The sequence below is a fragment of the Kitasatospora sp. NPDC057965 genome (assembly GCF_042887135.1).
Lineage (GTDB): Bacteria > Actinomycetota > Actinomycetes > Streptomycetales > Streptomycetaceae > Kitasatospora.
The window spans coordinates 1-184,179 of record NZ_JBHVPZ010000012.1; the positions used below are offsets into that span (position 1 = coordinate 1).

The 184,179-nt window shown below is 73.5% G+C and carries 176 protein-coding genes and 4 pseudogenes; 85 read left to right on the forward strand and 95 right to left on the reverse strand.

Annotation, left to right across the window (positions count from 1 at the left end):
• Positions 1-604 precede the first annotated feature (604 nt).
• A complete protein-coding gene (locus ACFVVU_RS17130) occupies positions 605-1,609 on the reverse strand; it encodes a stage II sporulation protein M (RefSeq protein WP_387790656.1) in 1,005 nt (334 codons plus the stop codon).
• Between the two features lie 218 nt (positions 1,610-1,827).
• On the opposite strand from ACFVVU_RS17130, the gene ACFVVU_RS17135 reads away from it, so the two are divergent.
• Positions 1,828-2,805 (forward strand): RDD family protein, encoded by a 978-nt coding sequence (locus ACFVVU_RS17135; protein ID WP_387790658.1) that lies wholly within the window; start codon positions 1,828-1,830, stop codon positions 2,803-2,805.
• 35 nt (positions 2,806-2,840) lie between these two features.
• On the opposite strand, the gene ACFVVU_RS17140 is transcribed toward ACFVVU_RS17135, so the two are convergent.
• Entirely contained in the window at positions 2,841-3,494 is a 654-nt protein-coding gene (locus tag ACFVVU_RS17140) for a hypothetical protein (protein WP_380684594.1), read from the reverse strand.
• A 116-nt stretch (positions 3,495-3,610) separates the two neighbouring features.
• Between ACFVVU_RS17140 and ACFVVU_RS17145 the strand changes: the two genes are divergently transcribed.
• The gene (locus ACFVVU_RS17145) at positions 3,611-4,147 is read left to right on the forward strand and encodes a SigE family RNA polymerase sigma factor (protein WP_380684595.1); all 537 of its coding nucleotides are present in this window, start codon (positions 3,611-3,613) and stop codon (positions 4,145-4,147) included.
• Positions 4,144-5,259: a hypothetical protein gene (locus tag ACFVVU_RS17150; protein ID WP_387790659.1), complete on the forward strand. Its 1,116-nt coding sequence runs from the start codon at positions 4,144-4,146 to the stop codon at positions 5,257-5,259. Before ACFVVU_RS17145 ends, ACFVVU_RS17150 begins: the two co-directional genes overlap by 4 nt.
• 91 nt (positions 5,260-5,350) lie before the next feature.
• Here the strand turns inward: ACFVVU_RS17150 and ahcY are convergent, their stop codons facing one another.
• The 6 genes from ahcY to ACFVVU_RS17180 form a co-directional block, all read right to left on the reverse strand.
• Complete coding sequence (ahcY, locus tag ACFVVU_RS17155) at positions 5,351-6,799, reverse strand: adenosylhomocysteinase (RefSeq protein WP_380684597.1); 1,449 nt, start codon at positions 6,797-6,799, stop codon at positions 5,351-5,353.
• A 322-nt stretch (positions 6,800-7,121) separates the two neighbouring features.
• Entirely contained in the window at positions 7,122-8,099 is a 978-nt protein-coding gene (locus ACFVVU_RS17160; protein WP_380684599.1) for a cation diffusion facilitator family transporter, read from the reverse strand.
• Between the two features lie 144 nt (positions 8,100-8,243).
• On the reverse strand, positions 8,244-9,533 hold the full coding sequence (locus ACFVVU_RS17165) for an SIS domain-containing protein (RefSeq protein WP_387790662.1): 1,290 nt from the start codon (positions 9,531-9,533) through the stop codon (positions 8,244-8,246).
• Between the two features lie 109 nt (positions 9,534-9,642).
• Positions 9,643-9,825: a Trm112 family protein gene (locus tag ACFVVU_RS17170; RefSeq protein ID WP_380684601.1), complete on the reverse strand. Its 183-nt coding sequence runs from the start codon at positions 9,823-9,825 to the stop codon at positions 9,643-9,645.
• Positions 9,826-9,923: 98 nt separating this feature from the next.
• Positions 9,924-11,306, reverse strand: coding sequence for a phosphomannomutase/phosphoglucomutase (locus ACFVVU_RS17175; protein WP_387790664.1), 1,383 nt, complete (start codon positions 11,304-11,306; stop codon positions 9,924-9,926).
• A 207-nt stretch (positions 11,307-11,513) separates the two neighbouring features.
• Positions 11,514-11,879, reverse strand: a complete 366-nt coding sequence (locus tag ACFVVU_RS17180) for a DUF3499 domain-containing protein (RefSeq protein ID WP_380684603.1) — start codon at positions 11,877-11,879, stop codon at positions 11,514-11,516.
• A 164-nt stretch (positions 11,880-12,043) separates the two neighbouring features.
• On the opposite strand from ACFVVU_RS17180, the gene ACFVVU_RS17185 reads away from it, so the two are divergent.
• Positions 12,044-12,496 (forward strand): metallopeptidase family protein, encoded by a 453-nt coding sequence (locus tag ACFVVU_RS17185; RefSeq protein ID WP_355373231.1) that lies wholly within the window; start codon positions 12,044-12,046, stop codon positions 12,494-12,496.
• A 62-nt stretch (positions 12,497-12,558) separates the two neighbouring features.
• On the opposite strand, the gene ACFVVU_RS17190 is transcribed toward ACFVVU_RS17185, so the two are convergent.
• The 3 genes from ACFVVU_RS17190 to ACFVVU_RS17200 form a co-directional block, all read right to left on the reverse strand.
• A complete protein-coding gene (locus ACFVVU_RS17190; protein WP_387790666.1) occupies positions 12,559-14,247 on the reverse strand; it encodes a DUF5719 family protein in 1,689 nt (562 codons plus the stop codon).
• A gap of 6 nt (positions 14,248-14,253) precedes the next feature.
• Positions 14,254-18,120: a glycosyltransferase gene (locus ACFVVU_RS17195; RefSeq protein WP_387790668.1), complete on the reverse strand. Its 3,867-nt coding sequence runs from the start codon at positions 18,118-18,120 to the stop codon at positions 14,254-14,256.
• 234 nt (positions 18,121-18,354) lie between these two features.
• Entirely contained in the window at positions 18,355-18,624 is a 270-nt protein-coding gene (locus tag ACFVVU_RS17200) for a WhiB family transcriptional regulator (protein ID WP_030310813.1), read from the reverse strand.
• A 622-nt stretch (positions 18,625-19,246) separates the two neighbouring features.
• Here ACFVVU_RS17200 and ACFVVU_RS17205 point away from each other — a divergent pair.
• From ACFVVU_RS17205 to ACFVVU_RS17215, 3 genes are all read left to right on the forward strand, one after another.
• The gene (locus ACFVVU_RS17205; protein ID WP_387790670.1) at positions 19,247-19,882 is read left to right on the forward strand and encodes a cysteine dioxygenase; all 636 of its coding nucleotides are present in this window, start codon (positions 19,247-19,249) and stop codon (positions 19,880-19,882) included.
• A 63-nt stretch (positions 19,883-19,945) separates the two neighbouring features.
• A complete protein-coding gene (cofD, locus tag ACFVVU_RS17210) occupies positions 19,946-20,905 on the forward strand; it encodes a 2-phospho-L-lactate transferase (RefSeq protein ID WP_355373241.1) in 960 nt (319 codons plus the stop codon).
• Positions 20,902-22,194, forward strand: a complete 1,293-nt coding sequence (locus ACFVVU_RS17215; RefSeq protein ID WP_387790672.1) for a coenzyme F420-0:L-glutamate ligase — start codon at positions 20,902-20,904, stop codon at positions 22,192-22,194. The genes cofD and ACFVVU_RS17215 overlap by 4 nt, the downstream gene beginning before the upstream one ends.
• Positions 22,195-22,213: 19 nt before the next feature.
• Here ACFVVU_RS17215 and ACFVVU_RS17220 read toward each other — a convergent pair whose 3' ends face one another.
• From ACFVVU_RS17220 to ACFVVU_RS17230, 3 genes are all read right to left on the reverse strand, one after another.
• The gene (locus ACFVVU_RS17220; protein ID WP_387790674.1) at positions 22,214-22,660 is read right to left on the reverse strand and encodes a PIN domain-containing protein; all 447 of its coding nucleotides are present in this window, start codon (positions 22,658-22,660) and stop codon (positions 22,214-22,216) included.
• A complete protein-coding gene (locus ACFVVU_RS17225; protein ID WP_380684514.1) occupies positions 22,657-22,896 on the reverse strand; it encodes a type II toxin-antitoxin system Phd/YefM family antitoxin in 240 nt (79 codons plus the stop codon). Before ACFVVU_RS17225 ends, ACFVVU_RS17220 begins: the two co-directional genes overlap by 4 nt.
• Positions 22,897-22,978: 82 nt before the next feature.
• Complete coding sequence (locus ACFVVU_RS17230) at positions 22,979-23,962, reverse strand: DNA-3-methyladenine glycosylase family protein (protein WP_387790676.1); 984 nt, start codon at positions 23,960-23,962, stop codon at positions 22,979-22,981.
• Between the two features lie 39 nt (positions 23,963-24,001).
• Here ACFVVU_RS17230 and ACFVVU_RS17235 point away from each other — a divergent pair, with 39 nt between their 5' ends.
• Entirely contained in the window at positions 24,002-24,493 is a 492-nt protein-coding gene (locus ACFVVU_RS17235; protein ID WP_380684516.1) for an SgcJ/EcaC family oxidoreductase, read from the forward strand.
• Positions 24,494-24,509: 16 nt separating this feature from the next.
• On the opposite strand, the gene ACFVVU_RS17240 is transcribed toward ACFVVU_RS17235, so the two are convergent.
• Entirely contained in the window at positions 24,510-25,760 is a 1,251-nt protein-coding gene (locus ACFVVU_RS17240) for a peptidoglycan recognition protein (RefSeq protein WP_387790678.1), read from the reverse strand.
• A 104-nt stretch (positions 25,761-25,864) separates the two neighbouring features.
• On the opposite strand from ACFVVU_RS17240, the gene ACFVVU_RS17245 reads away from it, so the two are divergent.
• From ACFVVU_RS17245 to ACFVVU_RS17255, 3 genes are all read left to right on the forward strand, one after another.
• The gene (locus tag ACFVVU_RS17245) at positions 25,865-26,656 is read left to right on the forward strand and encodes a TIGR03089 family protein (protein ID WP_380686469.1); all 792 of its coding nucleotides are present in this window, start codon (positions 25,865-25,867) and stop codon (positions 26,654-26,656) included.
• A gap of 36 nt (positions 26,657-26,692) precedes the next feature.
• The gene (locus ACFVVU_RS17250) at positions 26,693-27,952 is read left to right on the forward strand and encodes an LCP family protein (protein WP_387790680.1); all 1,260 of its coding nucleotides are present in this window, start codon (positions 26,693-26,695) and stop codon (positions 27,950-27,952) included.
• Between the two features lie 248 nt (positions 27,953-28,200).
• Positions 28,201-29,886 (forward strand): LCP family protein, encoded by a 1,686-nt coding sequence (locus ACFVVU_RS17255; protein ID WP_387790681.1) that lies wholly within the window; start codon positions 28,201-28,203, stop codon positions 29,884-29,886.
• Between the two features lie 25 nt (positions 29,887-29,911).
• Here the strand turns inward: ACFVVU_RS17255 and ACFVVU_RS17260 are convergent, their stop codons facing one another.
• Both ACFVVU_RS17260 and ACFVVU_RS17265 read right to left on the reverse strand, forming a co-directional pair.
• Positions 29,912-30,571, reverse strand: a complete 660-nt coding sequence (locus tag ACFVVU_RS17260) for an acyltransferase (RefSeq protein WP_380686473.1) — start codon at positions 30,569-30,571, stop codon at positions 29,912-29,914.
• A gap of 86 nt (positions 30,572-30,657) precedes the next feature.
• Complete coding sequence (locus ACFVVU_RS17265; protein ID WP_380686474.1) at positions 30,658-31,698, reverse strand: glycosyltransferase family 2 protein; 1,041 nt, start codon at positions 31,696-31,698, stop codon at positions 30,658-30,660.
• A 217-nt stretch (positions 31,699-31,915) separates the two neighbouring features.
• Here ACFVVU_RS17265 and ACFVVU_RS17270 point away from each other — a divergent pair, with 217 nt between their 5' ends.
• Complete coding sequence (locus tag ACFVVU_RS17270; RefSeq protein WP_387790682.1) at positions 31,916-33,562, forward strand: LCP family protein; 1,647 nt, start codon at positions 31,916-31,918, stop codon at positions 33,560-33,562.
• 120 nt (positions 33,563-33,682) lie between these two features.
• Here the strand turns inward: ACFVVU_RS17270 and ACFVVU_RS17275 are convergent, their stop codons facing one another.
• The 4 genes from ACFVVU_RS17275 to ACFVVU_RS17290 form a co-directional block, all read right to left on the reverse strand.
• Positions 33,683-36,241, reverse strand: a complete 2,559-nt coding sequence (locus ACFVVU_RS17275) for an ABC transporter permease (RefSeq protein ID WP_387790683.1) — start codon at positions 36,239-36,241, stop codon at positions 33,683-33,685.
• Positions 36,242-36,263: 22 nt separating this feature from the next.
• Positions 36,264-37,052 carry an ABC transporter ATP-binding protein gene (locus tag ACFVVU_RS17280; protein WP_380682494.1) on the reverse strand — a complete coding sequence of 263 codons (789 nt, stop codon included), beginning with the start codon at positions 37,050-37,052 and terminating at the stop codon, positions 36,264-36,266.
• A gap of 424 nt (positions 37,053-37,476) precedes the next feature.
• A complete protein-coding gene (gene ssuE / locus ACFVVU_RS17285) occupies positions 37,477-38,031 on the reverse strand; it encodes an NADPH-dependent FMN reductase (RefSeq protein ID WP_380682492.1) in 555 nt (184 codons plus the stop codon).
• A gap of 178 nt (positions 38,032-38,209) precedes the next feature.
• Positions 38,210-38,296: a putative leader peptide gene (locus ACFVVU_RS17290; RefSeq protein WP_350554585.1), complete on the reverse strand. Its 87-nt coding sequence runs from the start codon at positions 38,294-38,296 to the stop codon at positions 38,210-38,212.
• 228 nt (positions 38,297-38,524) lie between these two features.
• On the opposite strand from ACFVVU_RS17290, the gene ACFVVU_RS17295 reads away from it, so the two are divergent.
• Positions 38,525-39,901: an LCP family protein gene (locus ACFVVU_RS17295; protein WP_380682491.1), complete on the forward strand. Its 1,377-nt coding sequence runs from the start codon at positions 38,525-38,527 to the stop codon at positions 39,899-39,901.
• Positions 39,902-39,948: 47 nt separating this feature from the next.
• Positions 39,949-40,410 (forward strand): hypothetical protein, encoded by a 462-nt coding sequence (locus ACFVVU_RS17300; RefSeq protein ID WP_380682490.1) that lies wholly within the window; start codon positions 39,949-39,951, stop codon positions 40,408-40,410.
• On the opposite strand, the gene ACFVVU_RS17305 is transcribed toward ACFVVU_RS17300, so the two are convergent.
• On the reverse strand, positions 40,407-40,850 hold the full coding sequence (locus ACFVVU_RS17305) for a nuclear transport factor 2 family protein (RefSeq protein WP_387790684.1): 444 nt from the start codon (positions 40,848-40,850) through the stop codon (positions 40,407-40,409). The genes ACFVVU_RS17300 and ACFVVU_RS17305 overlap by 4 nt on opposite strands.
• Positions 40,847-42,085, reverse strand: coding sequence for an MFS transporter (locus tag ACFVVU_RS17310; protein ID WP_387790874.1), 1,239 nt, complete (start codon positions 42,083-42,085; stop codon positions 40,847-40,849). The genes ACFVVU_RS17305 and ACFVVU_RS17310 overlap by 4 nt, the downstream gene beginning before the upstream one ends.
• 191 nt (positions 42,086-42,276) lie before the next feature.
• Here ACFVVU_RS17310 and ACFVVU_RS17315 point away from each other — a divergent pair, with 191 nt between their 5' ends.
• Positions 42,277-42,903 (forward strand): TetR family transcriptional regulator, encoded by a 627-nt coding sequence (locus ACFVVU_RS17315; protein ID WP_387790685.1) that lies wholly within the window; start codon positions 42,277-42,279, stop codon positions 42,901-42,903.
• A gap of 19 nt (positions 42,904-42,922) precedes the next feature.
• Here the strand turns inward: ACFVVU_RS17315 and ACFVVU_RS17320 are convergent, their stop codons facing one another.
• A complete protein-coding gene (locus tag ACFVVU_RS17320; protein ID WP_380682487.1) occupies positions 42,923-43,558 on the reverse strand; it encodes a hypothetical protein in 636 nt (211 codons plus the stop codon).
• 274 nt (positions 43,559-43,832) lie between these two features.
• Here ACFVVU_RS17320 and ACFVVU_RS17325 point away from each other — a divergent pair, with 274 nt between their 5' ends.
• A complete protein-coding gene (locus ACFVVU_RS17325) occupies positions 43,833-44,366 on the forward strand; it encodes an NUDIX hydrolase (protein WP_387790687.1) in 534 nt (177 codons plus the stop codon).
• A 51-nt stretch (positions 44,367-44,417) separates the two neighbouring features.
• Here ACFVVU_RS17325 and ACFVVU_RS17330 read toward each other — a convergent pair whose 3' ends face one another.
• Positions 44,418-44,954, reverse strand: coding sequence for a hypothetical protein (locus ACFVVU_RS17330; RefSeq protein WP_387790689.1), 537 nt, complete (start codon positions 44,952-44,954; stop codon positions 44,418-44,420).
• Between the two features lie 100 nt (positions 44,955-45,054).
• On the reverse strand, positions 45,055-45,351 hold the full coding sequence (locus ACFVVU_RS17335; protein WP_380682484.1) for a hypothetical protein: 297 nt from the start codon (positions 45,349-45,351) through the stop codon (positions 45,055-45,057).
• A 348-nt stretch (positions 45,352-45,699) separates the two neighbouring features.
• Here ACFVVU_RS17335 and ACFVVU_RS17340 point away from each other — a divergent pair, with 348 nt between their 5' ends.
• On the forward strand, positions 45,700-47,049 hold the full coding sequence (locus ACFVVU_RS17340; RefSeq protein WP_387790690.1) for a sensor histidine kinase: 1,350 nt from the start codon (positions 45,700-45,702) through the stop codon (positions 47,047-47,049).
• Positions 47,013-47,663, forward strand: coding sequence for a LuxR C-terminal-related transcriptional regulator (locus ACFVVU_RS17345; protein ID WP_380682482.1), 651 nt, complete (start codon positions 47,013-47,015; stop codon positions 47,661-47,663). Before ACFVVU_RS17340 ends, ACFVVU_RS17345 begins: the two co-directional genes overlap by 37 nt.
• Before the next feature lie 45 nt (positions 47,664-47,708).
• Here ACFVVU_RS17345 and ACFVVU_RS17350 read toward each other — a convergent pair whose 3' ends face one another.
• Complete coding sequence (locus ACFVVU_RS17350; RefSeq protein WP_387790692.1) at positions 47,709-48,098, reverse strand: Dabb family protein; 390 nt, start codon at positions 48,096-48,098, stop codon at positions 47,709-47,711.
• A gap of 75 nt (positions 48,099-48,173) precedes the next feature.
• Here ACFVVU_RS17350 and ACFVVU_RS17355 point away from each other — a divergent pair, with 75 nt between their 5' ends.
• On the forward strand, positions 48,174-48,809 hold the full coding sequence (locus ACFVVU_RS17355) for a TetR/AcrR family transcriptional regulator (RefSeq protein ID WP_387790694.1): 636 nt from the start codon (positions 48,174-48,176) through the stop codon (positions 48,807-48,809).
• A gap of 405 nt (positions 48,810-49,214) precedes the next feature.
• Here the strand turns inward: ACFVVU_RS17355 and ACFVVU_RS17360 are convergent, their stop codons facing one another.
• The 7 genes from ACFVVU_RS17360 to ACFVVU_RS17390 form a co-directional block, all read right to left on the reverse strand.
• Positions 49,215-49,691 (reverse strand): barstar family protein, encoded by a 477-nt coding sequence (locus ACFVVU_RS17360; protein ID WP_387790696.1) that lies wholly within the window; start codon positions 49,689-49,691, stop codon positions 49,215-49,217.
• Positions 49,681-50,109, reverse strand: a complete 429-nt coding sequence (locus tag ACFVVU_RS17365; RefSeq protein ID WP_387790698.1) for a ribonuclease domain-containing protein — start codon at positions 50,107-50,109, stop codon at positions 49,681-49,683. Before ACFVVU_RS17365 ends, ACFVVU_RS17360 begins: the two co-directional genes overlap by 11 nt.
• Before the next feature lie 144 nt (positions 50,110-50,253).
• On the reverse strand, positions 50,254-50,730 hold the full coding sequence (locus tag ACFVVU_RS17370) for a GNAT family N-acetyltransferase (protein ID WP_387790700.1): 477 nt from the start codon (positions 50,728-50,730) through the stop codon (positions 50,254-50,256).
• Between the two features lie 3 nt (positions 50,731-50,733).
• Positions 50,734-51,165, reverse strand: a complete 432-nt coding sequence (locus ACFVVU_RS17375) for a VOC family protein (RefSeq protein ID WP_387790701.1) — start codon at positions 51,163-51,165, stop codon at positions 50,734-50,736.
• 50 nt (positions 51,166-51,215) lie between these two features.
• Complete coding sequence (locus ACFVVU_RS17380; RefSeq protein WP_387790703.1) at positions 51,216-51,338, reverse strand: hypothetical protein; 123 nt, start codon at positions 51,336-51,338, stop codon at positions 51,216-51,218.
• A complete protein-coding gene (locus tag ACFVVU_RS17385) occupies positions 51,335-51,571 on the reverse strand; it encodes a hypothetical protein (protein ID WP_355373317.1) in 237 nt (78 codons plus the stop codon). The genes ACFVVU_RS17380 and ACFVVU_RS17385 overlap by 4 nt, the downstream gene beginning before the upstream one ends.
• Positions 51,568-51,936: an ATP-binding protein gene (locus ACFVVU_RS17390; RefSeq protein WP_387790705.1), complete on the reverse strand. Its 369-nt coding sequence runs from the start codon at positions 51,934-51,936 to the stop codon at positions 51,568-51,570. Before ACFVVU_RS17390 ends, ACFVVU_RS17385 begins: the two co-directional genes overlap by 4 nt.
• A gap of 293 nt (positions 51,937-52,229) precedes the next feature.
• On the opposite strand from ACFVVU_RS17390, the gene ACFVVU_RS17395 reads away from it, so the two are divergent.
• The 3 genes from ACFVVU_RS17395 (at position 52,230) to ACFVVU_RS17405 (ending at position 54,015) form a co-directional block, all read left to right on the forward strand.
• Positions 52,230-53,093 carry a helix-turn-helix domain-containing protein gene (locus ACFVVU_RS17395; protein WP_387790707.1) on the forward strand — a complete coding sequence of 288 codons (864 nt, stop codon included), beginning with the start codon at positions 52,230-52,232 and terminating at the stop codon, positions 53,091-53,093.
• Entirely contained in the window at positions 53,086-53,283 is a 198-nt protein-coding gene (locus ACFVVU_RS17400; protein WP_387790709.1) for a DUF397 domain-containing protein, read from the forward strand. The genes ACFVVU_RS17395 and ACFVVU_RS17400 overlap by 8 nt, the downstream gene beginning before the upstream one ends.
• Before the next feature lie 207 nt (positions 53,284-53,490).
• Positions 53,491-54,015 (forward strand): peptidylprolyl isomerase, encoded by a 525-nt coding sequence (locus ACFVVU_RS17405; RefSeq protein WP_387790710.1) that lies wholly within the window; start codon positions 53,491-53,493, stop codon positions 54,013-54,015.
• 329 nt (positions 54,016-54,344) lie between these two features.
• Here the strand turns inward: ACFVVU_RS17405 and ACFVVU_RS17410 are convergent, their stop codons facing one another.
• The gene (locus ACFVVU_RS17410; RefSeq protein WP_387790712.1) at positions 54,345-54,839 is read right to left on the reverse strand and encodes a DUF4188 domain-containing protein; all 495 of its coding nucleotides are present in this window, start codon (positions 54,837-54,839) and stop codon (positions 54,345-54,347) included.
• Between the two features lie 101 nt (positions 54,840-54,940).
• On the opposite strand from ACFVVU_RS17410, the gene ACFVVU_RS17415 reads away from it, so the two are divergent.
• Both ACFVVU_RS17415 and ACFVVU_RS17420 read left to right on the forward strand, forming a co-directional pair.
• Positions 54,941-55,603, forward strand: coding sequence for a MerR family transcriptional regulator (locus ACFVVU_RS17415; protein ID WP_387790714.1), 663 nt, complete (start codon positions 54,941-54,943; stop codon positions 55,601-55,603).
• Between the two features lie 260 nt (positions 55,604-55,863).
• Positions 55,864-55,956: pseudogene (locus ACFVVU_RS17420) on the forward strand (TetR family transcriptional regulator); the annotation flags it as partial.
• A gap of 123 nt (positions 55,957-56,079) precedes the next feature.
• On the opposite strand, the gene ACFVVU_RS17425 reads toward ACFVVU_RS17420, so the two are convergent.
• Positions 56,080-56,574 (reverse strand): peptidylprolyl isomerase, encoded by a 495-nt coding sequence (locus ACFVVU_RS17425; protein WP_380687994.1) that lies wholly within the window; start codon positions 56,572-56,574, stop codon positions 56,080-56,082.
• Positions 56,575-56,698: 124 nt separating this feature from the next.
• Here ACFVVU_RS17425 and ACFVVU_RS17430 point away from each other — a divergent pair, with 124 nt between their 5' ends.
• Positions 56,699-58,957, forward strand: coding sequence for a tetratricopeptide repeat protein (locus ACFVVU_RS17430; RefSeq protein ID WP_387790715.1), 2,259 nt, complete (start codon positions 56,699-56,701; stop codon positions 58,955-58,957).
• A 4-nt stretch (positions 58,958-58,961) separates the two neighbouring features.
• Here ACFVVU_RS17430 and ACFVVU_RS17435 read toward each other — a convergent pair whose 3' ends face one another.
• Complete coding sequence (locus ACFVVU_RS17435) at positions 58,962-59,615, reverse strand: class I SAM-dependent DNA methyltransferase (protein WP_387790717.1); 654 nt, start codon at positions 59,613-59,615, stop codon at positions 58,962-58,964.
• Positions 59,616-59,679: 64 nt separating this feature from the next.
• Between ACFVVU_RS17435 and ACFVVU_RS17440 the strand changes: the two genes are divergently transcribed.
• The 3 genes from ACFVVU_RS17440 (at position 59,680) to ACFVVU_RS17450 (ending at position 61,870) form a co-directional block, all read left to right on the forward strand.
• Positions 59,680-60,306: an NAD(P)H-dependent oxidoreductase gene (locus ACFVVU_RS17440; protein ID WP_387790718.1), complete on the forward strand. Its 627-nt coding sequence runs from the start codon at positions 59,680-59,682 to the stop codon at positions 60,304-60,306.
• 152 nt (positions 60,307-60,458) lie between these two features.
• Positions 60,459-60,947, forward strand: coding sequence for a hypothetical protein (locus ACFVVU_RS17445; protein WP_355373348.1), 489 nt, complete (start codon positions 60,459-60,461; stop codon positions 60,945-60,947).
• A gap of 299 nt (positions 60,948-61,246) precedes the next feature.
• The gene (locus ACFVVU_RS17450; protein WP_387790720.1) at positions 61,247-61,870 is read left to right on the forward strand and encodes a hypothetical protein; all 624 of its coding nucleotides are present in this window, start codon (positions 61,247-61,249) and stop codon (positions 61,868-61,870) included.
• A gap of 75 nt (positions 61,871-61,945) precedes the next feature.
• Here ACFVVU_RS17450 and ACFVVU_RS17455 read toward each other — a convergent pair whose 3' ends face one another.
• The 4 genes from ACFVVU_RS17455 to ACFVVU_RS17470 all read right to left on the reverse strand — a co-directional run bounded on the left by ACFVVU_RS17455 (position 61,946) and on the right by ACFVVU_RS17470 (position 66,231).
• The gene (locus ACFVVU_RS17455) at positions 61,946-62,443 is read right to left on the reverse strand and encodes a GNAT family N-acetyltransferase (RefSeq protein ID WP_387790721.1); all 498 of its coding nucleotides are present in this window, start codon (positions 62,441-62,443) and stop codon (positions 61,946-61,948) included.
• A gap of 44 nt (positions 62,444-62,487) precedes the next feature.
• Positions 62,488-63,735, reverse strand: a complete 1,248-nt coding sequence (locus ACFVVU_RS17460) for a beta-ketoacyl-[acyl-carrier-protein] synthase family protein (protein WP_387790723.1) — start codon at positions 63,733-63,735, stop codon at positions 62,488-62,490.
• A gap of 239 nt (positions 63,736-63,974) precedes the next feature.
• A complete protein-coding gene (locus ACFVVU_RS17465) occupies positions 63,975-65,141 on the reverse strand; it encodes an acyl-CoA dehydrogenase family protein (RefSeq protein WP_387790725.1) in 1,167 nt (388 codons plus the stop codon).
• Positions 65,142-65,226: 85 nt separating this feature from the next.
• Positions 65,227-66,231, reverse strand: coding sequence for an LCP family protein (locus ACFVVU_RS17470; RefSeq protein ID WP_387790726.1), 1,005 nt, complete (start codon positions 66,229-66,231; stop codon positions 65,227-65,229).
• 388 nt (positions 66,232-66,619) lie between these two features.
• Between ACFVVU_RS17470 and ACFVVU_RS17475 the strand changes: the two genes are divergently transcribed.
• Together ACFVVU_RS17475 and ACFVVU_RS17480 are read left to right on the forward strand one after the other, a co-directional pair.
• Entirely contained in the window at positions 66,620-67,957 is a 1,338-nt protein-coding gene (locus tag ACFVVU_RS17475; RefSeq protein ID WP_380684852.1) for a UDP-glucose dehydrogenase family protein, read from the forward strand.
• A gap of 73 nt (positions 67,958-68,030) precedes the next feature.
• On the forward strand, positions 68,031-68,444 hold the full coding sequence (locus ACFVVU_RS17480; RefSeq protein WP_380684851.1) for a CoA-binding protein: 414 nt from the start codon (positions 68,031-68,033) through the stop codon (positions 68,442-68,444).
• A gap of 16 nt (positions 68,445-68,460) precedes the next feature.
• Here ACFVVU_RS17480 and ACFVVU_RS17485 read toward each other — a convergent pair whose 3' ends face one another.
• The 3 genes from ACFVVU_RS17485 to ACFVVU_RS17495 are packed head-to-tail and all read right to left on the reverse strand — an operon-like array spanning position 68,461 to position 71,380.
• Positions 68,461-69,696 (reverse strand): dipeptidase, encoded by a 1,236-nt coding sequence (locus tag ACFVVU_RS17485; protein ID WP_387790728.1) that lies wholly within the window; start codon positions 69,694-69,696, stop codon positions 68,461-68,463.
• Positions 69,697-69,731: 35 nt separating this feature from the next.
• A complete protein-coding gene (purE, locus tag ACFVVU_RS17490) occupies positions 69,732-70,265 on the reverse strand; it encodes a 5-(carboxyamino)imidazole ribonucleotide mutase (RefSeq protein ID WP_380684849.1) in 534 nt (177 codons plus the stop codon).
• Positions 70,262-71,380 carry a 5-(carboxyamino)imidazole ribonucleotide synthase gene (locus tag ACFVVU_RS17495; RefSeq protein ID WP_380684848.1) on the reverse strand — a complete coding sequence of 373 codons (1,119 nt, stop codon included), beginning with the start codon at positions 71,378-71,380 and terminating at the stop codon, positions 70,262-70,264. The genes purE and ACFVVU_RS17495 overlap by 4 nt, the downstream gene beginning before the upstream one ends.
• Before the next feature lie 288 nt (positions 71,381-71,668).
• On the opposite strand from ACFVVU_RS17495, the gene ACFVVU_RS17500 reads away from it, so the two are divergent.
• Both ACFVVU_RS17500 and ACFVVU_RS17505 read left to right on the forward strand, forming a co-directional pair.
• Positions 71,669-72,259, forward strand: coding sequence for a GtrA family protein (locus ACFVVU_RS17500; RefSeq protein ID WP_380684847.1), 591 nt, complete (start codon positions 71,669-71,671; stop codon positions 72,257-72,259).
• 113 nt (positions 72,260-72,372) lie between these two features.
• A pseudogene (locus ACFVVU_RS17505) lies at positions 72,373-72,666 on the forward strand (ester cyclase); the annotation flags it as partial.
• Between the two features lie 31 nt (positions 72,667-72,697).
• Here the strand turns inward: ACFVVU_RS17505 and ACFVVU_RS17510 are convergent.
• A complete protein-coding gene (locus ACFVVU_RS17510) occupies positions 72,698-73,945 on the reverse strand; it encodes an ATP-binding protein (protein ID WP_380684846.1) in 1,248 nt (415 codons plus the stop codon).
• 52 nt (positions 73,946-73,997) lie between these two features.
• Complete coding sequence (locus tag ACFVVU_RS17515; protein WP_030300686.1) at positions 73,998-74,672, reverse strand: response regulator transcription factor; 675 nt, start codon at positions 74,670-74,672, stop codon at positions 73,998-74,000.
• Positions 74,673-74,997: 325 nt separating this feature from the next.
• On the opposite strand from ACFVVU_RS17515, the gene ACFVVU_RS17520 reads away from it, so the two are divergent.
• Both ACFVVU_RS17520 and ACFVVU_RS17525 read left to right on the forward strand, forming a co-directional pair.
• Entirely contained in the window at positions 74,998-76,506 is a 1,509-nt protein-coding gene (locus ACFVVU_RS17520; protein ID WP_387790731.1) for a peptide MFS transporter, read from the forward strand.
• 109 nt (positions 76,507-76,615) lie between these two features.
• Positions 76,616-78,739, forward strand: a complete 2,124-nt coding sequence (locus ACFVVU_RS17525) for a prolyl oligopeptidase family serine peptidase (RefSeq protein WP_387790732.1) — start codon at positions 76,616-76,618, stop codon at positions 78,737-78,739.
• A gap of 76 nt (positions 78,740-78,815) precedes the next feature.
• On the opposite strand, the gene hutI is transcribed toward ACFVVU_RS17525, so the two are convergent.
• From hutI to hutU, 4 genes are all read right to left on the reverse strand, one after another.
• Positions 78,816-79,985, reverse strand: coding sequence for an imidazolonepropionase (gene hutI / locus ACFVVU_RS17530; RefSeq protein ID WP_387790876.1), 1,170 nt, complete (start codon positions 79,983-79,985; stop codon positions 78,816-78,818).
• Positions 79,986-80,051: 66 nt separating this feature from the next.
• Positions 80,052-81,404 carry a formimidoylglutamate deiminase gene (locus tag ACFVVU_RS17535; protein WP_380686910.1) on the reverse strand — a complete coding sequence of 451 codons (1,353 nt, stop codon included), beginning with the start codon at positions 81,402-81,404 and terminating at the stop codon, positions 80,052-80,054.
• Positions 81,392-82,579, reverse strand: a complete 1,188-nt coding sequence (locus tag ACFVVU_RS17540; protein WP_387790878.1) for an allantoate amidohydrolase — start codon at positions 82,577-82,579, stop codon at positions 81,392-81,394. Before ACFVVU_RS17540 ends, ACFVVU_RS17535 begins: the two co-directional genes overlap by 13 nt.
• Before the next feature lie 29 nt (positions 82,580-82,608).
• Positions 82,609-84,264: a urocanate hydratase gene (hutU, locus tag ACFVVU_RS17545; RefSeq protein ID WP_387790880.1), complete on the reverse strand. Its 1,656-nt coding sequence runs from the start codon at positions 84,262-84,264 to the stop codon at positions 82,609-82,611.
• Positions 84,265-84,468: 204 nt separating this feature from the next.
• On the opposite strand from hutU, the gene ACFVVU_RS17550 reads away from it, so the two are divergent.
• Positions 84,469-86,376 (forward strand): ricin-type beta-trefoil lectin domain protein, encoded by a 1,908-nt coding sequence (locus ACFVVU_RS17550; protein WP_387790734.1) that lies wholly within the window; start codon positions 84,469-84,471, stop codon positions 86,374-86,376.
• Between the two features lie 80 nt (positions 86,377-86,456).
• Here ACFVVU_RS17550 and ACFVVU_RS17555 read toward each other — a convergent pair whose 3' ends face one another.
• Entirely contained in the window at positions 86,457-86,804 is a 348-nt protein-coding gene (locus tag ACFVVU_RS17555) for a hypothetical protein (protein ID WP_380681906.1), read from the reverse strand.
• A gap of 79 nt (positions 86,805-86,883) precedes the next feature.
• Positions 86,884-87,753 (reverse strand): MurR/RpiR family transcriptional regulator, encoded by an 870-nt coding sequence (locus ACFVVU_RS17560; protein ID WP_380681905.1) that lies wholly within the window; start codon positions 87,751-87,753, stop codon positions 86,884-86,886.
• A gap of 253 nt (positions 87,754-88,006) precedes the next feature.
• On the opposite strand from ACFVVU_RS17560, the gene ACFVVU_RS17565 reads away from it, so the two are divergent.
• Positions 88,007-88,450 carry a hypothetical protein gene (locus ACFVVU_RS17565; RefSeq protein ID WP_380681904.1) on the forward strand — a complete coding sequence of 148 codons (444 nt, stop codon included), beginning with the start codon at positions 88,007-88,009 and terminating at the stop codon, positions 88,448-88,450.
• 114 nt (positions 88,451-88,564) lie between these two features.
• Here the strand turns inward: ACFVVU_RS17565 and hutH are convergent, their stop codons facing one another.
• On the reverse strand, positions 88,565-90,145 hold the full coding sequence (hutH, locus tag ACFVVU_RS17570) for a histidine ammonia-lyase (protein WP_380681908.1): 1,581 nt from the start codon (positions 90,143-90,145) through the stop codon (positions 88,565-88,567).
• Between the two features lie 184 nt (positions 90,146-90,329).
• Here hutH and fdhD point away from each other — a divergent pair, with 184 nt between their 5' ends.
• Positions 90,330-91,151 carry a formate dehydrogenase accessory sulfurtransferase FdhD gene (gene fdhD / locus ACFVVU_RS17575; protein WP_387790736.1) on the forward strand — a complete coding sequence of 274 codons (822 nt, stop codon included), beginning with the start codon at positions 90,330-90,332 and terminating at the stop codon, positions 91,149-91,151.
• A 22-nt stretch (positions 91,152-91,173) separates the two neighbouring features.
• Here the strand turns inward: fdhD and ACFVVU_RS17580 are convergent, their stop codons facing one another.
• Complete coding sequence (locus ACFVVU_RS17580; protein WP_387790738.1) at positions 91,174-92,388, reverse strand: macrolide family glycosyltransferase; 1,215 nt, start codon at positions 92,386-92,388, stop codon at positions 91,174-91,176.
• 95 nt (positions 92,389-92,483) lie between these two features.
• Between ACFVVU_RS17580 and ACFVVU_RS17585 the strand changes: the two genes are divergently transcribed.
• Positions 92,484-93,101: a TetR/AcrR family transcriptional regulator gene (locus ACFVVU_RS17585; RefSeq protein WP_380681901.1), complete on the forward strand. Its 618-nt coding sequence runs from the start codon at positions 92,484-92,486 to the stop codon at positions 93,099-93,101.
• 13 nt (positions 93,102-93,114) lie between these two features.
• On the opposite strand, the gene ACFVVU_RS17590 is transcribed toward ACFVVU_RS17585, so the two are convergent.
• From ACFVVU_RS17590 to ACFVVU_RS17605, 4 genes and pseudogenes are all read right to left on the reverse strand, one after another.
• Entirely contained in the window at positions 93,115-93,474 is a 360-nt protein-coding gene (locus tag ACFVVU_RS17590; protein WP_387790740.1) for a hypothetical protein, read from the reverse strand.
• 853 nt (positions 93,475-94,327) lie between these two features.
• Positions 94,328-95,464, reverse strand: a pseudogene (locus tag ACFVVU_RS17595) (diguanylate cyclase domain-containing protein); the annotation flags it as partial.
• Positions 95,465-95,953: 489 nt separating this feature from the next.
• Positions 95,954-97,240: an adenylate/guanylate cyclase domain-containing protein gene (locus ACFVVU_RS17600; protein ID WP_387790741.1), complete on the reverse strand. Its 1,287-nt coding sequence runs from the start codon at positions 97,238-97,240 to the stop codon at positions 95,954-95,956.
• A gap of 122 nt (positions 97,241-97,362) precedes the next feature.
• Positions 97,363-98,262, reverse strand: coding sequence for a biotin--[acetyl-CoA-carboxylase] ligase (locus ACFVVU_RS17605; protein ID WP_387790743.1), 900 nt, complete (start codon positions 98,260-98,262; stop codon positions 97,363-97,365).
• 253 nt (positions 98,263-98,515) lie between these two features.
• Here ACFVVU_RS17605 and ACFVVU_RS17610 point away from each other — a divergent pair, with 253 nt between their 5' ends.
• The 6 genes from ACFVVU_RS17610 to ACFVVU_RS17635 all read left to right on the forward strand — a co-directional run bounded on the left by ACFVVU_RS17610 (position 98,516) and on the right by ACFVVU_RS17635 (position 104,386).
• Positions 98,516-100,105 (forward strand): acyl-CoA carboxylase subunit beta, encoded by a 1,590-nt coding sequence (locus tag ACFVVU_RS17610; protein WP_387790745.1) that lies wholly within the window; start codon positions 98,516-98,518, stop codon positions 100,103-100,105.
• Positions 100,106-100,162: 57 nt separating this feature from the next.
• The gene (locus tag ACFVVU_RS17615; protein ID WP_355358772.1) at positions 100,163-100,384 is read left to right on the forward strand and encodes an acyl-CoA carboxylase subunit epsilon; all 222 of its coding nucleotides are present in this window, start codon (positions 100,163-100,165) and stop codon (positions 100,382-100,384) included.
• Positions 100,385-100,673: 289 nt separating this feature from the next.
• Complete coding sequence (gene mmpB / locus ACFVVU_RS17620; RefSeq protein WP_355358769.1) at positions 100,674-100,799, forward strand: morphogenic membrane protein MmpB; 126 nt, start codon at positions 100,674-100,676, stop codon at positions 100,797-100,799.
• A 45-nt stretch (positions 100,800-100,844) separates the two neighbouring features.
• Positions 100,845-101,444, forward strand: coding sequence for a nucleoside triphosphate pyrophosphatase (locus ACFVVU_RS17625; protein ID WP_387790748.1), 600 nt, complete (start codon positions 100,845-100,847; stop codon positions 101,442-101,444).
• Between the two features lie 140 nt (positions 101,445-101,584).
• Positions 101,585-102,370: a hypothetical protein gene (locus tag ACFVVU_RS17630; protein ID WP_380681895.1), complete on the forward strand. Its 786-nt coding sequence runs from the start codon at positions 101,585-101,587 to the stop codon at positions 102,368-102,370.
• 243 nt (positions 102,371-102,613) lie between these two features.
• Positions 102,614-104,386, forward strand: a complete 1,773-nt coding sequence (locus ACFVVU_RS17635) for an acetyl/propionyl/methylcrotonyl-CoA carboxylase subunit alpha (RefSeq protein ID WP_380681894.1) — start codon at positions 102,614-102,616, stop codon at positions 104,384-104,386.
• A 151-nt stretch (positions 104,387-104,537) separates the two neighbouring features.
• Here the strand turns inward: ACFVVU_RS17635 and ACFVVU_RS17640 are convergent, their stop codons facing one another.
• Entirely contained in the window at positions 104,538-105,509 is a 972-nt protein-coding gene (locus tag ACFVVU_RS17640) for a DeoR/GlpR family DNA-binding transcription regulator (RefSeq protein WP_380681907.1), read from the reverse strand.
• Positions 105,510-105,745: 236 nt separating this feature from the next.
• Positions 105,746-107,200: an NAD(P)H-quinone dehydrogenase gene (locus tag ACFVVU_RS17645; RefSeq protein ID WP_380681893.1), complete on the reverse strand. Its 1,455-nt coding sequence runs from the start codon at positions 107,198-107,200 to the stop codon at positions 105,746-105,748.
• Between the two features lie 78 nt (positions 107,201-107,278).
• Here ACFVVU_RS17645 and ACFVVU_RS17650 point away from each other — a divergent pair, with 78 nt between their 5' ends.
• The gene (locus tag ACFVVU_RS17650; RefSeq protein WP_344331090.1) at positions 107,279-107,716 is read left to right on the forward strand and encodes a gamma-glutamylcyclotransferase; all 438 of its coding nucleotides are present in this window, start codon (positions 107,279-107,281) and stop codon (positions 107,714-107,716) included.
• A 10-nt stretch (positions 107,717-107,726) separates the two neighbouring features.
• Here the strand turns inward: ACFVVU_RS17650 and ACFVVU_RS17655 are convergent, their stop codons facing one another.
• Positions 107,727-108,650 carry a hypothetical protein gene (locus tag ACFVVU_RS17655; RefSeq protein WP_380681892.1) on the reverse strand — a complete coding sequence of 308 codons (924 nt, stop codon included), beginning with the start codon at positions 108,648-108,650 and terminating at the stop codon, positions 107,727-107,729.
• 260 nt (positions 108,651-108,910) lie between these two features.
• Between ACFVVU_RS17655 and ACFVVU_RS17660 the strand changes: the two genes are divergently transcribed.
• The 6 genes from ACFVVU_RS17660 to ACFVVU_RS17685 all read left to right on the forward strand — a co-directional run bounded on the left by ACFVVU_RS17660 (position 108,911) and on the right by ACFVVU_RS17685 (position 117,302).
• Positions 108,911-111,244: a HAMP domain-containing protein gene (locus ACFVVU_RS17660; RefSeq protein WP_387790751.1), complete on the forward strand. Its 2,334-nt coding sequence runs from the start codon at positions 108,911-108,913 to the stop codon at positions 111,242-111,244.
• Positions 111,245-111,253: 9 nt separating this feature from the next.
• Entirely contained in the window at positions 111,254-112,654 is a 1,401-nt protein-coding gene (pgsB, locus tag ACFVVU_RS17665) for a poly-gamma-glutamate synthase PgsB (protein WP_387790753.1), read from the forward strand.
• Positions 112,651-113,133: a poly-gamma-glutamate biosynthesis protein PgsC/CapC gene (locus ACFVVU_RS17670; protein ID WP_380681889.1), complete on the forward strand. Its 483-nt coding sequence runs from the start codon at positions 112,651-112,653 to the stop codon at positions 113,131-113,133. The genes pgsB and ACFVVU_RS17670 overlap by 4 nt, the downstream gene beginning before the upstream one ends.
• A gap of 35 nt (positions 113,134-113,168) precedes the next feature.
• Positions 113,169-114,263, forward strand: a complete 1,095-nt coding sequence (locus ACFVVU_RS17675) for a C40 family peptidase (RefSeq protein ID WP_387790755.1) — start codon at positions 113,169-113,171, stop codon at positions 114,261-114,263.
• A gap of 159 nt (positions 114,264-114,422) precedes the next feature.
• A complete protein-coding gene (locus tag ACFVVU_RS17680) occupies positions 114,423-115,244 on the forward strand; it encodes a purine-nucleoside phosphorylase (RefSeq protein ID WP_380681887.1) in 822 nt (273 codons plus the stop codon).
• A gap of 333 nt (positions 115,245-115,577) precedes the next feature.
• Positions 115,578-117,302 (forward strand): phospho-sugar mutase, encoded by a 1,725-nt coding sequence (locus tag ACFVVU_RS17685; RefSeq protein WP_387790757.1) that lies wholly within the window; start codon positions 115,578-115,580, stop codon positions 117,300-117,302.
• Between the two features lie 302 nt (positions 117,303-117,604).
• Here the strand turns inward: ACFVVU_RS17685 and ACFVVU_RS17690 are convergent, their stop codons facing one another.
• Positions 117,605-117,811 (reverse strand): DUF397 domain-containing protein, encoded by a 207-nt coding sequence (locus tag ACFVVU_RS17690; RefSeq protein WP_355358730.1) that lies wholly within the window; start codon positions 117,809-117,811, stop codon positions 117,605-117,607.
• Between the two features lie 36 nt (positions 117,812-117,847).
• Positions 117,848-118,456 (reverse strand): DUF5753 domain-containing protein, encoded by a 609-nt coding sequence (locus tag ACFVVU_RS17695; RefSeq protein ID WP_387790759.1) that lies wholly within the window; start codon positions 118,454-118,456, stop codon positions 117,848-117,850.
• 84 nt (positions 118,457-118,540) lie between these two features.
• Here ACFVVU_RS17695 and ACFVVU_RS17700 point away from each other — a divergent pair.
• The 5 genes and pseudogenes from ACFVVU_RS17700 to ACFVVU_RS17720 all read left to right on the forward strand — a co-directional run.
• Positions 118,541-118,759 (forward strand): annotated as a pseudogene (locus ACFVVU_RS17700) (radical SAM protein); the annotation flags it as partial.
• A gap of 4 nt (positions 118,760-118,763) precedes the next feature.
• Positions 118,764-118,898 carry a hypothetical protein gene (locus ACFVVU_RS17705; protein ID WP_255360172.1) on the forward strand — a complete coding sequence of 45 codons (135 nt, stop codon included), beginning with the start codon at positions 118,764-118,766 and terminating at the stop codon, positions 118,896-118,898.
• A 68-nt stretch (positions 118,899-118,966) separates the two neighbouring features.
• A complete protein-coding gene (locus ACFVVU_RS17710) occupies positions 118,967-119,773 on the forward strand; it encodes an aminoglycoside phosphotransferase (RefSeq protein ID WP_387790882.1) in 807 nt (268 codons plus the stop codon).
• Positions 119,770-120,702, forward strand: a complete 933-nt coding sequence (locus ACFVVU_RS17715) for an aminoglycoside phosphotransferase family protein (RefSeq protein WP_387790761.1) — start codon at positions 119,770-119,772, stop codon at positions 120,700-120,702. Before ACFVVU_RS17710 ends, ACFVVU_RS17715 begins: the two co-directional genes overlap by 4 nt.
• A gap of 192 nt (positions 120,703-120,894) precedes the next feature.
• Entirely contained in the window at positions 120,895-121,392 is a 498-nt protein-coding gene (locus ACFVVU_RS17720; protein WP_387790762.1) for a hypothetical protein, read from the forward strand.
• Between the two features lie 80 nt (positions 121,393-121,472).
• On the opposite strand, the gene ACFVVU_RS17725 is transcribed toward ACFVVU_RS17720, so the two are convergent.
• Entirely contained in the window at positions 121,473-122,159 is a 687-nt protein-coding gene (locus ACFVVU_RS17725) for a PH domain-containing protein (protein WP_380686337.1), read from the reverse strand.
• 130 nt (positions 122,160-122,289) lie between these two features.
• Here ACFVVU_RS17725 and deoC point away from each other — a divergent pair, with 130 nt between their 5' ends.
• The 4 genes from deoC to ACFVVU_RS17745 all read left to right on the forward strand — a co-directional run bounded on the left by deoC (position 122,290) and on the right by ACFVVU_RS17745 (position 126,543).
• Complete coding sequence (gene deoC / locus ACFVVU_RS17730; protein WP_355358712.1) at positions 122,290-123,276, forward strand: deoxyribose-phosphate aldolase; 987 nt, start codon at positions 122,290-122,292, stop codon at positions 123,274-123,276.
• Positions 123,277-123,281: 5 nt separating this feature from the next.
• Complete coding sequence (locus ACFVVU_RS17735) at positions 123,282-124,766, forward strand: aldehyde dehydrogenase family protein (protein WP_380686342.1); 1,485 nt, start codon at positions 123,282-123,284, stop codon at positions 124,764-124,766.
• A complete protein-coding gene (locus ACFVVU_RS17740) occupies positions 124,759-125,661 on the forward strand; it encodes an aldehyde dehydrogenase family protein (protein WP_355358706.1) in 903 nt (300 codons plus the stop codon). The genes ACFVVU_RS17735 and ACFVVU_RS17740 overlap by 8 nt, the downstream gene beginning before the upstream one ends.
• Positions 125,662-125,904: 243 nt before the next feature.
• Entirely contained in the window at positions 125,905-126,543 is a 639-nt protein-coding gene (locus ACFVVU_RS17745; protein WP_387790764.1) for an ATP-binding protein, read from the forward strand.
• A gap of 226 nt (positions 126,544-126,769) precedes the next feature.
• On the opposite strand, the gene ACFVVU_RS17750 is transcribed toward ACFVVU_RS17745, so the two are convergent.
• A complete protein-coding gene (locus ACFVVU_RS17750; protein ID WP_387790883.1) occupies positions 126,770-127,477 on the reverse strand; it encodes a SigE family RNA polymerase sigma factor in 708 nt (235 codons plus the stop codon).
• Between the two features lie 597 nt (positions 127,478-128,074).
• Between ACFVVU_RS17750 and ACFVVU_RS17755 the strand changes: the two genes are divergently transcribed.
• From ACFVVU_RS17755 to ACFVVU_RS17770, 4 genes are all read left to right on the forward strand, one after another.
• A complete protein-coding gene (locus ACFVVU_RS17755) occupies positions 128,075-128,752 on the forward strand; it encodes a response regulator transcription factor (protein WP_030300621.1) in 678 nt (225 codons plus the stop codon).
• A 69-nt stretch (positions 128,753-128,821) separates the two neighbouring features.
• A complete protein-coding gene (locus tag ACFVVU_RS17760) occupies positions 128,822-130,336 on the forward strand; it encodes an ATP-binding protein (protein ID WP_380689859.1) in 1,515 nt (504 codons plus the stop codon).
• Complete coding sequence (locus tag ACFVVU_RS17765) at positions 130,333-130,746, forward strand: hypothetical protein (protein WP_387790766.1); 414 nt, start codon at positions 130,333-130,335, stop codon at positions 130,744-130,746. Before ACFVVU_RS17760 ends, ACFVVU_RS17765 begins: the two co-directional genes overlap by 4 nt.
• Before the next feature lie 174 nt (positions 130,747-130,920).
• Complete coding sequence (locus tag ACFVVU_RS17770) at positions 130,921-131,511, forward strand: VanZ family protein (RefSeq protein WP_387790768.1); 591 nt, start codon at positions 130,921-130,923, stop codon at positions 131,509-131,511.
• Positions 131,512-131,606: 95 nt separating this feature from the next.
• Here ACFVVU_RS17770 and ACFVVU_RS17775 read toward each other — a convergent pair whose 3' ends face one another.
• The 3 genes from ACFVVU_RS17775 to aspS all read right to left on the reverse strand — a co-directional run bounded on the left by ACFVVU_RS17775 (position 131,607) and on the right by aspS (position 135,684).
• Complete coding sequence (locus ACFVVU_RS17775) at positions 131,607-132,251, reverse strand: PhzF family phenazine biosynthesis protein (RefSeq protein WP_387790770.1); 645 nt, start codon at positions 132,249-132,251, stop codon at positions 131,607-131,609.
• Between the two features lie 7 nt (positions 132,252-132,258).
• Positions 132,259-133,950, reverse strand: a complete 1,692-nt coding sequence (locus ACFVVU_RS17780; protein ID WP_387790771.1) for a hypothetical protein — start codon at positions 133,948-133,950, stop codon at positions 132,259-132,261.
• Between the two features lie 426 nt (positions 133,951-134,376).
• Positions 134,377-135,684, reverse strand: a complete 1,308-nt coding sequence (gene aspS, locus ACFVVU_RS17785; protein WP_387790772.1) for an aspartate--tRNA(Asn) ligase — start codon at positions 135,682-135,684, stop codon at positions 134,377-134,379.
• Between the two features lie 327 nt (positions 135,685-136,011).
• Between aspS and ACFVVU_RS17790 the strand changes: the two genes are divergently transcribed.
• Positions 136,012-136,902: an FAD-dependent oxidoreductase gene (locus ACFVVU_RS17790; RefSeq protein ID WP_387790774.1), complete on the forward strand. Its 891-nt coding sequence runs from the start codon at positions 136,012-136,014 to the stop codon at positions 136,900-136,902.
• Positions 136,903-136,909: 7 nt separating this feature from the next.
• Here the strand turns inward: ACFVVU_RS17790 and ACFVVU_RS17795 are convergent, their stop codons facing one another.
• The 5 genes from ACFVVU_RS17795 to ACFVVU_RS17815 form a co-directional block, all read right to left on the reverse strand.
• The gene (locus ACFVVU_RS17795) at positions 136,910-137,416 is read right to left on the reverse strand and encodes a hypothetical protein (protein WP_387790776.1); all 507 of its coding nucleotides are present in this window, start codon (positions 137,414-137,416) and stop codon (positions 136,910-136,912) included.
• Positions 137,417-137,420: 4 nt separating this feature from the next.
• Positions 137,421-138,758: an AAA family ATPase gene (locus ACFVVU_RS17800; RefSeq protein ID WP_387790778.1), complete on the reverse strand. Its 1,338-nt coding sequence runs from the start codon at positions 138,756-138,758 to the stop codon at positions 137,421-137,423.
• A 250-nt stretch (positions 138,759-139,008) separates the two neighbouring features.
• Positions 139,009-139,416, reverse strand: coding sequence for a hypothetical protein (locus ACFVVU_RS17805; RefSeq protein WP_387790779.1), 408 nt, complete (start codon positions 139,414-139,416; stop codon positions 139,009-139,011).
• A gap of 31 nt (positions 139,417-139,447) precedes the next feature.
• A complete protein-coding gene (locus tag ACFVVU_RS17810; protein WP_387790781.1) occupies positions 139,448-139,648 on the reverse strand; it encodes a DUF397 domain-containing protein in 201 nt (66 codons plus the stop codon).
• Between the two features lie 10 nt (positions 139,649-139,658).
• Positions 139,659-140,552 (reverse strand): helix-turn-helix domain-containing protein, encoded by an 894-nt coding sequence (locus ACFVVU_RS17815; protein WP_387790782.1) that lies wholly within the window; start codon positions 140,550-140,552, stop codon positions 139,659-139,661.
• A gap of 235 nt (positions 140,553-140,787) precedes the next feature.
• Here ACFVVU_RS17815 and ACFVVU_RS17820 point away from each other — a divergent pair, with 235 nt between their 5' ends.
• Genes ACFVVU_RS17820 through ACFVVU_RS17830 form a run of 3 tightly spaced genes read left to right on the forward strand, consistent with a single transcriptional unit; the run spans position 140,788 to position 141,505 of the window.
• Positions 140,788-141,153 (forward strand): ATP-binding protein, encoded by a 366-nt coding sequence (locus ACFVVU_RS17820; RefSeq protein WP_387790783.1) that lies wholly within the window; start codon positions 140,788-140,790, stop codon positions 141,151-141,153.
• Entirely contained in the window at positions 141,150-141,386 is a 237-nt protein-coding gene (locus ACFVVU_RS17825) for a hypothetical protein (RefSeq protein ID WP_387790785.1), read from the forward strand. Before ACFVVU_RS17820 ends, ACFVVU_RS17825 begins: the two co-directional genes overlap by 4 nt.
• Entirely contained in the window at positions 141,383-141,505 is a 123-nt protein-coding gene (locus ACFVVU_RS17830; protein ID WP_387790787.1) for a hypothetical protein, read from the forward strand. The genes ACFVVU_RS17825 and ACFVVU_RS17830 overlap by 4 nt, the downstream gene beginning before the upstream one ends.
• 54 nt (positions 141,506-141,559) lie before the next feature.
• On the opposite strand, the gene ACFVVU_RS17835 is transcribed toward ACFVVU_RS17830, so the two are convergent.
• Positions 141,560-142,033 (reverse strand): Lrp/AsnC family transcriptional regulator, encoded by a 474-nt coding sequence (locus ACFVVU_RS17835; protein ID WP_387790789.1) that lies wholly within the window; start codon positions 142,031-142,033, stop codon positions 141,560-141,562.
• A 95-nt stretch (positions 142,034-142,128) separates the two neighbouring features.
• On the opposite strand from ACFVVU_RS17835, the gene ACFVVU_RS17840 reads away from it, so the two are divergent.
• The 4 genes from ACFVVU_RS17840 to ACFVVU_RS17855 all read left to right on the forward strand — a co-directional run bounded on the left by ACFVVU_RS17840 (position 142,129) and on the right by ACFVVU_RS17855 (position 144,737).
• A complete protein-coding gene (locus ACFVVU_RS17840) occupies positions 142,129-143,007 on the forward strand; it encodes an LLM class flavin-dependent oxidoreductase (protein ID WP_387790791.1) in 879 nt (292 codons plus the stop codon).
• Entirely contained in the window at positions 143,004-143,435 is a 432-nt protein-coding gene (locus ACFVVU_RS17845; RefSeq protein WP_387790792.1) for a nucleoside deaminase, read from the forward strand. Before ACFVVU_RS17840 ends, ACFVVU_RS17845 begins: the two co-directional genes overlap by 4 nt.
• A 56-nt stretch (positions 143,436-143,491) precedes the next feature.
• The gene (locus tag ACFVVU_RS17850) at positions 143,492-144,325 is read left to right on the forward strand and encodes a MerR family transcriptional regulator (RefSeq protein ID WP_380685248.1); all 834 of its coding nucleotides are present in this window, start codon (positions 143,492-143,494) and stop codon (positions 144,323-144,325) included.
• Between the two features lie 229 nt (positions 144,326-144,554).
• Entirely contained in the window at positions 144,555-144,737 is a 183-nt protein-coding gene (locus ACFVVU_RS17855; RefSeq protein WP_355358632.1) for a PspC domain-containing protein, read from the forward strand.
• A 101-nt stretch (positions 144,738-144,838) separates the two neighbouring features.
• On the opposite strand, the gene ACFVVU_RS17860 is transcribed toward ACFVVU_RS17855, so the two are convergent.
• From ACFVVU_RS17860 to ACFVVU_RS17870, 3 genes are all read right to left on the reverse strand, one after another.
• Positions 144,839-145,198 carry an ATP-binding protein gene (locus ACFVVU_RS17860; protein WP_380687877.1) on the reverse strand — a complete coding sequence of 120 codons (360 nt, stop codon included), beginning with the start codon at positions 145,196-145,198 and terminating at the stop codon, positions 144,839-144,841.
• Between the two features lie 209 nt (positions 145,199-145,407).
• Positions 145,408-146,556, reverse strand: coding sequence for an adenosine deaminase (locus ACFVVU_RS17865; RefSeq protein ID WP_387790795.1), 1,149 nt, complete (start codon positions 146,554-146,556; stop codon positions 145,408-145,410).
• Between the two features lie 144 nt (positions 146,557-146,700).
• The gene (locus ACFVVU_RS17870; RefSeq protein WP_380687889.1) at positions 146,701-147,654 is read right to left on the reverse strand and encodes a LysR substrate-binding domain-containing protein; all 954 of its coding nucleotides are present in this window, start codon (positions 147,652-147,654) and stop codon (positions 146,701-146,703) included.
• Between the two features lie 106 nt (positions 147,655-147,760).
• On the opposite strand from ACFVVU_RS17870, the gene ACFVVU_RS17875 reads away from it, so the two are divergent.
• From ACFVVU_RS17875 to ACFVVU_RS17885, 3 genes are all read left to right on the forward strand, one after another.
• A complete protein-coding gene (locus ACFVVU_RS17875; protein ID WP_387790796.1) occupies positions 147,761-149,056 on the forward strand; it encodes an MFS transporter in 1,296 nt (431 codons plus the stop codon).
• Positions 149,057-149,065: 9 nt separating this feature from the next.
• Positions 149,066-149,293, forward strand: coding sequence for a hypothetical protein (locus ACFVVU_RS17880; RefSeq protein ID WP_387790798.1), 228 nt, complete (start codon positions 149,066-149,068; stop codon positions 149,291-149,293).
• A 71-nt stretch (positions 149,294-149,364) separates the two neighbouring features.
• Positions 149,365-149,529, forward strand: a complete 165-nt coding sequence (locus ACFVVU_RS17885) for a hypothetical protein (protein ID WP_380687885.1) — start codon at positions 149,365-149,367, stop codon at positions 149,527-149,529.
• Positions 149,530-149,559: 30 nt separating this feature from the next.
• On the opposite strand, the gene ACFVVU_RS17890 is transcribed toward ACFVVU_RS17885, so the two are convergent.
• The 8 genes from ACFVVU_RS17890 to ACFVVU_RS17925 all read right to left on the reverse strand — a co-directional run bounded on the left by ACFVVU_RS17890 (position 149,560) and on the right by ACFVVU_RS17925 (position 160,126).
• Positions 149,560-150,837 (reverse strand): thymidine phosphorylase, encoded by a 1,278-nt coding sequence (locus ACFVVU_RS17890; RefSeq protein WP_380687887.1) that lies wholly within the window; start codon positions 150,835-150,837, stop codon positions 149,560-149,562.
• A 120-nt stretch (positions 150,838-150,957) separates the two neighbouring features.
• Complete coding sequence (locus tag ACFVVU_RS17895; RefSeq protein ID WP_380688799.1) at positions 150,958-151,356, reverse strand: cytidine deaminase; 399 nt, start codon at positions 151,354-151,356, stop codon at positions 150,958-150,960.
• On the reverse strand, positions 151,353-152,621 hold the full coding sequence (locus ACFVVU_RS17900; protein WP_387790801.1) for an ABC transporter permease: 1,269 nt from the start codon (positions 152,619-152,621) through the stop codon (positions 151,353-151,355). The genes ACFVVU_RS17895 and ACFVVU_RS17900 overlap by 4 nt, the downstream gene beginning before the upstream one ends.
• On the reverse strand, positions 152,618-153,808 hold the full coding sequence (locus ACFVVU_RS17905; RefSeq protein WP_380688795.1) for an ABC transporter permease: 1,191 nt from the start codon (positions 153,806-153,808) through the stop codon (positions 152,618-152,620). The genes ACFVVU_RS17900 and ACFVVU_RS17905 overlap by 4 nt, the downstream gene beginning before the upstream one ends.
• A gap of 4 nt (positions 153,809-153,812) precedes the next feature.
• Positions 153,813-155,318, reverse strand: a complete 1,506-nt coding sequence (locus tag ACFVVU_RS17910) for an ABC transporter ATP-binding protein (protein WP_380688801.1) — start codon at positions 155,316-155,318, stop codon at positions 153,813-153,815.
• 350 nt (positions 155,319-155,668) lie between these two features.
• The gene (locus ACFVVU_RS17915) at positions 155,669-156,730 is read right to left on the reverse strand and encodes a BMP family protein (protein ID WP_380684590.1); all 1,062 of its coding nucleotides are present in this window, start codon (positions 156,728-156,730) and stop codon (positions 155,669-155,671) included.
• A 269-nt stretch (positions 156,731-156,999) separates the two neighbouring features.
• Entirely contained in the window at positions 157,000-158,253 is a 1,254-nt protein-coding gene (locus tag ACFVVU_RS17920) for an amidohydrolase (RefSeq protein ID WP_387790804.1), read from the reverse strand.
• Between the two features lie 232 nt (positions 158,254-158,485).
• On the reverse strand, positions 158,486-160,126 hold the full coding sequence (locus ACFVVU_RS17925) for a methylmalonyl-CoA mutase (protein WP_387790805.1): 1,641 nt from the start codon (positions 160,124-160,126) through the stop codon (positions 158,486-158,488).
• 105 nt (positions 160,127-160,231) lie between these two features.
• Between ACFVVU_RS17925 and ACFVVU_RS17930 the strand changes: the two genes are divergently transcribed.
• The 3 genes from ACFVVU_RS17930 (at position 160,232) to ACFVVU_RS17940 (ending at position 163,539) form a co-directional block, all read left to right on the forward strand.
• Positions 160,232-160,975, forward strand: a complete 744-nt coding sequence (locus ACFVVU_RS17930; RefSeq protein ID WP_380684587.1) for an SDR family oxidoreductase — start codon at positions 160,232-160,234, stop codon at positions 160,973-160,975.
• A gap of 77 nt (positions 160,976-161,052) precedes the next feature.
• On the forward strand, positions 161,053-162,720 hold the full coding sequence (locus tag ACFVVU_RS17935) for an alpha/beta hydrolase (protein WP_387790807.1): 1,668 nt from the start codon (positions 161,053-161,055) through the stop codon (positions 162,718-162,720).
• A 273-nt stretch (positions 162,721-162,993) separates the two neighbouring features.
• A complete protein-coding gene (locus ACFVVU_RS17940; RefSeq protein WP_380684591.1) occupies positions 162,994-163,539 on the forward strand; it encodes a 2-oxo-4-hydroxy-4-carboxy-5-ureidoimidazoline decarboxylase in 546 nt (181 codons plus the stop codon).
• An 11-nt stretch (positions 163,540-163,550) separates the two neighbouring features.
• Here the strand turns inward: ACFVVU_RS17940 and ACFVVU_RS17945 are convergent, their stop codons facing one another.
• Positions 163,551-164,381, reverse strand: a complete 831-nt coding sequence (locus ACFVVU_RS17945) for a hypothetical protein (RefSeq protein WP_387790808.1) — start codon at positions 164,379-164,381, stop codon at positions 163,551-163,553.
• Positions 164,382-164,604: 223 nt separating this feature from the next.
• On the opposite strand from ACFVVU_RS17945, the gene sdhC reads away from it, so the two are divergent.
• From sdhC to ACFVVU_RS17965, 4 genes are read left to right on the forward strand one after another with little or no spacing between them, the layout of a single operon-like run.
• Entirely contained in the window at positions 164,605-164,985 is a 381-nt protein-coding gene (gene sdhC, locus ACFVVU_RS17950; protein WP_093861779.1) for a succinate dehydrogenase, cytochrome b556 subunit, read from the forward strand.
• A gap of 8 nt (positions 164,986-164,993) precedes the next feature.
• Complete coding sequence (locus ACFVVU_RS17955; RefSeq protein WP_355358581.1) at positions 164,994-165,485, forward strand: succinate dehydrogenase hydrophobic membrane anchor subunit; 492 nt, start codon at positions 164,994-164,996, stop codon at positions 165,483-165,485.
• Positions 165,486-165,523: 38 nt separating this feature from the next.
• Positions 165,524-167,266: a succinate dehydrogenase flavoprotein subunit gene (gene sdhA, locus ACFVVU_RS17960; RefSeq protein WP_355358578.1), complete on the forward strand. Its 1,743-nt coding sequence runs from the start codon at positions 165,524-165,526 to the stop codon at positions 167,264-167,266.
• On the forward strand, positions 167,266-168,039 hold the full coding sequence (locus tag ACFVVU_RS17965) for a succinate dehydrogenase iron-sulfur subunit (protein WP_344343381.1): 774 nt from the start codon (positions 167,266-167,268) through the stop codon (positions 168,037-168,039). Before sdhA ends, ACFVVU_RS17965 begins: the two co-directional genes overlap by 1 nt.
• Before the next feature lie 94 nt (positions 168,040-168,133).
• Here ACFVVU_RS17965 and ACFVVU_RS17970 read toward each other — a convergent pair whose 3' ends face one another.
• A complete protein-coding gene (locus ACFVVU_RS17970) occupies positions 168,134-168,391 on the reverse strand; it encodes an SCO4848 family membrane protein (protein ID WP_387790811.1) in 258 nt (85 codons plus the stop codon).
• A 148-nt stretch (positions 168,392-168,539) separates the two neighbouring features.
• Between ACFVVU_RS17970 and ACFVVU_RS17975 the strand changes: the two genes are divergently transcribed.
• Positions 168,540-169,748 carry a D-alanyl-D-alanine carboxypeptidase family protein gene (locus ACFVVU_RS17975; protein ID WP_387790813.1) on the forward strand — a complete coding sequence of 403 codons (1,209 nt, stop codon included), beginning with the start codon at positions 168,540-168,542 and terminating at the stop codon, positions 169,746-169,748.
• Between the two features lie 24 nt (positions 169,749-169,772).
• On the opposite strand, the gene ACFVVU_RS17980 is transcribed toward ACFVVU_RS17975, so the two are convergent.
• Positions 169,773-170,765: a YihY/virulence factor BrkB family protein gene (locus ACFVVU_RS17980; protein ID WP_387790814.1), complete on the reverse strand. Its 993-nt coding sequence runs from the start codon at positions 170,763-170,765 to the stop codon at positions 169,773-169,775.
• Between the two features lie 76 nt (positions 170,766-170,841).
• Positions 170,842-171,840, reverse strand: a complete 999-nt coding sequence (locus tag ACFVVU_RS17985) for a glycosyltransferase family 2 protein (RefSeq protein WP_387790816.1) — start codon at positions 171,838-171,840, stop codon at positions 170,842-170,844.
• A 150-nt stretch (positions 171,841-171,990) separates the two neighbouring features.
• On the opposite strand from ACFVVU_RS17985, the gene ACFVVU_RS17990 reads away from it, so the two are divergent.
• Together ACFVVU_RS17990 and ACFVVU_RS17995 are read left to right on the forward strand one after the other, a co-directional pair.
• A complete protein-coding gene (locus ACFVVU_RS17990; RefSeq protein ID WP_387790818.1) occupies positions 171,991-175,566 on the forward strand; it encodes a CDP-glycerol glycerophosphotransferase family protein in 3,576 nt (1,191 codons plus the stop codon).
• Between the two features lie 209 nt (positions 175,567-175,775).
• On the forward strand, positions 175,776-178,313 hold the full coding sequence (locus ACFVVU_RS17995) for a CDP-glycerol glycerophosphotransferase family protein (protein ID WP_387790820.1): 2,538 nt from the start codon (positions 175,776-175,778) through the stop codon (positions 178,311-178,313).
• On the opposite strand, the gene ACFVVU_RS18000 is transcribed toward ACFVVU_RS17995, so the two are convergent.
• The 6 genes from ACFVVU_RS18000 to ACFVVU_RS18025 all read right to left on the reverse strand — a co-directional run bounded on the left by ACFVVU_RS18000 (position 178,301) and on the right by ACFVVU_RS18025 (position 183,839).
• Positions 178,301-178,792 (reverse strand): 2'-5' RNA ligase family protein, encoded by a 492-nt coding sequence (locus ACFVVU_RS18000; RefSeq protein WP_355358563.1) that lies wholly within the window; start codon positions 178,790-178,792, stop codon positions 178,301-178,303. The genes ACFVVU_RS17995 and ACFVVU_RS18000 overlap by 13 nt on opposite strands.
• Before the next feature lie 56 nt (positions 178,793-178,848).
• Positions 178,849-179,889, reverse strand: a complete 1,041-nt coding sequence (gene trpS / locus ACFVVU_RS18005; RefSeq protein ID WP_387790822.1) for a tryptophan--tRNA ligase — start codon at positions 179,887-179,889, stop codon at positions 178,849-178,851.
• Positions 179,890-179,919: 30 nt separating this feature from the next.
• Complete coding sequence (locus tag ACFVVU_RS18010; protein ID WP_380687464.1) at positions 179,920-181,245, reverse strand: hemolysin family protein; 1,326 nt, start codon at positions 181,243-181,245, stop codon at positions 179,920-179,922.
• A gap of 81 nt (positions 181,246-181,326) precedes the next feature.
• Complete coding sequence (locus ACFVVU_RS18015) at positions 181,327-182,319, reverse strand: malate dehydrogenase (protein WP_380687462.1); 993 nt, start codon at positions 182,317-182,319, stop codon at positions 181,327-181,329.
• A 203-nt stretch (positions 182,320-182,522) separates the two neighbouring features.
• Positions 182,523-182,942, reverse strand: coding sequence for a DUF3017 domain-containing protein (locus tag ACFVVU_RS18020; protein ID WP_380685419.1), 420 nt, complete (start codon positions 182,940-182,942; stop codon positions 182,523-182,525).
• A 42-nt stretch (positions 182,943-182,984) separates the two neighbouring features.
• Positions 182,985-183,839, reverse strand: coding sequence for a bifunctional methylenetetrahydrofolate dehydrogenase/methenyltetrahydrofolate cyclohydrolase (locus ACFVVU_RS18025; RefSeq protein WP_355358548.1), 855 nt, complete (start codon positions 183,837-183,839; stop codon positions 182,985-182,987).
• Positions 183,840-184,179 lie beyond the last annotated feature (340 nt).

Consider the following 184,179-nt stretch of genomic DNA (forward strand, 5'->3'; position numbering starts at 1 on the left):
CGTTCGTCCTGAGCCAGGATCAAACTCTCCGTGAATGATTACCGGTAATCCGGTTCACACCCGCGGTGAGCGGCACGGCAACCACCGGAATAGGGTGATCCCGCGCACTGCGTCCTCGCTAGTGTTATTTCAAAAGGAATCTCCAACCCCAGAACAAGTCCGAGGCCGGGGATGTCAACATATCTGGCGTTGACTTTTGGCACGCTGTTGAGTTCTCAAGGAACGGACGCTTCCTTCAGGCGGCTTTCACACCGGCCCTCCGGGCGCTTCGTTCTTTCGTGTTTCCAGCTTACCAGACGTTTTCCGCTCCGTTTTCCGGAGTTTCATTCATCCGATTCCCGCTGGGGGGATTTCCTTCAACTTCGCTCCGAAGCCTATCAAAGCTTTCGGTGTGCTCAGTTCCAGGATTTACCTTGTCGGAGAGGGTGCGCATTCGATGAAGCACACTCGCCTCGACTCGGCGGTGTCGTAGACATTAACGCCCGAGCCTGGCTGTTGTCCAGCCGGTCCAACCGTTCAAACCTACTAGCCCACCCCAACCACGTCAATGGTTTTGCTGGGTTGCGAGAACAGTAGCAGCTCAGGGGCCTGTTGATCACATCGCTCAGGCCGCGACCGGCTGCAGGTCCGCCCGATCGGCCGCGTCCAGGTCGCCGGTTTCTCCGGCCGCGGCGGCCTTTCGGCCCAACAGCAGCGCATAGAACAGGAACGCCACCTCGGCGAGCACGCCGATGGTGATCCGGGCCCAGGTCGGCAGGCCGGACGGGGTCACGAACGCCTCCAGGACGCCCGACACCGCCAGCACCGTGGCCAGGCCGATGGCCATGCCGATGATCGAGCGGCCCTGTTCGGCGAGTGCGGTGGCGCGGGTGCGCGGGCCGGGGTCGACGATCGTCCAGCCGAGGCGCAGCCCCAGGCCGCCGGCCACGAAGACGGCGGTCAGCTCCAGCAGGCCGTGCGGGATGAGCAGGCCGAGGAAGGTGTCGAGCCGGCCGGCGGAGGCCATCAGCCCTACGCCGAGGCCGAGGTTGAGGACGTTGCTCAGCAGCACCCACAGCACCGGGAGGCCGAGCACCACGCCGTACAGCAGGCACTGGACGGCGATCCAGGCGTTGTTCGTCCAGACCTGGGCGGCGAAGGAGCTCGCCGGACGGTCGGAGTAGTAGGTCTCGTACGCGCCGCCGGGCCTGGTCATCTCCCGCAGCTCGGCCGGCGCGGCCAGGCTGTTGCGGACCTCGGGGTGGCCGGCCACCCACCAGGCGACCAGCGCGGTGGCGAGCAGGGAGATCACCGCGACCGGGATCCACCAGCGGCGCGAACGGTAGAGGGCGGCCGGGAAGCTCACCGTGTAGTAGCGCGCGACGTCCCGCCAGCCGCTGGTCCGGCTGCCGGTGACCGCGTCGCGGGCCCGCGAGACCAGGCTGGTCAGCCGGCCTTCCAGGGTCGGGTCGGGCGCCGCGGCCTGGACCTTGGCCAGGTGCCCGGTGACGCGCTGGTAGAGGGCGACGAGTTCGTCGGCCTCCTCACCGGTCGGGCGTCGCTTCCTGGCGAGGGCGTCCAGCCGGGCCCACTCCCCCTGGTGGGTGGCGACGAAGACGTCCAGGTCCATGCGGCGGCTCCATGGTCGGCGCGGGGCGCGGTCGGGCGGTGCGGACAGGTGGGCCCAGCATGCCAGGGCCGGACGGCGTGGCGACCGTCGGGACCTCCCTTCCCGGCGGGCTCCGCGGCCCCGTATGTTGACGGCAGCAGATCTCGGGATCGTGGGGGCCGATCCGCCGGATTCCCCGCCCACGGACCGCGTACCACCGACGGGAACGGACGGGTGTCTTGAGCGACCTGGTGACGGGCGAGGCCGTCGTCCTCGGCCTGCGCGCGGCGAAGCTTCCGAGCCGGGGGCTGGCGATCGTCCTCGACCTCACCGTGCAGATCGCGGGGCTGGTGGCGACCACCCTGCTGCTGAGCCTGATCCTGGTCGACCTGGACGGTGCGGCGGTCGCCGCCGTGACGATCGGACTGACCGTCTTCTTCCTGGTCGCGCTGCCGGTCATGATCGAGACCCTGACCCGGGGACGCTCGCTGGGCAAGGCCGCGCTGGGGCTCCGGGTGGTGCGCAGCGACGGCGGGCCGGTGCGGTTCCGGCACTCGCTGGTGCGCGGGCTGGTCGGCTTCCTGGAGATCATCGTGCTGTTCGGGGTCCCGGCGGTGGTCTGCTCGGTGGTGTCCTCGGAGGGCAAGCGGCTGGGCGACGTCTTCGCGGGGACGCTGGTGGTCCGCGAGCGGGTGCCCGGCGGGAGCGGCTCGGCGATCGCGCTGCCGCCGGTGAACCCGCAGCTGCTGCAGGCGATCGGCGGCGAGCTGGTCGCGCTGGACTTCTCCGCCGTGCCTGAGCCGCTCTGGCTGGCCGTCCGGCAGTTCCTCGGGCGGATCGGCCAGCTGGACCAGGTCGTCGCCCACCAGATGTCCGCCCGGCTCGCGGACGACCTGGCGGCCCGTACCGGCCACCCGGTGCCGTACGGGGTGCACCCGGCGGCGTACCTGGGGGCGGTGCTGACCGAGCGCCAGCGGCGCGAGTGGAGCCGGGCGCAGGGGTACGCGGCCCAGCAGGCCCAGGCCGAGGCGCAGGCCCAGCGGCAGGCGCACGCCCAGGCCCACGCCCATCAGCAGGCCTGGGCCCCGACCCCGCCGGCTCCGCCGACCCCGCCGGGTGCCCCAGCGGCTCCCCTGTCCGCTCCCCCGGCCGCACCGGCGCCGCCCGCACCGCCGGCGCCCCCGGCCTCCGGCGGCGGCTTCGCCCCGCCCGCCTGACCCGGTAGGCACCCGCCCCGTCAGCGCCCGACGCGTCAGCCGCCCGCGCCCTCGCCGTCACCGAACTCCGCCGGCCACGGGTTGGGCGGCGACTCCAGCTCCTCCAGCTCGACCCCGCCCGCCGCCAGCACCACGTCCCCGGCCAGGTGCACCACCTGCTGCTCGCCCGTCTCCAGGTCCGCCACCTGGTACCGCTCGACGACCAGCGGCCCCGAGTCCGTCGCATGCGTCTCGACGCCCTCCAGCAGCCAGCCCTGGTCGAAGGTGCGCGGCGCCAGCACCGGCTCGGTGAACGCGACCAGCCGCACCCGCGCGCTCGCCCCCTCCCGCAGCCGCAGCAACCGCGCGGTGGCGACCAGGAACCCGGGCGAGCGCCCGGTGAAGCCGTGGGCCCGGTCGTGCCCCTCCACCGCCTGCTCGCCGGCCGGGTCGGCCACGTCGGCCCGCACCCAGGCGACCCCGTCGACGGCGCCGCCGCGGACCTGCCAGCCGCCGGCCCGCAACTCCATCCGCAGCGGCCGGGCGCGCGAGTCCAGGGTGAGGTCCACCGTGCCGAGGACGCGGCCGTCCGGCGCGTACGTCTTGGAGACGTACCGCCAGCCGGCCGGGCCGGGCGCGCAGCTGAACCGCTCCTCGCCGAGCAGGACGTGGTCATGGGTGTCGTGGAGCGAGTACCGGCCGTTGGGCATGCCCGAAAGCCTACGTCCGGGATCTTTCGCGACCGGCATGCAACCTCCCCCCGACGGGCCGCATCAGGGAGGTGGGCGCTGCGAACCGAGGCATCGCCGGAAGGGAAGTCCCATCGATGCCGAAGCAGACCCGAGACGCCGAGTTCACGGAGTACGCCTCCGCGCGGACCCCGTGGCTGCGCAAGGTGGCCTATCTGCTGTGCGGTGACTGGCACCGCGCGGACGACCTCGTCCAGGAGACGGTCACCAAGCTCTACGTGCGCTGGGGCCGCATGTCCAAAGTGGAGAACATCGACGGCTACGTGCGGACGGTCCTCGTCAACACGTTCCTCGCCGAGCAGCGCTCGCCGTGGGGCCGGTGGTCGGCGCGCCGCCGGGAGGACACCCTCCCGGAGCGGGCGGTGTCCGGCCCGGACCTGGACGTCTCGGTCGACCTCCGTACCGCGCTGACCGCCCTGCCGCCCCGTCAACGGGCGGCGGTGGTCCTGCGCTACTACTGCGACCTCACCGTCGAGCAGACCGCCGCCGCGATGGCGTGCTCCACCGGCAACGTCAAGAGCCAGACCTCCCGGGGCCTCGACGCGCTGCGTCGGCACCTCGACCGCGAGACCGCCGCAGCGGCGGCCGGTCCCTCCGAAAGGATCGCACCGTGAACGACCCGTACGACGGTTCCTCCCCGCTCAGCGCGACCGAGCAACGGCTGGTCTTCGAACTCACCGCGCTGGCCGACGCCCCGGCGCCGACGGCCACGCCCGACACCGCCTGGTCCGTCCGGACCGGCCGTTCCCGGCTGATGCGCCGGCGCCTGGCCGTGCTCGGCGCGGTGACGGCGGTGGCGGTCGGCGCCGCCACCCTGAGCACCGCCTGGCCGGACGGCCGCTCGGGCTCCACCGTGGCGGCGGCCTCCGCCTCCACCGGCACCTCCGGCCCCCCGCTCGGCCCGGACACCGGCCACAACCCGCTCGTGGTGCAGGGCACCTTCGGCCGGCTGCCCGCCGGTTTCGACACCGTCGTCTACAACAAGGGCTTCAGCGGGCAGCCGGGGATGTCGCAGGCCAAGGTCATCGGCCCGAAGCAGACGAACGCCACCGCCGACTTCAACCGCCAGCTGCTCTTCCTGACCGTCTACGCGCCCGGGGTGGAGCCCGCGCTCGACTCCGGCGGTGCCGGGCCCCGGTACCGGGTGGACGCCGCCCCGGTGAACGGCAGGCCGGCGTACTGGGTCGGCATCGCACCGGACAACCCGGCCGGCGCGGGCCTGGACCGGACGCTGCGCTTCCAGACCGCCGACGGCCGCTGGGCCGAGCTGCACGCCTCGTACATGAGCGACGCGGACCAGGTCGCGGACGTGGTGGTGCAGGTCGCCGCCGGGGTTCACACCGAGCCGCGGGCGGTGGCCATGCCGTTCACGGTCAACGACCTGCCCGCCGGCCTGACCCCGGCGGGAGCGAGCTTGGACTACGGTCCGGAGACCGCCGTCAACCACGCCTGGGAGGCGTCCGTCAGCTTCAGCTTGGGCGACAAGTCGATCTCCCTGACGGCCGTGCCCGACACCGTCCCGACGCCTACCCCGACCAACCCGTTCGGCTTCCCCGTCCAGGAACCGCCGCACAGCTGCCGGGTCTCCCAGGGGGTCAAGCTCTGCGTCTCGGCGATGGACGGGGAGGCGCCGTTCGCCTCGATCGGCGGCTTCGCCGGCCTGCTCGACCGGGTCACCTCGCTCGGCACCGACGAGAACGCCTGGACCACGGAGGTCTTCCACTGAACCCGCTCCGCGCACGCCGGTGGCCGGCACTCCCCTCGGGTAGTGCCGGCCACCGGCGTGCGTCGGCACGGGGCCGATGGGCGTCACCGCGTCAGTAGCGGTACTGCTCCGACTTGTACGGGCCCTCGACCGGGACGCCGATGTAGTCGGCCTGCTCCTGGGTGAGGGTGGTCAGCTTCACGCCCAGCGCGTCGAGGTGCAGGCGGGCGACCTTCTCGTCCAGGTGCTTCGGCAGCACGTAGACGCCGATCGGGTACTGCTCGGTCTTCGTGAACAGCTCGATCTGGGCGATCGTCTGGTTGGCGAAGGAGTTGGACATCACGAAGGACGGGTGGCCGGTCGCGTTGCCCAGGTTCAGCAGGCGGCCCTCGGAGAGCACGATGATGGTGCGGCCGTCGGCCTTGCGCCACTCGTGGACCTGCGGCTTGACCTCGGTCTTCACGACGCCCGGGAGCTTGCCGAGGCCGGCGATGTCGATCTCGTTGTCGAAGTGGCCGATGTTGCCGACGATGGCCTGGTGCTTCATCCGGGCCATGTGCGAGGCCAGGATGATGTCCTTGTTGCCGGTGGTGGTGATGAAGATGTCGGCGGTCTCGACGACGTCGTCCAGGGTGGCGACCTGGTAGCCGTCCATCGCGGCCTGCAGCGCGCAGATCGGGTCGATCTCGGTGACGATGACCCGGGCGCCCTGGCCGCGCAGCGACTCGGCGCAGCCCTTGCCGACGTCGCCGTAGCCGCAGACGACGGCGACCTTGCCGCCGATCAGCACGTCGGTGGCGCGGTTGATGCCGTCGATCAGCGAGTGGCGGCAGCCGTACTTGTTGTCGAACTTCGACTTGGTGACCGAGTCGTTGACGTTGATCGCCGGGAACAGCAGCTTGCCGTCACGGTGCATCTCGTACAGGCGGTGGACGCCGGTGGTGGTCTCCTCGGTGACGCCCTTGATGGTGGCGGCGACCTCGGTCCACTTGTTCGGCGTCTCCACGAGCGTGCGGTTGAGCAGCTCCAGGATGATGCGGAACTCGTCGTTGTCGGCGGTCGACGGGTCCGGCGCGGCACCGGCCTTCTCGAACTCGACGCCCTTGTGGATCAGCAGGGTGGCGTCACCGCCGTCGTCCAGGATCATGTTCGGGGTCTTGCCGTCAGGCCAGGTCAGCGCCTGCTCGGTGCACCACCAGTACTCCTCCAGGGTCTCGCCCTTCCAGGCGAAGACCGGCACGCCCTGCGGGTTCTCCGGGGTGCCCTCCGGGCCGACCGCGATGGCCGCGGCGGCGTGGTCCTGGGTGGAGAAGATGTTGCAGGAGCACCAGCGGACCTCGGCGCCGAGGGCGGTGAGGGTCTCGATGAGGACGGCGGTCTGCACGGTCATGTGCAGCGAGCCGGTGATCCGGGCGCCGGCCAGCGGCTGCGACTCGGCGTACTCGGCGCGGATCGCCATCAGGCCGGGCATCTCGTGCTCGGCGAGCTGGATCTCCTTGCGGCCGAACGGGGCCAGGGAAAGGTCGGCGACCTTGAAGTCACCGGTGGTGTCGGTCGACATGCGTCTGCTCCTCGCTGACGGGTGGGGCGTGGGCCGAGGTCCTGGAGTGCGTCACAACACGGCGGGCCGCGCGGGTGTGCGGCGACGCCGGGGCGCCCGGCCCGCGGCACGATCGACCGGCGCGGCACGGATGACCCGTTGCTCGGCACAAACCGTCGGAGGACCTCTCTCCCTCGACCGGCGCGCACCCCCTCGGGGGCGGGCCGCCGATCGACCGCCATCAGCAGCGACGTTCTGGCTCTGGGGACGAATCTACACCGACGGCCCCGGACGGCGGCCCGCTACGGCCGTTTTCGGCCTCCGCCCGGGGCGGCCGGGCACCTCAGTGCGCGCCGCCGGGAACGGGCCCGCCGGGCGTGGCGTACGGGTCGTCGCCCGCCGCCGCCTTCTCCGCGCTGTAGATGTCCGGCTCCAGGTAGATCACCCGGGCGATCGGCACCGCCCGCCGGACCCGCACCTCGGCGGCGTCGATGGCCTCGGCGACCTCGGTGGCCGTCGAGTCGGCCGGGACGGCGATCTTGGCGGCGACCAGCAGCTCCTCGGGACCGAGGTGCAGGGTGCGCATGTGGATCACCCGGTCCACCGAGTCGTGGTCGACCAGCGCGTCCCGGATCCGGCCCACCACCTCGGGGTGGGCCGACTCGCCGAGCAGCAGCGAGCGGGTCTCGACCGCCAGCACGAACGCGATGACGACCAGCAGCAGGCCGATGCAGAGGGTGCCGACGCCGTCCCAGACGCCGTCCCCGGTGATCGCGGTCATCCCGACGCCGAACAGCGCCAGCACCAGACCGATCAGCGCGCCGCTGTCCTCCAGCAGCACGACCGGCAGCTCCGGCGCCTTGGCCCGGCGGATGTACGCCGACCAGCCGTGCGTCCCCTTGTCCTTGCGGGCCTCGCGGAACGCGGTGAAGAACGACCAGCCCTCCAGCGCGACGGCGAACACCAGCACGCCCACCGGCCAGTACCAGTTCTCCAGCTCGTGCGGGTGGGCGATCTTCTCGTAGCCCTCGTAGAGCGCGAACATGCCGCCGAGGCTGAACAGCACGATCGACACCAGGAACGCGTAGATGTACCGCTCGCGCCCGTAGCCGAAGGGGTGCTCGGGGGTGGCGGCCCGCTGCGCCCGCTTGCCGCCGACCAGCAGCAGCACCTGGTTGCCGGAGTCGGCCAGCGAGTGGACGCCCTCGGCGAGCATCGAGGAGGAGCCGGAGAAGGCGAAGGCCACGAACTTGCTCACCGCGATGCCCAGGTTCGCGGTCAGCGCCGCGACCAGCGCCTTGGTACCGCCTTCGGTACTCATGCTCGGAAGGTCCCTCCGTCGGGGGCCGTCCGCGCGGCCCGTACCCGGTCGTCCGGTGTCCCGGTCGTCGTCGACCGCATACGGTACCGGGCCGCCCGGCGACGGCCCGGAACGACCGGCCCGGGACCCGGGCCGGACGGTGGCTCAGGACTGTGCGGCGGCGAGGCCCAGGTAGACGGCGGCGAAGTCGGTGAGCGCCACCAGGTCGGCCAGCGCGTGCAGCGGGTCGGCGCGGTGGCTGGCGTACTCGGTCAGCCGGACGTCGTGCGCGGCGGCGAGCCGGTGCGCCCGGGCGGCGCCGAAGCTGCGCGGACCGGCGTCGTCGGCCGGCACCTCGGTGGGGCCGGCGTCCGCCTCCGGGCCGGACGGCCCGGCACCGGACGGCCCGGCACCGGACGGCGCCTCGCCGGGGACGTGCCGCAGCAGCAGGACCTGGAGGTGCAGCGGGTCCGGCTCCTCGACCCGGTCACGGAAGAAGTCGTCGGGGTCGGCGCCCGCGCCGAGCTGCCCGGTGAACATGCCGCGGTGCGCGGTCAGCGCCTGCGGCAGCAGGCCCGCCAGCGCGGGGCGTCCGGCCCGGTCGGCGAGCTGGGCGGCGAACCGGGTCGCCGCCGCACCGGCGACCGGGCCCTCGGCCCAGAGCAGCGGGACGGTCCCGGCCAGCCGGGCGGCCAGCCCCTTCGCCGGGTTGGTGTACGCGGCGGCGTCCGGCCGGCAGCGGACGGCGGTGGCGTCCAGCAGGTCGGCGGTGAGCGGCAGCGCGTCGTAGGCCAGCTGGGTGACGCCGAGCTTCTGGGTGAGCGCGAGCAGCGGGGCGAGGTGGGCCCAGAGCGCCGCCGGGTCCTCGGCGGGCAGGTCCGGCTCGGCGCCGTGGCCTGCCGGCCCACCCGGCTCGGCGGCCTCGACGGCGGACGGCACGAAGGGCAGCGGCAGGGCGCGGACCTGCCGGGCGGCCTCGGCGAGCGGGCTGTCCTCGGGCGCGGTGACGACGATCGCGCAGCCGCGCGCGTAGGCCTGCTCGGCGAGCGCGACCAGGCCCCGTTCGCCGCCGTCGGCGGAGCTGATCACCAGCAGGTCGAGCGGGCCCGCCCAGCCGGGGAGCTGCCAGGCCAGGCCTGCGGTGAAGGCGGCCGGGGCGGTGGCGCGGTCGGGGCGCGGGACGGGAGCGGCGTCGGTGGGCGGCAGCGGGGCGATCAGGCCGGCCGTCCCGGCCAGGGCGGCCAGCATCTCGCCGGCGGTCAGCGCGCTGCCGTGCCCGGCGACCAGGACGGCACGCGGGCGGCCGTCGGGGCGCAGCCGGTCCAGCCCGGCGGCGTCGGCGAGCCGCAGGGCGGTGCGGACCCGGGCGCCGGAGCCGGCGAGGGCGAGCAGCGCGCGGTCGTGGTCGGCGCGCTGGAGGGCGGCCGGGTCGTCGAGCAGGGTGTCGTCGAGCATGCGGCGGGCCTCCGGCTGGTGGCTGGGCGCTGAGGACGGCGGACGGCGGACGCGGCAGGGGGCCGGTCCCGGGCGGTGGCCGGTCGGGGCGGAGCCGCCCCGTCCAGGATCAGGCCGGTCGGCGGGCCTCGTCCACCAGCAGGACCGGAATGCCGTCGCGCACCGGGTAGACGAGGCCGCAGTCCTGGCCGGTGCAGAGCAGCTCCGGCTGCTCCTCGGTGCCGCCCTCGGTGAGCGCGGCCCGGCACTGCGGGCAGACCAGGATCTCCAGCAGGAAGGATTCGAGCTTCATGGCGTTCGGTCTCCGGTCTCGGTGCGGGCGGTTCGTCGGCGGCACGGCGGTGCCCCGGCCGGAGGAAACCCTACCGGCCGGGGCATCGGGGCCGGACGTCAGGCGCGGACGAGGGCCAGCACGCCGTCGCGCAGCTCGGCCATCTTCGCCGGGTCCTTGGCCTCGACGTTCAAGCGCAGCAGCGGCTCGGTGTTGGAGGCGCGCAGGTTGAACCACCAGTCCGGCCCGGCCACGGTGAGGCCGTCCAGCTCGTCGACGGTGGTGCCCTCGACGGCGAAGGCGGCGCGGACGGCGGCGGTGCGGCCGGCCTGGTCGGCGACGGTGCTGTTGATCTCGCCGGAGGCGGCGTACCGGTCGTACTCGGCGGTGAGCGCGGAGAGGCTGCCGGGCTGCCCGCCGAGGGCCGCCAGCACGTGCAGCGCGGCGAGCATGCCGGTGTCGGCGCGCCAGAAGTCGCGGAAGTAGTAGTGCGCGGAGTGCTCGCCGCCGAAGACGGCGTCGGTGACGGCCATCTCCTGCTTGATGAAGGAGTGGCCGACGCGGGTGCGCACGGGCGTGCCGCCGAGCTCGCGGACCACCTCGGGGACGGTCCAGGAGGTGATCAGGTTGTGGATGATCGTCGGCTCGGCCTCGCCGGCGGCCTTGGCGCGGGCGATCTCGCGGGCGGCGACCAGCGCGGTGATGGCCGACGGGGAGACCGGCTCGCCGCGCTCGTCGACGACGAAGCAGCGGTCGGCGTCGCCGTCGAAGGCGAGGCCCAGGTCGGCGCCGACCTCGCGGACCCGGGCCTGCAGGTCGACCAGGTTCTTCGGGTCGAGCGGGTTGGCCTCGTGGTTGGGGAAGGTGCCGTCCAGCTCGAAGTACATCGGGACGAGCTCGATCGGCAGGCCGTCGAAGACGGTGGGCACGGTGTGGCCGCCCATGCCGTTGCCGGCGTCGACGACGACCTTGAGCGGGCGGATCGCGGTGAGGTCGACCAGGCCGAGCAGGTGGTCGGCGTAGCCGCGCAGGGTCTCCCGCTCGGAGAGGGTGCCCGGGGCGACGTCGCGGGCCGGGACGGTGACGGTGTCGTCCGCGCCGGTCCAGGACTCGACCAGCTCGCGGATCTCGGCGAGGCCGGTGTCCTGGCCGACCGGGGCGGCGCCGGCCCGGCAGAGCTTGATGCCGTTGTACTGGGCCGGGTTGTGGCTGGCGGTGAACATCGCGCCGGGCAGGTCGAAGGCGCCGCTGGCGTAGTACAGCTGGTCGGTCGAGCAGAGGCCGATCCGCACGACGTCGGCGCCGTAGCCGGCCGCGCCCTCGGCGAAGGCCAGGCTCAGCGACGGGGAGGAGGGGCGCATGTCGTGGCCGACCACGATCGCGGTCGCTCCGGTGACCTGCACGAACGCGGCGCCGAAGGCGCGGGAGAGGTTCTCGTCCCACTGGTCCGGGACGACGCCCCGTACGTCGTACGCCTTCACGAGCTGCTTGAGGTCGCGCACTGCGGCTCCACCCTGGTTCTGTGTCTGATCGGCGAACGCGCCGGCGGCCTGGCCGGCGGGCTGGTCGCCCCGTGGTCACGATAGGTCCGGGCACGGCGAACGCCGCTACCCGGTAGGGGGGAGCGTACCCGGGCCGGCGGAACGGTTCGTGCGGGGGCGGGAGCGGGGTGGAGGCGGGGTGCGGGCGGGAGCCGGACCGGGCGCGGGTCAGTTGTCGGGCGAGCGGAGCACCCGCAGGTGGCCGCGGCGGCTGCCCTCGATGGACTCGCCCTCGGGGGCGCGGCCCTGACGCGGGGTCGGCGGGCGGGCGGCCTCGCGGACGGCGTTGGCGAGCGCCTCCAGGTCGTCGCTGCTGCGGCGCAGCGGCCCGGCCTCGGCGACGAGCCGCACCACCTCCCAGCCGCGCGGGGCGGTGAGGCGCTCGGCGTGCTCGGCGCACAGGTCGTAGCAGTGCGGCTCGGCGTAGGTGGCGAGCGGTCCGAGAACGGCGGTGGAGTCCGCGTAGACGTACGTCAGCGTCGCGACGGCCGGACGGCCGCACGCGGTCCGCGAACAACGACGTACAGAGCTCACGAGGGTGGACGGTACAGCACTCCCTGCCGGGGAGCGAAGACCGCCTGTCCGGAGGGGGTGCCGTGTCGTCGCCCGCGCGCCGCCCGGTCGCTCCGCTCGCCCCGGGCGAACAGCTGCGGGGGTGGTCCACTTCCTGGCGTCCAAGGACTACTCTCGGCAGTGATATGGACAGCTCCGCACCGCAGTCATCGACGGGTCCCTCACGCCGCCCGCGGCACCGTGACCGGCACGGCCGGGGTCTGCGCGGCCCGTTGGCGCCGCCGCAGGTCCCGATCTCGCTCACCCGCTCCGAGTTGTTCGACGACTACGTGCGCGAGTCGGTGGAGCGGCTGGAGCGGCGCTGGCCGCAGCTGATCGAGGTCGAGTTCGCCGTCCAGGAGGTGCCGCTGCACGAGCAGGACGGCACCGATCCGGACGGCGGGGTGCCGCTGGGCCGGGTCTCGCCGGGCCGGCAGGGCCGCAAGAGCCAGATCGTGGTGTACCGGCGGCCGGTCGAGATCCGGGCGAAGTCGCGGGAGGACCGCGCGGCGCTGGTGCACGAGATCCTGATCGAACAGGTGGCGGAGCTGCTGGGGCTCTCCCCCGACGCGATCGACCCGCGCTACGACGAGGACTGAGCGGAACGCCGGAGGGGCCGCACCCGATCACGGGTGCGGCCCCTCCGGCGTTGCGGGCGCGTTCAGCGCAGGACCACGCCCGGGTCCTGGGCGGCGTGCGGGACCTTGACGCTGGAGCGGTCGTCGCGCAGCGCCTGGACGGTGAACATCGGCACGTCCTTGGTGGTGATCGCGAGCATCCGGGCGGCGACGACCGGGCCGCCGGAGACGGTCTCCACGGTGAGCGCGTAGCTCCCGTTGAGTCCGGCGGGCTCGGGCGCCGGGAGGGCGACCGTGCCGCCGGCCGGCAGCTGGACCTCCTTGGTGGCGGGGGTTCCGCCGCCGGTGCCGGCCGAGGCGGTGACCCGGACGGTCGCGGCCTCGCCGGTGGAGGTGAGGAAGAGCGTGGACGCGCCGCCGCCCCGGTTGTCGGCGACGGTGGCGCGGGCGCCGACCGGCACGGTGCCGGTCAGCCAGGCGGCGTCGGACTTGCCGTTGGCGGCGGCGCGGTCGACCCGCAGGCCGGCCACCACCGGGGTGGGGTGCTTGTCGTCGCTGGGCGACACCCGCAGGCCGGCGACCTCGTCGCGGGTCACCTTGCCGAGGTCGACGGCGGCCACCATGCCGGCCTTGACGTGGATGGACTCGTTGCCGGCCGGGGTGAACCAGCCGTTCTTGCCGGAGAGCTCGATCTTGAGGTCGGCGTCGTCCTCCGGCGGGGCCCAGACGACCAGGCGGGCGGCCGTGGTGTCGGCGGGCAGGCCGGGCAGCACCTGGACGGGCGCCGGGTCGGCGGAGGCGGGCACCCAGTCGGCGCCCTTGCTGCCGTCGGCGGCGTGCAGGGCGGCGCCGACCCGGCCGCTGCGGGCCACCACGTGCACGGCGAGGTCGGCGACCTGGCCCTTGCTGAGGGTCGGCAGCAGCACCGACTGCGAGCTGCCGGGGGCGATGGTGATGCCGTTGCCGGCGTCGTTCTCGATCAGGCCCTTGTCGCCGTAGAGCTTGAGGTCGACCACGGCGGCGCTGGACTCGGTGTTGACCAGGCTGATGTAGTCGGTGCGGCCCTCGGCGGTGGAGGCGCCGGCGAACCAGAAGCCGGTGCCGGCGGGCGTGCAGGTGATCCCGGACAGGCCCAGGCCGCGCTGCTCGGTAACGGTGGTGGTCTGGGTGACGGTGAAGCCGGGGGCGAGCGCGCCGGTGGCGACGGCCCCGGCGCCGGGGGCGATGTCGCCGTTGGCGGCGGGGGCGGTCACCGGGGTGCCGGGCTTGGCCAGGGTGAGCCGGGCGTCGGCCGGGGCGGTGTCCTTGTCCACGGCCGCGGCGGCGGTGGGCGCCGCGGGAGCGGGCGCGCCGGTGGCGGCCGGGGTCGCGGGCGCGCCGCTGGGGGCGGCGGCGGGCGGGGCGGCGGGCGCGGCCGCGTCGGAGAGCCAGCCCGCACCGCCGGTGGCCTCGCCGGCGCCCGGCGGGGTGTAGGCGGTGAGGCTGGTGGAGCCGGTGAGGCCCTGCAGCGGCAGCGGGCAGACCGCGGTGCTCCGCTCGACCTGCGCCGAGGTGGCGGTGGCCGCGTCGGTGCGGGCCGGGGCGGCCGGCGGGCGGAGCTCGGCGATGCCGACCACCGCCGCGAGCACCACGGCCGCGGCCAGCAGCGACTGGGTGGTCTTCGCCGCACCCGAGCCCTTCGGCGCGGGGGCGCCGCCCGGGGCCCCGGCGGGCTCGGCCGCGGGGACGGTGTCCGGTGCGGCGGACTTCTTCCTGAAGGCGGGCTTCTTCATCGCGGGTCAGCTCCCCGATCCGTGGTGGTGCGGGTACCGGCCCGGGCCGTTCGGGTCGTGGGGCTCGTTCGGGTCCGGCTGCTCGTAGTAGGGCTCGGCCTGCTGCTGGCCCGGCACCCACGGCTGCTGGCCGGTCTGCTGGGCGGCCTGCTGGTAGGGGTCGTAGCCGTACTGCTGCTCCGCCGGGTACGGCGGGTAGCCCTGCTGCTGGTAGCCGTCCTGGCCGCCGTAGCCCTGGCCGCCGTACGGTGCGCCCACCGGCTGCTGGGCGGCGTAGGGGTCGTAGCTGTACGGGTCGGCCTGCGGGTACGCCTGGTACGGGTCGGTGTACGGCTCGGCCTCCTGGGCGGCGGCTGCCGCCTGGACCGCTCCGGCCACCGGCTCGGCCGCGGACTGCGCCGGGATGGTGCCCGGCCGGCCCTCGTACACCCCGGTCTCCGGTTCGTCCGTGTCCGGGACCGGGCTCTCGGCGCCCTCGCCGCGCTCGGCCATCCGGCGGGCCCGGCGGCTGCCGGGGGCCGGGGCCTGCGCCTGGGCGGCGGCGGCCAGCGCGGCGGCCTCGACCACGTCCTCGGGCAGGTCGTCGTCCTTGTGGCTGCGCCGGCCGGGCAGCGCCAGCACCAGCACGGTCAGGCCGAGCAGCAGCTGGGCCCAGATCCAGCCGGTGTGCAGCAGGCTGCCCTCCCGGGTGACCAGCAGCTTGCCGCCGCCGGCCGGGAGCTTGAAGCCCTGCGCCCAGCCGTCGACGGTGACCGGCTCCAGGGCGGTGCCGTCCAGGGTCGCCTTCCACTCCGGGGCGGCGGACTCGGCCAGTCGCAGCACCCGGCCCTCGGGGCCGGCCGGCAGGGTGGTGTCCAGGTCGCGCTCACCGGCCGGGACGACCACCGGGACGGTGCCGGGGGCGGTGATCAGCGCGCGGGTGGCGGGGGTGCCGTCGACCTGCCAGAGTGCGGCGCCGCCGTCCTGGTTGGCCTTGACCAGGCCGGGGGTGGTGTCCAGGACGTCCTTGAAGACGCCGATCAGCGGCTGGTCGACCAGTACGTAGGCGATGCCGTAGCGGGAGAGCGCGCCCGCCTGGTCGGCGCCGGAGCCGGCCAGCAGGCTGCCGACCGTGCGGTCCAGGCCGGCCGTGGTGCCGGTGGCCGGGTCGACGGTGGACTCGGCCTGGCCGAGCGTCAGACCGGCGCCGCGGACCACGGTGTAGCCGACCGAGCCGCCCTTCGGGTCGCCGGTGACGACCAGGGTGCGGGAGCGGTCGGTGGTACCGGCCTGCTCGGCGATGAACGCGGGCACCTGGGCGCCGCGGCCGCGGTGCAGCGGACCGTCGGCGCCGGTGACGGCCCACCAGAGGCCGGTGCCCAGCGGGGCGAGCACGGCGGCGGCCACCACCAGGGCGGCGACCGGCTGGCGCCAGCCGAAGGCGATGCCGGCCACCCGGGCGTTGGCGCCGTCGGCGCCGATCGCGGCGGCGGCGAGCAGGGCCACGCCGGCCAGCAGGGTGGCGGGGCCGGACCACGCGGGAACGGCCGGGCCGCCGGAGGCCGGGGTCACCGAGGTGCCGGCCACCGCGACGGCGAAGACCAGTCCGGCACCGGCGGCGCCCCAGGCGGCGAGCACCGCGCGGCGGCGGTCGGCGCGCAGCAGGGCGGCCAGCGCGGCGAGCACCACACCGGCGGAGAGCCACACCGGCGGCACGCCCGCGCCGCCCGGGTTGACCAGGAGCAGCCCGGCGGCGGTCGGCCCGGCGCCGTGCAGACCGGGCAGACCGGCTTCGAGCAGCAGTCGCTGCGGGTGCGTCAGCACCTGGAGCGACCAGGGCGCGAGCACGCCGACCGGCACCGCGAGGATCACCAGGACGCGCAGGCCGAGCAGCCGCAGCGCCGTGACGCCGGAGCCGAAGGCACCGCCGCGGACCACCGCGACGACCAGCATGGCCAGGCAGAGCGGGACGGCCAGCGCCCAGATCAGCGGGACGAAGGCGGTGGCCAGGGTGAGCAGCAGGACGGTCATCCAGGCGGGCCGCCAGCCGGGGCGGGCGCCCTTGGCGGCGCTCTCGTCCCGGATGCCGAGGCCGGCGGTGATCGCGGCGGCGCGGGCCAGCGGCGGCAGCAGCACGGCCAGCACGGCGGTACCGATCCGGCCCTGGGCGAGCGCGCCGGTGGCGGCGGGCAGCAGCGCGTAGGTGGCGCTGGCCCAGGCGCGGACCAGCTTGGAGTCGATCAGCGGCCGGGAGACCAGGTAGGCGCTGACGGCGGAGAGCGGCACGGCGAGGACGACCAGCAGGGTGACCGCGAGGTCGGCGTGGTCGAACAGCAGCCAGGAGAGGACGGACAGCACCGCGAGGTAGGGCGGCGAGGCGGCGGTGGAACCGGTGCCGACGGGGTGCCAGGCGTCGGCGTACATCGACCAGAGCCCGGCCGCGCCGTCGGTGGCGGGCAGCAGGGCGCCGCCGAACAGGGAGTCGGCGCCGAGCAGGCCGCGGCAGGCGACCAGGGCGAACACCAGCAGGGCGGCGAACAGCACCGGGGCGGGGCGCCGGACGAGCTTCTTGACCAGCGCGAACTGCTCGACGACCAGGTCCTCGGCGTCCTCGTCGCCGCCGGCCTCGGCGGTGCCGTGCCGGCCGGCGCCGGCGTCGTCGCCGCCCCCTATGCCGAGCGAGCCGACGACGCCCTCGACGGCGAGCCGGGCGGTGGCGCCGGGTGCGGGGAAGAGCGTGCGGTCGTCCAGGGCGTCGGCGGCGCGGCTGCGGGCGCGGCGTTTGCGGGCGGCCAGCAGCCGGGGCAGCCGGACGAGTTCGTGGCCGAGGCCGGCGAGTTCGTCGAAGGCCTGCTTGGGGTCCTTGCCGAGCAGGTTGGCGACCACCCGCAGCAGGGTGCCGAGCACCAGCCGCAGCAGGACGTAGGGGAGGAGCGCGCCCTTGGAGTTGGCGAGCAGGGTGTAGACGGCGCCGGCCTTGTCCACCCGGTGCGGGTGGGCGGGGCCGCAGTCGATCGCGCGGCGCTCGCGGCTGGCGGCCTCGGCGTGCCGGAGCACGGCGTCCGGGGCGACCACGACGCGGTGGCCGGCGGCGTTGACCCGCCAGCAGAAGTCGGTGTCGTCGCGCATCAGCGGCAGCGCCCGGTCGAAGCCGCCGAGCGCCTCGAAGACGTCGCGGCGCACCAGCATGCCGGCGGTGGAGACGGCGAGCACCGGGCGGACCTGGTCGTGCTGGCCCTGGTCCTGCTCGCGCCGGTCGAGGCCGGTCCAGCGGCGGCCGGAGCGGGCGATGCTGACGCCGACCTCCAGCAGCTGCCGGCGGTCGTACCAGCTGCGCAGCTTGGGACCGACGACGGCGGCGCTGGGGGTGGAGTCGGCGACCTGGAGCAGCCGGCGCAGCGCGTCGGTCTGCGGTTCGCAGTCGTCGTGCAGCAGCCAGAGCCACTCGACGGGCTGCGTCTCCCGGGGGCCGCCGCGGCCGAGGTCGTCCTGCTCGCCCAGCGGGTCGCCGAAGTCGTCCCAGCCACCGGTGACCGGGTCGTAGCCGGAGGGGTCCAGCCGGTAGGGCAGGTCCTCGGCGCGCAGCGGGGGGCTGTTGAAGACGGCCTCGCCGACGGCGGTGCCGAAGCCGGCCCGGCGGCCGAGGACGGTCGGGCCGCTCTCCGGGAGCCAGTCGGCGAGGGTCTCGGCGAGCAGGCGCGGGGAGTCGTCGGTGGAGCCGGTGTCGACGGCGAGCACACGCTGCACCGGGCGGTCCTGGCCGAGCAGGCCGGCGAGGGCCCGGGGCAGCCAGCGGGCGCCGTCGTGCGAGACGATCACGGCGGTGACCAGATGGCGCGGGTAGGCGGGCGGCCTGCTGGAGGAGAGGCCGCTCTGGTGGCTGTAGACGGTCATCGCGTGCGCGGGCCCCAGTTCTCGGTGGACACAGCCGGTGAACGGCAACCGGATGGCGCACCACACTAACGGCTCCGGGTTGCGGCTCCGTCCACGGTGTCCGTCCCGGGCGCCCGGCCGGGAACGCGAAAGCGCCTCACCAAGGGTGGTGAGGCGCTTCGTGACAGCTCGTCCGTGCGGGCCGGGTGTTCGAGGATCCGGGGTCCGGGGATCGGGGGGACGCGTCCACCCCGGTCAGACGGCGCTCTTCTTGAGCCGGCGGCGCTCGCGCTCGGAGAGACCGCCCCAGATGCCGAAGCGCTCGTCATTGGCGAGGGCGTACTCCAGGCACTCGGAGCGGACCTCGCAGGCGAGGCAGACCTTCTTGGCCTCGCGCGTGGAGCCGCCCTTCTCGGGGAAGAAGGATTCCGGGTCGGTCTGGGCGCACAGCGCGCGCTCCTGCCAGCCGAGTTCCTCTTCCTCCTCGATGCCGTCACCGATCAACAGCTCAAAGAGCTCGCTCATGTGGCGCGCCTCCTCTGCCCCTATTGGCGTCCCCGTGGTTGCCGTTGCCTCGTGCGGCCGACGACACGAGTGAAATTACAGTTGCGTCACTCTGGCCCAGTCAAGCCGAGCTCTGGTATTGGGGCCAGGATTCACTCCCCGGCACCAAGCCGTTACGAATAGTGTACATAACCGGACACAACGGACCTCTCGCCCGATCGCCCTCGAAGGCCGCCGAACCCTCCGCAACCGGGGGCCGGGTGACACGCAGTCACCGCCACAAGGCCGGTCATCGGCCTCCCTTCCCGGCGATCTTCCCATCGAAACATAGAGGGTGATTTATCACCCCATCGGGTAGTTCATGACTCATCTCTCCCGAATGTCCGCTCTCCCCGAGTTGACACCGGCCCCTCCCGTGCGATCTCCTTGCCCTCATGTCAGAGTTCGCCAGCCCCCGGAGCGGTTCCGCCCTCCGCCGTGCCGTGAACTCCTGTTGTCGCCTCTGTTCCTGCCGCTGTATCTAGGCGCCCGCCGTCCCGCCGCGCGCCGCCCAGGAAGCACAGAGGCCGCCCGCGATTCCCGCCCCAGGACATCCCGGATCCGGCTGATCCCCTGACGACCCAGCCCTCCGAGGACGACTCCCGTGCGAATGATCCGCATCCGCAAGCGGAACCGCGACCGCAGCAAGACCACCCTCCGCCGGCCCCCCGTCGCCCTCTCCCCCGGCGGCCACCCCGTGGGCCACCCGTGGGCCGACGGCCTCAGCGACGTCTCCATCGCCGGCGACCCGCTGGCCTTCCCGCACCTCGCCCGCACCGACCTGCCCACGCACCCGGTCACCGTCGCCGACCACGCCCGGCTGGTGCGCGAGATCGCCGCCGACCGCGCCCGCTGGGAGCCGCTCGTCCGCTACGACGCGCTCACCCGCTGGTACGCCCGGCTGGAGACCGGCCCCGGCTACGAGGTCTGGCTGCTCAGCTGGCTGCCCGGCCAGAGCAGCGGCCTCCACGACCACGGCGCCTCGGCCGGCGTGATGACCGTCGTGCGGGGCGAGCTCGTCGAGCGCTCCCTCACCCACGCCGGGGACGGTGCCCGCACGCTGCGCCCCGGCGGGCAGCGGGTGTTCTCCGCCGGCTACCTGCACGAGGTGGTCAACGGCTCGCTGGAGCCGGCCGTCTCCATCCACCTCTACAGCCCCGGCCTGACCGAGATGAACCAGTACGGCGGCGCCGCGGCCGTCCCGGAGCAGCACCAGCAGACGTCCGCCGAGGTTGGCTGAGACCCGGCGGCAGGTTGTCGAGGACCGGGCTGACGACCCGTCGGCGCGTGGCAGGATGGGCGCATGCGCATCGTGGCACTGGCAGGCGGGATCGGCGGAGCGCGTTTCCTGCGCGGACTCCGGGAGGCCATCGGTCCCGAGGACGAGATCACCGTCATCGGCAACACCGGTGACGACATCCACCTCTTCGGGCTGAAGGTCTGCCCCGACCTCGACACCGTCATGTACACCCTCGGCGGCGGCATCCACGAGGAGCAGGGCTGGGGCCGGACCGACGAGACCTGGTCCATCAAGGCCGAGATGAAGGAGTACGGCGTCGGGCCCGAGTGGTTCGGGCTCGGCGACCGCGACTTCGCCACCCACCTCGTGCGCAGCCAGATGCTCACCGCCGGCTACACCCTCAGCCAGGTCACCGAGGCGCTCTGCGTGCGCTGGCGGCCCGGGGTGCGGCTGCTGCCGATGAGCGACGACCGGGTCGAGACCCATGTGCGGATCACCGACGAGCAGGGCACCCGGGCGATCCACTTCCAGGAGTACTGGGTCAAGCTGCACGCCGCCGTCGACGCCGAGGCGATCGTGCCGGTCGGCGCGGACACCGCCAAGCCGGCGCCCGGCGTGCTGGAGGCCATCGCCGCCGCCGACGTCATCCTCTTCCCGCCGTCCAACCCGGTCGTCTCGATCGGCACCATCCTCGCCGTGCCCGGCATCCGGGCCGCCGTCGCCGCCGCGCCCGCCCCGGTGGTCGGGCTCTCCCCGATCATCGGCGGGGCGCCGGTGCGCGGCATGGCCGACAAGGTGCTCGCCGCCGTCGGCGTCGAGGCCACCGCCGAGGCGGTCGCGCTGAACTACGGCTCCGAGCTGATCGACGGGTGGCTGGTGGACAGCGCGGACGAGGCGTCCGTCGCCGCCGTCGAGGCCGGCGGGATCGCCTGCCGGGCGGTGCCGCTGCTGATGACCGACGTCGCCGCCACCGCCGAGATGGCCCGGGCCGCGCTCGCGCTCGCCGAGCAGGTGCGCGGGTGACCCTCCAGGTCCTGCCCGTCGGCGGGCTGCCCGAGATCGACGCCGACTCCGACCTCGCCGGGCTGATCGCCAAGGCCGCCGAGTACCAGGACGGCGACATCCTGCTGGTCACCTCCAAGGTGGTCAGCAAGGCCGAGGGCCGGATCCTGGAGGCCGCCGACCGGGAGGCCGCGATCGACGCCGAGGCCGTCCGGGTGGTCGCCCGGCGCGGCCCCACCCGGATCGTCGAGAACCGCAACGGCCTGGTGATGGCCGCCGCGGGCGTCGACGCCTCGAACACCGCCCCCGGCACCATCCTGCTGCTGCCCGAGGACCCGGACGCCTCCGCCCGCGCGCTGCGTGCCCGGCTCCAGCAGCTGACCGGGCGCCGGCTCGCCGTCGTCGTCACCGACACCTTCGGCCGGCCCTGGCGCAACGGGCTCACCGACGTCGCCATCGGCGCCGCCGGGCTGCCCGTCCTGGAGGACCACCGGGGCCGCACCGACTCGCACGGCAACGAGCTGGCGCTCACCGTCACCGCCACCGCCGACGAGCTGGCCGCCGCCGCCGACCTGGTGAAGGGCAAGGCCACCGGCACCCCGGTCGCCGTGGTCCGCGGCCTCGGCCACCTGGTCACCGTCGAGGACGGCGAGGGCGTCCGGCCGCTGATCCGGCCCGCCGACCAGGACATGTTCCGGCTCGGCACCTCCGAGGCGATCCGGCAGGCCGTCACCCAGCGGCGCACCATCCGCGCGTTCACCCCCGAGCCGGTCGACCCGCAGGCCGTCCGGCGCGCCGTCGCCGCCGCGGTCACCGCGCCCGCGCCGCACCACACCACGCCGTGGCGGTTCGTGCTGCTGGAGACCCCCGAGGTGCGGACCCGGCTGCTGGACGCGATGCTCGCCGCCTGGCGCCGCGACCTCGCCGAGCTGGACGGCTGGGACGAGGCCAGGATCGCCCGCCGCACCGCCCGCGGCGACGTCCTGCGGGCCGCCCCGTACCTGGTGGTGCCCTGCCTGGTGATGGACGGCTCGCACGACTACCCCGACGAGCGCCGCGCCGCCGCCGAGCGGGAGATGTTCACCGTGGCGATCGGCGCCGCCGTGCAGAACCTCCTGGTCACGCTGGCCGCCGAGGGCTACGGCTCGGCCTGGGTGTCGTCCACCATGTTCTGCCGCGACACCGTCCGCGCCGCCCTGGACCTCCCCGCCCACTGGGACCCGATGGGCGCCGTCGCCGTCGGCCACCCCGCCGAACCCCCGCGCACCCGCCCCGACCGCTCCGCCGCCGCCTTCATCGAGGTCCGGTAGGGGGGATCGGCAGGAGGAATCAGCTGTCGAGGTCGTCCGGCAGCAGCCGGAAGGCCTCGTGGTCGGTCAGCGGCCGGACCGCCCGGAAGTGCCTCCGGTCGACGGTCAGCACGGCGTCGGTGCGGAACTCGGCGGCGAGCGCGACGTTGATCGCGTCGGTCAGGCCGATGTTGAGCTTCGGATACGTACGCATCACAACCCTGGCGGCTCCCAGGTGTGCGCCTACTTCCGGAACCTCGTACCGGCCGATCGCGCACTTGTCGATGATGTCGTCGAGGATGCGCATGGCCCCGTCGGCACCGAGCGACTTGGTGGCCAGGTAGTCCAGCTCGGCCAGGACCAGCGGGGAAATGACGAGGTGCCCGACCGTGCGCAACGCGGCCCGGCAGGCGTGGTGCTCCTTCTCCGCCGGCGAATAGCAGGAGAGCAGCGCTCCCGTGTCCCCGACCACTGCGACGCCGCTCACTCGCCGAACCCTTCCATGGCACTGTCCAGATCGTCGAGAATCCGGCGGCCGCCGCTGATGACCGGCAGGTCGTCGATCTCGTCACCCATCGGGTCGGTCCGGAACGGGTAGACGGGCTCGGCCAGGTGCGGCGGCACGATGGTGGCCACGTGGCGGCCGTCCTTGGTGACGGTGACCGTCTCGCCGCGCTCGACGGCTCCTATCACCCTGGCCGTCTGCTGGTTCAGTTCCCTCATGGTTGCTTCCATGCGGCCAGCGTACGCCGGGTACTACGCCGTAGTGCGTCGCTGATCGGACAGCTCACCCGAAGGTGTGGTGTCAGCGGTGGCGGTGGTCGTTGGGGGTGAGGCGGGGGCCGAAGCGGGGGGCGTGGGTACCGGTGGCGAGGATCAGGCGGCAGAGGCGGTGGCGGTGGGGGCGGTAGGGCTCCAGGAGGGCCAGCATCTGGGCGTCGTCGCTGCGGACGCGGCCGGCCAGGGCCCAGCCGACGGTGTTGGGCAGGTGGAAGTCGCCGACCGAGACGGCGTCGGCGTCGCCGTTGCTGCGCTGCAGGGTCTCGGCGGCCGTCCAGACGCCGATGCCGGGGACGGCGGTCAGGCGGGCGAAGGAGGTCTCGTGGTCCATCGCGGAGGCCTCCTCCAGGCGCGGCGCCAGGCGCACCGCGCGCTGCACCGTCGCCGAGCGCTTCGGGTCCACGCCCGCGCGGTGCCACTCCCAGCTCGGCACCAGGGACCACTCGCGGGCCGAGGGCGCCACCCGCAGGCCCTCGACCGGGCCGGGCGCCGGGGTGCCGAAGGCGCGCAGCAGGGTGCGCCAGGCGCGGTAGGCCTCGCTGGTGGTGACCTTCTGCTCCAGGATCGCCGGCACCAGGGACTCCATGACCAGGCCGGTCCTGACCAGCCGCACCCCGGCCACCTCGCGCTGGGCCTCGCGCAGCGGGCCGGACGGCAGGACCAGGCCCGCCGGGTCGTCGGCGGCGCCGAGCAGGTCGGGCAGCCGGTCGAGCAGCCACGGGGCGCCCGGGCCCCAGGCGCCCGCCTCGACGACGCCCTCGGAGGGGCGGGCGAGCACCCGCAGGGTGCCGATGCCGGCCGGGGTGCGGGAGGCGCGCCAGACGGCGCCGTCGGCGGTGGTCCGGTACGCCGGGTCGGCCGGGCCGCGGCGCAGCGGGAGCAGGGTGCGGGTCACGTCCAGCGGGAAGCCGGGCCGCCAGCGGCGGACGGCTCCGCCGTCGGTGCGGCCGCCGGCGCCCCGGGGGGCGGGCAGGCCCGTGTGCGCGCCCGTGCGCGTGCTCCCGCTCACCGTCGTGCACCTCCTGCGCTGTCCGCCGACCATGGGGATATGAACGATACGCGGGTGGCGGAGCTGTCCCCAGGTGACGAGAGTGCCGTGCGGTCCCTCTACCACCGGGTGCTGGAGGGCTGGAACCTGCGGGACGGCGCGGCCTTCGCCGGGCCGTTCGCGCCGGACGGCGAGGTGATCGGCTTCGACGGGACCCGGCACGCCGGCCGGTCGGTGATGGCCGCCGAACTGGGGCGGGTCTTCGCCGGCCACCCGACGCCGGAGTACGTCGCCAAGGTGCGGCGGGTGCGGGCGCTGGGCCCCGGGGTCGCGCAGCTGGACGCGGTCGCCGGCCTGGTGCCGGACGACGCCCAGGACGTGGACCCCGCGCTGAACGCGGTGCAGACGGTGATCGCCGTCAACGCGGGCGCGGGCTGGCGGATCGCCCTGATGCAGAACACCCCGGCCCGGTACGACCTGCGGCCCGATCTCGCGCGGGCGCTGACGGCGGAGCTGCGGGAGCTGGTCGGGCGCGGGCCCGGACCGGGGTGACTGCGGCGCGCGGCGGCTACCGCGGGGCGGCGACGCGGCCCTGCAGGCCGGCCGCCGCGCTGCGGATGTCGGGGAGCCTGGCGTAGAGGGCGGCGCCGGGACACTCGGTGCTGACGCCGTCGCGGTGGCCGGAGACGGCGTCGAAGGTGACGGTGGTGCCCGCCGGGTAGAGGCTGCTGCTGGAGCCGGAGACCAGCTTCACCTGGCCGGCCGCGTCCCGTCCGGTGAGGCCGAGCTTCCAGGCGGTGATCCGGGACAGGCCGGTCAGCAGTTCCGCCGGGGGCGCGTCCGAGACGTAGGTGCCGATCGCCGCGACGCCCGCCGTGTCGGTGTTGAAGCCGAGGGTGTGGGCGCCGTGCACCGGCAGGTCGGTGCCGCCGGCCCGGCCCTCGTAGACGGTGCCGCAGCGGTCGACCAGGAAGTTGTAGCCGATGTCCCGCCAGCCGTTGCTCTGCACGTGGTACAGGTAGATCGACCGGATCACCCGGGGTGCGTCGGAGCACTCGTACGCGGTGGCGGTGGCGGTGTGGTGGATGAAGACCGCCCGGACCTGGCCGGTGTAGACGAAGCCGGGCTCGCGGATGGACTCGTCGGCGCCCCAGCCGGCCCGGGTGACGATCTCGGGGCGCGGGGCCTGGTTGCCGGCGGCCCGTCGGCCGCCGGCGTCCGGTTCGGCGGGCGTGCTCCGGGCGGCGGAGGACTCGGCGCCGCGGCCCGGGTCGACCAGTTCGACCCGCAGGCCGGGCGGCGGTCCGGCCGGACCGGCGGTCACCTCGACGGCGACGCCGTCGCTGGGGCCGGTCCACAGCGGGGCGGTGCCGGCGCGCCTGGCTCGGCCGGCGGCGGCCGGGGTGTCCGGCCCCTCGTCGCCGTCGACGTCCAGCCGCTGCCAGCCGCGCCAGGCGCCGGTGGCCGCGTCCCGCGTGCGGACCCGGACGGCGGCGCCGTCGAGCGCGCTCGACGGACCGTCCCAGGTGACCCCGAGCAGTTCGAACCGCCCGGTGCGGCGCGGTGCCAGCGTGCGGGCGGCGGCCGCCGGGAGCGAGCCGGAGCCGGTGAGCCGGTGCGGAGCGGTCAGCGGGATCGAGCTGACGGTGCCGCCGCCCGCCGAACTCCGCTGTCCGGCCTGCGGCGAGGGGCCCGTGGATAACGGGCCGGATTCCGCGGCGGCCGGGGACAGCGGCAGCACGGCCGCGCAGACGGCGAGCAGGGCGGTGGGGACGACGACGGTCGGGCGGCCGCGGAGGGCCGGAAGAAAGTTGCGCATAAACCGGATGTTCACGGGATTTCGACCCGCGCGCCACGCCACCCGGCGCTGCTTCCGCCACCCCTCCCGGACGTCCACCCGAAGGCCGTAGGCTGGGGCGCACCATGACTTCGCCTTTCGCTGCCGATGCCCGCACCCCCGTCGAGCTGCTGCACGCTTTCCTGCGAGGTGGCACTCCCTCAGTCGACCCCGCCGCCCCGCTGGTCACCTTCTACGACGACGCCAGTGGCGAACGCGTCGAGCTCTCCGCCCGGACCTTCGACAACTGGGTGGCCAAGACCGCCAACCTGCTCCAGGACGAGCTCAACGCCGGCCCGGGCGACCGCGCCGCGCTGCTCCTCCCGGCCCACTGGCAGAGCGCCGTCTGGCTGCTCGCCTGCTGGTCGGTCGGGGTGACGGCGGTTCCGGGCGGTGACCCGGCCGCCGCCGACCTGGTGGTCAGCGGCCCGGACGGCCTGGAGGCCGCCCAGGCCTGCGAGGGCGAGCGGGTGGCGCTCGCGCTGCGGCCGCTCGGCGGGCGGTTCCCCCAGCGCCCGGACGGCTTCCTGGACTACGCGGCCGAGGTGCCCGGCCAGGGCGACCGGTTCGCCCCGTACTCCCCCGTCGCCCCGGACGCCCCGGCGCTGGAGACCTCGGTCGACGGCCTGCCCCTGAAGCTGACCGGGGAGCAGAGCGTCCAGCTGGCCCGGGAGGGCGCGGCCCGGCTCGGTGTCGGTCCGGGCGACCGGGTGCTGTCCACCCTCTCCTACGACGACTGGGCGGGCCTGGAGGCCGGTCTGCTGGCGCCGCTGGCGGCCGGCGCGTCGGTGGTGCTCTGCCGCAACTCGGACGGCCTGGACGCCGACCAGTGGGAGAAGCGGGTGGAATCCGAACGGGTGACACTGCGCCTCGGGTAACCCCCGGCCCCGGCCGGGCGGGTAGGGATCCCTGCCATGGCCGAGGACGACACCGAGCACCCCCCGACCGGACGCCCCCCGACCGAGGAGGCCGGCGCCGCGGCACCGGAAGCCGTCCCCGAGGCTTCCGCCCGCCGGCGCCGGCGCCGCCGGTGGCTGGTCGTCACGGCCGGCGCGCTCGCGTTCGTGCTGCTCGCCGGCGGCACGCTGCTCTGGATCGCGTACCGCAAGCTCGACGGCAACATCCGCACCGACTCCACCACCGACCAGCTGCTGGCCCGGCTGGAGGCCGAGCGCCCCAGCCGGACCGCCGGGGCCCACGGCGCGGAGAACCTGCTGCTGATCGGCAGCGACGACCGCACCGGCGCCAACGCCTCCTACGGCGCGGCGGGCGGCCAGCGCTCGGACACCACGATCCTGCTCCACCTGGCGGCCGACCGGCGGCGCGCGACCGCCGTCTCCATCCCGCGCGACGTCATGGTGAGCGTCCCCGCCTGCGAGAAGCCGGACGGCACCCGCAGCCGGGCCACCCTGATGCAGTTCAACGCGGCCTTCGAGACCGGTGGTCCGGCCTGCTCGATCCGGACCGTCGAGCAGCTCAGCGGCATCCGGATCGACCACTACGTGATCGTCGACTTCGCCGGGTTCAAGCGGATGGTGGACGCCGTGGACGGGGTCGAGGTGTGCGTCCCGCAGCCGATCCACGACAAGGACGCCAAGCTGGACCTGCCGGCCGGGCGGCAGACCCTGCACGGCGAGCAGGCGCTCGGCTACGTCCGGGCGCGGGAGACCCTCGGCGACGGCAGCGACACCCAGCGGATGGGGCGTCAGCAGCAGTTCCTGGCGGCGCTGATCCGCAAGGTGCAGTCGCAGGACGTGCTGCTCAATCCGACCAAGCTGTGGCCGGTGCTGGACGCGGCGACCTCGTCGGTGCGGGCCGACGGCGGGCTGTCCTCGCTGGGCGCGCTGTACGACCTGACCCAGGACCTGCGGGAGATCCCGTCGGCGGACGTCACCTTCCTGACGGCGCCGCGGCAGCCGTACCGGTTCGACTCGGACCGGGACGAGTTCGTGCAGCCGCAGACCACGCAGCTGTTCGCGGCGCTGCGGGACGACCGGCCGGTGGAAGTGCGGCCGCCGGGGTCGGGGCCCTCGCCGACGGTCCGGGCGGCGCCGGCGGCGAGTCCGTCGGCCGGCCCGTCGGCGGCTCCGTCGGCGGCTCCGTCACCGAGCGTGAGCACTCCGCCGTCGTTCGAGGGGCGGACCGCCGACGTGGACGCGTGCGCGATGCACTGACCCGTACCGGTACGGCTCATCTGCTCATCGGATCACCATTCCGTACACGGACCATGATCTTGAAGGGCTCTCCCCGGAAATTCCCAGCACCCGATTTCACCTGGGGAAATGACGCGGTGAATCACGTCCCGGGTGATGGCGGAGATCACATCCGGAACAATCCCCCCACCCGGCTCGTCTAGGGTGTCCGAGTCGGTCGCGCAATTCGCGCACCGTCCCGTGAACCGGTCGGAGGGAGGGGAACACCCGTGCAGCAGGACACCCAGGGCGTCACGCCGGACGCGGAGCGGCCCCCGTCCGACCCCGCCCACGGCATCCCCGTCCAGCGCCGGGGCAGCGCGGCCGAGCCCGCGGCACCCGTGCCCGCGCCGGTACCCGCACCCGCCGCCGCGCCCCCGGCCGGCGGCGGCCGGGGCGCCCACCGCCGGGCGCGCACGGCCCGGCGCAACCGCCGCCGACGGCTGCTGAAGTGGTCCGGCGGCCTCGGCGCGTTCGCCCTGGTGGCCGGCTGCGGCGGCGCGTACTACGCGTACCAGCACCTCAACAACAACATCACCGCCGTCAAGGTGCAGCTGGGCGACGAGGCGGAGCGGCCCAAGCCGGCCGGCGACGCCATGAACATCCTGGTGATCGGCACCGACAGCCGGGAGGGCCTGGGCCGCTCGTACGGTGACGAGGGCAGCGCCGGGCACGCCGACACCACCCTGCTGTTCCACGTCGCCAAGGACCGCACCAACGCGACCGTGCTCAGCATCCCGCGCGACCTCATGGTGCCCGTCCCGGACTGCCGGACGCCGGATGGGAAGACCATCCCCGGTGCGTCGCGCACGATGTTCAACAACAGCCTCGGCCAGGAGGGCCGTGATCCGGGCTGCACCTGGAAGACCGTCGAGAAGATGACCGGGATCCGGGTCGACCACTTCGTGATGGTCAACTTCGATGCCGTGAAGACGCTCTCCACCGCCGTCGGCGGCGTCGAGGTGTGCGCGGCCAAGGACATCAACGACCCGGACTCGCACCTGAAGATGAGCAAGGGCCGGCACGTCGTCCAGGGCGACGAGGCGCTCGCCTTCGTCCGTACCCGGCACGCCGTCGGGCAGGGCGGCGACCTCACCCGGATCCCGCTGCAGCAGCAGTTCATCAGCTCGATGATCCGCTCGGTCAAGAGCAGCGACACCCTGACCAACCCGGCCAAGCTGTGGAAGCTGGCGGACGCCTCCACCAAGGCGCTCACCGTCGACTCCGGGATCGACAGCGTCGACAAGCTGAAGGACCTCGCGCTGGACGTCAGCAAGGTCGACACCGGGAACATCACCTTCGCCACCGTGCCGGTGCTGGACGACCCGACGGACGAGAACCGGCTGGTGCTCAAGCAGCCGGACGCCGGGCAGCTGTTCTCGATGGTCGGGGGCGACCGGTCGCTGACCGGGGCGGCGGACCCGGCCGCCCCGCAGACCGCGGCCGCCACCGCTCCGGCTGCCGCGGCTCCGGCCGCCAATGCTCCGGCCACCGCTCCGGCCACCCCCGAGGCGGCGCCGTCCGCGGCCGCTCCGGTGGTGGACACGAAGCAGCTGCGGGTGACGGTGCGCAACGGCAGCGGGACGCCCGGGCAGGCGCAGCAGGCCGTCGACCGGCTCCAGGCGAAGGGCTACGCCCGGGCCGCGACCTCCGCCAACGCGCCCGTCGCGGCGGCCACCACCGTCTCCCACCCGGCCGGCAGGGCCGCCGAGGCGGCGGCGCTGGCCGGTGCGCTGGGCCTGCCCGCCGACGCGGTCAAGGCGGACCCGAAGCTGACCGCCAAGGACGGGCTGGTGCTGGTGCTGGGCAAGGACGCGCCGGCCGCCGCGGCGGCGACCCCGAGCGCTCCGGCGACCGAGGCGCCCAAGGACCTCCAGCGGGTCCAGGCCGACGACACCGACGTCTGCGCCAAGTAGTCCGTCTGCGCCGAGCGGCCGAACGTCAGGACGGCTCCGCCGGGGCCAGCAGGCCGTCGGACTCCCGGTACTCCTCGCCGGTGCGCGGGCAGCGCCAGCGGTGCTCGCCGGCCGGCTCCAGCGGCTCGCCGGCCCGGCCGACCCACTTGATCCGGCGGGCCGGCACGCCGGCCACCAGGGCGAAGTCCGGGACGTCCCGGTGCACCACCGCGCCGGCCGCGACCAGGGCCCAGCGGCCCACCGTCACCCCGGCGACCAGGACGGCCCGGCCGCCGATCGAGCAGCCCTGGCGGAGCGTCACCCCGCGGGCGTGCCAGTCGTCGCCGCGCTTGAGGCGGCCGTCGACGTCCACCGAGCGCGGGTAGAGGTCGTTGGTGAGCACCGCGGCCGGGCCGACGAACACGCCGTCCTCCAGCACCGCCGGCTCGTAGACCAGCGCGTGGTTCTGCAGCTTGACCCGGTCGCCGATGCGCACGCCGGGGCCGACGTAGGCGCCGCGGCCGATGACGCACTCCGCGCCGATCACCGCGTCCTCGCGGACCTGGGCGAGGTGCCAGACGGTCGTCCCGGCGCCGAGCACCGCGCGCCCGTCGACGTCGGCGGTCGGCTCGACCCGGGCCCCGGCACCCGCGGAAGCGGCGGCGGGCCCCGCAACGGCGGCGGACCCGCCCTCAACTGTCCCCATGGCGCCCGACGATAGCGCCGGGGGCGGGAACGGGAGGGCGGGTCCGCGGGATTGGCCGATTGGTGCCCGGGAGGGGCCGCCGGGGGTCAGCCGCGTTCGACGACCACGTCGGCGGCGGACGGGGAGCGGCTGCCGATCACCTTGCGGGCCAGCGAGCGCGGCGAGGTGAGGAAGCCGAAGCCCCAGCTGAGGTGCATGGTCGCGAAGGCCACCGGCAGCAGCGCCTTCGCCTTGAGCGACAGGCCGCGGCCCTCGGCCAGCGCGCCGCCGTTGATGCCGAGCACATAGGCCCCGGGCGCGGCCAGGAAGGCCGGGTGGACGGCCACGCCGAGCACCAGCCCGAGGGTGACGCCGAGGAAGGCGGCCGGGGGCGCGAGGTAGCGCAGGTTGACCGAGCCCCGGTGGTACCGGGTGACCACCCGGCGCCAGCGGCCGTAGTCCTTGTACTGCTTGGCGAGCGCCTTGACGCTGGGCCGGGGGCGGTAGGTGACGCGCAGCTGCGGGGTGAACCAGACCAGGCCGCCGTCCTGCCGGATGCGGTAGTTGAGCTCCCAGTCCTGGGCGCGGACGAACTCCTCGTTGTAGCCGCCGAGGCGCTCCAGCACCTCGCGCCGGAACACCCCGAGGTAGACGGTGTCCGCCGGGCCGGCCAGGCCGCCGGTGTGGAAGGCGGCGTTGCCGACGCCTATCTTGGAGGTCATCGCGACCGCGACCGCGTTCTCCCACTCGGTCTCGCCCTCGGCGTGCATGATGCCGCCGACGTTGGCGGCCTCCATCTCGCAGAGCAGCCTGACCGCCGTGGTGATGTAGCCCGGGGTCAGCAGGCCGTGACCGTCGACCCGTACCACTATCGGGTGACTGGAGCCCCGGATCGCGGCGTTCAGCCCTGCGGGGGTACGCCCGGTGGGGTTCTCCACGGTCCGCACCCTGCGGTCCTCGGCGACGAGTTCGGCGGCGATCTGCGCGGTGCGGTCGGTGGACGGACCGAGGGCGATCACCACCTCCATCGGCCCGGCGTACTCCTGTTCCAGGATGTGCCGGACGGCCGTACGCAGGTGTCGTTCCTCGTTGAGCACCGGCATGATCACGGAGACCGCCGGCAGCTCCTCAGCAGCCTTGGTGTTCATCGGGGCCAACCGTACCGGTGTGGGCGGGGTGTCGTCTTGTCCCGGTCTGGGCGCTGAGCCCGGCCCGGAGCGACCGTATGCGAAGGATTGCCGACGGAACGTTCCAGCGTCGCCGGAGAGCGCCAGGAGGAACGTTTCACCGATCGGGGCCCACCGTACTCCCCGGGCCCGGCGCGCCCTCACCCGGCCCGGCCGGGACGCCCCTACCATCCGAGAGATGCCCGTCTCCCCCCTCTCCGCCGCGCGGCCCGGAGGCCCGGCCGGTGCCTCGCCGTCACGGCCCGGATCCTCGACCGGACGGCTGCGCCGCTGGCTCCGGCGGCTGGCCGCTTGTGTCGCCCTCGGCATCCTCGCCACCTCGGGCGGCGGCTGGGCGGTGCTGCACGGCATCGGGTCGATCGACCGGGTCGACGCCTTCAGCGGCGACCGGGCCCGCCCGGCCGACGACAGCGCCAGCACCTTCCTGGTGGTCGGCACCGACGAGCGCGAGGGCATCCCGGAGGAGACGCTGAAGAGCGTGCTGCACGCCGGGGGCGAGTCCTGCCACTGCACCGACACGATGATGATCGTCCGGCTCGCCGGGGACGGCTCCCGGGCCAGTGTGATCAGCATTCCGCGCGACTCCTATGTCGACATCCCCGCCCACCGGGACCCGGCGACGCGCAAGGACGTCCCGGCCGGCAAGGGGAAGATCAACGCGGCGTACGGGCTGGGCGGGCCGCAGCTGGCCGTGGCCACCGTCGAGCAGAACACCGGGCTGCGGATCGACCACTACCTCCAGGTGAACTTCACCGGGTTCGTCGCCGCCGTGGACGCGGTCGGCGGGGTCCGGGTCTGCACCGCCAAGCCGCTCAAGGACGAGTACTCGGGCCTGGACCTGCCGGCCGGCACCAGCACCCTGGACGGCGCGGGGGCGCTCAAGTACGTGCGCGCGCGGCACGTGGACGGCAGCTCCGACCTGGGGCGGATGCACCGGCAGCAGAAGTTCGTCGCCGAGCTGCTGCACGAGGTGACCAGCAGCGGCACCCTGCTCAACCCGGTGCGGCTGGCCCGGGTGACGGACAGCCTGCTCGGCTCGGTCAAGGCCGACAAGGGGCTCGCGGCCGACGACCTGATCACCCTGGGGACCCGGATGAAGGACCTGACGGCCGGGCGGGCCGACTTCGTGACCGTGCCGCTGGCCTCGGTGGACCATCCGGTCGCCGGGTGGGGGTCGACGGTGCTCTGGGACGAGGAGCGGGCGCGGGAGCTGTTCGACGCCGTCCGGGAAGGACGGCCGCTGACGGGCGGGGCGGGGCCGGACGGGCCGGGGGGCTCGGGGGGTTCGGGGAGCTCGGGGGCGGATCCTGCGGCGGGTGCGGGTACGGGTTCGGCGGGTGCGGCGGCTGCCGTCGCGCCGGAGCAGGTGCACGTCCAGGTGTTCAACGCGGCGGGCACCGCGGGGCTGGGCGCGCGGGTGGACACCGAGCTGCGGCGGGCGGGGTTCGCCACCACGGGGGTGCCGTCCAACGCCCCGGCCGGCACCGCGCCCGGGCGGACGGTGATCCGGTACGACCCGCGCTGGGCGGAGTCGGCGTGGACGCTGGCGGGCGCGGTGCCGGAGGCCGAGCTGACCCCGGTGCCCGGGCTGGGGATGGTCCTCCAGCTGTACGCGGGCACGGACCACCCGGCGGCGGCCACGCCCACGGCGCTCCCCACCCCGCTCCCCGCTCCCCCGCCCGCCCCGCTGCTCACGGGGTCGGGCGCGGCACCGTCCGGCCCGTCCGGCCCGGCGGGCGAGGCGCACCCGGCCGCATCCGGGAGCGAGCCGGGGGCGGCGGAGACGACCGGCGCCGAGCGGGCGAGCGACATCATCTGCCCATGAGCCGGCCGGCTCACGTGCAACGGCGAGGGGCAGGGTGCGCACGGCACCCTGCCCCTCCCCCTGTTTCCCCCGTCCCCCCGGTGGCGACCCCCGGTCCCCCGATCCGGGGGTCGCCACCGGTCAGTCCGTCGCGATCGCCGCGAGGACGTTCATCCGCCCGGCCCGGAAGGCCGGGATGAGGGCGGCCAGCAGGCCGATGCCCACCGAGACCGCCAGCGTGAGCAGGATCGTGGCGACCGGGACGGAGAGCGACTCCAGACCCTGCGTCCGCAGCACCCGCTGACCGGTGACGCCCCAGGCCAGGCCGAGCACGGTGCCGAGCACCGCGCCGAACAGGGCGATCACCATCGACTCCAGGCGGATCATCCGGCGCAGCTGGCGGCGGGAGAGCCCGATCGCCCGCAGCAGGCCGATCTCGCGGGTCCGCTCGACCACCGAGAGCGCCAGGGTGTTGACCACGCCGAGCACCGCGACCACGATCGCCAGGAAGAGCAGCCCGAGGATCATGTTGAGCAGACCGTTGATCTGGTCCTGGACGAGCTCCTTGTAGCCGGCCTGGTCACGGACATTGGCCTGCGGGTACTCCTTGAGCGAGTCCTCCAGGGCGGTGAGCGTCCTGGCGACGTCCGCCCCGGCGGCGGCCTTGCCGAAGAGCACGGCGTCCACCGGCAGGTCCGCGGCCGGCACAGCCTCGGCGACGGCGTCGAGCGAGGCGAAGGTGTTGCCGTCGAAGAGCGAGTTGCCCTTGGTCATGATGACGCCGACCGGCAGCGACTGGACCCGGCCCTGGCCGTAGTCGATCGTGATGCTGTCGCCGACCTTGAGGCCGCGTTCCTTGGCGAAGTCCTCGCCGACCGCCAGCGACCCCTGCTTGAGGGAGTCGGCGCTGCCCTCCTTCACCGGCAGCCGGAAGTCCTCGGTGAACCGCGCGGAGACCGCCGAGACGCCCTGCTCCGAGGTCTTGCCGTCGGGGGTGGTGAAGTGCGCGGGCAGGGACTTCTGCTCGATGACGTGGTCGATGCCCGAGGTCCCGCGGACGGCGTCGACGATCTCCGGGGAGACGCCGTTGCGGCCGGCCTGGACGATGTAGTCGGCGCCCACCGAACGGTCGAGCTGCTCATTGGTGGACTTGATCATCGAGGAGGTGAAGACCGAGGCACCGATCACCAGCGCCAGTCCGATCATCAGCGCGGCCGCGGTGGCGCCGGTGCGGCGCGGGTTGCGCATCGCGTTGCGCTGGGCGAGCGTGCCGGACGGGCCGAACACGGTGGGCAGCAGGGCGCCGAGCACCCGCACCACGGTGGTGGCCAGCAGCGGGCCGAGCACCACGAAGCCGACCAGGGTGAACAGCACGCCCAGCCCGAAGTACCGGCCGCCGGTGATCATCTTCTCCGCGCCGGAGGCCAGCACCAGCAGACCGCCGCCACCCGCCGTCAGCACCAGGCCGATGACCGCCCGGACGGTGTTGGAGCGGGCCTCGGCCGGGGTGCCGTGGTCGCGCAGCGCGGCGATCGGCGCGATCCGGCCGGCCCGGCGGGCCGGTATCCAGGCCGCGAGCACGGTGATCACGATGCCCACCGCGTACCCGGCGACGAAGACGTCCGTGCCGACCTTCAGGTCCCCGGCGTCGAGGTGCATGCCGGCCGCGTTCATCAGCTGGATCAGCCCGACCGCCAGGCCGAGGCCGGCGCCGATGCCCACGGTGGACCCGAGGGTGCCCAGGAGCAGCGCCTCCACCAGCACCGAGCGGTTGACCTGCCGGCGGCTGCCGCCGACGGCGCGCAGCAGCCCGATCTCCCGGGTGCGCTGGGCGACCAGCATCGAGAAGGTGTTGATGATCAGGAAGCCGCCGACCAGCAGCGAGATGCCGGCGAAGCCGAGCATCGCGTACTTCATGAAGTCCAGGAAGGAGCCGACGCTGTCGCTGTTCTCCGCCTTCTGCTCGGCGGCCGTCTTGGCCTGGACGCCGGCGCCGAGCCCGGCCAGCGCGGCGGACTTGAGCTGCTCGTCGGAGCGGCTGCCGTCGCCGAACGCCTCGACCGAGGTGTAGGCGGTCTGCCCGAGCAGCACGCTCTGCGCGGTCTCGGTGGACAGGAAGGCCAGCGCCGCACCGGGGTTGGTGGTCTTGAAGGTGGCGATGCCGACGATGGTGAAGTCGTGCTTGTCGGCGGTGATCACGCGCAGCCTGCCGCCCAGGCCGAGCTTGGCCTTCTTGGCGGTGTCCGCGTCGATGACGACCTGGTCGGCGCCCTGCGGGGCGTGGCCGGAGGTGATCTCGACCGCGTTGCGCGGGGTGTCCGCCCAGTTGCCGACGATCGTCGGGGCGCCGGAGGTCGGGCCCACCGCCTTGTTGGTGGCCGCGTCGGCCAGGGTGGCGTTCTGCACCGACACCTGGCCGATCGCCGACTTCACGCCGGGGATCGCGGCGACCTTCCGGACGCTGTCGACGGGTACGGTCAGCGTCTTGCCGCGCGGATCGAAGCCGAACTCCGGCTTGGCGGGCCCGACCGAGAGGTCGGAGGCGGTCGACGCGAAGAGCTTGTCGAAGGTGCTGGTCGCGGTGTTGGAGAACACCAGCGTCCCGGACACGAACGCGACCGACAGCACGACCGCGATCAGCGAGAGCAGCATCCGCCCCTTGTGGGCGAGGAAGCTCCGCAGTGACGTCTTGAGCAGCATGGTCCTGTCCGCCCCTGCCCGCTCAGCTGGTGCGCTTGCCGTCGAAACGGCGCATGCGTTCGAGGACGGAGTCGGCCGTCGGGGCGTGCATCTCGTCGACGATCACGCCGTCGGCGAGGAACAGCACGCGGTCCGCGTAGCCGGCGGCGACCGGGTCGTGGGTGACCATCACGATGGTCTGGCCCAGCTCGTCGACGCTGCGGCGCAGGAAGGAGAGCACCTCGGCGCCGGAGCGGGAGTCGAGGTTCCCGGTAGGCTCGTCGCCGAAGATGATCTCGGGCCGGGCGGCCAGTGCCCGGGCCACCGCGACGCGCTGCTGCTGGCCGCCGGAGAGCTGGGTCGGACGGTGCTTCAGCCGGCCGGAGAGGCCGACCGTCTCCACCACCCGGTCCAGCCAGGCCTGGTCGGGCTTGCGGCCCGCGATGTCCATTGGGAGCGTGATGTTCTCCAGGGCGTTCAGCGTCGGCAGGAGGTTGAAGGCCTGGAAGATGAAGCCGATCTTGTCCCGGCGCAGCCTGGTGAGCTGCTTGTCCTTCAGACCGGTGATCTCGGTGTCACCGATCCAGATCCGCCCCTGGGTCACCGTGTCCAGCCCGGCCAGGCAGTGCATCAGGGTCGACTTGCCGGAGCCCGAGGGGCCCATGATCGCGGTGAAGCGGCCGCGCTGGATGTCGACGTCGACCGCGTCCAGGGCGGTGACCCTGGTCTCGCCGGAGCCGTAGGACTTGGTCACCTGACGAGCCGAGGCGGCGACGGCGGCGGCACCGCCGGGGAGCTGGGGGTCGTACACGGCTGCTGCTGCCGTCGTCACTGTCGTCTCCTAAGAAGTGGGCCCACCCGTTGCCCCCAGCCTCGTCCGTTCCACCCGTCCGGCGACATCGCGCAGGGGATAGTTTTCGACCGGGAGTTAGCTACACCCTGCCGGTGCACCGGGGGCCCGGACCCGATCGCGCCGGGTCCGCCTCGGACCGGCGGGGATGTGATCCACGTTAGGAGCCGGGCGCTCGCGCCTCGTCATCCGACGGTAGGAAGCGGCCCAACCGGAGTTGTACGGGGTGCCGGCCCCCTCCCCCTAGGGGTCGGCCGGGGCCCGGTCAGGGTCCGCCCGTAGGGAGGCCCGCCGGGGCGAAGGCCCTGCTGGGGCGAGGGGCCCGCCTACGCCGGGGCCCCGCCCGGCGGGTCGCCGGACGGGGCCTGGGGGTGCGGGGGCCGGCGCGCCGGGCGCCGGCCGGGCGTCAGGAGGCCAGGGCCGGGGCGGCCCGGCGCTCCAGGGCGGCCGCGAACCCGTCCACGACGGGGCGCAGCAGCACGTCGGTCTCGCGCTCGATCACGGTGGTGCCGTCCTCCCGGACGGTGATGTGACGGTCCAGCACGAACCAGCCCTGGGTGATGTGGTCGGCCCCCATCGAGCTGAGCACCGGCCGCAGCGCGTAGTCCACCGCCAGCACGTGCGCGGTGGAGCCGCCGGTGGCGAGCGGCAGCACGGCCTTGTCGCGCAGCGCGTACTGCGGCAGCACGTCCAGCAGCGCCTTGAGCAGGCCCGAGTAGGCGGCCTTGTAGACCGGGGTGCCGATCACCACGCCGTCGGCGGCGGCGAAGAGCTCCAGGGCGGCCGCCAGCTCGGGGTGCGACAGGTCGGCGGAGAGCAGCGCGTGCGCGGGCAGGCTGCGCACCTCGAAGGGGACGACGCGGTGGCCGCGCTCCTCGAGCCGCGCGTCGACGAGGCGCAGCAGTCGGGTGGTGCGGGAGGTCGGGGACGGGGAGCCGGAGACGGACAGGACGGTGGCCATGGGGTTCACCTCGGGGAGGAAGCGGGGCGGCGCTTCAACGGCGCGGGGCACTCACCGGGCGCGGGGCGCGCCGGTCGGCGGACGGCGACCGGCGGGGCGACGGGCAGCGGTGAGCGCGCTGCGCGGGCAGCGTCGGGAAGGAAGGAGGAGGAAGGTGGTGGGGTTCGACGGGCGAGCGTCAGCCACAACAGAGCGAACAGGACACACGCAGAAGGTCGACGTGCCGCCGACGCGTGAGGGTCCATCGCTGATCCATGGCAGTCATGCAAACACGCACCGTTCCGGGCGGTCAAGGATCGTCCCGTCAGACGAACACCAGGTGAGACGGATGGTGAGACGGGGGCGCGGGGGACCTGGTCCGGCGGGCGCCGGGAACACACCCGTCGGCACCTTGCCGCGGAACGATCCGGTGCGTGCATCAAAACTGCTACAAGGGCCCTGGTGGGGGCCCCGGGGGGAGTCACCGGTCCCGGCGTCGGGCATCCTCTCCCACATGAACACGTGGCAGGAGGGCCGCCCGGGGGGCGGCGGGAACCCGTACGGCGGCGGCAACGGTGGCGGTGGCCCGGCGTACGGGCAGGGCGGCGGCGCCGAGCGGCCGCTGCCCGCCTCGCTGAACCCGCGCGGGCCGGGCGCCCCGGCGCCCCGGCAGCCCCAGCCGCAGGCGCAGCCGCCCCAGCAGGCGCGGCAGCCGCAGGCGCCCGGGTACGGGCCCCCGCAGGGCCACGGCCCCGGCCCGGGGCGGCCCGGGCAGCCGGGCCAGGCCGGTGCGCGGCCGGGGGTCCCGGGCCAGGGCGCCCCCGGCGGTCCCGGCGGTCCGGGGACGCCCGGCGGTCCGATACCCCCCGGCGGGCCGCAGGCGCCCGCCGCCGCCCGCCCCTCGCGCTGGCCCCGGCGCCGGATCGTCAAGTGGTCGGTCTTCGGCGTGCTGATCGCCCTGATGCTGACCGCCGTCTCCACCTGGTTCTGGGCGGACTCCAAGCTCAACCACGAGGACGTGCTCGGCGACTACCCCGGCCGGCCGGCCGCGGGCAAGGGCACCAACTGGCTGATCGTCGGCTCCGACAGCCGCAACGGCCTCTCCGACTCCCAGGAGGAGGACCTGCACACCGGCCACGCGGGCGGCAAGCGCAGCGACTCGATGATGATCCTGCACATCGGGGACAACGGGAACACCCTGATGAGCATCCCGCGCGACTCCTGGGTGCCGATCCCCGAGCACCCCGGCGAGAACGGCAAGCCCGTCAAGTCGACCACCGCGAAGATCAACTCGGCCTTCGCGGCGGGCGGCGGCAAGCTGCTCGCGCAGACCGTGGAGACGAACACCGGCATCCGCATCGACCACTACGCCGAGATCGGCTTCGCCGGCTTCGTGGGCATCGTCGACTCGGTCGGCGGCGTGGACATGTGCATCGAGCAGGACGTCAAGGACAAGGACTCCGGCCTCGACCTCAAGGCCGGCTGCCAGAGCCTCGACGGCACCCAGGCGCTCGCCTTCGTCCGCCAGCGCCACCAGATGGCCGACCAGGACCTCGGCCGGATGCGCAACCAGCAGAAGTTCCTCGGCGCGCTGGCCAAGCAGGCCGCCTCGCCGGCCACCGTGCTCAACCCGTTCACCTTCTACCCGCTGGTCTCCTCCGGCCTCGGCACGCTGATCGTCGACGACGACGCCGGGCTGACCGACCTGGGCTCGCTGTTCCTCGCCATGAAGGACGTCAACGGCGGCAGCGGCAGGAGCATCACGGTGCCGATCGCCAACCCGGACTTCAAGACCAACACCGGGGAGTCGGCGGTGAAGTGGGACACCGCGAAGGCCAAGCAGGTCTTCGACGCCTTCCGCAACGACACCGCCGTGCCGGACGTGAAGTAGCCGCCGACACGCGCGACCGGGCGTGACGGTCCGGCCACAATGGGTGGATGCCACTCGTCACCGCGCTGATCTACCGCCGCCGCCACCGCCTCCTGGGCCGCCTGGTCCAGGAGGCGCTCGCGTTCTACGGGATGGAGGTGCCGGCCGCGGCCGAGATCGGGCCGGGCCTCGTCGTGTTCCACCGGGGCTTCGGGACCGTGCTGCACCCGTACACCACGCTCGGCGCCGGGGTGACGCTGTACAACGGCGTGACCGTCGGACGGGCCGACCCGTGGGTGCCGCAGGAGGAGAGCGCGATGCGGCGGGTGGTGGTGGAGGACGGCGCGGTGCTGTGCGCGGGCGCCAAGGTGGTGTGCAAGGAGGGTGTGCTGACGGTCGGCGCGGGCACCGTCGTGGGCGCCAACGCCGTGCTGACCCGCTCGACGGGGCCGGGCGAGATCTGGGCCGGCGTCCCCGCCCGCCGGGTGGGCCTGCGGGCGGGGTGGCCGGCGGCGGCCGCGACGGCCTAGGCGCCGGGCCGGGCGTCGGGCCGGGCGTCGGGCCGGGTGTCGGTGAGCTGGGTGTCGGTGAGCTGGGCGCGGAAGACCGCGCTGTTGAAGTAGGCCCTGGCCTCGCGGATGAGACCCTCGTCGTCGAGTTCGTAGACGTTGATGCCGGACCAGTTGACCGGGCGGCCGTCCTGGGCGACCGCCGCGCCGCTCCACGCCACCGCGACGCTGCGGCCGACGGTGTGCGCCTCGCGCGGGGTGAGGCCGAGGAAGGGGTCGAAGCCGGGGAGGACGGAGGCGATGAACGCGCGGATCGCCTCCCGCCCGACGATCGGCTCGCTGCCGACCGGGTCGTGGAACACGCCGTCGGCGCTGAAGGCGTCCGCCCAGGCGTCGGCGTCGCCCTGCTGGGAGGCGTGGAAGAACCGGAGCACGGCGGGGGGCATGGCGGGGAAGGTCATGACGGGTTTCCTCTCGGACGGGCGGGACTCGCGGGCGGGGCGGACGGTGCGGACGGGACGGGACTCGCGGACGGGGCGGACCGGACGGAGGGCCGGCGGGCGGGGAGCAGGGCGCGCGCCAGGGCGAGGGCCGCACCGGCCGCCGTCAGCGCGCAGACGCCCGGCCAGCCGGCGGCGCCGTACGCCCTGACGCCGAGCCAGGAACCCGCGCTGCCGCCGAGGAAGGAGCAGGTCATGTACGCCGTGTTGAGCCGGCTGTGGATCTCCGGCGGCAGGGCGAACAGGCGCGCCTGATTGGCGACCTGGTTGGCCTGGACGGCGGCGTCGAGCAGCAGCAGCCCGAGCGCCAGCCCGGCCACGCCCACCGGACCGCCCGCCGAGCCCGCCGTGAGCACGGCCGCCGCCAGGAGGGCGGCGAGCAGGCAGCAGAGGTTCACCCGGTCCGCGCCGTACCGGTCGGCCCGGCGCCCCGCGGCCGGGGCGCAGAACACGGAGGCGGCGCCCAGCAGCGCGAGCACGCCGACGGCCTGCGGGCCGTAGCCGTAGCGCGGACCGGTGACGAGCAGCGCGAGGCTGGTCCACACGGCGCTGAAGCCGCCGAACAGGCAGGCCTGGTAGAACGCGGAGCGGCGCAGTCCCGGTTCGGTGCGCAGCAGGCGGACGGTGTCGGCGAGCAGCCGGCGGTAGCCCGGGCGCTCGCGGGCGGGCGCGGGCGGCTCCCCCGGCAGGGCGGCCCGGAGGGCGACGGCGAGCAGGACGGCGAGCCCGGCCGCGACCAGGTAGGGGGCTCGCCAGCCGAGGGCGCCTCCGAGCAGCCCCCCGAAGGTGCGGGCGAGCAGCACCCCGGCGATCAGCCCCGCCTGCAGGACGCCGATCACGGCGCCGCGGCGCGCGCCGTCGACGAGTCCGGCGGCCATCGGGACCAGCAGTTGCGGCACCACGGTGGCCGCGCCGACCACCGCGCTCGCGGCGACCAGCGGCCCGAGCGCCGGGGCGAGTCCGGCGGCGAGCAGGCCCGCCGCGGTCACCGCGAGCAGCACGCTCAGCAGGGGCCGGCGGGGCAGCCGGTCGCCGAGCGGGACGAGCAGGAAGATGCCGGCCGCGTAGCCGAGTTGGGCGGCGGTGGCGATGGTGGCGGCGGCGCCGGGCGGCACGTCGAGGCCGTCGGCGATCAGCGGGGTGAGGGCCTGCGGGAAGTACACGTTGGCGACGGCGACGCCGCAGGCGAGCGCCATGACGAGCGGGGTGCCGCGGCGCAGGGGCGGTGTCGGCGGGGCGGAGCGGTTCACGGTTGCCGTCCTGGGTCGAGGAGCGGAGCACGCATCCGAACGAACCAGTTGGTTCGCTCGGTTCGACAGGATGCTAGGAGCGAGGATCTCTCGACGTCAAGCGAACCGTCCGGTTCAGTCACCGCTACGATGACGGCATGGCGTACGACGCGAAGGCCACCCAGCAGCGCATCCTCGGCGCGGCGACCGACGAGTTCGCCCGGTACGGCGTCGCCGGCGCGCGGGTGGACCGGATCGCCACCGCCGCACAGGCCAACAAGCGGGCGATCTACGACTACTTCGGCGACAAGGACGGGCTGTTCGCGGCCGTCCTGGAGCAGTTGATGGCCGACCTCGCCGAGGCGGTGCCGCCCGCCCCGGCCGCGGGCGGGGACGCGGCGGCCGCGGGAGACGGCGCGGCTGCCGCGGGGGGTCCGGCCGCCGACCTGGGCGCGTACGCCGAGCGGCTGTTCGACTACCACCGCGCCCACCCGCAGGCGCTGCGCCTGCTGATGTGGGAGGCGCTGCAACTGGGCGAGGAGTCCGTCCCCGGCGAGGAGCGGCGCACCCGGCACTACGACGACAAGGTCCGCGCCGCCGCCGCGGCCACCGGCCGCGACGAGGAGCAGGCGCGCACCCTGCTGTTCCTCACCATGGGCCTGGTCGGCTGGAGTCTGGCGATGCCTCAGGTGCGGCGGATGGTCCTCGGCGAGGACGCCTCCCCGGAGCGACTGCGCGGCGCGGTCGCCGACGCCGTCCGCCGCCTCACGGGCCGGGACGGCTAGGGCAACCGTCGCGCGGGGCTCAGTGGGCGACCACGCCCGGGAGGTGGCCGGTGGCGCACTCCGCGTAGCGGTGCACGGGCTCGCCCGGCCAGCCGTCGCCCTCGCCCACGACACCCTCCCGCTCGCCCGCGAAACCGTGGTGGATCACCTGGCCGCCGCGCCCGTCCGACCAGCAGGCGCGGGTCAGATGGACGACGAGGGTGGCCGGGTGCTGCGGCAGGGGGCGCTCCAGGACGAGTTCGCGCAGCCCCGCCCCCGGCGGGAAGGTCACCACGGCCTCGCTGGTCCGCAGCCGTGCCCGGCGCGGCTCGATCTCCACCGCCCAGTACGCCGACACGGTGACCTCCAGCCGCCCGTCGAGGCCGCCGCCGTCCGGCCGGACGTACTCCTCGTCGGGGACCCAGCGCGCGTGGTTGCGGATGTCGTCCGGGCCGAACCATTCCGCCCAGGTGACCCAGTAGCCCGCCACGCGCTTGATCGTCATGTCCTCGCGGACGATCCGGACCGGGATGCGGGTCAGGCTGGCGGGCTCGCTCAGCAGCAGGACGCGGCCGTCCCTGTCGACCCGGAGGTCCCCCTGCGGCTCGAAGGAGAGGACGGTCACCTGCTCGAAGGTCACCTCACCGTCGTCCTTACGTCGACTGGTCTGCCTCATGAGTGAACCACCTTGCCAGGGAACGGAGTTGAACGACCCACGGCCACCCCCGCGGCGGGCCGGACGCGTCTCGCGCAGCATACGGTGCACGGTCGGTCGCGGCGCGTGATTCCGGCGAATCCCCGCAGACCAGGGGGCGCGCGGCTATCCTGCGCCTGCACATGCCGCCGCGCGCGCCCCTGGCCGCGTCTGCGCGCCGGGAACACGCCCGCGCGACGGTGTGCCGGGCGGCGGTACGCGTCGGCCGCGCGCCCCACGGAAGGAGCCCACCCCGATGGGCGACGCACACTGGCGGGAGCTCCGCCGGGAGCCGATCCACAGCGCCTACGGCCGCGGCGCCGACCGGGTGACCTTCGAGATGCCCGACGGCCGGGAGGAGGTCTTCCACCTCGCCAACGAGTACGCGGCCGCGGCCGTCGTCGCCCTGACGCCGGACCACCGCATCGTGCTGACCGCGCAGTTCCGGCCCGGCCCGCAGACCGTGCTGTACGAACTGCCGGGCGGCGTGGTGGAGGCGGGCGAGTCACCCGAGGCGGCCGCCGCCCGCGAACTCGCCGAGGAGACCGGCTACCGGGGCGAGGTCTCCCTCGTCACCGCCACCTGGCACGACGCCTACTCCAACGGCGTGCGCTACGCCTGCGTCGCCACCGACTGCACCCCCACCGCCCGTCTCGCGCACGACCGCAACGAGTTCATCGAGGTGGTGCTGATGGACCTCGCGGAGTTCCGCGACACCGTGCTGCGCCGCGGCCGGCTCTCCGACGTCGGCCCCGCCTACCTGGGCCTGGACCGCCTCGGCCTGCTGTAGAGCCGGACGGCGCCCTCCGGCCATCGGCCCCCGGGCCCAGGGCCCGCCCGTTCAGTCGCGGGGTGCGGCGAACTCGCGGAGGTACGCGCCGGCGTAGGCGGCCGCCTCCTCGCGGCTGGTGCACGGGGCGGCGCCGGGGGCGGGGGTGCCGCGGGAGCCGTCGGCGGCCTGCGCGGTCCAGGTCCAGTGGCCGGTGGCCAGGTCCTGGGTCAGCTCGGCCTCGCCGTCGAAGAGTTCGAGGAGCACGGGGGCCGCGCCGGCGGACGACGGGCGGGGGACGGCGTCGGGCCACTTCTTGCGGGCGCCCTGACGGGTGATGCCCCAGGCGGCGCCCAGTTGCTCGTAGCTCGCGCCGTGCGAGCCGGCGGTGCCGGCGGCGACCGCCGTCAGCCGCTTGACCTCGGCGTCGACCAGCTTCCAGCCGGCGAGCACGGTGAGCGCCACGTCGGCCGGGTCGCCGTCCCACATGCGGTGCTCGGGCTGTCCCGTCGCCCGGGCGCGGAGGGCCGAGGCGAGCGGGTTGAGGGCGTCCAGCAGGGCGGTGGCGAGGGCGGTCTGCTCGTCGGGGGTGATCTCGGGAGTCGACATGCGACAACCATAGTTAACAATCAAGGTTTTGGTAACTGAAGTTGTCGAACGGGCCGGCGCAGGAAGTCGGACGGGCCGACTTCCTGCGCGGCGGCGGGCATCAGCGGATGTAGACGCTCCGGCCGGCGATCGGCGCGTAGGTCTCGCCGGGGGCGAGCACGTGCTCGATCTGCCCCGTGCAGCCCGAACCCGTCCAGACCTGGACGCCCGAGTCGGTCAGGTTGGTCACCGTCGGGCGGACGAAGTCGCCCAGCTGGAGGCACCCGCTCGGGTCCTGGTGCGCGGAACCGTCGATGATCAGCACCCCGTGGGCCGCGTACGCGGTGTTCGGGACCGCGACGGCCAGGGCGGCCGCCGCCAACCAGGCCCCGAGAACGGTGACGGTGCGTCGCTTCATGCGTCCACTCCCCTTCGGCCGGAGCGGGACCGCCCCGTTGCGGCCCCGCCGGTGCGGTTCAAGGTAGTGAGGCGATGACGCGCGGCGACGGAACGACGGGCGCGGCGACACGGACCTGGAACGGGAAGTCGGACGGGCCGACTTCCTGTGCGGCGCCGGCCGTCACACCCGGGCGCCGGGATCCGTCACGCCTTGCACCGCGACGGTGCGGGGCCCTTGGTGTACCCAGGTCCCGGAAAGAGTGTCCCGAGGTCCAGTGATCGGGGAGCGGCCCTGCGGCAGTCTTGGGTGCGCAAGGGCAGCACACGAAGAAGCCGGCCGCGAGGCCGGTACGAGGGGGGAACGGTCGTGAGCGACGACAACACCGTTACGGGGAACGGGAAGCGGGACACCGGGCGGGGACCGCTGCGGCTGCTCCGCCCGCTGCTCAACGCCTTACGGGCCACGGTGCACAGTGCGGCGCTGGCCGCCTTCGTGGTGCCGCAGATGGCCCTGCTCATCGCGGCCTCCTTCGCCGGCGGCCTGATGGGCCTCGGCGTGGGCATCCTGCTGGTGCCGCCGCTCGCCCTGGCGGTCCGCCGGCTGGCCGGACTGCGGCGCACCCTGGCCGCCCGCTGGTCCGGCACCGAGATCCGCGAGCCCTACCTGCCGCAGCCGGAGGCCGAACCGGGCTTCCGCGGCCTCTGGGCGCGCTCCCGGACGGTCCTGACCGACCCGGCCACCTGGCGGGACCTGAGCTGGCTGCTCGTGGACCCGGCCGTCGGCTTCACCCTGCTGCTGCTCCCGCTGACCGTCATCGGCTACGGCGTGCTCGGCGTGCTGTCGCCCTGGATCTGGGAAACCCTGGCGGCCCACGGCGGCGACAACACGTTCCTGTGGGTGCACATCACGGACGCCGACAGCGCCCGGACCGCCGCCCTGCTCGGGCTTCCCGTCGTCCCGGCCGGCCTGGCGCTCGCCCCCGCCGCGCTGCGCGCCCACACCGCGATCGCCAAGGCGCTGCTCGGCCCGACCGCCCACGCCGAGGCACTGGCCGCCCGCCGCAAGGTCGCCCACCTCACCGAGACCCGGCGCGACGCGCTGAACGCCCAGGCCGCCGAACTGCGCCGGATCGAACGGGACCTGCACGACGGCGCGCAGGCCCGGCTGGTGGCCATGGGCATGAACCTGGGCGTCGCCGAGCGGCTGGTCGAACGCGACCCGCAGGCCGCCAAGCAGCTGCTGGCCGAGACCCGCCAGGCCTCCGCAACCGCCCTCGACGAGCTGCGCGACCTGGTTCGCGGCATCCACCCGCCGGTCCTGGCGGACCGCGGACTCGTCGACGCGGTACGGGCGTTGGGCATGAACAGCCCGCTGGACGTGACGGTCTCCGCCGACCTGCCGGGCCGCCCCGAGGCGCCGGTCGAGTCCGCCGTCTACTTCGGCGTCTCGGAAGCCCTGGCCAACGCCGCCAAGCACTCCGGCGCGGCCCGCGTGGACGTCCAACTCTGGTACGCGGACGGCCTGCTGAAGGCCCAGGTCACCGACGACGGGACGGGCGGCGCCGACCCCTCGCGCGGCACCGGACTGCGCGGCCTGGAGCGCCGGCTTGCTACCTTCGACGGACTCCTGGCCGTCCGCAGCCCGCACGGCGGCCCCACCACCCTGACCATGGAGCTGCCGTGCGCGTTGTCCTCGCCGAGGACCTCTTCCTCCTGAGGGACGGCCTGGTCCGGATGCTGCAGGCCTACGACTTCGAGGTCGTGGCCGCGGTGGACACCGGACCGGACCTCCTGCGGGCCCTGCTCACGGAGCGCCCCGACGTGGCGGTGGTCGACGTACGGCTGCCCCCGACGTTCACCGACGAGGGCCTGCGGGCCGCACTGGAGGCGCGACGGCACCTGCCCGGACTGCCGGTGCTGGTGCTCTCCCAGTACGTCGAGCAGCTCTACGCCAAGGAGCTTCTCGCCGACGGGCACGGCGCGATCGGCTACCTGCTGAAGGACCGGGTGTTCGACCCCGACCAGTTCGTGGAGACGGTCCAGCGGGTGGCGGCGGGCGGCACCGCGCTCGACCCGCAGGTGATCGCCGCGCTGGTCGGCAGCACCGGGCACAGGAAGCCGCTGGACCGGCTGACGCCCCGGGAGCGCGAGGTGCTGCAGCTGATGGCGGAGGGGCGCTCCAACGGCGCGATCGCCGAGCGCATGGTGATCACCGAGCGGGCGGTGAAGAAGCACACCACCAATATCTTCCTCAAGCTCGACCTGCCGCCCTCGGAGGAGGACCACCGCCGGGTGCTGGCGGTGCTGGCCTTCCTGGAGGTCGCCTCCTAGGACCTCCCTTTCGGAGGGGCCCTACGCCCGGGGCGGCGGGGCGCGCTACGCCGCGAGGAGCGGCGCGAGTTCGGCGGCCCACTCCGGGTACAGGGCGACCTTCTCCTCGTGCAGGGCGAGGATCCGCCCGGCCAGAGCGGGCGTCATGTCGTCGGACAGGTCCGGCCCGATGGCGATCCTGGCGAGGTGGGGCAGGATCTCCGGGTCGCCGGCCAGGTGGACCGGGTCGTGCATGTAGCGCCGCAGGGCCGGCAGGTCGGGGATGCCCACGCAGTAGGCGTGTGTGAAGCCGTCGGGGTCACCGAGGTTCTGGCCGACGGTCGAGAAGACGACGGACTCGACGGAGGCGGTGCGCCGCATCTGGACGAGCACGTGCTCCCGCTCCTCGTCGGTCGCCGTCTCCTTGAACGCGAAGCGCAGCATGTGAACGATCACGCCGGTCCCACCCCTTCAACTTGAACTGGTTGGTTCAGAAATCTGTTCTTTCTGGTTCAGCCCTAGACTGAACCCATGGGTTCAGAAGTGTCAACCGGCAACGGGCGCACAGCCCGTGGGCGCGACGAGCGGCGGCAGGCGATCGTGGACGGTGCGTTCGCGGTGTTCGCGCGGCGCGGTTACGCGCAGACCTGCGTCCAGGAGGTCGCCCAGGAGGCGGGCGTCGCCAAGCCGACGGTCTACAACCACCTCTCCGACAAGGAGAGCCTGTACCGCGAGGCCGTCGAGTCGGCCGCCGACCGGGTCGGCGCGCGGGGCCTCGCCGCCATGGACGGACTGCGCGAGGTCGCGGCGGACGCCGACCCGCGCGAGGGGCTGCGGGCCGTGGGCCGCGGTCTGCTGCGGGTCTGCCACGACGAGGACGCGCGCGCTGTCCACCGACTGGCGGGCGCCGAGGCCGCACGGTTCCCGGACCTGCCGGCGAGCGCCCGGGAGCGGACGGCCCTGCGACTGCGCTCCGCCCTCGCCGACCGCCTGGCCCGCCTGGTCCTCGCCGGGCGCCTGCGCGCGTGCGACCCGGAGACCGCCGCCGAGCACTTCCTCGCCCTGCTCACCGGCCCGCTGGAGTACCGGCCCGACGCCGATCCGGACGCCGTCGCGGAGGCCGCGGTGGAGGTGTTCCTCCGCGCCTACGGGGAGGTGCGGGGGTAGCGGCGCCGACCGGAGAGCCGCCCCGTTCGTCCACGTCACTACCCTGGGCGGCAAACGCGGCACCGTGTCGCGCGATGCCGGGGGTGGACATGGGACGGGTACGACGGGCGGCCGGAACGCAGACCTTCACCGACCTGCTCCGCCATCCGGGGCGCCTCGCCGAGCAGTTCACGGGAGCCGGCGCAGGGCGCGCCGAGGCGGACGTGAGGGCTCTGCACGCGGGTGAGGCCCGCGAGGTCACCGCCTTCCTCCGTGACGGCGAACGCTTCCGGCAGGGCTCACTGCTGCTGGACCCCGTCGCGGCCCCACCGGGGGCGTGGCGGCCGTTCCGGGTGTTCGGCCGGGCCGGTGAGGGGGTCGCCCTGGTCGGACGGCACGGTCTGACGGCGCTGTCGGACAGCGCGGTCAGATGGCGCGGGCGGCGGTGCGGAGGCGGTGTTCGGCGGGGGCGACGTGGGGTGGGGTGGTGGTGAAGAGGACGCGGAGGGGCGAGGCTGCGGTGAGGGTGGTGGCCGCCGCCGCGTCCAGGATGGCCAGGAGGGTGGAGAGTTGGGTGGGCGGCTCGTCGGCGAGGAGGGCGTCGGCGGCCGTGACCAGGACGAGGAGGTGGGTGGTGGTCCCGGCGCCGGGCGGGTGGAGGATGTCGTGCAGGCACTCCTCGAAGGCGTCCCAGTTGCGGCCGAAGTAGCTGGGGAAGGCCAGGGATTCGGCCCACTCGGTGAACAGGGCGGCCCTGGTGCGGCAGTGGTCGCCGCGGACGAGGCGGAGCCGGTGGGTGCCGGTGGCGAACCCGGCCCAGGGCCGGCCGGGCAGGAGGTCCCACCGGGCCGGGCCGAGGGGCGCGTCGGGCGTATCGGCCGCGTCGGGCGTGTCAGCAGCCATCGGAGATCTCGCGGAAGTCGGCGTAGTGGTCGGCGGTGTACCAGGCATCGCCGGTGGTGGCGTCGCGGACCAGGCGCTCGGCGTCACGGCGGGTGGTGGGCGTCGGGCGGGGGTTGACGTCGTACTCGCGGTAGGTGCCGCCGGACGGGAGGTCGCCGCTGCGGTTGCCGTACGGGTTGCTGCCGCGGACGTACTGCGGGCCGGGGAGGCGGAAGTCGACCGGCTGGGGGTTGCCGGGCCAGCCGAGGGTGCGCCAGGTGCCGCAGGCCCGCGCGACCTGGGGCGGGAAGTCCTCGACGGGGAGCGGGGGTTGGATGATCGCCCGAGTGGCGGGGACCGACCAGGCGGGGGCGGCGGGAAGGACGGAGCAGGCGAGCGCGAGGACCAGGGCGGCCCGGGCCGGACGGCGGAGGGTCATGAGTACCCGTTTCGGTGCGAGGGGCGGCTGCATCGAAGGGGTACCGCGCGGGGGTTGACCGGACGGGCGGGCGCGCCGCGTCAGGCGCACCCACTCACCCGTCCGGGTGGGGTGGCAGGCGGGCGGTCGCCAGCCGGAGAGACGTCAGCCGGGGAGAGTGAGGACGACCTCGTCGATCTCCTCGCCGCGAGCGTTCGCGAAGCCGCGCTCACGGCGGGTCACCACGAATCCGCACTTCTCCAGGACGCGGACGGAGCCGCCGTTGTCGGCGGCCACGCGGGCGTGCAACGGACGCTCCAGCAGGGCGGCGAGCAGTTCGCGCAGCGCGGCGGTCGCCGCCCCACGGCCCCAGTACTCGCGCCCGATCCAGTACGTGACCTCGCGTTCCTCGGGCGGACCGAAGACGCCGACGTGACCGAGGACTTCCCCGTGCACGCCGACGACGGTGCGCACGAGGACGGCCGGATCGCGGCGGAGCCGCTCCCAGTGCGCGTCGAACCACGCGCGGTCCGAGGGGTCCTCGGCGGTGAACGCCGCCAGGCGGATCCCCTCGGGGTCGCTCGTCTGGGCGAAGAGGGCGGGCAGGTCGCCGTCCCGCACTTCGCGCAGGGTGACGTCCATGGATCAGTCGAGACAGAACTCGTTGCCCGCGATGTCCTGCATCACGATGCAAGACTCGTTCTCGCCGTCGGCCTCCATGACGTACAGGCAGACCGCGCCGAGCGCCACCAGCCGGTCGCGTTCGGCCTTGAGGGTGGCCAGCCGCTCCTCCCCCACGAGTCCGGTGCCGGCGCGGACGTCGAGGTGCAGCCGGTTCTTGACGACCTTGCCCTCGGGAACGCGCTGGAAGAGCACGCGCGGGCCCTCTCCGGTGGGGTCGGTGCAGGCGAAGTACTGGGGCTCCTTGTCGGGCGACTCCGAGCGGTCGAAGTCGTCCCAGTCGGCGAACCCGTCCGGGGGTGAGGCGACGTATCCCAGCACCTCGCACCAGAAGCGGGCCAGGCGCGTGGGTTCCGCGCAGTCGAAGGTGACCTGGAACTTCTTGACCGATGGCATCCGGCGAGCGTAGCAAGCGGAACTCGCCTGTTCGATCGGATTTACGGGGGTCAGTCGGGCTGGTCGTCGTCGGTGTGGTGGTGGACCTTGAGGGCGGTGATGACGCCGGTGATCACGGTGGTGAGGGCGAGGGCGAGGAGGGCGGCGAAGGCCGCGCCGATGAGGAAGTTCACGGGGTCCTGATCCCCTCGCGGAGGAGGGTGAGGAGGTTGAGGAGGGTGGCGACGGAGGTGTCGCCGAAGTCGACGAGGAGGCGGCCGTCGATGGTGGTGCCGTTGACGGCGGCGGAGCCCCACTGGATGCCGAACGGCTTGCCGCGCTCGTGGAGTTCACGGAGGAGGTAGGTGACTTCGAGGTCGGTGTAGGTGCGCAGGGTCGGGTCGCCGGGGGTGAGGGGGGCGTTCACGCGGCGGCGTCCAGCTCGAACCAGGTGACCTTGCCGGTCTTGGTGGGGGTGGCGCCGAAGCGGTGGGTGAGGGCGCGGACGAGGTGGAGTCCGCGCCCGGAGAGGGAGTAGGGGTCGGCGGGGGTGGTGGGGGGTTCGGGGAGGGTGGGGCTGTCGTCGCACACGGAGACGCGGAGGGTGCGGGGGCGGAGGACGACGATGACGCGGGGGGCCTGGCAGCCGGCGTGCCGCCAGGCGTTGACGTAGAGCTCGTGGAGGGCGAGCTCGGCGTCGGCGATGGCGTCCGGCTGCCAGTGGGAGGTGAGGAGGGCGGAGCGCAGCTCGTCGCGGGCGGCGGACCAGTCGGGCGGGTTGAGGGCACACATAGGAGACCTCCGTGGGGTGGTGGTGAGGGAGTTGGGGAGGTGTCGCCGTGAGCCAGGCCGGTGCGGTTGCTCTTCGGCGCCCGGGCAGCAGGTACCTACTGCCGGAGAAATAGGCATTTCTGACGACTCGTCTGGTCGATCGTGAGACGACCATAGCGCACGGCCACTAAAAATTTAGTGCCGAAGCCCAAAGTTCCCCCTTGAGAGGGGCGGGCGTCCGGAGCTTCGCTTCCGGTTGGACCCTCCAGTGGCCCGCGCGGCACACTGGCCACACTCGACGCCGAAAGGACACCATGCCCGGTCGCAGCAACCCGACTCTTCGCCAGCGACGGCTCGGCGCAGAGCTACGCAAGATGCGCGAGCAGGCCGGCCTCGGCGGCACCGAGCTGGGGAGACTCCTCGGCGCGAGCCCGTCGGTAGTGACGCAGATGGAAAGCGCGAGGATCGGCGTGAGCGCCGAGCGCGTGCGCTCGTTCGCCGCAGTCTGCAAGTGCACCAACCAGTCCCTCGTCGACGCACTCGTCGAGATGGCCATCGAGCGCGGCAAGGGCTGGTGGGAGGAATATCAGGGAGTCCTACCGACAGACTTCCTGGAGATCGCAGAGATGGAGGCCCATGCCCACAAGCTCTATACGTGGGCGACCACCTACATCCCGGGGCTGCAGCAGACCGGGACCTACGCTTCGGCGGTCTTCTCTCGCATTTCCCCGCCGCTGCCGCGCCACGACATCGATGTCAGGACCGCGTTCCGCGTGCAACGTCAGCGCGTGGTCCGGGGCCGCCGGACACCGTATGTCTCATTCATCCACGAGGCCGCACTGCGGATGCAGTTCGGAGGCCCGAGGGTACTCGCCGACCAACTCGCAGCCCTGATTGAAGCTTCCGAACAGCCCAGCATGTCCGTGCGGGTGGTGCCTTTCGACATGGATACCTTCCCGGGCGCCGGCGAGAACATCATGTACGCCGAAGGGCAGGTTCCGGAGCTGGACACCCTGCAGATGGACAGCGCACAGGGCGTCCTCTTCTTCCACTCACAGGCGGATCTGGCGAACCAGCGTGCGACATTCGCCGGGCTGGACTCCACGGCTCTTTCCGAGGATGCCTCACGAGACTTCATCCGGAAAATCGCAAGTGAGCTGAAGGGCAAGTATGAGTAAGTCTGCATGGCAGAAGTCCAGCTACAGCGGCGCGTCAAACGAGTGCGTCGAAGTACGCACTGCGAACAGCCTGATCGAACTACGTGAGTCCGACAGCGGAGAGATCGTCATCCGCACCGCGCCTCGCAAGTTCGTTGAGTTCCTCCAGGGCGTCAAGAGCGGCGAGTTCGACCACCACGCCGAACACTAGGCCTGACCTGAACCCCCGTGTGGCTCCTCGCCCGACCGGCGAGGAGCCGCACGGGATTCATCACTACATCTTTAGGCGAATTGCACTCAAGGGTACCGGAACGGCGAGTCGAGGGGCCCGGTTCGGCGCTCACGAACGGGTGAATATGGGCCCTCGTGACAGGATCGGGCGGGTCCGGCCGCTCGATCGAAAGGTCCTCCCCACCCCATGGGCTCGCAGCACTACGCCATCATCAAGACCAACCACGGCTCCATCACCGCCAAGCTCTTCCAGTTCCACACCCCTCGCACCGTGCGCAACTTCGTCGAACTGGCGGAAGGCTCCCGGGAGTGGACCGATCCCTCGACCAACTCCCCCACCACCGCCCCGCTCTACAACGGGACGACCTTCCACCGCGTCATCCCCAACTTCATGGTCCAGGGCGGCGACCCCCTCGGTGACGGCACCGGCGGCCCCGGCTACGCCTTCCCCGACGAGTTCCACCCCGAGCTCTTCTTCACCAAGCCCTACCTCCTCGCCATGGCCAACGCGGGCCCGAACACCAACGGCTCCCAGTTCTTCATCACCACCCGCGCCACCCCGCACCTCAACCGCAAGCACACCATCTTCGGCGAGGTCACCGACCCCGACAGCCAGAAGGTCGTCGATTCCATCGCCGCCACCCCGACCGGCCCCGGCGACCGCCCGCTCGAACCCGTCGTCATCGAGTCGATCACCATCGAAATCCGCTGAGGCCCCACCCGGAGTAGGAAGTCGGCCCCGCCGACTTCCTACTCCGCCCCACCCCCGAACACCACCCTGCCCCGTACGGATCCCCCGCTGCCCGCGGCAACCTCACGCTCGCCGGCAAGCCGCTCACCCCGCTGCCCACCCGCACGGCCGTGCAGGCCCTGTTCGTCGCGGCGGCGGGGGCGGCTTCAAGGTTCGGATCTCGGCCCGGCCCGATGGTGGGCCGGCGTCCCCGGTGGGGCTCGGGGTCGTGGCGCGCGTTCTGACGTGACGGATGCCGCATGGCCCGGCGGCTGCCACCGGGCCGTTGCCACGGCGGGTGCGGGACCGCTTCACGGCGCCGCCGGACGCCCCATTCGCTCACGGGCCGTTTCGCCGCGCCGCGCTACCGGGACCGCGCCCGTCGCCTCGGCCAGGCCGTACGGCGGCATGTCGATGTATATCGCCTCGTGGGAGCCGGCCGGCACCACGAAGGTCTCGTGCCAGATGCCGACGTTCCCCGCACCTTCGCGAGCCAGGCGGTTGAAGGCCGCCCAGGCCGGCCGGTGCTCCTGGCCCTGATCGGCGGCGTAGGCGAGCAGCTTCTCCGGCGACTCCCAGTACTGGACCAACTCGACCACCCGGGGCAGGCCCAGCCGCATCCGGTAGCCGAGCAGTCCGCTGTGCGGATCCTCGGCGAGTTCCTTGAGCATGCGCGGCATCGCGGCCGAGGCCGGCCACCAACTGCGCAGCGCGCGGAACCGGTTGATTCGCATCCCGATGTGGAACACCACCACTGAACCCTCATGATCGGCGGTGGTCCGGCCCCGGATCAGCGTTGCTGCCATGACGAAGTGCCTCCTCGGCGCGCCGCGTTCGGCCGCGCTTGATGGGTAGCTGAACTATCCTTGTAGGATACTTGCACTATCTTTACGAAGGGTGCAAGTGGATGCGACTCGCGGAACTGAGTGAACGCAGCGGGCTCCCGACCGCGACGATCAAGTACTACCTGAGGGAGCAACTCCTGCCGCCCGGCGTGCTGGTGAGCGCCAAGCAGGCCGAGTACGGCGAGGAGCACCTGCGTCGACTGCGGCTGGTGCGGGCGCTGATCCAGATCGGCCGGATGCCGATCGCCACGGCCCGCGAGGTCCTGACCGCCATCGACGACGAGAGCCTCGACCAGAACGACCGCCTCGGTATGGCCGTCGGCGCACTGCCCCCCGGCCCGGCCCAGCCCGACCAGGACGACCGGGCCACCGCCGCCGCGCGCCGCGAGGCCGACCTCCTGCTCGACTCGCTGGGCTGGACGAACTGCGAGGACGCCTCATCGGGGCCCTACCGCGCGCTCGTCACCGCGCTGGCCGCGCTGGCCGCACTCGGTTACCCGCACGACCTCGACCACCTGGTGCCGTACGCCCAACAGGCCACCCGGCTGGCAGCGCACGACCTGGACATGGTCCAGGAGTACGAGAGCCCGTCGGAGCAGATCGAGGCAGCCGTGGCCCTCACCGTGCTCTACGAGCCCATCCTGCTGAGCCTGCGCCGGCTCGCCCATTCGCGGGAGAGCACCCTGCGCCACGGAACCCGCGCCACCGGCCCGTCGACCGCGTAGGCGGCGCCGGCCGTCACCCGCTGCTCGGCCAAGGCCCACTCGGCATCCGTCACGTCAGAACGCGCCACGATCCCGGACTGCCAGAGACACCGGCCCACCATCGGGCCAGGCCGAATCCGCACCTTGAACAGCTCCTGGCACTGCCCGGCCGCCGCTGGGAGGGCTCTCAGCCGACGACCGCGAGCCGCGGCGGCACCCAGGCGTGGTGCCGGAGGATCGCCCGGATCGCGACCCGGGAGGGTGTGAGCCGCATCGCCGCGACCTGCATCGACGGGCTGGTCTTCGACCGGTTGGTGAGCGGCGGCGAGGTGCCGCGCGAGGCGCTCGAAGGGCTGGTCGCCGCTGCCCTGCGCCGCGGCGGAGCGCAGGAAGTCGGACCCGCCGACTTCCTGCTCCGGCGTGCTCCGCAAACGCGCGGACGCGGCCCGCCTTGGTGTGCGGGCCGCGTCCGAGTGCGGGCTTGAAGGGGCGAGCCCTTACTCCACGATGCCGGACTTGGCGATGGTGACCTTGGCCTTCGGGGCGCCGCTCTGCGAGCCGAGGCTCTCGATCTTCGTCACCAGGTCCATGCCGTCGACGACCTCGCCGAAGACGACGTGCTTGCCGTCCAGCCAGTCGGTCACGATGGTGGTGATGAAGAACTGCGAGCCGTTGGTGTTCTTGCCCGCGTTAGCCATCGAGAGCTGGCCCGGCTTGGTGTGCTTCACCTGGAAGTTCTCGTCCGCGAACTTCTCGCCGTAGATGCTCTTGCCGCCGGTGCCGTTGCCGCGGGTGAAGTCGCCACCCTGCAGCATGAACGCCGGGATGATGCGGTGGAAGGACGAGCCCTCGTAGCCGAAACCGTTCTGGCCGGTGGCCAGCTCACGGAAGTTGCGCGCGGTCTTCGGGACGATGTCGTCGAAGAGCGTGAAGACGATGCGGCCGGCCGGCTCGTCGTTGATGGTGATGTCGAAGAAAACGTTGGAACCCATGCAGGGATCATGGCATGCCGGACGTCCCGACGCGCGGCACCCCCCGGCGTCCGGTCACGCTCCGCCGACCGGTGATCAACGGAATCGGCCCCCCTCGGGACGGTGCGTGGGCCAGGATGGCGGCGTGGAAAGCGGGGAGGGCAGGGTCCGCAACGAGGTCAGCGGCAGCGACGTCGGCAAGGTGTTCCAGGCCGGAACCATGCACGTCGCCCTCGGGGCGGTCGGTGGTGGACCGGCGCCGACGGCGCTCGCGTCGCTGCCCGCGCCCCCGGTGGACCTGGTGGGGCGCGGCGAGGTGTCGGAGGTGCTCCTGGCGCTGCTCGCGCCCTCGGCAGGGGACGGCGGGCCGGTACTGGTGTCCGCCGTGGCGGGGCTGGCGGGTGTCGGGAAGACGGCGCTCGCACTGTACGCGGCGCACGAGGCCGTGCGACGCGGCTGGTTCCCGGGCGGGGTGCTGTACGTGCCGCTGCGCGGCTACCGGCCCGGGGTGGCGGTGAGCGGCGAGCAGGCGGTCGGCGCGCTGCTGCGGGCGCTCGGCGTCCGCGACCACGACGTGCCGCCGACGGCGGAGGAGCAAGCCGGGCTGTACCGCTCCGAGCTGGCCCGGCGGGCGAGCGGGGACGGTGCGGTGCTGGTGCTCGCCGACGACGCCTCGGCGGTGAAGCAGGTCGCTCCGCTGGTACCGGCGGACTCCTGCCACCGGCTGCTGGTCACCTCGCGGGACAGCCTGCACTCCCCCGGCTTCCCGGCCCGGCTGCTGCCGCTCGGGGTGCTGGGGGCGGCGGAGGCCGGGGAACTGGTCGCGACGGCGCTGCGGCGGGCCCGGCCGGAGGACGGGCGGGCGGCGGCGGAGCCGGAGGCGCTGGCGGCGATCGCGGAGCACTGCGGGTACCTGCCGCTGGCGCTGCAGATCGCGGCGGCGCTGCTGGTGGACGACCCGGGGCTGCCGCTCGCCGATCTGGCGGAGGAGCTGGCGGACAGGGGGAACCGGCTGGACGCCCTGCGGCACGGGGACGGCGGCGGGATGTCGCTCGCGGTGGCGGGGGCGTTCGAGCTCTCGTACCGGCGACTGCCGGAGGAAACGGCCCGGGTCCTGCGGCTCACGACGGTGAACCCGGGGCCGGACGTGTCGACGGAGGCGGTCGCCGTGCTGGCCGAACTGGGGAAGGCAGCGGCACGGCGGCACCTGGCGGCCTTGGCCCGGGCGAACCTGCTGGCGGAACAGCCGGTGGGGTCGGGGCGGTGGCGGGCGCACGACCTGGTGCGGCTGTACGCGGCGCGGCTCGCGGAAGGGGACCGGGCGTCGGCATGGAGCCGGCTGTGGAAGCACTACGTGGACACCGCGCGCGCTGCTTCCTTCCACCTCCCCGGACAGATCAACGGTAAGCACCTCAACAGCCTGTTCACCGACCAGACCACCGCCCTCGCCTGGCTCGACGCCGAACGCGCCAACCTCACGACCGGTATCGGGCTCCCCGAGACCGACACCCGATCCATCCTCGACGTGGGCTTCGTCCTCGGCGTCTACCTGCTGTACAGCCGGCACCACCACGATGACGCGCTTCACGTGGCCGGTCGAACCCTTGAGGCCGCCACAACGGCCGACGACAGTCACTCGACCGCCGCCGCGTTCAGTCTGCGCAGCGCCGTCCTGCGGGAGATGGAGATGCTCGACGCCGCGATCGAGTCCGACCTGAAGTCCGTCGAAGTCTTCCGCAGCCTCAATGACCCGCTGTCCGAAGCCCAGGCCCTCCTCGCACTCGGCATCACTCTGGCACGGGCACAGCGATTCGAGGAGGCGATCGACATCAATACCCGGGCACTCGCCATCCATCGCGAACACGGCGATCGGCACCGTGAAGCGCAGACCATGATCGGCCTTGCCACCGTCCAGGCGACCATGGGGCGCCACGATCACGCGATGGCCACCCACCGCCAGGCCTTGGCCCTCTGCGAGTCCATCCCCAACCCCTACCTGGAAGCCGTCGCGCTCGTCGGTGTCAGCCACTCCCTCCATGCCGCCGAACGATTCGACGAAGCCGTGCCCTTGCTCCTACGCGCTCACGCCCGCCACCTAGAACTCGGCAACCGGTTCGGCGAAGCCGTGGTCCTCGTCAACCTCGGCACCACTCTGGCCCACACAGGACGGCATGAGGAAGCCGTGGAAGCGTGCGCCAAGGCGGTCTCCATCCATCACGCCATGGGCAACCGATTCGAAGAGGGCAGCGCTTTGGGGAATCTCGGTGTTGTCCTGCAAGCCCTGGGCCGCAGGGAGGAGGCCGTAGCCGCGGTCAGCCGGGCAGTCGCCCTCCTTGAGGAGTTCGGTCACGCCGAGGCCGGTGACCTTCGGGTGATCCTGGCGGAGCTGGGGCGGACGAAGTAGGCCGCTACTCCGCCTTGTGGGCGAGAAGGTAGGCCTGCGGGGTCCGCTCGCCCTCCTCCGCTTCGCGGATGAGGCGGGTGGTGACCTTCAGGCCCGCCTCGGTGGCCAACCGCTCAATAGCGCCGGGCTGCTGGCGGCGGAAGTCGAGGGTGACCGGGTGACCGAAGGGGTCCTCGATACGCAGGGCGTCGTCGCCGACCTGGAAAGCGAGGACCAGCGGGGCTCCCGGGGCCAGGACGCGGTGGAACTCGGCGAAGACCCTCGGCAGCTGCCCGGCCGGGGTGTGGATGATCGAGTACCAGGCCACGATGCCGGACAGCTCGCCGTCGGCATACGGCAGGTCCAGCAGCGAACCGACCCGGAAGGGGATCTCCGGGTGCGCCGCCCGGGCCAGTTCCACCATCCGCGGGGAGAGGTCGAGGCCGGTGACCTCCAGGCCGAGGGCGGCCAGGTGGCCGGTGATCCGGCCCGGGCCGCAGCCGAGTTCGGCGACGCGGCCGCCGCCGGCCGTCGTCACCAGCTCGGCGAAGGCGGCGAGCACCGCCCGGTCCCAGGTCGCGGTGGCCAGTGCGCCGCCGTAGCGGTCGGCGTAGTCGGCGGCGACGGCGTCGTAGAACGTCCGGGCGGCGGCGAGGAATTCGGGCTCCGTGGTGGTCACGGCGGTCGACCCTACCGGGGTTAGGATCGGCCGGTCGGGAGGGGCGGGAGGGGACACTGTGAAGATGCGAGTCGGGGTCTATCTGGCGCATCCGAAGCCGGGGAGCTTCAACCACGCGCTGTTCGAGGCCGTGGTGGACGAGCTGCGGGAGCAGGGCGCCGAGGTCGTCGCGCACGATCTGTACGCCGAGGGGTTCTCGCCGCTGCTCGGCGCAGAGGAGACGGAGACGGTGGCCACGAGCGCGTCCGCCGAGGACGGGCAGCTCGCGCTGCACCGGGCCGAGGTGGCGACGCTGGACGCGCTCGTTCTCGTCCACCCCAACTGGTGGGGCATGCCGCCCGCCGTGCTCGCCGGGTGGGTGCAGCGGGTGATGGTGCCGGGCGTCGCGTACAAGCTGGGGTCGGCGGACGGGGAGCCCGTCGGGATGCTGCGGGCCGGGCGGGCGCTGGTGCTGAACACCTCGGACACCCCGGAGGCCCGGGAGCACGAGGAGTTCGGGGATCCGCTGGAGCGGATCTGGGCGGCGTGCGTGCTGCCCTACGTCGGTGTGACGGACGTTCGCAGGCGGGTGTTCCGCACGGTGACCGATTCCTCGGCCGGCGAGCGTGCGCAGTGGCTGCGCCAGGCGCGGCAGGAGGTGGCGGCGCTGATCGGCCGACGCGGACCGGAGGAAGTACGCGCGGGCGCGTAGACGGCGGGCGGCGGAATGATCGTCCGGAGCGGAGCATCGGGCTGACGGCCCGTCGTGCGTGCTAGAACCGTCGACGGCTGTGACCGCTCACCCGCGACCACCGCCCCCCTGCACCGTGCATCCACCGGCAACTCCTCGACCGAAGGAGAACCATGTCCGTCGCACGTACCTTCCGCACCGCACGTTCCGGCCTGCTCGCGGCCTCGGCCGCGGTGACCCTGCTGCTCTCCGGCGCCGCCGCCACCGCGCCCGCCTCCGCCACCACCACGACGACCACCGGCCTGGACGGCACCTACGCCTGTTCCGTCCCGGCCGGCTACGTCTACGACGGGGTGTCCATGAACCGCGCCTGCAGCGGCGGCGGCAGCTGGAACACTCCGCAGTTCCACCTGCGCACCCCCGTCGACGGCCTCACCGCCTGTACCAGCGCGCCGGGCTTCACCTACGACTCCATCGGCCACAGCACCACGTGCAGCCAGTCGTCGGGCACCCTCGCCAGCACCTTCCACCTGCGGATTCCGGCCGTCGGCATGTGGGCGTGCAGCGTCCCGTCCGGCTGGACCTACAGCGCGACCGGTTCGGGCCTGGACTGCGCCGCCGTCCAGGGTGTGCCGGGCACCAGGTTCCTCCTGGCCCACTGACCGGGCTCGCCCCGTAGCCACGGACGGGCGGCCCGGCGGCAGCCGGGTCGCCCGTCCGCACCGCCCGTACCGGCTGCGCCGGGCGCGGCAGCGGGCGGCGACGCCGATCGGCTGACATGAACCGGAGGAACCGCACGTGGGCGCGTAGACGGCGGCCGGCGGAATGATCGTCGGGGGCGGAGCACCGGGCTTACGGTCCGCCGTACGTGCTAGAACCGTCGGCGGCAGTGAACGCTCACCCGCGTCCGCCGCCGCCAGCACCGTGCACCCATCGGCACCTCCTCCACCGAAGGAGAACCATGTCCGTCGCACGAACCGCCCGTACCCTCCGGAACGCCCTGCTCGCGGCCTTCGCCGCGCTGGCGCTGCTGCTCTCCGGCGCCGCCGCCACCGCGCCCGCCTCCGCCGCCACGACCACCACGACGACTGTCACCGGCCTGGACGGCGTGTGGGCCTGTGACGTCCCGGCCGGCTACGTCTACGACCAGGTGTCCATGAACCGCAGCTGTAGCGGCGGCGGCAGCTGGAACTCGCCGCAGTTCCACCTGCGCACCCCCGTCGACGGGCTGACCGCGTGCGTCAGCAACCCGGCCTTCGTCTACGACTCCATCTCCTGGGGCTACTCGTGCAGCCAGCAGTCCGGCGTGATCTCCAACGCCTACCACCTGCGCACCCCGTACGACGGTCTCACCGCGTGCGTGGGCACCCCGGCCTTCACCTATGACTTCACCGGTCGCAGCACCTCCTGCAGCCTGCTGTACGGCAGCAGCGTCCCGTCCACCACCTTCCACCTGCGCACGCCGGTGAACGGCATGTGGGCGTGCGACGTCCCCCGCGGCTGGACCTACAGCGCCACCACCCAGAACCTGGACTGCGCCAACGGCCCGAGCGTGCCGACCACCAAGTTCCTCCTGGTCCACTGACGGCCCGCTGAGGCCGAGCACGGCCCGCGGAACGGGCGGGCGACCCGGCAGCGGCCGGGTCGCCCGCCCTCCCGTTCAGCCCGGCGGCAGCTCCAGCTCCGCGACCTCCTGGTCCCCGCTGAACCCGCCCGTCGGCCGGAAGCCGAGGCGGGCGTAGAACCCCGCCGGACCGCCCTCCCCGGGCACGTAGGTGACGCAGACCCGGGTGCCGCCGCGGCGGCGGATCTCGGCGGCGACCTGCTCGACGGCGAAGCGGCCGTAGCCCCGGCCCTGGGTGTCGGCGGCGATGTTGAGGCGCCAGAGGCCGGAGCGCGGCTGATCGCCGGGCCGGAAGACGACGTCGAAGAAGGCCATCAGGAAGCCGACCAGCCGCTCGCCGTCGTAGACCAGCCTCGGCCAGGCGGTCTCCCCGTAGGCGTACGCCTCGGCGAGCGAGGTGGCCACCGGGGCGACCAGGTGCTCCTGGTCGGGGCGGACCTTCAGCTCCAGGGCGGCGTCGATGTTCCTCGGGGTGACCGGTTCGAGCCGCAGAGCGGGCTCCGGCGCCGATTCCGTCGGCGTGGGTGTGGACATGGCGGTCAGACTAGTGAGCGCCCGCCCGGCCGGCCCCCCGGATTTCACGGCGCCGGCGTGAACACCAGCGAGGCGTTGTGGCCGCCGAAGCCGAACGCGTTGGTGAGCGCCGCGCCGAGCGGGCCCCGGCGGACGGCGCCCGCGACCACGTCCAGCTTGACCGCCGGGTCCTGCCGCTCCAGGTTGCGGGTGGGCGGGACGGCGCCGTCGCGCAGTGCGAGGACGGTCGCGAGCGCGCCCAGCGCGCCGGCCGCGCCGAAGAGGTGGCCGGTCATCGACTTGGTGGCGGTGACCAGCGGGTGGGCGCCGATCGCCGCGGTGACCGACTCCGCCTCGACCAGGTCGCCGAGCTGGGTGGAGGTGGCGTGGGCGTGGACAAGCCCGATGTCCAGCGGCGACAGCCCGGCCTCGGCGACCGCCCGGCGCATCGCGCGGACCTGGCCCTCGGCGGCGGCCGCGGTGATGTGGTGGGCGTCGGAGGTGACCGCCGCGCCCGCCAGGGCGGCGTGGGCGCGGGCCCGGCGGGCGGCGGCGAAGCCGGCCCGTTCCAGGACGACGACGGCCGCGCCCTCGCCGATCACGAAGCCGTCCCGGTCGACGTCGAAGGGACGGGAGGCGCGGCCGGGCTCGTCGTTGCGCAGCGAGTGGGCCCTGGCCTGGGCGAAGCCGGCCAACGGCAGCGGACAGACGCACGCCTCGGCGCCGCCCGCCACCACCACGTCGGCCCGGCCGAGGCGGATCAGGTCCAGGCCGAGCGCGATGGCCTCGGCGCCGGACGCGCAGGCGCTCACCGGGGTGTGCGCGCCGGCCCGCGCGCCGAGTTCGATGGAGACCCAGGCGGCCGGCCCGTTGGCCATCAGCATCGGCACGGTGTGCGGGGAGACCTTCCGGACGCCGGAGGCCTCCAGGACGTCGTCCTGGCCGAGCATGGTGAGCGCTCCGCCGGTGCCGGTGCCGATCACCACCGCCAGCCGTTCGCCGTCGACCGCGGGGGCGCCGGCGTCGGCCCAGGCCTCGCGGGCGGCGATCAGCGCGACCTGCTCGCAGCGGTCGAGCCGCCGGGCCTGGACGCGGTCGAGCACCTCGGACGGCTCGACCGCGAGCTGCCCGGCGATCCGGATCGGGAGCCCGGCGGCCCAGTCGGCCTCGATCGGCCGGATGCCGCCCTCGCCGGCCAGCATCGCGGACCAGGTGGAAGGGACGTCGCCGCCGAGCGGGGTGGTGGCCCCGAGGCCGGTGACCAGCACCGGTTCCAGGGCGTGGGCCGGGGTCCGGCTGTTGTCAGTACCCATCGAAATACCTCCATGGCGTTCTGTGGAGATTGTTGAGCAGATACAACTCACCCCACCCGATGGGCGCGGGGAGCTGCCGCCTCATCACCCACCCTGCCATGACGTTGATGGCCGTTCAGGTGTGCCAGCGAGCCGATTCGACGAGCTGAGCCCTGTAGGACTTCTACAAAGGCGGTGGAACGCCAGGAGCCCCCGGCCGAGGAGGTCGGCCGGGGGCTCCGGTGGCTGCCGCGCGGGGGTTACGGCAGGTTGCGGGCCATCACGATGCGCTGGATCTGGTTGGTGCCCTCGTAGATCTGCGTGATCTTCGCGTCCCGCATCATCCGCTCCAGCGGATAGTCCCGGGTGTACCCGTACCCACCCAGCAACTGCACCGCGTCCGTCGTGATCTCCATCGCCGCGTCCGACGCGAAACACTTCGCCGCCGCACCGAAGAACGTCAGATCACCATCACCCCGCTGCGACCGCGCCGCCGCCGCATACGTCAGCTGACGCGCCGCCTCCAGCTTCATCGCCATGTCCGCCAACATGAACTGCACACCCTGGAAGTCACCGATCGGCTTCCCGAACTGCCGCCGCTCGCGCACATACCCCTTCGCATAGTCCAACGCCCCCTGCGCGATCCCCAACGCCTGCGCCGCGATCGTCACCCGCGTGTGGTCCAGCGTCCGCATCGCCGTCGCGAAACCCGTACCCTCCGCACCGATCATCCGATCCGCCGGAATCCGCACACCGTCGAAGTACACCTCACGCGTCGGCGACCCCTTGATCCCCAGCTTCCGCTCCGGCGCACCGAACGACACACCCTCGTCGCCCTTCTCCACCACGAACGCCGAGATCCCCTTCGAGCGCTTCTCCGGATCCGTCACCGCCATCACCGTGTAGAACTCCGACACACCGGCGTTGGTGATCCACCGCTTCACCCCGTCCAGCACCCAGAAATCCCCGTCACGCACCGCCCGCGTACGCATCCCCGCCGCGTCCGAACCCGCCTCCGGCTCCGACAGGCAGTACGAGAACATCCCCTCACCACGCGCCAGCGCCCCCAGATACCGCTCCTTCAACTCCCGCGAACCCGACAGCTGCACCGGCAACGAACCCAGCTTGTTCACCGCCGGGATCAACGACGACGAGGCGCACACCCGCGCCACCTCCTCGATCACGATCACCGTCGCCAGCGCGTCCGCCCCCGCACCCCCGAACTCCTCCGGCACGTGCACCGCGTGCAGGTCATTGCCCCGCAACGCCTCCAACGCCTCCTGCGGGAACCGCCCCTGCTCGTCCACCTCCGCCGCGAACGGAGCGATCTTCGCCTCGGCCAGCGAACGCACCGCCTCACGGAGCATCTCGTGCTCCTCGGAGATCCGGAAGAGATCGAAGTCCGCCGCCCCTGCGCTGCCCGCCATGATGCCCGCCTCTTCGGAGAGTGAGTCGATTCCGGTTAACTACCGTTCAGTAGAATCCTAGGGCTCCGACCTGCGGCTGCCTAGGTCAGTCGACGTCCGGGCCGAGGGTGTCGCCGGTGCGGTGCTCCTGGAAGTACTGGTCGGTGCGGTCGTTGCGGATCGCCTCCCAGAGCCGCTCCGCCGGGTGCTCGGCCAGCAGCACCACGCTCTGCTCGCCCCGGGTCGCGAAGCCGCCGAACGGCGCGTTCAGGAAGCGCACGCCGTCCGCGCGCAACGAGCGCAGGCTCCAGGCGAGCTGGAACAGGTCGGTGTTGGAGAGCCGGTCGTCGACGCTGACCACCTCGCCGACCGTGCCCAGCAGACCGCCGAGCCGCGCCGGAGCGGCGAGCGTGCCGGAGTCCATCACCTTGAGCATCAGCGCCCGCAGGAAGTTCTGCTGGCGTTTGGTGCGGTCGAGGTCGCCGCCGGGCAGGCCGTAGCGCTCGCGGACGTAGAGCAGCGCGGTGGCGCCGTCCATGTGGTGGGTGCCGGCCTCCCAGGCGCGGGCCTCGCCGACGCCCTCGATGGTGCGCGGGACGGTGATGTCGACGCCGCCGACCGCGTCGGTGAGGGCGCGGAAGCCGTTCCAGTCGATCACCGCGAGGTGGTCGACGCGGATGCCGGTGAGGTTCTGCACCGTCTCGGTCATCAGCGCCGGGCCGCCCCAGGAGTAGGCGGCGTTCAGCTTGGCCTCGCCGTGGCCGGGCACCGGAACCCAGGTGTCGCGGGGCAGCGAGACCAGGGTTGCGGAGCCCCGGTCCTCGGAGAGGTGCAGCAGCATCATGGTGTCGCTGCGGGCCGCGCCGGCCTGCCAGGCCGGGGCCTTGGCGGCGCTGCCGGTGGTGGGGGTGTCGGAGCGGGCGTCCAGGCCGACCAGCAGGAAGTTGAGGCCGCTGCCCGGGACGGGCTTCGGCTGGGCGGACTCCGGCACGGCCGGGAAGGCGTCCGGGATGCGGCGGACGGAGGAGGCGTAGTGCTCGGCCGTCCACCAGAGGGCGCCGCAGGCGCCGAGGACGAGCGCGAGCAGGGTGGAGACGGTCCAGAGCAGCACCCGCCGGGTACGGCGGCGCCGGGACTCCCCGGATCCGCCGTCGGCTCGGCCGTCGGATTCGCCGTCGGGCCCCTCGCCCGGCTCCCCCGGCTTCCCCGGATCTCCCGGATCTCCCGGATCTCCCGGCCGCTGCGCCGGCTGCTCCCTCGGTTCGAAGAGGCTCAGCCCGGACGGGGCCGGCCGCCGCACGGGCTCGCCCGACCGTTCGTCCCCCGGCTCCATGCGCGTATTGTGCCGTCGGCCCCGGCCCCCGCGCGGGGCTTTGCGGACATCGGCCGAAACCGGGGCCCGCGGGACGGTCCGGGTCCTCCTGTAGGGCCGGATAGCATCGGTGGGCGCGGCCACCACCCGGAGCCGCGCCGCCCGACGCCCGCCCGAAGGGGAAACCGTGACCCTCCGCATCTCCGTGATCGGCACCGGCTATCTCGGCGCCACCCACGCCGCCGCCATGGCGGAGTTCGGCTTCGAGGTGCTGGGGCTGGACATCGACCCGGAGAAGATCGCCACCCTGACCGCCGGCAAGGTCCCGATGTACGAGCCGGGCCTGTCCGAACTGCTGCTCAAGCACGTGGCCGGGCACGAGGGTTCGACCGGACGGCTGCGGTTCACCACCTCCGCCGAGGAGGCCGCGGAGTTCGGCGACGTGCACTTCGTCTGCGTCAACACCCCGCAGCGCAAGGGCGAGTTCGCCGCCGACATGTCGTACGTGGACGCCGCGATCGACGCGCTCGCCCCGCACCTGACCCGCCCGGTGCTGGTGGTCGGCAAGTCCACCGTGCCGGTCGGCTCGGCGGGCCGGCTGGCGGAGCGGCTGGCCGCGCTGGCCCCGGTCGGCGAGGGCGCCGAACTGGCCTGGAACCCGGAGTTCCTGCGCGAGGGCTTCGCCGTCCAGGACACCCTGCGCCCGGACCGGATCGTGGTCGGCGCCCGCAGCGAGCGCGCCGAGCGGCTGCTGCGCGAGGTGTACGCCGAGCCGATCGCCTCCGGGGTGCCCTTCCTGGTCACCGACTACGCGACCGCCGAACTCGTGAAGACCGCCGCCAACTCCTTCCTGGCCACCAAGATCTCCTTCATCAACGCGATGGCGGAGGTCTGCGAGGCGGCCGGCGCCGACGTCACCCAGCTGAGCGCGGCGCTCGCCCTGGACGAGCGGATCGGCGGCAAGTTCCTCAACTCCGGCCTGGGCTTCGGCGGCGGCTGCCTGCCCAAGGACATCCGGGCGTTCATGGCGCGGGCCGGCGAGCTGGGCGCCGACCAGGCGCTGACCTTCCTGCGCGAGGTCGACTCGATCAACATGCGCCGCCGTTCCCGGATGGTCGAGCTGGCCCGCGAGCAGTGCGACGGCGGCTTCCTGGGCCGCCGGGTCGCCGTCCTCGGCGCCGCGTTCAAGCCCAACTCGGACGACATCCGGGACTCTCCCGCGCTCAACGTCGCCGCCCAGATCCAGCTCCAGGGCGCGCAGGTCACCGTCTACGACCCCAAGGCGATGGACAACGCCCGCAAGATGTTCCCGGGCCTGGCCTACGCGCCCTCGGCGCTGGAGGCCGCCGAGGGCGCGCACGTCGTCCTGCACCTCACCGAGTGGCAGGAGTTCCGCGGCCTCGACCCCGCCGAGCTGGGCGCGGTGGTCGCCGAGCGCCGCCTCCTCGACGGACGCAACGTGCTCGACGCCGACGCCTGGCGCGCCGCCGGCTGGACCTACCGCGCCCTCGGCCGCCCCAGCTGACGGCGGTGCCCGCCGCGGTCCCGGCAGGAGTCGCGGCGGGAATCCCCGACCGGGGCCGGTCGTTGCCCCGGTCATGACGAACTACGGCGACGAAGCGACGGTCCGCTCCATCCTCACCGCCAAGGGCGACACCTGGGCGGTGGTCGGCCTGTCCACCAACACCGCCCGCGCCGCGTACCGGGTGGCCCAGGTGCTGCAGGGCTACGGCAAGCGGATCGTGCCCGTCCACCCGAAGGCCGAGACGGTCCTCGGCGAGCAGGGCTACCGCTCGCTCGCCGAGATCCCCTTCCCGGTCGACGTGGTGGACGTCTTCGTGAACAGCGAACTCGCGGGCGCGGTCGCCGACCAGGCGGTGGCCGTCGGTGCCGGGGCGGTCTGGTTCCAGCTCGGCGTGGTCGACGAGGCCGCGTACGAGCGGACCACCGCTGCCGGGGTGGAGATGGTCATGGACAGGTGCCCGGCCATCGAGATCCCGGCGCTGGGCTGAGCCGGCCGCCCCCGGGTCAGTCGTCGAGGCCGTGGAGGCCGGCGAGGGTGGCGAGGGAGCGGGGGCGGCCCTCGGTGCGCAGGCGGCCGGCGGTGGATTCGGCGTCGCGCAGGACGCGGACGGCGTTGTGCCAGGTGAGCTTGGAGAGGTCGGTGTCGGACCAGCCGCGGCGGAGCAGTTCGGCGATCAGGTTGGGGTAGCCGGCGACGTCGTCGAGGCCGTCCGGGAGGAAGGCCGTGCCGTCGTAGTCGCCGCCGATGCCGATGTGGTCGACGCCGGCGACCTCGCGCATGTGGTCGAGGTGGTCGGCGACGGTGGCGGCGGTGGCGACCGGGCGCGGGTCGGCCTGCTCGAAGGCGCGCTGGCAGGCCATCGCCGCGGGGGTGGTGTCCAGGGGGTCGAAGCCGTGGGCGCGCATGTTCTCGTCCGCGGCGGTGGTCCACTCGATGGCGGCGGGCAGGATGAACTTGGGCACGAAGGTGGCCATCGCCACGCCGCCGTTGCCGGGGAGCTGCGCGAGCACGTCGTCGGGGACGTTGCGCGGATGGGCGCAGACGGCGCGCGAGGAGGAGTGCGAGAAGATCACGGGCGCCTCACTGACCCGCAGCGCGTCGCGCATGGTGTCGGCGGAGACGTGCGAGAGGTCGACGAGCATGCCGAGCCGGTTCATCTCCCGGACGACCTCCTCGCCGAAGGCGGTGAGGCCGCCGGCGACGGGCTTGTCGGTGGCGGAGTCGGCCCACGGGGTGTTGTCGTTGTGGGTGAGCGTCATGTACCGGACGCCGAGCGCGTACAGGGCGCGCAGGGTGGCGAGCGAGCAGTCGATGGAGTGGCCGCCCTCGGCGCCGATGAGGGAGGCGATGCGGCCCTCGGCGCGGGCGGCCTCCAGGTCGTCGGCGGTGAGCGCGAGCCGCAGCCGGTCGGGGAAGCGGTCGACCAGGGCGTGCACGAAGTCGATCTGTTCGAGGGTGGCGCTGACCGCGTGGTCCCCGGCGAGCCGGCTGGGCACGTAGACGGACCAGAACTGCGCGCCGACCCCGCCCGCGGTGAGGCGGGCGAGGTCGGTGTGCAGACGGGCGCTCTGGTCGGCGGCCAGGTCGAGCGCGTCGAGGTCGTAGCCGGCCTGCTCGCGCATCGCCCAGGGGAGGTCGTTGTGGCCGTCCACCACGGGGGTGGCGCGCAGGACGGCCCGGGCGCGCTCCAGCAGGGCGGCGGCGTCGGCGGGGGTGGGATCCAGCGGCTCTGAGGTCATACGAGCTGTTGTATCCGACAAAACTGCTTTTGTGACTACTTCCCGAAGCCGAAGGACGCCGAACCCGCCACCTTGGTGCGCAGCTTCTTGCCCTTCTCGGTGGCCTGGGCGTTCAGCTCGGCCTGGAAGTCGGTCATCCGCTCGGTCAGCTCCGGGTCGAAGGCGGCCAGCATCCGCACCGCCAGCAGGCCCGCGTTGCGCGCGCCCGCCACCGAGACGGTGGCCACCGGCACACCGGCCGGCATCTGCACGATCGACAGCAGGCTGTCCATGCCGTCCAGGTAGCGCAGCGGGACCGGCACGCCGATCACCGGCAGCGGGGTGACCGAGGCGAGCATGCCCGGCAGGTGGGCGGCGCCGCCGGCACCGGCGATGATCGCCTTCAGCCCGCGCTTGTGGGCGTTCTCGCCGTAGGCCACCATCTCGCGCGGCATCCGGTGCGCGGAGACGACGTCGACCTCGTAGGGGATCTCGAACTCGTCGAGGGCCTGGGCGGCGGCCTCCATCACGGGCCAGTCGGAGTCCGAGCCCATGACGATGCCGACAACCGGAGTGCTGGAAGAGGTCATTCGGTGATCGTTCCTCGCAGGTAGGCGGCCGCGTGGCGGGCGCGCTCGCGGACGTCGTCGAGGTCGTCCCCGAAGACGTTGACGTGGCCGACCTTGCGGCCGGGCTTCACGTCCTTGCCGTACATGTGGATCCGCAGGCCGGGGTCGCGGGCCATGCAGTGCAGGAAGGCGTGGTACATGTCCGGGTAGTCGCCGCCCAGGACGTTGACCATGACGGTCCACTTGGCGCGCGGCCGGGGGTCGCCGAGCGGCAGGTCGAGGACGGCCCGCAGGTGGTTCTCGAACTGCGAGGTGACGGCGCCGTCCTGGCTCCAGTGCCCGGAGTTGTGCGGCCGCATGGCCAGCTCGTTGACCAGGATCCGGCCGTCGCGGGTCTGGAACAGCTCGACGGCGAGGTGGCCGGTGATGTCCAGCTCGCCGGCGATCCGCAGGGCGAGCTGCTGGGCCTCGTCGGACAGCGCCGGGTCGAGGTCCGGCGCGGGGGCGGTGACCTCGGCGCAGACGCCGTTCTCCTGGACGCTCTCCACCACCGGGTAGGCGACGGCCTGGCCGCTGGGCGAGCGGACCACGTTGGCGGCCAGCTCGCGGACGAAGTCGACCTTCTCCTCGGCGAGCACCGGGACGCCGGCCAGGAACGGGGCCGCGGCCTCCTCCTCGTCGCCGACCACCCAGACGCCCTTGCCGTCGTAGCCGCCGCGGACGGTCTTGAGGACCACCGGGTAGCCCGTGCCCTCGTTCGCGAAGGCGGTCACGTCGGCCGGATCGGCGACGATCCGGTGCCGGGGGCAGGGGACGCCGATGGAGTCCAGCTTGGCCCGCATCACGCCCTTGTCCTGGGCGTTGACCAGCGCGTCCGGGCCGGGCCGGACGGCGACGCCGTCGGCCTGCAGGGCCCGCAGGTGCTCGGTCGGCACGTGCTCGTGGTCGAAGGTGATGACGTCGCAGCCCTCGGCGAAGCGCCGGAGGGTGTCGAGGTCTCGGTAGTCGCCGAGGACGACGTCGGAGACGACCTGCGCCGCCGAGTCCTGGGGAGTGTCGGCGAGGAGCTTGAACCGGATCCCGAGCGGGATGCCCGCCTGGTGTGCCATGCGGGCAAGCTGCCCGCCGCCGATCATGCCCACCACTGGAAAATTCGCGTTGCCCGGGGAAGTCACCCCGCCAGGATATCCGGGCCGGTCGGAGGCCGTGGAACCGCTCCCCGCGCAACGGCGTCCCGGTGGGTGGACCCGGGTGGACGCGTCAGGGGTGCTGAGCCGATCGGTGTAACCGGGTAGCCTGGTCGGCTAGGTCCTGGTACGCGCGATCCGATCATGTGTGTGCACGCAGGGCTCAAGGGGTTGACGGCACTCAGGCCTCGGCACCCTTTCGTCCGCAGGCACGCAGGCACACGGAGGCAGCCCGGTATGGCGACGACCACGGGGTCGAACCCCTCGCTGGCGCAGAAGCTGCGCGGCCTGTCGGGCGAGGCGGTGAAGTTCGGTCTGGTCGGCCTCAGTGGCGTGGTGGTGAACTTCGCCGTCTTCTGGGTCTGCCTCAACGGTCTCCACCTGGCCTCACTGCGCTCCAACATCGCCGCCACGCTGGTCGCGATCGCTACCAACTACCTGGGCTACCGCTACTGGCTGTACCGGGACCGCGATGCCGCCTCGCGCAAGCGGGAGATCACGCTGTTCCTGGTGTTCAGCGGCGCCGGCATGCTGATCGAGACCGGGGTGCTCGGCTTCTCGGTCTACGTGCTGGGGCTCTCCTCGCACTTCGAGCAGCTGGCCGCGAAGGTGCTCGGCCTGGCGCTCGGCACGGTGTTCCGCTTCATCTCCTACCGGACCTGGGTGTTCAAAGCCGTCCCGGAGCCGACCGAGGAGCAGCTCGCCGCGGCCCGCGCGCAGGCCGCGTCGGACGCCCCGCAGGCCCCGGGCGCGCCGGCCGCCACCGTGGTCGCCCAGGCCGAGCTGATGCTGGCCGCCGAGCAGATCCGCTACGCCAAGGCCGAGTAGGCCGCCTCCCGACGCCCCGGTTGGCGCCCCGGCCGCCGCCGGAGGACAGTGGTGACGGAGGGCGAGCACGGCCGGCGAACGATCGAGGCCGCGGGGGACACAGGAGGCTCGCCATGACCTTCGTCCAGCTCATCGACTGCCGCACCGACCACCTCGACGAACTCAACGGCCTGCTGGACCGCTGGGTCGAGCAGACCGAGGGCCGGCGGACCGTCGACCACGCCCTGGTCGGCACCGACCGCTCCGACCCGCGGCACGTGGTGGAGATCGTCGAGTTCCCCTCGTACGAGGCCGCGATGCGCAACTCGGGCCTGCCGGAGACCGACCGGATCTACCGCGAGATGGTCGCGCTCTGCGACGCGCCGCCCACCTTCACCGACCTGGACGTGGTCCGGGACGCCAAGCTCTGACCCTCCCCCGGGCCGCGTCCGGCGGGGATCACCCCTCGCGCTGGCTGCGGCCCAGGAAGAGCGCGAACACCGCCGGCCGCAACGAGAGCAGCTCCAGCCGCCCGCCGTCCGCCTCCGCGAGGTCGCGGGCGACGGCGAGGCCGATGCCGGTCGAGTTGCGGCCGCTGACGGCGCGCTCGAAGACCCGGTTGCCCAGCTCGGCCGGCACCCCGGGGCCCTCGTCCTGCACCTCGACGACCACCGACGTCCCGGACGGCCGCACCCGCAGGGTGATCGTGCCGGCGCCGTGCATCAGCGAGTTCTCGATCAGGGTGGCCAGCACCTGGGCGACCGTGCCGGGGGTGCCGACCGCGATGACCCCGTGCAGGCCCTCGACCTGGAGCACCCGGCCGGTGCCGCGCAGCGACGGCCCCCACTCCTCGATCTGCTGCTTGACCACGTCGTCGAGGTCGAAGGCGACGGCGGTGGGGCTGCGCGGGTCGCGCTGGGTGGTGAGCAGCCGCTGGACGACGTCGGTGAGCCGCTCGACCTGCTGGAGGGCGATGGTGGCCTCCTCCTTGACGGTCTCCGGATCCTCGGCGACCGCGGTGATCTCCTCCAGCCGCATGGAGAGCGCCGTCAGCGGGGTGCGCAGCTGGTGCGAGGCGTCGGCGGCGAGCCGGCGTTCGGCGGTGAGCATCCGGGCGATCCGCTCGGCGCTGGTGTCGAGCACCTCGGCGACCCGGTCGAGCTCGGGCACCCCGTAACGGCGGTCGCGCGGGCGCGGGTCGCCGGAGCCGAGCCGCTCGGCGGTCTCGGCGAGGTCGGTGAGCGGTCGGGCCAGCCGCTTGGCCTGCCAGACGGCGAGGGCGACGGCGGCCTGCACGGCGAGCAGCGCGACCACGCCGAGCAGCAGCAGCATGTTGGCGATCTCGTGGTCGACCGCCTCGCGGGACTGCTCGACGGTCACGGTCTCGTGGCTGGCGCCGCGCTCGACGGCCTTGAGCAGGTGGCCGCTGTCGGGCCGCTCGCCGCTGGAGACGACCCCCTGGCCGGGGATGTCGACCTCGACGTACTGGCCCTCGGAGACCTGGTTGGCGAACTTGTCCCCGGTGACCGGCTCCTGGGCGGCGAGCCGGTTCTCCACCAGGGCGAGCACCCGGACGGCGGCGGCGTCCACCCGGTCCTGGGCGCCGTTGACGATGGTGCGCTTCTCGACCAGGGCGAGCGGGACGCAGAACACCACGACCACCACGAGGACGACGCACAGCAGCGAGTTGATCATCCGGCGTTTCACGCTGCGGCTCCCCGTGGTGATGGACGCCCCCGGCCGGGATGCCCGCTGGGCCCTAATTCTTCTCGAAGCGGAACCCCACTCCGCGCACGGTGGCGATGTAGCGGGGGTTGGCCGCATCGTCGCCGAGCTTCTTGCGCAGCCAGGAGATGTGCATGTCCAGGGTCTTGGTGGAGGTCCACCAGGTGGTGTCCCAGACCTGCCGCATGATCTCCTCGCGGGTGACCACCCGGCCGGCGTCCCGGACGAGCACCCGCAGCAGCTCGAACTCCTTGGCGGAGAGGGTGAGCTCCTCCTCGCCGAGCCAGGCGCGGTGCGACTCGATGTCGATCTTGACGCCGTGCGCGCCGGTGGTGAGCTGGTCGACGTTGCCGCGCCGCAGCAGGGCCCGGACGCGGGCGAGCAGCTCGGCGAGGCGGAAGGGCTTGGTGACGTAGTCGTCGGCGCCGGCGTCCAGGCCGACCACCGTGTCGACCTCGTCGGCGCGGGCCGTGAGGACCAGGACGGGGCAGCTGCGGCCGTCAGCGCGCAGCCGGCGGCAGACCTCCAGCCCGTCCATCTCGGGCAGGCCGAGGTCCAGGACGACGAGGTCGACCTCCTCGCCGAGCCCCGCGGCCAGTGCGGACGGACCGTCCTCGCGGACGAGCACCTCGTAGCCCTCGCGGCGCAGTGCCCGGGCGAGCGGTTCGGAGATCGCCGGGTCGTCCTCGGCGAGCAGCACACAGGTCATGTGGTGATGGTAGTCGGCCGGGGAATACCCGTAGGCCCCGTGAGGTAGTTCACACTGCGTGATCGTTATACGGAGTGCGAACGTGCCTCAACCGACACGCCCGGACCGCCCGTTCGGTGAAGATCCTTCGCTTTGATCTTGAAACCGAAGGGATTTTGCCTGTCCTACCATGGATCAATGAGGTGAATCTGTCGCTGTCTTTACCATCGACATACCTAATTGGCCTCTTTTGTCAGCTGATAACGCCAAATGTCGCCACGTAGAGTGGTTCTGTCCCGTCCGCCGCCACCCTTGGCGGACGCTGTCAGGCAAGGAACCACTACTCATGGCGTCTACGACCATGGAGTCCGGCGTTCAGTCGGCCTCTCCCGGCGGCAAGACCTTCCTCGGGCACCCCCGGGGCCTCGCCACGCTCTTCATGAGCGAGATGTGGGAGCGCTTCAGCTACTACGGCATGCGTGCCCTGCTGGTGCTCTACATGACCGCCTCCGTCACCGACGGCGGTCTCGGCATGAAGCTCGCCACCGCTTCCGCGGTGTACAGCGTGTACACCGCGATGGTCTACCTGCTGGCCCTCCCGGGCGGCTGGATCGCCGACCGCTTCCTCGGTGCCCGGAAGACCGTCGCCCTCGGCGGCTCGATCATCATGATCGGGCACTTCCTGTTGGCCCTGCCGGTCAGCGTCTCGTTCTTCGGCGGCCTCGTGTTCATCGCGATCGGCTCCGGCCTGCTCAAGGCGAACATCTCCACGATGGTCGGCCACCTCTACGACGGGCCCAACGACCCGCGCCGGGACGGCGGCTTCACGATCTTCTACATGGGCATCAACCTCGGTGCCTTCGCCGCCCCGCTGGTCATCGGCACCATCGGCCAGAACGTGAACTGGCACCTCGGCTTCGCCCTCGCCGGCGTCGGCATGGCCCTGGGCCTCACCCAGTTCCTGTTCGGCACCCGCCACCTGAGCCCCAAGAGCAATGTGGTCACCTCGCCGATCTCGCCCGCCGAGAAGAGCGCCATCTTCAAGAAGGCCGGTGCCTGGCTCGCCGCCGCCGTCGTCTTCTACGCGATCGTCGCGCTGACCGGCCACTTCACCATCAACTGGGCGATCTGGCCGCTGTCCATCGCGGGCCTGGCGATCCCGGTCTTCGTCTTCGCCAAGGTGAAGCGCGACAAGGAGCTCGACGAGACCGAGCAGTCCCGGATGAGCGGCTACATCTGGTTCTTCGTCGCCGCCGCCGTGTTCTGGATGATCTACGACCAGTCCGGCTCGACGCTGAACATCTTCGCGCAGGACCACACCTCGTCCACGCTGTTCGGCTTCGACTTCCCGTCCAGCTGGTTCCAGTCGCTCAACCCGCTGTACATCATGGCCCTGGCCCCGGTCTTCGCCTGGATCTGGGTGGCGCTCTCGCGCCGCTCCAAGAACCCCAGCACCACGGCGAAGTTCTCCTTCGGCCTGCTGATGATCGGCGTCTCGTTCATGGTCATGATGCTGGCCATGGCCGCCGCCTCCGGCGGTGCCAAGGTCACGCCGCTCTGGCTGGCCATGGTCTACCTCATCCAGACCGTCGGCGAGCTGACCCTCTCCCCCGTCGGCCTGTCCGTCACCACCAAGCTGGCCCCGACCAAGTACGCCAGCCAGATGATGGGCGTCTGGTTCCTCGCCGTCACCGCCGGCGACTGCGTCGCGGCCATCTTCCAGCTGGTCCTCGGCGACAGCGTGGTCGGCTCGACCTGGTACTTCGCGGTCCAGGGCGGCATGGCGATCGTCGCCGGCCTGGGCCTCTACGCGTACCGCCGCAAGGTCGTGCAGCTGATGGGCGACGTGCACTGACGCCTGCCTCACCCGGCCCCGGGGCCGTCGCGGATTCCTGAGATCCGCGACGGCCCCGGTCGTCTTCCATCCCCTCGACGACGGCCCGCGGATCTGCCTACGGTGCCCCATGCCGACCGACTCCGTGCCAGCCGACTCCCTGCCGACCGATTCGCTCCCCCGCCAGCTCGCCCGCACCCGGCGCCTCACCCTCGGCGCCCCCGCCCAGCCGGCCATCGGCGCCGACGGGCGCACCGTGCTCTTCCTGCGCAGCCGGGGCGGCGACGACCCCGTCAGCTGCCTCTGGGCCCTGGACACCGACACCGGCGAGGAACGCCTGCTCGCCGACCCCGCCGCCCTCGGCGCCGACCACGCCGACGCCGAGCTGCCCGAGGCCGAACGGATCCGCCGCGAACGCGCCCGCGTCCACGCCCGCGGCATCACCGCGTACACCACCGACGCCGCCGGCCGGCTCGCCGCCTTCGCCCTCGGCGGCGTCCTGTGGCTCGCCGACACCGCCACCGGAGACGTCCGCCGCGTCCCCACCGCCACCGAGGTGTACGACCCGCGCCCCGACCCCGCCGGCCGGCAGATCGCCTACGTCGGCGGCGGCGCCCTGCGGGTCGTCGACGCCGACGGCGGCACGGACCGCGCGCTCGCCGAACCCGAGGACGTCGAGGTCCGCTACGGCGTGCCCGAGCACGTCGCCGCCGAGTCCATGCACCGCCACCGGGCCCACTGGTGGTCCCCCGACGGCACCCGGATGCTGGTCGCCCGGGTCGACGAGCGGCCGCTGCGCCGCCTCCACCTCGCCGACCCGGCCGAGCCCTCCCGGGCGCCGCGCGTCATCCGCTACCCCCTGGCCGGCACCGACAACGCCGAGGTCACCCTCTGGCTGCTCGGCCTCGACGGCGGGCGCACCGAGGTCCGCTGGGACCGGGCCGGGTACGAGTACCTCACCGCCGCCGGCTGGGACGCCCACGGCCCGTACGCCGCCGTGCAGAGCCGCGACCAGCGCACCCTGCTCACCCTCGCGGTCGACCCCGCCGACGGCGCCACCCGGGTCCTCGCCGAGCGGCGCGACGAGCACTGGGTCGAACTGCTCCCCGGACTGCCCGTCCGCACCGCCGCCGGCGCGCTGGTCGACTGCGCCGACCACGGCGACACCCGGCACCTCACCGTCGACGGCGAGCCCGTCACCCCGCCCGGCCTCCAGATACGCTCCGTGGTCGGCACCGACGGCGGACAGGTCCTCTTCACCGCCTCCGACGAGCCGACCGAGACCCATTTGTGGTCGTGGGACCAGGCCTCGGGCGCTGTCCGACTGAGCCACGAGCCCGGCGTGCACACCGGCGCGCGCCGCGACGGCACGCTCGTCCACCTCGCACGCACACCCGGCGCGCCCACCGGCCGCACCACCGTCCACCGCGACGGCCGCCCCACCCGGACCCTGGCCTCGCACACCGAGACGCCCGTCCTCACCACCCGCCCCGAGCCGCTCCGCCTCGGCCCCCGCGAGCTGCGCGCCACGCTCTTCCTGCCCGCCGGCCACCGCCCCGGGGACGGCCCGCTGCCCGTCCTGCTCGACCCCTACGGCGGGCCCGCGATGCAGAAGGTCACCGCCGCCCCGCACTGGTGGGACCTCACCTCCCAGTGGTTCGCCGACCAGGGCTTCGCCGTGCTCGCCGTCGACGGCCGCGGCACCCCCGGGCGCGGTCCGCGCTGGGAGAAGACCGTCCACGCGGACATCGCCGACCCCGCCCTCGCCGACCAGGTCGAGGCCCTGCACGCGACCGCCGCCCGGCGCCCCGGACTGCTCGACCTCGACCGGGTCGCGATCCGCGGCTGGTCCTACGGCGGCTTCCTGGCCGCCCTCGCCGTGCTGCGCCGCCCCGACGTCTTCCACGCCGCCGTCGCCGGAGCCGCCCCCACCGACCACCGGCTCTACGACACCCACTGGAAGGAACGCTTCCTCGGCCACCCCGACGAGCACCCCGAGTGGTACGACGCCGCCTCGCTGCTGCCCGACGCGCCCGGGCTGCGGCGCCCGCTGCTGCTGATCCAGGGCCTCGCCGACGACAACGTGCTGCCCGCCCACACCCTGCGGCTGTCCGCCGCGCTGCTCGCCGCCGGACGCCCGCACGAGGTCCTGCCGCTCGCCGGCACCGGCCACTCGCCGAGCGACGAGGCGATGGCCGAGCACCTGCTCCACCACCAGCTCGACTTCCTGCGCAGGTCGCTGGAGCTCGGCTGACAACGGATGACGGCGGCGGGGTCCCGAGCGGGCCCCGCCGCCGTCATCCGTTGCCCGGCGTTGCTCGGCGCCCCGTTCAGACCTCGCGCACGCCCGCGCGCCAGACCGCCGCCGTCAGCGGCACACCCGGCCGGTACGCCAGGTGCACGTGCGAGGGCGCGTCCAGCAGCTGCAGGTCCGCCCGCGCACCCACCGTCACCGCGCCCACGTCCGTGCGCCGCAGCGCGTGCGCGCCGCCCGCCGTCGCCGACCAGAGGGCCTCGTCGGGCGTCATGCCCATCTCGCGCACCGCCACCGCGATGCAGAACGCCATCGAGCTGGTGAAGCTGGAGCCCGGGTTGCAGTCGGTGGACAGCGCCACCACCGCCCCCGCGTCCAGCAGCCGGCGCGCGTCCGGGTAGACCGCCCGGGTGGAGAACTCGGCGCCCGGCAGCAGGGTCGCCACCGTCGAGGAGCCGGCCAGCGCGGCCACGTCCTCGTCGGTGAGGTGGGTGCAGTGGTCGGCCGAGGCCGCGCCCAGCTCCACGGCCAGCTGCACGCCCGGACCGTACGTCAGCTGGTTGGCGTGCACCCGGGGGGTCAGCCCGCGCTCCACCCCGGCGGTGAGGATCGCCCGCGCCTGGTCGCCGTCGAAGGCGCCCTTCTCGCAGAACACGTCCACCCAGCGGGCGTACGGGGCGCAGGCGTCCAGCATCGGGCCGGTGACCAGCTCGACGTAGCCGGCCGGGTCGTCGGCGAACTCCGGGGCCACCACGTGGGCGCCCAGGTAGGTGGTCTCCGGCGTGTACGAGGAGGCGATCCGCAGCGCCCGGGACTCGTCCTCGACGGTGAGCCCGTAGCCGGACTTGCACTCGACCAGCGTGGTGCCCTGGCGCAGCGCCTCGCGCACCAGCCGGGCCAGGTTGGCGTCCAGCTCGGCGTCGGCGGCGGCCCGGGTGGCGGCCACCGTGGTGCGGATGCCGCCCGCCGAGTAGGACTGCCCGGACATCCGGGCGTTGAACTCGGCGGTGCGGTCGCCGGCGAAGACCAGGTGGGCGTGCGAGTCGACGAAGCCGGGCAGCAGGGCGCGGCCCGCCGCGTCGAACCGCTCGTCGGCGGCGGGCGCCTCGGCGGCCGGGCCGACCCAGGCGACGGCGTCGCCGTCGATCACCACCGCCGCGTCGGTGAGCAGGCCGAGCGGCCCGGTCCCGTGCGCGGGGTCGTTGGTGACCAGCGTGCCGATGCCGGTGATCAGCGTGCTCGGAATGCTCGGGGAGGTCACGTTTTACCTTTCGGGAGAACGACAGCTCAGCCCTGTCGGGAGAACGACAGCTCAGCAGCTCAGGGCGTCGATCGAGGACCGCAGCGCGCCCGGCACGTCCGGCACCAGCAGGTGCGCGCCGTCCCGGACCACCTGGCGCCCGCCGACCACCACGTGCCGCACGTCCGCCGCCGAGGCCGCGAACACCGCGATCTCCGCGCCGAGCCGGGGCGGCGGGCCCGCGGTGCGCACCGAGTCCAGCGCGATCACGGTGAAGTCGGCCAGGGCGCCGGCCTCGATCCGCCCGGCCTCGGGCCAGCCGAGCGAGGCGTGCCCGTCCTCGGTGCCCGCCCGCAGCAGCGCGTTGGCCGTCCAGTGGCCGCGGGTGCGGGTGCGCAGCCGCTCGTCCAGCTCCAGCGCCCGGGCCTCCTCGAACGGGTCGACGACGGCGTGGCTGTCGCTGCCGAGGGTGATCGGGCAGCCGCCGGAGGCCAGCTGCCGGGCCGGGCCGATGCCGTCCGCGAGGTCCCGTTCGGTGGTGGGGCACATGCAGACGGTGGTGGAGGAGTCGGTCAGCAGCTTGACGTCCTCCTCGGTGAGGTGGGTGGCGTGCACGGCCGAGGTGCGCGGGCCGAGCGCGCCGTGGTCGGCGAGCAGCCGGGTCGGGGTGACCCCGTGCGCGGCGAGGCAGGCGTCGTTCTCGGCGGTCTGCTCGGACAGGTGGACGTGCAGCGGCGCCTCGCGCATCGCCGCCCAGTGGGCGACGGTGCCGAGCTGCTCGGCGGGCACGGCGCGCACCGAGTGGACGGCGGCGCCGATCCGGGCGTGCTCGCGCGGGCGCAGGGCGTCGGCCCGCTCGGCCCAGGCGTCGGCGTCGCCGTCGCCGAACCGGAGCTGCGGCCTGGTCGGCTCGGCGCCGAAGCCGGAGGACAGGTAGCAGGTGTCGAGCAGGGTGATCCGGACGCCGGCCCGAGCGGCGGCCTCGATCAGCGCCTCGCCCATCGCGTTGGGGTCGTCGTAGCGGACGCCGCCGGGCGCGTGGTGCAGGTAGTGGAACTCGCCGACGGCGGTGATCCCGGCGAGCGCCATCTCCGCGTAGACGGCGGTGGCGAGCGCCAGGTAGCGGTCCGGGTCGAGCGCTCCGGCGAACCGGTACATGGTGTCGCGCCAGGTCCAGAAGGTGCCGGAGCCGACCTGGACGTGGCCGCGCAGCGCCCGGTGGAAGGCGTGCGAGTGGGCGTTGGCCTGGCCCGGCAGCAGCAGCCCCGCCAGCCGGACGGCGCCGGACGGGCAGGGGCCGCTGTCCGGCCGCACCTCGGTGATCCGGCCGTCGGCGCCGGTGCCGATCAGGACGTCCTGCTCGACCACCGGCCCGTTGACGTGCGGCAGCCACGCGTACTGCGCCCAGTAGGTCACTGATGACACGCCAGATCCTCCAGTACGTCGGCGAGGGCGGCGACGCCGGCCAGGCAGTCGGCCGTCTCGGCGTGTTCCGCCGGGGAGTGCGAGACGCCGCTGGGGTTCCGCACGAACAGCATGGCGGTCGGCACGGCCGATGCCAGGATCCCGGCGTCGTGTCCCGCGCCGGTGGGCAGCACCGGGGCGCCGCCCAGGCGGGCGGCGAGGCGGTCGCGCAGCGGGCCGTCGAAGTCCACCACCGGCGTGTAGGACTCGCGGGTCAGCTCGACCCGGACGCCGTCGCGCCCGCCGCGCTCGGCCGCGGCGTGCTCGATCTGGGCGACCAACTCGGTGAGGGTGGCCTCGTCGGCCGCCCGGGAGTCCAGCCAGCCGCGGACCAGCGAGGCGATCGCGTTGGTGCCGTTGGGCTCGACGGCGACCTTGCCGAAGGTGGCCAGCGCGCCCGCGAGCCGCGCCTTCTTGCGGGCGGCGAGCACGGTGGTGGCGTAGGTCAGCATCGGGTCGCGGCGGTCCTCGATCCGGGTGGTGCCGGCGTGGTTGGCCTCGCCGTGGAAGTCGAACCGCCAGCGGCCGTGCGGCCAGATCGCCGAGGCGACGCCGACCGGCCGGTCCTCGGCGAGGTGGCGGCCCTGCTCGACGTGGAGTTCGACGAAGGCGCCGATCCGGGCGAGCCGCTCGCCGTCGGCGCCGATCGCGGTCGGGTCCTGGCCGGCCCGCTCCATCGCGTCCGGCAGCCGCACCCCGTCGGCGTCGCGCAGCTCGTACGCGGCCTCCCGGCCGAGCACCCCGGCGCTGAGCCGGGAGCCGATGCAGGCCACGCCGAACCGGGCGCCCTCCTCGTCGCCGAAGTTGACGATCGCCAGCGGCCTGCTGAACCGCGCGTTCCTGGCGCGCAGTTCGTCCAGCGCCGCGAAGGAGGACACCACGCCGAGCGGGCCGTCGAAGGCGCCGCCGTCCGGGACGGAGTCCAGGTGCGAGCCGGTGACGACGGCGCCGCCCGCCTCCGGGTCGCCCAGCCAGGCCCACTGGTTGCCGTTGCGGTCCAGCTCGTAGGCCAGGCCGCGGTCACGGGCCTGCTGCTCGAACCAGGCGCGGCACTCGGCGTCGGCGGTGTTCCAGGCGAACCGGCGGTAGCCGCCGGACGCGGCGGAGCGGCCCACGGGGAGCAGCTCCGCCCACATCTGCTCGAAGCTTCCGGCGGTCAGCCCGGTCACAGCTCGCCCATCGGGACGCGCACGCCGCGCTCGTCGGCGACCTCGACGGCCCGGTCGTAGCCGGCGTCGACGTGCCGGATGACGCCCATGCCCGGGTCGTTGGTGAGCACCCGGCGGATCTTCTCGCCGGCCAGCGCGGTGCCGTCGGCGACGGTGACCTGCCCGGCGTGGATCGAGCGGCCGATGCCGACGCCGCCGCCGTGGTGGATGGAGACCCAGGACGCGCCGGAGGCGACGTTGACCATGGCGTTGAGCAGCGGCCAGTCGGCGATCGCGTCGGAGCCGTCGAGCATCGACTCGGTCTCCCGGTACGGGGAGGCGACCGAGCCGCAGTCCAGGTGGTCGCGGCCGATGACGATCGGCGCGGACAGCTCGCCGGAGGCGACCATGTCGTTGAACCGCTCGCCGGCCTTGTCGCGCTCGCCGTAGCCGAGCCAGCAGATCCGCGCGGGCAGGCCCTGGAAGTGCACCTTCTCCTGGGCCATCCGGATCCAGCGGTGCAGCGACTCGTTCTCCGGGAAGAGGTCGAGGACGGCCTTGTCGGTCTTGTGGATGTCCTGCGGGTCGCCGGACAGGGCGGCCCAGCGGAACGGGCCCTTGCCCTCGCAGAACAGCGGCCGGATGTAGGCGGGGACGAAGCCGGGGAAGGCGAAGGCGCGGTCGTAGCCGGCCAGCTGGGCCTCGCCGCGGATCGAGTTGCCGTAGTCGAAGACCTCGGCGCCGCGGTCCTGGAAGCCGACCATCGCCTCGACGTGCCGGGCCATCGACTCGCGGGCGCGCTGGGTGAACTCGGCGGGCTTCTCGGCGGCGTAGGTGGCCATGTCGTCGAAGGCGACGCCGACCGGCAGGTAGCTCAGCGGGTCGTGGGCGCTGGTCTGGTCGGTGACGATGTCGATCGGCGCGTCCATCGCGAGCAGCTGCGGGACCAGCTCGGCGGCGTTGCCGAGCACGCCGATGGAGAGCGGCTGCCGCTTGTCGCGGGCGGCGGTGGCGAGCTCCAGGGCGTGGCCGAGGTCCTTGGCCTCGACGTCCAGGTAGCGGTGCTCGATCCGGCGGGCGATCCGGGACGGGTCGCAGTCGACGCAGATCGCCACGCCGCCGTTCATGGTCACGGCCAGCGGCTGGGCGCCGCCCATGCCCCCGAGGCCGGCGGTGAGGGTGATGGTGCCCGCCAGGGTGCCGTCGAACCGCTTGTCGGCGACGGCGGCGAAGGTCTCGTAGGTGCCCTGGAGGATGCCCTGGGTGCCGATGTAGATCCACGAACCGGCGGTCATCTGCCCGTACATGGTGAGCCCGAGGCTCTCCAGCCGGCGGAACTCCTCCCAGTTGGCCCAGTCGCCGACCAGGTTGGAGTTGGCGATCAGCACCCGCGGCGCCCACTCGTGGGTCTGCATGACGCCGACCGGCCGCCCGGACTGCACCAGCATGGTCTCGTCCTGCTTCAGCCCCTGGAGCGTGCGCACCATGGCGTCGAAGGAGCGCCAGTCGCGCGCCGCCTTGCCGGTGCCGCCGTAGACGACCAGCTTCGACGGGTGCTCGGCCACCTCGGGGTCGAGGTTGTTCATCAGCATCCGCAGGGCCGCCTCCTGCTGCCACCCCTGCGTCGTCAGCGCCGTTCCCCGTGCCGCCCACACCTCGCGCGGTCCGCTCACCTGCTGCACCATGTCCCGGCCTCCTTGCGGATGAATTCATTCAGGCTCGACTCTGCTGAATATATCCAATCATTCGGCCCTCGGCCAGGGGTCGGGCACCACTGGCCGGAAACCCATTGACGCACGCCCCGACGCACCATCATGCTGTGCACGAACCAACGGAACTGTCCCGTCCGGTCGATCCTTGGGGGGATCCCTGTGACCTTGATCCAGCCACGCCAGGCCAGACCGTCGCGAAGCGACCGGATCCGCCGAACGGCCGCGCGCGGCAGCGTCATCGCGCTCGCCGTCGGCCTGCTCGCCGGCGCCCCGCTCGCCCACGCCGCCGACCCGGCCCCGGTGGAGACCCCCACCGGCACCCGCGTCACCCCGGTCGCGCCGGGGACCCTGTACCCCGAGACCCACACCGACGGCTGCGGCGTCGACAACTACAACAACTGGGGCTGGCTGGCCGGCGGCACGAACAGCCTCGCCGCCACGGTGAACGGCTCCTCCGGCGCGCTCGGCGCCGAGTTCCACGTCCGCGACACCATGGAGAACAACGCCGAGGTCATCACCGGCCGGGTGGACGGGCTCGCCCCCGGCGCGCAGGCCGAGCTCGTGCTCGACGAGACCAAGCTGAAGGAGGGCCACGCCTACACCTGGAACGTGGTCGGCACGGACGGCCTGGGCAACCGGTCCGCGGCCACCGCCGACTGCCACTTCAAGGTGGACCGCCGCGGCCCCCGCCTCCAGCTGCTGTCGATGGGCATCCCGCAGGTCGGCACCAACCGCCTCAGCTTCCAGGTCAAGGACGACAACGACAAGGAACGCATCTACACCTCCGGCCACGGCTGCATCGAGTACCGCACCAACGAGACGGACCCGTGGACCAGGACGAGCTGCGGCGGCCTGGGCGGCCTTGGCGTCAACGTGGACATCCCCTTCTCCCAGCCGGGCCCGACCACCCTGCGCGTGCGCGACGTGGACCAGGCCGGCAACTACTCCGCCGAGACCGTCATCCCGACCTTCGTCTACCCCGGCCCGGTCGTGCTGGGGGACCTGGCGAACCCGGCGCACCAGTGGCAGCTCGGCCGTGACGACCTCGGCGCCGACTCCGCCGGTACCGCCCCGCTCACGGCCGGCCCCGGCGTCGGCCGGGCGGACAACCAGAGCCCGTTCACCGGCCCGGACGGGCGCAGCGTCCCCGGCCCCGCCACGGTCGCCACCCTGAACGGCACCGGAGCACTCTCCTCCGACCGCCCGCTGATCGACACCCGCGAGAGCTTCACCGTCACCGCGTGGGCCAAGCCCACCACCGAGGGCGGCGTCGTGCTGAGCCAGGAGGGCACGCGGTCGAGCGCCTTCGCGCTCTGGGCCGACCCGAGCGACGGCCGCTGGCACGCCGCGCTGGGCCGGCAGGACGACGACTCCTGGTCCTACGACCAGGTGGCGCCCTACAGCTCGGGTTCGGCCGACTTCACCCCCGGCGCCTGGAACCAGCTGAGCGTGGCCTACAACTCCGCGACCGGGCAGATCACCCTCCAGGTCAACGGCAATGTGGCCGCCACCGGCTACCACGCCGCCGGCGACTCCTTCCAGGCCACCGGCGCCTTCCAGGCCGGGCAGTACCGGTACCAGGGCGCGCCGAACGCGCGGTTCAAGGGCGAGCTCAGCGACGTCGCCCTGATCCAGCGGGCCGCCGGGCCCGCCAAGGGCTGGGACTCCACCTACAAGCTCGCGCTCGACCGGACCAAGTGCGCGACCGTCGGGACCACCTACGGCGAGGTCGGCTCGCCGGTCCAGGTCGAGAACTGCGGGGCGGCCAGGGGCCAGTCCTTCACCAGTGACGCGAAGGACGGAAGCCTCAAGTCGGGCTACCTGTGCCTCGACGCCCGCGGGAACGGCACCGGCAACGGCACCGCGACCGCGCTCTGGACGTGCAACGGCGGCGGTAACCAGGTCTGGCTGCCGCAGGCGGACGGCACGGTGTTCAACCCGCAGTCCGGCCGTTGCCTCGACCTCCCCAACGGCAACACCGCCAACGGCACCCGGTTCGTCCTGTGGGACTGCAACGGCGGCGCCAACCAGCGGTTCGAGTTCGGCGTCCCCGCCGCCACGCGCCTCTCCTGAGGCTCCACCGGCCGCACCGGCAGGACCCCGCCGCACTCCGCGGCGGGGTCCTGCCGCGTTCGCGCGGCGGCACGCACCGGTCACGCGGCCGCGTCGTCGCCCCAGTGGATGCCGATCTCCTCCAGCCAGCGGCGGTCGGCGTCGTCGGGGACGACGGCCGCCGGGGTGCCGGGGGGCACGGGGTTGCGGGGTGGGCGGGGGATCTCCTGGACGGGGCCGAGGCCGTACCGTTCGGCGGCCGCGGCGGCACGGGCGTCGGGTTCGATCACCCCGACGTGGACGACGGTCTCGTCGCCCGGGTCGAGGACGGTGAGTTCGGGGTCGGGCAGACGGCGCAGGGTGACACGGCGTCCGCAGGTCGGGCAGGACCACTCGTCGGCTCCGGAGGCGAGCCGGCCGACGAACTTCATCTCGTGGATCACACGCATGGCGGCACCCCCTGACGGAGTGATGCCCGCCCCGGACGGGTCGCCAACCTGCGGATACGGCGCCGCGTCGGGCCGCGTCCTACTCCAGGAACAGTCCGCGGGCCGCCGCCGACTGCTCGATGGACTCCAACCGCGCCTCGGCGCCCGGGAGTTCGTCGCACATGCGCTGGAGCAGCACCCGGCCGAGCATCATCGGCGCGCAGGCCGTGTCGAAGACCAGGCCGGTGCCGACCGCGGCCGGCAGCATCAGGTCGGAGAGCTTGGCGACCGGCGCGAAGACGCTGTCGGCCACGGTGATGACGGTCAGTCCGCAGTCCCGGGCCACCGCCAGGGCGTCCATCAGCTCGCGCGGGTAGCGCGGCAGGGCGAAGCAGAGCAGCACGCTCGCGCCCGCCGCGGAGGCCTGTTCGAGGCGGTCGGCGAGCATGCTGCCGCCCTCGTCGAGCAGCCGGATGTCCGGGTGCACCTTGGCGGCGAAGTACGCGAAGCCCCGCGCCTGCGCCGAGGCGGCCCGCAGGCCGAGGACCGGCAGCGGGCGGGAGGCCGCGAGCAGCCGGGCGGCGCGGGTGATGGGCTCGGGGTCGGCGAGCAGTTCGGCGAGGTGGCGCAGGTGCTCGATCTCGGCGAGGACGGCCTGCTGGTGCTCGTTGCGCACCGCGTCGGCCAGGCTCTCGGGGGCGGCGGGCTCGCCGGCGCCGAGTTCGCGCAGCTGCTTGCGCAGCGCCGGGTAGCCGTCGTAGCCGAGGGCCACCGCGAAGCGGGTCACCGACGGCTGGCTGACGCCGGCGAGTTCGGCGACCTCGACGCTGGAGAGGAACGGCGCCTGGGTGGCGTGCCGCACCAGCGAGTGCGCGATCCGCCGCTGGGTGGGGGTGAGCCGGTGGCCTTCGAAGAGCTGGAGCAGCCGGGCGGAGGGACCGACCGTGCCGGCGTCGTCGGTGGCGGTCATGGCGGTACCTCCGGATGCGAGCTGTTCGGATGACTGTGCAGCAGCGGCGGGCCGCTGGCAAAGACGTCTCGTACGACGGGACGCCGGCTGAGACGTCCGGAATGTGACCGGGCACGGACCTCGGACGAGCCCGGCACGGGCCGGGCAGGGGCCGCCCGCGGCCTCGGGGTGACCCTGAAATCCCCCTGAGTCCGCCCCGAGATAGCGGCGAACGGGTGGACCGGCCCGGCCCTTCGGGCCCAGTCTGGTGTCCATGGAAACTCGCCAGGACAGCCTGCGGCGCGATCTGGACGCCACGCTGGAGGCCCGCAAGGAACTCGGCAAGGAGTACGAGTCGGAGCTCATCGACTCCTTCCTCTCCCGGCTGGACGCCCGGCTCGACGCCCGGGTGGAGCGCCGGGTCGCCGAGCGGCTCGGTCCGGCCGACGGGTACGGCCGCCCGGCCGAGGCCGGCCGCTCCTACGGCCCGCCGGGGTACGGGCCCCGTCCGCGCCGTTCCGGCCGTTCGGGCATCCGGCTGCCGGTCATCTCCATGGCGCTGGGCATCCCGCTGTCCGGCATCGCCGCCGGCGCCGGCGGGTTCTGGGGCCTGCTGGTCTGCTGGAGCGGCATCGTCGGCGTCAACGTCTCGGCCGCGCTGGCCGAGCGCGCGGAGGAGAGGCGCCGGCCGGCGGACGCGGGGAGCGAGTGGGAGTAGCCGGGGCTCCCGAGCCGCCGTCACCTCTCCCACCCGCTCCACCTGGTCCACCTGGTCCACCTGCTCCACCGGGGTCCACCCGCTCCGCGCGGCCCGTCCGGCCGTCCGGCGCCGTCAGGCCAGCGGCCCGGTGACCTGCTCGACGGCCCGCACCAGCTCGCCGGAGGCGACCAGCGCGGCCGCGGCCTCCAGGTCCGGCGACAGGAAACGGTCGCGCCCGGCGCCGCCCACCCCGGCGGCGCGGGCGGCGGCCATCGCGGCGGTGGTGGCCGGGGCCGGGGTGCCGCCGGAGCCGTCGGCCTGCCCGCGGATCTCCAGGGCCCGCGCGGCGGCGGTGAGTTCGACGGCGAGGATGCGGCCGAGGTTCTCCACCGCCTGGCGCAGCTTGCGGGCGGCGGACCAGCCCATCGAGACGTGGTCCTCCTGCATGGCCGAGGAGGGGATCGAGTCGACCGAGGCCGGCACCGCGAGCCGCTTGTTCTCGCTGACCAGCGCCGCCTGGGTGTACTGGGCGATCATCAGACCGGAGTCCACGCCCGGGTCGTCGGCCAGGAAGGCCGGCAGGCCGTGCGAGCGGGCCTTGTCGAGCAGCCGGTCGGTGCGGCGCTCGGAGATCGAGCCGAGGTCGGCGGCGGCGATGGCGAGGAAGTCCAGCACGTAGGCGACCGGGGCGCCGTGGAAGTTGCCGTTGGACTCGACGCGGCCGTCCGGCAGCACCACCGGGTTGTCGACCGAGGCGGCCAGCTCGCGGGAGGCGACCAGCCGGGCGTGCGCGAGGGTGTCCCGGCCGGCGCCGGCCACCTGCGGGGCGCAGCGGATCGAGTAGGCGTCCTGGACGCGCGGGGCGTCGTCCTGGTGGTGGCCGGTGAGGCCGGAGCCCTTGAGCACGGCGAGCATGTTGGCGGCGGACAGCGCCTGCCCGGGGTGCGGGCGGATCGGGGCGTGCAGCTCGGGGGCGAGCACCTTGTCGGTGCCGAGCAGCGCCTCCAGGGTCATCGCGGCGGTGATGTCGGCGGTGGTGAACAGCCGCTGCAGGTCGGCGATGGCCATGACGAGCATGCCGAGCATGCCGTCGGTGCCGTTGATGAGGGCGAGGCCCTCCTTCTCCAGCAGCTCGACGGGCTCGATGCCGGCGGCGGCGAGCAGTTCGCCGGCGGGCTTCTCGGCGCCGTCGGGGCCGGTCGCCACGCCCTCGCCCATCAGGACGAGCGCGCAGTGCGAGAGCGGTGCGAGGTCGCCGGAGCAGCCGAGCGAGCCGAACTCGCGGACCACCGGGGTGATGCCGGCGTTGAGGATCGCGGCCATGGTCCCGGCGACCAGGGGGCGCACCCCGGTGCGGCCGCTGGCGAGCGTCTTCATGCGCAGGAACATCAGCGCGCGGACGACCTCGCGCTCCACCGCCGGGCCCATGCCCGCGGCGTGCGAGCGCACCAGCGAGCGCTGCAGCTGGGCGCGCAGCTCGGGGCTGATGTGCCGGACGGCGAGGGCGCCGAAGCCGGTGGAGACGCCGTAGACGGGGCGCGGTTCGGCGGCCAGGGCGTCGATCCGGGCGCGCGCGGCGGCCATCTCGGCGAGCGCGTCGGGACCGATCTCGACCCGGGCGTTCCCCCGGGCGACGGCCAGCACGTCCTCGGCGCTGACATCGGCCTTGCCGACCTGGACGAGCGGCGCGTGGGGGGCCGCAGCACTGTGCATATCCATATACACCATCTCATCAGGTGAATGAAGATATGACAACCACCCTGGCGCATTGGAAAGTCGAGCACGGTACGGGCGGTCATCAGGATTTTCGAATATCCCGCCCCGTGACGCACGCTGTGGGGGTGGGGAGGCGGACGGCGGGGCGCCGGTCGCGGCGGACGGAGAGGCAGGCGGGACGATGACGCGGGCGACGGCACGGCGGCGGGTGCTCCGGCTGCGCGGGGACGGCCGCACCTTCCGGCCGGACTCGCTGGCCGCCGAGGAACCGCTGGAGATCCGGCTCGGCGGCGAACCGCTCACCGTCACCATGCGCACCCCCGGCCAGGACTTCGACCTGGTGGCGGGCTTCCTGGTCGGCGAGGGCATCGTCCGCACCGCCGAGGACCTCGCGGCGCTGCGCTACTGCGCCGGCACCGACGAGAACGGCGCCAACACCTACAACGTGGTGGACGCGACGCCGCGCGGCGCCGCCACCCTGCCGCTCTCCGCGCACCGCAACCTGCTCACCACCAGCGCCTGCGGCCTGTGCGGCCGGGACACCGTGGACGCCGTGCGCACCCATGTCCGCCACCCGGTCGGCGACGACCCGCTGACCGTCCCGCCCGCGCTGCTGTACGGACTGCCGGACCGGCTGCGCGCCGCCCAGCGGACCTTCGACTCCACCGGCGGCCTGCACGCCGCCGGACTGTTCGACGGCCGCAGCGGCGAGCTGCTCTGCGCCCGCGAGGACGTCGGGCGGCACAACGCGGTGGACAAGGTGGTCGGCTGGGCACTGCGCGAGGGCCGGCTGCCGCTGACCGGACACGTGCTCCTGGTCAGCGGCCGGGCCTCGTTCGAGCTGACCCAGAAGGCGGCGCTGGCCGGCGTACCGCTGCTGGCCGCGGTCTCGGCGCCGTCCTCGCTCGCCGTGGACCTCGCCGAGGAGCTGGGCCTCACCCTGGTCGGCTTCCTGCGCGGCGAGGGCGCCAACGTCTACACCCGCCCCGACCGGATCGGCTGACCGGACCCCACCCGGCTCCGCCTCACCCCAGCTGCGCCTCGACGAGGTCCGCCGCGCGCGTCGTGCCGCCCTCGGCGCGGGCCTCGGCACGCAGCGCGGCGAGGCGGGCGGCCACCGCCGGGTCGCCGGTCAGCTCCAGCAGGGCGGCCCGCAGCGCGGCGGCCGTCGCGTCCTCGGTGTCCAGCCGCCGGGCCACGCCGAGCGCCACCAGCGAGTCCGCGTTGGCGAACTGGTCGACGGCCTGCGGCACCGCGATCATCGGCACGCCGTGGTACAGCCCCTCGCTCGCGCCACCGGTGCCGGCGTGGGTGACGAAGGCGTCCGCCTGCGCCAGCACGTCGAACTGCGGCACCCAGCGGTGCACCTCGACGCCGGCCGGCACCTCGCCGAGCGCGGTGAGGTCGGTGTGCCTGCCGACCTGCAGCACGACGTGCCAGCCGGGCAGGCCGCCGAAGGCCGCCAGGCACTCCCGGTAGAAGCCGGGCCGGTCGGTGAACGCCGAGCCGAGCGAGACCAGCAGCACCTTCTCCGCGCCGGCCGGCCGCTGCCAGTGGCCCTGGTGCGAGCGGTCTCCGAAGCACTGGCCGACGAAGGTGATCCGCTCGGGGTCGACCCGCTCGGCGTTGGGCTGCAGGGCGCGCGGGATCAGCGCGAGCGCGCGCTCCGGGCGGTTCTTGAACCGGTCGACGTCCCGGACGACGGCGCCGGCCCCGGCCAGCCAGTCGCCGAACCGCCGGTAGTGCTCGGGGCCTCCGGGCCCGGTGCGGAGCGCCTCGTAGACCCCGGCGAGGTCCTGCTCGATGCCCTCCCAGCCGACCATGGTGGGCGAGAGCTGGAGCACCGGCACGCCGTGGCCCTCGGCCACCGCCCGCGCGGCGTAGGCGCCGATGTCGTAGAGGACCAGGTCGGGCCGGTCCTCGGCGAAGAGCTTCCGCAGGACGGGGGTCATCGCGAGGGCGTCGTCGAGGAAGACGTCCTGGACGGCGACCGGGTCCTGCGGCCAGCCCGAGGGATCACCGTCGAGCGGCAGCGCCGTCGGGTACGGGACGAGCGTGGCGCCGGTGGCGGAGACGGCCCCGGCGAAGGACGGGTCGTTGACGTAGCTGACCCGGTGGCCCCGGGCGACGAGTTCGGCGATCACGGCGAGGCTCGGGTTGACGTGGCCGTGGGCCGGGATGGAGGCCATGACGATGTGGGCGGCGGAGCGGGTCATCTCGGTGGTCCCCTCGGAAGTCATGAGACGAGACGGTTCGTCTCGCTGGTGTCCCACAAGAATGCGCCGCCCGGGGAGCCGTGTCAAGACAATACGGTCCGTCTCGCCAACTCGTTAGGATGGCGGCCGTGGCCAGACAGCAGAACGCCCCCGACCCCAGCCGTCGCAACGAGCAGAGCCGCACGGCGATCCTCACCGCCGCCGGCGAGCTCGTCGCCGAGATCGGCTTCGGCAAGCTCACCATCGAGAAGATCGCCGCCCGCGCCGGCGTCGGCAAGCAGACCATCTACCGCTGGTGGCCGTCCAAGGGCGCCGTCGTCTTCGACTCCTTCCTCGCCGCCAACGAGAACGCCTCCGGCAGCCTCGCCCTCCCCGACACCGGCGACCTCGCCGAGGACCTGCGGACCCTCCTGCGGGGCACCGTCCTCGAACTCGCCGACCCCGCGTTCAACCGGACCGGACGCGCCCTCGCCGCCGAGGTCCTCACCGACCCCGACCTGCTGCGCGAGTACCGCGAACGGCTGCTGGACCCGCTGCTGGAGGTCACCCGCGACCGCCTGCGGGCCGCCCGGGAGGCCGGGCAGCTGCGGGCGGACGCGGACCTGGACCTCGCCCTCGAACTCCTCTACGGCCCGCTGTACTACCGCTGGCTGCACGGCCTCGGCCCGCTCGACGCCGACTACGCGGACCAGGTGGCGGCCGCCCTGCTGAGCGCCTTCGGCACCTCCGGCGGCTGAGCCCGCGGGCCGGTCAGGACCGGTTGCGGCGGCGCAGCACCAGCACCACGGCGATGATCACGACGATCACCACCAGCACCACGACGGCGCCGATGATCAGGCCGATGAACCTGCCGAGGCCCTTCTTCTTCTTTTTCTTGGACTTGTCCTTGTCCTTGGCCAGCTGGGTGGTGGTGCCGTGCCGGCCCGCCGTCACGCCGCTCCGGGCCTCCTGGACGGCCCCGCCGCCCGCCACCGTGCTCGTCGTGCCTGCCGTACTCGCCGTTCTCGCCGTACTCGCGGTGCTCACCACCGGCGCCGCCGAGGCCGCCGGAGCGGCGGCCAATCCGGCGCCGCCGAAGGCGAGCACCGCAGAGAGAACCAGACCCGTCAACCGAGCGCGCACAGGAACCAACCCCCGACATCCGACCCGGCGGCGCCCCCGACGGCCCGCCGACCGCGGAAACCCTCCCACGCACGCCCCGCCGCGCCCACCCCCGCGACCGGACCGCGACCGGCTCGGGACACACCGGTCACCGAAGCGCCACACTCCCCCGCCGCGCGGCTACCCGGCGGGGGGCGGGACCGGCCGGGGCAACGGCGGCACGAGGGAGCGGGATGCGGATGCGCGGCGACGGTGCCGGGGGCGGGCCCCTGCCTCAGGCCTCCGGTGGGGAGGCGGGGCCGGCCAGAGCGACGGCGGCCAGGGTGCGCAGGGCGGCGGCGACCTGGCCGAGCGGGAGGGTGGCGTCGTCGGCGAAGAGTTCCAGGAGCCAGCCGCCCGCCGCGTTCTGGCCGCCGGCGGCGACCATGCCGCGGTAGCCGGAGACCACCAGCATCGCCTCCTCGGCCGGATCGTTGCCCGCCGCGCCCGCCCGCAGGGCGAAGGCGCCGCCGCGCACGGCCCGGCGGGTCATCGGGTAGTGGCGGAGGTCGAAGACCGCGTCCGGGGCCTCGATCTGGGCCCGCTGGGTCTCCGCCCGGGTGCTGCTCGGCCCACTGGTCATCCGGTAGACGGCGTGCCGGGCGGTGCGCATCAGCTGCGAGCCGGGCGGCACGTAGGAGATCCACCAGCCGACCGCGTCCAGCAGCCGGGCCGAGGTCTCGGCCACGATGGCGAGCTTGCCGATGGTGTCGGCCGGGTGCACGGCCCGCACCGCGCCCTGCTGGTCGAGCGCGGCGAGCACCGCCGTGAGCAACTGCCCCGGGTCGGCGCTGTGCGCGGCGCCGCGGAACCGCCGCCGGTCCCCGGCCCCGGCCCGGCCGCCGGGGCGGAACCGGCCGTCGCCGCGGTGCTGCGGCTCGGCGGCGTCGGCGAGCAGCACCGTCGGGTCGGGGGCGAAGCCGGGGCCGTGGCTGCGCCCGGCCACCACCGGGTGGGCGGCCCGGGCGGCCTTGGCCCGGTACTGGGCGGCGTCGGCGAGCCGGAACAGCCGGTCGGGGGTGGTGACGGGGCCGATCGAGTCGCCGGTGGAGGCGACCCCGCAGGCCACCCCCTCGCCCTCGGACAGGGCCAGCGCCCGCGCGCACAGCTCCTCGGCGACGGCCACCACCTCGTCCGCCTTCTGCCCCTCGACGAGCAGGCAGAACTCGTCGCCGCCGAGCCGGGCGGCGAGGCTGCCGGGGAGCTTGGCTGCGGCCAGCGACAGCTGGTGGGCGAACCGTTCGAGCAGCCGGTCGCCGACCTCGTGGCCGAGCTGGTCGTTGACCCGCTTCAGGCCGTTGACGTCGCAGACCACCAACGAGACCACGGTGTTGTCCCGGTTGTGCGCGGCCAGCGCGCTCTCCAGCCGGGCGTCCACCGCACGCCGGTTGGCGAGGCCGGTGAGCGGGTCGGAGAAGGCGAGCCGGCGCAGGTCGGCGAGGCGTTCGGTCTGGGCCAGGCCGGCCGAGATCTGGGCGGCCAGCAGGGTCGCGTAGTCGGCGTCGGCGTCGGTGAAGGCGGGCATCCCCGCGGTGCGGGCGAGGTAGAGCTCGCCCCAGGCCTGCCCGTGCAGCACGATCGGCGCGACCACGCAGCAGGCCCGGCCGCGCCGGCGCAGCGCGGCGGCGCGCTCCTGGCAGTACGCGCCGGCGGTCGGGTGCGCGTGCCCGGCGTGCGGCTGGCTGTTGTCGGCGGTCTGCACCCAGGCGCGCGGCAGCCGGCCGGTGGTCCAGCGCTCCTCCAGGTACGTGACGATCTCGGGGAAGTCGGCCACCGGGTAGGACTCGTCCTCCGGCAGCTCCTGCTCCCCCGGGGCGAGTTCGCCGTGGTTGACCAGGACCCGCAGCCGGCCGGACTCGCGGTCCCAGACCGAGACGGCGGCCATCGTCGCGCCGAGCGCCCCGGTGGCCCGGGCGGCGGCGGCCCGGACGGCCTCCAGCGGGGTGAGCGCTCCGGCCATGTCCTGGGCGAGTTCGACCACGGCCTTCAGCCGCGCGTCGGTGGCCGGACCGTCCCCCGGGGCCTGCCCCGCCCCGGGCTCGGGGACGACGGGCGGCTGCTGGGCCCGGTCGCGGTCCGTCATGATCGCCTCACTGCTCACCGGCTCGCCTCGCTCCCTGTGCTCGGTCCTGCTGGTGGTCCGTCCGGACGCCGCCCGTCCCGCGTGCGACGCGCGTGCCCGCGCCCCGACCCGCTCCTACCCGTCCGACGGCACCGCCACCGCGGCCGGTCGCACCGGGGCGCCTGCACCAAGACTATGGCGGATTCGTTCGGTTATGCCCCGTTTTCGACTTCGCACCCGCACGACCGCACGGCAGTCCGCCCTCGGGCGTGTCGTGGTGTGCCGCCGCGCAGTCGTGGTCCACCGCGGTCCGCCGCGGTGCTGTCGCAGGGTCGCCGCGGTGCTGTCGCCGCGCGTCCGGGCGGCGCGCATCCGGGCGGCGCGCGGCTACTCGGGGCGCACCCGCCGGGAGAGCAGCCACGGCTCGACCAGCCCGAGCCCGCGCACCGGCCGGCGCCACATCGGCTGCAGGTTGAACCGGTGGGCGGCCTCCGGCCCCGGGGCCGACGGTCCCGCCGGCGGCAGCCCGGCCGCCGCCGACAGCGCCTCGGCCAGCCCCGGCCCGTCCGCGTCGGGCGGTGCGACGCTGCCGTTCTGCTCCAGCGCGGCCGCGAACTCGCCGTCGATCAGCACCGCGTCCTTGGGCGCGATCGAGGTGAGCCGGCTGGCCAGGTTGACCGTCGTACCGAACACGTCGCCCATCCGCGAGGTGACCGTGCCGAAGGCCATGCCGACCCGCAGCGCGGGGATGGTGTCGTCCTCGGCCAGCGCCTCGATGAGGCCCAGCGCGATCCCGGCGGCGGTCACCGGGTCCTCGGAGACGAAGAGGATCTCGTCGCCGAGCGTCTTGATCACCCGGCCGCCCTGGCCGGCGATGAGGTCGGAGCAGGTGTTCTCGAAGGTCTCGACCAGCTCGCCGAGCTCCTCCTCCTCCAGCCGCCGCGACAGCCGGGTGAAGCCGACCAGGTCGGCGAAGCAGACGGCGAGCCTGCCGCTGGTGATCTCGTTGTCCTCGGCGGCCTGCACCACCCGGCCGGTGACGGCGGCCAGCTGCCGCCGCCAGACGTACACCAGGAACTGCTCCAGCTCCGGCAGCAGCAGCTCGACCAGCGGGTACGCGACGTCGGCACGGGTCAGGCCGGGTTCGACGGACTGGGTGAGGTTCTCCAGGAAGGTGTCCATCTGCCAGCCGGCCAGCCGGGCGGTGGTCTGGCCGGTGGAACGGGCCACCTGGATCGCCATCGACTCGCTCAGCAGGCCCGACTCGACCAGGCCGGCCAGCCGGCGCAGCGCGATCACGTCACCGTCGGTCAGCGCCCTGGACTGCCCGATGTCCGGGAAGCCCATCGCCCGCCAGAAGCGGGTGGCCAGCTCCATCGGGACGTCGGCGGCGCGAGCGGCCTGGTACGGGGTGTAGCGGCGCGGCGCGTCCAGGATCAGGCGTTCGAGGTCGAGGGCGACGGTCTGGTCGTCGGAGCCCGCCGGGCCGCCGTTGCCGCCGGCGCCGTTGCCGCCGCCGTTGCTGCCGTCCTCTGCCACCGGTCCGTCCCCGTGCGGTCGCCGCACTCGCCTCGTGTCCTGCGTGTCCGGCGCGCCCGCCACCCGGCGGGCAGTGGCGCGCCTCACACTGCTGCCAGGTGGAATGTTCGCACGGAATCGCGCGATCCGGGGCATCCGCCCGGGTCAAGGGGAGGTAAGGGGACGCACGGGGCGCCCACCCGGCGCACGGCACCGGCCCCGCGCGGCGCGGGCCCCCGCCCGGCGCCGACCCGCTGCCCGGCACGCCCGGCGCGCGGCTACTCGGCGGCGCGCGGCTCCGGGCGCACGTGGACGACGTCCCCCGCGCCGACCGCCTGCCGGCCGCCGTCCGGGGTACGGATCACCAGCCGGCCGTCCCCGTCCACCGCGACCGCCTCGCCGCGCAGTTCGCGGTCACCGGGCAGCAGCACCTTCACCGGCCGCCCCAGCGTGGTGCACCGGGTCGCGTAGGCGCGCAGCAGGCCGCTGCTGTGCGGGTCGCCGGCGGCGGCCGTCCACTCGCCGTACAGCTCGGCGAACTCGCGCAGCAGGGCGCGCAGCAGGGTGGACCGGTCGGTGACGGCGGCGCCGGCCAGGGCGAGCGAGGCTGCGGTGGGGACGGGCAGTTCGGCGGCGCGCAGCGAGACGTTGAGGCCGAGGCCGGCGACCACCGCGCCGCCGCCCAGCTCGGTGAGGATGCCGCCGAGCTTGCGCTCCGCGCCGTCGATCTCCACCTGCAGGTCGTTGGGCCACTTCAGGCCGACCTCGACCTCGGCGACCCGGCTCAGGGTGCTCGCGGCCGCGACGCCGACCAGGATCGGCAGCCAGCCGTACCGTTCGACGGGTACTCCGTCCGGGCGAAGCAGGACGGAGAGGAAGAGACCGGAGCGGGCGGGGGCGCTCCACTGCCGTTCGAGCCGGCCGCGGCCGGAGTTCTGGGCCTCGGCGACCAGCACCGCGCCCTGCGGGGCGCCCTCGCGGGCGCGGGCGGCGAGGTCGGTGTTGGTGGAGCCGGTCTCCTCGACGACGTCGATCGAGGTCCAGAGGCCGCCGGGGCGCAGCAGGTCCCGGCGCAGCGCGGCGGCGTCCAGCGGCGGGCGGTCCAGATCGGTCCACGGCGACGGCCCGGCGTGGCCGAGACCGCGCAGTCCACTGCGGCGGGGCGTGTCGGAGGTCATGCGGTTCACCCTAGGACGTGTCGCGGATCGCGGCCCCCCGGCCGTAGACCGCCCCATCGTCCCCCAGAACCGGCGTCAACCACAGTGTGTCGCTGGCCATAACGGCCGGACGTTACGCCGGCCCTCCGCGCTGGCTACGCTACCCAACGGTAGTTCGTTGTGCCGCCCTGCACCCCTCGTCCGCGCCGGCCCCCACCCGGCCCGCGCGCCCCCGAAAGCAGGTCGCGGCCCAGGATCAGGGAGAGCCACCGGAATGACCGAGGCGCCGTACGACCCGCACACCACCGCCGGCAAGCTCGCCGACCTCCGGCGCAGGATCGACGAGGCGGTGCACTCCGGCTCCGCCAAGGCGGTGGAGAAGCAGCACGCCAAGGGCAAGCTGACGGCCCGCGAGCGGGTCGCGGAGCTGCTGGACGAGGACTCCTTCGTCGAGTTCGACGAGTTCGCCCGGCACCGCTCGACCAACTTCGGCCAGGAGAAGAACCGGCCCTACGGCGACGGCGTGGTCACCGGCTACGGGACCGTCGACGGCCGTCAGGTCGCCGTGTTCGCCCAGGACTTCACCGTCTTCGGCGGCTCACTGGGCGAGGTGTTCGGCGAGAAGATCGTCAAGGTCATGGACTTCGCGCTGAAGACCGGCTGCCCGGTCATCGGCATCAACGACTCCGGCGGCGCCCGGATCCAGGAGGGCGTGGTCTCGCTCGGCCTGTACGGCGAGATCTTCCGCCGCAATGTGCACGCCTCCGGGGTGATCCCGCAGATCTCGCTGATCATGGGCCCCTGCGCGGGCGGCGCGGTCTACTCCCCCGCGATCACCGACTTCGTGGTGATGGCCGACCGGACCTCGCACATGTTCATCACCGGGCCCGACGTGATCAAGACCGTCACCGGCGAGGACGTCGGCATGGAGGAGCTGGGCGGCGCGCGCACCCACAACACCAAGTCCGGCAACGCGCACTACCTGGCCGCGGACGAGAAGGAGGCCGTCGAGTACGTCAAGAGCCTGCTCTCGTACCTGCCCTCCAACAACCTCTCCGACCCGCCGTCCTTCCCGGAGGAGGCGGACCTGTCGGTCACCGACGAGGACCTCCAACTCGACACCCTGGTGCCGGACTCGGCGAACCAGCCGTACGACATCCACCAGGTGATCGAGCACGTGCTCGACGACGGCGAGTTCCTGGAGACCCAGCCGCTGTACGCGGGCAACATCGTCACCGGCTTCGGCCGGGTCGAGGGCCACCCGGTCGGCGTCGTCGGCAACCAGCCGATGAACCTGGCGGGCTGCCTGGACATCGCCGCCAGCGAGAAGGCCGCGCGGTTCATCCGCACCTGCGACTCGTTCAACATCCCGGTGATCACCTTCGTCGACGTGCCCGGCTTCCTGCCCGGCACCGAGCAGGAGTGGGACGGCATCATCCGGCGCGGCGCCAAGCTGATCTACGCCTACGCCGAGGCGACCGTGCCGCTGATCACCGTGATCACCCGCAAGGCCTTCGGCGGCGCGTACGACGTCATGGGCTCCAAGCACCTGGGCGCCGACCTCAACCTGGCCTGGCCGACCGCGCAGATCGCCGTGATGGGCGCGCAGGGCGCGGTCAACATCCTGCACCGGCGGGAGATCGCCGAGGCCGAGGCGGCCGGGACCGCCGAGGAGAAGCGGGCCGAGCTGATCACCTCCTACGAGGACACCCTGCTCAACCCGTACCTGGCCGCCGAGCGCGGCTACGTGGACGCGGTCATCGCGCCGAGCGAGACCCGCCGGCACATCGTGCGCGGGCTGCGGGCGCTGCGCGGCAAGCGCGAGGTGCTGCCGCCGAAGAAGCACGGCAACATCCCTCTGTAGTCGCCGGGAGCACGCCGGGAGCACGCCGGAAGCAGGAGCACCGCGAGAGGATTGACCATGGCCCCGATCCATGTGCTGCACGGGCAGCCGACCCCCGAGGAGCTGGCCACCGTCCTGGCGGTGGTCCAGGCCCGGGCCGCCGCCGCGCAGGCCGCCGCCGAGGCCGCCCGCCGCGCGGGCGCCGGCCCGGACTCCGCCTGGAACGACCGCGCGCGCCGGATGCGCGCCACCCCGCGACCGGGCGTCAACGCCTGGCGCACCTCCGGCTGGGCCGGCTAACCCGGCCGGGCGCGGACGGCACGTACGGCGTGTACGGCGTGTACGGCGGGGTGTGCATGCACTTTGCAAAGTGTGACTTTGCAAAGTGCACGTCCCCCGCCCGGAGCCGCTCCGCACAAGGGCGGAGCGGCTCCCTGCCGCATCCCCGCTGACTTTGCAAAGTCACCACTTTGCAAAGTCCGGCACGCCGGCGGCACCGGCCCGGCAAAGCCCGGATTGCCCCGAAACCCCCGAAAGCTGAGTACGGATACTCAGGCGCCCCGCCCGCCCGCCGGAGCACCCTGGAACGATGCTCTGGTCAGACCCCCGCGACGAGCCCTCCCCGGAAGCCCGCCGGATGCAGAAGAGGCTGCACCGGGCCGGCCATGTGCTCGCCGTCCTCGCCCTGCTGATCGTCGTTCTCCTGATGATCTGACGATCGCGGGACGGCCGCTCCGGGCCTCCCTCTACCCTGGTGGGCATGACCGACCGCCGCACCCTCGTCCTCGCCTCCGCCTCCCCCGCCCGCCTCGGGCTGCTGCGCCAGGCGGGCCTCGACCCGCGGGTGGTGGTCAGCGGCGTCGACGAGGACGCGCTCACCGCCCCCACCCCCGCCGAACTCGCGCTGGTGCTCGCCGAGGCCAAGGCCGCGGCCGTCGCCACCGGCCTCACCGACGGCGAGCTGGTCGTCGGCTGCGACTCGGTGCTGGAGCTGGACGGCCTGGCCCTCGGCAAGCCCGCCGACGAGGCCGAGGCACTGGCCCGCTGGCAGTCGATGCGCGGCCGGGCCGGCGTGCTGCGCACCGGCCACTGCGTGATCGACACCGCGACCGGCCGGACCTCCTCCGCCACCGCCTCCACCATCGTGCGCTTCGGCACCCCGGACGACGCCGAGGTCGCCGCGTACATCGCCACCGGCGAACCGCTGCACGTGGCGGGAGCGTTCACCCTGGACGGCCGCTCGGCGCCGTTCATCGAGGGCGTCGACGGCGACCCGGGCAACGTCATCGGACTCTCGCTGCCGCTGCTGCGCACCCTGCTCGCCGAGCTGGACGTCCGGATCACCGACCTCTGGAGCTGACCGGCCGACCGACGCCGGTGCGCCAAACACCGGCGCAATTGTCGCCAACCACACCTCCGACGAGCCCGTTTGATGCAGGCTAGGAGGGCCACCGGTGCGGCATCGGCCGCACCGGAGCAACGGGGGAGGTAACGAGCCGGATGACCGACGGTCTGCTCAACGTGCTGCTGGGCCTGGTGGCCAGCGCGATCAGTGCCGCACTCGGCTGGCTCGGCCAGAGCCTGCGCCGAAGACGCAGGCTGGAACGGGCCAGGGCTTTCCTCGGCCTGCCCGCCGGCAGCGAGTGCCTGATCGTGGTCAACCGCAGCATCGGCACCGGCGCACACCCCCGGACGGTCACCCGGCGCGACGCCTACGCGCTGATGGAGCTGGCCGCCCTGGTGAAGGAGTGCGGCGCGCACGCCGACCTGGTCGCGCACGACGCCGCGCCGCGCGGCCTGGGCGCCAGGACCGAGCTCTGCTTCGGCGGCCCGGTCTCCAACGACCGGATGGCCGCCCACCTGGCCTGGGGCCTGCCCGGAGTGGCGATCTCCAGCAGCCACGCCGTCCTGGACAACACCATCACCGTCGGCGGCCGCTCCTACGCCGCCGACCCGCAGGCCGGCGAGTACGTCCTGCTGGCCCGGCTGGCCACCCCCGGGGGCGGCCGCCCGATCTTCCTGGTCTCCGGACAGACCGGCATCGCCAACCACGCCGGGGTCCGCCACCTGGTGACCCACCACCGCCGGCTGGCCCGCCGGTACGGCACCGACGGCACCTTCGCGCTGCTGCTCAAGGTGGTCAACCCGGCCGCCTACGGCCCCGACGTCGTCGAGCAGGTCGCCGACGTCACCGCCCGGGCCCTGGAGCGCGCGCCGACCCCGCCGGGCGCGCCCGCACCGGCCGCGCCCGCCGAAGCGGCCCCAGCGCCCGCCGCGCGTGCTTGAGCCCGGCTCGCGCCGCGCCCGGGTGTGGCCAAGCCCACCACCGCGCCACGCCGCCCCCGTCACCGAGCGCGAGCGCCGGGCCGCCACCACCGCACCCGCGACCACCTGCGAGGACTCCCGTCGGGCCGCCCACCGCCCGCCCGGGCGCATCACCCTCCGTGTGGGATAGTTCACAACCTGGGGCTACTCGCCGGTACTGCCCAGGAATCCATAAACTCAACGAGGTTCAAGAAGGGAGCCACAGTGCGCAAGGTGCTCATCGCCAACCGCGGGGAAATCGCCGTCCGCGTCGCCCGTGCCTGCTCGGACGCCGGTATCGCCAGCGTCGCCGTCTACGCCGAGCCGGACCGGGATGCGCTGCACGTCCGCGCGGCCGACGAGGCTTACGCGCTGGGCGGCGACACCCCCGGCACCAGCTACCTGGACATCGCCAAGGTCCTCCAGGCCGCCGCCGACTCGGGCGCGGACGCCGTCCACCCCGGCTACGGCTTCCTGTCGGAGAACGCCGACTTCGCCCAGGCCGTGATCGACGCGGGCCTCACCTGGATCGGCCCGCCGCCGCAGGCCATCCGCGACCTCGGCGACAAGGTGACCGCCCGGCACGTGGCGCAGCGCGCCGGTGCCCCGCTGGTCGCCGGCACGCCGGACCCGGTCTCGGGTGCCGACGAGGTCGTCACGTTCGCCCGGGAGCACGGCCTGCCGGTCGCCATCAAGGCGGCGTTCGGCGGCGGCGGCCGCGGCCTGAAGGTCGCCCGCACGCTGGAGGAGATCCCGGAGCTGTACGAGTCCGCGGTGCGCGAGGCGGTCGCCGCCTTCGGGCGCGGCGAGTGCTTCGTCGAGCGCTACCTGGACAACCCGCGGCACGTCGAGACCCAGTGCCTGGCCGACAAGCACGGCAACGTGGTGGTCGTCTCGACCCGTGACTGCTCGCTGCAGCGCCGGCACCAGAAGCTGGTCGAGGAGGCGCCCGCGCCGTTCCTGACCCCGGAGCAGAACGCCGAGCTGTACCGCGCGTCGAAGGCCATCCTCAAGGAGGCCGGCTACGAGGGCGCCGGGACCTGCGAGTTCCTGGTGGCGCTGGACGGCACGATCTCCTTCCTGGAGGTCAACACCCGTCTGCAGGTGGAGCACCCGGTCACCGAGGAGGTCACCGGGATCGACCTGGTCCGCGAGATGTTCCGGATCGCGGACGGCGAGGAGCTCGGCTACGACGACCCGGAGGTGCGCGGCCACTCGTTCGAGTTCCGCATCAACGGCGAGGACCCGGGGCGCAACTTCCTGCCCGCGCCGGGCACGGTGACGCTGTTCGCGCCGCCGTCCGGTCCGGGTGTCCGGCTGGACTCGGGCGTGGAGACCGGTTCGGTGATCGGCCCGGCCTGGGACTCGCTGCTGGCCAAGCTGATCGTCTCCGGCCGCGACCGCAAGCAGGCGCTGGAGCGGGCGAAGCGCGCGCTGGCGGAGTTCAAGGTCGAGGGCATGGCGACGGCCATCCCGTTCCACCAGGCGGTCGTCACCGACCCGGCGTTCGCGCCGGAGGTGCACGGCGGTGACGGGCCGTTCAAGGTCTTCACCCGGTGGATCGAGACCGAGTTCAACAACACCATCCCCGCGTTCGCCGGTGCGGCCGGCGACGGCGAGGAGGCCGAGGGCCGGGAGACCGTGGTCGTCGAGGTCGGCGGCAAGCGGATCGAGGTCTCGCTGCCCTCCTCGCTGGGCGTCTCGACCGCTCCGGCGGCCGGTGCGGGGGCCGCGAAGGCCAAGCGCCGGGTGGGTGCGAAGAAGGCCGGTTCGGCGGTCAGCGGTGACACGCTGGCGTCGCCGATGCAGGGCACCATCGTCAAGGTCGCCGTCGAGGAGGGCCAGGTCGTCGCGGAGGGCGAGCTGATCGTCGTCCTGGAGGCGATGAAGATGGAGCAGCCGCTGAACGCCCACAAGGCGGGCACGATCGTCGGCCTCAAGGCCGAGGTGGGGGCGAGCGTCTCCAGCGGCGCGGCGCTCTGCGAGATCAAGGACTGACGCTTTCCGCGTGTTCCGCCGCCGGTCCGTACACCTTCGGGTGTGCGGACCGGTCGTGTTTCCGGCGGTGGTGCGGGTACTGAGGTCGGTTCGGGTACTGAGGTACTGAGGTACCGGCGTCGATGCGGCGGGAGTGGCGGGAGTGGCGGGGTCAGCGGCCGCGCTGGAGGCCGAGTTCGGCGAGTCTGGCCGGGAGCGGCCCGCCCGGGCCCGCCGGTCCGCCGGGGCCGTGCACGCCGGGGCGGCGCTGGCCCGGCAGCGGGGCGCCGCCGCCGGGGGGCGGCGGGACGGCGCGGCGGGCCATCGGACCCGGCTGGGTCTGGTGGACGGGGCCGCTGCCGGTCCCGTGCACCGGGGCGTCGCCGGACGGCGGGGCGCCGAGCGGGGCGAGGTCGATCTGCACGCCGCAGTCGGCGAGCGCGTCGAGCTCGCGGGCGGTGGTGTCGTCGGCGGTGGCGTGCTCGTCGGTGACCAGGCGGGTGATGGTCTCGGTGGCGACGGTCTGGAACATGCCGGCCGCGCCGAGCTTGGTGTGGTCGGCGAGGACGATCACCTCGGCGGCCGCCAGCACCATGGCCCGGTCCACGCTCGCGGACAGCATGTTCGCGGTGGACAGCCCGCGTTCGGCCGTCAGCCCGCTGCCGGAGATGAAGGCCTTGCCGACCCTCAGCCCCTGCAGCGACTGTTCGGCGCCGCTGCCCACCAGCGCGTAGTTGGAGCCGCGCAGGGTGCCGCCGGTCATCACCACCTCGACCCGGTTGGCGTGCGCGAGCGCCTGGGCGACCAGCAGCGAGTTGGTCACCACGGTCAGCCCGGGCACCCGGGCGAGGCGGCGGGCGAGTTCCTGGGTGGTGGTGCCCGCACCGACCACCACCGCGTCTCCCTCCTCCACCAGACCGGCGGCGAGATCGGCGATGGCGCTCTTCTCGGCGGCGGACAGGTGGGTCTTCTGCGGGTAGCCGGGTTCGCGGCTGAAGCCGCCGGGGAGCACCGCGCCGCCGTGCCGGCGGTCGAGGAGCCCTTCTGCCTCCAGGGCCCGTACGTCGCGGCGCACGGTGACTTCGGAGGTCTGGACGACGCGGGCCAACTCCCGGAGCGAGACCGCTCCGTTGGCGCGCACCATTTCGAGGATCAACTGGCGACGTTCTGCTGCAAACACAGAACCGACGGTAACCTGCGTGACCGTCTGCTTTCAGGCGTTTGCTGCTAGTAGCGGGAATTGCTCACGGCCGAGCGGCGCGTGACCGTACAATGCGCGCCGTCGGTGATCCGGGACTGCGCCCGCCGTCCGAGTGACGTCCGGGGACGCGCGAAGGGCGGCCGCCGAACGGCGACCGCCCTCAACTGAGCGCCCTGGGCTCAGGATTCGCCCGATTCGCGCTTGCGGATGTGGAGCTGGCGGGCGGCCTCGGCGGTGGAGCCGGAGACCGACGGGTAGACGGTGAACGCGCTGGCCACCTGTTCGACCGTCAGATTGGCGTCCACCGCCAGCGAGATCGAGTGGATGAGCTCGCTGGCGCGCGGGGCGACCACCACGCCGCCGACCACGATGCCGGTGCCGGGGCGGCAGAACAGCTTCACGAAGCCGTCGCGGATGCCCTGCATCTTGGCCCGCGGGTTGCCGCGCAGCGGCAGCTTGACCTCGACCGCGTCCATCTTGCCGCACTCCACGTCGGCGGCGGTGTAGCCGACGGTGGCGATCTCGGGGTCGGTGAAGACGTTGGAGGCCACGGTCTTGAGGTTCAGCGGCTGCACCGCGTCGCCGAGCGCGTGGTACATGGCGATCCGGCCCTGCATGGCCGCCACCGAGGCGAGCATGAAGACGCCGGTGCAGTCGCCGGCCGCGTACACGCCGGGGGCGCTGGTGCGGGAGACCCGGTCGACCTGGATCTGGCCCCAGTCGTTGAGCTTGACCCCGGCCTCCTCCAGGCCCATGTCGGCGGTGTTCGGGATGGAGCCGACCGCCATCAGGCAGTGGGTGCCCTCGATCACCGTTCCGTCGGAGAGGGTGACCTCGACGGTGTCGCCGATCCGCTTGGCGCTCTCGGCGCGCGAGCGGCCCATCACGTTCATGCCGCGGCGGCGGAAGACCTCCTCCAGCACCTCGGCGGCGTCCGGGTCCTCGCCCGGCAGCACCCGGTCGCGCGAGGAGACCAGGGTCACCTTGGAGCCCAGCGCCTGGTAGGCGCCGGCGAACTCGGCGCCGGTGACGCCGGAGCCGACCACGATCAGCTCGCGGGGCAGCTCCTCCAGGTCGTAGACCTGGGTCCAGGTGAGGATCCGCTCGCCGTCGGGCTGGGCGTCGGGCAGTTCGCGCGGGTGGGCGCCGGTGGCGATCAGCACGGCGTCGGCGCGCAGCGACTGGACGCTGCCGTCGGGCGCGTCCACCAGCACCTCGCGGGAGCCGTCCACGGCCTGCCCGCCCGGGCCGAGCCGGCCGCGGCCGCGCAGCACGGTGACGCCGGCCCGGGTGACGGACTGGGTGATGTCGTGGGACTGGGCGATGGCCAGGCGCTTCACACGCCGGTTCACCTTGCCCAGGTCGACGCCGACCACGCGGGCCGGGCTGTCGATGTGGGGGGTGTCGTCGGCGACGATGATGCCGAGTTCCTCGTACGAGCTGTCGAAGGTCGTCATCACCTCCGCCGTCGCGATCAGCGTCTTCGACGGCACGCAGTCCGTCAGCACCGCCGATCCGCCCAGGCCGTCGCGGTCGACGACGGTCACCTCCGCGCCGAGCTGGGAGGCGACGAGCGCCGCCTCGTAGCCGCCGGGTCCGCCACCGATGATCACGATCCGAGTCACGTCAACCATTGTCCCGCACGCCGGGAGCACTGCCACGCCGGGGTCGGGGCTTCTGTCGGATCGGTCGGTGAACGTAGGCTTCCCCCCATGCCCCTTTACGCCGCGTATGCCACGAACCTCGATGCCCGGCAGATGACCCGCCGCGCCCCGCACTCGCCGCTGCGCGGCACCGGGTGGCTGTCCGGCTGGCGGCTGACCTTCGGCGGCGAACACCTCGGCTGGGAGGGATCGCTGGCCACGGTGGTGGAGGACGAGAAGGACCAGGTCTTCGTCTCGCTGTACGACGTGGCGCCGATGGACGAGGAGGGGCTGGACCGCTGGGAGGGCGTCCAGCTCGGCATCTACCGCAAGATCAAGCTGCGGGCGCAGACCCTGGACGGCGATGTGCCGGTCTGGACGTACGTGCTGAACGACTACGAGGGCGGCCTGCCCGCGGCCCGCTACCTGGGCCTGATCGCGGACGCGGCGGAGAGCGCCGGCGCCCCCGACGACTACGTGCTCGACCTGCGCCGCCGCCCCTGCTGAGCAGAGCGGTCTACCAGGCCCCGGCCGTGGCGGCCAGGGCCGCGACGACCTCCGCGCGGCGGGCCGGATCGGTGCGCAGCGCGTTGGCGAGTTCGACGTGGAGCCAGGTGACGCCGAGGCCGGCGGCGAAGCGGCCCTCGACGTTGGTGGTGCCCGCGAGCTGTCCGCACTTCTGCCGCCAGGGCCGGCAGACCACCAGGCCGGCGGCCTCCAGGGCCGCCGCGGTGCGTTCGGCGGCCTCGCCGGCCGTCCCGGCGCCGCTGGAGACCACGGCGTCCGTGCCGGGCAGGCTGCCCTCGTCGAAGCCGTGCAGTTGGAGGCCGGGCAGGCCGCGGGCGGTGAGCGCCTCGACGACCGCGGCGAAGACGGTGTCGCCGCGGTGGGCGACGTCCGCCGATCCGTCGACGCCGGCCCGCCGGTGGGCGCCGGCGAGGACGAGCACGCCGCCGGGTGCCTGCCGGAAGAGTTCGGCGCCGAGGATCTCGGTGCGGCTGTCGGAGACCGGGTGCGGCACCTGGGCGGACCAGCCGGCCGGGGTGGAGAGGTCCAGGTAGATCCGGCCCCAGCCGCGCGGGTCTGTGCCGGAGGCGTCGGCGATCTCGGCGGTGCGGCGGCCGCTGACCGCCTCGGTGAACTCGGTGAGCCGGTAGCCGACGCCGGCCAGCAGCCGGCCGGCCTCGTCGGGCCTGCCGTCGAGGGTCCGGACGACCCCGTCGGCGACCGCCCGGCGCTGGTCGGCGTCCGGGGCGGTGTAGGCGCCGACGGCGAAGGCGCCGGTGTAGGCGTCGATCCGCTCGACGAGGTCCACCGGACGCGGTCCGGCCGCGGGGGTGGGGCCGGGGGCCGCCGGGTCCCGTGCCCAGCCCCGGGCGGCGAGGGTCAGCCCGCCGGCGAGGGCCGCCAGGACGACCAGCACCGTGACCGGCCATCGCACCGCACGTCGCGCATCCCGTTTTTCCACGTTCTCCACGGAGGAGAAAATACCCCGCAGAACAGGCGCTCCATGATCAAAAAGATCGTGATCGAAGCGTCTTTCATCCGACATCATTACGAGACACGATCAACGGAACCGCTTCGTACGCTTTTGAGGTTTCGGCCGGGCGAGCCCGGTTCGCGGTGGGGCTCCAGGGGTGGGTGGCGCACTGCCGCCCGACGCACCGGACCCGACCGCACTCCCCCGACGAGGCCCCACCCGTGAGCACGGCCCCCACCCCGCCGCGACAGCACCGCTACCGCCGCCGGGCCGACATGCCGCTGCTCGGGGGCGTCCGCCCGCCGATCGCCCTGCTGCTCGTCCTGCTCCTCGCCGTCGCCGCGATCACCGCGCTGGCCGTCGGCGGCCTGCGGGTGGACGACACCCCGCGGGCGATCCGCGAGTCCCACCAGTACGCCGCCGAGGACACCGCCCTGGCGCTGCGGGCGGGCCTGCGGGAGAACACCACCGACCTGCTGCGCTCCGCCGCCCGCTACGACCGGGCGCCCGCCGAGCCCGCCGAGGTGCTCACCGCGCTCGGCCGGGCGTACCGCAAGTGGCGCGGCACCGTGATCGTCCGCCCCGACACCGGCCGGCTGCTCGCCGCCCACGGCGAGACCGTGCCGCTGGCCGGCCTCGACCTCGGCCTGGTCACCGACACCGCGCCCGCGCCGCTGCTCGTCCCCTCCGCCGCCGGCACCCGGTTGCTGACCTTCGCGCTGGTCAGCACCGCGCACGACGGCCGGGCGCTGCTGGTCGCCTCCGACAACCTGCGGCTGCCGAACCTCGCCACCCGCGACGGCCAGACCATCCAGGTCCTCGACACCGCCGGCACCGTGCTCGACACCACCGGCGCCGGCCTCCCCGACGAGACCGCCCGGCAGCTGGTCGCCACCGCCCGGGGCCGCGCCACCGAACGCGTCGCCGAGCGCGCCCCCGCCCCGGGCGAAACCGTCTCCGGCAACCTGGCCGGGGCCGCCGACCCCCGGGGCGCGCGCCGGGTGGCCGGCTACGCCGCCGTCGCCGGCGCCGACCCGCAGGACCCGGCCACCGCGCTCGGGCTCACCGTCGTCTCCACCGGCGGCGTCGACGGCAAGGCCGCCGGTCTGCGCCACCCGGCCCTCGGCCTGGCCGCCGCCGGCGCCCTGCTGGCGCTCGCCCTGCTCCTGGCCCTGTTCCTGCACCGCACCCTGCAGCGCCCGGTGCTGCGGCTCTTCCTGGACGCCCGCCGGCTCACCCGCGGCGAGCTGGACCGCCCGGTCCGCGGCCCGCGGCGCGGCGAGGCCGGGCGGATCGGCCGCGCCCTGGAGGAGCTGCGGCTCCAGCTCCGCGACCCCGCCCGCCCGCCGGCCGCCCCCGCGCCCCGGCGGCGCCGGCCGGGGGTCGCGCTGCCGCTCGGCCTGGCCGCGGCCGTCGTGCTCGGCTGGTCCGGCCCGCTGCTGCTGCTCGGCGGCGACGGCGGCGAGGTCCGGGTGCCCACCCAGGTGGTGGCCGGCCAGCGGGACCGCACCGACAACGCCGCCGACCGACTGCGCCAGGCCCTCAACGAGGGCTACGCCGATCTGCGCGCGCTCGCCCCCGAACTCACCACCGCCTCGGTCGGCACCGCCCAGGCGCTGCTGCGCACCGCCCTCGCCCAGCACGAGCGCTACCGCGCGTTGTACGTGCTCGGCTCCGGCGGCGAGGTGCTCGCCCGGGCCGGCGAGGAGCCGCACCGCACCGGTCCCGGGGCGCTCGGCCCGGGCGGGGTGCTGCTGCTCAACAGCTCCGGGAAGGAGCCCCGGATCGCGGCCCGGACGCCGCTCGCCACCCCCGCCACGCCCGTCGACGCCGTCGACGCGACCGAGGCCGCCGTGGACGGGGCGGCGCCCGCCGGTCCGGTCCTGGTGGGCGAGTTCCGCACCGACTTCCTCGGCGGCCTGCTCGACCGGCCCGGCCTCGGCCGGGTCTGGCTGCTCGACGACCGCCGCCGGGTGCTCGCCGCCAACGAGGCCTACGCCTCCTTCGGCGAACTCCCCGAGGGCCGCGCCCGGGCCGTCCTGGACACCGTCGCCGGCCCGGGCGGCACGGCAGGCCCGAGCGGCACGAGCGGCCCGGCGGCCAAGCACGCCGCCGCCGACGTGCTGCGTACCGGCGGCGACCCGGTGCTGCTCGCCGCCGCCCCGCTCGGCGGCCGCGGCGCCGTCGCCCGGCTCGGCTGGTCCGTCGTCACCGCCCACCCGGTGTCCTGGCTGCACCTCGACCAGAACCGGGCCGACCGGCGCGCCGTGCTGGCCGGCATGCTCGGCCTGACCGCCGCCGCGCTCTGCCTCGGCTGGCTGTTCGTCGCCGTCGGCCTGCCGCTGCGCCGGCTCGCCGCGAGCGCCGAGGCACTGGCCGCCGGGGACCGCCGCACCGTGCTCCACCCCGTCCACCACGACGAGGTCGGCGCCGTCGCCCGCGGCCTGGAGCTGATCCGCCAGGACCTGGAGCGCGCCGACCGCGAACGAGCCGTCCGCGAACGGGCCGACCGCGACCGCGCCGGGCACCCCGCCACCGCCGCCACCGCCTTCTGAGAGGGACCCGTGCTCTTCCTCTACCTCGTGCTGCTGGTGTGCTGCGCCGTCCTGCTGGTGGCCGGCATCGTCGAACAGCGCCGGCACTTCGCCGCCCTGGACCAGATCCCCACCCGGGTGCTGGTCAACGGCATCCGCGGCAAGAGCTCGATCACCCGGCTGTGCGCGGGCGCGCTGCGCGGCGGCGGCCTGGTCACCGTCGCCAAGACCACCGGCACCGCGGCCCGGTTCATCCACCCGGACGCCACCGAGGAGCCGGTCCACCGCAAGTTCGGCATCGCCAACGTGGTCGAGCAGATCGGCATCGTCCGCCGCGCCGCCACCTACCGGCCGCACGCGCTGGTGATCGAGTGCATGGCCGTCATGCCGGCGCTCCAGGAGGTCAACCAGACCAAGCTGATCCGCTCCACCATCGGCGTGCTGTGCAACGTCCGTGAGGACCACCTCGCCGAGATGGGCCCCACCCTGGACGACGTCGCCCGCTCGCTGTCGCGCTCGATGCCGGTCGGGGGCGTCTGCGTCACCGCCGAGCGGGAGCGCGCGCACATCCTGCGCGAGGAGGCCGCCAAGCGGGACTGCGAGCTGATCGTGGTCGACCCGGAGTCGGTCAGCGACGAGGAACTGCGCGGCTTCAGCTGGTTCACCTTCAAGGAGAACGTGGCCATCGCGCTGGCCGTCGCCGAACTCCTCGGCGTGGACCGGCGGACGGCGCTGCGCGGCATGTGGGCGGCGCCGCCGGACCCGGGCGTGCTCTCCGTCGAGCGGTACCGGACGGCGGACGGCAGGCGACTGCGCTTCGCCAACGTCTTCGCCGCCAACGACCCCGAGTCCACGCTGATGAACGTCCGCCAGCTGGAGAGCCTGGGCGCGATCCACCGCCCACTGCACGTGGTGGTCAACTGCCGCCCCGACCGGGTCGAACGCAACGGCCAGATGGGCCAGATCGTGCCGGACCTCGATCCGGACACGGTCTTCCTGATCGGCCACCCCACCAGGAGCGCCCGGGACGCGATCCCGGCCGACTGGTCCGGGCGGGTGGTCGACCTCGGCGGCGACCGGCGCGACCCTGCGCGGCTGACCGCCGAGCTGCTGGACGCGCTCGGCCCCGACTCCTCGCTGGTGGCGATCGGCAACATCCACGGTCAGGGCGAGCTGCTCCTGGAGGAGCTGGCCCGGCTCGCCCCGGACGACGAACCGGAGGCCGGGGGCCGGGAAGCCGCCCACCAACCCGCGTACGAACCGGTGTACGAACCGGCGGCGTACGAGCCGGCGGCGTACGAGCCCGTCCACCAGCCCGCGTACGAGCCGGTGTACGTCCCCGAACCGCTGCCCGACTCCTGGTACGAGCCGGCCGACCCCCACCACCCGTACGACCGCCCCCCTCACCCCCGCTACGGAGACCGGCCGTGATCCCCACCGAGCTCACCCCCGAGATCGCCGCCCTCGGCATCGCGCTCGGGCTGGTCTTCTCGCTGGTCTGCTACCTGACCACCAACCTCTCCCCCGGCGGCATGATCACCCCGGGCTGGCTGGCCCTGACCCTGGTCGAGGACCTCCAGCGGGTCGCCGTCGTGGCCGGCGTCACCGTGCTCACCTACCTGGCCACCCGGGCGGTCCAGAAGCTGGTGATCCTCTACGGCAAGCGGCTGTTCGCCGCCGTGGTGCTGATCGGCGTCCTGCTCCAGGCCACCGTGATGCTGGTCCTCCAGCACGAGCTGCCCACCCTGTACGCCAACCAGACGCTGGGCTTCATCGTCCCCGGCCTGATCGCCTACCAGCTGGTCCGCCAGCCCCGGGCGGCCACCCTGATGGCGACCACGACCGTCACCCTCGCCACCTACGTGGTGCTCACCGCCGGCGTGCTGCTCGGCGCCCTGCCCGGCACCTGATCCCCGGCGCCCGAACCCCAGGAACCCGAACCGCCATGCCCGTCACCCCGAAGTCCCTGCTCAGCGGCGGCCTCGCCGTCACCCTGCTGGCCGCCGGCGGCTACCTCACCGTCCAGCTGCGCGAGCGCGAGCGCGGGCCCGCCCCGGTCGGCGGCACCGCACCGCTGCTCACCGCGCCCGCCGCGCCCTCCTCGCCCGCCCCGGGCACCGCCGCCGCGGCCACCGGCCCGCGCTACGAGCGGCTCACCGGCCCCGACCGGACGGTGGTGCGCGACGCGCGCGGCGGCGTCCTCGCCACCCTGACGGACGGCGCCCGCACCGCCGTACTGACCGGCCCCAGCCGCACCTTCGCCGAACCGGGCACCACGGCCGCCGTGCTGACCGGCGACAGCTGGGTGCGGCTGATGCCGCAGCCGTGGCGGGCCGGGGCCCAGGAGGAGGCCTGGTTCCGCGGCTGGTTCGGCCAGTACCTCGGCTCCACCGAGGACGACGTGCTCGCCGTCGCCACCCAGTACCTGGCGGGCGCACCGGAGGGCAAGGACGGCAAGGGCGTCCGCTTCCGGGGCGACGCCTCGTTCGGCCCGCTCAACCCGGACGGCTCGGCCGGCAACGACCTGCGCCTGGAGCAGACCGACTTCTTCGACTACCTCGGCGTCCCGTACACCTTCGCCGACAAGGTCACCAAGCGCCCGGACCGGAGCCGCTACGGCGCCTTCGACTGCTCCGGCTTCGTCCGCATGGTGTACGGCTACCGGTCCGGCTACCCGCTGCTGTCCAAGGACGCGTCCGGCCCCGGCCTGCCCCGCACCGCCGACGGCCTGGCCCGGCTGGGCCCGGGGGTGCCGGTGCTGCCGCTGACCACCGCACCCGGCTCGGACACCACTGTGCGGCCGGCCTCGACCGATCCGCTGCTCCCGGGCGACCTGGTGTTCTTCGAGATCGACGCCCGCACCGGCGCCCGGCTCGACCACACCGGCATCTACCTGGGCCTGGACACCGACGGCCACCCCCGCTACGTCTCCAGCCGCGAGGAGGCGGACGGCCCGACCTTCGGCGACAAGGGCGGCACCGCCCGGCTGGACGACAACGGGATGTACGCCAAGGGCCTGCGCAGCGCGAAGCGGCTGTGACCGGGCGCCGCGCCGCCGCCCCGGCCGCCACGGCCCGGACCGGGGCGCCGCGCCCGGCCCGCGCCCCGAGCTGTGCGTTCGGGCCATCCGGGTAACGATCCGGCACGTCGCACCAGGAACTTCTACGCGCGTAGCCGTTTCCCGTCTATCCTCGGACACGTGAACGCATCTCCTCAGTCGGTCGTCTCCGCCGACCCCTACGCCGCCGCCCAGGCCGCCGCCGCGCGCCTGCGCGAGCTGACCGGTGCCGAGCGCCACGACGTCGCCCTGGTGATGGGCTCCGGCTGGGTGCCGGCCGCCGACGCCCTCGGCGAGACCGTGGCGGAGTTCCCGGTCACCGAACTCCCGGGCTTCCCCGCCCCCGCCGTGGCCGGCCACGCCGGCACGATCCGCTCGGTGAAGATCGGCGAGAAGCGCGCCCTGATCTTCCTCGGCCGCAACCACTACTACGAGGGCCACGGCGTCGCCACCGTCGTCCACGGCGTGCGCACCGCCGCCGCGGCCGGCTGCGGGATCATCGTGCTGACCAACGGCTGCGGCGGCCTGCGCCCCACCTGGGTGCCCGGCCAGCCGGTCCTGATCAGCGACCACATCAACCTGACCGCCGACTCCCCGATCGTCGGCGCCAACTTCGTCGACCTCACCGACCTCTACTCCAAGCGGCTGCGCGAGCTGTGCCGCGAGGTCGACCCGAGCCTCGACGAGGCGGTCTACGTCCAGTTCCGCGGCCCGCACTACGAGACCCCGGCCGAGGTCAACATGGCCCGGGTGATCGGCGGCGAGCTGGTCGGCATGTCCACCACCCTGGAGGCCATCGCCGCCCGCGAGGCCGGCGCCGAGGTGCTGGGCATCTCCCTGGTCACCAACCTGGCCGCCGGCATGACCGGCGAGCCGCTCAACCACGCCGAGGTGCTGGAGGCCGGCAAGGCCTCCGCCGAGCGGATGGGCGCGCTGCTGGCCAAGGTCCTGGAGCGGATCTGACGCCGGAACGCGTACGGACGGCATGAGCGACGGGGCCCGGGGCGGGTGTGATCGGGTGATCACGCCCGCCCGCGGGCCCCGTCCGCGTCCGCCGGCCGGACACACCCCGGCCCGACACGCCCCGTCCGGGCGGAGGCCCGCCCGGGCCGCCGCCGCGCCGTACGGTTCGTCCCGTCCCGGCCGGGCACCGCGCCCGACCACCGCCGCCCCCGCCGACCCGTCCCTCCGCGCCCGTCTCCGCACGTCCGTCTCCCCCGAGCCCGTCCCACCGGCCCCGGGCCGGGGCACCCTCCCCGGCCGACCACCGACGCACTTCCCGATGGAGCTGCAGCCATGACGCAGGCAACCACCACCGACCTCCTCGCCCGGGCCCGCACCTGGCTCGCCGAGGACCCGGACCCGCAGACCCGCGAGGAACTCGCCGCGCTGCTCGCCGACGCCGAGGGCCCCGAAGCCGATTCGACGGCCAAGCTGGCCTGGGCCGAGCTGGCCGAGCGCTTCGCCGGCCGCCTCCAGTTCGGCACCGCCGGCCTGCGCGGCGAGCTCGGCGCCGGACCGATGCGGATGAACCGCGCCGTGGTGATCCGGGCCGCCGCCGGCCTGGTCTCCTACGTCAAGCAGCAGGGGCTCGGCGACCTCGTGGTGATCGGCTACGACGCCCGCCACAAGTCCTACGACTTCGCCCGCGACACCGCCGCCGTGGTCGTCGGCGCCGGCCTGCGCGCCGCGCTGTTCCCGCGCCCGCTGCCCACCCCGGTGCTCGCCTTCGCCGTCCGCCACCTCGGCGCGGCTGCCGGGGTGACCGTCACCGCCAGCCACAACCCGCCGCAGGACAACGGCTACAAGGTCTACCTGGGCGACGGCTCGCAGATCGTGCCGCCGGCCGACGCGGGCATCGCCGCCGGGATCGACGCGATCGGCTCGCTCACCGAGGTCCCGCTCGCCGGGAGCGGCTGGGAGACCGTGGACGAGTCGGTGGTCGAGGCCTACCTGGACCGCGCCGCGTCCATCGTCGACCCGCACAGCGCCCGCGACCTCGCCGTCGTCTACACCCCGATGCACGGCGTCGGCCGCGACACCTTCCTCGCCGCCATGGACCGGGCCGGCTTCCCGGCGCCCACCGTGGTCGCCGAGCAGGCCGAGCCGGACCCGGACTTCCCGACCGTCGCCTTCCCCAACCCGGAGGAGCCGGGCGCGATGGACCTCGCCTTCCGCACCGCCGCCGCGGCCGGGCCGGACATCGTCATCGCCAACGACCCGGACGCCGACCGCTGCGCGGTGGCCGTCCCCGCCAACGGCGACGCCGCCGGCGGCGGGCAGGGCGCGAACGGCTGGCGGATGCTGCGCGGCGACGAGGTCGGCGCGCTGCTCGGCGCCGCGCTGGTCGCCAAGAAGGCCGCCGGCACCTTCGCCACCACCATCGTCTCCTCCACCCTGCTCGGCCGGATCGCCGAGGCCGCCGGGCTCGGCTACGCGGAGACCCTCACCGGCTTCAAGTGGATCTCCCGCGCCGAGGGCCTGCGCTACGGCTACGAGGAGGCGCTCGGCTACTGCGTCGACCCGCAGGGCGTGCGCGACAAGGACGGCGTCACCGCCGCCCTGCTGGTCGCCGAGCTCGCCGCCACCCTCAAGCAGTCCGGCCGCACCCTGAGCGACCTGCTCGACGACCTGGCGCTGGAGCACGGCCTGCACGCCACCGACCAGCTGTCGGTCCGGGTCGAGGACCTCTCCCTGATCGCCGACGCCATGCGCACCCTGCGCGAGCAGCCGCCCACCGCGCTGGCCGGCCTCACCGTGACCCGCGCCGACGACCTCGCCGCCGGCTCGGCCGAGCTGCCGCCCACCGACGGCCTGCGCTACCACCTGGCCGGCGAGGCCGTCCGCTCGGCGCGGATCGTGGTCCGCCCCTCCGGCACCGAGCCCAAGCTCAAGTGCTACCTGGAGGTCGTCCTCCCGGTCGCCTCCGCCGCCGACCTCGCGGGCGCCCGCACCCGCGCCGCCGAACTGCTCGCGACGATCAAGCACGACCTGGCCGCGGCCGCCGGCATCACCGTCTGACGGCCCCGGTCCGCCCGTAGCACCCGTACGACACACTCCGATTCGCCGCTCCCCCTCTCGGAGTGCTGGAGCGGCGAATCGGCAGGACCAGGAAGACGATCGGTGGTCGGCCTGATCGACAAGCAGCCGATCAGGCCGACCAGAACATCGACACGGCAAGGAGACTCGCCCCCACTTGGGTCCTGCTACGCCTCGGCCCCGCCGACCGACCGGTCGGCGGGGCCGAGCACTGCAAGGGGCTGGTGCGATGCAACCTCGTGGCATCCGGGCGAGAAGGACATCGTTCCTGCAGGACAGGAACCTCAGACCTCGAAGATCTTCGCCAACTCCACGAAGGCGGCCCACGACGCGGTCGGCACGGTGAGCGTGGGGCCGCCAGGGTCCTTGGAATCGCGGACCTCCACCGCCTCGCCTGCAGGCAGGCCCGGTGGAGTGCGCCACTGGACGCACTGGCCGCTGTTGCCGGTGTAGGAGCTGCTGGTCCAGTCGACCGGAGCGGAGCGTGGCACGGTTGTCCTTACCTTCCTAGGTGGTGCGTTCGGGACCTAAGCCGTGTGGGCGGCGCGTTCAAGGAATGCCTTGGACTGCTTCTCGTCCAGCGCAAGATCACGGATCTGGTCGAAGGCCGCGTTGTAGGTCCGCAGCGAGTCCTCGTCCTCCAGGTAGAAGCTGTTGAGGAGGGCTTCGAGACCGACGAGCTGTCCGCCGTCCGGAAACGTGAAGATCGTGAACGCGCCGTCGAGTCCGAGGTGGGGTCCGCAGCTGAGCGGCAGGATGCGGAGGTTGATGTCGTCACGGTCGCTCTGCTCGCGAAGGTGAACGATCTGGCGCTTCATCGCTCCCGCGTCACCGATGCGGCCGAGCACCGCCGCCTCGCTGAGGACGATCTCGTGTGGGCGGTTGAGCTTGCGCTGGCGTTCCATCCGGACGGCGACTCGGGACTCCAGGTGCTCGCGCGTCGAGTGCACAATGCCCTGACCGGCCGCAAGCAGGAGCCTCGTGTACTCCTCGGTCTGCAGCCGACCGGGCACGAGGGTTTCCCATGAACGCATCAGCTCCGCGTCGCCCTCAAGACCGAGAAAGTCCTGGAACGTGAGGGTCAGGAAACTGGCGTAGCTGTGCCACCACCCACGCTCGGAGATGTTGCGGGTCATCTCCTCCAAGGTCTGACGCAGGCCTTGGTCCGTGACGCCGTATTCGTCGAGGAGGACCCGCCGCCGACCTCCCGGCGGCGCCCGATCTGCAAGGTCGGCCGCGACCCCCAGTTCGACCTGATCACCGACGGCGTCGACGGCCTGCGCCAACTGGGCGCCGTCGCCGACTCCCTCCAGCTTCGCACCGGTGGATGCTCCGGCTGCGCGCTGTCCGGCACCTGCTTCACCTGCCGGCCGCTGGCCAAGCTCTACCAGGAGGCGAAGGCCCCGCTCAACACCTACTGCCAGCACGGAGGGAGGTGAACCCATGCCGGTACCTGTAGCGCTTACGCTCACCGAGCGGCCCCTTGAGGACGAGGAGGTCGTGTTCGTCGGCGACCTGGACGATGTCCTGGAGGTCGTCATGTGCTCCTGCTCGTCGAGTGAATCCCAGCCGTACTAGCACGTCCGGTGGTGCCCCGGCCTTGGCCGGGGCACCACCCGCAGCCTTTCTGGAGTTCATCAGTGTCGATGACCCGCCTCGCCTGGCACCATCTTCCGCCCGCTGCCCGTGCGGCCGTGCAGGAGCACACCGGTCCCTTCCTGACCGCCGCCGATGCGTCCACCGGGGCGAACTCCGGTGTCGCCGTGAAAGCCCTGACCGCCTCGGGTGAGGTGTTCATCAAAGGCATCCCGGTCGACCACCGGCAGGTCAAGACGCAACTGCGCGAAGCCGCCGTCAACCCGCACCTGCCGAAGTCGTCCCCCCGGCTGCTCTGGCACCTGCAGGCCGGGGGCTGGGACCTGCTCGGCTTCGAAGCGATCGAGGGGCACCTCGCCGACTACGCTCCCGGCAGCCCCGACCTGCCCCTGGTCGTCGACGCGTTGACGGAACTCGCCCGCACCCCCTGCCCGGACATCCCGCTGCTGAGCTTCACCCAGCGGTTCGCGGGATACAGCGACACCCCGGAGCTGTTCGCCGGGGACGCGCTTCTGCACACCGACATGGCCCCGCACAACGTCCTGGTCGACCGCACCGCCCACCTCATCGACTGGGCCTGGCCGACCCGCGGCCCGGCCTGGGCCGACCCGGCCGTCTGGGCCGTGCGTCTGATCGACGCCGGGCACACCCCTGAACAGGCCGAGCAGTGGGCGTCCCGGTTGCCGGCGTTCGAAGCCGCGGACCCCCGGGTCCTCCTCGCCTTCGCCGAGGCCAACGCCCACTACTGGCAGGAGGTCCACACCCAGGCGCCAGCCGCGTCGTGGACACGGTCCATGGCTCTCTCCGCGCTTGCCTGGCGCGATCACCGACACGACCGCTCGCCGGCCGGGAGATGACCGTCCCACCCATGGACGCGGACCTGATCAGCGGCCTCCTGTGCGAGATCGCCGACACCGGCCGCGGGACGCCGGCCCGGCTTCCCCTACGGGTCTGGTCCATGTCAGGGGTCGAACGGCTGGTCTTCCCCGACGGCACCACCGCCGTCCTGAAGTACGCGTGCGAGCCGTTCACCGGCGAGGGCCGGACCCTGCAGGCAGCCGCACGGGCCGGCGTCCCGGTGCCCCGCGTGCTCGGCTCGGCCCAGCGCGGCGGCCTGCTGGCGATGGTGCTCGAAGACCTCGGCGACCCGTGGCACGAGGCCACCGACGACGAGGCCTCGACAGCCGCCGCGTTCCTGCACGCGGCCGCCCCGCCGCCGTCACTGCCGGTGCTGGAGGAGAGCGCCCTGGTGGCCCTGCCCGGCAAATCCCTGGGCCACCTGCGACGCTTGCAGGCCGCCGACCGCTGGACGGAAGGGACCGAAGACCTCGGCGGCATCCTGTACGCCCTCGCGCACGCCGCGGAGAGGAAGGCTGCCGGGGCGATGACCGCTCCCTTCGGCTGGGTGCACTCCGAGTTCCACCCGTCCAGCCTGCACATCGGACCCCGGGGCCGGCATCTGCTGGACTTCGCCCGCTCCTTCACCGGGCCGGGCCTGCTGGACCTCGCGTCCTGGCAGGGCCTCAGTATCAGGCGGTCCCCCGACCCGGCCCGCCTGCGCGGACTCATCGACGGCTACATCGCCGCGGGAGGGCCCCGCACCGCGCTCACCCACCGCGGTGGGTTGCCCCCGGAGGCGTGGGCGCTGGGCTGGCACCGGGTCTGGGCGGTCGAGTGGTTCCTCGAGCAGGCACACCGATGGATCAACGACCCGGCCAAGGACCCCGGATCCATCAAAGTCGTCCGCCATCACCTGACAGCGGCAGCAGATCTCCTCGAGGTGTGATGCCGACCCGCCACCTGCGCGGGCTCCTCGGTCCAGGGACCAGTCCCAGGCAGTGCAGCCACCCGGCCGTTGTTCCGGCGGGTCAGCCTCGGCGATCGAGTGCCTCCCGGCCCGCCCGGGAGGCACTCGATCGATCCCGCTGCGGAAGGTCCCCCGCTGTGATGGGATTCGGCCAGTGAAGGGGGAACCAGGATGAGCGGAGCCCGGCCCAAGGGCCGCCGGCCGGCCGGCGGCCTGCTGGTGCTGTGCGCGGTGCTCGCCGCGGCGGCGGGGTGGACGGTGGAGCAGGGGGCGCGGATGACCGACCTGCGTGAGAGCGACACCGACCGCGCCCAGCGGCTGGCAGGCCTCCACCACCGCCAGCACCCCGGCAAGGGCCGGTATTACGTGCCCGAGGCCGCCGTGCTGGCCGGTCCGCCCGGCGGGCCCCGGGTGGCGTACCTGCACTACCGGCTCGGCGGCGGGCCGGACAGCAACCTCGACGACTTCGTCCGCGTCTACGACCTGCCGGCGCCCGGTGCCCCGGCGCCGCTGCCGCCGGACCTCGCGGCAGCCCTGCCCGGCGAGGAGCCAGCGCAGGGCGCCTTGCTGCCCGAGCCCCCGGGCGGGCCGGAGCGGCGAATCTTCGCCCTGGACCTGGACACCGGGTTCGCTGGCGCCGCCGACGTCTACGTCCGGGCCGTCGGCTGACTCCGGACGCCGCCCCGGCACACGGAAGGGCCCGCCGTTCCCGGCGGGCCCTTCCGTGCGTTCCGTCGTGTCCGGGCGGCTCAGACCGCGATCACCGTGATCAGCGCGGCCAGCCCGGCCAGGGTCGGGGCGATGATCCACCAGCACCAGCGGACCTCGACCGGCCCGGTGGCGTCGGGGTGGGAGGCGTTGCGCTCGGCCATCTCCTGGAGGATGCCGACCACCTGGTCGGACCAGGCCCGGGTGGGGTCCGACGAGCCCTGCACGCCGGGGCCGGACGGGGCGCCGCCCTGGCCGAACATCAGGCCGAGCCGGGAGGCGTGCTGCGGCCGGCCGGCCCGGTCCTGGGCGCGGGCCGCGCGCTTGCGCTGGCGCAGCGACACCGGCACCGCCCACACCTGGAACTTCCGGCCGTCGGCGAGCAGCTCCACCGAGTACCCGGCGCGCAGCGCGTCGACCGAGGCCCAGGGGGCGGTGATGGTGCGCAGCGGGTTGCGCACCACCAGCCGGCGCGCGTTGGCGCGGACGGCGGGGCGCAGCGTGTACGCGATCACGGGGAGGGCGAAGACCGGGACGGCGGCCAGCGACACCCACGGCGTCTTGCCGGTGCCGTTGAGGGCGGCGTCCCCGATCAGCCAGCCCGCCACGGCCAGCAGCAGCACACCTGAGATCACGCCGGGAACGGAGCGGTACACGCGGTCGGCGTACACGGGCTCACCATCGGAGCCGGCCGGGCCCTGGTGGGGCCTGCCGTCGGAATCGGTCATGTCGACGATTCTGCCGCATCCCCCCGGGTATCCACAGGGGCGGCGATCACACCCGCAGGTCTCGGTCCGGCATCGATGCGCTCCGGGCCTAGCGGCTGACTACGCGCGTAGATATGCTGGTGTGGTGACTATGTCCACTCTTGCAGCCAACGCCCAAGGCGTCGCGGGCAGCGGTCTCGCGGACGTCGCTGCGTCCGAGGCCTCGCTCCGCCGCTTCCTGCACGGCCTGCCCGGTGTCGACCAGGTCGGCCTGGAGGCGCGTGCCGCCACTCTCGGTACCCGCTCGATCAAGACCACGGCCAAGGCGTACGCCATCGACCTGGCCATCTCGATGATCGACCTGACCACGCTGGAGGGCGCGGACACGGTCGGCAAGGTGCGCGCGCTGTGCGCCAAGGGCAGGAACCCCGACCCGACCGACCCGGGCACCCCCCGCGTCGCCGCGATCTGCGTCTACCCGGACATGGTCGCCACCGCGAAGGAGGCGCTGCGGGGCACCGACATCCAGGTCGCCTCGGTCGCCACCGCCTTCCCGGCCGGACGCGTCGCGCTGCCGGTCAAGCTCGCCGACACCGCCGACGCGGTCGCCGCGGGCGCCGACGAGATCGACATGGTCATCGACCGGGGGGCCTTCCTCTCCGGCCGCTACCTGGACGTCTTCAACGAGATCGTCGCGGTCAAGGAGGCCTGCCGCCGCCCCGACGGCAGCGCCGCCCACCTCAAGGTGATCTTCGAGACCGGCGAGCTGCAGACCTACGACAACGTGCGCCGGGTCTCCTGGCTGGCGATGCTGGCCGGCGCCGACTTCATCAAGACCTCCACCGGCAAGGTCGCCGTCAACGCGACCCCGCCGGTCACCCTGCTGATGCTGGAGGCGGTCCGCGACTTCCGCGCGGCCACCGGCGTGCAGGTCGGCGTGAAGCCCGCCGGCGGGATCCGCACCACCAAGGACGCCATGAAGTACCTGGTGATGGTCAACGAGACCCTCGGCGACGACTGGCTGACCCCGCACTGGTTCCGCTTCGGCGCCTCCAGCCTGCTCAACGACCTGCTGATGCAGCGCCAGAAGCTGACCACCGGACGGTACTCCGGCCCCGACTACGTGACGGTGGACTGATCACCATGGCCAAGAAGAAGAACACCGAGGAGCCCGCGGCCCAGAAGCCGGCGGGCGGCCTCTTCACGTACGCCCCGGCGCCCGAGTCGCCCGCCGCGGCCGGCGACATCGCCGCCTCCTACGGCCACTTCATCGGCGGCGAGTTCGTCGACTCCTCGGGCAGCGAGGCGCTGAAGACGGTCAACCCGGCCACCGAGCAGGTGCTCGCCGAGTTCGCCCGGGGCACCGAGGAGGACGTCGACCGCGCCGTCGCCGCCGCCCGCAAGGCCTTCGCCGACTGGTCGGCGCTGCCCGGCAGCGAGCGCGCCAAGTACCTGTTCCGGATCGCCCGGATCATCCAGGAGCGCAGCCGCGAACTGGCGGTGCTGGAGTCGATCGACAACGGCAAGCCGATCCGCGAGACCCGCGACGTCGACCTGCCGCTGGTCGCCGCGCACTTCTTCTACTACGCGGGCTGGGCGGACAAGCTGGACTACGCCGGCTTCGGCCCGAACCCGAAGCCGCTGGGCGTGGCCGGCCAGGTCATCCCGTGGAACTTCCCGCTGCTGATGCTGGCCTGGAAGATCGCCCCGGCGCTGGCCACCGGCAACACGGTCGTGCTGAAGCCGGCCGAGACCACCCCGCTGACCGCGCTGCGCTTCGCCGAGATCTGCCGCCAGGCCGGTCTGCCGAAGGGCGTCGTCAACATCGTCACCGGCGACGGCCGCACCGGCGCCGCGCTCACCGCGCACCCGGACGTCAACAAGGTCGCCTTCACCGGCTCCACCCCGGTCGGCCGGGCCATCGCCAAGCAGGTGGCCGGCACCCGCAAGAAGCTGTCGCTGGAGCTGGGCGGCAAGGCCGCGAACATCGTCTTCGACGACGCGCCGATCGACCAGGCCGTCGAGGGCATCGTCAACGGCATCTTCTTCAACCAGGGCCACGTCTGCTGCGCGGGTTCGCGCCTGCTGGTCCAGGAGTCGGTCCAGGACGAGCTGCTGGCCGCGCTGAAGCACCGGATGGGCACCCTGCGGGTCGGCGACCCGCTGGACAAGAACACCGACATCGGCGCGATCAACTCCGCCGAGCAGCTGGCCCGGATCACCGCGCTGGCCGACGCCGGCGAGGCCGAGGGCGCCGAGCGCTGGTCGCCCGCCTGCGAGCTGCCGGGCGCCGGCTTCTGGTTCCGCCCGACCGTGTTCACCGGCGTCAGCCAGGCCCACCGGATCGCCCAGGAGGAGATCTTCGGCCCGGTGCTGTCGGTGCTGACCTTCCGCACCCCCGCCGAGGCGGTCGAGAAGGCCAACAACACCCCCTACGGGCTCTCCGCCGGCATCTGGACGGAGAAGGGCTCGCGCATCCTCTGGACCGCGAACAGGCTCCGGGCCGGCGTGGTCTGGGCCAACACCTTCAACAAGTTCGACCCGACGTCGCCGTTCGGCGGCTACAAGGAGTCGGGTTACGGCCGCGAGGGTGGCCGGCACGGTCTGGAGGCCTACCTCGATGTCTGATGTCGTGAGCCGTCTTGATGTCCTCAAGACCTACAAGCTGTACGTCGGCGGGAAGTTCCCGCGCTCCGAGAGCGGGCGGGTGTACGAGGTGACGGACGCGAAGGGCGAGTGGCTGGCCAACGCCCCGCTCGGGACCCGCAAGGACGCCCGCGACGCGGTCGTGGCCGCCCGCGCGGCGGTCAAGGGCTGGGCCGGCACCACCGCGTACAACCGCGGCCAGGTGCTGTACCGGGTCGCCGAGATGCTGCAGGGCCGGCGCGAGCAGTTCGCCGCCGAGGTGGCGCTCTCCGAGGGCATCGGCCCGAAGAAGGCCGCCGCCCTGGTGGACGCGGCGATCGACCGCTGGGTCTGGTACGCGGGCTGGACCGACAAGGTGGCCCAGATCGCGGGCGGCGCCAACCCGGTCGCCGGCCCCTACTTCAACCTCTCCACCCCGGAGCCGACCGGTGTGGTCGGGATCGTCGCCCCGCAGGCCGGGTACGGGCACTCGCTGCTCGGCCTGGTGTCGGTGATCGCCCCGGCCATCGCCACCGGCAACACCGTGGTGGTGGCGGCCGCGGCCGACGCCCCGCTGCCCGCGCTGTCGCTGGGCGAGGTGCTGGCCACCTCGGACGTCCCGGGCGGCGTGGTCAACCTGCTGTCCGGCCGGACCGCCGACATCGCGCCGACCCTGGCCTCGCACCAGGACGTCAACGCCCTGGACCTCACCGGCGCGATCGCCGCCGACGGTCCCGGCGCGGCGGGCGCGCTGGAAGCGCTTGCCGCAGATACCCTGAAGAGGGTGATCCGCCCGGAGCTGGACCCGTTCGCCCAGGACTGGACCAATGCTCCCGGAACGGACCGGCTACTCTCCTTCCTGGAGACCAAGACGGTCTGGCACCCGATGGGGATCTGACCTCCGGATCCCCGCAGCGGCTGCACTCCGTGGCCGCGAGTTGGTGACACAACTCCACAGACTGGCCGTCCCCCGTGCCCTCTCCCCCCCAGGGCCCGGACGGTCACAGGACGGACCCGCGCCTCTCCCCCCCTGGCGCGGGTCCGTCGACTTTTCCGGGGGGCTTGCCGGATCCTTCCTCCCGGGATCCGGGGGATCCGACCGGTTTCGGCATCGGGCCCCGATGCGTCAGACTGGTGTCCCGTGAGTGACTCCCCGCTGAACCCTGTGCCGATAGCCCGCGCCCGGGTGGTCCTGCTCTCCGGGCCCTCCGGATCGGGGAAGTCCTCGCTCGCCGAACGCAGCGGCCTGCCGGTGCTCCAGCTCGACGACTTCTACAAGGACGGCGACGACCCGAGCCTGCCGCGGCTGCCCGACGGCGCGGTGGACTGGGACTCCCCGCTGGCCTGGCACCGCGAGCAGGCCGTCGAGGCCATCCGCGAGCTGTGCACCACCGGCCGGGCCGAGGTGCCGGTGTACTCGATCCCGGACAACGGCCGCGTCTCCACCCGGGTGCTGGAGCTCGACGGGGCGGGCGCGTTTGTCGCCGAGGGCATCTTCGCCGCCGAGATCACCGCCGACTGCGCCGCCGGGGAGCTGCTCGGCGACGCCCTGTGCCTGCGCAACGGCGCGCTGACGACCGCCTGGTGGCGGCTGCGCCGGGACGTCCGCGAGGGCCGCAAGTCGCTGCCGGTGCTGCTGCGGCGCGGCTGGCGGCTGATGCGGGCCGAGCGGGACATCGTCGGGCGGCAGGTCGCGCTGGGCGCCCACCCGTGCGCCGGGCCGGAGGCCGGACGGCGGATCCGCGCGGCGGCCTCCGCCGGGGAGCTGTCCGCGGTCTGACGCGGCCACCGGGAACGCGGAACGCCGCCGGGAACGCGGAACGGCGGGCCGGTGCGTCTCCCCCGCACCGGACCCGCCGCCTTCCCCGGACGTCCGTGGTTCCCCTCCCGGTGCCGCCGCTCCCCCGAGCCGGCGCCACCCGTACCGCGTCCGTCCTGCTACCCGTCCCCCGACGGGAGTCCCGTCCGGCCCCACCCCCACGGTGGGCCGGAACGCCTCGGTTCCGCTACGCGACCAGCTCGCCGAACGACCGCAGGGTGTCACCCGAGGTGTTCAGCTGCTCGTCGTCGCGCAGCCGGCGCAGCGCGCGCCAGATGCTGCTCTTGACCGTGCCGACGCTGATGCCGAGCACGTCGGCGATCTCCGGGTCGGTCTTGCCCTCGTAGTAGCGCAGCACCAGCATGGTGCGCTGGTTCTCCGGCAGCTTGGCCAGCGCCTGCCAGAGCACGGCGCGCAGCTCGGTGCCGCCCATCGCGTCGGTGTCGCCGACCGTCTCCGGCAGCTCCTCGGTCGGGTACTCGTTGACCTTGCGGCGCCGCCAGGCGGAGATGTGCAGGTTGGTCATGGTGCGGCGCAGGTAGCCCCCGACCGCGGCCTTGTCGGTGATCCGGCCCCAGGCGCGGTAGGTGCTGAAGAGCGCGCTCTGCAGCAGGTCCTCGGCCTCGTAGCGGTCGCCGGTCAGGTGGTAGGCGGTGGCGTACAGGGAGGCGCGGCGCTCGCGCACGTACGCGGTGAACTCGGTGACGTGGTCCTCGGCGACGGCGGGGCGCTCCCCCTGCGCCCCGTCCCGCTGCGCCTCGGCCCGCTGCACCTCGGTCCGCTGTGCCCCGGTGGCGGGCACCGCCGCGGGGCTCAGCCGCAGCAGCGTCGCACCGGCGGCCTCGCGGCCGGCCGACTCCCCCGAGTCGGCCTTCCGCAGGCCGGTCCCCCCGATGCCCCGGTTCCCCCCCAGGGCGTCCTTGTCCTCGACGCGGATGGGGAGGACCCCCCGCAGCGTCAAGGTGGAGGCGGAGTCGGCCGCGTTCCCCCGGTGGCCGATCCCGTACAGCTCCCCCGTCCTGCCGCCGCCGCTCACCCGGCGGACGACAGTGTTTCCACCGGTGCTGTGCGCGCACCCCCGTGCGATCACGGCACCGGAGCTCTCCTCGGCCCCGGCCGCCGGCCGGGTCAGGAAGGCGGTGGCCGATGAACGCGCGGTGCGGACAGCCGGGTTGGTCCGGGTCTGAAGCGTGGCGTTCATCGTGCGCCCCCTTGGTCGGTTCGAGTTCCGTTGACGCCGCCTCGGCCGGCCGATTGGCCCGCTGTCCTGCGGCGACATCGAAAATCCTGCCCGCCGGTTGTGATGGCGCTGTCCGTCGACTGTCACAGGGCTGTCACAGGGCCGGGCCTTTCGTCCCGAACACGCTCCCGTTGTTGACGGACGCCGGTCACGGGCGTTCCGGTTCCCGGGCACCGCCCGCGCGGGCGGTGCCCGGGGCCGGGACGGTCGATGGGGGGTGATTACCCGCTCCGGGTGAGCCAGAATGAGGCCGTGCCTTTCCTCCTTCTGATCGAGGACGACGACGCCATCCGCACCGGCCTCGAACTCGCCCTCACCCGCCAGGGCCACCGCGTGGCCACCGCCGCCTCCGGCGAGGACGGTCTGCGGCTCTTCAAGGAGCAGCGGCCGGACCTCATCGTGCTGGACGTCATGCTGCCCGGCATCGACGGCTTCGAGGTGTGCCGCCGGATCCGCCGCACCGACCAGCTGCCGATCATCCTGCTGACCGCCCGCTCCGACGACATCGACGTCGTGGTGGGCCTGGAGTCGGGTGCGGACGACTACGTGGTCAAGCCGGTGCAGCCGCGCGTGCTGGACGCCCGGATCCGGGCCGTGCTGCGGCGCGGCGAGCGGGAGAACTCGGACTCCTCGGTCTACGGCAGCGTGGTGATCGACCGGGCGGCGATGACCGTCACCAAGGACGGCGCGGACCTCCAGCTCACCCCGACCGAGCTGCGGCTGCTGCTGGAGCTCAGCCGGCGGCCCGGGCAGGCGCTGTCGCGCCAGCAGCTGCTGCGGCTGGTCTGGGAGCACGACTACCTGGGCGACTCCCGGCTGGTGGACGCCTGCGTCCAGCGGCTGCGGGCCAAGGTCGAGGACGTGCCCTCGGCCCCGACGCTGATCCGCACGGTGCGCGGCGTCGGCTACCGGCTGGACCCTCCCGCGTGACCGCCGCTCCCCGTCCGGCGCGGGCGATATCCCGCCGCGCGCACTGACCTTCCGCAACGACAGGCTCCCGTGACCAACCATCAGACGACGGCCCGGTTCTCCTCCGGCCCGTGGCGACGGCTGCGCTCGCTGCGCGTGCGGCTGATCGCGGTGTTCGCCGCGGTCGCGCTGCTCACCGCCGTCTCGGCCTCCGGCATCGCGTACTGGCTCAACCGCGACGCGGTGCTCAAGCGCGCGCAGGACACCGCGCTCAACGACTTCCGGGTCTCGCTCACCCGCAATGTGTCGAACCTGCCGCTGAACGCCACCTGCGAGGACCTGAACACGCTGGCGAACATCGTCGCGAGCTCCGGGCTCAGCTACGACGTGGTGGTCGCGGACCCGGCCCTGCCGGACTGCATCGCCTCCTCCAGCCCCTCGCAGTACACGCTCGCCAATGTGCCGACGGCGCTGCAGACCGCGGTCGGAAAGCCTCGCGAGATCACCGACTCCAACCCGTACACGTACCACCTGTACTGGCAGCGGCAGAACCTCGACGGCCGGCCGTTCGTGATCGGCGGCACCAAGGTGGTGCCGACCGGCCCGACCGCGTACATGTTCAAGTCGCTGGAGAACGAGCGGGCCGACCTCAATACGCTCGGATGGTCGCTGGCCATCGCCACGCTGCTGGCGCTGATCGGCTCGGCGCTGCTCGCGCAGGCGGCCTCGGCGACGGTGCTGCGGCCGGTGCGCCGGCTCGGCGACGCGGCCCGGCGGCTCGGCGAGGGCCATCTGGACACCCGGCTGGAGGTCGACGGCTCGGACGAACTCGCCGATCTGGCCCGGACCTTCAACCGGACCGCGGAGTCGCTGCACGAGCAGGTGGAGGAGCTGAGCGCGCGGGAGGCGCAGAGCCGGCGGTTCGTCGCCGACATGTCGCACGAGCTGCGCACCCCGCTGACCGCGATGACCGCCGTGACGGACATCCTGGAGGACGAGGCGGAGTCGCTGGACCCGATGATCGAGCCGGCGGTGCGGCTGGTGGTCAGCGAGACCCGCCGGCTGTCCGACCTGGTGGAGAACCTGATGGAGGTGACCCGCTTCGACGCCGGCACGGCCAAGCTGGTCGCCGACGAGGTGGACATCGCGGACCTGATCATGTCCTGCATCGACGGCCGGGCCTGGTACGACGCGGTCGAGCTGGACGCGCCGCGCGGGGTGCGGGCGGTGGTCGACCCGCGCCGGCTGGACGTCGTCTTCGCCAACCTCATCGGCAACGCGCTCAAGCACGGCGGCTCGCCGGTGCGGGTGCGGGTGCGGGAGGACGGGGACAACGTGGTCGTCGAGGTGTCGGACAGCGGTCCGGGCATCCCGGAGGACGTGCTGCCGCACGTCTTCGACCGCTTCTACAAGGCCGACAAGGGGCGGGCGCGCTCGGAGGGCAGCGGCCTCGGCCTGTCCATCGCGATGGCCAACGCACAGATCCACGGGGGGACCATCACCGCCGCGAACGGCGAGGTCGGCGCGGTGTTCACGCTGACCCTGCCGCGGACCCCGCCGCCTCCGCCACCGGCCGACACCGCCCCCGAGGAGGGTGCCCAGTGAACCGTGTCCGCCCGACCGGTGCCCGTCCGCGACGCCCGTTCGCCGCCGCCGCGCTGCTGGGGCTGGCCGCGCTGGCCACCGCCTGCGGCATCCGTCCGACCGCCGTCCCGGTGGACGCGGGCGCACCCGCCAGCCGGACCGCCTGCCCGACCGTGGCGCGGATACCCACGGCGCCGAGCACGCCGACGCCGACCGGGGGAGCGGGCGCGGCCGCCCAGGCGCCTGCGCACGCCGCCACGGTGCGGGCCGGTGCGCCGTCGGGTTCGCCGTCCGGGCCGCCGTCCGGGCCGCCCGTCGTGCAGCCGGCCGCCTCGCCGTCGCCCGTCGTGGTGTCCCCGACGCCGCCGGCGGACAACGTGTTCGGCGCGCTGCCGTCGCCCACCGCCTCCACCACGGCGCCCTGCCGCTGATCGCGCGGGCCGCGGGGGGCCGTCCGGTTCACCGGGCGGCTCCCCCGCGGCCTTCGCCGGATTCCCGGCGCGCGGCGCGAAGTTCACACCGGGCATGGAACCGTCACGCCGCCGGTGCACGTCCTTCCCCCCGTGCAGCGAGATGGCACCAGGCCACGTGAGGAGCGTGCCGGCGTGCGGACCGAGACCGGACGGGCGACGGCCGTCCATCGTTCCCAGCGTCCACTACGGGTGGTGGGTCTGCTCGGCCTCACCCTCCACCTGGTACTGGTGGGCTGGATGGTACTGAGACCGCTGCCGGTGGCCTGGGTGGACGATGCCAACCTGACGCCACTGGGCTCGCTCCGCTCCTCCAGCGGGGGTCAGGTGCTCGGCGAACTGCTGCTGCTCTGCCCGCTCGGCATCTTCCTCCCGTTCGCCGGAGGCCGGCTGACCACCCGCTGGCTGCCGTCCTTCCTGCGCACCACCGGCGCCTCGGCCCTGCTGGCCACCGCGCTGGAGTTCCTCTCCTCCTGGGCCCCGGGCCATGTGCTCAACGTGGACCACATCCTGCTCGCCGTCGTCGGCGTCGCGGCCGTCCACCTCGCCCTGGTCCCGGCCGGCCGCTCCTTCCTGCTGCGCCGCGCCACGGCGCCCCGGATCCCGGCTCCGCCCTCCGCCCCGATCCCGGCTCCGGCTCCGGCTCCGGTGGCCTCCACCGTGACCGCCCCGAACGTCGAGCCGTTGCTCAGCCTCGGCTCGCCCAGGACCGCGCCCAGGGGCTGACCCCGCACGAGCCGAGGTCGGGCAACTCCCGGCGCTCCGAGGCGAGTCGGTCGCACTCCCCCGCAGCACGGCTCCGCCGTGGCAGCGGCCGCTGCTCAGCCCGCGCGGCGGACCCGGCCCCCGACCTCGACCAGGCCGTCGGGTGTGATGCCCGTGACGAGCTGCGAGCCGCGCCCCTGGGTGATCGTCAGAGCGCGGCCCAGCTCGGCGGTCAGCAGGATCGCGGCCGCCCCGGTGGCCTCGTCCTCGTCGATACCGTCGTCCCGGCCCGGGAAGGCCCGGGCGCGGACGGTGCCCGCCGCCTCGTCCCGCCAGGCCCAGGCGTAGATCCACTCGCCCGGCGGCGGCACCGCCAGGGCGTCCACCTCGGCCGGCGTCGCGTGCCGGCGCAGCGTGCGCGGCGGGGCCCAGGCGGCGGGGGCCGCGATCCGGGTGAACGCTCCGTCGTGCCGGACGCCGACCACGCCGGCCCGGGTGACCAGCCGGTCCACGCCCAGCAGCCAGGCGGCACCGACGCACGGGTGGCCGGCGAAGGGCAGCCGCAGGCCCGGGGTGTAGATGTCGATGACGCCGCGCCGCGGATCGTCGACGAACACCGTCTCGCTGAAGCCGAGTTCCCGGGCGATCGCCTGGCGGTCACGCTCGCCGGGCACGGCGGCGCCGTCGCGCACGACGCCCAGCGCGTTGCCGTGGTCGCCGTCCGGGCCGCAGAACACGTGCAGCACCTCGTGGTCGGTCATGTCTCGCTCATCCCCGTCCGGTCGCCCCGCCGGGGCCCGCCGCCGGGCCGCGCACCGGGCGCGGGGCGGGGTTCGGACGCGGGGCCGCGTTCATTCCCGGGATCGCTCCCGGGATCGCTCCCGGACCCGTCCCCGGACCCGTCCCCGGGCCGCCGGCCGGGCGGGGCGCACGGGCGGCGAGGGCCGGGCGGGCCTTCTGCCGGCGGTGGGCCACCAGCAGCGTACCGATGCCCATCGCGATCGAGGTGGCACCGGTGATCGCCATCGGGGTGTTGGTGGACGAGCCGCCGGTGGAGGCGAGGTCCACGGACGGCGCGGGGGCCGCCACGGTCACGGTGACGGCCGGCGCCGGGGCGGTGGGCGCCCCCTCCGACGGCTGAGGGGTCGGCGTCGGCGGGACGGCCGCCGTCGAGCCGCTCGCCTCCGGGGTCGGGGTGACCGCCGCGAGGGCGACCGCCGGGCCGCCACCACCGGACGTGCTCGGCGCGGTGGCCGACGGCTCGGCGGGGACGGTCGGGGCGGCGCCGTCGGTGGCGGAGGGGCTCGGCGCTGCGGTCGGCGTGACCGGCGCGGGTGCGGCCACGGTGACGTCGACCGACGAGCTGGCGGCCGGCACCCCGGCGCCACCCCCGGCGAGGGGCAGGCTGGTCCCGGCGAACTGCACCGACACGACGCCCGACGGGACGTCCTGGCCGAACGCCAGCCGCACGTTGAGCGTCCGGGACTCGCCGTCGCGCAGCCGCACCAGGGAGGCGTCCCGGTCCGGCAGGCGCAGCACGAGCGTGGCCGTCCCGGCCGCCGTCCGGCCGCCGTCGACGGTGGCCGCCGTCCACTGGCCGTCAGGGGTCTGGAAGTCCAGCGCGGCCGCCCCGGCGGCGGGCAGGGCTGCGCCCCGGAGGGTGACTTCGGGCTGGAACGCGACGTCCCTGCCGCTGCGGTTGGTGAGCGTCAGCCGGAACGGCCTGGCCTCGCCGCCGGAGATGAAGGCGGCGGGCACCGCGTCCAGGCCGAGGTACGGCACGCCGGGCGCGGGGGCGGACGTCGGCGTGCCGGTGGGGGCGGCCGCGACGGTGGTGAACTCCTGGGGCGCGGTGTTCGCCTCGGAGATCCGGCTCTCCGGCGGCAGGGTCGGGTCGGAGACCGTCGCCCGGAAGCCGCCGGTGGCCCGGCCGGCGGGCGCGTCGGCGGTGACGGCGATCCGCAGCCGGTAGCTCACCGAGGAACCGGCGGGCAGGCTCAGCCGGGTGGCGGAGGTGTCGAGGTCCCAGGTGGCGCCGACGGCGGCGCCCGGGCCGAGCGCGGCGGGCTTCCAGGGGCCGCCGCCGGGGGCCTGGTAGTCCAGCTTGAGCTGGGTCTCGCGGACGCCGGAGTCGATGGCGGCGACGGTGAAGCCGGTGGTGACGTTGACCGCGTGGTCGGCGGAGTTGCGCAGGGTCGCGACGAACTCGGCGGCCGGCCCGCCGGCGGTGAGGGTGGTGGGGAAGGCGGTGAGGGTGGTGGTCACCGGGCCGCGCTGCTCCTGGGGGCCGAGGGCCGGCCCGGGGGTGGCCTGGCCCTGGGCCGCCTGCCGCACCGTCGTCCCGGTGGCTCCGCCGGAAAGCGGCAGCGCGGCAGCGCCCGGGGCGGCCGCGGTCAGGGCCACGCCCGAGACCAGGGTGGCGGCGGCGAGGGCGAGGGATCTGCGGGGCTGAGTACGCAAGGGAGACCTCACGGAAGAAAGGCGGGCGAACCCGACGAACCCGGCAGCAGGCGGTTCGCCGAGGCGGGGGGCCGCTCCGGGACTCTCACCCGGGTCGCTGCTTCGCCCCCCAACCACCAGCGACGGGCGCATCATATCCGAACGCGCGGACGCTTCCTGATCGGTTTTCAAGGGGTGGGAAGGAGGTTCGCCGGACGGATTCGGCGATGACACCGTGACGAAATCGTGAGGACGGATGTCGGCCGGCCAGTAGCCGCCGGCGTCGCCGTACCAGCCGCAGGCGGCCCAGTACCCGCCGGCTCCGCAGGCTCCCCAGGCTCCGCAGCAGGGCTGAGCCCCCGTCGGCCGTCCGCCGTCCGCCGTCCGCCGTCGGGTGGTGCCCCCTGTGGTCGGGGCATCCGCCCGGCGGCGTCCGCACGCCTCACCTCACGGCGTCAGCCGGTGCACGTCGCGCGGGAAGAGGGCCGTGCGGCGGACGTTCTCCTCCCCCGTCAGCCGCGCTGTCCAGCGCTCCAGCCCGAGCGCGAACCCGCCGTGCGGCGGCATGCCGTGGGCGAAGGCCCGCAGGTACCCCTCGTACGGCCCGGCCGGCTCGCCACGGGCGGCGAGGGCCGCGAGGTAGTCCTCGTACCGGTGCAGCCGCTGGCCGCCGGTCACCAGCTCCAGTCCGCGGAAGAGCAGGTCGAAGCTGTTGGAGTACTCCGGCCGGCCCGGCTCGGGGTGGGTGTAGAACGGCCGCTTGCGCATCGGGTACCCGGTCACGAACAGGAACGGGCTGCTGTGCTCGCGCTGCGCCCACGCGCCGAGCCACCGCTCGTGCGCCGGTGCGAGGTCCGGTTCCTCGGCGCCCAGCATCCGCATCGCCTCGGCGAAGTGCAGCTGCGGGATCTCCTCCGGCACGGCGGGCGGCTCGACGCCCAAGGCCGCGAGCGCGTCCCCGGCCCGTTCGGCGACCGCCTCGACCATTCCGGCGAGTGCGGCCCGCACCACCGCCATGACGTCCCGGTGGTCGGCGACGAAGCCCAGCTCGGCGTCCAGGCTGGTGTACTGGGCCAGGTGGCGGGCGGTGTCGTGGGGTTCGGCCCGGAACACCGGCCCGGTCTCGTAGACCCGCTCGAAGACCCCGACCATCGCCTGCTTGAAGAACTGCGGCGACTGCGCCAGGTACGCCTCGCGCCCGAACCAGTCCAGCGCGAAGACGTTCGCGCCGGACTCGGTCGCCGAGGAGACGACCTTCGGCGTGTGGATCTCGGTGAAGCCGAGGCCGTCGAGCGCCGCCCGGAAGCCGTGCACGGAGGCCGCCGAGACCCGGTGCAGCGCCGCCAGCCTCGGGTGGCGCAGGGCGACGGGCGCGTTGTCCAGGACGACCGGCAGCGCGGCGGGGACGGCCGGACGGAAGAGGTCGAACGGCGGGGCCGCGACGGGGCGGGCGAGCACCTCCACGGCCGGGCCGGTCAGCTCGACGCCGTTCGGCGCCTGGGCGTTGGCCGTGACGGTGCCGCGCACGCGCAGCACCGTCTCCTCGGGCAGGTCGGCCGCCCCGGCGGGGGCCACCACCTGGGCGAGGCCCGAGCGGTCGCGCAGGACGAGGAAGGTCACGGACTTCAGCGCGCGGCGGCGGTGCAGCCAGCCGGCGAGTTCGACGGTGTCGCCGATCCGGCCGGGCAGTTCGGCGGCCAGGACGCGGGCGGTGTCGGCGGTACTGGGGATGTCGGCGGTACTGGGGTGGATCATCGCGGCCCTCCGGGGGCGTCGTGGTGATCCCTTGGGAGCGCGGGCGAGAAGGGGACTCGCGGTGCCACCGCACTTTCGCCGCCGTCGCCGGGGCGGGCGGCGGCCTCGTTCGGCCCGGTGACGGGGGCCGGCCGGCGGGGCATTTCCTCCCCGCACTCCGGAGTGTCTTCCCTCCCGGACGCGAGGCCGCCTTCACAGCAGCCGGCGGCTCTCTCGGCTCGCGGGGCCCGGAGGTACTCGTCTCCGTCGACGTGTTGCGGCGAGGTTAGGACGCCACCGGCCCTCCCGGCAACGGCATTTCCGACCGGCGGCCGCTACGCTGCCCGGATGACCCAGCCGTCCAGCACCCCGTACGACCTGGTGATCGTCGGCGGCGGCCCGGCCGGCTGCGCGGCGGCGGTGATGGCCGCGAGCGTCGGACTGCGCTCGGCGCTCGTCGAACGGCGCGGCCTGGGCGCCACCCTGCGGCGCGTCCCGGCGGTGGACAACGTCCTCGGCTTCGCCACCGGCACCGCCTACGCCGACGCCCTCGCGGCGGACGTCCGGCGGGTCGCCGACTCCTGCGACCTCCTGCTCGGCACCCCGGCGACGGAGCTGCGCGCCGACGACGAGGGCGTCACCGTCCGGCTCGCCTCGGGCACCACCGTCCGCGGCCGCTACGCCGTCGCCGCCACCGGCGTACGGGCGGCCCGTCCCGAGGAGGCCGGCTGGCTCGGCTCCGCCGCGGGCCTGGCACCGCCACCGCTCTGGGAGGCGGACGCCACCCGCCTGGCCGGCCGCCGCGCCCTCGTCCTCGGCGCCGACCGCCCCCTCGGCACCCTGCTGCGCGCCCACCCCGACGCCCCGCTCGACCTGCTCGTCCCGCACCCGCCGGCCGACGCCTACAAGGCCGACGAGGTCCGCGCCGACCCGCGCGCCACCCTTCTCCAGCTCGACGCTCTCACCCTCCACCCCACCCCCGAAGGCCGCATCACGGCGGGTGGGTTGGGCACCTTCGAGGCCGACGCCGTGTTCGTGAACCTCGGCGTCCGCCCGGCCGCCCTCCCCGGCGACCTCACCCCCGCCCCCGACGGCTACTGCCCACCCGACCGCCAGCACCCCCGCATCCTCACCGCCGGCGACCTCCGCTCCCCCCGGGCCCAGCGCATCATGACCGCCACCGGCTCCGGCGCCGAAGCCGCCCTGCACGCCTACTACGCCATCCGCCTGGGCGGTTGACCGCCGGTCAGGACACCCCGGCCCAGGTCTGCATCGTCGCTTCCAAGGTCCAGATCCGGACCTCCGCCTGCACCCGCGAGGCGTACAGGTCCCGTTCGGCGACGATGCTCAGGTCACCGGCGCCGAGTTGCTGCCTCACGGCGTGCTCGGCCAGGTCCATGTTCGTGCTTCCGCCCCCGCAGAGGTCGGCGAGGAAGTCGCCGTCCCAGGTCCGCTGGTGAAGCACCCACGGCGCCTCACCGTCCGCGGTCTTGCGCAACAGGCTCATGAAGCTCGCGGCGCGGGCGCGGCGGGCCGACCCCTCCTTGATCTGGAAGACGTGGTTGCCGGTCTCGATGATCGTCGCGGTCGGCAGGATGAAGCGGACCCCGGCCTCCAGCCGGGCCCTCATCGCCGTGAGCACCTCGTCGCGATGGCCGTTCATGTGGGGCACGTCGAGGATCTCGACGAAGACCGAGGTGTCCAGGAAGTCCACGACGGGCAGCCGGAGCCCGGACCGCTGCTGTCCACTCACAGACTCACAGGCTCCTCAGGAAGTCCTCGACGTCGGTCACGCCGTCTCGCGGGCGCAGGGCGTCCGCGAGACGGTTCCTGCTGATCGCGTCGCCCAGGTCGCCGGCCGCCAGCAGGTCGATGTAGCCGGGCAGGTCGGTGAGGCGGGACAGCATGCTCTCCCCCGTGTCCCGGTCCCTGCTGCACACGACGACGCCCGAGTGGTCCTGCGCGTCCAGGGAGTTGAGGAGCGCCGGACTGTGCGTGGTGAACAGCACGTCGATGCTGCGCCGCTCCGACTCCTCCTTCATCAGGCGCAGCACGCGCGCCGCCTGCGTCGGGTAGAGACCGTTCTCGATCTCCTCGATCACCAGGTGCCGCTGGGCCGACAGCGGCGCCTCGTCGCCGTCGGCGACGGGTGCGCTCAGCAGCGCGGTTCCGAAGGCCAGGAACCGCAGCATGCCGTCGCTGAGGAGCCTGGCCGGAACGGCATGGTCCTTGCCGTGGTAGCCGGCCTCGCGCAGCACCAGCTGGACGTCCCCGAGCTTCGTGTCGACGCTGGTGATGCCGCGCACGGGGAACTCGGGCATCCCCGCGACCAGCTCCGTCAGCCGGCCGAAGGCCGCCCGGTCGGTTCCGCGCAGGTGCTCCACCACCGCGCTGAGGTTGTCGGCGCTGCGTCTGAGTTCGGTGTCGCGCGCGTTGACGTACTGCCGCATGAGGTGGGGCACCGGATCCAGCAGGAAGACCTCGCGCAGCACCGCGAGCACGTCCTGCGCGGCACGGTGGACGAGCTTGGTCGCCTCGGTGGTCGCGGGGAGCCGAACCGGGACCTGGCTGGTCAGCAGACGGTCGGCCGCGAACGGGACCCCCGGGTCCACACCCCGCAAGCCGTTGAAGTAGCGGACCTTGAGATCGGTGCGGCTCGGGTCCGGAGTGTCGCTGGCCAGCAACGAGCGGCCGGGCGCGAGTCGGCGGCCCCCGTAGAGCGCGCCCTCCACCGCCGTCAAGGTCTCCCGCAGAATCCGCACCTCGGGGCGGACGGCGATCTCCACGTCGAGGTCGAAGACCGCCTGTCCCGACCGCACACGGCAGCCGAGGGCGAAGCTGTCCGCCCCCAGCGGCGCGCACCCTTCGGCCCCGCCTCGGATGGGCTCCTCGCCTCCGCTCCGCAGCCCGTCCAGCGCGTCGCGCACCGGCTCGCCCAGGGCGAGGCGGGACAGCACCATCAGGCCGTCCAGGGCATTGGACTTGCCGCTGCCGTTGCGGCCGATCAGCACTGTCAGGTCCTGAAGCGGCAGGCACTGGCCCGTGAAGCTCTTGAAGGAGGTCAGGCGCACCTCCACCAGACGGGGAGTCTCCACCCGGCACCCTCTCTCGCTCGTTCCGGCCCAGGCTGTGCTCGCCCCGGCTGTGCAGCGGTACGAAAGCCTACGCGGGCTCGTCACCGTTCCCACAGCGCTCCACCGACGGAGTGGGAAGTCAGCGGGTCCGACTTCCTGCTCCGCTTCCGTCGGGCCCGAAGGCGCGGAACGTGGAGGTGGCGGGCCGATGCCCCGGTGAGGTGGCCGGACTCGTCCGCCTTCGTGGCGAGCCCAGGGGGTCACCGGGGGCTCATGGTGCCGATGACGTCCGGCGGAGGCTGCGGACGGCGAGGAAGAAGGCGGCGGCGGTGAGGGTGGTGGAGAGGAGGAAGAGTAGGGCGACGCCGAGGTGGAAGAGGGCGTGCGGCTCGCGGAGGATGCGGGCGAGGACGAGGTAGCCGGCGGCGGCGGTGAGGAGGGCGCCGAGGACGGGCGCGGACCAGCGGTGGAAGGCGAGCCGCTTGGGGAGGGCGGAGAGCAGGGAGCCGGTGGGTATGGAGACGAAGGTCCCGAAGAGGAGGCCCACCATGGCCCCGAGGGGTATCGAGGTGTAGCGGAAGGCGACGAGGGCGACCAGGGCACCCCAGAGGGCCCCGCCGATGACGCCGACCTGGGTGGTGCGAACGATGAGCCGGATACGCCAGGCTTTGGCGTTCATCGGTGGGGGTCCTCCGGGACTGGGCTACTGATCAGGTGAGGTGGTCGAAGGCACCGGCTTTGGCGGCCAGAAGGAAAGAACCGAACTGCTCTACATCGACTACCAGAATGATCCCCGGGTCATCGGACTCCCGCAGTTGGAGAAGGCCCCCTGCACCTGCGGCAAGTTCAACGCAGCTGCCGCCCTCGTTCGAGCCACTGAACGATGACTTCTGCCAACGGAGTTCTGGCATTAGGCGCCCTTCACGTTTGGAGCAGGTAGAGAAGATGTCGGATGAGGCCCCACGAGTCACGCGTTGGCGACAGCGCAAGGGGTGACTGACCGGCGTCGACCGGAGGCAGCGCAAGGTCAACCAACTGGTTGAACGTCCTGCGATACGTCGCGATCGAGTGCCGGTCGCCAAGATACTCGGTGTGGCTTGGGTGATCCACAACAACGGTGGAGAGGTCCACTGATCCTGGGTCCAGCAACAGGAATTGGCCGGTGTGCGGCGGCTTCTTCAATGCCGTGAACGGCAGAACCTGGATGGTCACGTTCGGCAGCTCGGACACCTCCAGCAGGTGCGACAGCTGCGCCCTCATCACCGCGTCTCCAGGGAAGCGCAGACGCAGGGCCGTTTCGTGAATCACGAAACGGAACTCGCGTCGCGGCTTGTCGGTGAGGATCCGCTGCCGATTGATCCGGAACTCGACCTCGGCTTCGGCGTCCAGCTTTCGGTCGCGATGAGCGCCATCGTAGATCGCCTCGACATACGCCGGAATCTGCAACAGACCGGGCACGTGGAACGTCTCGTAGTTGTCGATCAGAGCCGCACTGTCCTCGGTCTCGGCCAGGTCGAGCGCAAGCTGCGGCACTCGGTCGGCGAAGTCCGACCACCACCCCTTGCCCGTTCGCCTTCCCATGTCCGCGAGTTCGGCTCGATAGACCGGATCTTCACAGCCATAAGCGTCGAGCCAGGTCCCCAACCTCTCCTGGTTGAGGCCGGTTCGACCCGCCTCCGTGTGGCTGACAGCAGGGCTCTTCATCCCCACCAACGCGCCGGCCTCCGGAGCCGACAGTCCCGCCGCCAACCTGAGGCGCTGCAACTCCTCGCCGAAGCGGCGCTGCCGCTGGCTGATCTCTCCCCTGAGCCCCACAGCGTTCCTTCCCTCTCCCCGCAGTGTTCCGCATCAGCTCAACCCGCCACCACCCGGGCGGCTTTCACTCGCAAGGGTCAACCTTGCTGCATTGGTTGCAACGTTCGGACTCTACATCCTACTCTCAGTGTTGCACCGATCGCCGACGGGTCGTCAGTAGCGGCTGCCACCTAGGCAGTAGGCACATTCACCCCTCCGTCGGCGAGCCACTCCTCCCCACCTCACGGAGGCCCCCATGCGTGCCCCCTACCCGCCCGACTGGTCCGTCGCCCGCCGCGAGCTGCGGGCCCTCCTCACCGCCTCGGACTGGATGTCGGACTCCATCGCCGACGCCGAACTCGCGCTTCATGAGCTGTTCGTGAATGCCTGGAAGCACGCGGGCACCCAGGCGCCCCACATCATCGTCGCCCTCTGCCCCCGCACGCTGCGGGTCTCGGTCTGCGACGACAGCCCCGTCCTGCCCGAACTGGGCGCCCCCGCGGACCTCTTCGCGCTCTCCGGGCGCGGACTCCACCTCGTCCGCGCCCTCACCGACCGCTTCGGCGTCGACCCCGTCAAGGCCGGCAAGGTCACCTGGTTCGAGCTGGACGCCGCCACGTGAACGCCCCCTTCGAACCCAACGACGCCTACCTGCGCACCTACACCGAGCCCGAGGTCACCGCACTGATCAGCGAACTCCACGAGTGCGGCAAGCCGTTCGGCATCCAGTGGGGCTCCGCCGCCGTCAACGGCGCCACCATCGACGGCCGTCTCCTCGTCGACTTCGGTGACACCTCCGTCGCCACCCTCCTCAACCTCCTCACCCTGCTGCGCGAGGGGGTCAGGGCGCCGTGAACTTCCTCATCGGCGCGGCCTTCGCCGTTCTCCTCGCCCTTGCGATCGCCACCGTTGTCACCGGCGTCATCACCGCCCTGAAGGTCCACGGCAACGAGGACGACAAGCACGTCAGCTGACCGTTGCGGCGGCCGACACTCCGGCCGCCGTCAACGGAGCAAGTAGCAGTGTTGCTACTGTTCGCCGGGCCCCACCCGGGGCACCGCCGGCCCCCGGGGCGCGAGCGGTCGGCTCAGCACCAGATTGGTCGTCGTGCTCCCCAACTGGGCCAGCTCGTCGACGATCTCCTCCAGGTGCCCCATCGACGTCGTGGCGATCTTCAGCACGTAGCAGTCGTCCCCGGTCGTCCGCAGGCACTCCAGGATCTCCGACCGCTCCTCCAGCAACCGCCGCAGCGGCTCGTGCCGCACCGCCGGCCCCGGGTACTTCAACCGGACCACCGCCGTCACCGGGTACCCCGTGCGCTCAAGGTCCACCTCGGCCCGGTAGCCGGTGATCACCCCCGCCGTCTCCAGCCGCCGCACCCGTTCCGTCGTGGCCGACGCGCTCAGGTTCACCCGCCGCGCCAGCTCGGTGAACGCGATCCGCCCGTCCTCCTGGAGCTCGGCCAGGATCGCCCAGTCCGTCGCATCGAGAATCTCGGTCATAGGCCCAGATTGCCGGTGATTCCACGGCGGAACAACCCCGCAACCGGGAGATGTCTCTTCAGTCAACCCACCTTCCCTCCCTAGGCTTTCCGGACGTGAAGATCGGAGTGAACGTCCCCAACTTCGGCCCCGGCGCCGACCCCGGAGCCCTCCTGACCTGGGCCCGCACCGTCGAGTCCCTGGGCTTCGACCTGCTGATGCTCTCGGACCACGTCGCCATCACCCCCGACGTCGCCCGGCGCTACCCCGCCCCCTTCTACGAACCCTTCACCACCCTCGCCTGGCTAGCCGCCCACACCACCCGCGTCCACCTCGGCACCACCGTCCTCGTCGCCCCCTACCGCCACCCCCTCCTCACCGCCCGGACAGCCGCCAACCTGGACGCGCTGAGCGGCCACCGCCTCGTGCTCGGCGTCGGAGTCGGTTGGGCGCAGCAGGAGTTCGCCGCCCTCGGCGTCCCCTTCGAGCACCGTGGCCGCCTCACCGACGACCACCTGCGCCGCCTGCGCGCCGCCTGGGAGGACACCGCCGGCTACGGAACGGCCCGCCGCATCCCGCTCTGGGTCGGCGGCAACAGCGACGCGGGCCTGCGCCGCGCCGTCCACCTCGGCGACGCCTGGCACCCGCTGCGCCCCACCCTGCCCTGGCTGCGCGAAGCCGCCACCCGCCTACGGGCGTACGCGGACGAGCACGCGCTCCCCGCCCCCGCCTTCGCGCCCCGGATCGCCCTCAGGCTCACCCCGGCCCCGGTCGCCGGCCCGCAACGGCTCGCCGGCGAGGGCACGATCGAGCAGATCACCGCCGACCTCACCCAACTCCGCCTGCTGGGCGCCGCACACGTGATCCTCGACCCCTACCACGGCGACCCGGAGGAGACCCGCCGCCCACAGGACGCCCGGCGGGCCCTCGCCGCCGTCGCCGAACACCTCGCCCCGCTCTGCACGGAACAGCCCCGAACGGAACAGCCCCGATGACCGTCACCCCCGCCGACCACCCCCTCCTCCGCCGCGCCATCGCCCTCGCCGCCGAGGCCGCCGCCCACGGCAACCCGCCGTTCGGCTCCCTGCTCGCCGCCCCGGACGGCACCGTCCTGGCCGAGGAGCGCAACACCACGCTCACCGACCGGGACATCACCGCCCACCCCGAACTGAAGCTCGCCCGCCGGGCGGCCCGCGAGCTGGCCCCGGACGCCGCCGCCGCGACCACCCTCTACACCAGCTGCGAGCCGTGCCCGATGTGCGCGGCCGCCCTGCGGCAGGCCGGGCTCGGCCGCGTCGTCTTCGCCCTCTCCGGCGAGCAGTTGCTGACCGTCCGCCCCGCGAGCGGCCGACCGCCCGTACCGCAGGACGGCCCGGCGCTGCTCGACGAGGTCCGGGCCGCGATGGAGCCGTACTACCGCTGACCCCTCCCGCACCGTTGTTTGCCTCTGCCCCAGGGGCAAGGAGCAGAGTGGGCCCCGTGCACGAGGACTTGATCACCATCGGGGAGCTCGCCACCCTGACCAGGCTCAGCCCCAAAGCGCTGCGCCTGTACGGGGACCGCGGGCTGCTGCCGCCCGCCCACGTCGACCCGTACACCGGGTTCCGCCGCTACGGCCGCGCCCAGGTCGAACGGGCCCGCCGGATCGCGCTGCTGCGCGCCGTCGGCATGCCGCTGGCCCGGATCGCCGCCGTCCTCGACGCGGACGGCGGCGACGAGTCCGCCCGCCTGCTCGGCGCCTACTGGCGCGAGCAGGAGGCCGCGCACAGGGCCCGCCGCTACGCGGTGGGCTACGCCCGCTCAGTACTCACCGGAAGGACTTCGACCATGTACCGGATCGCCGAACGCGACGTTCCCGAGCAGAAGGTGCTCTGCATCCAGCGGCACGTCACGGGCGCCACGCTCGTCCCGTTTCTGAACGAGGCCGGCGAGCAGCTCCTCGCCCACCTGAAGTCGACCGACGCGTGCCTCTCGGGGCCGATCTTCAGCATCTTCCACGGCTACGTCGGCGAGGACTCGGACGGCCTGGTCGAGGTGTGCGCCCCGACGCTGAACGCCGTCGAGCCGACCGGCCGCATCGCCGTGCGGATCGACCCGGCCCATCGCGAGGCGTACACCGAGATCACCAAGGAGCACAAGGACTTCGCGACGATGGCCGCCATCCACGACGCCGTCGGCGCCTGGGTCAAGGAGCAGGGCCACGACCGCGACGGCGGCAGCCGGGAGGTGTACTACCCGAACTTCGAGACCGCCGAGCCCCACGAGCACACCTCCGACGTCACCGTCCCCTTCCGCCCCCGCCCGGGCGCGTAGCCGCACATGGCGCGGGAAGTCGGACCGGCCGACTTCCCACTCCGGGTGGCCGGCAATCTCCGGGCCGACCCTGAGCGGAACCCTGAGTGGGGGTCCTGCCAGGCGGTGAAGCAGGTCAGGAGCGGGATCGCCTTGCGGGGGGAGGTTTTCGGCGGGGCGGCGGCGGAGCATGGAAGTACGCCGGCCGGAGGGACCGGACCACGGCGTCACCACAGCAACGGAGTCCGCCATGAGCCGCCTCGCCCGCCCCCGTCACAACCGCGTCATCGCCGGCGTCTGCGCCGGGATCGCCGAGCGCTTCGGGCTCTCGGCATGGACCGTGCGCGTGATCTTCCTGGCTTCCTGTCTGCTGCCCGGCCCGCAGTTCCTGATCTACCTGGCGCTCTGGCTGCTGCTGCCCCAGGAACCGTGAGACGCCGAAGGGGCCGCGCGCTCCTCGACGGGAGCGGGCGGCCCCTTCGGCCGTGCCGTGCCGCGCCCCGGCGTGCGGCGCCCCGGCGTGCGGCGGACGGATCAGCCGCCGAGGCCCGGCAGCGGGAGGGCCTGGGTGAGCCCGCCGAGCGGGGTCTTGTCGAGGCCCGGCACGGTCGGCAGGGCGGCCCGGTCGGCGGCGGCGCCGGCGACCGGGGCGGCGGCCTGACCCGCGCTGGGGGCCAGGGTGCCGAGGGTGCTGCTGACCTTGTCGGCGACCGGCAGCTTGCCGGCGGCGTCGGTGAGCGCGCTGGTGGCGGCCGGGTTGGTCAGCAGACCGGTCGGGAGCCCGAGACCACCGGCGGCGGTGGCGGGGGCGGCGGACGCGCTGCCGGCGCCGACCGCGGCGATGGCGATGCCGAGCGCGGCGGTACCGGCGGCCTTGAGAGTGGCCTGCTTCATGTGGTTCGTCCCCTTGGGTCCTCGTCGGTGGCCGACACACGCGGCCGACGCGACGGGGCCCGCCGCCACGACCGGTCGGCAATGACGGGCACACGGTAGTGAGCGGATCGCACGGGGATCAACGGCGGTTCACCCGCCCGAGCGAGAAGTCAGATGAACGCCAACTCCCCTGGCGGACAGCGGCGTTCATCCGATCACCTTCGGCGCACTCAGCCGCCGACGCTGAACAGCCACTCGGCCTTGAGCTCGGCGTAGCCCGGCTTGATCACGTCGTTGATCATCGCGAGCCGCTCGTCGAACGGCAGGAAGGCCGACTTCATCGCGTTCACGGTGAACCACTCCAGGTCCCCCAGCGTGTAGCCGAAGGCCTCGACCAGGTGCGCGAACTCGCGGCTCATGCTGGTGCCGCTCATCAGCCGGTTGTCGGTGTTCACGGTGACCCGGAACTTCAGCCGGCTGAGCAGCCCGATCGGGTGCTCGGCGTACGAGGCGGCGGCCCCGGTCTGCAGGTTGGAGGTCGGGCACATCTCCAGCGGGACCCGCTTGTCGCGCACGTACGCGGCGAGGCGGCCCAGCTTGACGGTGCCGTCCTCCTCGACGGTGATGTCGTCGACGATCCGCACGCCGTGGCCGAGCCGGTCGGCGCCGCAGCACTGCAGGGCCTCCCAGATCGACGGCAGGCCGAAGGCCTCGCCCGCGTGGATGGTGAAGTGGTTGTTCTCGCCCTTGAGGTAGTCGAAGGCGGCCTGGTGGCGGGTGGGGGGGTAGCCCGCCTCGGCGCCGGCGATGTCGAAGCCGACGACGCCGCCGTCGCGGTGCCGGTTGGCCAGCTCGGCGATCTCCGACGAGCGCGCGGCGTGCCGCATCGCGGTGATCAGGGTGCCGATCCGGATGCGGTGGCCGGCGGCGCGGGCGTTGGCCTCGCCGAGCCGGAAGCCCTCCTGGACGGCCTCGACGACCTCGTCCAGGCTCAGGCCGCGCTCCAGGTGCTGCTCGGGGGCGTAGCGGACCTCGGCGTAGACGACGCCGTCGGCGGCGAGGTCCTCGGCGCAGTCGGCGGCGACCTTGATCAGGGCCTCGCGGGTCTGCATGACGGCGCAGGTGTGGGCGAAGGTCTCCAGGTAGCGGACCAGCGAACCGGAGTCGGCGGCCTCGCGGAACCACTCGCCGAGCGCCTTGGGGTCGGTGGTCGGGAGGCCCTCGTAGCCGACGGCCGCCGCCAGTTCGACCACGGTCTCGGGGCGCAGGCCGCCGTCGAGGTGGTCGTGCAGGAGCACCTTCGGCGCGCGGACGATCTGCTCGGGGGTGGGGATCCGGGGGCCGGTGCCCGCGGTGGTGACGGGGATCTGCTTCTCCATTGCGAGAGTGTAGCCCCTACGCGCGTAGACAAGCCACCGCCCAGGGGGCCGAATCATCCGATGTCCACCGGGAATTCCACCAAAGGGACGAGCCGGTCCACCTCCACGCAAGCCGGTCCCCAGGCCCCGCGCCCCCCGACGCGCTCAGTCGTGCGCCAGCAGCCGCCCCCGCCGCGACAGCACGAAGTCCCGGAACGCCGCCGCCGGCGGGGTCAGCGGCCGCCCCGCCACCCACGCCAGGCCGATCGCCCGCCGGGTCCGCGGCGCCGTCACCTCCAGCTCGACCACCCCCGGCCGCGGCACCAGCGCCGGCGGCAGCAGCGCCACCCCGAGCCCGGCCGCCACCAGCCCGCGCAGCGTCTCCGCCTCCTCGCCCTCGAACGCGATCCGCGGCGCGAACCCGGCCTCCGCGCAGAAGCCGTCGGTGATCGCCCGCAGCCCGTAGCCGGGCTCCAGCCCGACGAACGGGTCCTCGGCGACCTCCGCCAGCCGGATCCGGCGGCGCCCGGCCAGCCGGTGGTCGGCCGGGACCACCAGGTGCAGCCGCTGCTCGTCCAGCCGGCGGGCGACCAGCGCCGGATCGTCCTCCGGGACCGGCGCGACCAGGCACAGGTCCAACTCCCCCGCGCGCAGCCGGTCCAGCATCGCGCCCACGTAGGCCTGCACCAGCTGGAAACGGACCAGCGGGTACGCCGCCCGGAAGTCCCGCAGCAGGGCCGGCACCGCGTCCGTCCCCATGGTGTGCAGGAAGCCGAACGCCACCCGGCCGGTCGCCGGATCGGCCTCCGCCCGCGCCGCCTCGACGCCGCGCTCGACCTCGGCCAGCGCCCGCTCCACCGAGGCCAGCAGCAGCCGGCCCGCCCTGGTCAGCCGGACCGTCCGGCCCTGACGGGCCAGCAGGTCGACACCCAGCTCGCCCTCCAGCCGGGCCACCGCCCGGGACAGCGTCGGCTGCGGCATCGCCAGCAGCGCCGCCGCCTGCGTCACATGCTCCAGCCGGGCGACCGCCGCGAACTGGGCCAGCAGCGGGGCGAGTTGCACCGCCGGAAGGTCCGGTCCCAGCTCCGCGGGCCGGGCCGGCTCGGCACCCGTGGCCATCATGCGCTCCCGTCGTCCGCCGCACGCTGCGCTCATGCGCTCCGGTATGGATTATGGATGGTTCATGCATTGGACGCATCAGCCCGGCGGTTCTACGGTCGACGACATGCAGCCCTCCAGTACCAGGGCGTCCGCGACCGCGCCGGACGCCGCCCCTGCCGCCGCCCTCACCCCGGACGACCGCCACCGCCCCGGCCGGCGCTCCTTCCGCCGCGCCAACCTCGCCCTGTTCGCCGCCGGCGTCGCGACCTTCGTCCTCCTCTACTCCACCCAGGGCCTGCTGCCGGTCCTCTCGGACGACCTCGGCCTCACCCCCGGCCAGGCCAGCTGGACGGCCTCCGCCGCCACCCTCGGCCTGGCACTCGCCCTGCTCCCCGCGAGCGCGCTCTCCGACCGGTACGGGCGCACCGCCGTGATGACGGCCTCCACCCTCGCCGCCTCCGCCCTCGCGCTCGCGCTGCCCTTCGCGCCGGACCTCACCACCCTGGTCGTGCTGCGCGTCCTCCAGGGCGCCGCGCTCGCCGGACTGCCCGCCACCGCGATGGCCTACCTCGCCGAGGAGGTGCACCCCTCGGCACTGGCCTCCGCGATGGGCCTGTACGTGGCGGGCAACAGCATCGGCGGCATGGGCGGGCGGCTGCTCTCCGGCTGGGTCGCGGCCGGCCTCGGCTGGCGCTGGGGGCTCGCCGCCTCCGCCGTCCTCGCGCTGCTCGCCACCCTCGCGTTCCGGCTGCTGATCCCCGCCGCCCGGCACTTCACCCCGGCCCCGGTGGACGCGCGCGCCCTCGCCCGCACCGTCGGCCGCCACCTGCGCAACCCGCTGCTGCTGCGGCTGTACGCGCTGGGGCTGCTGTTCATGGCCGTGTTCGGCGCGGTCTACAACACCGTCGGCTACCGGCTGATCGCCGCGCCCTTCCACCTGCCGGAGTCGGTGGCCGCCTCGATCTTCGTGGTCTACCTGGTCGGCACCGGCACCTCGGCCGCCGCGGGCCGCCTCTCCGCCCGGCTCGGCCGCCGCGGGGCGCTGTACGCCGCGATCGGCACCACCGCCCTCGGGCTGCTGCTCTCGCTCGCCGACTCCCTGGTCCTCGCCCTGCTCGGCCTGGTACTGATCACCGCCGGCTTCTTCGCCGGCCACGCCACCGCGTCCTCCGCCGTCGGCCGCACCGCCACCGAGGGCCGCGCCCAGGCCTCCGCGCTCTACCTGATCGCCTACTACCTGGGCAACAGCCTCGGCGGCACCACCGGCGCCGACGCCTACCACGCCACCGGCTGGCCCGGCGCCGCCACCATCGGCCTCGCCGCCATGACCCTCGCCGCCGCCGTCACCCTCTACGCCACCCGCCAGGCCCACACCGCCCGCCGCACGGAGGCCCTGCCGGGCAGGCTTTCCGCGCGATAGCTTCTCCCCGTGGAGGATCAGGAGTCGGTCTCCGCTGCTGCGGAGGACCAGAGCTGGTTCCGGACTGCGGCCTGGCAGAGCAAAGAGGCCGAGGTCGACCAGGCCCTCGGCCGGGGAGAACGCGGCGAGGTGTTCGGGAGCGGCCAGGACTTCCTGCGCTCGCTCGCCGACGAAGCGGGGCTGGACCTACGGGAGATCGAGCGCCGTGCCGAGGATCGTGGACCGGCGGATACCTGACGCTGACTGTCAGGTATCCGCCGTAGTTTCGTTCGCGTCCCACCGGTACCGCACGGACAGAGGAACCCACCATGGCCACCTTCGTCCTCATCCCCGGCGCCCTGCACGGCGGTTGGTGGTACCGGCCGATCACCGAAGGGCTGCGGGCCGCCGGGCACGAGGCGTTCGTCTTCGGCGACAAGGTCGCCGTCGGCCCGTGGACGATCGACACCAGCGGTCTGCTCACGTACGCCTGATCCGGCGCACGTGAGCAGACCCCCGGACCGTCAGGCGATGCGGTCCAGGACGATCGGGTTCGGGGTGAACGGGGTGCCCGCCGGGGCGACCTCGACGGCGTCCGCGAGGGCCTCGATCGCGTAGTCGAAGCGCTCCGGGGTGTCGGTGTGCAGGGTCAGCAGGGGCTGGCCGGCCACCACGGTGTCGCCGGGCTTGGCGTGCATCTCGACGCCGGCGCCGGCCTGCACCGGGTCCTCCTTGCGGGCGCGGCCGGCGCCGAGGCGCCAGGCGCTGACGCCCACCGCGTAGGCGTCCAGCCGGCTCAGCACGCCCGAGGCCGGGGCGGGGACGACGTGCTGCTCGCGGGCGACCGGCAGCGGGGCGTCGACGTCGCCGCCCTGGGCGGCGATCATGCGGCGCCAGTGGTCCATCGCGGAGCCGTCGCGCAGCGCGTCGGCCGGGTCCTTGCCGTGCACGCCCGCGGCGGCCAGCATCTCGCGGGCCAGCGCGAGGGTGAGCTCGACGACGTCGGCGGGGCCGCCGCCGGCCAGCACCTCGATCGACTCGCGGACCTCCAGCGCGTTGCCGGCGGTGAGGCCGAGCGGGGTGGACATGTCGGTGAGCAGGGCGACGGTGTTGACGCCGGCCGAGGTGCCGAGGCCGACCATGGTGCGGGCCAGCTCGCGGGCGTCGTCGATGTTCTTCATGAAGGCGCCGGAGCCGACCTTCACGTCGAGCACGAGCGCGCCGGTGCCCTCGGCGATCTTCTTGGACATGATCGAGGAGGCGATCAGCGGGATGGCCTCGACGGTGCCGGTGACGTCGCGCAGCGCGTACAGCTTCTTGTCGGCCGGGGCAAGGCCGTCACCGGCCGCGCAGATGACCGCGCCGGTGGAGCGCAGCACGTCCAGCATCTCCTCGTTGGAGAGCAGGGCACGCCAGCCGGGGATGGACTCCAGCTTGTCGAGGGTGCCGCCGGTGTGGCCGAGGCCGCGGCCGGACAGCTGCGGAACGGCGGCGCCGCAGGCGGCGACCAGCGGGGCGAGCGGCAGGGTGATCTTGTCGCCGACGCCGCCGGTGGAGTGCTTGTCGCTGGTGGGCAGCGCCAGCGAGGAGAAGTCCATCCGGACGCCGGAGCGGATCATCGCGTCCGTCCAGCGGCTGATCTCGCGCGGGTTCATGCCGTTCAGCAGGATGGCCATGGCCAGGGCGGACATCTGCTCGTCGGCGACCTCGCCGCGGGTGTAGGCGTCGATGACCCAGTCGATCTGAGCGTCGCTCAGCTCTCCGCGGTCGCGCTTGGTCCTGATGACGGAGATGGCGTCCATGGTTGCTCCATTGCTCCCAGAAGGGGTTCAGAAAAGCGAAGAGTGTCGCGAGCGGCCCGGGTCAGGGCCCGCTCGCGACACTCTACGCGCGTAACAAACGGCAGGGCCAGAGCTGATCCGCTACAGCCGCTCGGGCCCGAACGCGTCGGGCAGGACGTCGCTCATCGGCCGTACGCCGGACGGCAGCTCGACCAGCAGGTCGGGCCCGCCGTGCTCGTACAGCAGCTGGCGGCAGCGGCCGCACGGCATCAGCAGCGCCCCGTCGCCGTCCACGCAGGTGAACGCGGTCAGCCGGCCGCCGCCGCTCGCGTGCAGCGCGGAGACCAGTCCGCACTCGGCGCACAGCGAGAGCCCGTACGAGGCGTTCTCCACGTTGCACCCGGTGACCACCCGGCCGTCGTCCACCAGCGCGGCGGCGCCCACCGGGAACCTGCTGTACGGCGCGTACGCGTGGCTCATCGCCTCGCGCGCCGCCGCCCGCAGCGCGGCCCAGTCGACCGTGTCGGCGCCCGGCGTCACTTGCCCTGCCCCTTGCGGTAGATCTGGCCGTCGGCCTTCGGCGGCCGCAGCCGCTGCGAGGCCAGCGAGAGCACCACCAGGGTGATCACGTACGGCGTGGCGACGATCAGCGGACGCTGCACCTCGTCGGTGGTGAAGTACCAGACGAACAGCGCGCCGGAGACGACCACCGAGATCAGCGCCGGAGTGAGCTTGCGGCGGTACAGCTGCCACGCCGCCAGCAGCACCATCGCGATGGCGACCACCAGGATCAGCACGTGCACCGACTCCGGGTCGCGCAGCTGGAGGCTGTCGGTGAAGCCGAACAGACCGGCGCCGACGGCGAGGCCGCCCGGCATCCAGTTGCCGAAGATCATCGCCGCGAGGCCGATGAAGCCGCGGCCCAGGGTCTGGCCGTCCTTGTAGAAGTGCGCGGCGACCAACGAGAGGTACGCACCGCCGAGGCCCGCGAAGGCGCCCGAGGCGATGACCGCCAGGTACTTGTACTTGTAGACGTTGACGCCCAGCGACTCGGCGGCGGTCGGGTTCTCACCGCAGGAGCGCAGCCGCAGGCCGAAGACGGTCCGCCAGAGGGCGAAGTAGCTGGCGACGATCAGCGCGCCGGCCAGGATGACGACCACCGACAGGTTGGTGACCAGGCCGCCGACCACACCGGCGACGTCGGAGACCAGGAACCAGTGGTGGGCCTCGATCTCCTTCAGCCAGGAGGACAGCCCGGGGACGGTGAGGTACGGCAGCGGATCGGCCGGCGGGGACTGGTTCGCACCGGCGCCCACCGAGATGTAGTCCTTGTAGTAGATCCGGTTGACGTACGCGCAGATGCCGGGGATCAGCAGGTTGATGCCGACGCCGGAGACGATGTGGTCGACGCCGAAGGTCACCGTGATGACCGCGTGCAGCAGACCGCCGAGCGCGCCGCCGAGCATGCCGGCCACCAGGCCGAACCAGGGGTTGACCAGGTAGCCGCCCCAGGCACCGGCGAAGGTGCCGGCGACCATCATGCCTTCGAGGCCGATGTTGACGACGCCGGCCCGCTCGGACCAGAGGCCGCCCAGACCGGCCATGCCGATCGGGACCGCCGCGCCGAGCGCCGCGGTGATCTGGCCGGAGGAGGTCAGCGCGTGGTTGCCGGTGATCATGCCGACGGCGGAGAACAGCACCAGGGCGCCCGCGATCAGCAGCAGCACCACCGGCCAGGACAACTTGCGCTTCTTGGCGGACGCACCGCCGGGCGTCTTCGCGCGAACTGCGGTAGCTGTACTCACGCCGACACCTCCTTCTTCTGGGCGGCCGCGGCGGCAGCCTGGGCGGCGAGCTCGGCGCCGACCCGCTGCTGCTGGCGCTTCAGGCCGTAGCGGCGGACCAGCTCGTAGGCGACGACGACGCAGATGACGATGGTGCCCTTCATGACGTCGACGATCTCGAACGGGAACTCACCGTTCTGCGGCAGCGGGAGCTGCGAGCCGGTGGCGTCGAGGAAGGCGAAGAGCAGGGCGGCGAAGACCATGCCGATCGGGCTGTTGCGGCCGAGCAGGGCGACCGAGATGCCCAGGAAGCCGAGGCCCGCCTGGAAGCTCTGACCGAAGTAGTACGAGTTCTGCATCAGCTCCGGCAGGCCGATGAGGCCGGCCAGCGCACCGGAGACCACCATCGAGGTGACGACCATGCGCTTGACGTTGACGCCGGACGCGGTGGCCGCGCTCTCCGAGCGGCCGGTGGCGCGCAGGTCGAAGCCGAAGCGGGTGCGGTTCAGGGTGAACTGGAAGGCCACGCCGACCACGATCGCGATGACCACGAAGCCCCAGAGCGGGCCGCCGTCGGTGTTCAGCGAGAAGAAGCGGCTGGACTCCGAGATCGGGTTGGTCTGGATCGAGTTGCTGGTGGTGCCCTTCTCCGGCGCGAAGATGCCGGGGACGAGCAGCAGACCGACCACCGCGGTGGCGATCGAGTTCAGCATGATGGTCGAGATGACCTCGCTGACGCCGCGGTAGACCTTGAGCAGACCGGCGACGGCCGCCCACATGCCGCCGACCAGCATCGCGGTCAGCAGCAGCAGCGGGATCTGGATGATCGCCGGGAGGTCGACCTGGCTGCCGACGAAGGCGGCGAACAGCGCGGCGAGCTTGTACTGGCCCTCGACGCCGATGTTGAAGAGGTTCATGCGGAAGCCGAAGGCGGCGGCCGCGGCGGCGAGGTAGTACGTGGTGGACCGGTTGATGATGGCCACCTGGCCGTCCGACTTGGTGCCGTACGTGATCATCACGTTCCAGGCGTCGAACGGGTTCTTGCCGGAGGTCGCCAGCAGCAGCGAGCAGATGGCGACGGACAGCACGACGGCGAGCACCGGCGCGGCGAGCGCGAGCACGATCTTCTCGCCGCTGAACCGCTGGGCCAGGCCGCTCTTGGGAGCGGCCGCGGCGGGCGCGGCGGGCGCGGGCTTGGGACTGGTCATGTGGCTACTCCCCCGCCTGCTGGTCGGCGGCGGTGTCGGTGGGGGTGGCGGGGGGCACGGCGTCCGAGGGCACCGCGTCGGCCGGGGTGTCCGACTCGATGCGGCCGACGGCGGCGCCGGTCATCGCGGTGCCGAGGTCCTCGGCGGTCACGGTCTCCGGGTCGGCGTCGGCGACCAGCCGGCCGCGGTAGATCACCTTGATGGTGTCGGAGAGGCCGATCAGCTCGTCCAGGTCGGCGGAGATCAGCAGCACGGCGAGGCCGGCCCGCTGGGCGACCCGGATGTGCTCCCAGATCTGCGCCTGGGCGCCGACGTCCACCCCGCGGGTGGGGTGCGCGGCGATCAGCAGCTTGGGCTCGTGGCTCATCTCGCGGCCGATGATCAGCTTCTGCTGGTTGCCGCCGGAGAGCGAGGCCGCGGTGACCTCGATGCCGGGGGTGCGGACGTCGTACTCCTCGACGATCCGCTGGGTGTCCTTGCGGGCGGCGGCCGGGTCGAGCAGCACGCCCTTGGAGTTGGGGCTCTCGGTGACGTGGCCGAGGATCCGGTTCTCCCAGAGCGGGGCCTCCAGCAGCAGGCCGTGCCGGTGGCGGTCCTCGGGGATGTAGCCGATGCCGGCCTCGCGGCGGGCCCGGGTGAGGCTGCCGGAGAGGTCCTGGCCGTCCAGGGTGACGCTGCCGGCGTCCAGCGGGAGCATGCCCATCACGGCTTCGACCAGCTCGGCCTGGCCGTTGCCCTCGACACCGGCGATGCCGAGGATCTCGCCCTTGTGGATCCGCAGCGAGATGTCGTCCAGGACGACGCGCTCGATGCCCTCGGCGTCGGTCTTGGCGATCCGCAGGCCCTCGACGCGCAGCATCTCGGTGGTGGTGACGGTCGACTCGCGGCTCTCCGGGGAGGGCAGCTCGGCGCCGACCATCAGCTCGGCCAGCTGGCGGGCGGTGACGCTCTTCGGGTCGGCGTCGCCGACGGTGGTGCCGCGGCGGATGACGCTGATCGCGTCGGCCACCGAGAGCACCTCGTGCAGCTTGTGCGAGATGAAGATGACGGTGACGCCCTCGGACTTCAGCTCGCGCAGGTTGTCGAACAGGGCGTCGACCTCCTGCGGGACGAGCACCGCCGTGGGCTCGTCGAGGATGAGGATCTTGGCGCCGCGGTAGAGCACCTTGAGGATCTCGACGCGCTGGCGGTCGGCCACGCCGAGGTCCTCGACCAGGGCGTCCGGGCGCACGCCCAGGCCGTACTGGTCGGAGATCTCCCTGATCTTCTGCTTGGCCCTGGCCCCGATGCCGTACAGGTGCTCGCCGCCGAGGGCGACGTTCTCCAGGACGGTGAGGTTGTCGGCGAGCATGAAGTGCTGGTGCACCATGCCGATGCCGCGCGCGATGGCGTCGCCCGGGGTGCCGAACTCGCACAGCTCGCCGTTGATCGCGATGGTGCCCTCGTCCGGCTTCTGCATGCCGTAGAGGATCTTCATCAGCGTCGACTTGCCGGCGCCGTTCTCGCCCATGAGGGCGTGCACGGTGCCGGTGCGGACGGTGAGGTTGATGTCGCGGTTGGCCACGACGCCGGGGAAGCGCTTGGTGATGCCGCGCAGTTCGACGGCCGGTGCCGCCGTCCCCGCGCTGGGGTTACCGCCCGTGTTCGGGGCGGGGTCGGATGCGGTGATGGCGGTCTCCTGGTGGTCTGGAGGCGCGTCGTTGCGCTGGAGGGCCAAAGAGCGGGAAAGGGTGGGGGGACGGGACGGGGCCCGGGGGTGCGCACGACGCGCACCCTTCCGGGCCCCTCCCTGGTGTTGCGTTCATCAGGCGCTGCCGGGCGGGCGGCAGCTCCGGCGACGTCCGGTCAGGCCCTGGAGCCTTACAGCTTGGACGGGTCGCTCGGGACGGTGGTGCTGCCGCCCTTGATCGCGTTGGCCGCCTCGTCGAGCTTGGCCTTGATGTCGTCGATCTTGCCGCCGGTGGTGGCGAGCGAGACGCCGTCGGCCTTGAGGTCGAAGTTCTTCACACCGGTGAAGGGCTCGTTCTTCTTGGCGGACTCGATGTAGGCGAAGACGGCCTTGTCGACGTTCTTGACCATCGAGGTCATGATGTTGTTCTTGTACTTCGCCAGGGCGGGCTGGGCGGCCTGGTCGGAGTCGACGCCGATGGCCATGGCACCGGCGTTGGCGACGGCCTCGATGGCACCGTTGCCGGAGGAGCCGGCGGCGGTGTAGATGACGTCGGCCTTCTTGTCGAGCTGGCCCTGCGCGGCTTCCTTGCCCTTGTCGGGGGCGGCGAAGCCGGAGAAGTCCGGCGGGGTGCTCAGGTAGGTGACCTCGACCGGCATCTGCGGGTCGACGGACTTGACGCCCGCGCGGTAGCCGGCCTCGAACTTCTTGATCAGCTCGGACTGCACGCCGCCGATGAAGCCGACGTGCTTGTTCTTGGACTTGAGGGCGGCGGACACGCCGGCCAGGTACGAGCCCTCCTGCTCCGAGAAGGTCAGCGAGGTGACGTTGCTCGGCTGGGTGTCGGAGGCCGAGTCGATGATCGCGAACTTGGTGCCCGGGTTCTCCTTGGCGATCTTCTCGACGGCGGCCTGGTAGACGAAGCCGACCGCGATGATCGGGTTGTAGCCCGCGGTGACCAGGTTCTTGAGGCGGGTCTCCTTGTCGGCCTCCGCCTCACCGGTCTTGGCGTCGGCCTCGGTGACCGCGACACCCAGCTGGCTCTTGGCCTGGTCCAGGCCGCGGGCCGCGGAGTCGTTGAAGGACTGGTCGCCACGGCCGCCGATGTCGTAGGCCATGCCGACCTTCAGGCCGCCCTCGGAGGAGCCGGCGGAGGCCTTGGTGTCGTTGCTCTTTGCGCCGCAAGCGGCGAGCGAGGCGATGCCCAGGGAACCCGAGAGCACAACCGCGGCGAGCTTAGTAGTACGGCGCAAGGGAGTATCTCCTTCTCACACGCCACCGATTAGCGTGGTCGGACGCCACCGTAACGCGCGTAGAACACGGTTGTGTTACGGGCCGCCGGAGCGTTCGGGTTGTTACCAAACCGTGGTCTCGCGGTCGCCCAGGCGCCCTTTTCCGCTCCATAAACGGTGGTTCGGACTCGCCCGATCCCGCGCACGGAACAGGAAAAAACGCTCTATCAGCGACAAACCGGACACCCTTGGCGGGTGTCCGGTTTCGATCGGTTCGGGCCGTCACGGCATCAGAGCGTGCCGGGCTCCAGTGCCAGCGCGGTGAACAGCTCCACCCCGATCGCGATCGCGCGCTCGTCGACGTCGAAGCGGCCCTGGTGGAGGTCGCGGACGGTGCTGTCACCCGGGGGCCTCACACCGAGCCGGGCCAGCGCGCCGGGGGCGTGCTCCAGGTACCAGGAGAAGTCCTCCCCGCCGAGCGACTGCTCGGTGTCCTCGACCACCTCGGCGCCGTCCCGGCCGAAGCGCGCGGTCATGCCGGCCTCCAGCAGCCCGACCGAGACCGCCTCGTTGACCACCGGCGGCACGCCCCGGTGGTAGTCGAGCGTCCACTTCGCGCGGTAGGTCTCGGCGAGCCGGGCGATCAGCTCGTGCAGCAGGTCCGGCGCCTCCCGCCAGCCGGCCAGCTCCAGGCAGCGGACGGTGCCCTCCAGCTCGGCGTGCTGCGGGATGACGTTCGGCGCGGAGCCGGCGGCGATCCGGCCCCAGACCAGCGAGACGCCCCAGCGCGGGTCCATCCGGCGGGCCAGCGCGCCCGGCAGCTCGGCGGCGGTGCGGGCGACCGCGGTGACCAGGTCGGTGGTCAGGTGCGGGCGCGCGGTGTGGCCACCGGGGCCGTCCAGGTGGAGCACCAGGCGGTCGCAGGCCGAGGTGATGGCCCCGACCCGCAGGCCGATCCGGCCCACCTCCACCTTGGGGTCGCAGTGCACGGCGAAGATCCGGCCGACGCCCTCCATCCCGCCGGCCGCGATCACGTCCAGCGCGCCGCCGGGCATGACCTCCTCGGCGGGCTGGAAGACCATCCGGACCGGGCGCCGCAGCTCGCCGGAGCGGGCCGACTCGGCGAGCACCAGCGCGGTGCCCAGCGCCACCGAGGTGTGCACGTCGTGGCCGCAGGCGTGGGCCCGGCCGGGGACGCTCGAACGGTAGGGGACGTCGGTCTTGGCGTCGTCGATCGGCAGGGCGTCGATGTCGGCGCGGAAGGCGAGGAACTCCGCGCCGCGCGGGGCGGACTCGGGAACGATGTCGACGAGCATTCCGGTGCCGCCCGGGAGGATCCGGGGGGCGAGGCCGGCGGCGACCAGGCGGTCCCGCAGCAGGCCGGTGGTTCGGAACTCCTGGCGGCCCAGCTCCGGGTGCCGGTGCAGGTCCCGCCGGAAGGCGATCAGCTCGGGCTCCAGCGCCCGTACCCGGTCGCGGAGACCGGCGGCGGGGCGGGCAGCGGTGAGGGTGACGGCCGACAGGGCGGACTCACGACGGTTCATCTCAACAAGGGTAGGCCTGTTGGGGGGATTTGGCCCGACTTCCCGAAAAGAAGTCCCCGGATGGGCGCATACCGGCCGCGCTGGTGGGTATGACATCTTGTTTCAGCCGCCTTCCCCATGGTGCCTGCTCTGTGCAACGACCGTCGGCGATCAAGGTCACGGTCCGCTCGACCGGGCGGTTGACGGCCGTGCGGACGGCTCGGCCGGGGTTCCGGGCGCCCGGAACATTGGCTCAAAAGCGCTCAACCGGCACATGCCGGCCCCACACCTCGCGCAGCGCGTCGCAGACCTCGCCGACGGTGGCCCGCGCCGCCAGCGCCTCGCGCATCGGGTACAGCACGTTGTCCCGGCCCCCGGCGGCCCGGCGCAGCGCGTCCAGTGCCCGGCCCACCGCGGCACCGTCCCGGGCCGCCCGCAGCCGGGCCAGCCGACCGGCCTGCCGGGCCTCGATCGCCGGGTCCACCCGCAGCGGCCGGTAGGGCTCCTCGGCCGCCAACTCCCCGGCGTCCAGCCGGAACCGGTTGACCCCGACCACCGTGCGCGCGCCCGTCTCGGTCTCCCGCTGGATCCGGTAGGCGCTGCGCTCGATCTCCGCCTTCTGGTAGCCGACCTCGATCGCGGCCACCGCCCCGCCCAACTCCTCGACCTTCGCCATGAGTTCGAGCGTGACGGCCTCCATCTCGTCGGTCAGCGCCTCCACCGCGTAGGAGCCGGCGAACGGGTCGACGGTGGCGGTCGCGTCGGTCTCGTGGGCGAGCACCTGCTGGGTGCGCAGCGCGAGCCGGGCGGCCTTCTCGGTGGGCAGCGCCAGCGCCTCGTCGAAGGAGTTCGTGTGCAGCGACTGGGTGCCGCCGAGCACCGCCGCGAGCGCCTGCACCGCGACCCGGACCAGGTTCACCTCCGGCTGCTGGGCGGTGAGTTGGACGCCGGCGGTCTGGGTGTGGAAGCGCAGCCGCTGCGAGCGCGGATCCCGGGCGCCGAACTCCTCGCGCATCACCCGGGCCCAGATCCGGCGGGCGGCACGGAACTTGGCGACCTCCTCCAGCAGGGTGCTGCGGGCCACGAAGAAGAAGGAGAGCCGGGGCGCGAAGTCGTCCACCGCGAGCCCGGCGGCCAGCGCGGCGCGCACGTAGGCGATCCCGTCGGCCAGCGTGAAGGCGATCTCCTGCGCGGGCGTGGCCCCGGCCTCGGCCATGTGGTAGCCGGAGATCGAGATGGTGTTCCAGCGCGGGATCTCGGCACGGCAGTACCGGAAGAGGTCGGCGACCAGCCGCAGCGAGGGCTGCGGCGGGAAGATGTACGTGCCGCGGGCGATGTACTCCTTCAGCACGTCGTTCTGCACGGTGCCGGTGAGCCGGGCCGGCGGGACGCCCTGCGCCTCGCCGACCAGCTGGTAGAGGAGCAGCAGCACGGCGGCCGGGGCGTTGATGGTCATCGAGGTGGAGACCTCGCCGAGCGGGATTCCCGCGAACAGCTCGGCCATGTCCTCGACGCCGTCGATCGCCACCCCGACCCGGCCGACCTCGCCGGCGGCGAGCGGGGCGTCCGAGTCGTAGCCCATCTGGGTGGGCAGGTCGAAGGCGACCGAGAGGCCGGTGGAGCCGCCGGCGATCAGCTGCCGGTAGCGGGCGTTGGACTCGGCGGCGGTGCCGAAGCCGGCGTACTGGCGCATCGTCCACGGCCGGCCGGTGTACATGGTCGGGTGGATCCCCCGGGTGAACGGGTACTCCCCCGGACGGCCCAGCCGCTCGGCCGGGTCCCACCCGGCCAGGGCCTCGGGGCCGTACACCGGGGCGAACGGGAAGCCGGACTCGGTGCGGCGCGGCTCGGCCGGCGGTCCGGCGGGCTGCTCGGCGGGCGGTTCGGTGGCCATGGCGTCCTCCGCGGGGGTCGGCGGGCAGGTCCACTCCTCTCGCAATGTAGCGCCGAAGGCCTTGAGATGATCGGCTGAACCGACCGGGATATCTCAGGAGTGGCAATGACCGAGCAGAAGGTGGCCGTCGTCACCGGTGCCAGCAGCGGAATCGGCGCGGCGACCGCCCGCCGGCTGGCGGCCGAGGGCTTCGAGGTGGTGCTGACCGCCCGCCGCACCGAGCGGATCGAGGCGCTGGCCGCGGAGACCGGCGGACGGGCGTACACCCTGGACGTCACCGACCGGGCCGCCGTGGACGCCTTCGCCGCCGAGGTCGGCCGGGTGGACGTGCTGGTGAACAACGCCGGCGGGGCGATCGGCGCGGAGAGCGTCGAGAGCGGCGACCCGGCCGACTGGCTGGCCATGTACCAGGTCAACGTGCTCGGCGTGCTGCACATGACCCAGGCGCTGCTGCCGGCCCTGCGGGCGAGCGGCGACGGCACCGTCCTGGTGCTCTCCTCGACGGCCGCGCTGGCCGCCTACGAGGGCGGCGGCGGCTACGTGGCGGCCAAGCACGCGGCGCACACCATCGCGGCGACGCTGCGGCTGGAGCTGTGCGGGGAGCCGATCCGGGTGATCGAGATCGCCCCGGGCATGGTGAAGTCCGAGGGCTTCGCGGTGACCCGCTTCCGCGGCGACGAGGAGAAGGCCGCCGCGGTGTACGCGGGTGTCGCCGAGCCGCTGACCTCCGAGGACGTGGCCGACACCGTCGCCTGGGCGGTCACCCGGCCGCCGCACGTCAACATCGACCTGCTGGTGGTCCGCCCGCGCGCCCAGGCCGCCAACCACAAGGTTCACCGGGAGCTCTGACGCCCCGGCAGGTGCGGGCGGTGTCCCGGCCGGGGGTCAGTACTCGAACTGTCACCCCCGAGTGGTACACACGTGCGATGAAGATTCACCGGGCCACCCGCCCGCACCTCCTGCTGGCCGCCGTCGCGGCCGGCGGCCTGCTCCTCACGACCGCGTGCGGAGGGGACAAGAAGCCGGCCCAGGAGCAGGCCGCCTCCGCGCCGTCGAGCGCCGTCGCCGAGACCGCCGCCGCGACCCCGGCCGCGACGCCGACGCCCACCCCGACGGTGAAGCCCACCGGCGCCGACGACCCGGCGCTCAAGCCGTTCTACGGCCAGCAGATCACCTGGGCCGCCTGCGCGCCGGACGCCAAGGCCGCCGCGCAGAAGATCGACATCTCCCTGATGAAGTGCGGCAAGCTGCGCGTGCCGCTCGACTACACCAACCCCTCGGGCGAGGCCCTCGACCTCGCGGTGATCAAGAACCCGGCCGCCAAGCCGGACCAGCGGCTCGGCTCGCTGATGGTCAACCCGGGTGGCCCCGGCGGCTCCGGGGTCGACATGGTCAAGACCTTCGACAAGGACTTCCAGGGGACCCTGCACAACCGCTTCGACATCGTCGGCTGGGACCCGCGCGGCACCGGCGAGAGCTCGCCGGTCACCTGCCTGGACGACAAGCAGCGCGACGCGGCCAACGCGGCCGACGAGCCCGCCGACCCGCAGAAGGCCAAGGCCCAGGCGGAGCAGCAGCGGGCCGACCTCATCGCCGCCTGCCAGGCGAAGTCCGGCAAGCTGCTGCCCTTCGTCGGCACCCGCAACACCGCGCGCGACCTGGACGTGCTGCGCGCCGCGGTCGGCGACCAGAAGCTCAACTACCTGGGCGTCTCCTACGGCACCTACATCGGCGCCCTCTACGCCGAGGAGTTCCCGAAGAACACCGGCCGACTGATCCTGGACGGCGCCGTCGACCCGGCCGAGAACAAGACGGACAGCCTCGTCAACCAGGTGATCGGCTTCGACAAGTCGTTCCAGCGCTTCGCCGTCGACTGCGCCACCAAGCACGCGGCCGAGTGCCCCCTCGGCAAGGACCCCGCCAAGGCGGCCAAGAAGGGCGCCGACTTCCTGGACGGCCTGCGGGAGAACCCGCTCCCCACCGACAGCGGCCGGAAGGTCGGGAGCAACCTCGCCTGGACCGGGGTCAGCTCCATGCTCTACGGCGACGAGACGATCTCCTGGCAGAACCTGCGGGGCACCCTCGCCCAGGCCATGAAGGGCGGCCGGGGCGACTACCTGCTCTTCTTCGCCGACAACTACAACGGCCGGGACGAGAAGGGCCACTACAGCCCGGAGTCCGACGCCTTCCAGGCGATCAACTGCGCCGACGGCCGCCCGGCCCCGTCCGCCGAGGAGGCCCAGCAGGCCGTGCAGAAGGTCAAGGAGCAGGCCCCGCTGCGCGGCAGGAACGTCACCGTCGAGGACCTGAACGACAGCTCGTGCGTCGACTGGCCGGTCAAGCCGGCCGAGACGCCGCACACCGTCCGGGCCGAGGGCGCCGCGCCGATCCTGGTCGTCGGCACCACCGGCGACCCGGCCACCCCGTACGCCGCCGCCGAGAAGATGGCCCAGGGCTTCGCGAGCGCGACCCTGCTGACCCGGGTGGGCGAGGGCCACGGCGCCTTCGGCTCGGGCAGCGGCTGCGTCGACGCCGCCTACGCCGCGTACCTCACCGAGGGAACGCTGCCGGCCGCCGGGACGAAGTGCTCGTGACGCACGCGGAGCGCTCGTGACGCGCCGTAGTCGCTGACGTCGGGGAGGGCGCTGACACCGAGGTGTCAACGTCACAACTTGATAGCTCGTTCGGATGAAATCCGCCCGCGCCCTCCCCAACTGATGAGCGCTCAACTACCTTTGAGCCACAGCCGGACGGGCATTGGACGCCGTTCCGCAGCCTCATACTTCACCAGGCTTCACCGGCGCGTCACCCACCACTCCAACCGCCCCCGTTCACCGGCACCTTCCCGCCCTCACGAGGAGGACCCGCTGGCCAGCGACATCCCGTCACCGAGGCTCGACCCCCGGGACGAGCCGACACTCCTCGGGTTGCACCGATTCAACGAGGCCGACGCCGGAGCCGCGGAGGAGGCCCTGCTGGCCTGCTGCGGCAGTCACCGGTGGGCCCTGCGGCTCACCGTGCACCGGCCCTACCCCGACATAGAGTCCCTGCTCGCCGCCGCCAGCGAGGCCTCGTACGACCTGCGTCCGGCCGACCTGGCCGAGGCGCTGGCGGACGAGAGCTGGATGCCGCAGCCGCTCCTCGGCATGCGCGCACCCGGCAGCCAGGCGGCGCACACCGCGCTGCGGGCCGCCCACGCCGCGTACGAGGCCCGGTTCGGCCACGTCTTCGTGGTCTGCCTGGAGGGCATCGACCCCGAGGAGATGCTCGACGCCGTCCTCGGCTCGATCCGCACCCGTCTCGCCAACGACCCCGACGAGGAGCGCCTGGTCGCCGCCGACGAGCTGCGCCGGATCGCCCTCAACCGCCTGGAGCACCTGGTCGCCACCCACTCGGGGGCGGCGGCCCGCTGACGGCGGGGCGCTCAGCCCCGCTGGGCCGCCCGCAGCTTGGCCACCTGACGCCGGACGACCCGCTCGTCCGGCGCGGGGGCCGGCTCGGCGCCGACACCCACCGTGCTGAACACCACCAGGGCCGGTCCGACCCTCGCCAGGACGGCACGCTGGACGAGCACCACCGAGCCCGATTCATTCGTCAGGGTGAATCCCGTCGCCGCGTCGGCTCCCTCGGGCGTGGGCGTGTCGTGCCGGCTCAGCCGGTGCGCGGTGCGGGTCGCGCCCCGGCCCTTCTCCGCCGGGGGCGGCGGCGCCGTCGAGGCGAACTCCGCGCACGGGCCGAACAGCCCCTCCAGCTCCGCGTGCAGCCGGGCCGCCCGGTCGCCCGGGTAGCCGAGCAGCGCCCCGTAGAGGCTGCCCGCCGGATTGCCGGCCAGGGCCACGCTCAGATCGGTCTCGGCGGACGGCACCGCCGACACCGGCGGGGCGGAGGCCGACGCGCCCGCCCGGCCGGCGGCCGGCGCCGGGGCCACCGAGTCCAGCAGCGGCTGACAGACCGGCTTGTCGGCGGCCTCCCGGCCGCCGTCCGGACCGGTCGCGCCGCGGCCGGGGGTGATCACCGTCACGGTGAAGCCGGGGCCGAGGTCGGCCTCGGTGACCGCGGCGGCGCGCAGCTCGGCGGCGGACAGCTCGCGGGGCGGGGCGGTGGAGGACGCCCGGTCGGCCGATTCACCGGCGGGGGCGGCGCAGCCCGCGGCGAGCAGCAGGGCGGCGGCGAGGAGCAGGGGGCGGGGCGGACGCGGAGCGGGGTGCGGCACGGGGGCCTCGTCGGGGGTGTCGGCGCGGACGGGGCCGCCCACCGTAGCGCGACCCTGTGCGACGAATTCGTCACCCGGCGTCGCAAATCGCTCCTTGGTTCCCACCCAGCTAGGCCAGAAGTGCCTCTTTGATCACACCTCGGCCCCCCGGAGGCGGTTCCCGACAAGGCGTCGATAGGATGCTCGCGGCCGGTGGACCGTACCCGGCCGGGCTGACCGACACCGAAGCCGGCCGAGCCCCCAATCGCTTCCGGAGGGTTTTTCCGTGCCGGCTGGAACGCTGTACCGCGGCCGGGAAGGCATGTGGAGCTGGGTGGCTCATCGAGTCACCGGCGTCCTCATCTTCTTCTTCCTGTTCGCCCATGTCCTGGACACCGCCCTGGTGCGGGTGTCGCCCGAGGCGTACGACACCGTCATCCAGACGTACAAGACGCCGCTCGTGAACCTGATGGAGTACGGCCTGGTGGCCGCCATCCTGTTCCACGCCCTGAACGGCCTGCGCGTCGTCGCCGTCGACTTCTGGTCGAAGGGCCCGAAGTACCAGAAGCAGATGCTCTGGTCCGTGGTCGGAGTCTGGGTCGTCCTGATGGCCGGCGCCTTCTACCCGATCCTGCAGCACACGCTGACCTCCTGGTTCGGGAAGTGATCTGAGACATGTCCACGGAAATCTCCGACGCTGTGGTGGTCCCCTCCGCGCAGGCGCACACCGGCAAGGGCCTCGGCACGGGCAACCCCGCCGACGCCTTCGTGGTCGAGCCGGCCCGCCAGCGGACCAAGAAGACCCCCCGCCGCACCCGTACCAACTTCGAGATGCTGGCCTGGCTGTTCATGCGCCTGTCCGGCATCGTCCTGGTGGTGCTGATCCTCGGCCACCTGCTGATCATGCTGGTGCTCGACGGCGGCGTTTCCAAGATCGGCTTCGCCTTCGTGGCCGGCCGCTGGGCCTCGCCGTTCTGGCAGGTCTGGGACCTCACCATGCTCTGGCTCGCCATGCTGCACGGCGCCAACGGCATGCGCCAGGTCATCAACGACTACGCCGAGAAGGACTCCACCCGGCTCTGGCTGAAGGGCCTCATGGGTACCGCCACGGTCTTCACCGTGCTGCTCGGGACCCTGGTGATCTTCACCTTCGACCCGAACATCTAATCGGAAATCGGCAGAGGCCAGAGGCGAGTTAACCCCCCATGCAGATTCACCAGTACGACACCGTCATCGTCGGCGCCGGCGGCGCCGGCATGCGCGCCGCCATCGAGTCGACGCAGCGCAGCCGCACCGCCGTCCTGACCAAGCTCTACCCCACCCGGTCCCACACCGGCGCGGCCCAGGGCGGCATGTGCGCCGCCCTCGCCAACGTCGAGGAGGACAACTGGGAGTGGCACACCTTCGACACGGTCAAGGGTGGTGACTACCTGGTCGACCAGGACGCCGCCGAGATCATGTGCAAGGAGGCCATCGACGCCGTCCTCGACCTGGAGAAGATGGGCCTGCCCTTCTCCCGCACCGAGCAGGGCCGGATCGACCAGCGCCGCTTCGGCGGCCACTCCCGCAACCACGGCGAGGCCCCGGTCCGCCGTTCCTGCTACGCGGCCGACCGCACCGGCCACATGATCCTGCAGACGCTGTTCCAGAACTGCGTCAAGCACGGCGTCGAGTTCTTCAACGAGTTCTACGTCCTCGACCTGCTGATCAACGAGGGCCGCACGGCCGGCGTCGTCGCCTACGAGCTGGCCACCGGCGAGATCCACGTCTTCCAGGCCAAGGCGGTCGTGTTCGCCTCCGGCGGCACCGGCAAGATGTTCAAGGTCTCCTCGAACGCCCACACCCTCACCGGTGACGGCCAGGCGGTGGCCTACCGCCGCGGCCTGCCGCTGGAGGACATGGAGTTCTTCCAGTTCCACCCGACGGGCATCTGGCGCATGGGCATCCTGCTCACCGAGGGCGCCCGCGGCGAGGGCGGCATCCTGCGCAACAAGGACGGCGAGCGCTTCATGGAGCGCTACGCCCCCGTCATGAAGGACCTCGCGTCCCGTGACGTCTGCTCCCGCGCGATCTACACCGAGATCCGCGAGGGCCGCGGCTGCGGTCCGGACGGCGACCACGTCTACCTGGACCTGACCCACCTGCCGCCGGAGCAGCTGGACGCCAAGCTCCCGGACATCACCGAGTTCGCCCGCACCTACCTCGGCATCGAGCCCTACACGGACCCGATCCCGATCCAGCCCACCGCGCACTACGCCATGGGCGGCATCCCGACCAACGTCGAGGGTGAGGTGCTGCGCAACAACACCGAGGTCGTCCCGGGCCTGTACGCGGCCGGCGAGGTCGCCTGCGTCTCCGTGCACGGCGCCAACCGCCTGGGCACCAACTCGCTGCTGGACATCAACGTGTTCGGCCGCCGGGCCGGCATCGCCGCCGCCGAGTTCGCCGAGGCGAACGAGTTCGTGCCGCTGCCGGAGAACCCGGAGCAGCTGGTCCAGGACCTGGTCGACGGCCTGCGCGAGGCCACCGGCACCGAGTCCGTGGCGCAGATCCGCAAGGAGCTGCAGGAGTCCATGGACACCAACGCGATGGTGTACCGCACCGGCGCGACCCTGAAGCAGGCCGTCGAGGACATCGCCGCGCTGAAGGTCCGCTACAAGAACGTCGCCATCCAGGACAAGGGCTTCCGTTACAACACGGACCTGCTGGAGGCCATCGAGCTGGGCAACCTGCTCGACCTGGCCGAGGTCCTGGCGGTCTCCGCGCTCGCCCGCGAGGAGTCGCGCGGCGGTCACTACCGCGAGGACTTCCCGACCCGTGACGACGTGAAGTTCATGCAGCACACCATGGCGTACCAGGAGGTCGCCGAGGACGGCAGCACCTCCATCCGCCTTGACTACAAGCCGGTCGTGCAGACCCGCTACCAGCCGATGGAGCGTAAGTACTGATGAGCACTCCGACCGTGGAGAAGCACTCGGCCGCTCTGGACGCGGTCGAGGCCGGTGGCACCAAGCTGATCACCGTCACCTTCCGGATCCGCCGGTTCAACCCGGAGGAGCACCCGGAGCCGGTGTGGGTCGACTACCAGCTGGAGATGGACCCGAAGGAGCGCGTCCTGGACGCGCTCAACACGATCAAGTGGGAGCAGGACGGCACCCTCACCTACCGCCGTTCCTGCGCGCACGGCATCTGCGGCTCCGACGCGATGCGGATCAACGGCCGCAACCGGCTGGCGTGCAAGACCCTGATCAAGGACGTCAACCCGGAGAAGCCGATCACGATCGAGGCCATCAAGGGCCTGACGGTCCTCAAGGACCTGGTCGTGGACATGGACCCGTTCTTCCAGGCGTACAAGGACGTCATGCCGTTCCTCATCACCAAGGGGAACGACCCGACCCGCGAGCGCCTGCAGTCCGCCGAGGACCGCGAGCGGTTCGACGACACCACCAAGTGCATCCTGTGCGCCGCGTGCACGTCGTCCTGCCCGGTGTTCTGGAACGACGGCCAGTACTTCGGCCCGGCCGCGATCGTCAACGCGCACCGCTTCATCTTCGACTCGCGCGACGAGGGTGCGGAGCAGCGCCTGGAGATCCTGAACGACCGTGAGGGCGTCTGGCGCTGCCGGACCACCTTCAACTGCTCGGAGGCCTGCCCCCGTGGCATCGAGGTCACCAAGGCGATCCAGGAAGTGAAGCGGGCCCTGGTCACCCGCCGCTTCTGATCCCGGAGCACCCCGCAACACGCGAAGGCCCCCGTCCGCGCCGGACGGGGGCCTTCGCGCTGCCCGGCCCGGCGCGGGAGGCCGGGCCCGCGGGTCAGCCGGCGGCGGTTTCGCGCCGGCCGGCGCGCAGGCCGCGGACACCGACGGTGCCGACGGCGATGCCGAGGACGAAGGAGGTGACGGCGAGCAGCAGGTGGACCCAGAAGAAGGCGGTGGGCTGGGAGTGGTCGCCGTTGGTGAAGGCCTGGCCGCCGGAGTCCTTCCAGAGGTTCTTGACGAAGGTGGTCCAGATGATCATCGACCAGACGCCGAAGGCGGTCAGGAACCAGGAGGTGCGACGGCTGAGCTTCATGGGGGTGGTCCTCGGTGCGGCGGGGAGGTGAAGACGGTGTGCCCTCCCAGTATGCTCGGCGTCCGTTCGGCGTACGGTGGGGGCCTCCTTGCGGTCCGGAGGGGCAAGGGGGCGGACGGCGGGGGCCCGGACTGGGTACCGTCTGGTGGTGCCCACTCGCTCGAAGCTCGCACGCCTGCTCGCCGCGCCCGTCGCGGCACTCCCGCTCCTGATCGCCGCCCCGGCGGCCGTCGCGGCCCCCGGTGAGCCGCCGCCCCCGCCGGTCGCGGTCGGCGGGGAGCGGCTGGGGCTCCCGGGGGTCCAGGTGAACCCGCTGCCCGGTGCCCCCGCGCTGCCCGGGGACCTCACGGGGCAGTCCTGGATCGTCGCCGACGCCGCCTCGGGGGAGGTCCTGGCGACCAGCAACCCGCATCTGCGCCTCGCTCCCGCGTCCACCCTGAAGATCCTCTTCGCCGACACCGTGCTGCCCAAGTTCGACCGCAACGCGGTGCACAAGGTGGAGGACGCGGAGATCCAGGGGATCGGGCCGGGCAGCAGCCTGGTCGGCATCAAGGAGGACCTGGAGTACAAGGTCGAGGACCTCTGGCGCGGGGTGTTCCTGAGCTCGGGGAACGACGCGGTGCACGTGCTCGCGCACATGAACGGCGGGGTGCAGCGGACCGTCGCCGAGATGCAGGCGCGGGCCGATGCGCTGCAGGCCCGGGACACCCGCGTGGTCTCGCCGGACGGCTACGACTCGGACGGCCAGGTCTCCTCGGCGTACGACCTCACGCTGTTCGCCCGGGCGGGGCTGCGCAACCCGGACTTCCGGGCGTACTGCGCGACCCGCGACGCGATGTTCCCGGGCGCGGTGGACAAGAACACCGGCCAGCGCGGCAGCTTCGGCATCGCCAACACCGACCGGCTGCTCGGCAAGTACCCGGGGCTGATCGGGGTGAAGAACGGTTTCACCACCAACGCCGGCTCCACCTTCGTCGGCGCCGCCGAACGCGGCGGGCGCACCCTGCTGGTGACGGTCATGCACCCCTCCAGCTACCAGAAGGTCTACGACGAGACGGCCGCCCTGCTGGACTGGGGCTTCGCGGCGGCCGGCAAGGTCACCCCGGTCGGGAAGCTGGTCGAGGAGGGCGAGTCCGTCGCGCCGACGCCGACCGGTCAGGCCGGTGGCGCGGCCGGGGCGCCCGCCCCGCCGCCGCACCCCACGCCGAGCGACTCCGCCCCGGCCGCGGCGGCGACCGCGCGGGTGGACGGGGGCGAGGGGCTCGGCGCGGCCGGCTGGGTCGCTGTCGGGCTGGCCCTGGCGGCCGGTGGCGGGGGCGTCCTGCTGCTGTTCCGGCGGCGCGCCGTCGGCGGCTGATCCGCCGGCGCGTCCGGCCCGGTCTCAGTCCTCCCGGGGCCGGGCCCGGGCCGTGTCCCGGGCCGGCCCGCCCGCCGGCCCGCCCGCCGACCCGCCGGTGCCCGCCCCGGCGGCCTCCTCGTCGGCGGCCTCGACCATCGCCCGGGCGCGCTCCCGGACCCGCTCGCGGGCGGCCGCCGGGTCCGCGGTGGCGGTCCAGGCCACGCAGAACATCAGCAGCCGGCAGACGAAGTTGATCCAGAGCAGCAGCGCCACCGGCACGCCGAAGGCGCCGTAGAGGCTCCGCCCGGCGACCGAGCCGAGGTACGAGGAGAGCAGGATCTTCAGCAACTCGAAGCCGACGGCGCCGATCAGCGCGGCCTGCAGGACGTCCCGGCGGCGCTGGTGGCCGATCCGCGGGAACGGCGCCAGCAGGTAGGCGAAGAGCAGCATGTCCGAGGCCACCGCGATCAGCAGCCCGGCCGCGGTGAGCAGGTAGCCGCCGGCGCCCAGGCCGATCCAGTCGGCGATCCGGCCCGCCAGCGTGGTGCCGGCCGCCGAGGCGCCGAGCGAGACCAGCGAGACCAGGCCCAGACCGCCGAGCACCACGAAGTCCCAGGCCTTGCGCAGCAGCGGGTTGCCCTCCTCGGCGGGCAGCTGCCACAGGTCCCGGATCGAGGTCCGCATGGTGTCCACCCAGCCGAGCCCGGACAGCACCAGCAGCACCCCGCTGACCAGGCCGACCGCCCCGGCGTTGGCCACCAGCGAGGGCAGGTTGAGCGCGTCCGAGATGCCGGGCAGCTGGTCGGAGATGCGGTGCTGGAGGTCCTCCACCCGGCTGTCGCTGAGGGTCGCGACGGCGATCGCCAGCGCGACCGTGAGCAGCGGGAAGAGGGCGAGGAAACCGAAGAAGGTGACCGCGCCGGCCAGCCGGTTGCCGCGCAGCTCCGTGAAGTGGTCGTAGGCGCGGTACGGGCGGCTGCGCAGCACCCGGGCGACGAGCGGGCCGATCACCGGAAGGCGGGTCAGGAAGTCCACCGTCCGGTTATACCCGGATGTTCCCCCGAACGGGCGTCAGGCTCGGCCGCCCGTCCGGGTCCCGGCCGTCCGGGCCTCAGCCGCGGACCATCCGCCGGGCCCGGCCCAGCGCCCGGACCGCCTGGTACGCGGTGTACCGGCCGCGGCCGAGCAGTTCGGTGCGCAGCCCGGCCACCCCGCCGGGCGCGCGGTAGCCGGCCGGGCGCAGCCGGGCGCAGTGCTCGGCGGCGCGGCGGAAGAACTCCCGGCGGTCGCCGGGCGGGACCCGGCCCGGGCGGGAGACCACGGTGTTGAGGTGGTGCAGCATCCGGCCGTAGACCACCGGGCGCCAGCGGTCCAGGTCGGGGCGGCCGTCCAGGAACGCGAAGACCAGGTCGTACTGGCCGAAGACGTCGAAGTGCTTGCGGCTCGCGGTGGCCAGGATGTTGCCGCCCTCCTGGCGCTGGCGGTAGTGCACGCCGACCCGGTCGAGCAGGGTGATGCTCCGGGCCGCGAGCAGCGCCGGGTAGGTCCAGGGGGTGTCCTCGTAGTAGCCGGCCGGGAAGGTCAGGCCCTGGGCGGTGACGAAGTCGCGGCGGTAGGCCTTGTTCCAGACCACCTGGAGCAGTTCGAGCAGCTCGGGGCGGTCGGCGAGGTCGAAGACGTCCCGGGAGGGGGCGCCGAAGACCTTGGCGGAGGCGGCCCGGACGACCCGGCCGTCGGCGTAGGTGCGGGCGTAGTCGTAGACCAGGACGTCCGGGTCGCCGCCGGACGCGAGCCGGTCGTGCACCGCCTTGAGCAGACCGGGGGTCAGGGTGTCGTCGCTGTCCAGGAAGAGCACGTAGTCGCCGGTGGCGACCTCCAGGCCGGCGTTGCGGGCCCGGCCGAGGCCGACGTTCTCCGGCAGGTGCAGCACCCGCACCCGGGGGTCGCGGGCGGCGGCCTCGTCGAGCAGGGCCCCGCAGCCGTCCGGGGAGCGGTCGTCCACCGCGATCAGCTCGAAGCCCGGGCCGTCCTGGCCGAGCACCGAGGCGAGGCACTCGGGGAGGTACTCCTCGACCTTGTAAACCGGGACGATCACACTGAAGCGGGGCATGGCCCCAGGGTAGTGGGGGCGTTCGACCCAGGGCCCCGGGGGTCCGCGGGCCGGACGGTAGGATCGACGGGCACGTACGCACCGATCAAAGTGCGGTCAGACCCCGAACCGGGCTGCCACGCTCCTTCCCGAGAAAGGCCTGCGTAGCCGATGGCTCCCCGCCTCTCCATCGTCGTCCCGATCTACAACGTCGAGCGCTACCTCGTGGAGTGCCTCGACTCGATCGCCGCCCAGACGTTCACGGACTTCGAGTGCGTCATGGTCGACGACGGTTCGAAGGACACCAGTGCCGCGCTCGCCGAGGCGTACGCCGCCAAGGACTCCCGGTTCCGGCTGGTCCGCCAGGTCAACAAGGGCCTCGGCGCGGCCCGCAACACCGGCATCCGGCACATCGACCCGGACGCCGAGTTCCTCTGCTTCGTCGACAGCGACGACTCGATGCCGCCCAGCGCGTACGAGCTGATGATCAACACGCTGGACGAGACCGGCTCGGACTTCGCCACCGGCAACGTGCTGCGGTTCCGCGCGATCGGCTACTACCAGTCCGGCGGCCACAGCCGTCCGTTCGCCAAGACCGTGCTCAAGACGCACATCACCGAGATCCCCTCGCTGGTCACCGACCGCACCGCGTGGAACAAGGTGTACCGCCGCTCCTTCTTCGACGCGGCCGGCATCCTCTACCCCGAGGGCATCCTGTACGAGGACGCCCCGGTCAGCGTGCCGCACCACTACCTCGCCAAGAGCGTGGACGTGCTCTCCGAGCCGATCTACCACTGGCGCGAGCGCGAGGTCGGCGAGATGTCGATCACCCAGATGCGCACCAACCCGAAGGGCCTGATCGACCGCGTCACCTCGGTCGAGCTGGTCCGCGGCTGGCTGAAGAAGCAGACCGAGCCGCGCTTCGCCGAGTACCTGAAGTCCTACGACGAGAACACCCTCGTCGAGGAGATCCCGATGTTCTTCTGGTCCGTCGTGGACGGCGACAAGGAGTACCGGGACGCCTACATCCGGTGCGTCAGCCGGCTGCTGCGCGCGATCGGCCCGGAGCAGGTCAAGAAGCTGCGCGCGCCGCTGCGCCTGAAGTACCACCTGACCCTGCAGGGCCGGATCGACGAGTTCGTCGAGCAGATCAAGTACGAGGGCGAGAGCAACGGCGGCGTCATCGCCAAGGGCCTGCTGCGCCCGTACGCCGACTACCCGTTCCTGCGCGGCGGCCGCAAGAGCGTGCCGTCGGGCCTGCTCAGCCTGCGCAACTCCACCGTCATCCGCAGCCGGCTCTACGACGCGCACTGGGAGGGCGGCCGGCTGCAGCTGACCGGCCACGCGTACCCGGAGCAGCTGGGCGCGGCCAACAAGCACGACATGGTCCGCACCCTGGTGCTGCGCGAGGCCAAGGGCCGCCGGGTCATCGCCGTGCCGATGAAGACCCAGTACAGCCCCGAGGCCACCGCCACCAACCACCACGACCTCTACAACTGCGACTGGGCCGGCTTCACCGTCTCCGTCGACCCGGAGAAGCTCAAGCACCGCGGCCAGTGGAAGGACGGCAACTGGCGCGTCCTGGTCGCCGGCGCGGGCAAGGGCGGCGTCTACAAGGGCCGGATCTGGGCCGGCTGGGCCGACACGGCGCTCTACCAGCCCTCGCACTGGGTCGAGCCGGACGTGCGGATCGTGCCGTTCGTCCGCGACGGCAGCGTCTACCTGCGGGTGGAGAACGTGCGGGTCCGGGTGACCGGGATCACCGCGCAGGACGACACCGTCGAGGTCGCCGGCGCTGCCCGCTCCGGCGTCCGGCTGGCCGGGGCCCGGATGCGGCTCACCCACGTCGAGTCCGAGCGCGAGCTGTTCTTCCCGGTGTCCGCGGGCACCCAGGTCGGCGGCCTGCAGCCGTTCCGCGCCTCCTTCGCGATCCCCGAGCTGACCGAGGTCCGCGAGAGCTGGGCCGAGCTGGACCCGATCGCCGAGGAGCGCGCCCGCGACCGCTGGGACGCCCACCTGGTGCTGGCCGACGGCACCGCCGTGCCGCTCTCCTGGGACGACCGCAACGCGCCGAAGCAGCTCAACCTGGTGCTCAACGCGGACGCCGAGCCCGAGCAGCGCCGCGCCCTCTACAGCAAGCCCTCCCCCGGCGGCTACCTGCAGTTCCTGGACCAGCTGCTGCAGCCGATAGTGCACGAGGTCACCGCGCGCGGCGCGGACGGCTTCCTGCTCAGCGGCACCTTCCCGCTGCCCGGCACCCACCGCTGGGAGCTGGTGGTCCGCCACCACTGGGGCGAGGAGCAGCACATCTACCCGGTGGAGATCGCCGACGGCCGCTTCCGCACCGCGCTGCCGGCCGTGCCGACCGCGTCCTTCGCGGGCAACGTGCCGCTGGCCCAGGGTGGTTGGAACATCTCGTTCCGCCCGGTCGGTGCCACCTTCCACCCCGACATGGCCTCCTACGCGCTGATCGCGCCCGAGTGCTGGAACTCGCTGCCGCTGGAGGTGGAGGCCCGCGGCAAGCGGATCGTGCTGGAGCGCCGCCACCACGACGGCCTGCAGCTGGAGTCGGAGAACATACTGCTTCCGGAGGAGCGCAGCGGCTGGCGCCAGCGCCAGCTGCGCACGGTCGACTACCCGGCCGCCCGCCGGCTGCCGCTGCGCGACACCGTGCTCTACAACGTCGCGCTCGGCGGTCTCTACGCGGACTCGCCGCGGGCGATCCACGAGGAGCTGGTGCGCCGCGGCCTGCCGCTGGAGCACCTGTGGGGCACCGACGACCTGCAGGCGGACCTGCCGCAGTCGGCGGGCTCCGTCCGGCTCTGGAGCCCGGAGTGGTTCGAGGCGCTGGCCACCGCCAAGTACGTCGTCACCAGCGCGCACCTGCCGGACTTCTTCGTCCGCCGGCCCGGCCAGATCGTGCTGCAGACCTGGCACGGCTCACCGCTGAAGCAGGTCGGCCACGACTTCGAGAAGGTCTGGTTCACCGACGCGCACTACCTGAAGGGCCTCGCCAAGGAGGTTCCGAACTGGAGCATCCTGCTGGCCGGCAGCACCTGGGCGGCCCCGGTGCTGCGCCGCGCCTTCGACTTCAAGGGCGAGATCCTGGAGAGCGGCCTGCCGCGCAACGACCTGTTCTTCTCCGCCGACCGGGAGAAGACCGCGGAGCAGGTGCGCGAGCGGCTCGGCCTGCCCGAGGGCAAGAAGATCGTGCTGTACGCGCCGACCTGGCGCGAGGACCGACGCCGCCACTACGGCGGCTACCAGCTGAACCTCCAGCTGGACCTGGACGCCGCGCGGGCCGCGCTGGCCGACGACCAGGTGCTGCTGGTCCGCCGGCACTCCAACGTCCGTGAGCAGATCCCCGGCGCCGGCAACGGCTACCTCTGGGACGTCAGCAGCTACCCGGACATGGCGGAGCTGCTGCTGGTCGCCGACGTGCTGGTGACCGACTACGCGGCGTCGACGTTCGACTTCGCCGCGACCGGCAAGCCGGTGCTGTTCTTCACCTACGACCTGGCGCACTACCGCGACAACCTGCGCGGTTTCTCGCTGGACTTCGAGGCGGAGGCGCCCGGCCCTCTGCTGGCCACTTCCGAGGACGTGGTCGCGGCGCTCGGCCGGGTGGACGAGATCAGCACCGAGTACGCCGAGAAGTACGCGGCGTTCCGCGCGAAGTACTGCGACCTGGACGACGGCCGCGCCGCCGCCCGGGCCGTGGACGCCATGCTGAGCCGCGAGGCCTAACCGGCCCGACCGGCCCGACCGCCGGTACCGGAGGCGCCCGACGCGAACACCGCGCCGGGCGCCTCCGGCGTTTTCCGGCCGGCAATTCCGGAATTTCGAACTGGCGTCTCCGAATGGAACTCAACAGCTAATTAAAACGACATTCTCAAATTGACCTCGGATCCGTTTCCGGGTGAGATGGAAATTCTCGCCGAGAAAGGTCCGTGGAAATGGCTGTCCTCACCCGGTTCGTCCTCCCGCACGCCGCGCCGCGCTTCGGCGACCCCCGCTTCGGCGCCCCGCTGCCGAGCGAGGAGGAGAACGCCGCCTTCGGACTGCTGCGCGCCCGCTGGACCGGCCGGGGCCTCGAACTCACCGGGTTCGCCCGCCCCGACGACCGGCCCACCGCCCACCCCGGTTCCGCCTGGAGCTGGCTCACCCTGCGCCTCGGCCACCACCACGAGCCGGTCCACGTCCCCACCCGGCCGCGTCGGCTCCCCGAGATCACCGACGACAGCGCCCAGCCCGAGCACAACCACGACTGGGCCGGCTTCACCGCCCTCGTCGAACCGCGCCGGCTGCGCGGCGCCGACGGCTGGCTGCTCGGCGACTGGAGCGTCGAGACCACCCTGTTCACCCTCGGCCGCCCCACCCGGCTGCGCCGCCAGTACGGCGGTCTCGCCCCGCACTGGTGCGGCTCCGGCGAGTACCCGCCCGCCCGCTGGGTGGACCACGACGTCCGCCTCCAGCCGCACTTCGCCGACGGCCTGCTCGTCCTGCGCCTCGAACGCCCCGCCGTCCGCCTCGACCGCGCCCTGCCCGCCCCCGACGGGATCGGCCTGCACCTCACCACCGCCGACCCCGGCCAGGCCCGCAACGTGCTGCGGCTGCGCCACCGCGAGAGCGGCACCGTCCTCACCGAGCCCGCCACCCGCACCGGACGCACCGTCACCGCGCACCTGCCGTACGCGCTGTTCACCGCCGACGGACGCGGCACCGACGAACTGGAGCACTGGGACGTCGACCTGGTCGACCCCGACGGCGCCGTCGAAGCGCTCGTCCTGGACGAACGCGGCGGGCCGGTCTCCGGCCAGCACCCGATGCCCGGCGCCGAGGACCGGGCGCTGCACCTCAAGCACCTCGCCGACGGCCGGCTCCAGCTGTGCGTGCGGCCCGCCGCCGGCTGGGTCGACCGGCTCGCCCCGCGGGCCGGCGGCTTCGAACTCGCCGGCCGCTGCCCCGCGCCCGGCCCGCTCCACCTCGTGCTGCGGCACAGCGGCAGCGGTACCGAGGTCCGCCACCCGGTCGAGCTCGGCCCCGACGCGCGGTTCACCGTCCGGCTGCCCGCCACCCGCACCGGCTCCGACGGCACCCCGCTGCCGCTGCGCAAGGGCCTGTGGGAGGCCGCGCTGCACCCGGCCGACGGACCGGGCCCGGCCCGCCCGCTGACCGTCGCGCCCGCCGCCCTGGCCGCGCTGCCCGCCGCCACCCAGGCCGGCGGCAAGCGGATCGTGCTGGAGCGCCGCTGGCACGACACCCTGTTCCTGGACTCCACGCCCGTGCTCAGCGCCGCCGAGCGCAGCGCCTGGACGCAGGCCCGCCAGCGCACCGCCGGCTACCCCGCGGCCCGCCGCGAACCACTGCGCGAGGCCGTGCTGTACGACGTGTTCGGCGGCCGCGGCTACGCCGACTCACCGCGCGCCGTGCACGCCGAACTCGCCCGCCGCCGCACGCCGTTGGAGCACCTGTGGGTGGTCGACGACGCGCAGGCCGAGCTGCCGCCCGGGGTCCGCGCGGTCCGGGTCTGGAGCCCCGAGTGGTACCGGGCGCTGGCCACCAGCCGCTACCTGGTCGGCAACACCCACTTCCCGGACTTCCTGCAGCGCCGCCCCGGCCAGGTCGTCGTCCAGACCTGGCACGGCGCCCTGCTCAAGCGGATCGCCCACGACGTCGACAACCCCTGGCTCGCCGACCACGGCTACCTCGCCGCCCTCGACCGGGAGACCCCGCACTGGAGCCTGCTGCTCTCCCCCAGCCCCTTCGCCACCCCGATCCTGCGCCGGGCCTTCCGCTACCGGGGCGAGATCCTGGAGTCCGGCTACCCGCGCAACGACGTGCTGGCCCGCCCCGACCCCGGGCGGGCGGCCGCCGTCCGCCGCCGGCTCGGCATCCCCGAGGGCCGGCGGGTGGTGCTCTACGCGCCGACCTGGCGCGAGGACCGGCCGCGCCCCGACGGCGACGGCTTCCAGCTCGACCTGCGGATCGACCTCGACCGCGCCCGGCGCGCGCTCGGCGAGGACCACGTCCTGCTGCTGCGGCCGCACGCGCACGTCCGCGAGCCGCTGACCGGCACCGGGGACGGCTTCGCCGTCGACTGCGCCGACTACCCGGACGTGCAGGAGCTGCTGCTGATCACCGACGTCCTGGTGACCGACTACTCGTCGATCCTGTTCGACTTCGCCATCACCGGCCGCCCGGTGCTCTTCTTCACCTACGACCTGGCGCACTACCGGGACAGCCTGCGCGGCTTCGCCTTCGACTTCGAGGCGCAGGCGCCCGGCCCGCTGGTCGACGACTCGGCGGCGCTGGTCGACGCGCTGCGCGAACTCGCCGACACCGGGGGCACGGTGCCCTCCGGGTTCGCCGAGCGCTACCGGCGCTTCCAGGACGTGCACAACGCGCTGGACGACGGCGCCGCCGCCCGCCGGGTGGTCGACCGGATGCTCGAACTCGGCGGCCCGGCCGGGCGCGCCGGTCAGAAGCCGTAGGTCCGCCAGGGGCGCCAGACCTCGTCCGCGTCGAACCGGGAGAGGCCGAACCCGGGCACCGGGAAGGCCGCGTGGAAGGACCGGGCCTGCTCGTGGGCCTGGTCCAGCACGTCGTCCGACAGCCCGTGCGCCACCGTCACGTGCGGGTGGTACGGGAAGGCCAGCTCCCGGGCCAGCGGGCCGGAGCGGATGTCCGCCTCCAGCAGCCGGCACTCCCGCTCGCCCTCCTCGACCCGGACGAACACCACCGGGGAGACCGGGCGGAAGCTGCCGCTGCCGCGCAGCACCATCCGGAACGGCCGGTGCGCGGCCGCCACCGCCGCCAGGTGCTCCTCGATCTTCGGCAGCGCCTCGGCCGGCACCTCGGTGGGCGGCAGCAGCGTGACGTGCGTGGGTATCGACCGGGCCAGCGGATCGCCGTGCCCAGCCCGGGCGTCCTGGATCGCCGCTCCGTACGGATCCGGGACGCTGACGGACACGCCGATGGTGAGGGTCTCCGGGAGACCCTCACCACCGGGCAGGCTCGTCGGCACAGTCACCGCTTGGCGGCCGGGAGGAAGCCGATCCGGTCGTACACCTGGGCCAGCGTCTCGGACGCCACCGCGCGGGCCTTCTCGGCGCCCAGCGCGAGCACGCGGTCCAGCTCGGCCGGGTCGTCCAGGAAGCCCCGGGTGCGCTCCTGGAACGGCGTCACCCACTCGGTGAACAGGTCGGCCAGCTCGGTCTTCAGGGCCCCGTACATCTTGCCCTCGAAGTGCGCCACCAGCTGCTCGACCGACTGCCCGCTCAGGGCGGAGTGGATCCGCAGCAGGTTGGAGACGCCGGCCTTCTCCTCCTCGTCGTAGGAGACCACGGTGCCGGTGTCGGTGACGGCGCTCTTGAACTTCTTGGCGCTGGCCTTCGGGTCGTCGAGCAGGCTCACCAGGCCCTTGGCGGAGGACGCGGACTTGCTCATCTTGACGGCCGGGTCCTGGAGGTCCTGGATCTTGGCCGTCTCCTTGAGGATGTACGGCCTGGGGACCGTGAAGGTCGGGCTGTAGCGGGTGTTGAAGCGCTCCGCGAGGTCGCGGGTGAGCTCCACGTGCTGGCGCTGGTCCTCGCCGACCGGAACGGCGTCCGCCTGGTACAGCAGGATGTCGGCGACCTGGAGGATCGGGTAGGTGAACAGGCCCACCGAGGTCCCGGCGGTGCCCTGCTTGGCCGACTTGTCCTTGAACTGGGTCATCCGGGAGGCCTCGCCGAAGCCGGTGAGGCAGTTCATCACCCAGCCCAGCTGCGCGTGCTCGGGCACGTGCGACTGGACGAACAGGGTGCAGTGCTCCGGCTCCAGGCCCGCGCCGAGCAGCTGCGCGGCGGAGACCCGGGTGTTCTGGCGCAGCGTCGCCGGATCCTGCTCGATGGTGATCGCGTGCAGGTCGACGACCATGTAGAAGGCGTCGTTCTCCTTCTGCAGGTCGACCCACTGGCGCACCGCGCCCAGGTAGTTGCCGAGGTGGAACGAACCGGAGGTGGGCTGGATGCCGGAGAGCACCCGGGGACGGTCCTTGACCGGACCAGTGACCGCTGCGTTGACCATGCGGGCCATTGTTCCAGTTCCACCGACCGGTCAGGAAACCTCCGCCCCCGGCGGCCCGGCCAGTGTGACGGCACTCACCCCGACCCGGGCGATCCGCCGGCCCTCCAGCTTGGCCACCGTCAGCAGCACCTCCAGGCCCGGGCCGGCCGGGATCCGCACCCGGTCGCCGTCGACGGGCAGCCGGCCGAGCGCGGCGACCAGGCAGCCGGCCACCGTCTCGTACGGGCCCTCGGGGAGGGTGACGCCGGTCTCCTCGGCGAAGTCCCCCAGGTTGAGCAGGCCGTCGAGCTCCACGCCGCCGCCGGCCAGCCGCCGGGTGGGGGCGGGCTCGGGCGTGTCGTACTCGTCGCGGATCTCGCCGATCACCTCCTCCACCAGGTCCTCCAGGGTGACGATGCCGGCGGTGCCGCCGTACTCGTCGACCACGATCGCCAGGTGGTGGCCCTCGCGGCGCATCTCGCCCATCGCCTCCAGCACCTGCTTGGTGCCGGGCAGCAGCTTGACCGGGCGGGCCAGGTCGCGGACCTTGGCGGCCCGTTCGCCGCGCGCGCCGTACAGGTCGCGGACGTGCACGAAGCCGGTCACCGCGTCGTAGCTGCCCTCGATCACGGGGTAGCGGGAGTGCGGCGAGGAGTCCGCCTGGGCGCGGACCTCGGCGAGCGGGCGCTCGGCGTCCAGGAAGGTCACCTCGGTGCGCGGGACCATCACCTCGCGCAGCTGGCGCTCCCCGGCGGCGAACACGTCGGCGATCAACGTCCGCTGGTCGCTGCCGAGTTCGGTGTTGGCGGCGACCAGGCCGCGGAGCTCCTCGGAGCTCATCGAGCCGCGCCCGGCGCTCGGGTCGCCGCCGAGCAACCGGACCATCAGATCGGTGGAACGGCCGAGCAGCCAGATCGCCGGTCGTAGCGCCACCGACATGACGTCGACCACCGGGGCGGCCAGCACGGCGATGGCGTCGGCCCGCTGGAGACCGATCCGCTTGGGGGTGAGCTCGCCGAGCACCAGGGAGACGTAGCTGATCACCAGGGTGAGGCCGACCAGGGCGGTGGCGTCGGCGACGCCCTCGGAGAGCCCGGCCCGCACGAACAGCGGGGCGACCTTGCCGGCCAGCGTGTCGGCGCCGAAGGCGGCGGAGAGGAAGCCCATGCAGGTGACGCCGACCTGGACGGCCGCCAGGAAGCGGTTCGGGTCGGCCGCGAGGTGCGCGGCCCGGGCCGCCCGCCGGGTGCCGCGTGCCTCCAGCGTCCGGATCTGGCCCTCGCGCAGCGAGATCAGCGAGATCTCGGCGACGTTGAACAGGCCGCCCAGGACGATGAAGACGAGGACGAGTGCGGCATCCTCGATGGTTTCGTTCACAGCGGGTCAGTGTAGGGCGACGGCCCGCCGTCCCCCGGGAAGGGGACGACGGGCCGTCGTGGGGCGCTGGGGCGCGGCGGCTCAGATGAGGCCGAGCTCCTGGACCGCGTCGCGCTCCTCGGTCAGCTCCTTGACCGAGGCGTCGATGCGGGTGCGCGAGAAGTCGGAGATCTCCAGGCCCTGGACGATCTCGAACTCGCCGTCCTTGGTGGTGACCGGGAAGGAGGAGATCAGGCCGGCCGGGACGCCGTAGGAGCCGTCGGAGACGACACCCATGGAGGTCCAGTCGCCCTCGGCGGTGCCGTTGACCCAGGTGTGGACGTGGTCGATGGCGGCGTTGGCGGCCGAGGCGGCCGAGGAGGCGCCGCGGGCGTCGATGATGGCGGCGCCGCGCTTGGCGACGGTCGGGATGAAGTCGCTCTCCAGCCAGGCCAGGTCGCTGCCGACGGCCTCGAAGGCCGGCTTGCCGGCGACCTCGGCCTGGAAGATGTCCGGGTACTGGGTGGCGGAGTGGTTGCCCCAGATGGTGACGCGCTTGATGTCGGAGACCAGGGCGCCGGTCTTGGCCGAGAGCTGGCCGACGGCGCGGTTGTGGTCCAGACGGGTCATCGCGGTGAAGCGCTCGGCCGGCACGTCCGGGGCGTTGCGCTGGGCGATCAGGGCGTTGGTGTTGGCCGGGTTGCCGACGACCAGGACCTTGATGTCGTCCGCGGCGTGGGCGTTGATGGCCTTGCCCTGCGGGCCGAAGATGCCGCCGTTGGCCTGCAGCAGGTCGCCGCGCTCCATGCCGGCGGTGCGCGGACGGGCGCCGACCAGCAGCGCGACGTTGGCGCCGTCGAAGGCCACGTTCGGCTGGTCGGTGATGGTGATGTCGCGCAGCAGCGGGAACGCGCAGTCGACGAGCTCCATGGCGGTGCCCTCGGCGGCCTTGAGGCCCTGCGGGATCTCCAGGAGGCGCAGGTTCACCGGGACGTCGGCGCCGAGCAGGTGGCCCGAGGCGATGCGGAAGAGCAGCGCGTAGCCGATCTGGCCGGCGGCTCCGGTGATGGTGACGTTGACGGGGGTGCGGGTCATTTCTACCTTCTCCAGCAGATCGCCAGGTGCCCCAGGCACGTTCGGCGCGCCGGAGCCGCGGACGGTCTCTCGACATCGAGAGAACCGGCGTCAGGGTATCGCAAAGGGAAGCGTACGCCTCGGGCGAGGTCGTGACTGGTTGGTCACAGACGATGACGGCCCCCGCCCGGGTTCCGGGCGGGGGCCGTGCACGACCGGCCGGACTACCGCCGGGGACGCCCGATCAGCTGGCCGATGTTGTCCAGCACCGGGAACTCCACCCACGGGTTGGGCTGGGCCATCAGGGTCAGCAGCACGATCGACACGCCGAGGAAGGTCAGCACGATCACATCGGTGAACCGGCTGCGCACCGCCAGCATGCCGACCTCCGGCAGCACCAGCCGCAGCACCGCGCCGAGCAGCACCCCGCCGCCGATGATCAGCAGCCCGTACTTGAAGCCGTCCTGGAAGTCGGCGAACCAGGTGACCGCGAGACCGGCGCCGACCACCAGCAGGACCAGCGTTATCGGCCACTGCCGGACCGGCAGCGCGTGGTCGCGCCCGAGCGCCGCCGCCGAGCCCTCGGGGGGCAGCGTGCCGGTGGTCTTGACCGGCCTGCGCCGGGTCCGCCGCGGTTCGGTCATGGCTTCCCGTCCTTCGGATCGTCGTTCGTCGGTCGGGGCGGGTCAGATGCCGGCGCGGCGCTCGGCCGCCACCACGATGTTGTTCAGCAGCATGGCGCGGGTCATCGGGCCGACGCCGCCGGGGTTCGGGGAGATCCAGCCGGCCACCTCGGCCACGCCCGGGTGGACGTCGCCGACGATCTTGCCCTCGCTGCGGCTGACGCCGACGTCCAGCACGGCCGCGCCCGGCTTGACGTCCTCCGGCTTGACCAGGTGCGGCACACCGGCGGCGGCCACGATGATGTCGGCCTGGCGCAGGTGGTGGGCGAGGTCACGGGTGCCGGTGTGGCAGAGCGTGACGGTGGCGTTCTCGCTGCGGCGGGTGAGCAGCAGCCCGATCGAGCGGCCGACGGTGACGCCGCGGCCGACCACGACCACCTCGGCGCCGTCGATCGGCACGTCGTGGCGGCGCAGCAGCTCGACGATGCCGAGCGGGGTGCAGGGCAGCGGGCCGTCGATGCCCAGCGCGAGGCGGCCGAGCGAGGTCGGGTGCAGGCCGTCCGCGTCCTTGTCCGGGTCCATCAGCTCCAGGACCGGGTTCTGGTCGAGGCCCTTGGGCAGCGGCAGCTGGACGATGTAGCCGGTGCAGGTCGGGTCGGCGTTGAGCTCGCGGACGACGTTCTCGACGTCCTCCTGGGTGGCGGTGGCGGGCAGCTCGCGCTGGATCGAGGCGATGCCGATCTCGGCGCAGTCCCGGTGCTTGCCGTTGACGTACCAGCGGCTGCCCGGGTCGTCGCCGACCAGGACGGTGCCGAGGCCGGGCACGACGCCCTTCGCCTGGAGGGCCGCCACGCGGGCGGCGAGTTCGGACTTGATCGCGGCCGCGGTGGCCTTGCCATCGAGAATCTGGGCAGTCATGACCCCATTCTCCCGGATCCGGGCAAGCGTCCGTGCCACCGGTCCCGGACCGGGGGGAGCCGGCGGCGGGACGGCCCCGGGACGGCCGCCGGACCGGGGCGGGACGGCGGCGGGACCGGGGCGGGGACGGCGCCCGGGCGGTGGCGGAGCAGTACGGGAGGTGGACGAACGGGTACGGAACGTTCGGGTCGTATTGCGGTTGCGCCACAGTCCGGCCCCACACGCGAGCCCGGCTGGACAGGGCCCGGCCGCCGGACCGGGGCGGGACGGCGGCGGGACCGGGGCGGGGACGGCGCCCGGGCGGTGGCGGAGCAGTACGGGAGGTGGACGAACGGGTACG

Coding starts and splice junctions, on each gene's coding strand:
- ACFVVU_RS17130 (WP_387790656.1), bottom strand. CDS start 1,609: ATGGACCTGGACGTCTTCGTCGCCACCCACCAGGGGGAGTGGGCCCGG.
- ACFVVU_RS17140 (WP_380684594.1), bottom strand. CDS start 3,494: ATGCCCAACGGCCGGTACTCGCTCCACGACACCCATGACCACGTCCTG.
- ACFVVU_RS17145 (WP_380684595.1), top strand. CDS start 3,611: ATGCCGAAGCAGACCCGAGACGCCGAGTTCACGGAGTACGCCTCCGCG.
- ahcY (WP_380684597.1), bottom strand. CDS start 6,799: ATGTCGACCGACACCACCGGTGACTTCAAGGTCGCCGACCTTTCCCTG.
- ACFVVU_RS17160 (WP_380684599.1), bottom strand. CDS start 8,099: ATGAGTACCGAAGGCGGTACCAAGGCGCTGGTCGCGGCGCTGACCGCG.
- ACFVVU_RS17165 (WP_387790662.1), bottom strand. CDS start 9,533: ATGCTCGACGACACCCTGCTCGACGACCCGGCCGCCCTCCAGCGCGCC.
- ACFVVU_RS17170 (WP_380684601.1), bottom strand. CDS start 9,825: ATGAAGCTCGAATCCTTCCTGCTGGAGATCCTGGTCTGCCCGCAGTGC.
- ACFVVU_RS17185 (WP_355373231.1), top strand. CDS start 12,044: ATGGACAGCTCCGCACCGCAGTCATCGACGGGTCCCTCACGCCGCCCG.
- ACFVVU_RS17190 (WP_387790666.1), bottom strand. CDS start 14,247: ATGAAGAAGCCCGCCTTCAGGAAGAAGTCCGCCGCACCGGACACCGTC.
- ACFVVU_RS17195 (WP_387790668.1), bottom strand. CDS start 18,120: ATGACCGTCTACAGCCACCAGAGCGGCCTCTCCTCCAGCAGGCCGCCC.
- ACFVVU_RS17200 (WP_030310813.1), bottom strand. CDS start 18,624: ATGAGCGAGCTCTTTGAGCTGTTGATCGGTGACGGCATCGAGGAGGAA.
- cofD (WP_355373241.1), top strand. CDS start 19,946: ATGCGCATCGTGGCACTGGCAGGCGGGATCGGCGGAGCGCGTTTCCTG.
- ACFVVU_RS17225 (WP_380684514.1), bottom strand. CDS start 22,896: ATGAGGGAACTGAACCAGCAGACGGCCAGGGTGATAGGAGCCGTCGAG.
- ACFVVU_RS17235 (WP_380684516.1), top strand. CDS start 24,002: ATGAACGATACGCGGGTGGCGGAGCTGTCCCCAGGTGACGAGAGTGCC.
- ACFVVU_RS17240 (WP_387790678.1), bottom strand. CDS start 25,760: ATGCGCAACTTTCTTCCGGCCCTCCGCGGCCGCCCGACCGTCGTCGTC.
- ACFVVU_RS17245 (WP_380686469.1), top strand. CDS start 25,865: ATGACTTCGCCTTTCGCTGCCGATGCCCGCACCCCCGTCGAGCTGCTG.
- ACFVVU_RS17250 (WP_387790680.1), top strand. CDS start 26,693: ATGGCCGAGGACGACACCGAGCACCCCCCGACCGGACGCCCCCCGACC.
- ACFVVU_RS17260 (WP_380686473.1), bottom strand. CDS start 30,571: ATGGGGACAGTTGAGGGCGGGTCCGCCGCCGTTGCGGGGCCCGCCGCC.
- ACFVVU_RS17265 (WP_380686474.1), bottom strand. CDS start 31,698: ATGAACACCAAGGCTGCTGAGGAGCTGCCGGCGGTCTCCGTGATCATG.
- ACFVVU_RS17270 (WP_387790682.1), top strand. CDS start 31,916: ATGCCCGTCTCCCCCCTCTCCGCCGCGCGGCCCGGAGGCCCGGCCGGT.
- ACFVVU_RS17275 (WP_387790683.1), bottom strand. CDS start 36,241: ATGCTGCTCAAGACGTCACTGCGGAGCTTCCTCGCCCACAAGGGGCGG.
- ssuE (WP_380682492.1), bottom strand. CDS start 38,031: ATGGCCACCGTCCTGTCCGTCTCCGGCTCCCCGTCCCCGACCTCCCGC.
- ACFVVU_RS17290 (WP_350554585.1), bottom strand. CDS start 38,296: ATGACTGCCATGGATCAGCGATGGACCCTCACGCGTCGGCGGCACGTC.
- ACFVVU_RS17295 (WP_380682491.1), top strand. CDS start 38,525: ATGAACACGTGGCAGGAGGGCCGCCCGGGGGGCGGCGGGAACCCGTAC.
- ACFVVU_RS17300 (WP_380682490.1), top strand. CDS start 39,949: ATGCCACTCGTCACCGCGCTGATCTACCGCCGCCGCCACCGCCTCCTG.
- ACFVVU_RS17305 (WP_387790684.1), bottom strand. CDS start 40,850: ATGACCTTCCCCGCCATGCCCCCCGCCGTGCTCCGGTTCTTCCACGCC.
- ACFVVU_RS17310 (WP_387790874.1), bottom strand. CDS start 42,085: ATGGCGCTCGCCTGCGGCGTCGCCGTCGCCAACGTGTACTTCCCGCAG.
- ACFVVU_RS17315 (WP_387790685.1), top strand. CDS start 42,277: ATGGCGTACGACGCGAAGGCCACCCAGCAGCGCATCCTCGGCGCGGCG.
- ACFVVU_RS17320 (WP_380682487.1), bottom strand. CDS start 43,558: ATGAGGCAGACCAGTCGACGTAAGGACGACGGTGAGGTGACCTTCGAG.
- ACFVVU_RS17325 (WP_387790687.1), top strand. CDS start 43,833: ATGGGCGACGCACACTGGCGGGAGCTCCGCCGGGAGCCGATCCACAGC.
- ACFVVU_RS17330 (WP_387790689.1), bottom strand. CDS start 44,954: ATGTCGACTCCCGAGATCACCCCCGACGAGCAGACCGCCCTCGCCACC.
- ACFVVU_RS17335 (WP_380682484.1), bottom strand. CDS start 45,351: ATGAAGCGACGCACCGTCACCGTTCTCGGGGCCTGGTTGGCGGCGGCC.
- ACFVVU_RS17355 (WP_387790694.1), top strand. CDS start 48,174: ATGGGTTCAGAAGTGTCAACCGGCAACGGGCGCACAGCCCGTGGGCGC.
- ACFVVU_RS17360 (WP_387790696.1), bottom strand. CDS start 49,691: ATGGCTGCTGACACGCCCGACGCGGCCGATACGCCCGACGCGCCCCTC.
- ACFVVU_RS17365 (WP_387790698.1), bottom strand. CDS start 50,109: ATGACCCTCCGCCGTCCGGCCCGGGCCGCCCTGGTCCTCGCGCTCGCC.
- ACFVVU_RS17370 (WP_387790700.1), bottom strand. CDS start 50,730: ATGGACGTCACCCTGCGCGAAGTGCGGGACGGCGACCTGCCCGCCCTC.
- ACFVVU_RS17375 (WP_387790701.1), bottom strand. CDS start 51,165: ATGCCATCGGTCAAGAAGTTCCAGGTCACCTTCGACTGCGCGGAACCC.
- ACFVVU_RS17390 (WP_387790705.1), bottom strand. CDS start 51,936: ATGTGTGCCCTCAACCCGCCCGACTGGTCCGCCGCCCGCGACGAGCTG.
- ACFVVU_RS17395 (WP_387790707.1), top strand. CDS start 52,230: ATGCCCGGTCGCAGCAACCCGACTCTTCGCCAGCGACGGCTCGGCGCA.
- ACFVVU_RS17400 (WP_387790709.1), top strand. CDS start 53,086: ATGAGTAAGTCTGCATGGCAGAAGTCCAGCTACAGCGGCGCGTCAAAC.
- ACFVVU_RS17405 (WP_387790710.1), top strand. CDS start 53,491: ATGGGCTCGCAGCACTACGCCATCATCAAGACCAACCACGGCTCCATC.
- ACFVVU_RS17410 (WP_387790712.1), bottom strand. CDS start 54,839: ATGGCAGCAACGCTGATCCGGGGCCGGACCACCGCCGATCATGAGGGT.
- ACFVVU_RS17415 (WP_387790714.1), top strand. CDS start 54,941: ATGCGACTCGCGGAACTGAGTGAACGCAGCGGGCTCCCGACCGCGACG.
- ACFVVU_RS17425 (WP_380687994.1), bottom strand. CDS start 56,574: ATGGGTTCCAACGTTTTCTTCGACATCACCATCAACGACGAGCCGGCC.
- ACFVVU_RS17440 (WP_387790718.1), top strand. CDS start 59,680: ATGCGAGTCGGGGTCTATCTGGCGCATCCGAAGCCGGGGAGCTTCAAC.
- ACFVVU_RS17445 (WP_355373348.1), top strand. CDS start 60,459: ATGTCCGTCGCACGTACCTTCCGCACCGCACGTTCCGGCCTGCTCGCG.
- ACFVVU_RS17450 (WP_387790720.1), top strand. CDS start 61,247: ATGTCCGTCGCACGAACCGCCCGTACCCTCCGGAACGCCCTGCTCGCG.
- ACFVVU_RS17455 (WP_387790721.1), bottom strand. CDS start 62,443: ATGTCCACACCCACGCCGACGGAATCGGCGCCGGAGCCCGCTCTGCGG.
- ACFVVU_RS17460 (WP_387790723.1), bottom strand. CDS start 63,735: ATGGGTACTGACAACAGCCGGACCCCGGCCCACGCCCTGGAACCGGTG.
- ACFVVU_RS17465 (WP_387790725.1), bottom strand. CDS start 65,141: ATGGCGGGCAGCGCAGGGGCGGCGGACTTCGATCTCTTCCGGATCTCC.
- ACFVVU_RS17480 (WP_380684851.1), top strand. CDS start 68,031: ATGACGAACTACGGCGACGAAGCGACGGTCCGCTCCATCCTCACCGCC.
- ACFVVU_RS17485 (WP_387790728.1), bottom strand. CDS start 69,696: ATGACCTCAGAGCCGCTGGATCCCACCCCCGCCGACGCCGCCGCCCTG.
- purE (WP_380684849.1), bottom strand. CDS start 70,265: ATGACCTCTTCCAGCACTCCGGTTGTCGGCATCGTCATGGGCTCGGAC.
- ACFVVU_RS17495 (WP_380684848.1), bottom strand. CDS start 71,380: ATGATCGGCGGCGGGCAGCTTGCCCGCATGGCACACCAGGCGGGCATC.
- ACFVVU_RS17500 (WP_380684847.1), top strand. CDS start 71,669: ATGGCGACGACCACGGGGTCGAACCCCTCGCTGGCGCAGAAGCTGCGC.
- ACFVVU_RS17515 (WP_030300686.1), bottom strand. CDS start 74,672: ATGACCTGTGTGCTGCTCGCCGAGGACGACCCGGCGATCTCCGAACCG.
- ACFVVU_RS17520 (WP_387790731.1), top strand. CDS start 74,998: ATGGCGTCTACGACCATGGAGTCCGGCGTTCAGTCGGCCTCTCCCGGC.
- ACFVVU_RS17525 (WP_387790732.1), top strand. CDS start 76,616: ATGCCGACCGACTCCGTGCCAGCCGACTCCCTGCCGACCGATTCGCTC.
- ACFVVU_RS17540 (WP_387790878.1), bottom strand. CDS start 82,579: ATGTGGGCGGAGCTGCTCCCCGTGGGCCGCTCCGCCGCGTCCGGCGGC.
- ACFVVU_RS17555 (WP_380681906.1), bottom strand. CDS start 86,804: ATGCGTGTGATCCACGAGATGAAGTTCGTCGGCCGGCTCGCCTCCGGA.
- ACFVVU_RS17560 (WP_380681905.1), bottom strand. CDS start 87,753: ATGACCGCCACCGACGACGCCGGCACGGTCGGTCCCTCCGCCCGGCTG.
- ACFVVU_RS17565 (WP_380681904.1), top strand. CDS start 88,007: ATGGAAACTCGCCAGGACAGCCTGCGGCGCGATCTGGACGCCACGCTG.
- hutH (WP_380681908.1), bottom strand. CDS start 90,145: ATGCACAGTGCTGCGGCCCCCCACGCGCCGCTCGTCCAGGTCGGCAAG.
- fdhD (WP_387790736.1), top strand. CDS start 90,330: ATGACGCGGGCGACGGCACGGCGGCGGGTGCTCCGGCTGCGCGGGGAC.
- ACFVVU_RS17580 (WP_387790738.1), bottom strand. CDS start 92,388: ATGACTTCCGAGGGGACCACCGAGATGACCCGCTCCGCCGCCCACATC.
- ACFVVU_RS17585 (WP_380681901.1), top strand. CDS start 92,484: ATGGCGGCCGTGGCCAGACAGCAGAACGCCCCCGACCCCAGCCGTCGC.
- ACFVVU_RS17600 (WP_387790741.1), bottom strand. CDS start 97,240: ATGCCCCGGATCGCGCGATTCCGTGCGAACATTCCACCTGGCAGCAGT.
- ACFVVU_RS17605 (WP_387790743.1), bottom strand. CDS start 98,262: ATGACCTCCGACACGCCCCGCCGCAGTGGACTGCGCGGTCTCGGCCAC.
- ACFVVU_RS17610 (WP_387790745.1), top strand. CDS start 98,516: ATGACCGAGGCGCCGTACGACCCGCACACCACCGCCGGCAAGCTCGCC.
- ACFVVU_RS17615 (WP_355358772.1), top strand. CDS start 100,163: ATGGCCCCGATCCATGTGCTGCACGGGCAGCCGACCCCCGAGGAGCTG.
- mmpB (WP_355358769.1), top strand. CDS start 100,674: ATGCTCTGGTCAGACCCCCGCGACGAGCCCTCCCCGGAAGCCCGCCGG.
- ACFVVU_RS17625 (WP_387790748.1), top strand. CDS start 100,845: ATGACCGACCGCCGCACCCTCGTCCTCGCCTCCGCCTCCCCCGCCCGC.
- ACFVVU_RS17630 (WP_380681895.1), top strand. CDS start 101,585: ATGACCGACGGTCTGCTCAACGTGCTGCTGGGCCTGGTGGCCAGCGCG.
- ACFVVU_RS17640 (WP_380681907.1), bottom strand. CDS start 105,509: ATGGTGCGCGCCAACGGAGCGGTCTCGCTCCGGGAGTTGGCCCGCGTC.
- ACFVVU_RS17645 (WP_380681893.1), bottom strand. CDS start 107,200: ATGGTTGACGTGACTCGGATCGTGATCATCGGTGGCGGACCCGGCGGC.
- ACFVVU_RS17650 (WP_344331090.1), top strand. CDS start 107,279: ATGCCCCTTTACGCCGCGTATGCCACGAACCTCGATGCCCGGCAGATG.
- ACFVVU_RS17675 (WP_387790755.1), top strand. CDS start 113,169: ATGCCCGTCACCCCGAAGTCCCTGCTCAGCGGCGGCCTCGCCGTCACC.
- ACFVVU_RS17685 (WP_387790757.1), top strand. CDS start 115,578: ATGACGCAGGCAACCACCACCGACCTCCTCGCCCGGGCCCGCACCTGG.
- ACFVVU_RS17695 (WP_387790759.1), bottom strand. CDS start 118,456: ATGACCCGCAACATCTCCGAGCGTGGGTGGTGGCACAGCTACGCCAGT.
- ACFVVU_RS17705 (WP_255360172.1), top strand. CDS start 118,764: ATGCCGGTACCTGTAGCGCTTACGCTCACCGAGCGGCCCCTTGAGGAC.
- ACFVVU_RS17710 (WP_387790882.1), top strand. CDS start 118,967: ATGACCCGCCTCGCCTGGCACCATCTTCCGCCCGCTGCCCGTGCGGCC.
- ACFVVU_RS17715 (WP_387790761.1), top strand. CDS start 119,770: ATGACCGTCCCACCCATGGACGCGGACCTGATCAGCGGCCTCCTGTGC.
- ACFVVU_RS17720 (WP_387790762.1), top strand. CDS start 120,895: ATGAGCGGAGCCCGGCCCAAGGGCCGCCGGCCGGCCGGCGGCCTGCTG.
- ACFVVU_RS17725 (WP_380686337.1), bottom strand. CDS start 122,159: ATGACCGATTCCGACGGCAGGCCCCACCAGGGCCCGGCCGGCTCCGAT.
- deoC (WP_355358712.1), top strand. CDS start 122,290: ATGTCCACTCTTGCAGCCAACGCCCAAGGCGTCGCGGGCAGCGGTCTC.
- ACFVVU_RS17735 (WP_380686342.1), top strand. CDS start 123,282: ATGGCCAAGAAGAAGAACACCGAGGAGCCCGCGGCCCAGAAGCCGGCG.
- ACFVVU_RS17740 (WP_355358706.1), top strand. CDS start 124,759: ATGTCTGATGTCGTGAGCCGTCTTGATGTCCTCAAGACCTACAAGCTG.
- ACFVVU_RS17775 (WP_387790770.1), bottom strand. CDS start 132,251: ATGACCGACCACGAGGTGCTGCACGTGTTCTGCGGCCCGGACGGCGAC.
- aspS (WP_387790772.1), bottom strand. CDS start 135,684: ATGATCCACCCCAGTACCGCCGACATCCCCAGTACCGCCGACACCGCC.
- ACFVVU_RS17790 (WP_387790774.1), top strand. CDS start 136,012: ATGACCCAGCCGTCCAGCACCCCGTACGACCTGGTGATCGTCGGCGGC.
- ACFVVU_RS17805 (WP_387790779.1), bottom strand. CDS start 139,416: ATGAACGCCAAAGCCTGGCGTATCCGGCTCATCGTTCGCACCACCCAG.
- ACFVVU_RS17810 (WP_387790781.1), bottom strand. CDS start 139,648: ATGCCAGAACTCCGTTGGCAGAAGTCATCGTTCAGTGGCTCGAACGAG.
- ACFVVU_RS17820 (WP_387790783.1), top strand. CDS start 140,788: ATGCGTGCCCCCTACCCGCCCGACTGGTCCGTCGCCCGCCGCGAGCTG.
- ACFVVU_RS17835 (WP_387790789.1), bottom strand. CDS start 142,033: ATGACCGAGATTCTCGATGCGACGGACTGGGCGATCCTGGCCGAGCTC.
- ACFVVU_RS17845 (WP_387790792.1), top strand. CDS start 143,004: ATGACCGTCACCCCCGCCGACCACCCCCTCCTCCGCCGCGCCATCGCC.
- ACFVVU_RS17855 (WP_355358632.1), top strand. CDS start 144,555: ATGAGCCGCCTCGCCCGCCCCCGTCACAACCGCGTCATCGCCGGCGTC.
- ACFVVU_RS17860 (WP_380687877.1), bottom strand. CDS start 145,198: ATGAAGCAGGCCACTCTCAAGGCCGCCGGTACCGCCGCGCTCGGCATC.
- ACFVVU_RS17865 (WP_387790795.1), bottom strand. CDS start 146,556: ATGGAGAAGCAGATCCCCGTCACCACCGCGGGCACCGGCCCCCGGATC.
- ACFVVU_RS17870 (WP_380687889.1), bottom strand. CDS start 147,654: ATGGCCACGGGTGCCGAGCCGGCCCGGCCCGCGGAGCTGGGACCGGAC.
- ACFVVU_RS17875 (WP_387790796.1), top strand. CDS start 147,761: ATGCAGCCCTCCAGTACCAGGGCGTCCGCGACCGCGCCGGACGCCGCC.
- ACFVVU_RS17885 (WP_380687885.1), top strand. CDS start 149,365: ATGGCCACCTTCGTCCTCATCCCCGGCGCCCTGCACGGCGGTTGGTGG.
- ACFVVU_RS17890 (WP_380687887.1), bottom strand. CDS start 150,837: ATGGACGCCATCTCCGTCATCAGGACCAAGCGCGACCGCGGAGAGCTG.
- ACFVVU_RS17905 (WP_380688795.1), bottom strand. CDS start 153,808: ATGACCAGTCCCAAGCCCGCGCCCGCCGCGCCCGCCGCGGCCGCTCCC.
- ACFVVU_RS17910 (WP_380688801.1), bottom strand. CDS start 155,318: ATGGGCGAGAACGGCGCCGGCAAGTCGACGCTGATGAAGATCCTCTAC.
- ACFVVU_RS17920 (WP_387790804.1), bottom strand. CDS start 158,253: ATGAACCGTCGTGAGTCCGCCCTGTCGGCCGTCACCCTCACCGCTGCC.
- ACFVVU_RS17925 (WP_387790805.1), bottom strand. CDS start 160,126: ATGGCCACCGAACCGCCCGCCGAGCAGCCCGCCGGACCGCCGGCCGAG.
- ACFVVU_RS17930 (WP_380684587.1), top strand. CDS start 160,232: ATGACCGAGCAGAAGGTGGCCGTCGTCACCGGTGCCAGCAGCGGAATC.
- ACFVVU_RS17935 (WP_387790807.1), top strand. CDS start 161,053: ATGAAGATTCACCGGGCCACCCGCCCGCACCTCCTGCTGGCCGCCGTC.
- ACFVVU_RS17955 (WP_355358581.1), top strand. CDS start 164,994: ATGTCCACGGAAATCTCCGACGCTGTGGTGGTCCCCTCCGCGCAGGCG.
- sdhA (WP_355358578.1), top strand. CDS start 165,524: ATGCAGATTCACCAGTACGACACCGTCATCGTCGGCGCCGGCGGCGCC.
- ACFVVU_RS17965 (WP_344343381.1), top strand. CDS start 167,266: ATGAGCACTCCGACCGTGGAGAAGCACTCGGCCGCTCTGGACGCGGTC.
- ACFVVU_RS17970 (WP_387790811.1), bottom strand. CDS start 168,391: ATGAAGCTCAGCCGTCGCACCTCCTGGTTCCTGACCGCCTTCGGCGTC.
- ACFVVU_RS17985 (WP_387790816.1), bottom strand. CDS start 171,840: ATGCCCCGCTTCAGTGTGATCGTCCCGGTTTACAAGGTCGAGGAGTAC.
- ACFVVU_RS17990 (WP_387790818.1), top strand. CDS start 171,991: ATGGCTCCCCGCCTCTCCATCGTCGTCCCGATCTACAACGTCGAGCGC.
- ACFVVU_RS17995 (WP_387790820.1), top strand. CDS start 175,776: ATGGCTGTCCTCACCCGGTTCGTCCTCCCGCACGCCGCGCCGCGCTTC.
- trpS (WP_387790822.1), bottom strand. CDS start 179,889: ATGGTCAACGCAGCGGTCACTGGTCCGGTCAAGGACCGTCCCCGGGTG.
- ACFVVU_RS18015 (WP_380687462.1), bottom strand. CDS start 182,319: ATGACCCGCACCCCCGTCAACGTCACCATCACCGGAGCCGCCGGCCAG.
- ACFVVU_RS18020 (WP_380685419.1), bottom strand. CDS start 182,942: ATGACCGAACCGCGGCGGACCCGGCGCAGGCCGGTCAAGACCACCGGC.
- ACFVVU_RS18025 (WP_355358548.1), bottom strand. CDS start 183,839: ATGACTGCCCAGATTCTCGATGGCAAGGCCACCGCGGCCGCGATCAAG.